At 61.8% G+C, this 230,686-nt stretch carries 205 protein-coding genes, 4 tRNA genes and 3 pseudogenes (2 of these 212 only partly in view); 94 read left to right on the forward strand and 118 right to left on the reverse strand.

Translation table 11 applies throughout. From position 1 onward, the window contains the following. The 8 genes in view from BUC40_RS01835 to BUC40_RS01870 are tightly spaced (at most 42 nt apart) and all read right to left on the reverse strand, a layout consistent with a single transcriptional unit that may run on beyond the window. On the reverse strand, positions 1-631 hold the 5' portion of the coding sequence (locus BUC40_RS01835) for a septal ring lytic transglycosylase RlpA family protein (RefSeq protein ID WP_073262046.1). The gene continues 380 nt to the left of window position 1, outside the view; only the first 631 of its 1,011 coding nucleotides appear in the window; the start codon lies at positions 629-631; its stop codon lies off the left edge, out of view. Beyond that, on the reverse strand, positions 628-1,641 hold the full coding sequence (gene mltB, locus BUC40_RS01840) for a lytic murein transglycosylase B (protein ID WP_073263828.1): 1,014 nt from the start codon (positions 1,639-1,641) through the stop codon (positions 628-630). The genes BUC40_RS01835 and mltB overlap by 4 nt, the downstream gene beginning before the upstream one ends. Before the next feature lie 17 nt (positions 1,642-1,658). Then, positions 1,659-2,804, reverse strand: a complete 1,146-nt coding sequence (gene rodA, locus BUC40_RS01845) for a rod shape-determining protein RodA (RefSeq protein WP_139272125.1) — start codon at positions 2,802-2,804, stop codon at positions 1,659-1,661. Positions 2,805-2,806: 2 nt separating this feature from the next. Beyond that, positions 2,807-4,711, reverse strand: a complete 1,905-nt coding sequence (gene mrdA / locus BUC40_RS01850) for a penicillin-binding protein 2 (protein ID WP_073262050.1) — start codon at positions 4,709-4,711, stop codon at positions 2,807-2,809. A gap of 12 nt (positions 4,712-4,723) precedes the next feature. After that, positions 4,724-5,191, reverse strand: a complete 468-nt coding sequence (rlmH, locus tag BUC40_RS01855; protein ID WP_073262052.1) for a 23S rRNA (pseudouridine(1915)-N(3))-methyltransferase RlmH — start codon at positions 5,189-5,191, stop codon at positions 4,724-4,726. Between the two features lie 9 nt (positions 5,192-5,200). Next, entirely contained in the window at positions 5,201-5,560 is a 360-nt protein-coding gene (rsfS, locus tag BUC40_RS01860; RefSeq protein WP_073263830.1) for a ribosome silencing factor, read from the reverse strand. Positions 5,561-5,602: 42 nt separating this feature from the next. After that, positions 5,603-6,247 carry a nicotinate-nucleotide adenylyltransferase gene (gene nadD, locus BUC40_RS01865; RefSeq protein ID WP_073262054.1) on the reverse strand — a complete coding sequence of 215 codons (645 nt, stop codon included), beginning with the start codon at positions 6,245-6,247 and terminating at the stop codon, positions 5,603-5,605. Then, positions 6,247-7,512, reverse strand: a complete 1,266-nt coding sequence (locus BUC40_RS01870; protein WP_073262056.1) for a glutamate-5-semialdehyde dehydrogenase — start codon at positions 7,510-7,512, stop codon at positions 6,247-6,249. The genes nadD and BUC40_RS01870 overlap by 1 nt, the downstream gene beginning before the upstream one ends. A gap of 243 nt (positions 7,513-7,755) precedes the next feature. Here BUC40_RS01870 and BUC40_RS01875 point away from each other — a divergent pair, with 243 nt between their 5' ends. Beyond that, positions 7,756-9,072: a bifunctional DedA family/phosphatase PAP2 family protein gene (locus BUC40_RS01875; RefSeq protein ID WP_073262058.1), complete on the forward strand. Its 1,317-nt coding sequence runs from the start codon at positions 7,756-7,758 to the stop codon at positions 9,070-9,072. Here BUC40_RS01875 and BUC40_RS01880 read toward each other — a convergent pair. Genes BUC40_RS01880 through BUC40_RS01890 form a run of 3 tightly spaced genes read right to left on the reverse strand, consistent with a single transcriptional unit; the run spans position 9,066 to position 10,742 of the window. Next, positions 9,066-9,659: an LON peptidase substrate-binding domain-containing protein gene (locus BUC40_RS01880; RefSeq protein WP_073262060.1), complete on the reverse strand. Its 594-nt coding sequence runs from the start codon at positions 9,657-9,659 to the stop codon at positions 9,066-9,068. The genes BUC40_RS01875 and BUC40_RS01880 overlap by 7 nt on opposite strands. Before the next feature lie 7 nt (positions 9,660-9,666). Beyond that, positions 9,667-10,380 carry an LrgB family protein gene (locus BUC40_RS01885; RefSeq protein WP_073262062.1) on the reverse strand — a complete coding sequence of 238 codons (714 nt, stop codon included), beginning with the start codon at positions 10,378-10,380 and terminating at the stop codon, positions 9,667-9,669. Next, a complete protein-coding gene (locus tag BUC40_RS01890) occupies positions 10,380-10,742 on the reverse strand; it encodes a CidA/LrgA family protein (RefSeq protein WP_073263832.1) in 363 nt (120 codons plus the stop codon). The genes BUC40_RS01885 and BUC40_RS01890 overlap by 1 nt, the downstream gene beginning before the upstream one ends. A gap of 187 nt (positions 10,743-10,929) precedes the next feature. On the opposite strand from BUC40_RS01890, the gene BUC40_RS01895 reads away from it, so the two are divergent. Then, positions 10,930-12,609 carry a C13 family peptidase gene (locus tag BUC40_RS01895; protein ID WP_073262064.1) on the forward strand — a complete coding sequence of 560 codons (1,680 nt, stop codon included), beginning with the start codon at positions 10,930-10,932 and terminating at the stop codon, positions 12,607-12,609. Between the two features lie 290 nt (positions 12,610-12,899). Continuing rightward, positions 12,900-13,541, forward strand: a complete 642-nt coding sequence (locus BUC40_RS01900; RefSeq protein WP_073262066.1) for an NAD-dependent epimerase/dehydratase family protein — start codon at positions 12,900-12,902, stop codon at positions 13,539-13,541. Positions 13,542-13,589: 48 nt separating this feature from the next. Here BUC40_RS01900 and BUC40_RS01905 read toward each other — a convergent pair whose 3' ends face one another. Further along, on the reverse strand, positions 13,590-14,903 hold the full coding sequence (locus tag BUC40_RS01905; RefSeq protein WP_073262068.1) for a CitMHS family transporter: 1,314 nt from the start codon (positions 14,901-14,903) through the stop codon (positions 13,590-13,592). A gap of 198 nt (positions 14,904-15,101) precedes the next feature. Between BUC40_RS01905 and BUC40_RS01910 the strand changes: the two genes are divergently transcribed. Then, positions 15,102-15,788: an SDR family oxidoreductase gene (locus BUC40_RS01910; protein WP_073262070.1), complete on the forward strand. Its 687-nt coding sequence runs from the start codon at positions 15,102-15,104 to the stop codon at positions 15,786-15,788. Positions 15,789-16,069: 281 nt separating this feature from the next. On the opposite strand, the gene BUC40_RS01915 is transcribed toward BUC40_RS01910, so the two are convergent. Continuing rightward, the gene (locus BUC40_RS01915) at positions 16,070-17,170 is read right to left on the reverse strand and encodes a calcium:cation antiporter (protein ID WP_073262072.1); all 1,101 of its coding nucleotides are present in this window, start codon (positions 17,168-17,170) and stop codon (positions 16,070-16,072) included. Between the two features lie 158 nt (positions 17,171-17,328). Here BUC40_RS01915 and BUC40_RS01920 point away from each other — a divergent pair, with 158 nt between their 5' ends. Further along, entirely contained in the window at positions 17,329-18,276 is a 948-nt protein-coding gene (locus BUC40_RS01920; protein ID WP_073262074.1) for an adenosine deaminase, read from the forward strand. Positions 18,277-18,714: 438 nt separating this feature from the next. Here the strand turns inward: BUC40_RS01920 and BUC40_RS01925 are convergent, their stop codons facing one another. From BUC40_RS01925 to BUC40_RS01940, 4 genes are all read right to left on the reverse strand, one after another. Then, a complete protein-coding gene (locus BUC40_RS01925; RefSeq protein WP_073262076.1) occupies positions 18,715-19,194 on the reverse strand; it encodes a copper chaperone PCu(A)C in 480 nt (159 codons plus the stop codon). A 55-nt stretch (positions 19,195-19,249) separates the two neighbouring features. Then, the gene (locus BUC40_RS01930; RefSeq protein ID WP_073262078.1) at positions 19,250-20,617 is read right to left on the reverse strand and encodes a PepSY-associated TM helix domain-containing protein; all 1,368 of its coding nucleotides are present in this window, start codon (positions 20,615-20,617) and stop codon (positions 19,250-19,252) included. Positions 20,618-20,690: 73 nt separating this feature from the next. After that, positions 20,691-21,086, reverse strand: a complete 396-nt coding sequence (locus BUC40_RS01935) for a DUF2946 domain-containing protein (protein WP_073262080.1) — start codon at positions 21,084-21,086, stop codon at positions 20,691-20,693. Between the two features lie 58 nt (positions 21,087-21,144). After that, complete coding sequence (locus tag BUC40_RS01940) at positions 21,145-22,062, reverse strand: LysR family transcriptional regulator (protein WP_073262082.1); 918 nt, start codon at positions 22,060-22,062, stop codon at positions 21,145-21,147. 106 nt (positions 22,063-22,168) lie between these two features. Here BUC40_RS01940 and BUC40_RS01945 point away from each other — a divergent pair, with 106 nt between their 5' ends. Both BUC40_RS01945 and BUC40_RS01950 read left to right on the forward strand, forming a co-directional pair. Further along, the gene (locus BUC40_RS01945) at positions 22,169-22,456 is read left to right on the forward strand and encodes a putative quinol monooxygenase (protein ID WP_073262083.1); all 288 of its coding nucleotides are present in this window, start codon (positions 22,169-22,171) and stop codon (positions 22,454-22,456) included. A 14-nt stretch (positions 22,457-22,470) separates the two neighbouring features. Next, entirely contained in the window at positions 22,471-23,487 is a 1,017-nt protein-coding gene (locus BUC40_RS01950) for a zinc-binding alcohol dehydrogenase family protein (RefSeq protein WP_073262085.1), read from the forward strand. Between the two features lie 295 nt (positions 23,488-23,782). On the opposite strand, the pseudogene BUC40_RS01955 reads toward BUC40_RS01950, so the two are convergent. The 5 genes and pseudogenes from BUC40_RS01955 to BUC40_RS01975 form a co-directional block, all read right to left on the reverse strand. Beyond that, positions 23,783-24,663: pseudogene (locus tag BUC40_RS01955) on the reverse strand (ChaN family lipoprotein). A 223-nt stretch (positions 24,664-24,886) separates the two neighbouring features. Continuing rightward, positions 24,887-25,654: a heme ABC transporter ATP-binding protein gene (locus tag BUC40_RS01960; protein ID WP_073262087.1), complete on the reverse strand. Its 768-nt coding sequence runs from the start codon at positions 25,652-25,654 to the stop codon at positions 24,887-24,889. Further along, positions 25,654-26,691, reverse strand: coding sequence for a FecCD family ABC transporter permease (locus BUC40_RS01965; RefSeq protein WP_073262089.1), 1,038 nt, complete (start codon positions 26,689-26,691; stop codon positions 25,654-25,656). The genes BUC40_RS01960 and BUC40_RS01965 overlap by 1 nt, the downstream gene beginning before the upstream one ends. Beyond that, positions 26,688-27,572, reverse strand: coding sequence for a heme/hemin ABC transporter substrate-binding protein (locus tag BUC40_RS01970; RefSeq protein ID WP_073262091.1), 885 nt, complete (start codon positions 27,570-27,572; stop codon positions 26,688-26,690). Before BUC40_RS01970 ends, BUC40_RS01965 begins: the two co-directional genes overlap by 4 nt. A gap of 72 nt (positions 27,573-27,644) precedes the next feature. Then, positions 27,645-28,706 (reverse strand): hemin-degrading factor, encoded by a 1,062-nt coding sequence (locus BUC40_RS01975; RefSeq protein WP_073262093.1) that lies wholly within the window; start codon positions 28,704-28,706, stop codon positions 27,645-27,647. 195 nt (positions 28,707-28,901) lie between these two features. Between BUC40_RS01975 and BUC40_RS01980 the strand changes: the two genes are divergently transcribed. Continuing rightward, the gene (locus BUC40_RS01980) at positions 28,902-31,106 is read left to right on the forward strand and encodes a TonB-dependent hemoglobin/transferrin/lactoferrin family receptor (RefSeq protein WP_073262095.1); all 2,205 of its coding nucleotides are present in this window, start codon (positions 28,902-28,904) and stop codon (positions 31,104-31,106) included. 85 nt (positions 31,107-31,191) lie between these two features. Next, on the forward strand, positions 31,192-31,509 hold the full coding sequence (locus BUC40_RS01985; protein WP_073262097.1) for a Rieske (2Fe-2S) protein: 318 nt from the start codon (positions 31,192-31,194) through the stop codon (positions 31,507-31,509). A 95-nt stretch (positions 31,510-31,604) separates the two neighbouring features. Here BUC40_RS01985 and sfsA read toward each other — a convergent pair whose 3' ends face one another. After that, positions 31,605-32,315 (reverse strand): DNA/RNA nuclease SfsA, encoded by a 711-nt coding sequence (gene sfsA, locus BUC40_RS01990; RefSeq protein WP_073262099.1) that lies wholly within the window; start codon positions 32,313-32,315, stop codon positions 31,605-31,607. Beyond that, the gene (locus tag BUC40_RS01995) at positions 32,305-33,486 is read right to left on the reverse strand and encodes a pyridoxal phosphate-dependent aminotransferase (protein ID WP_073262101.1); all 1,182 of its coding nucleotides are present in this window, start codon (positions 33,484-33,486) and stop codon (positions 32,305-32,307) included. Before BUC40_RS01995 ends, sfsA begins: the two co-directional genes overlap by 11 nt. 331 nt (positions 33,487-33,817) lie before the next feature. Here BUC40_RS01995 and dksA point away from each other — a divergent pair, with 331 nt between their 5' ends. From dksA to BUC40_RS02010, 3 genes are read left to right on the forward strand one after another with little or no spacing between them, the layout of a single operon-like run. Further along, a complete protein-coding gene (dksA, locus tag BUC40_RS02000) occupies positions 33,818-34,261 on the forward strand; it encodes an RNA polymerase-binding protein DksA (RefSeq protein ID WP_073262103.1) in 444 nt (147 codons plus the stop codon). Positions 34,262-34,320: 59 nt separating this feature from the next. After that, entirely contained in the window at positions 34,321-35,208 is an 888-nt protein-coding gene (gluQRS, locus tag BUC40_RS02005) for a tRNA glutamyl-Q(34) synthetase GluQRS (protein ID WP_073262104.1), read from the forward strand. A gap of 52 nt (positions 35,209-35,260) precedes the next feature. Continuing rightward, positions 35,261-35,791, forward strand: a complete 531-nt coding sequence (locus BUC40_RS02010) for a hypothetical protein (protein ID WP_073262106.1) — start codon at positions 35,261-35,263, stop codon at positions 35,789-35,791. A 48-nt stretch (positions 35,792-35,839) separates the two neighbouring features. On the opposite strand, the gene BUC40_RS02015 is transcribed toward BUC40_RS02010, so the two are convergent. Then, positions 35,840-36,742, reverse strand: coding sequence for an esterase/lipase family protein (locus BUC40_RS02015; protein ID WP_073262108.1), 903 nt, complete (start codon positions 36,740-36,742; stop codon positions 35,840-35,842). Between the two features lie 144 nt (positions 36,743-36,886). Between BUC40_RS02015 and BUC40_RS23205 the strand changes: the two genes are divergently transcribed. Both BUC40_RS23205 and osmE read left to right on the forward strand, forming a co-directional pair. Further along, a complete protein-coding gene (locus tag BUC40_RS23205) occupies positions 36,887-37,021 on the forward strand; it encodes a hypothetical protein (RefSeq protein WP_279627097.1) in 135 nt (44 codons plus the stop codon). Positions 37,022-37,120: 99 nt separating this feature from the next. After that, complete coding sequence (osmE, locus tag BUC40_RS02020) at positions 37,121-37,474, forward strand: osmotically-inducible lipoprotein OsmE (RefSeq protein WP_073262110.1); 354 nt, start codon at positions 37,121-37,123, stop codon at positions 37,472-37,474. 204 nt (positions 37,475-37,678) lie between these two features. Here osmE and cysN read toward each other — a convergent pair whose 3' ends face one another. From cysN to BUC40_RS02035, 3 genes are all read right to left on the reverse strand, one after another. Then, on the reverse strand, positions 37,679-39,568 hold the full coding sequence (cysN, locus tag BUC40_RS02025; protein WP_073262112.1) for a sulfate adenylyltransferase subunit CysN: 1,890 nt from the start codon (positions 39,566-39,568) through the stop codon (positions 37,679-37,681). Positions 39,569-39,580: 12 nt separating this feature from the next. Beyond that, a complete protein-coding gene (cysD, locus tag BUC40_RS02030; protein ID WP_073262114.1) occupies positions 39,581-40,498 on the reverse strand; it encodes a sulfate adenylyltransferase subunit CysD in 918 nt (305 codons plus the stop codon). 146 nt (positions 40,499-40,644) lie between these two features. Beyond that, complete coding sequence (locus BUC40_RS02035) at positions 40,645-41,403, reverse strand: Nif3-like dinuclear metal center hexameric protein (protein ID WP_073262116.1); 759 nt, start codon at positions 41,401-41,403, stop codon at positions 40,645-40,647. 108 nt (positions 41,404-41,511) lie between these two features. Between BUC40_RS02035 and algW the strand changes: the two genes are divergently transcribed. Further along, on the forward strand, positions 41,512-42,657 hold the full coding sequence (gene algW, locus BUC40_RS02040; protein WP_073262118.1) for a Do family serine endopeptidase AlgW: 1,146 nt from the start codon (positions 41,512-41,514) through the stop codon (positions 42,655-42,657). Between the two features lie 65 nt (positions 42,658-42,722). Here the strand turns inward: algW and hisC are convergent, their stop codons facing one another. The 10 genes from hisC to BUC40_RS02090 all read right to left on the reverse strand — a co-directional run bounded on the left by hisC (position 42,723) and on the right by BUC40_RS02090 (position 50,701). After that, the gene (hisC, locus tag BUC40_RS02045) at positions 42,723-43,775 is read right to left on the reverse strand and encodes a histidinol-phosphate transaminase (RefSeq protein ID WP_073262120.1); all 1,053 of its coding nucleotides are present in this window, start codon (positions 43,773-43,775) and stop codon (positions 42,723-42,725) included. A gap of 57 nt (positions 43,776-43,832) precedes the next feature. Continuing rightward, positions 43,833-45,143, reverse strand: a complete 1,311-nt coding sequence (gene hisD, locus BUC40_RS02050) for a histidinol dehydrogenase (RefSeq protein WP_073262122.1) — start codon at positions 45,141-45,143, stop codon at positions 43,833-43,835. Positions 45,144-45,265: 122 nt separating this feature from the next. Next, the gene (hisG, locus tag BUC40_RS02055) at positions 45,266-45,901 is read right to left on the reverse strand and encodes an ATP phosphoribosyltransferase (protein WP_073262124.1); all 636 of its coding nucleotides are present in this window, start codon (positions 45,899-45,901) and stop codon (positions 45,266-45,268) included. A 4-nt stretch (positions 45,902-45,905) separates the two neighbouring features. Next, positions 45,906-47,171, reverse strand: coding sequence for a UDP-N-acetylglucosamine 1-carboxyvinyltransferase (gene murA / locus BUC40_RS02060; protein WP_073262126.1), 1,266 nt, complete (start codon positions 47,169-47,171; stop codon positions 45,906-45,908). A 15-nt stretch (positions 47,172-47,186) separates the two neighbouring features. After that, a complete protein-coding gene (locus BUC40_RS02065) occupies positions 47,187-47,426 on the reverse strand; it encodes a BolA family protein (RefSeq protein WP_073262128.1) in 240 nt (79 codons plus the stop codon). 246 nt (positions 47,427-47,672) lie between these two features. Beyond that, on the reverse strand, positions 47,673-47,981 hold the full coding sequence (locus BUC40_RS02070; protein WP_073262130.1) for an STAS domain-containing protein: 309 nt from the start codon (positions 47,979-47,981) through the stop codon (positions 47,673-47,675). Beyond that, on the reverse strand, positions 47,978-48,610 hold the full coding sequence (locus BUC40_RS02075; protein ID WP_073263834.1) for an MlaC/ttg2D family ABC transporter substrate-binding protein: 633 nt from the start codon (positions 48,608-48,610) through the stop codon (positions 47,978-47,980). Before BUC40_RS02075 ends, BUC40_RS02070 begins: the two co-directional genes overlap by 4 nt. Positions 48,611-48,621: 11 nt before the next feature. Then, positions 48,622-49,095: an outer membrane lipid asymmetry maintenance protein MlaD gene (gene mlaD, locus BUC40_RS02080; protein WP_073262132.1), complete on the reverse strand. Its 474-nt coding sequence runs from the start codon at positions 49,093-49,095 to the stop codon at positions 48,622-48,624. Beyond that, entirely contained in the window at positions 49,095-49,892 is a 798-nt protein-coding gene (mlaE, locus tag BUC40_RS02085; protein WP_073262134.1) for a lipid asymmetry maintenance ABC transporter permease subunit MlaE, read from the reverse strand. The genes mlaD and mlaE overlap by 1 nt, the downstream gene beginning before the upstream one ends. After that, complete coding sequence (locus BUC40_RS02090; RefSeq protein ID WP_027909993.1) at positions 49,892-50,701, reverse strand: ATP-binding cassette domain-containing protein; 810 nt, start codon at positions 50,699-50,701, stop codon at positions 49,892-49,894. The genes mlaE and BUC40_RS02090 overlap by 1 nt, the downstream gene beginning before the upstream one ends. A 242-nt stretch (positions 50,702-50,943) precedes the next feature. Here BUC40_RS02090 and BUC40_RS02095 point away from each other — a divergent pair, with 242 nt between their 5' ends. From BUC40_RS02095 to BUC40_RS02140, 10 genes are all read left to right on the forward strand, one after another. After that, positions 50,944-51,918 carry a KpsF/GutQ family sugar-phosphate isomerase gene (locus tag BUC40_RS02095; protein ID WP_073263836.1) on the forward strand — a complete coding sequence of 325 codons (975 nt, stop codon included), beginning with the start codon at positions 50,944-50,946 and terminating at the stop codon, positions 51,916-51,918. Then, complete coding sequence (locus BUC40_RS02100; protein ID WP_425272903.1) at positions 51,915-52,439, forward strand: KdsC family phosphatase; 525 nt, start codon at positions 51,915-51,917, stop codon at positions 52,437-52,439. Before BUC40_RS02095 ends, BUC40_RS02100 begins: the two co-directional genes overlap by 4 nt. 9 nt (positions 52,440-52,448) lie before the next feature. Continuing rightward, the gene (lptC, locus tag BUC40_RS02105; RefSeq protein WP_073262138.1) at positions 52,449-53,018 is read left to right on the forward strand and encodes an LPS export ABC transporter periplasmic protein LptC; all 570 of its coding nucleotides are present in this window, start codon (positions 52,449-52,451) and stop codon (positions 53,016-53,018) included. Continuing rightward, positions 53,005-53,553, forward strand: coding sequence for a lipopolysaccharide transport periplasmic protein LptA (gene lptA, locus BUC40_RS02110; RefSeq protein ID WP_073262140.1), 549 nt, complete (start codon positions 53,005-53,007; stop codon positions 53,551-53,553). Before lptC ends, lptA begins: the two co-directional genes overlap by 14 nt. 2 nt (positions 53,554-53,555) lie before the next feature. Then, positions 53,556-54,281, forward strand: a complete 726-nt coding sequence (lptB, locus tag BUC40_RS02115; protein ID WP_073262142.1) for an LPS export ABC transporter ATP-binding protein — start codon at positions 53,556-53,558, stop codon at positions 54,279-54,281. A gap of 172 nt (positions 54,282-54,453) precedes the next feature. Continuing rightward, on the forward strand, positions 54,454-55,962 hold the full coding sequence (locus tag BUC40_RS02120; RefSeq protein WP_073262144.1) for an RNA polymerase factor sigma-54: 1,509 nt from the start codon (positions 54,454-54,456) through the stop codon (positions 55,960-55,962). Between the two features lie 83 nt (positions 55,963-56,045). Further along, positions 56,046-56,354: a ribosome hibernation-promoting factor, HPF/YfiA family gene (gene hpf / locus BUC40_RS02125; RefSeq protein ID WP_073262146.1), complete on the forward strand. Its 309-nt coding sequence runs from the start codon at positions 56,046-56,048 to the stop codon at positions 56,352-56,354. 15 nt (positions 56,355-56,369) lie between these two features. Then, a complete protein-coding gene (ptsN, locus tag BUC40_RS02130; protein WP_073262148.1) occupies positions 56,370-56,834 on the forward strand; it encodes a PTS IIA-like nitrogen regulatory protein PtsN in 465 nt (154 codons plus the stop codon). A 15-nt stretch (positions 56,835-56,849) separates the two neighbouring features. Further along, entirely contained in the window at positions 56,850-57,707 is an 858-nt protein-coding gene (rapZ, locus tag BUC40_RS02135; protein WP_073262150.1) for an RNase adapter RapZ, read from the forward strand. 12 nt (positions 57,708-57,719) lie between these two features. Beyond that, the gene (locus BUC40_RS02140; protein WP_070884341.1) at positions 57,720-57,992 is read left to right on the forward strand and encodes an HPr family phosphocarrier protein; all 273 of its coding nucleotides are present in this window, start codon (positions 57,720-57,722) and stop codon (positions 57,990-57,992) included. A 50-nt stretch (positions 57,993-58,042) separates the two neighbouring features. On the opposite strand, the gene BUC40_RS23210 is transcribed toward BUC40_RS02140, so the two are convergent. From BUC40_RS23210 to pmbA, 6 genes are all read right to left on the reverse strand, one after another. Then, positions 58,043-58,174, reverse strand: coding sequence for a hypothetical protein (locus BUC40_RS23210; protein ID WP_279627098.1), 132 nt, complete (start codon positions 58,172-58,174; stop codon positions 58,043-58,045). A 33-nt stretch (positions 58,175-58,207) separates the two neighbouring features. Beyond that, the gene (locus BUC40_RS02145) at positions 58,208-58,819 is read right to left on the reverse strand and encodes a superoxide dismutase (RefSeq protein ID WP_073262152.1); all 612 of its coding nucleotides are present in this window, start codon (positions 58,817-58,819) and stop codon (positions 58,208-58,210) included. A gap of 12 nt (positions 58,820-58,831) precedes the next feature. After that, a complete protein-coding gene (locus BUC40_RS02150; protein WP_073262154.1) occupies positions 58,832-59,281 on the reverse strand; it encodes a hypothetical protein in 450 nt (149 codons plus the stop codon). Between the two features lie 45 nt (positions 59,282-59,326). Continuing rightward, positions 59,327-60,715: a class II fumarate hydratase gene (locus BUC40_RS02155; RefSeq protein WP_073262156.1), complete on the reverse strand. Its 1,389-nt coding sequence runs from the start codon at positions 60,713-60,715 to the stop codon at positions 59,327-59,329. Beyond that, a complete protein-coding gene (locus BUC40_RS22980) occupies positions 60,708-61,103 on the reverse strand; it encodes a hypothetical protein (protein WP_073262158.1) in 396 nt (131 codons plus the stop codon). The genes BUC40_RS02155 and BUC40_RS22980 overlap by 8 nt, the downstream gene beginning before the upstream one ends. 216 nt (positions 61,104-61,319) lie before the next feature. Next, a complete protein-coding gene (gene pmbA, locus BUC40_RS02165; protein WP_073262160.1) occupies positions 61,320-62,666 on the reverse strand; it encodes a metalloprotease PmbA in 1,347 nt (448 codons plus the stop codon). A gap of 102 nt (positions 62,667-62,768) precedes the next feature. Between pmbA and yjgA the strand changes: the two genes are divergently transcribed. Further along, a complete protein-coding gene (gene yjgA / locus BUC40_RS02170) occupies positions 62,769-63,287 on the forward strand; it encodes a ribosome biogenesis factor YjgA (protein ID WP_073262162.1) in 519 nt (172 codons plus the stop codon). Between the two features lie 45 nt (positions 63,288-63,332). On the opposite strand, the gene tldD is transcribed toward yjgA, so the two are convergent. From tldD to mreB, 8 genes are all read right to left on the reverse strand, one after another. After that, on the reverse strand, positions 63,333-64,775 hold the full coding sequence (gene tldD, locus BUC40_RS02175) for a metalloprotease TldD (protein WP_073262163.1): 1,443 nt from the start codon (positions 64,773-64,775) through the stop codon (positions 63,333-63,335). Beyond that, the gene (locus tag BUC40_RS02180) at positions 64,772-65,626 is read right to left on the reverse strand and encodes a carbon-nitrogen hydrolase family protein (protein ID WP_073262165.1); all 855 of its coding nucleotides are present in this window, start codon (positions 65,624-65,626) and stop codon (positions 64,772-64,774) included. Before BUC40_RS02180 ends, tldD begins: the two co-directional genes overlap by 4 nt. 13 nt (positions 65,627-65,639) lie before the next feature. Next, on the reverse strand, positions 65,640-69,467 hold the full coding sequence (locus BUC40_RS02185; protein ID WP_073262167.1) for a YhdP family protein: 3,828 nt from the start codon (positions 69,465-69,467) through the stop codon (positions 65,640-65,642). 31 nt (positions 69,468-69,498) lie between these two features. Next, entirely contained in the window at positions 69,499-70,956 is a 1,458-nt protein-coding gene (rng, locus tag BUC40_RS02190; protein WP_073262169.1) for a ribonuclease G, read from the reverse strand. Positions 70,957-71,037: 81 nt separating this feature from the next. Further along, on the reverse strand, positions 71,038-71,634 hold the full coding sequence (locus BUC40_RS02195) for a Maf family protein (RefSeq protein WP_073262171.1): 597 nt from the start codon (positions 71,632-71,634) through the stop codon (positions 71,038-71,040). Positions 71,635-71,668: 34 nt separating this feature from the next. After that, complete coding sequence (gene mreD, locus BUC40_RS02200; RefSeq protein WP_073262173.1) at positions 71,669-72,157, reverse strand: rod shape-determining protein MreD; 489 nt, start codon at positions 72,155-72,157, stop codon at positions 71,669-71,671. Then, positions 72,147-73,136 (reverse strand): rod shape-determining protein MreC, encoded by a 990-nt coding sequence (gene mreC, locus BUC40_RS02205; RefSeq protein ID WP_073262175.1) that lies wholly within the window; start codon positions 73,134-73,136, stop codon positions 72,147-72,149. Before mreC ends, mreD begins: the two co-directional genes overlap by 11 nt. An 81-nt stretch (positions 73,137-73,217) precedes the next feature. Then, positions 73,218-74,255 (reverse strand): rod shape-determining protein MreB, encoded by a 1,038-nt coding sequence (gene mreB / locus BUC40_RS02210; RefSeq protein ID WP_070884352.1) that lies wholly within the window; start codon positions 74,253-74,255, stop codon positions 73,218-73,220. Positions 74,256-74,577: 322 nt separating this feature from the next. Here mreB and gatC point away from each other — a divergent pair, with 322 nt between their 5' ends. From gatC to BUC40_RS02230, 4 genes are all read left to right on the forward strand, one after another. Next, positions 74,578-74,865 carry an Asp-tRNA(Asn)/Glu-tRNA(Gln) amidotransferase subunit GatC gene (gene gatC, locus BUC40_RS02215; protein ID WP_073262177.1) on the forward strand — a complete coding sequence of 96 codons (288 nt, stop codon included), beginning with the start codon at positions 74,578-74,580 and terminating at the stop codon, positions 74,863-74,865. Positions 74,866-74,880: 15 nt separating this feature from the next. Continuing rightward, positions 74,881-76,332: an Asp-tRNA(Asn)/Glu-tRNA(Gln) amidotransferase subunit GatA gene (gatA, locus tag BUC40_RS02220; protein WP_073262179.1), complete on the forward strand. Its 1,452-nt coding sequence runs from the start codon at positions 74,881-74,883 to the stop codon at positions 76,330-76,332. A 14-nt stretch (positions 76,333-76,346) separates the two neighbouring features. Then, positions 76,347-77,795 (forward strand): Asp-tRNA(Asn)/Glu-tRNA(Gln) amidotransferase subunit GatB, encoded by a 1,449-nt coding sequence (gatB, locus tag BUC40_RS02225; protein WP_073262181.1) that lies wholly within the window; start codon positions 76,347-76,349, stop codon positions 77,793-77,795. 65 nt (positions 77,796-77,860) lie between these two features. Next, positions 77,861-78,235 (forward strand): septal ring lytic transglycosylase RlpA family protein, encoded by a 375-nt coding sequence (locus BUC40_RS02230; protein WP_073262183.1) that lies wholly within the window; start codon positions 77,861-77,863, stop codon positions 78,233-78,235. Between the two features lie 208 nt (positions 78,236-78,443). On the opposite strand, the gene BUC40_RS02235 is transcribed toward BUC40_RS02230, so the two are convergent. The 11 genes from BUC40_RS02235 to BUC40_RS02285 form a co-directional block, all read right to left on the reverse strand. After that, positions 78,444-79,304, reverse strand: coding sequence for a LysR family transcriptional regulator (locus BUC40_RS02235; protein ID WP_073262185.1), 861 nt, complete (start codon positions 79,302-79,304; stop codon positions 78,444-78,446). A gap of 89 nt (positions 79,305-79,393) precedes the next feature. Then, a complete protein-coding gene (locus tag BUC40_RS02240) occupies positions 79,394-80,524 on the reverse strand; it encodes an HPP family protein (RefSeq protein ID WP_073262186.1) in 1,131 nt (376 codons plus the stop codon). Positions 80,525-80,840: 316 nt separating this feature from the next. Continuing rightward, positions 80,841-81,641, reverse strand: coding sequence for a YfaP family protein (locus BUC40_RS02245; RefSeq protein WP_073262188.1), 801 nt, complete (start codon positions 81,639-81,641; stop codon positions 80,841-80,843). Between the two features lie 4 nt (positions 81,642-81,645). Then, a complete protein-coding gene (locus tag BUC40_RS02250) occupies positions 81,646-83,241 on the reverse strand; it encodes a DUF2300 domain-containing protein (protein WP_073263838.1) in 1,596 nt (531 codons plus the stop codon). A gap of 52 nt (positions 83,242-83,293) precedes the next feature. Further along, on the reverse strand, positions 83,294-87,823 hold the full coding sequence (locus BUC40_RS02255) for an alpha-2-macroglobulin family protein (protein WP_073262190.1): 4,530 nt from the start codon (positions 87,821-87,823) through the stop codon (positions 83,294-83,296). Further along, positions 87,820-88,428 carry a DUF1175 domain-containing protein gene (locus BUC40_RS02260; RefSeq protein WP_073262192.1) on the reverse strand — a complete coding sequence of 203 codons (609 nt, stop codon included), beginning with the start codon at positions 88,426-88,428 and terminating at the stop codon, positions 87,820-87,822. Before BUC40_RS02260 ends, BUC40_RS02255 begins: the two co-directional genes overlap by 4 nt. A gap of 161 nt (positions 88,429-88,589) precedes the next feature. Continuing rightward, positions 88,590-90,233 carry a DUF2138 domain-containing protein gene (locus BUC40_RS02265; RefSeq protein ID WP_073262194.1) on the reverse strand — a complete coding sequence of 548 codons (1,644 nt, stop codon included), beginning with the start codon at positions 90,231-90,233 and terminating at the stop codon, positions 88,590-88,592. A 167-nt stretch (positions 90,234-90,400) separates the two neighbouring features. Continuing rightward, positions 90,401-91,171 (reverse strand): YfaP family protein, encoded by a 771-nt coding sequence (locus tag BUC40_RS02270; RefSeq protein ID WP_073263840.1) that lies wholly within the window; start codon positions 91,169-91,171, stop codon positions 90,401-90,403. A gap of 330 nt (positions 91,172-91,501) precedes the next feature. Further along, positions 91,502-92,443, reverse strand: a complete 942-nt coding sequence (locus BUC40_RS02275; protein WP_073262196.1) for an AEC family transporter — start codon at positions 92,441-92,443, stop codon at positions 91,502-91,504. Between the two features lie 119 nt (positions 92,444-92,562). Beyond that, the gene (locus BUC40_RS02280; RefSeq protein ID WP_073262198.1) at positions 92,563-93,123 is read right to left on the reverse strand and encodes a response regulator transcription factor; all 561 of its coding nucleotides are present in this window, start codon (positions 93,121-93,123) and stop codon (positions 92,563-92,565) included. Positions 93,124-93,195: 72 nt separating this feature from the next. After that, positions 93,196-94,455, reverse strand: a complete 1,260-nt coding sequence (locus tag BUC40_RS02285) for an ATP-binding protein (RefSeq protein WP_073262200.1) — start codon at positions 94,453-94,455, stop codon at positions 93,196-93,198. A 250-nt stretch (positions 94,456-94,705) separates the two neighbouring features. Between BUC40_RS02285 and BUC40_RS02290 the strand changes: the two genes are divergently transcribed. Continuing rightward, a complete protein-coding gene (locus BUC40_RS02290) occupies positions 94,706-95,413 on the forward strand; it encodes an SIMPL domain-containing protein (protein ID WP_073262202.1) in 708 nt (235 codons plus the stop codon). A 212-nt stretch (positions 95,414-95,625) separates the two neighbouring features. Next, on the forward strand, positions 95,626-97,224 hold the full coding sequence (locus BUC40_RS02295; RefSeq protein ID WP_073262204.1) for an ABC transporter substrate-binding protein: 1,599 nt from the start codon (positions 95,626-95,628) through the stop codon (positions 97,222-97,224). Between the two features lie 311 nt (positions 97,225-97,535). Here the strand turns inward: BUC40_RS02295 and BUC40_RS02300 are convergent, their stop codons facing one another. Then, the gene (locus BUC40_RS02300) at positions 97,536-98,765 is read right to left on the reverse strand and encodes a M24 family metallopeptidase (protein ID WP_073262206.1); all 1,230 of its coding nucleotides are present in this window, start codon (positions 98,763-98,765) and stop codon (positions 97,536-97,538) included. Between the two features lie 188 nt (positions 98,766-98,953). Between BUC40_RS02300 and BUC40_RS02305 the strand changes: the two genes are divergently transcribed. The 7 genes from BUC40_RS02305 to BUC40_RS02340 all read left to right on the forward strand — a co-directional run bounded on the left by BUC40_RS02305 (position 98,954) and on the right by BUC40_RS02340 (position 107,338). Beyond that, a complete protein-coding gene (locus BUC40_RS02305) occupies positions 98,954-99,520 on the forward strand; it encodes a cupin domain-containing protein (RefSeq protein ID WP_073262208.1) in 567 nt (188 codons plus the stop codon). A 170-nt stretch (positions 99,521-99,690) separates the two neighbouring features. After that, a complete protein-coding gene (locus BUC40_RS02310) occupies positions 99,691-101,286 on the forward strand; it encodes an ABC transporter substrate-binding protein (protein ID WP_073262210.1) in 1,596 nt (531 codons plus the stop codon). Positions 101,287-101,517: 231 nt separating this feature from the next. Then, positions 101,518-103,113, forward strand: coding sequence for an ABC transporter substrate-binding protein (locus BUC40_RS02315; protein WP_073262212.1), 1,596 nt, complete (start codon positions 101,518-101,520; stop codon positions 103,111-103,113). Between the two features lie 70 nt (positions 103,114-103,183). Continuing rightward, positions 103,184-104,194: an ABC transporter permease subunit gene (locus tag BUC40_RS02320; protein WP_073262214.1), complete on the forward strand. Its 1,011-nt coding sequence runs from the start codon at positions 103,184-103,186 to the stop codon at positions 104,192-104,194. A 229-nt stretch (positions 104,195-104,423) separates the two neighbouring features. Beyond that, positions 104,424-105,332 carry an ABC transporter permease subunit gene (locus tag BUC40_RS02330; RefSeq protein ID WP_073262218.1) on the forward strand — a complete coding sequence of 303 codons (909 nt, stop codon included), beginning with the start codon at positions 104,424-104,426 and terminating at the stop codon, positions 105,330-105,332. A 63-nt stretch (positions 105,333-105,395) separates the two neighbouring features. Then, on the forward strand, positions 105,396-106,370 hold the full coding sequence (locus BUC40_RS02335; RefSeq protein WP_073262220.1) for an ABC transporter ATP-binding protein: 975 nt from the start codon (positions 105,396-105,398) through the stop codon (positions 106,368-106,370). Then, entirely contained in the window at positions 106,370-107,338 is a 969-nt protein-coding gene (locus tag BUC40_RS02340) for a peptide ABC transporter ATP-binding protein (RefSeq protein ID WP_073262222.1), read from the forward strand. Before BUC40_RS02335 ends, BUC40_RS02340 begins: the two co-directional genes overlap by 1 nt. Positions 107,339-107,738: 400 nt before the next feature. Here BUC40_RS02340 and BUC40_RS02345 read toward each other — a convergent pair whose 3' ends face one another. The 7 genes from BUC40_RS02345 to rtcR all read right to left on the reverse strand — a co-directional run bounded on the left by BUC40_RS02345 (position 107,739) and on the right by rtcR (position 118,516). Next, the gene (locus tag BUC40_RS02345; protein ID WP_073263842.1) at positions 107,739-110,261 is read right to left on the reverse strand and encodes a PepSY domain-containing protein; all 2,523 of its coding nucleotides are present in this window, start codon (positions 110,259-110,261) and stop codon (positions 107,739-107,741) included. 159 nt (positions 110,262-110,420) lie between these two features. After that, a complete protein-coding gene (locus BUC40_RS02350; protein ID WP_073262224.1) occupies positions 110,421-112,643 on the reverse strand; it encodes a TonB-dependent receptor in 2,223 nt (740 codons plus the stop codon). Between the two features lie 141 nt (positions 112,644-112,784). Further along, positions 112,785-113,879 (reverse strand): alpha-hydroxy acid oxidase, encoded by a 1,095-nt coding sequence (locus BUC40_RS02355; RefSeq protein WP_073262226.1) that lies wholly within the window; start codon positions 113,877-113,879, stop codon positions 112,785-112,787. A gap of 2 nt (positions 113,880-113,881) precedes the next feature. After that, positions 113,882-114,562 (reverse strand): Fe2+-dependent dioxygenase, encoded by a 681-nt coding sequence (locus BUC40_RS02360; RefSeq protein WP_073262228.1) that lies wholly within the window; start codon positions 114,560-114,562, stop codon positions 113,882-113,884. Between the two features lie 148 nt (positions 114,563-114,710). Next, a complete protein-coding gene (locus BUC40_RS02365) occupies positions 114,711-115,175 on the reverse strand; it encodes a hypothetical protein (RefSeq protein WP_139272100.1) in 465 nt (154 codons plus the stop codon). A 205-nt stretch (positions 115,176-115,380) separates the two neighbouring features. Continuing rightward, positions 115,381-116,715: an NADP-specific glutamate dehydrogenase gene (gene gdhA, locus BUC40_RS02370; RefSeq protein WP_073262232.1), complete on the reverse strand. Its 1,335-nt coding sequence runs from the start codon at positions 116,713-116,715 to the stop codon at positions 115,381-115,383. Between the two features lie 196 nt (positions 116,716-116,911). Beyond that, entirely contained in the window at positions 116,912-118,516 is a 1,605-nt protein-coding gene (rtcR, locus tag BUC40_RS02375) for an RNA repair transcriptional activator RtcR (protein ID WP_073262235.1), read from the reverse strand. A gap of 276 nt (positions 118,517-118,792) precedes the next feature. Between rtcR and BUC40_RS02380 the strand changes: the two genes are divergently transcribed. The 5 genes from BUC40_RS02380 (at position 118,793) to rtcA (ending at position 122,983) form a co-directional block, all read left to right on the forward strand. Beyond that, entirely contained in the window at positions 118,793-119,182 is a 390-nt protein-coding gene (locus tag BUC40_RS02380; RefSeq protein ID WP_073262237.1) for a zinc-ribbon domain-containing protein, read from the forward strand. Between the two features lie 4 nt (positions 119,183-119,186). After that, positions 119,187-120,413: an RtcB family protein gene (locus BUC40_RS02385; RefSeq protein ID WP_073262239.1), complete on the forward strand. Its 1,227-nt coding sequence runs from the start codon at positions 119,187-119,189 to the stop codon at positions 120,411-120,413. A 9-nt stretch (positions 120,414-120,422) separates the two neighbouring features. Further along, entirely contained in the window at positions 120,423-121,001 is a 579-nt protein-coding gene (locus BUC40_RS02390) for a hypothetical protein (RefSeq protein WP_073262241.1), read from the forward strand. 16 nt (positions 121,002-121,017) lie between these two features. Next, entirely contained in the window at positions 121,018-121,806 is a 789-nt protein-coding gene (locus BUC40_RS02395) for a nucleotidyltransferase domain-containing protein (protein ID WP_073262243.1), read from the forward strand. A gap of 151 nt (positions 121,807-121,957) precedes the next feature. After that, positions 121,958-122,983, forward strand: coding sequence for an RNA 3'-terminal phosphate cyclase (rtcA, locus tag BUC40_RS02400; protein ID WP_073262245.1), 1,026 nt, complete (start codon positions 121,958-121,960; stop codon positions 122,981-122,983). Between the two features lie 280 nt (positions 122,984-123,263). On the opposite strand, the gene ettA is transcribed toward rtcA, so the two are convergent. After that, positions 123,264-124,928: an energy-dependent translational throttle protein EttA gene (gene ettA, locus BUC40_RS02405; RefSeq protein WP_073262247.1), complete on the reverse strand. Its 1,665-nt coding sequence runs from the start codon at positions 124,926-124,928 to the stop codon at positions 123,264-123,266. Positions 124,929-125,321: 393 nt separating this feature from the next. On the opposite strand from ettA, the gene BUC40_RS02410 reads away from it, so the two are divergent. Together BUC40_RS02410 and glyA are read left to right on the forward strand one after the other, a co-directional pair. After that, positions 125,322-129,491 carry a sensor domain-containing protein gene (locus BUC40_RS02410; RefSeq protein WP_139272101.1) on the forward strand — a complete coding sequence of 1,390 codons (4,170 nt, stop codon included), beginning with the start codon at positions 125,322-125,324 and terminating at the stop codon, positions 129,489-129,491. A 131-nt stretch (positions 129,492-129,622) separates the two neighbouring features. Then, positions 129,623-130,876, forward strand: coding sequence for a serine hydroxymethyltransferase (gene glyA / locus BUC40_RS02415; RefSeq protein ID WP_073262249.1), 1,254 nt, complete (start codon positions 129,623-129,625; stop codon positions 130,874-130,876). A gap of 199 nt (positions 130,877-131,075) precedes the next feature. On the opposite strand, the gene BUC40_RS02420 is transcribed toward glyA, so the two are convergent. Further along, entirely contained in the window at positions 131,076-131,459 is a 384-nt protein-coding gene (locus BUC40_RS02420; RefSeq protein ID WP_073262251.1) for a hypothetical protein, read from the reverse strand. 194 nt (positions 131,460-131,653) lie between these two features. On the opposite strand from BUC40_RS02420, the gene BUC40_RS02425 reads away from it, so the two are divergent. Continuing rightward, positions 131,654-133,285 (forward strand): ATP-binding response regulator, encoded by a 1,632-nt coding sequence (locus BUC40_RS02425; protein WP_073262253.1) that lies wholly within the window; start codon positions 131,654-131,656, stop codon positions 133,283-133,285. 3 nt (positions 133,286-133,288) lie between these two features. Here BUC40_RS02425 and BUC40_RS02430 read toward each other — a convergent pair whose 3' ends face one another. After that, positions 133,289-133,942: a LuxR C-terminal-related transcriptional regulator gene (locus BUC40_RS02430; protein ID WP_083593289.1), complete on the reverse strand. Its 654-nt coding sequence runs from the start codon at positions 133,940-133,942 to the stop codon at positions 133,289-133,291. Between the two features lie 261 nt (positions 133,943-134,203). On the opposite strand from BUC40_RS02430, the pseudogene BUC40_RS23060 reads away from it, so the two are divergent. After that, positions 134,204-134,478, forward strand: a pseudogene (locus BUC40_RS23060) (helix-turn-helix domain-containing protein). 96 nt (positions 134,479-134,574) lie between these two features. Then, positions 134,575-135,696, forward strand: a complete 1,122-nt coding sequence (locus tag BUC40_RS02440; protein ID WP_073262257.1) for a sensor histidine kinase — start codon at positions 134,575-134,577, stop codon at positions 135,694-135,696. Positions 135,697-136,311: 615 nt separating this feature from the next. Here BUC40_RS02440 and BUC40_RS02445 read toward each other — a convergent pair. The 7 genes from BUC40_RS02445 to BUC40_RS02475 all read right to left on the reverse strand — a co-directional run bounded on the left by BUC40_RS02445 (position 136,312) and on the right by BUC40_RS02475 (position 143,440). After that, positions 136,312-138,075 carry a hypothetical protein gene (locus tag BUC40_RS02445; RefSeq protein WP_073262259.1) on the reverse strand — a complete coding sequence of 588 codons (1,764 nt, stop codon included), beginning with the start codon at positions 138,073-138,075 and terminating at the stop codon, positions 136,312-136,314. Further along, positions 138,072-139,196, reverse strand: coding sequence for a dsDNA nuclease domain-containing protein (locus BUC40_RS02450; RefSeq protein WP_073262261.1), 1,125 nt, complete (start codon positions 139,194-139,196; stop codon positions 138,072-138,074). Before BUC40_RS02450 ends, BUC40_RS02445 begins: the two co-directional genes overlap by 4 nt. 78 nt (positions 139,197-139,274) lie before the next feature. Continuing rightward, a complete protein-coding gene (locus tag BUC40_RS02455) occupies positions 139,275-140,045 on the reverse strand; it encodes a nuclease-related domain-containing protein (RefSeq protein WP_073262264.1) in 771 nt (256 codons plus the stop codon). A 177-nt stretch (positions 140,046-140,222) separates the two neighbouring features. Then, positions 140,223-141,344: a Fic family protein gene (locus BUC40_RS02460; RefSeq protein WP_073262266.1), complete on the reverse strand. Its 1,122-nt coding sequence runs from the start codon at positions 141,342-141,344 to the stop codon at positions 140,223-140,225. A 144-nt stretch (positions 141,345-141,488) separates the two neighbouring features. Beyond that, positions 141,489-141,830 (reverse strand): helix-turn-helix domain-containing protein, encoded by a 342-nt coding sequence (locus tag BUC40_RS02465; RefSeq protein ID WP_073262268.1) that lies wholly within the window; start codon positions 141,828-141,830, stop codon positions 141,489-141,491. After that, positions 141,827-143,227, reverse strand: coding sequence for a HipA domain-containing protein (locus BUC40_RS02470; protein WP_341864600.1), 1,401 nt, complete (start codon positions 143,225-143,227; stop codon positions 141,827-141,829). Before BUC40_RS02470 ends, BUC40_RS02465 begins: the two co-directional genes overlap by 4 nt. Positions 143,228-143,363: 136 nt before the next feature. Continuing rightward, positions 143,364-143,440: transfer RNA gene (locus BUC40_RS02475), tRNA-Ile, on the reverse strand. Positions 143,441-143,735: 295 nt separating this feature from the next. Here BUC40_RS02475 and BUC40_RS02480 point away from each other — a divergent pair. The 5 genes from BUC40_RS02480 (at position 143,736) to argE (ending at position 148,964) form a co-directional block, all read left to right on the forward strand. After that, a complete protein-coding gene (locus BUC40_RS02480) occupies positions 143,736-145,223 on the forward strand; it encodes a sensor domain-containing diguanylate cyclase (RefSeq protein WP_139272102.1) in 1,488 nt (495 codons plus the stop codon). A gap of 170 nt (positions 145,224-145,393) precedes the next feature. Next, the gene (locus tag BUC40_RS02485; RefSeq protein WP_073262275.1) at positions 145,394-146,695 is read left to right on the forward strand and encodes a flavin-containing monooxygenase; all 1,302 of its coding nucleotides are present in this window, start codon (positions 145,394-145,396) and stop codon (positions 146,693-146,695) included. Further along, a complete protein-coding gene (locus BUC40_RS02490; protein ID WP_073262277.1) occupies positions 146,695-147,120 on the forward strand; it encodes a RidA family protein in 426 nt (141 codons plus the stop codon). The genes BUC40_RS02485 and BUC40_RS02490 overlap by 1 nt, the downstream gene beginning before the upstream one ends. Before the next feature lie 10 nt (positions 147,121-147,130). Next, the gene (locus BUC40_RS02495) at positions 147,131-147,808 is read left to right on the forward strand and encodes a DUF1028 domain-containing protein (protein ID WP_073262279.1); all 678 of its coding nucleotides are present in this window, start codon (positions 147,131-147,133) and stop codon (positions 147,806-147,808) included. Beyond that, a complete protein-coding gene (argE, locus tag BUC40_RS02500; protein WP_073262281.1) occupies positions 147,801-148,964 on the forward strand; it encodes an acetylornithine deacetylase in 1,164 nt (387 codons plus the stop codon). Before BUC40_RS02495 ends, argE begins: the two co-directional genes overlap by 8 nt. Positions 148,965-149,272: 308 nt before the next feature. Here the strand turns inward: argE and BUC40_RS02505 are convergent, their stop codons facing one another. Beyond that, positions 149,273-150,196, reverse strand: coding sequence for a LysR substrate-binding domain-containing protein (locus tag BUC40_RS02505; RefSeq protein ID WP_073262283.1), 924 nt, complete (start codon positions 150,194-150,196; stop codon positions 149,273-149,275). Positions 150,197-150,486: 290 nt separating this feature from the next. Here BUC40_RS02505 and BUC40_RS02510 point away from each other — a divergent pair, with 290 nt between their 5' ends. Next, positions 150,487-151,542 (forward strand): ABC transporter substrate-binding protein, encoded by a 1,056-nt coding sequence (locus BUC40_RS02510; protein WP_073262285.1) that lies wholly within the window; start codon positions 150,487-150,489, stop codon positions 151,540-151,542. A 236-nt stretch (positions 151,543-151,778) separates the two neighbouring features. Here the strand turns inward: BUC40_RS02510 and BUC40_RS02515 are convergent, their stop codons facing one another. The 4 genes from BUC40_RS02515 to BUC40_RS02530 form a co-directional block, all read right to left on the reverse strand. Further along, on the reverse strand, positions 151,779-152,627 hold the full coding sequence (locus tag BUC40_RS02515; RefSeq protein ID WP_073262287.1) for an ureidoglycolate lyase: 849 nt from the start codon (positions 152,625-152,627) through the stop codon (positions 151,779-151,781). Positions 152,628-152,655: 28 nt separating this feature from the next. Continuing rightward, positions 152,656-153,399 (reverse strand): SDR family oxidoreductase, encoded by a 744-nt coding sequence (locus BUC40_RS02520; protein ID WP_073262289.1) that lies wholly within the window; start codon positions 153,397-153,399, stop codon positions 152,656-152,658. Beyond that, positions 153,396-154,790, reverse strand: a complete 1,395-nt coding sequence (locus BUC40_RS02525; RefSeq protein ID WP_073262291.1) for an MFS transporter — start codon at positions 154,788-154,790, stop codon at positions 153,396-153,398. The genes BUC40_RS02520 and BUC40_RS02525 overlap by 4 nt, the downstream gene beginning before the upstream one ends. Positions 154,791-155,065: 275 nt before the next feature. After that, positions 155,066-156,007 carry a LysR family transcriptional regulator gene (locus BUC40_RS02530; RefSeq protein ID WP_073262293.1) on the reverse strand — a complete coding sequence of 314 codons (942 nt, stop codon included), beginning with the start codon at positions 156,005-156,007 and terminating at the stop codon, positions 155,066-155,068. A 115-nt stretch (positions 156,008-156,122) separates the two neighbouring features. On the opposite strand from BUC40_RS02530, the gene BUC40_RS02535 reads away from it, so the two are divergent. Together BUC40_RS02535 and BUC40_RS02540 are read left to right on the forward strand one after the other, a co-directional pair. Beyond that, positions 156,123-157,301 carry a fumarylacetoacetate hydrolase family protein gene (locus tag BUC40_RS02535; RefSeq protein WP_073262295.1) on the forward strand — a complete coding sequence of 393 codons (1,179 nt, stop codon included), beginning with the start codon at positions 156,123-156,125 and terminating at the stop codon, positions 157,299-157,301. Positions 157,302-157,366: 65 nt separating this feature from the next. Continuing rightward, positions 157,367-159,151 carry an IlvD/Edd family dehydratase gene (locus BUC40_RS02540; RefSeq protein ID WP_073262297.1) on the forward strand — a complete coding sequence of 595 codons (1,785 nt, stop codon included), beginning with the start codon at positions 157,367-157,369 and terminating at the stop codon, positions 159,149-159,151. A 60-nt stretch (positions 159,152-159,211) separates the two neighbouring features. Here BUC40_RS02540 and BUC40_RS02545 read toward each other — a convergent pair whose 3' ends face one another. The 3 genes from BUC40_RS02545 to BUC40_RS02555 form a co-directional block, all read right to left on the reverse strand. Further along, positions 159,212-159,415: a hypothetical protein gene (locus BUC40_RS02545; protein ID WP_073262299.1), complete on the reverse strand. Its 204-nt coding sequence runs from the start codon at positions 159,413-159,415 to the stop codon at positions 159,212-159,214. Continuing rightward, on the reverse strand, positions 159,412-159,624 hold the full coding sequence (locus BUC40_RS02550; protein ID WP_073262301.1) for a DUF4177 domain-containing protein: 213 nt from the start codon (positions 159,622-159,624) through the stop codon (positions 159,412-159,414). The genes BUC40_RS02545 and BUC40_RS02550 overlap by 4 nt, the downstream gene beginning before the upstream one ends. 85 nt (positions 159,625-159,709) lie before the next feature. Then, entirely contained in the window at positions 159,710-161,122 is a 1,413-nt protein-coding gene (locus BUC40_RS02555; RefSeq protein ID WP_073262303.1) for an amino acid permease, read from the reverse strand. A 483-nt stretch (positions 161,123-161,605) separates the two neighbouring features. Between BUC40_RS02555 and BUC40_RS22860 the strand changes: the two genes are divergently transcribed. Then, positions 161,606-161,743 (forward strand): hypothetical protein, encoded by a 138-nt coding sequence (locus BUC40_RS22860; RefSeq protein ID WP_167369130.1) that lies wholly within the window; start codon positions 161,606-161,608, stop codon positions 161,741-161,743. A 206-nt stretch (positions 161,744-161,949) separates the two neighbouring features. On the opposite strand, the gene BUC40_RS02565 is transcribed toward BUC40_RS22860, so the two are convergent. Further along, entirely contained in the window at positions 161,950-163,902 is a 1,953-nt protein-coding gene (locus tag BUC40_RS02565) for a DNA topoisomerase III (RefSeq protein ID WP_073262307.1), read from the reverse strand. A gap of 138 nt (positions 163,903-164,040) precedes the next feature. Here BUC40_RS02565 and BUC40_RS02570 point away from each other — a divergent pair, with 138 nt between their 5' ends. From BUC40_RS02570 to BUC40_RS02585, 4 genes are all read left to right on the forward strand, one after another. Further along, entirely contained in the window at positions 164,041-164,283 is a 243-nt protein-coding gene (locus BUC40_RS02570) for an exodeoxyribonuclease VII small subunit (protein WP_013792851.1), read from the forward strand. Next, positions 164,280-165,167 carry a (2E,6E)-farnesyl diphosphate synthase gene (ispA, locus tag BUC40_RS02575; protein ID WP_073262308.1) on the forward strand — a complete coding sequence of 296 codons (888 nt, stop codon included), beginning with the start codon at positions 164,280-164,282 and terminating at the stop codon, positions 165,165-165,167. Before BUC40_RS02570 ends, ispA begins: the two co-directional genes overlap by 4 nt. A 118-nt stretch (positions 165,168-165,285) precedes the next feature. Then, a complete protein-coding gene (dxs, locus tag BUC40_RS02580; RefSeq protein WP_073262309.1) occupies positions 165,286-167,172 on the forward strand; it encodes a 1-deoxy-D-xylulose-5-phosphate synthase in 1,887 nt (628 codons plus the stop codon). 99 nt (positions 167,173-167,271) lie between these two features. After that, positions 167,272-169,503 (forward strand): methyl-accepting chemotaxis protein, encoded by a 2,232-nt coding sequence (locus BUC40_RS02585; RefSeq protein ID WP_073262310.1) that lies wholly within the window; start codon positions 167,272-167,274, stop codon positions 169,501-169,503. A 90-nt stretch (positions 169,504-169,593) separates the two neighbouring features. Here BUC40_RS02585 and BUC40_RS02590 read toward each other — a convergent pair whose 3' ends face one another. The 5 genes from BUC40_RS02590 to BUC40_RS02610 all read right to left on the reverse strand — a co-directional run bounded on the left by BUC40_RS02590 (position 169,594) and on the right by BUC40_RS02610 (position 173,076). Continuing rightward, positions 169,594-170,604 (reverse strand): AI-2E family transporter, encoded by a 1,011-nt coding sequence (locus BUC40_RS02590; RefSeq protein WP_073262311.1) that lies wholly within the window; start codon positions 170,602-170,604, stop codon positions 169,594-169,596. Between the two features lie 95 nt (positions 170,605-170,699). Further along, positions 170,700-171,497 (reverse strand): helical backbone metal receptor, encoded by a 798-nt coding sequence (locus BUC40_RS02595; protein WP_073262312.1) that lies wholly within the window; start codon positions 171,495-171,497, stop codon positions 170,700-170,702. Further along, positions 171,497-171,910 carry an MFS transporter gene (locus BUC40_RS02600; RefSeq protein WP_073262313.1) on the reverse strand — a complete coding sequence of 138 codons (414 nt, stop codon included), beginning with the start codon at positions 171,908-171,910 and terminating at the stop codon, positions 171,497-171,499. The genes BUC40_RS02595 and BUC40_RS02600 overlap by 1 nt, the downstream gene beginning before the upstream one ends. Continuing rightward, positions 171,907-172,524: a GTP cyclohydrolase II gene (gene ribA / locus BUC40_RS02605; RefSeq protein WP_073262314.1), complete on the reverse strand. Its 618-nt coding sequence runs from the start codon at positions 172,522-172,524 to the stop codon at positions 171,907-171,909. The genes BUC40_RS02600 and ribA overlap by 4 nt, the downstream gene beginning before the upstream one ends. Before the next feature lie 111 nt (positions 172,525-172,635). Continuing rightward, complete coding sequence (locus BUC40_RS02610) at positions 172,636-173,076, reverse strand: DUF192 domain-containing protein (protein WP_073262315.1); 441 nt, start codon at positions 173,074-173,076, stop codon at positions 172,636-172,638. Positions 173,077-173,250: 174 nt separating this feature from the next. Between BUC40_RS02610 and BUC40_RS02615 the strand changes: the two genes are divergently transcribed. Next, entirely contained in the window at positions 173,251-174,834 is a 1,584-nt protein-coding gene (locus tag BUC40_RS02615) for a peptide chain release factor 3 (protein WP_073262316.1), read from the forward strand. 305 nt (positions 174,835-175,139) lie between these two features. On the opposite strand, the pseudogene BUC40_RS23065 reads toward BUC40_RS02615, so the two are convergent. Further along, positions 175,140-175,676 (reverse strand): annotated as a pseudogene (locus tag BUC40_RS23065) (REP-associated tyrosine transposase). A gap of 282 nt (positions 175,677-175,958) precedes the next feature. After that, positions 175,959-176,486: a pilin gene (locus BUC40_RS02625; RefSeq protein WP_073262317.1), complete on the reverse strand. Its 528-nt coding sequence runs from the start codon at positions 176,484-176,486 to the stop codon at positions 175,959-175,961. A gap of 260 nt (positions 176,487-176,746) precedes the next feature. On the opposite strand from BUC40_RS02625, the gene pilB reads away from it, so the two are divergent. The 7 genes from pilB (at position 176,747) to BUC40_RS02660 (ending at position 183,736) form a co-directional block, all read left to right on the forward strand. Next, positions 176,747-178,450, forward strand: a complete 1,704-nt coding sequence (gene pilB, locus BUC40_RS02630) for a type IV-A pilus assembly ATPase PilB (RefSeq protein ID WP_073262319.1) — start codon at positions 176,747-176,749, stop codon at positions 178,448-178,450. A gap of 2 nt (positions 178,451-178,452) precedes the next feature. After that, on the forward strand, positions 178,453-179,673 hold the full coding sequence (locus BUC40_RS02635) for a type II secretion system F family protein (RefSeq protein WP_073262321.1): 1,221 nt from the start codon (positions 178,453-178,455) through the stop codon (positions 179,671-179,673). Positions 179,674-179,676: 3 nt separating this feature from the next. After that, entirely contained in the window at positions 179,677-180,549 is an 873-nt protein-coding gene (locus BUC40_RS02640) for a prepilin peptidase (protein ID WP_073262323.1), read from the forward strand. Positions 180,550-180,811: 262 nt separating this feature from the next. Continuing rightward, complete coding sequence (gene coaE, locus BUC40_RS02645) at positions 180,812-181,420, forward strand: dephospho-CoA kinase (RefSeq protein ID WP_073262325.1); 609 nt, start codon at positions 180,812-180,814, stop codon at positions 181,418-181,420. Then, positions 181,417-181,617: a DNA gyrase inhibitor YacG gene (gene yacG, locus BUC40_RS02650; RefSeq protein WP_073262327.1), complete on the forward strand. Its 201-nt coding sequence runs from the start codon at positions 181,417-181,419 to the stop codon at positions 181,615-181,617. The genes coaE and yacG overlap by 4 nt, the downstream gene beginning before the upstream one ends. A gap of 44 nt (positions 181,618-181,661) precedes the next feature. Next, positions 181,662-182,189, forward strand: a complete 528-nt coding sequence (locus tag BUC40_RS02655) for an MOSC domain-containing protein (RefSeq protein WP_073262329.1) — start codon at positions 181,662-181,664, stop codon at positions 182,187-182,189. 248 nt (positions 182,190-182,437) lie between these two features. Then, positions 182,438-183,736: an NAD(P)/FAD-dependent oxidoreductase gene (locus BUC40_RS02660; RefSeq protein ID WP_073262331.1), complete on the forward strand. Its 1,299-nt coding sequence runs from the start codon at positions 182,438-182,440 to the stop codon at positions 183,734-183,736. A gap of 169 nt (positions 183,737-183,905) precedes the next feature. Here the strand turns inward: BUC40_RS02660 and BUC40_RS02665 are convergent. The 3 genes from BUC40_RS02665 to BUC40_RS02675 form a co-directional block, all read right to left on the reverse strand. After that, positions 183,906-183,981: transfer RNA gene (locus tag BUC40_RS02665), tRNA-Lys, on the reverse strand. A gap of 5 nt (positions 183,982-183,986) precedes the next feature. Then, a tRNA-Pro gene (locus BUC40_RS02670) sits at positions 183,987-184,063 on the reverse strand. A gap of 9 nt (positions 184,064-184,072) precedes the next feature. Then, positions 184,073-184,148 (reverse strand) — tRNA-Asn (locus tag BUC40_RS02675). A 209-nt stretch (positions 184,149-184,357) separates the two neighbouring features. On the opposite strand from BUC40_RS02675, the gene BUC40_RS02680 reads away from it, so the two are divergent. The 6 genes from BUC40_RS02680 to BUC40_RS02705 all read left to right on the forward strand — a co-directional run bounded on the left by BUC40_RS02680 (position 184,358) and on the right by BUC40_RS02705 (position 192,115). After that, positions 184,358-186,634, forward strand: coding sequence for a DUF1631 domain-containing protein (locus BUC40_RS02680; RefSeq protein WP_073262333.1), 2,277 nt, complete (start codon positions 184,358-184,360; stop codon positions 186,632-186,634). A 9-nt stretch (positions 186,635-186,643) separates the two neighbouring features. Next, positions 186,644-186,988 carry a PilZ domain-containing protein gene (locus BUC40_RS02685; RefSeq protein WP_073262335.1) on the forward strand — a complete coding sequence of 115 codons (345 nt, stop codon included), beginning with the start codon at positions 186,644-186,646 and terminating at the stop codon, positions 186,986-186,988. A gap of 147 nt (positions 186,989-187,135) precedes the next feature. Then, positions 187,136-187,987: a formate dehydrogenase accessory sulfurtransferase FdhD gene (fdhD, locus tag BUC40_RS02690; RefSeq protein WP_073262337.1), complete on the forward strand. Its 852-nt coding sequence runs from the start codon at positions 187,136-187,138 to the stop codon at positions 187,985-187,987. Next, entirely contained in the window at positions 187,984-190,305 is a 2,322-nt protein-coding gene (locus BUC40_RS02695) for an FdhF/YdeP family oxidoreductase (protein WP_073262339.1), read from the forward strand. Before fdhD ends, BUC40_RS02695 begins: the two co-directional genes overlap by 4 nt. A 452-nt stretch (positions 190,306-190,757) precedes the next feature. Then, positions 190,758-191,477: a TorF family putative porin gene (locus BUC40_RS02700; protein WP_073262341.1), complete on the forward strand. Its 720-nt coding sequence runs from the start codon at positions 190,758-190,760 to the stop codon at positions 191,475-191,477. 203 nt (positions 191,478-191,680) lie between these two features. After that, entirely contained in the window at positions 191,681-192,115 is a 435-nt protein-coding gene (locus BUC40_RS02705; RefSeq protein ID WP_073262343.1) for a glycine zipper domain-containing protein, read from the forward strand. A gap of 45 nt (positions 192,116-192,160) precedes the next feature. Here BUC40_RS02705 and BUC40_RS02710 read toward each other — a convergent pair whose 3' ends face one another. Together BUC40_RS02710 and BUC40_RS02715 are read right to left on the reverse strand one after the other, a co-directional pair. Continuing rightward, on the reverse strand, positions 192,161-192,595 hold the full coding sequence (locus BUC40_RS02710; protein WP_073262345.1) for an acyl-CoA thioesterase: 435 nt from the start codon (positions 192,593-192,595) through the stop codon (positions 192,161-192,163). An 80-nt stretch (positions 192,596-192,675) separates the two neighbouring features. After that, the gene (locus BUC40_RS02715) at positions 192,676-193,839 is read right to left on the reverse strand and encodes an iron-containing alcohol dehydrogenase (RefSeq protein ID WP_073262347.1); all 1,164 of its coding nucleotides are present in this window, start codon (positions 193,837-193,839) and stop codon (positions 192,676-192,678) included. 417 nt (positions 193,840-194,256) lie between these two features. Here BUC40_RS02715 and BUC40_RS02720 point away from each other — a divergent pair, with 417 nt between their 5' ends. Further along, entirely contained in the window at positions 194,257-194,772 is a 516-nt protein-coding gene (locus BUC40_RS02720; protein WP_073262349.1) for a hypothetical protein, read from the forward strand. A gap of 112 nt (positions 194,773-194,884) precedes the next feature. On the opposite strand, the gene BUC40_RS02725 is transcribed toward BUC40_RS02720, so the two are convergent. After that, entirely contained in the window at positions 194,885-195,307 is a 423-nt protein-coding gene (locus BUC40_RS02725; RefSeq protein ID WP_073262351.1) for an HPF/RaiA family ribosome-associated protein, read from the reverse strand. A gap of 115 nt (positions 195,308-195,422) precedes the next feature. Beyond that, positions 195,423-196,025 (reverse strand): nitroreductase family protein, encoded by a 603-nt coding sequence (locus BUC40_RS02730; protein ID WP_073262353.1) that lies wholly within the window; start codon positions 196,023-196,025, stop codon positions 195,423-195,425. Between the two features lie 244 nt (positions 196,026-196,269). Between BUC40_RS02730 and BUC40_RS02735 the strand changes: the two genes are divergently transcribed. The 4 genes from BUC40_RS02735 to BUC40_RS02750 are packed head-to-tail and all read left to right on the forward strand — an operon-like array spanning position 196,270 to position 199,717. Beyond that, a complete protein-coding gene (locus tag BUC40_RS02735) occupies positions 196,270-197,397 on the forward strand; it encodes an MlaE family ABC transporter permease (RefSeq protein WP_073262355.1) in 1,128 nt (375 codons plus the stop codon). After that, complete coding sequence (locus BUC40_RS02740) at positions 197,394-198,173, forward strand: ABC transporter ATP-binding protein (RefSeq protein WP_073262357.1); 780 nt, start codon at positions 197,394-197,396, stop codon at positions 198,171-198,173. The genes BUC40_RS02735 and BUC40_RS02740 overlap by 4 nt, the downstream gene beginning before the upstream one ends. Beyond that, complete coding sequence (locus tag BUC40_RS02745) at positions 198,174-199,091, forward strand: MlaD family protein (RefSeq protein WP_073262359.1); 918 nt, start codon at positions 198,174-198,176, stop codon at positions 199,089-199,091. Continuing rightward, positions 199,088-199,717: an ABC-type transport auxiliary lipoprotein family protein gene (locus BUC40_RS02750; protein ID WP_073262361.1), complete on the forward strand. Its 630-nt coding sequence runs from the start codon at positions 199,088-199,090 to the stop codon at positions 199,715-199,717. The genes BUC40_RS02745 and BUC40_RS02750 overlap by 4 nt, the downstream gene beginning before the upstream one ends. Positions 199,718-199,882: 165 nt before the next feature. Here BUC40_RS02750 and clpB read toward each other — a convergent pair whose 3' ends face one another. The 3 genes from clpB to rluD form a co-directional block, all read right to left on the reverse strand. Beyond that, positions 199,883-202,447: an ATP-dependent chaperone ClpB gene (gene clpB / locus BUC40_RS02755; RefSeq protein WP_073262363.1), complete on the reverse strand. Its 2,565-nt coding sequence runs from the start codon at positions 202,445-202,447 to the stop codon at positions 199,883-199,885. Positions 202,448-202,777: 330 nt separating this feature from the next. Continuing rightward, positions 202,778-203,518 carry a peptidoglycan editing factor PgeF gene (gene pgeF / locus BUC40_RS02760; protein ID WP_073262365.1) on the reverse strand — a complete coding sequence of 247 codons (741 nt, stop codon included), beginning with the start codon at positions 203,516-203,518 and terminating at the stop codon, positions 202,778-202,780. Beyond that, positions 203,515-204,489 (reverse strand): 23S rRNA pseudouridine(1911/1915/1917) synthase RluD, encoded by a 975-nt coding sequence (gene rluD, locus BUC40_RS02765; RefSeq protein ID WP_073262367.1) that lies wholly within the window; start codon positions 204,487-204,489, stop codon positions 203,515-203,517. Before rluD ends, pgeF begins: the two co-directional genes overlap by 4 nt. A 147-nt stretch (positions 204,490-204,636) precedes the next feature. Here rluD and BUC40_RS02770 point away from each other — a divergent pair, with 147 nt between their 5' ends. The 4 genes from BUC40_RS02770 to BUC40_RS02785 all read left to right on the forward strand — a co-directional run bounded on the left by BUC40_RS02770 (position 204,637) and on the right by BUC40_RS02785 (position 208,945). Further along, a complete protein-coding gene (locus BUC40_RS02770) occupies positions 204,637-205,629 on the forward strand; it encodes an outer membrane protein assembly factor BamD (protein ID WP_073262369.1) in 993 nt (330 codons plus the stop codon). 146 nt (positions 205,630-205,775) lie between these two features. Beyond that, positions 205,776-206,018 carry a PP0621 family protein gene (locus BUC40_RS02775; protein WP_073262371.1) on the forward strand — a complete coding sequence of 81 codons (243 nt, stop codon included), beginning with the start codon at positions 205,776-205,778 and terminating at the stop codon, positions 206,016-206,018. Beyond that, on the forward strand, positions 206,008-207,600 hold the full coding sequence (locus BUC40_RS02780) for a sensor histidine kinase (protein ID WP_073262373.1): 1,593 nt from the start codon (positions 206,008-206,010) through the stop codon (positions 207,598-207,600). Before BUC40_RS02775 ends, BUC40_RS02780 begins: the two co-directional genes overlap by 11 nt. Before the next feature lie 7 nt (positions 207,601-207,607). Beyond that, positions 207,608-208,945: a sigma-54-dependent transcriptional regulator gene (locus tag BUC40_RS02785; protein WP_073262375.1), complete on the forward strand. Its 1,338-nt coding sequence runs from the start codon at positions 207,608-207,610 to the stop codon at positions 208,943-208,945. Between the two features lie 69 nt (positions 208,946-209,014). On the opposite strand, the gene thiO is transcribed toward BUC40_RS02785, so the two are convergent. Beyond that, positions 209,015-210,112, reverse strand: coding sequence for a glycine oxidase ThiO (thiO, locus tag BUC40_RS02790; RefSeq protein ID WP_073262377.1), 1,098 nt, complete (start codon positions 210,110-210,112; stop codon positions 209,015-209,017). 110 nt (positions 210,113-210,222) lie between these two features. Between thiO and BUC40_RS23290 the strand changes: the two genes are divergently transcribed. From BUC40_RS23290 to BUC40_RS02830, 8 genes are all read left to right on the forward strand, one after another. Continuing rightward, positions 210,223-210,714, forward strand: coding sequence for a GspH/FimT family pseudopilin (locus BUC40_RS23290; protein WP_073262379.1), 492 nt, complete (start codon positions 210,223-210,225; stop codon positions 210,712-210,714). 102 nt (positions 210,715-210,816) lie between these two features. Next, positions 210,817-211,341, forward strand: coding sequence for a GspH/FimT family pseudopilin (locus BUC40_RS02800; RefSeq protein ID WP_073262381.1), 525 nt, complete (start codon positions 210,817-210,819; stop codon positions 211,339-211,341). A 16-nt stretch (positions 211,342-211,357) separates the two neighbouring features. Further along, positions 211,358-211,924: a type IV pilus modification protein PilV gene (gene pilV / locus BUC40_RS02805; RefSeq protein ID WP_073262383.1), complete on the forward strand. Its 567-nt coding sequence runs from the start codon at positions 211,358-211,360 to the stop codon at positions 211,922-211,924. Next, positions 211,921-212,766, forward strand: a complete 846-nt coding sequence (locus BUC40_RS02810) for a PilW family protein (protein ID WP_073262385.1) — start codon at positions 211,921-211,923, stop codon at positions 212,764-212,766. The genes pilV and BUC40_RS02810 overlap by 4 nt, the downstream gene beginning before the upstream one ends. Continuing rightward, positions 212,763-213,407: a PilX N-terminal domain-containing pilus assembly protein gene (locus BUC40_RS02815; RefSeq protein ID WP_073262387.1), complete on the forward strand. Its 645-nt coding sequence runs from the start codon at positions 212,763-212,765 to the stop codon at positions 213,405-213,407. The genes BUC40_RS02810 and BUC40_RS02815 overlap by 4 nt, the downstream gene beginning before the upstream one ends. Before the next feature lie 11 nt (positions 213,408-213,418). Continuing rightward, on the forward strand, positions 213,419-217,159 hold the full coding sequence (locus BUC40_RS02820; RefSeq protein WP_073262389.1) for a pilus assembly protein: 3,741 nt from the start codon (positions 213,419-213,421) through the stop codon (positions 217,157-217,159). Beyond that, positions 217,156-217,611: a type IV pilin protein gene (locus BUC40_RS02825; RefSeq protein ID WP_073262391.1), complete on the forward strand. Its 456-nt coding sequence runs from the start codon at positions 217,156-217,158 to the stop codon at positions 217,609-217,611. Before BUC40_RS02820 ends, BUC40_RS02825 begins: the two co-directional genes overlap by 4 nt. A 236-nt stretch (positions 217,612-217,847) precedes the next feature. Beyond that, the gene (locus BUC40_RS02830; RefSeq protein ID WP_073262393.1) at positions 217,848-218,591 is read left to right on the forward strand and encodes a FadR/GntR family transcriptional regulator; all 744 of its coding nucleotides are present in this window, start codon (positions 217,848-217,850) and stop codon (positions 218,589-218,591) included. A gap of 249 nt (positions 218,592-218,840) precedes the next feature. Here BUC40_RS02830 and BUC40_RS02835 read toward each other — a convergent pair whose 3' ends face one another. From BUC40_RS02835 to BUC40_RS02875, 9 genes are all read right to left on the reverse strand, one after another. Continuing rightward, the gene (locus BUC40_RS02835) at positions 218,841-219,575 is read right to left on the reverse strand and encodes an oligogalacturonate-specific porin KdgM family protein (protein ID WP_073262395.1); all 735 of its coding nucleotides are present in this window, start codon (positions 219,573-219,575) and stop codon (positions 218,841-218,843) included. Positions 219,576-219,809: 234 nt separating this feature from the next. Then, on the reverse strand, positions 219,810-220,574 hold the full coding sequence (locus BUC40_RS02840; protein WP_073262397.1) for an ABC transporter ATP-binding protein: 765 nt from the start codon (positions 220,572-220,574) through the stop codon (positions 219,810-219,812). A gap of 10 nt (positions 220,575-220,584) precedes the next feature. Beyond that, positions 220,585-221,424 carry an ABC transporter ATP-binding protein gene (locus BUC40_RS02845; protein ID WP_073262399.1) on the reverse strand — a complete coding sequence of 280 codons (840 nt, stop codon included), beginning with the start codon at positions 221,422-221,424 and terminating at the stop codon, positions 220,585-220,587. A 9-nt stretch (positions 221,425-221,433) separates the two neighbouring features. Beyond that, positions 221,434-222,348: an ABC transporter permease gene (locus BUC40_RS02850; protein ID WP_073262401.1), complete on the reverse strand. Its 915-nt coding sequence runs from the start codon at positions 222,346-222,348 to the stop codon at positions 221,434-221,436. 55 nt (positions 222,349-222,403) lie between these two features. After that, complete coding sequence (locus tag BUC40_RS02855) at positions 222,404-224,014, reverse strand: ABC transporter substrate-binding protein (RefSeq protein WP_073262403.1); 1,611 nt, start codon at positions 224,012-224,014, stop codon at positions 222,404-222,406. A 52-nt stretch (positions 224,015-224,066) separates the two neighbouring features. Next, positions 224,067-225,104: an ABC transporter permease gene (locus BUC40_RS02860; protein ID WP_073262405.1), complete on the reverse strand. Its 1,038-nt coding sequence runs from the start codon at positions 225,102-225,104 to the stop codon at positions 224,067-224,069. Positions 225,105-225,169: 65 nt separating this feature from the next. Then, the gene (locus tag BUC40_RS02865) at positions 225,170-226,780 is read right to left on the reverse strand and encodes an ABC transporter substrate-binding protein (protein ID WP_073263846.1); all 1,611 of its coding nucleotides are present in this window, start codon (positions 226,778-226,780) and stop codon (positions 225,170-225,172) included. 72 nt (positions 226,781-226,852) lie between these two features. Next, positions 226,853-228,007 carry a mandelate racemase family protein gene (locus tag BUC40_RS02870; RefSeq protein ID WP_073262407.1) on the reverse strand — a complete coding sequence of 385 codons (1,155 nt, stop codon included), beginning with the start codon at positions 228,005-228,007 and terminating at the stop codon, positions 226,853-226,855. Between the two features lie 429 nt (positions 228,008-228,436). Further along, positions 228,437-228,595, reverse strand: a complete 159-nt coding sequence (locus BUC40_RS02875; RefSeq protein WP_073262409.1) for a YqaE/Pmp3 family membrane protein — start codon at positions 228,593-228,595, stop codon at positions 228,437-228,439. 210 nt (positions 228,596-228,805) lie between these two features. Between BUC40_RS02875 and BUC40_RS02880 the strand changes: the two genes are divergently transcribed. Next, complete coding sequence (locus BUC40_RS02880) at positions 228,806-229,366, forward strand: NADPH-dependent FMN reductase (protein ID WP_073262411.1); 561 nt, start codon at positions 228,806-228,808, stop codon at positions 229,364-229,366. A gap of 291 nt (positions 229,367-229,657) precedes the next feature. Here the strand turns inward: BUC40_RS02880 and BUC40_RS02885 are convergent, their stop codons facing one another. Then, positions 229,658-230,686 carry the 3' portion of an acyl-CoA dehydrogenase C-terminal domain-containing protein gene (locus tag BUC40_RS02885; RefSeq protein WP_073262413.1) on the reverse strand. Its footprint extends 750 nt past the window's final position, so the window shows 1,029 of its 1,779 coding nt (coding positions 751-1,779); its start codon lies beyond the right edge, outside the window; the stop codon is at positions 229,658-229,660.

Raw genomic sequence — 230,686 nt, forward strand, 5'->3', positions numbered from 1 at the left:
TCTGCGGCTGCTTGAGCACCATCGGCACCGGGCGACCCTGCTGGGCCCACCATTCGGTCGGGTCGATACCTTCGACGCGCACCTGGGCGGTGCCCTTCTCGGCGTAGCCGAGCTTCTTGGCCGCGGCAAAGGACAAGTCGATGATGCGGTCGGAATAGAACGGCCCGCGGTCGTTGACGCGCAGGATCACGCTCTTGCCATTTTCGAGATTGGTCACCCGCACGTAGCTGGGCAGCGGCAACGTCTTGTGGGCAGCGGTCATGCCGTACAGGTCGTAGGCCTCACCGTTGGCAGTGGCCTGGCCGTGAAACTTGGTGCCGTACCAGGAGGCCGGTCCGGTAGCCACGTAACGACGGGCATCGGTTAGCGGGTAGTACTGCTTGCCGAACACCACGTAAGGGCTGGCCTTGACCGGGCCGTAATGCGGCATCGGAATGGCGTCCTGGATCTTCGAGACGTCGACATCCCACCACGGCGCGCCGTCCTTGTGCGGACGGTCGAAATCGCTTGGGCTGGAAGCCGCGCTACCGGCCTGAGTCGACGAGCCGGTCGGCGCGCGACTGGAAGAACAACTGGCCAGCAACAGCACCGCGATGCCGCAGGCGGCCAGCTTGAACGGCAAGCGTGTCATTGATTGGCACCTCGGGCCTGAACCAGCAACTCGGACAACTGATTGACCGCCATGGCGTACATCACGCTGCGGTTGTAACGGGTAATCACAAAGAAGTTCGGCTGCCCCATCCAGTACTCGGGGCCTTCGGCGCCGTCCAGACGAAACGCGGTAACCGGCAGATCGTCAGCCAGCACGTCATTGCTCGACCAGCCCAGCGCGCGCAGCTCGCCCACGGTTTTCTCGGGATCGAGGCCGGAGCTCAGGCCCTGATCGGCCTGCTCGCCCTTGACCGTTGCCAGGCTGGCCACCGGCTGCCCCGGCTGCCAGTTGTGGCGCTTGAAGTAGCTGGCCACGCTACCGATGGCATCGGTCGGATCGCTCCAGATGTTGATGTGGCCGTCGCCGTCGAAGTCCACGGCATAGGCGCGGAAGCTGCTCGGCATGAATTGCGGCAGACCCATGGCGCCGGCGTAAGAGCCTTTCAGGCTGGCCGGGTCGACCTGCTCTTCGCGGGTCAGCATGAGGAACTCACGCAGCTCCTTGCGAAAGAACGGCGCGCGCGGCGGGTAATCGAAGGCCAAGGTCGACAGCGCGTCGATCACACGGTAGTTGCCGGTGTTGCCGCCGTAGGAGGTTTCCACGCCAATGATGGCGACGATGATCTCGGCCGGTACGCCGTATTCTTTCTCGGCACGCGCCAGGGCTTCAGCGTGCTCGTTCCAGAACGCCACACCTTTGCTGATGCGTGCGTCGGTGATGAAGATCGGGCGGTATTCCTTCCACGGTTTTACTCGTTCGGCAGGGCGCGAGATGGCGTCAAGAATCGCCTGCTTGCGCTCCACATCGGCGAACAAGGTGGTCAGCTGCTCGCTGGCAAAACCGTAGTCACGGGTCATCTCGGTGATGAACTCGCCGACCAGCGGCGAGTTCGCGTATTCGTTGGCAGCCATCGCCTGTGGAGCCCCGAGCAGGCCGGCGACCGCCAGCCATTGTGCATGTCGTGCGGCCCAGCCACGCAAAATCTGCATTGAATTCATAACCCCAATCATGCCTGAGCGATCCACTTGCGATGCGTGTGGATGGACATCAGGATTCCGAAACTCGACAACAACGTAATCAATGACGTGCCGCCATAACTGATGAACGGCAGCGGTACCCCCACTACCGGCAACAAACCACTGACCATGCCGATATTGATGAACACATAAACGAAGAAGGTCATGGTCAAACCGCCGGCAAGCAGCTTACCGAACAGCGTCTGCGCTTGCACGGTAATCACCAGACCGCGCGCAATCAACAGAATGTACAAGAGCAGCAACAGACAGACACCAATCAGGCCGAATTCTTCGGCCAGAACGGCAATGATAAAGTCCGTGTGGCTCTCCGGCAAAAAGTCCAGGTGCGACTGAGTGCCGAGCAACCAGCCCTTGCCGAACACGCCGCCCGAGCCGATGGCCGCCTTGGACTGGATGATGTTCCAGCCTGCGCCCAGCGGATCGCTTTCCGGATTCATGAACGTCAGTACGCGGCGCTTCTGGTAGTCGTGCATGACGAAGAACCACATCGCCACGGCAATCGGCGCAATAGCGGCTACGGCGCCGGCAATCCAGCGCCACTGCAGGCCGGCGATGAACAGCACGAAGGCGCCGGAGGCGAGAATCAGCAACGAGGTGCCGAGATCCGGCTGCAGCAGAATCAGTACGAACGGCGTGACGATCATCGCCAGGCTGACGGCAACGTGCTTGAGGCTTGGCGGCAAGGTGCGCTTGGACAGGTACCAGGCCATGGTCGCCGGCATGAGGATCTTCATGAATTCCGACGGCTGGAAGCGGATCACCCCAGGGATGTTGATCCAGCGCGTGGCGCCCATGGCGTTGTGGCCCATGACGTCCACCACCACCAACAAGGCAACGCCGCACAAATAACCGAGCGGCACCCAGCGGGCCATAAAGCGCGGCTCGAACTGGGCGATAATCACCATCGCCACCAGGCCGATACCGAAGGAGCTGGCCTGCTTCATCAGCAGGTCGACGTTTTTGCCGCTGGCCGAGTAGAGAATGAACAGGCTGCCGGTGGCGAGTAGCAACAGCAGCAGCAATAAGATGCCGTCGATGTGCAGGCGCTGCAGTAGGCTGGAACGACGACGCAGGACGTCATCGGTGGAGAGCGTGCGGTCGAAGCTGCCGGTCAGACTCATGGGTGCTTCACCTCTGCGTTGGTCGGCGTCGCGGCACCGGGCGTGGCGTATTCGGCCTTGAGATGCCCGTTTTCGTCGAGCAGCCAGGCATCCATAACCTGTTTAACCACCGGCGCGCCGACGCCGGAGCCGGACTCACCGTTCTCGACCATCACCGACACCACGATCTGCGGGTTATCCGCGGGCGCGAAGCCGACGAACAAGGCGTGGTCACGGTGACGTTCCTGCACCTTGCTGCGGTCGTACTTCTCGCCCTGCTTGATCGCCACCACCTGGGCAGTACCGCTCTTGCCGGCGATGCGATAGGCAGCGGTATCGCCGACCTTGCGCGCCGTACCACGGGCGCCGTGCATCACCGCTTCCATGCCCTGGCGCGCGTAATCCCAGTATTTGGGGTCGCGCAGCACGATATCCGGCATCGGGTCCGGGTCGTGGGGCTGACTGCCATCGATGGTTCTCGCCAAATGCGGGCGAATCCACTTGCCTTTGGTAGCGATCAGCGCAGTGGCCTGAGCCAGCTGCAGCGGCGTGGCCTGCATGTAGCCCTGGCCGATGCCGAGAATCAGCGTCTCACCGGGATACCAGCCCTGGCGATAACGGGCGCGCTTCCAGTCGCGCGACGGCATCAGCCCAGCGGTTTCCTCGAACATGTCCAGCGACACGCGCTGACCGATGCCGAAGCGACTCATGTAATCGTGCAGGCGATCAATGCCCATCTTGTGGGCAAGGTCGTAAAAGTAGGTGTCGTTGGAACGCATCAGCGCCAGGTTGAGATCTACCCAGCCGTCGCCGGTGCGGTTCCAGTTGCGGTACTTGTGGCTGTTGTTCGGCAGCTGATAGAAACCGGGGTCGAAGACCCGCGAGCTCGGCGTCACTACACCAGCGTCCAGGCCCGCCACGGCAACCATCGGTTTGATGGTCGAGCCTGGCGGATACAAGCCGCGCAGCACGCGGTTGTAGAGCGGCCGGTCGATGGAATCGCGCAGCTCGGCATAGGCCTTGAAGCTGATACCGGTGACGAATGGGTTGGGGTCGAAGCTCGGTTGGCTGACCATCGCCAGCACCTCACCCGTCTGCGGCTGAATCGCCACCACCGCGCCACGGCGCCCGCCCAGGGCCTTCTCGGCGACTTCCTGCAGGTGCACGTCGAGGGTCAGCATCACGTCACGACCCGGCAGTGGGTCGGTGCGATTGAGTACCCGCAAAACCCGGCCACGGGCGTTGGTTTCAACTTCCTCGTAACCGACCTTGCCGTGCAACTCGTCTTCGTAAAAGCGCTCGATACCGGTCTTGCCGATATGGTGAGTACCGCTGTACTCCACCGGGTCGAGTTCCTTGAGTTCCTTCTCGTTGATGCGCCCTACGTACCCGACCGAGTGGGCGAAGTGCTCACGCTGCGGATAGTGACGCACCAGCTGGGCGACCACCTCGACGCCAGGCAGGCGGAATTGATTAACCGCCAGCCGGGCGATCTGCTCTTCGCTCAACTCGAACAGCACCGGCACCGGTTCGAACGGCCGACGCCCCTGCTTAACACGGCGCTCGAACAACTCGCGATCATCGGGCGTGAGCTCCAGCACTTCGACGATCACGTCGAGCACCTGCTCCCAGTTACCCGCACGCTCGCGGGTCAGGGTCAGGCTGAAGCTGGGCCGGTTGTCAGCGATGATCACCCCGTTGCGGTCGTAGATCAGCCCGCGGTTGGGTGGAATCGGCTGCACGTGGATGCGGTTGTTTTCCGCCAGCGTGGAGTGGTACTCGTACTGGATCACCTGCAGGTAATACATGCGAGCCATCAGCACGAGGGCCAGAATCAGAAATACCGAGCCACCGACGATCGCGCGCTTGCGGATGAGGCGCGCGTCCTTCTCGTGATCTTTTAGGCGGATCGGCTGGGGCATCGGGACTGCTGACTACTTGTGATAAGGGTGACCGGACAATATCGTCCAGGCACGATAAATCTGTTCGCCGACCAGTATCCGTACCAGCGGGTGAGGCAAGGTCAGTGGCGACAGCGACCAGCGCTGCTCGCTACGCGCCATCACTTCCGGCGCCAGCCCTTCCGGGCCACCGACCATCAGGTTGACCGTACGCGAGTCGAGCCGCCATTTGTCCAGTTCGACCGCCAGTTGCTCGGTGCTCCAGGGTCGCCCTTCGACTTCCAGGGTGACGATGCGTTCCCCAGGCTGGACTTTGGCCAGCATGGCTTCGCCTTCCTGACGGATCATCCGCGCCACGTCGGCATTCTTGCCGCGCGTGGTCAGGGGAATTTCCACCAGTTCGAGAGACAGCTCGGAGGGCATGCGCTTGGCATACTCCTGCCAGCCGTCCTCGACCCAGCGCGGCATGCGCGAGCCGACCGCGATCAGTTTGATGCGCACGGAACGCCCTTACTCGCCTTCGACACCATGCTGAGCGCGGCTCTGCTCGGCGCCCTGCCACAGACGCTCCAGGTCATAGAACTGGCGAGCGGTCGGCAGCATCACGTGAACGACGATGTCACCCAGGTCGAGCAGTGCCCATTCGCCGCTGTCCAGGCCTTCGCTGCCGATCGGGCGTACGCCCTGTTCCTTGGTCTTTTCCAGCACGTTGTCGACCAGCGACTTGACGTGGCGGCTGGAGGTACCGCTGGCGATCACCATGTAGTCAGTGATGCTGGTCTTTTCACGCACGTCGATAGTGGTGATGTCCTGGGCCTTGATTTCTTCCAGTGCTGCGATGGCCACTTTGACCAGGTCTTCACTGTGCATGGTTTTGTTCGTCATAACGTGCTCGTTTGCCTCATGTTCGATTCACCCACGGTACAGTCCATGGGCGTTGATATAAGCCAGAACCGCATCGGGCACTAGAAAGCGTGCCGAGCGACCGTTCGCCAATAACGAACGAATCTGGGTGGCAGACACCGCCAGCGGTGTCTGCCAGATGAAAGATATCTGCCCTGCCGGGCCTTTCAGCGCCAGCGGGTCTGCCACATTGCGCGCGGCCATCAGGTCGCGCAGCGGCTCGCTGGCTTCACTGCCGGCATCCGGGCGTTGCAGCACCAGAATGTGGCAGTGTTGCAGCAACTCGTCCCAACGGTGCCAGGCCGGCAAGCCACAAAAGGCATCCCAGCCCAGAATCAAAAACAGCTGATCCTCGGCAGCCAACTCGCCGCGCAACGACTCCAGGGTGTCGATGCTGTAAGACGGTTTGTCACGCTTGAGCTCACGGTCATCCACCGTCAGCGGCGCCAACTCCGCCACGGCCTGCCTGACCATGGCCAGGCGATCCTGCGCCCCGACTTGCGGGGTTTCACGGTGTGGCGGGCGCGCACTGGGGATAAGTCGCAACTCGTCCAGCCCCATGAACTCGGCCACCTCCAGCGCACCGCGCAGATGGCCAATGTGCACCGGGTCGAACGTACCGCCCAATATCCCGATGCGCTTGCGGTTTGCCATCAGGTACGCACGTGCCCGTCGCCGAATACCACGTATTTCTCGCTGGTCAGCCCCAACAGGCCAACCGGACCACGGGCGTGCAGTTTGTCGGTGGAAATACCGATTTCCGCGCCCAGGCCGTACTCGAAACCATCGGCGAAGCGCGTCGAGGCGTTGACCATCACCGAGCTGGAATCCACCTCGGTAAGGAAGCGCCGCGCATCGCTGAAGTTTTCTGTGATGATCGCGTCGGTGTGCTGCGAGCCGTATTTGTTGATGTGCTCGATGGCCGCATCCAAGGAGTCGACCACGCGAATCGCCAGAATCGGTGCGTTGTATTCGGCGAACCAGTCGTCTTCGCTGGCTTCGAGCACATCGCTACCGAGCAGCGCGCGCGTCTGCGCATCGCCACGCAGCTCGACACCCTTGTCGCGGTAAATGGCAGCCAGCGGCGGCAGCACTCGAGCGGCGATATCGGCGTGCACCAGCAGGGTTTCCATCGCGTTGCATGGCGAATAGCGCTGGGTCTTCGAGTTGTCGCAAACGCGAATGGCCTTGTCGAGATCAGCGGCGATATCCACATAAACGTGGCAAACGCCATCCAGGTGCTTGATCACCGGCACCTTGGCGTCACGGCTGATACGTTCGATCAGGCCCTTGCCACCGCGCGGCACGATCACGTCGACGAATTCCGGCATGGTGATCAGCGCGCCAACGGCAGCGCGGTCGGTGGTTTCCACCACCTGCACGGCACTGGCAGGCAAATCGGCTTCGGCCAGACCAGCCTGAATGCAGCGGGCGATGGCCTGGTTGGAGTGAATCGCTTCGGAGCCGCCGCGCAGGATGGCGGCATTGCCGGACTTCAGGCACAGACTGGCCGCATCGATAGTCACGTTGGGACGCGACTCGTAGATGATGCCGATCACGCCCAGCGGTACGCGCATCTTGCCGACCTGAATGCCGGATGGCAGGTAGCGCATGCCCTGAATTTCGCCGATCGGGTCGGGCAGCGTGGCGACCTGACGCAGGCCTTCGATCATGCTGTCGATGACTGCCGGGGTCAGCGCCAGGCGGTCGACCATGGCCGGTTCCAGGCCATTGGCGCGCGCGGCGGCAAGGTCCAGTTGATTGGCGGCAGTCAGTTCGCTGCGCGCAGCGTCCAGCGCAGTGGCAGCAGCCTGCAGGGCTCTGTTCTTCTGCTCAGTGCTGGCCCGCGCGAGTACGCGCGAGGCCTGGCGGGCAGCGCGGCCCAGGCGGGTCATGTAGTCAAGCACGGACTCGGTCATGGCAACTCAGGTCGGCAGTTGGAAAAAGTTGCTGATTATAGCGGTCATGCCGCCCCACGCACAGCGGCGCCTGGCAGATGGTCATCAAAGGCTTGTAACGAAGCATATGGAGGCGGCGCAAACTGCAGGCGCATTGCTATGATCGCCCGCGGCAAGCGCCTGACAGCAGATTCGCGCAAAGGAACCGCTTTTCAGGTCGACAGGTCGAAGGCTCGATTTCCTACTCAATGAAGGTGTCCATCCATGGGCCAATGGCTCGATAGTCTGACTACCTGGCTCGCGGCCCACCCGCAGTGGCTGGGTTTGGCGATCTTTGTGATCGCCTGCGTCGAATGCCTGGCCATCGCCGGCATCATCGTTCCCGGCACCGTGCTGCTGTTCGCCGTCGGCGTGATGGCCGGCAACGGCGCCCTAAGTCTGTGGGAAACCCTGCTGCTGGCCTACTTCGGTGGTTTGCTGGGCGATGCCATTTCCTACGCATTGGGCCGCTACTTCCATCAGGACATTCGTCGCCTGCCAGGCCTGCGCAGCCATCCGCAGTGGCTGAGCGGCGCGGAAAGCTACTTCGAGCGCTACGGCGTCGCCAGCCTGCTGCTGGGCCGCTATATCGGCCCGTTGCGCCCAATGCTGCCGATGGTCGCGGGCATGTTGAGCATGCCAATTGGCCGCTTTATCGCGGTCAGCATGCTGGCCGCCGCTGGCTGGGCTGTCGCGTACTTGCTGCCTGGCTGGGCTGCAGGCGCCGCCTTGCGTCTGCCGTTACCAGATGGTTTCTGGCCCCAAGCGGCCGTGGTCGCCGGTGGGCTGGCGCTGATACTGGTGCTGACCATTCAAAGCAGCCTGCGCGAACAGCGCCAAGCCGCGGTGATCGCTGCTGGGCTGGGCGCGATTCTGCTGATCGCCCTGTTCATTGGCTGGCCGCACCTGATCGCGCTGGACCAAGGCTTGATGACGCTGATCCAGGAACAACGCAACCCGCGCTTCGACCACATCGCCGTGATCATCACCCACTTCGGCGACTTCGACGTTCAACTGGCGGTCGCTGCACTGCTGTGCATCCTGTTGCTGCTCGCTCGCAAATGGCAGGCGCTGCTGTTCGCCGGCAGCGCCATGCTCAGCACCGCGGTGGCCAATGGGCTGTTCAAGAACCTGTTCGAGCGGGCGCGCCCCGATGTGCTGCTCGAGCCGCTGCATACCTACAGTTTCCCTAGCGGCCACAGCTCGGCGGCGTTCGCCTTCTTCCTGACCGTCGCCATCCTGGCGGGTCGCGGCCAGCCGGCGCGCCTGCGCCTGACCTGGATTCTGCTGGCCTGCCTGCCGGCACTGTTTATCGCCCTGTCGCGGGTTTATCTAGGGGTGCACTGGCCGAGCGACATCATCGCCGGCGCACTGCTGGCCAGCAGCCTGTGCGCGCTGAGCCTGGCGCTGATGCAACGCTTCGCTTCACTGCCACCACTGCCTGCGAGGGCTTGGTGGATGATCGTGCCAAGCTGCGCGCTGCTGCTGACGAGCATGGCGCTGATGCGGATGTCAGAAGGCGTGGAAATTTACCGCTATTGAGCCGGGCCATCGCCCTGCAGCTGCTCGACCAAGTCCTGCAGCATGTCCAAGCGCAGCGTCGCGTCGGGCTCGGCAAGCAAGGCGAGCTTTTGCTCGGCGCTGAACGGCAATAGATAGCTGAGTTTGTCGGCCAGTTCGGCCTGGCTTTCTGCGTTGCCGCCCATGTCCAGGCTGGCGACCATCGGGTGCTCGGCCAGGGCACTGAGCAGCGCCAGCAGGTCGGCATACACCTCATCCAGTGGCAGCTCGGGTTGTTCTTCCAGCCACTCGACTTGGGCCAGGGTCAGTTTGTCCGGCAGCACCTGGGCCTGCTTGACGCGAAAGCGCCGCCCGCCCTGCACGCGAATACCCAGTAGGCCATTGGGGCGCTGCTGGAAATCGATGATCCGCGCTTCACAGCCAATCTGCGCGACGCGCTCGGCGGCCTCGCCAACCTCGGCGCCGTCGACGATGCATACCACGCCAAAACCTTCGCCCTGCTTCATGCAGCGGCTGATCATGTCCAGGTAGCGCGCCTCGAAAATCTGCAGATCCAGCACGCAGCCGGGAAACAGAACGGTATGCAGCGGGAATAAAGGTAGGGTCATAGGGCTCTCAACTCAGGAAGACGATGGCCAGGGGCAACAGGATCGCCGTGAACACGCCCATCAGACTCATGGCCAGCGCCGCAAAGGCGCCGCATTCCTCGCTCTCCTGCATGGCGCGCGAGGTGCCGACCGCGTGGGCGGTCATGCCCAACGCCATGCCCATGGCGGCATGGTTGCGCACACCACACAGGCGCAACAACGATGGCCCGATGATTGCGCCCAGCACGCCGGTGATCATCACGAACACCGCGGCCAGCGCGGCGAGGCCGCCAATCTGGTTGGCCACCAGCATGGCAATCGGTGAGGTAACGGACTTGGGCGCCATGCTCATCAGCATGTTGTGCTCGGCGCCGAGCAGCCAGGCCAATGCCACACCCAGCACGGTGGCCACCACACCGGCGACCAAGAGCGTCAGCACCGTAGGCCAGAAGACCTGGCGAATACGCCGCAGGTTCAGGTAAAGCGGCACCGCCAACGCCACGGTAGCCGGGCCGAGGAAAATGGTCAGCGCCTCAGCGCTGGTCTTGTATTCGCTAAAGGTCAGCCCGCAGAACAGCAGGATGGTGATCACCAGGGTGGTCGAAACCAGCACCGGCTGCAGGAACACCAGGCGAGTCTTCTCGTAGAGGGCAATCGCCAGCTGGTAGGCGCCCAGAGTAACGCCCGCGCCAAACAGCGGATGATGGGTGACGGCCATCCAGGCGCCGTGCCAGTCGAGCATCACCCCTCCCCCCGACGTCGCGCCTGGCGCTCGATTAGTTTCTGCATCATCCAACCGGCGAACACCAACGAGAGGATCAGCGACAGCACCAGGGCGCCGATCACTGCCCAGAAGTCGGCGGCAATCGCCTCGGCATAGGCCATCACCCCGACGGCCGGCGGCACCAGCAACAGTGGCAGGTATTTGAGCAGGCCGCTGGCGGCCTGCTGAATCGGCTCGTCGACCTGGCCGCGGCAGAGCAGAAACACCACCAACAGCAGCATGCCGAGAATCGGCCCCGGCAGCATCGGCAGAAACAGCGCATTGATCGCCGTGCCGAGCAGTTGGCACAGCACCAGCCAGAACAGGCCACGAAGCAGCATGATTGTCCCCCGCAAACTCGACAGGCCGACCGGCTTGCCCGCCATCAAAGACGGCCATTATAGGCCGCGAACCCTGGCGTCTTAACAGAGCCAGATCGCCTGCAATCGAGCAGCTCAGCGCGGCAGCGCGCAGCCAGATGCTTTGCGGCATACTGCCAGCCTCGCCCATCCGACCAGGACGTCCCGCATGCTTCGCCTCGCGCCATTGGCCCTGACCATCGCCCTCACTGCCTGTGGCCAGAGCGCTTCACTGCTGCCCGCCGACGCGATTCTGCCGGACGGTTCGCGCTATCACGGTGAGGTGATCGCAGGCCTGCTGCAGGGCGAAGGCCGCCTCGACTATCCCAATGGCAGCCGCTACGTCGGCCACTTCGTCGATGGTCAGCGCCATGGCGCCGGGGAGTGGCAAGGCGCCAATGGCGAGCATTACCTCGGTGAGTTCGCCGCCGGCCGTTATGACGGCCAAGGCACCCTCAAGAAGGGCGATGGCAGCAGCTACAGCGGCGGCTTCAGCCAGGGACAGTTCAGTGGCGAAGGCATGTTGCAGGAAGCCGGACAAACCTATCGCGGGCAATTTCGTGCTGGCCGCTTTCACGGTTTCGGTATTCTCGAGCAGGCCGACGGCAGCCGCTTCCAGGGTGTTTTCGCCAAAGGTCTGCCGGATGGCCAGGGCATGCGCGAGGACGAACAGGGCAACCAGCTTTCCGGGCACTTCGTTGGCGGCCAGCTCAAGGGCGCCGGCAACTATCGCGGCAGCGATGGTGACAGCTACGACGGCGAGTTCAAAGACAGCCTGTTCCATGGCAAGGGTCGCTACCAGAGCGCCGGCGGCGATGCATGGAGCGGCACCTTCATCGAGGGCGCACTCAACGGTAAGGGCGAATACAGCGGCAGCGATGGCAGCCGCTACATAGGGCAATTCCGTGACTGGCGCTACCAGGGCGAAGGCCACCTGCAGCAGGCCGACGGCAGCCGTTACGACGGCCAGTTCGCCAATGGCCAGTTCAACGGCGTGGGCATCTTACTCAATGCCGATGGCAGCAAGCAGCAAGGCACCTGGCGGCGCGGCCTGTGGGTGCGCGACGAAAACGGCCAGGCACTACCCGACCCGCTGGAAATCGGCCTACTGAAACAGGGCGAGCTGCTCGACAGCGCCATCGCTGCGCTGCCGGCCTCCACCCCGCGCAGCGAACTCTACGCCCTGACCCTGGCCGGTGACGGCAAGCAGAGCGTGTTCCTGCGCGAAGCCGACTACGTGGCCGACCTGCTCACCGAGCGGTTTTCCGCATACGGCCGCATCACCCTAGCCAACCACCGCGATCACCTGGCAGATCGCCCGCTGGCAACCCGCGAGAACCTGCGCCGCGCGGTGCAGGCCATCGCCGAACGCAGCGGGCCGGAAGACCTGGTGTTTATCTATCTAACCAGTCACGGCTCGCGCACTCACGAGCTGAACCTGGATCAGCCGCGCCTGCAGCTAGGCGACCTGCCTGCCGACGAGCTGGCCGATCTGCTCAAGCCGCTGGCCGAGCGCGACAAGGTGGTGGTGATTTCCGCCTGCTATTCCGGCGGTTTCATCCCGGCGCTGAAAGACGACAAGACCCTGGTAATGACCGCTGCCCGAGCCGACCGCGTCTCGTTCGGCTGCTCCGAGGAGGCTGAATTCACCTACTTCGGCCGCGCCCTGTTCGCCGAGGCGTTACAGCAGACGGATGACCTCGAACAGGCCTTCAAGCTGGCAAGCGCGGCAGTGGCAGCGCGTGAGAAAGCGGACGGTTTTGAAGCCTCCGAGCCGCAGATCTGGGCGCCGCCTGCCGTGATCGAACACTGGAATGCCCTGCGCCAGCAGAGAAGCGAAGCGCCTTGAACGATAAATCGGCCACAGCCCTCTAAACTCCATAACAGGCTGCTGAAAAGCGTAGGCGAGGCAGCCAGTGCAATACCGATGGCGGCCCCGCAAAAACAGCCGAAACGTAGCGCAGCGGAGTAACAGCCGAAGGCTGGCCCGCAGGGCGAACGAAGTGAGTCAAAAGTGCAGTTTACATGCTGTAAGTGAGCATTTTGACTGGGCTCGCAGGCGAGGCTGTTTTCAATGCAGCGATGCCAAGGCAGGTAGTTTTCAACGGCCTGATAATGAATAGCAGTCGAGGATCGACCATGTATCTGACTCCCCAGCACATTCTTCTGGCAGGCGCCTCGGGCATGACCGGCGAACACCTGCTCGACCGCCTGCTCAACGAACCCACCGTCGAGCGCGTGCTGGCCCCGAGTCGCAAGCCGCTGGCCGAACACCCGCATCTGGAAAACCCGGTTGGCGAACTGCTCGACCTGCTTCCCGGCCTCAACGGCCCGGTGCATACCGCGTTCTGTTGCCTGGGCAGCACTATCAAGCAAGCGGGCTCGCAGGACGCCTTTCGCGCCGTAGACCATGATCTGGTGGTAGCCTTCGCCGCCCGCGCACGGGAATTGGGCGCGCGGCATCTGCTGGTAGTCAGCGCGATTGGCGCCGACTCGGGCTCATCGGTGTTCTACAACCGTATCAAGGGGCAGACCGAGGAAGCCCTGAAGTCTCAGGGTTGGCCGCAACTGACCATTGCCCGCCCTTCCCTGCTGCTCGGCCCACGCAACGAATTCCGCCTGGGCGAACGGCTGGCTGCGCCCTTCCTGCGCTGGCTGCCAGGCAAGCACCGCGCTATCGATGTAACGGCGCTGGCCCGCGCCCTGTGGCGCCTGGCTCTCGAAGAAGGCGAAGGGCTGCGCATCGTCGAGTCCGACGAGCTGCGGCGCCTAGGGCGCTAAAACAAAAAACGCCGTTTTCACGGCGTTTTTATTCAACACAGGTGTTTTTTAGAACAGGCCGATGGCCCAGGCCGTGGCGAACAGCGCCAGCGAGAAGCCCCACATCCACCAGAACGAATAGCGAATGTGCTTGCCCATTTCCAGGCGCGCCAGGCCGAGCGCCAGCCATAGTGCCGGCGAGAACGGGCTGATGAAGGTGCCGATGATATTGCCGATCATCAACGCGTAAACCACGCTCGGTGCAGCGACACCATGGTTCTCGACCACTTCCATCACCACTGGCAGGAGCCCGAAGTAATAGGCGTCGGTGTTGAGCAGGAATTCCATGGGGAAACCGAACACACCCAGAATGATGTGTAGCTGACCGACCATGCCGGCGGGCAGCACCTTGACCAGATCTTGAGCGATCGAGGTGAGCATGCCGGTGCCGGACAGAATGCCGAGCATGGAACCGGCTGCCAGAATGATCATGCCCATACCCAGGGCCGCCGAAGAATGCGCGGCGATGCGCTGCATCTGCATCTTGCCGTTGGGATAGTTGATCAGCAGCGCCAGGCTAAGGCCAATCATGAACACGTAGCCGGCCGGCAGCACGCCGGTGAACAGCGCCACCAGCACCAGCATGAACAGCCCGAAGTTAACCCACATACGGCCCGGGCGCTCCAGCGCGCGCTCTTCGTCGCTGATCTGGCCGGGCGCACCGATGTGCTCCTCGGAGCCATCGTCCACCAAGGTGCCGCCGGTCGCGGCAATGCGACGCTGCTCGCGCCAACCGAGAAAGGCGGCCAAAACCACCAGCAGGACGACACCGGTACCCTGAATGGCCAGCAAAGGGCGCCACAGCTCGGTGACGTCGAGACCAGTAACGGCCGCCGAGCGGCCCAGCGGCCCTGCCCACGGCACCATATTGAGGATGCCAGCGCCGGTGGCCAGTAGCATCAGCATCAGGTAGGGGCTCATGCGCAGCTGCTTGTACAGCGGCAACAGCGCAGGAATGGTCAGCAGGAAAGTGGTCGCACCAGCACCATCGAGGTGAGCCAGCATGCCGATGATCGCGGTGGCGACCGCAACGGCGATGACGTTGCCGCGGGTCAGTTTGACCAGAAAGCCGATAATCGGACGGAACAGGCCAGTGTCCTGCAGCACACCGAAGAAGGTGATGGCGAAGATGAACATGGTGGCGATGGACACCACCTTGCCGACGCCGTCGGTGAAGAACCCGGAGATCTCCTCCGCGCCGAAGCCCGCACATAGCGCACCCAACAAGGGCACTACGATGAGCGGCAATACAGGTGACATGCGCCCGCTGAGCAACATCACCACCAGACAGAAAATGGTCAACAAGCCAATCAGGGTCAACAAACCGGGTTCTCCTCTTTTTCTTGTTCAAGTCGGTGCGGACACGGACACGAGGCGCGGACTCTAGACCAAAAACCTTTCACGAACCTTTATGGCCTGAAGTGCTAACCCCATGATTTGTCAGTGAATATGTAGTAACTCCAGGTAACGATTGCGCAGCCTTGCTAAGCTGATGGGCCTTGCCATTAGCGGAGTTTCGTCATGCCCTCGAACAGAACTGCCTTGATCATCGGCGCCTCGCGCGGCATCGGCCTGGGCCTGGTGCGCCAGCTGCACGCTGACGGCTGGCAGGTGACCGCCACCGTGCGCAACCCGGCAGGCGCCACCGAGCTGCAGGCCCTGAGCGGCGTGCGGATCGAATTACTGGATATCGACGACGGCGCCGCACTGGAAGCCCTGGTGCAGCGCCTGCAGGGCCAGACCTTCGACCTGCTGTTCGTCAACGCCGGGATCATCGGCCCGAGCCATCAGTCAGCCGCCAAAGCCACCGTCGAGGAACTCGGCCAGCTGTTCATGACCAACGTGACGGCGCCGATCCATCTGGCCGAGCGACTGGTCGGCCAGCTGCGCCCGCGCACCGGCGTACTGGCTTTTATGAGTTCGGGACTAGGCAGCGTGGCCAACCCGGAAGGCAATAACCTGGCGCTGTACAAGGCCAGCAAGGCGGCGCTCAACTCGCTGACCAACAGCTTCGTCTGCGAGCTGCCAGAGCCGCGCCCGACCGTGCTGTCGCTGCATCCGGGTTGGGTGAAGACCGACATGGGCGGCGAAAACGCCATGGTCGAAGTGGCCGACAGCTGCCGCGGCCTGATCGCCCAGGTCGAACGCTTCGCCGGCCAGGGCGGCCACCACTTTGTCGACTATCAGGGCAGTCGCATCGCCTGGTAAGCACCTGAGAGCCTGTTCATTATCTTGGGATTTTGGCTGCAACGTGGCGATAGCGGACGGTCGTTCCCGTAGGGTGGACAACGCTCTTTTTGTCCACCATTACGGTCATAGAGCGGTGGACGGATGAAGCGTCGTCCACCCTACGAACAGCGACGCGGAGCGTCCATGGATGCATTCCCACGCGGAGCGTGAGGAACGATCAGTTGAATCGGAGCACGAGCGACCACTCCTGCCTTATAAAAAACCAGCGTTCATACCCACAAGGGATCGTGTGCAGGCTCTTACAAACCCAACATCGCCAACATGATGAACGTGGCAAACAGCACGAAGTGGGTCATGCCCTCGATGGCGTTGGTCTCACCGTCATTGAGGTTGATGGCGCAGACGATCAGGGTGATGAACACCATCACCGTCTGCACCGGGGTCATCGCCATCTGGAACGGCTGACCGCTGTACAGCGCCATGGCCTCCATCACCGGCACGGTAAGGATCACCGTTGACAGCGACGCGCCCAGGGCGATGTTGACCACCGACTGCATGCGGTTGGCCAGCGCCGCCCGCAATGCAGTGAGGATCTCCGGCGCCGCGGAAATGCCGGCCACCACGATGGCAGTCAGCACCGGGGGCGCGCCGGTACCTTCCAGGCCGACATCCATCGCCAGGGACATCACCTCGGCGAGCACGCCGATGACGATCACCCCGAACACCAGCACGCCAATCGACCAGGCCACATTGACCTGGGATTCATCCTCGCCGCGGCCACGCCCTTCGCTACCGCGGTGTTTCTTCTCCGGGTAGCTGTAGCTGAAGAAGTAGCTGTGTGGGCCCACCTGCATGCGCAGGAACACCGCGTAGAGCACCAGCATGGCGCCGATGGTGAACATCGAGTACGCCTTCCAGTCCGCCTCTGGAATGAACTCGGGCACCACCATGGAAATGCCCATGGCGGTCAGGATCATCACGCTGTAGCTGCGCGCCGAATCGTCGTTGTAGGACTGCTCGCCGTGCTTGAGGCCGCCCATCAGCGCGGCCAAACCAAGGATGCCGTTGATGTCGAGCATCACTGCCGAATAAATGGTGTCGCGCACCAAGGTCGGCGACGCCTGATTGCTCATCATGATCGCCAGGATCACCACCTCGACCAGCACCGCCGACAGGGTGAGGATCATGGTGCCGTAGGGATCACCGACCCGCTCGGCCAGTTGCTCGGCATGGTGAGCGACGCGCAACGAGGCACAGACGATAGCGGCGATCAGCGCCACCGCGCCGGCCAGGGCAATGGCCTGGCCATGACCGAGCAAGGCGTGCTCCATCGGCAGCGCGATAAAGGCGGCAAGCACGGCCAGCAGCAGCCAGTATTCCTGCTTGATGGCATTCAACATGGGCGATTCCTTTCATATAACAGCAGAACGATCCTGCTCCGACTGCAACATCCGGTAAATAATTCCAGTCGCTTACCGTTGGTGCCGTTCAATACCGCATGCTTGGACGCATGAGGGTAAACTTGTCGATCACGTTTCTAGCTGACCGAGATTTACCCATGTACGACTGGCTCAACGCCCTGCCCAAGGCCGAACTGCACCTGCACCTCGAGGGCTCCCTCGAGCCCGAACTGCTGTTCGCCCTGGCCGAGCGCAACCGCATCGCCCTGCCCTGGAACGATGTCGAGGCGCTACGCGCGGCTTACGCCTTCAACAACCTGCAGGAATTCCTCGACCTGTATTACCGCGGCGCCGACGTGCTGCGTACCGAGCAGGATTTCTACGACCTGACCTGGGCCTACCTGCTCAAGTGCAAGGCGCAGAACGTGGTGCACGTCGAGCCGTTCTTCGACCCGCAGACCCACACCGAACGCGGCATTCCCTTCGAAGTGGTAATGCGCGGCATCAAGGCGGCCTTGGTCGATGGCGAGAAGAAGCTGGGCATCAGCCATGGCCTGATCCTCGCTTTCCTGCGTCACCTGCCCGAAGAGCAGGCCTTCCAGACCCTGGAGCAGGCCATGCCGTTTCGCGATGCCTTTATCGGCGTCGGCCTGGACAGTTCCGAGAAAGGCTTTCCGCCGCGCCTGTTCGAGCGGGTGTTCGCCAAGGCCCGTAGCGAAGGGTTGCACGCCGTGGCCCATGCCGGCGAGGAAGGCCCGCCCGAGTACATCTGGGAAGCCCTCGACCTGCTGAAGATCGTGCGCATCGACCATGGCGTACGTGCCAGCGAAGACGAGCGCCTGATGCAGCGCATCATCGACGAGCAGATTCCGCTGACCGTCTGCCCGCTGTCGAACACCAAGCTCTGCGTGTTCGAGCACATGGGCCAGCACAACATCCTCGACATGCTCGAGCGCGGCGTGAAGGTAACCGTCAACTCCGACGACCCGGCCTACTTCGGCGGCTACGTCACCGAAAACTTCATGGCCCTGCACGAAGGCCTTGGCATGAGCGAAGCGCAGGCCAAACGCCTGGCGCAGAACAGCCTGGATGCGCGACTGGTTTGAAACGCCGGTAGATCGATCGGTTGTAGGGTGGATGACGCTTCACCCATCCACCCTACCGTGTTGTTTGTGCCCTCAGTTCCGCTCTGGCGAGCGGGTTTCTTTTGGCATTGCCCGGATGGCCGGCCCCGCCAAAAGAAACCAAAAGGTCTAGCCCCGACATCCGGCCCCGGCTTCGCCGGGGTTCCCTCGCTACATCGTTGCTCCGAGGGCACTCCGCGAAGGGCCATCCTTGGCCCATCGCGGCTCTCGCGGCATCCATGCCGCTCAACCATCTACACAACGATTCCGCTCGGCCTCCTGAAGGGGCAATGGATGTCGCCTGTTAGCCTTGTGGAAAAGAACACCAAGAAGCTGAAAGCAAGTGAGCTTGATCCGCATAAACGCACGGTTCTAACAAGGAGGACTTCTAAACGACCAGTAGAAGGCAAGCATCTGCAATCAATGCCCCATATGCTCATGCCCACCTTCCGCTGCCGGCTCATCCTTCTGCACCGCCACCTCCACCATCACCGGGCCGGCCTTCTCGAAGGTCAGGGTCATCGGGAAGCGGTCACCGGCCTGGGCCTGCTGCTTCAGGTTGAACAGCATCACGTGGTAACCCATGGGCGCAAACTTCACCTCGCCGCCGGCGGGAATCACCACGTTGTGCACCTGCTGCATCTTCATCAGGCCGCCCACGTGGGCGTGCTCGTGAATCTCCGCCTTACCGGCCACCGGGGTTTCGACGCTGAGCAGGCGGTCATCGGCATCGCCCTTGTTGTGCACCACGAAGTAGGCAGCAGCAGTCGGGGCTACCGGCGGCATTTCCCGCGACCAGGGGTGGTCGATATGCAGTTGGCCGACTTCGTATTCGTGGGCGTTGGCCAGCAGGCTGGTGGCGAGCAGTACAGCGGTCAGAGCCAGTTTCTTCAGGGTCATGGTGTTTCTCCTTCAAACGAATTCGGGTCGGCCGCTGCGAGGCGGCCGAGCGGGTTCAGGCCAGGCGTCGAGCGCCGAGGCGTGACAACAGCAGATAATCCAACGCCCAGATCGCCAGCAGCGAGGCGCCGACCAGGGGGAACAGCACGCCCAGGCCGATCATGATCGCCACGCCGACCTTCCAGCGCGGCAGGTCATGGCGCAGCGGCGGTACGCCGAGACTGCCACTTGGGCGGCGTTTCCACCACATGATCAGACCGCTGACCGAGCTGAGCAGAATCATCAGGCATACGAACAGGATGAACAGCTGATGTGGCAGGCCGTAGAGCTTGCCCTGGTGCAGCATCACGCCACTCTCGACGGCCCGCGCCGCCAGGCCGTAGTCAGCCCAGCGCACGTCCCCCAGCACGGCGCCGCTGTACTGGTCGACATGCAGGGTGGCGTCGTTGCGTGGGTCATCGGCGAATACCGAGATGGTATAGACCCCGGTCGGCGTGGCCGGAAAGCTGATGCTGTATCCCGGATGCACCCCGCGCTCGCTGGCGATATCCACCACCTGCTGCAAGCCCACGGTGGGGGTGGCGTTAGAGGCCGGCGCCGCGCCGCCATTGTGAGCCGCGTGCGGGTCGGACTCGGGTAGCGGGGTGTTTTCCAGCGCCCAAGGCACGGTCTGTTTATGGCTCAGGTTGAGCTCGCCAGCCTGGCGATCGGAGGTCGGCACCTGATCCCACATCGCCGCCGGGAACTGATTCCAGGCGCCGGCGAACTGCTTGCCCCAGAACCCCGTCCAGGTCATGCCGGTAAGCAGCATGAACAGCAGCAACAAGGCGCCCCAGAAACCGGTGACCGCATGCAGGTCGCGCCACAGCAATCGACCACGGGCCGTCAGGCGCGGCCACAGCACGCCGGCGCCAGCGCCGCGCCCACGCGGCCACCACAGGTACAGCCCGGAGACCACCAGCACCACACCCCAGCCGGCGGCCAGCTCGATCAACCGATCGCCTGGGGTGCCGATCAACAGGTCAGAGTGCACCGCACGCGCCAAGGCCTGCAGGTTGTTGCGCGTGTCCTGGGTGCCGAGGATTGCGCCCCCGTAGGGGTCGACAAATACATTGCGGGTGCGCTCACCGACCTTCACCACGAACAGGGCGCTACTGCTGGCGTCCTCCGGCGGCTGGTACTTGCCGATGCTGCCCTGGGGATAAACGGCCTGCACCCGGCCGAGCATCTCGTCAGCGGTCAGCGGCTGCCCCGACGCCTCGACCTGCAGCAGGTCGGCGTACATCAACCCGTCGAGCTGCGGCTTGAACAGGTAGATGATGCCGGTCAGCGACAGCATGATCATGAAGGGAATGACGAACAGGCCGGCATAGAAGTGCCAGCGCCAGGCCAGGTTATAAAACGAGGGTGTCGAGTTTTTCATGTGAAGCCTGATCTTGTGCATAGGCGAATTGCCCCCAGCGCAAACGCGCCGCAGGCAACGACAAGGAAGCGAATCAGGCGATAACGGGTGAGGCGCGGGGGTTGGCCGATGGCCACAGGTAGCGAACGGAGCCGCCAGGTTCGGCATTAGGCCGCGCGATTGCCGGGTGTAGCCGTGGCAACAGCCCCAGCAGGCCGAAGAAGGCCGCCAGAGCAAGGGCAACGAAGGTGGAGCACAGCGGGCAGCCGGAGCCCATGAATGGCATCGGCATAGTTGAGCCCGTGCTGCCCATGTCCATCGCGGCTCCGCCGCTTGCGCTGGCATCCATACCGCAATAACCGCCGTCCATCCCACTGAGCTGCAGGCCGGTCATCTGCCCATGGCTGACCGCACAGGCGAGCGCGCTGAACAGGATGCTGAAATACAGCACCCAGGCGAGCAACGAGCGGTCAGAGCGGGACAGGTTCATGGCTGGCGATTTTAGGGGCAGTGGCGGTAAACGGGCTGTGGTGGATTGCCGCAGCAGCTTAACGGCGCCACGGCGCCTGCGCCAGCAACTCGGCACAGCGCGCCTGAACGAACTCGCGCAGCAGGTGCACCGGCTTGCTCAATTGCTCGCGATGGGCGCAGATCAGGTTGAGCGGCGTCGGCTCGCCGCGCACCTCTGGCAGCAGCACCTGCAGGCGCCCGGCGTGCACATCGCCGGCCACGTCCAGCCAGGATTTGTACACCACACCCGCCCCTGCCACTGCCCAGCGGCGCACCACGTCGGCATCGTCACTGAGCCGGTCACCGGCAACCTGCAGGCTGTGCTCACCATCAGCCTCATGAAAGCGCCAGCGCTCGTAGGCGCGGCCACCGAGCATGTAGATCAGGCAGTTGTGCTCGCGCAGGTCACTGATCTGCCGTGGCTCGCCATGGCGCTGCAGATAGGCCGGCGCGGCGCACAGCACCCGGCGATTGCCCGGCGCCACCGGCAGCGCCACCAGGCTCGAATCCTCCGGCTCGCCATAGCGCAGGGCGATATCCACCCGCTCGCGAAACAGATCGGTAACCCGGTCGCCGAGCAGCAGGCGCAACTGCACCTGCGGGTGCGTTTGCATAAAAGTGTCGAGCCACGGCAGCAAGGTATTACGGCCAAAATCCGACGGCACCGAGAGCTGCAGCGGCCCGCTGATCGCGGACTTGCTGCCGGCCAGTTGCTGGCGCCCGGCCTCGAGGCTCTGCAGCACCTGGCGGGCATGCACCAGGTAGACCTCACCTTCGGTCGTCAGGCGCAGGCTGCGGGTGGAACGGGCGAACAGGCGTACCTGCAACGCGTGCTCCAGGCGTTTCAGCGCCGCACTGGCTACCGCAGGCGAGATATCGAGCAACCGTGCGGCCGCGGACAGACTGCCGACTTCGGCAGTACGCACGAACACCTGCAGATCATCCAGACGCAGCACAGTCGCTCACTTTCAAAAAAATATTGAAAGAGACTCTACTTGCATGCTGTTTTTCTTGCCACGCAAATAAACGAGCATGGCCCTCTCTCAAGAATGGAGCCCCACCATGACCCTGACACTGGTTGCCACCATCACCGCCCGAAGCGGCCAGGCCGATATCGTCGAAGCGGGTCTGCGCCAGCTGGTCAGCGCCAGCCGTGCCGAAGCCGGCTGCCTGCAGTACGACCTGCACCGCCACCAGGACGATGCCCATGTGTTCGTGATGATCGAGCAGTGGCAGGACAGCGCCGCCCTGGCCTTTCACCAGAACACCGACCATTACCGCCACTTCAAGACCACCTGCGGCGAAGCGTTGCAGGATGTCGCCCTGCAACCCCTGAACCGTATCGCCTGATTGCGAGGAAAACCATGAAAGCCGTCGCCTATCACCAGTCATTACCCATCGATAATCCCCAGGCTCTGCAGGACGTCCAACTGGATGCGCCAACACCCGGCCCGCGCGACCTGCTCGTCGAGGTGAAAGCCATCTCGGTCAACCCGGTGGACACCAAGATCCGTCGCAACGTGGCGCCCGAGGCCGGCCAGCCCAAGGTGCTTGGCTGGGATGCCACCGGCGTGGTCAAGGCTGTTGGCAGCGAGGTGACGCTGTTCAAGGTCGGTGACGAAGTGGCCTACGCCGGTGCCATCAACCGCGCCGGGGCCAACAGCGAGCTGCATGTGGTCGACGAGCGCATCGTCGGGCGCAAACCGGCCAGCCTGCCGTTCGCCGAAGCCGCCGCCCTGCCGCTGACCGCCATCACCGCCTGGGAACTGTTGTTCGACCGTCTGCAAGTGGCTGACGGCAGCGCCGACCAGGGCCAGAGCCTGCTGGTCATCGGCGCGGCTGGTGGCGTGGGTTCGATACTGGTGCAACTGGCCCGCCAGCTCACCGGGCTGACCGTGATCGGCACCGCTTCGCGCCCGGAAACCGAGGCCTGGGTACGCGAGCTGGGCGCCCACCACGTGATCGATCACCGCAAACCGCTGAACGAAGAACTGGTGCGTATCGGCATCCCCCAGGTCACCCACGTAGCCAGCCTGACCCAGACCGACCAGCACTACGACGCCATCGTCGAAGCCCTCGCGCCGCAAGGCCGCCTGGCCCTGATCGATGACCCGCTGCAGCTGCTGGACGTGATGAAGCTCAAGCGCAAGAGCATCTCCCTGCACTGGGAACTGATGTTCACCCGCTCGCTGTTCGAAACCGCCGACATGATCGAACAGCACCGCCTGCTCAACCGCGTGGCCGACCTGGTCGACGCCGGCACCCTGAAAACCACCCTGGGCGAACACTTCGGCACCATCAATGCCGACAACCTGCGCCGCGCCCATGCCCTGCTGGAAAGCGGCAAGGCCAAGGGCAAGATTGTGCTGGAAGGGTTCTGAAGCTCCCGTAGGGTGGGTTAGCGACGCCAGACATAGCTGTATCAGCCTCCGCCATCTTGGTGCGTCGCGTAACCCACCAGCCGATAGCAGCCATGACGCTCATGGTGGGTTACGGCGTATCGCCTTCCGCACAATCCTGAACATCTCTAACAGGCGCTTCACCCACCCTACGAAATCGAGGCAAACCCGCAGACGTAGGGTGGGTGGAGCGCCGCGTGGCACGATTTCAAAAATCCCATCTAATCAAGACGCGTCGCGTAACCCACCAATCGGTATCGACCGCCGGGAGCGTCGCCTACCGAAACTGCGCGCAATGATCCTCGGGCGGCAGTGCGGCGGTGTACCACACATAGTCCGCCTGCTCGGCCGTCACCGCTTTACCAACCTCGGAGAGGATCAGCACCTGGGCGCCAGCCGGCTCGCCCAGGTCAACCAGGTGCAGCGGCACGCCTAGATCGCGGCGCACGTGAAAGGCGCCAGCGAACAACATCGCCGGTACCGGCGCCTTTAACATTCTCTCGGCCATGCGCCTATCACGTTGCTGCTGCACAGCCAGCATTGCCGGCAACTGGCTAATCGGCAGCTTGTCGCAGTGCGACTCACGAATCTGCTCCAGCAGCGTTTTTTGCACTTCCTCGGCAGTCGAGGCCTCCCCCTGCAGAACCGGCTGCTGACGGTAGATGGCCATAATCTCGGCGCGGTCGAGGTTCGCCGCGCGCAGGGAATAATCCTGGGCCAGAGCGTGGCGCATAAGCGGGCCATAGAGCGCCCATGGCCAACCGTTGCTCCATTCCAGCGCCTTGGGCAGATCGGCGATCTGCAGGCCTTCGCGCAACTGCTGCTTCACGTCGTCGACCTGGAGCTGCTGGCTGCGAGCATTTCCAGCAACAGGCTACCTTGAGGCCGCCGCGCCTCCAGAGCACGCAGCAGCCAGAGCTGCAGGGCGTGATGATCGGGGTTGTCATGTTGCTCGCCAACCAGCACCCGCGGCGCCGCTGCCAGCCGTGCGACAAGCTGCTCGGGCGTCAGGTGCGCGCCGCTGCGCAGATCGATGATCCGGCCCAGGTCGGCGTGCTCACGGCCCCGTGGGCTTTGCCACTCGGGCAAAGGCGCAAGGGCTGGCTGGCTCTGACAGGCGGCGAGCAACAGCAGCACGGATAACAACAACGTACGCATCGGTTTTCCTTTAGAACCTGTTCACGATCTCGCGAGCTAGAGCCATACAAGGCCTAGGCGGCCCCACAAAAACAGGCGAGGAAGCGGAGTTTACGAGCTGTAAATGAGCATTACTCGCTCCGCTCGCCCTTCGGGCCGCGCTGAAGCGCGTTAGCCGCAAGCGGCTCTCCGAGCCTGTTTTTAACGCAGTAGGGCCGACGCGCAGCAGATCGTGAACAGGTTCTTAGCGAGCAACGATCAACGGATGCCCTCGCTCGGGGTGCTGCTGCACTAGCACCTCGAGGCCGAACACCGCTTGTAGCGGTTCGGCACGCAACACTTCCGCTGGCAAGCCGACAGCATGCGTGCGGCCCTCGTCGAGCAACAGCAGGCGGTCGCAGTAGCGCGCCGCCAGATTCAGGTCATGGAGAATGACCATCACCGCGGCGCCCTGTTCGGCGAAGCGGCGCACGGCCTGCAGGGTAGTGTGCTGGTGCAGCGGGTCGAGCATGGAAGTGGGCTCGTCGAGCAGCAGCGTCTGTTCGGCGCCGCCCGGCCACAACTGCGCCAGCACCCGCGCCAGGTGCACGCGCTGACGCTCGCCACCGGACAGCTCCAGGTAGCTGCGCTCAGCCAGGTGCTCGGCATCGGCGGCCTGCAGCGCCTCGCGGACGATCTGCGCGTCACGCTCGCGGCCAGTGTCGTGGGGCATACGGCCCATCATCACCACATCGCCGACGGCAAAACCGAAGCTCAGCGACGAACTCTGCGGCAGCACCGCCAGGCGGCGTGCGCGCTCCTTGCCCCGCCAGTCCGGCAGCGGGCGACCGTCCAGGGTGACCTCGCCGGCAGCCGGGCTCAGTTCGCCGCACAGCGCACCGAGCAAGGTGCTCTTACCGGCGCCATTGGGCCCAAGCACACCGAGCACCTGGCCGGGCTGCAGCCCGAGATCGATATCGATCAGCACCTGTTTGTCGCCACGCAGGATCGACAGCTTGCGCGCAGCTAGCATCAGGTACGCCCCCGCAGCAGCAGATAAAGAAAGAACGGCGCGCCGATCAGGGCGGTGACGATGCCGATGGGCAGTTCGGCCGGCGAGAGGATTAATCGCGCGAACAAATCGGCCAGCAATAACAGGCTGGCACCCGCCAGCGCCGAAGCGGGCAGCAGTACACGGTGATCGGGCCCGACCAGCAGGCGCACCAGATGCGGCACCACCAGACCGATAAAACCGATCATTCCGGCCGCAGCCACCGCCGCCCCGACACCCAACGCGGTGCAGAACACCAGCTCGCGCTTGAGCCGCTCCACCGCCACGCCCAGGTGGCGCGCCTCGGACTCGCCGAGCAGCAGGGCATTCAGCGCCTGGGCGCGGCGCGGCAGCCACAGCGCCACGGCGATGGTCACCAGCAGCAACGGCCACAGCCGTGCATAGCTGGCGCCGTTGAGGCTACCGAGGTTCCAGAAGGTCAGGGTGCGCAGGGTGGCATCGTCGGCCAGGTAGGTGAACAGGCCGATGCAGGCGAACGCCAGGGCATTGAGGGCGATGCCGGCAAGCAGCATGGTGGTGACGCTGGTCTGCCCGTTGCGGCGGCCAAGGCGATAGACCAGCGCCGTGACCACCAGGCCGCCGAGAAAGGCGCACAGCGATAGCAGATAAGGCGCAAACACCTCCGGCATCCCGCCCAAGGCCGCACCACCGACGATGGCGACTGCCGCGCCAAGGGCCGCGCCGCTGGAGACACCGATCAGCCCGGGGTCGGCCAGCGGGTTGCGAAACAGCCCCTGCATCGCCACGCCGCACAAGGCCAGCACCGCTCCGACCGCAAGGCCCAGCAGGGTACGCGGCATACGGATCTGCCCAAGGATCAGCTCCGCTTGCTGCAGGCCATCGGCCGCCAACGGCACACCGGCCAGGCGCAAGGCAGCGCGCAGGGTGTCCCCCAGCGGCAGGCTGACGGGGCCAAGCGCCAGTGACAGCCACAAGGCGAGCGCCAGCAGCAGCCCCAGTGCGATAAACAGTGAGCGCGGACTGATGGCTGCCTTCATGGTGTGGCGGGTTTGAGCGGCGCACGACCTGGGTAGAAGGCGGCGGACAGCTCGGCGAGACCTGCGGGAATACGTGGGCCAAGACCGCCGACCAACAGGGTCGGATCGATGGCCACCAGGCGCCCTGCCCTGCCGGCCTTGGTCGAGGCCAGCGCCGGGTTCTGCTTCAGCAGCGCCTGCCTGGCTTCATCACCGCCGAGGCGGCGGTCGGCGAAAATCACCACCTCGGGATCCAGCGCCAACAGCGCCTCGGTGGACAGCGTCTTGTAGCCGTCATGGGTGGTCAGGTTCCTGCCACCCGCGCGCTTGATCACCCAGGCAGCGGCAGTGTCCTTGCCGCCCGCCATGGGGCTGCTGCCGGCATGGCCGAGCAACAGCAGAACGGTCGGCGCCCGCGTTTCAGCCTGGGCCTTTGCCACCCAGGCAGCCTGTTCGTTCAGGCGGGTCTGATAGGCCGCGAACACGCTCTCGGCACGTGCCTCATCACCCAGCAGTGCACCGATGCGCTTGAGATTGCCATGCAGCACCTGCAGGTCGGCATCGGCAGGCAAGGTTTCGACCTTCACCCCCGCTGCCGCCAGTTGTGCCAGCACCGGTGGCGGGCCCATTTCCTCGGTGCCCAGCAGCACCTGCGGGCGCAAGGCGAGGATACCCTCGGCAGCCAACTGGCGCTGGTAACCCACGCTCGGCAACTTCTGCAGCGAGGCCGGGTGCTGGCTGGTGGTGTCGACGCCGACTAGCTTGCCCTCACCGCCGAGTTCGACCACCCATTCGCTCAACGAGCCACCGGCACTGACCCAGCGCTCTGGCAGGTTCTCGGCACTCGCCAGCGGCGACAACAGGCTGGCGAACAGGACGAATACGGCGAGGGGGCGGGCCATGGAGCAACTCCGGAAGCAAGGTTCGTATCGAGCCGTCCGAATGCGCAGACGGCCAGGGCTGGCAATTTAGCGTCAGGCTGACAGGGCTGGGGTTTGCTCGGCCAGGCGCCGCCAGTCGTCACGCTCCGGCACGCCCGGTTTGCGTGCACCGAACAGCTGCAGGATCAGCTCGCCATTGGCATCGAAGGCTTCCCAGCTGGTGATCACCCCATCGGCGCTCGGCTTGCGCACGCGCCACAGCGTGTGAACGTCATTGGCCTTGAGGTGCAGGTTGAACTGCGGGTCCAGCACGTTGAACCAGGTGTCCATCCATTTCAGGTTGCTGACCGGCCCGGTATGGATCTGGATGCAGTGGCGGTTGCCGACAAACACCATGATCGGCACCTCGGCCGCTGCCGCACGCTCGAACAGGCCGGGCAAGGCATCGGGCGCCAGCGGCTCGGCCCAGCCGCGACCGGCCAGGCGCAGCGCCTGAGTGCGGTTCGCGCCGTGGTTTTTCAGCAGGGCGAAGAAATGATGGGTGTCCTTCAGCGCGGCCCAGCCGGCGCGCAGCGACTCGCCGTCGATGGCTTCGTCCGGCTGCACGGCTGCGGGCTCCGGCATGGGCTTGAGCGCCAGCTCGGCGCTTTGCTGCTCATCGCGAAAACCTGCGACCAGCGGTTCCCAGGCGGCCAGCTCGCTGTGGTCGGTCAGGTAGACCTTGTGCACGGCGGCGCCTTGATGATCGAACACCTGGACGCTGCGCAGCACGCCACGGGGCGTCTGTTCGACCACCGCAAAGGCGCTGGCCCAGCCGCTGAGGAACAGCCGCAGATCGATATCCGGCGACACCACCAGGCCCATCTGGCCATTACCGGCAATCGTCACCTCGCGGTAGACGCCCTTGCGCTCGTGCACGCAGGACTCGTTACGGGTCAGGGCCATCACTTGACCGAGCTCGCCGAGCGCCGGCAGTAAAGCTGCCCAGTCAGCGCGCAGGCGCACCGCATCCACAGCCAGGCGACTGGCCGTCAGCTCGCCCTCGCTGACACCCAGCTGCGCCGCGGCATCCCGAGCCCGCAGATGCGGCTGCTCGGCGCGCAGGTTCTGCCAGGCGGCATACAGGCCTTCGCCGGCGACGGGTAGATCACTCATCACAGCAACTCCTTGTGGGCCCATCGACAGGTAGGGCGCCATGAATTGAAAAGGGTAAACGCCTTACACGGCGAGCGAAACCGCTATCAGGTGACGGATCCTAATCGACAAATAATCTCTTTTACAAATAAGAATCATTAATATTTAATCGGCCACCACGTCGCATCGTATTCCGGCATGATCAAGGAGAATCGCATGTCGAGTCGCCCGCCCTACCCGCTTCGCGCCTGCATGACCATCCTGCTGCTTGGCCCCGCGCTCGCCAGCGCAGAAATGCTGCAGTTGGAAAAAACCACGATCAGTGCAACCCGCACGGAACAGCCTGTCGATTCGGTCCCCAGTACCGTGACCGTGCTGACCGAGCAGGATATCGACCGCCAGAACGTGAAGAACATCCGCGATCTGGTGCGTTACGAGCCAGGGGTGTCGGTCAGTGGAACGGGCAGTCGCTTCGGCCTGGCGGGCTTCACCATTCGCGGCATCGGCGGCAATCGCATCCTCACCCAGGTGGATGGCGTGCCCGTGCCGGACGCCTTCGCCTTCGGGCCCTTCCTCGACGCGCGACGCAACTATGTCGACCCGGATACCCTCAAGCGCGTGGAGATCATCCGCGGCCCGGCCAGCTCGCTGTACGGCAGCGATGCCATCGGTGGCGCGGTCAGCTTCATGACCAAGGATGCCGCCGACTACCTGGAAGCCGGCGACGACAGCTATGCCCGCCTGAAAACCGGTTACGACGGCGCCGACGATAGCTGGTCACGCAGTGCCACGTTTGCCGCCCGCCAGGGCCGGGTCGACGGCCTGCTGCACCTGGGGCGCCGTGATGGCCAGGCGCTCGACACCTTTGGCGGCCGAAGCGGGATTGGAGCAGCGCGCGAAGAGGCCAACCATCAGGATTACAAGGCCAACAACCTGCTCGCCAAGCTCGGCTGGGACTACCTCGACGAGGATCGTCTGCAGCTGACCTACGAGCGCTACGAGGACGACGCCGATACCCGGGTGCTCAGCGAATACAGCAGCACGGCCACCGTGCGCACCTCGGACGCCACCGATAACACCGATCGCCAGCGGCTCAGCCTGCAGCACAGCTTCGCACTGGGCAGCGCGCTCGCCGACAAGGCCGAGTGGCAACTGAGCTATCAGCAAAGCCAGATTCGCCAGCGCACCTACCAGCAGCGTTTCAGCGCTGGCGCCTTGCGCGAGCGCAGCCGTGACTCGACCTATCAGGAAGACCTGTGGGCGTTCAATGCCAAGCTCGACAAGACCTTCGATACCGGCGCGGCGAGCCATCAGCTGATCTACGGCTTCGACCTCAAGCGCCTGGAAAGCAGTGACCTGCGCAAAGGCCGCGAAGTATTCGCCAGCAGCGGCCTGCCGGTTCCGGCCATCCCTGGCGATGAAACCTTCCCGCTCAGCGACTTCCCGGACCCGACCTCGACCGAATATGCCTTCTTCGTTCAGGACAGCATCGATATCGGCCGCTGGACCCTGCTGCCCGGCTTGCGCTACGACCACTACGAGATGAAGCCGGAGGTGACGCAACACTACCTGAACAGTCAGCCGATCAACCGCAACCCGGCCGATTACCGCGACGAGGCCATTTCACCCAAGCTCGGCATCACCTACCGGATCGACGACGCCCATAGCGTATATGGCCAATATGCCGCGGGCTTCCGCGCGCCGAACCCGGTGGATATCTTTGGCGAGTTCATCAACTTCGCGCGCAATTACCAGACCATCGCCAACCCGAGCCTCAAGCCCGAAACCAGCGACAGTTACGAAGTCGGCCTGCGCGGCCAGTACGCAACAGGCGCCTTTGGCGTGGCGCTGTTCTACAACCGCTATGACGACTTCATCGAGCAGGTGACGCTGGCGAATGACCCAACCGGTGCCGGGCGCATGACCTTCCAGTACCAGAACCTCGATCGGGTCACCATTCGCGGCGCGGAAGCCCATGGTGAATTGCTGATGGACAGCCTTGGCATGCCAGCTGGCAGCCACCTGCGCAGCGCCATTGCCTATGCGCGCGGCAAGGACGAAGCGAGTGGCCAGCCGATCAACAGCATCGACCCGCTCAAAGCCGTGCTGGGCCTCGGCTACGACGCGCCAAGCGGACGTTTTGGCGGCGAACTGACCTGGACGCTGGCAGCCGCCAAGAAACGCGTCGACCAAACGCAGATCGCCAACCAGTTCGAGCCCTCGGGCTACGGCACGCTGGATCTCAGTGCTTACTGGAACATCGGCTCCGGCATCTCGGTCAACGCCGGCCTGTTCAACCTGACGGACAAGCAGTACTGGCAATGGGGTGACGTGCGCAGCCTCACCGAAAACAGCCAGAGCCTTGGCCGTTACTCCCAGCCTGGGCGCCACGCGGCCTTCAACGTGGCCTGGGAAATCTGAGCACCAGCCCCTGGCGCACGCACATGCGCCCCTTCCATCGCCAGGCCGATGCGGGATAATCCCCCGCTCAGGCCTGGAGACACCGATGATTCGTCTATGTGCCCCCCATGAGCTACCGGAAGCTCAGAGCCGGGGCTTTTGCGTTGAAGACATGCAACTGTTCGCCGTTCGCAAGGAGGGTGAGGTGTTCGTGTACCGCAACCGCTGCCCCCATCGCGGTGTGCCGCTGGAGTGGCAGGCCGATCAGTTTCTCGACCCCAGCGCCAGCCTGATCCAGTGCGCCCGGCACGGCGCGCTGTTTCTGATCGAGTCCGGCGAGTGCGTGGCGGGGCCGTGCGAAGGCGAAGCGCTGCACGCAATCGACTGCCGAGAGGATGGCGAGGGGATCTGGGTCGATTTGTAGGTCGAAACCTGGGTATCGCTTCGCTCAACACCCAGGCTACAAGAGCAACGCGCTCCCGTAGCCCGGGTCGAGCGCAGCGACACCCGGGAGCGCCCTCAAGTCAGCAGCACATCCAGACGCCGTACTACCTCAATCCCCTGCGGCGAGATATCCACGCCATAGGCCAGCACCTCGACGCCCGCACTCACCGCGTCGGTCAGAACCGTCGCGTAGGCCGGGTCAATTTCCTTGGCAGGCCGCACGGCCTCGATACCCGACAGATTGACGCAATACAACTGCACGGCGCGCACGCCACTGCGCGCCAGGGCTGCCAGCTCGCGCAGGTGCTTGGCGCCGCGCTCGGTGCGCGCGTCGGGAAAGGCGGCCACGGCGCTGTCGGCAAAGCCCAGGGTCACGCTCTTCACCTCGACGAAAGCCACGCCACTCGGATATTCCAGGCAAAAGTCCACCCGGCTGCGCTCCACGCCATATGGCACTTCACGGCGCAAGGCGCTGAAACCGGCCAGCTCGGGAATCAACCCGGCACGCAGTGCTTCTTCGACCAGGGCGTTGGCTCGCGCGGTGTTGATGCAGGCCAGGCGCCCATGGGGCGTCTCGCCGACTTCCCAGGTTCCCGGCAGCTTACGCTTGGGATCACTGGAGCGACTGAACCACACCCGGCAACCCTCGCTCATGCAGTTGAGCATCGAGCCGGTGTTCGGACAGTGGATGGTCAGCAACTCGCCGCCAGCGGTTTCGATATCGGCGAGAAAGCGCTTGTAACGGCGCAGCAGCCGGGCTTCTTCGAGGGGCGGATCAAACTGCATCGGGCTGCCAGCTCTTCAGGCCACGGGCAATCCGCTCGACCGCTTCTTCCAGGCGCGGCAGGCTTTGGGTATAGGCGAAACGCACATGGTGGCCGGCCTGGTGACGACCGAAGTCCAGGCCTGGCGTGAAGGCGACGTGCTCGGTTTCCAGGAAATGCTGGCAGAAGGCATAGGCGTCGCCACCAAAGGCGCTGACATCGGCATACAGATAGAAGGCCCCCTCGGGCTCGACGGCAATACCAAAGCCGAGTTCGCGTAAGGCCGGCAACAGAAAGTCGCGGCGCTCGGCGAAAGCGGCGCGACGCTCCTCGAAGATGGCCATCGACTCCGGCTGGAAGCAAGCCAACGCCGCATGCTGAGCCATGCTCGGCGCGCTGATATAGAGGTTCTGCGCCAGCTTCTCCAGGTCCGCCACCGCCTCTTCAGGCGCCACCAGCCAGCCCAGGCGCCAGCCGGTCATGCCGAAATACTTGGAGAAGCTGTTGAGTACGAAAGCGTCGTTATCCACCTCAAGCACGCTGCTGGCGTCAACGCCGTAGGTCAGGCCGTGGTAGATCTCATCGACCACCATATGGCCGCCCCGCGCTTTCAGCGCTGCGCACAGTGCTGCCAGCTCGGCAGCGCTGAGCAGCGTGCCGGTCGGGTTGGCAGGCGACGCCAGCAAGGCGCCGACGCTGTCTCCATTCCAGTACTCGGCGACGCTTTCGGGGGTGAGCTGATAACGCTGCTCGGGGCCGACCGGCACCAACTGCGCCGCACCTTCCACCAGGCGCAGAAAGTGGCGATTGCACGGGTAGCCCGGATCGGCCAGCAACCAGTGTTTGCCGGGGTCGACCAACAGGCTCGCGGCCAGCAGCAAGGCACCGGAGCCTCCCGGCGTGATGAGGATGCGCTGCGGGTCTATGCTCAGCCGATAGCGCTGCGCGTAGAAACCGGCAATCGCCTCGCGCAAGGCCGGCAAACCGCGGGCGGCGGTGTAACGGGTATGGCCGGCAGCAAGCGCGGCCTGACCAGCGGCAACGACGGGCGCGGCGGTGGTGAAATCCGGCTCGCCGATCTCCAGATGGATGACGTCATGCCCCTCGGCCTGCAACTGGTTGGCCCGCGCCAGCAGCGCCATCACGTGGAACGGTTCGATCGCGCGGCTACGCGCACTGTAGGGCTGGGCCATGAAGGGTGCCTTGAGCTACTTATAAAGGTGGAATTCTATCAGGAGCACCCGGTCATACCGTGCCAACGCACCACTGAAATACGTGTTTACACTGCGACTGCAAAAGTCCGTTCGGCAGATAGCGCATAGCCTTCGGAGGCCTTCCAGGCCCCCTCGCAGAGCCGCTAACGATGCTCTATCGGACCAAGACGCACAACCGCGACATCCAGAGCTGGCGCGGCATGAGTCGATCTGGTAAGTTCGCCGGCTTGCAGTCGCAGGGCCGTTATTGTAAACGGCAAAGGACACATTCCCTGCGCAGTGGATTAGAGAGATTGAGAGGCGGTCATCCATGCCCACCAAAGCAAAAGCAACAACTGGCCAATTGATTCGTGGCTTCGAACCCTACAAGGAAACAAAGGGCGAGGAGTACATGAGCGAGGCGATGCGCGCCCACTTCACCAGCATCCTGAATAAATGGAAGCTGGAACTGATGCAGGAAGTCGATCGTACGGTGCACCACATGCAGGACGAGGCAGCCAACTTCCCGGACCCGGCAGACCGTGCCAGCCAGGAAGAAGAGTTCAGCCTGGAACTGCGTGCCCGTGACCGCGAGCGCAAGCTGATCAAAAAGATCGACGAAACGCTGCAGTTGATCGAAGACGAAGACTACGGCTGGTGCGATTCCTGTGGCGTCGAGATCGGCATCCGCCGTCTGGAAGCCCGCCCCACCGCCACCCTTTGCATCGACTGCAAAACCCTGGCGGAAATCAAGGAAAAACAGGTCGGCTCCTGAGTCGACTGAACGGGGCGCTTAGGCGCCCCGTTTCGTTTCGCCTGTTTGAACATCCCACCATGCAAAACACCGCCTATATCGGTCGCTTCGCCCCCACGCCAAGTGGCTATCTACACTTCGGCTCGCTGGTCGCTGCCCTCGCCTCCTACCTCGATGCCCGCTCCGTTGGCGGCCGCTGGCTGCTGCGCATGGAAGACCTCGACCCGCCCCGGGAAGCACCCGGCGCGCAGGATGCGATTCTGCACACGCTGGAACGCTACGGCCTGCACTGGGACGGCGAACTGGTACGCCAAAGCCAGCGCCATGCCGAGTACGAAGCGTTGGTGCAGCGTTTGTTCGACCAGGGCCTGGCATACGCCTGCACCTGCTCACGCAAACAGCTGGAAGGCAGCGGCGGCATCTATCCGGGTTACTGCGCCAATGCCGGCCACGGCCGCCACGACGCCGCCATCCGCCTGCGCGTGCCACAGCTGACCTACCGCTTCACCGACCGCGTACAGGGCGAGTACAGCCAGCACCTGGGCAGGGAAGTCGGCGACTTCGTGATCTGTCGCCGTGATGGTTTGTACGCCTACCAGCTGGCCGTGGTGCTCGACGATGCCTGGCAAGGCATCAACAACGTGGTGCGCGGCGCCGACCTGCTCGACTCGACGCCGCGTCAGCTCTACCTGCAGGAGCTGCTCGGCTTCTCGCAGCCACGCTACCTGCACGTACCGCTGATCATCCAGCCCGACGGCCACAAGCTGGGCAAGTCCTATCGCTCGCCACCCCTGCCCGGCGACCAGGCCACCGCGCTGCTGATCCGCGCCCTGCGCGCCCTTGGCCAGCCCACGCCGAGCGAGCTGGCAGCGGCCAGCGCCGAAGAGTTGCTGCAGTGGAGCGCCAGGCACTGGAATGCCGATCTCATCCCCCGTAGCCGTACCCTGGCAGAAAGTCAGTTGCGCTGAGCGCCGCTAACGGGCAGCCTTGCGCCCCCCCATCCATGCTCAGGAATCCGCCATGCGCGCCCAGCTCGAAGAACTCATCAGGAAAATCAGCTCGGGCTGCCTGCCGCAGGCCGAAATCAGCCGCATCGCCGACGAAGCCGCCCAGGCCTATGCCGACCCCGCCGCCTTCCTGGCCGCCAACCCGGACATCAATTACGACGACAGTTTCCCCATTCCCCTGGGCGAGTGGATGGTGGTCGGCAACCTGCCGGAGACCGTGCTGTTCCAGGCCGACAGCTATGAGGAGCTGTTCAGCCAGATCACCGAGTCGTTTGGCGCCGAAGTGAGCTTCGTGCTCACCGCCAAGCAACTGAAAAAGGTCGAGCCGCTCAAGGCGCTCAATCGCATTCAGGTGCAGCTCGGCAGCCTGTCGAAGGAAACCCAGGGCTACGTGCTGGTCGACTTCAGCGAACCGCTGGATGACGAGCTGCAGGCCGTGCTGGTGTACACCACCGACCTGCTGCGGGTGCTGGAGCTGGCGGTCGAGATCGGTATCTATGCGGCGCCCGCGTACGAGGCGCTGAAGGCCGCGCAGGCCGAGTAGCGCCTTACCAACCCGGGTATCGCTTCGCTCGACCCAGGCTACGGCGCTTTACAGGCCGGCGTCGTGCAGCCGGCGCAGGTGCTCGATATACAGGCCGACCGGGTCGACGCCCTCGCCAACCCGGCCGAAGTGCTGGTTGACGATGTCCAGGTGGTCGAGCGGATAGTCGTCGCGGATCACCTTGCCCAGATGCGAGCTGACCCGTCCGACCATGCCATCGCACTGCCCGGCCTCACGCACGAAGGTGCGTGCAAAGCGCCTGCAGAACCAGTTCGACGGATCACGACGATTGCCACCCTGATCGGTGATACCCGGCTGCAGGGTGCCGGACCAGGAGTAATAGCGTACGCCGTTGACCTCCTCCGGCCCGTCTTCGCCCCAGGTCGAGGGCAGGCCCTGCGGGTACTGATGGTTGAAGATGCCCACGCCCTCGGTGGTCAGCGAACGATGGGCAGCGACGGCGTTGATCGGCAGGGAGGCACCGCGTAACCCACCATCGAGCAGGGTGAACAACCGCGCCAGCATATGGGTGCCCATGCGCATCAGCAGGCTGCGCAAACTGTTCGAGGCGTATTTGCGCTCCAGGTAATCGGCCAGCTCGGAGCCCTGGTTGGGGCCGGCCACCGAGGTGACCGAGGCAACCCATTCGGGTCGATGGGCAGCAGCGTAGCGGCATACCAGCGCGCCCTGGCTATGGCCGATCAGGTGCACCTTTTGCGCGCCACTGCGCCGCCGCGCATCGGCAATCTGCAGCAGCAATTGCTCACCTCGCAACTCAGTGGCGTGCACCGGCGACAGACGCGCCGGGTATACGTCCACACCCTGATTACGCAGCGCGGTGGTGATGCCATACCAGTAGTCCATCCCGCACAGCCTGACGAAGCCCAACATGCCGGGCACCAGCACCAGTGGATACCGGGGAACTGCGCGATAACCCTTTTCAGCTTCCATTGGAGCGTTACCTTCTGAGCGAATAGTCAGGTGCAATGCGCATCATGACCGTCGATGGCCACTATCGAGCCATTCGACTTCATCCCTGACTGCCTCGCCCCTAGCATGGTTCCGTGAAACACCGAATGCGAGACGAGGTACACCATGAAAGCCCTGACGATTACCCTACTGCTGAGCCTGCTCAGCGCCCAGGTGATGGCCCTGCCCAGCCGAAGCCCATCGCCGATCCTCGGCGAAGCCTTGGACAGCAGCCAGCTGCAAGCGCCCATCGGGCAGTGATGCCAACGGCCGGGCACAGGCTCACCTGATTTAAGCCGAACTTAATTCCCTGACCCAGGCTCAGAAAAATGGTCTGGTTCATCACAAGGGAAATTAACCATGTTCAAGCAAAGCCTGGGTGCCGCATGCGTATTGGCCGTTCTGACCGGCTGTGCCGGCAAGCCTGAGAATCCGGTCGACCACATCACCTTCCGCAATGAGCCGCTGGTCAAGCAGGTGGAAAAGGACATGACCAAGTCCACCGTGCTGGAGCTGGGCGGCCCACCCTCCTCGGAAATCAACCGCACCGTAGTACCGGGCACCTGCAACAACTACATCCTCAACAAGGATGGCAAGGAGCAGCCCTACTACGTCGCGTTCAACTCCGCCGACCGCGTGGAGAGCAAAGGCTTCCTGACCTGCGAGCAGATGGAAATAAACCAGCGCGAACGCGCCCGTGGCAACGGCATCTGATTGCCAGCAGCCTGAAATGAAAAATGCCCGCCTCCCAGGAGAGCGGGCATTTTTATATCCCCCCAAAACCTGCTTATGACCTTGCGAGCTAGAGCACTGCAAGGCAAAAACTGGCGAGGAAGCGGAGTGTGCTGTAGCACATGAGCATTCCGAGCCTGTTTTTAACGCAGCAGCGCCGAAGCGCAGCTGGTCATAAGCAGGTTTTTAGATGGCGCCGCGAGTACGAAGCAATGCCAGCACCTGCTTGACCCCTTCCTCCACCGGCACGCTCTGCGTATCGATGACCAGATCGGCATTGAGCGGCACATCGTACGGGAAGGACTCACCCGGAATGTTGTCGCCACCGGCCGCGTACAGCCCTTGCGGGTCACGCTCGGCGCAGACCTGAGGCGATGCCTGCACGTAGACGGTGATCAAGCGCTCGGCACCGATCAGTGCCTTGGCCTGTTCACGGCCTTCGGCATCGGGTGCCACGAAGGCCGCCAGGGTCAGCAGGCCCGCCTCGTTGAACTGACGCGCCACGTGTGCGGCACGGCGCCAGTTCTCGGTACGCCCGGCACGATCCTGCGGCAAGCCCTTGTTCAGGTCATGGCGCAGATTCTGGCCATCGAGCACGTAGACCGCACGACCCATGTCGAACAGCTTGCGCTCCACGGCATAAGCCAGGGTGCTCTTGCCGGCGCCGGACAGGCCGCTGAACAGCACGGTGGCCGGCTGCTGGCCGAAGCGCGACGCACGCTCTGCGGTCGACACATGGCCGCTGTCGGCATGGTGCGCGCCGCTGTTGGCATCGGCGATGATCATGCCGGCGCCGACGGTGCCATTGGTCAGGCGGTCAATGATGATGAACGCGCCCGTAGTGCGGTTGTGCGCGTAGCCGTCGAGTGCGATCGGCGCATCGAGGGCCACCTTGACCTTGCCGATCTCGTTGAGCTGCAGGCTGCTGGCCGCGCCCTGTTCCAGGGTATTCACATCGACCCGGTGGGTGATGCTGGCAATCGAGCCCGGCACATAGCTGGTAGCGCGTTTGATATCGTATTTCTTGCCCGGCAGCATCGGCTCTTCGGCCATCCACACCAGCATGGCGTCGAACGTGTCGACCACTTGCGGGCGGTTGTCGGCATGCACCAGCATGTCGCCGCGCGAAACATCGATCTCGTCTTCCAGGGTCAGGGTGATCGCCTGGCCCGGGCCGGCCTGCTCCAGCTCGCCTTCATAGGTGACGATGGACTTGACCTTGCTGCCCTTGCCCGATGGCAGCGCGATGATTTCGTCACCCTTGCGCACGATGCCGCTGGCCAGGGTGCCGGCGAAGCCGCGGAAGTTCAGGTTCGGACGGTTGACGTACTGCACCGGGAAGCGCAGATCGTCGAAGTTGCGGTCGCCCGCCACCTCCACGCTTTCGAGAATTTCCATCAGCGACTGGCCGCTGTACCACGGCGAACGCTCGGACTTGTTGACCACGTTGTCGCCCTTGAGGGCCGACATCGGCACGAACTCCAGGGTGCTCGGGCGCAGGTCGATCTTCTCGGCGAACGCCAGGTAATCGGCCTTGATCTGCTCGAACACGCCTTGGTCGAAGTCCTTGAGGTCCATCTTGTTGATGGCCACAACGATGTGTTTGATGCCCAGCAGCGAGGCGATAAAACTGTGCCGGCGGGTCTGGGTCTGCACGCCGTAACGGGCGTCGATCAGGATGATCGCCAGGTCGCAGGTCGAGGCGCCGGTGGCCATGTTGCGCGTGTACTGCTCATGACCGGGGGTGTCGGCGATGATGAACTTGCGCTTGGCAGTGGAAAAATAACGGTAGGCGACATCGATGGTGATGCCCTGCTCGCGCTCGGCCTGCAGGCCATCGACCAGCAGCGCCAGGTCGACTTCCTCGCCGGTGGTGCCGCTCTTCTTCGAGTCGCGGGTAATGGCTTCCAGATGGTCTTCGTAGATCATCTTGGAGTCGTGCAGCAGGCGCCCGATCAGGGTGCTCTTGCCGTCGTCGACGTTGCCACAGGTCAGGAAGCGCAGCAGTTCCTTGCGCTCGTGTTGCGCCAGGTAAGCGTGGATGTCCTGGCTGATCAAATCGGATTGATGACTCATGGTGCGTGATCCTCAGAAATAGCCCTGACGTTTCTTTTCTTCCATCGAGCCGGCGGCGTCGTGATCGATCACGCGGCCCTGGCGTTCGGAAGTACGGGTCAGGAGCATTTCCTGGATGATATCGGTCAGGCTGGTCGCCTCGGACTCCACCGCACCGGTCAGCGGGTAGCAGCCCAGGGTGCGGAAGCGCACCTTCTTCTTCTGGATGCGCGCCTTCTCTTCGTCGCTCAGGTGCTCGAGGATGCGCTCGTCATCGATCATGATCAGCGTGCCATTCTTCTCGATCACTTCACGCTCGGCGGCGAAGTACAGCGGCACGATCGGGATCTGCTCTAAATAGATGTACTGCCAGATGTCCAGCTCGGTCCAGTTGGAGAGCGGGAACACACGGATCGATTCGCCCTTCTTGACGTTGCCGTTGTAGACGTTCCACAGCTCAGGGCGCTGGTTCTTCGGATCCCAGCGGTGCTTGCTGTCGCGGAACGAGTACACGCGCTCTTTGGCGCGGGACTTCTCTTCGTCGCGTCGCGCACCACCAAAGGCAGCGTCGAAGCCGTACTTGTCGAGCGCCTGCTTGAGGCCCTCGGTCTTCATCACGTCGGTGTGCTTGGCACTGCCGTAGGTGAAGGGATTCATGTCCTGCGCCACACCATCAGGGTTGATGTGGGTGATCAGGTCCAGGCCCATCTCACTGACCATCTTGTCGCGGAAGCTGTACATCTCCTGGAATTTCCAGCGCGTGTCGACGTGCATCACCGGGAACGGCAGCTTGCCCGGAAAGAATGCCTTGCGCGCGAGATGCAGCATCACGGCGGAATCCTTGCCGATGGAATAGAGCATCACCGGGTTATCGAATTCGGCGGCCACTTCACGAATGATGTGGATGCTTTCCGCCTCGAGCTGTTTCAAGTGCGTCAGTTTGTCGAGCATGGCTACTCACGGAGGTCACGGTATTTTATTCAGGCCAAACGGGCCTTGGACGAGGGCGCACTCTAGCACAGCACCTGCTTCTAATCAGGGCACGGCTTAGACGGAAACGATCTAGGTTTATACCTGGGAATTTGGAGGTTTCACGCTCAAATCGGATTCGGGCAATCGATGAACAGATGCTCGATGGCGAAGCGCCGACTTAGGTATTCGCCCAGTGCCTGCACGCCGTAGCGCTCAGTTGCGTGGTGGCCGGCGGCGATGAAGCTGACGCCGTTTTCCCGGGCGCTGTGGTAGGTCTGCTCAGAGGCTTCGCCCGTCAGGTACAGGTCAACGCCGGCGGCAATCGCCTGGTCGATATAACCCTGGCCGCCACCGGTGCACCAGCCGATACGGCTGACCATCCGCTCTTCCTCGATCAGCAGCGGCTCACGCCCCAGCACTTCATGCACACGGCGGGAGAAGTCGCGGGCGCTCATGGGCTGCGCCAGCGAGCCGACCAGGCCGAAAGAGCGAGGATTGTCGAGCTCCAGCGGCCCCTCCACAGTGATATCCAGCTGCCGTGCTAGCTGTACGTTGTTGCCCACTTCCGGGTGCACGTCCAATGGCAGGTGATAGGCCAACAAGCTGATGTCGTTGGCCAGCAGAGTTTTCAGGCGGCGTTGCTTCATACCGGTGATGCAGGCGTTTTCGCCTTTCCAGAAGTAGCCGTGGTGCACCAGCAATACGTCGGCGCGAGCCTCGACGGCGGCCTCGATCATCGCCAGGCTGGCGGTCACGCCGCTGACGATGCGTTGCACCTGCGGCCGCCCTTCGACCTGCAATCCATTAGGGCAGTAATCGCTGATTCGCGCAGCGCCGAGGTAGCGCTCGGCGTCCTCCACCAGGGTGGTCAGAGCAATGGCCATACAGTTTCCTCACGAACGGTTGCGAACCGCTGCTTTCTTGGCGCGGTTCTCTATAATGGCGCACCTTAAGGGCCCGATAGGGGCCTCGCAACCCTCAGGATTGGATCGATGCTCAAGGCCCTGCGTTTCTTCGGCTGGCCCCTACTGGTCGGCGTTCTGGTATCGCTGCTGATCATGCAGCAGTACCCGCAACTGGTCGGCCTACCCATGCATGACGTGCAACTGCGCCAGGCGCCGATCTACGCACGCTCCGAAGAAGGCCCCGCTTCCTACGCCACAGCTGTCAGCGTCGCGTCTCCTGCAGTGGCCAACTTGTACACCACCAAATACGTGGGCAAATCCAATCACCCGCTGCTCGACGACCCGCAGTTCCGCAAATTCTATGGCGAGAACCTGCCAGGCCAGCGCCGCATGGAGTCGAGCCTCGGCTCGGCGGTGATCATGAGCCCGGAAGGCTATCTGCTGACCAACAACCACGTGACCGCCAACGCTGACCAGATCGTAGTGGCACTCAAGGACGGCCGCGAAACCCTGGCCCGGGTGATTGGCAGCGACCCCGAGACCGACCTGGCAGTCCTGAAGATCGACCTCAAGGACTTGCCTGCGATGACCCTGGGGCGCTCCGACAACATCCGCATCGGCGACGTCACCCTGGCCATCGGCAACCCGTTCGGCGTCGGCCAGACCGTGACCATGGGCATCATCAGCGCCACCGGCCGTAACCAGCTGGGCCTCAACACCTACGAGGACTTCATCCAGACCGACGCGGCGATCAACCCCGGTAACTCCGGCGGCGCGCTGGTCGATGCCTACGGCAACCTGGTCGGTATCAACACGGCGATCTTCTCCAAGTCCGGTGGCTCCCAGGGCATCGGCTTCGCCATCCCGGTGAAGCTGGCGATGGAAGTGATGCAGGCGATCATCGAGCACGGCAAAGTGATCCGCGGCTGGCTGGGCCTCGAAGTGCAGCCGCTGACCCCGGAGCTCGCCGAATCCTTTGGCCTAGAAGGTCGCCAAGGCATCATCGTCGCCGGCATCTACCGCAATGGCCCGGCGCAGAAAGCAGGCCTGCAGCCCAACGACCTGATCCTCAAGATCGACGGCGAACCGGCGGGCGATGCGCGCCGCTCGATGAACCAGGTCGCCCGCGCCAAGCCCGGTGAGACCATTCGTATCGAGGTGATGCGCAACGGCAAGCCGATGGAGCTCAAAGCCGAGATCGGTGTGCGCCCGCCGGTGGCCACCAGCAACTAACAGCTGCAACAGATACGAAAAAGCCAGGGCCTACACCCTGGCTTTTCGTTTTCAACCGCAAACACTTAAAGCGTTGCAAGCGCGTCCAGCAGTGCCTGATTCTGCTCGGGAGAACCGATGCTGATGCGCAAAAACTGAGCGATGCGCTTCTGCTTGAAGTGCCGCACGATCACGCCCTGCTCGCGCAGCGTCGCGGCGATGCCGGCAGCATCACGCCCCGGATGGCGAGCGAAGATGAAGTTGGCCGCCGATGGCAGCACCTCGAAGCCCAGGGCCTGCAGGCCGGCAACCACCGTTTCACGGCTGCCGATCACTGCCGCACAGGTCTGCTCGAAGTATGCGCGATCCTCGAACGCCGCAGCGGCGCCGGCGATGGCTATACGGTCCAGCGGGTAGGAGTTGAAGCTGTTCTTGATGCGTTCCAGCGCCTCGATCAGATCTTCATGCCCCACCGCTAGGCCAACGCGCAGACCGGCCAGAGAGCGCGACTTGGACAACGTCTGGGTGACCAGCAGGTTGGGGTATTTGCTCACCAGGCTGATCGCCGATTCGCCGCCGAAATCGATATAGGCCTCGTCCACCAGCACCACGCTGTCCGGGTTGGCTTGCAGCAGACGCTCCACCGCCTCCAGCGCCAGCAGGCAACCGGTCGGCGCGTTCGGGTTGGGGAAAATGATGCCGCCGTTGGGGCGCGCATAATCTTCGACGCGAATCTGGAACTGCTCGTCCAACGCAATAGGCTCGGCCTGGATGCCGTAAAGCCCGCAGTAGACCGGATAGAAGCTGTAACTGATATCCGGAAACAGCAGCGATTTGCCGTGCTGGAACAAGCCATGAAAAGCGTGGGCCAGGACTTCGTCCGAACCGTTGCCGACGAACACCTGGCTGGTCGGTACGCCGTAAAAAGCGGCGACGGCCTGCTTAAGGCGATCGCCGTTGGGGTCGGGATACAGGCGCAGGTCTTCGTTCAGCTCGGCCTGCATGGCCGCGATGGCTTGCGGCGACGGGCCGTAGGGATTTTCGTTAGTGTTGAGCTTAACCAGCTTGGTCAGCTTCGGCTGTTCACCCGGCACATAAGGCACTAGGTCTTTGACGAAGGGGCTCCAGAATTTACTCATCTGCCCTTCTCTCCTCGAATTCGATGATGATCGTGGCGCGGATACCCGCACCGGCTGTCAATTCTTGATGCGATATTCGGCGCTGCGCGCGTGGGCGGTCAGCGACTCGCCGCGAGCCAGCACCGAGGCGACCTTGCCCAGTTCGGAAGCACCGGCGGCCGAGCAGTGAATGATCGACGAACGCTTCTGGAAGTCGTACACACCCAGCGGTGACGAAAACCGCGCGGTACCCGAAGTCGGCAACACGTGATTCGGCCCAGCGCAATAGTCGCCCAGCGCCTCGGCGGTATAGCGCCCCATGAAGATCGCACCGGCATGGCGAATCTGCGACAGGTACTGCTCAGGATTTTCTACCGAAAGTTCAAGGTGCTCGGGCGCAATGCGGTTGGCCACTTCGATGGCCTGGGCCATGTCCTCGACCAGAATCAGAGCGCCGCGGCCTTCGATGGAAGTACGTGCGATGGCCTCGCGCTCCAGGCTCGGCAGCAGCTTGGCAATACTCTCGGCAACCTTGTCGAGAAACGCCGCATCCGGGCTGACCAGAATCGACTGGGCATCTTCGTCGTGCTCGGCCTGGGAAAACAGGTCCATGGCGATCCAGTCCGGATCGGTCTGGCCGTCACAGACCACGAGAATTTCCGATGGCCCGGCGATCATGTCGATGCCGACCTTGCCAAACACATGGCGTTTGGCGGTGGCCACATAGATGTTGCCGGGGCCGACGATCTTGTCCACCGATGGCACGCTCTCTGTGCCATAGGCCAGCGCGGCAACGGCCTGAGCGCCACCGATGGTGAACACTCGGTCGACACCGGCAATGGCCGCGGCGGCCAATACGATCTCGTTGATCTCACCGCGCGGCGTCGGTACCACCATAACCACCTCGGCAACACCAGCAACCTTGGCCGGAATAGCGTTCATCAGCACCGAGGATGGGTACGAGGCTTTGCCGCCCGGCACGTAAAGGCCGGCGCGATCAAGTGGAGTGACCTTCTGACCCAGCACCGTGCCGTCGGCTTCGGTGTAGGTCCAGGAATCTTGCTTCTGCTTTTCGTGGTAGCTGCGCACGCGCTCGGCGGCAATTTCCAGCGCCTGACGCTGCTCGGCAGTGATGCGGGTCAGCGCCAGCTCCAGACGCTCACGCGGCAGGATCAGGTCAGCCATCGAGGCGACTTCCAGCGCATCGAAACGCTGAGTGAACTCTACCACGGCGGCATCGCCGCGCTCGCGCACGGCCTTGATGATGTCTAGCACCCGCGCATTGACGCCGTCGTCCGAGACGCTTTCCCAGCTCAGCAGATGATCCAGATGTTGGGCGAAATCCGCGTCGTTAGCGTTGAGTCGGCGAATGGCAACTGGAGCGGTCATAGCTGAAGCCTCATCTGGAGTTTTTCAGGCGCCACATTAACAGGCCTCCCCGTGCGGGCACCTGAAAAATTGGCTATGACACGGATAGGCGTTGCGCGGCGGTCAAGCCGCGCGGGAGAGGATCAATGCGGATGGTGAGTCTCGACCGCTTCACGCAGCGTGTCGATCAGCGCCTGAAGACGAGCGTGCTGCATCTTCATGGACGCCTTGTTGACGATCAGCCGCGAGCTGATGTGGGCGATCAGCTCCTGCGCTTCCAGGCCGTTGGCCCTGAGCGTGTTGCCGGTGTCGACCACGTCAATGATCTTGTCGGCCAGGCCCACCAGCGGCGCCAGTTCCATGGAGCCGTACAGCTTGATGATATCGACCTGACGACCCTGCTCGGCGTAGTAGCGCTTGGCGACGTTGACGAACTTGGTGGCCACGCGCAGGCGGCCTTTCGGCTCGGGCGCACCCACTGCACCGGCGGTCATCAGTTTGCAGCGGGCGATACGCAGGTCCAGCGGCTCGTAGAGTCCCTGACCACCGTATTCGAGCAGCACGTCCTTGCCGGCGACGCCGAGGTCGGCAGCGCCATGTTCGACATAGGTCGGCACATCGGTGGCGCGCACGATCAGCAGGCGCACATCTTCCTGGGTGGTGGGGATGATCAGCTTGCGACTCTTGTCCGGATTCTCGGTCGGCACGATACCTGCCGCGGCGAGCAGCGGCAGGGTGTCATCGAGAATGCGGCCTTTGGACAGGGCAATGGTCAGCATGTGATCAGCCCGGCACGCGGCGAATCTTCGCCCCCAGCAGTTGCAGTTTTTCCTCGATGCATTCGTAACCACGGTCGATGTGGTAGATGCGATCGATCACGGTATCGCCTTGGGCGACCAGTGCGGCGATGACCAGGCTCGCCGAAGCACGCAGGTCAGTCGCCATGACCGGAGCACCCTTGAGCTGAGCAGCGCCAGTGACGATGGCAGTGTTGCCCTCGACCTGGATCTGCGCGCCCATGCGGCTCATTTCGTACACATGCATGAAGCGGTTTTCGAAGATGGTTTCGATGACCGTGCCAGTGCCTTCGGCAATCGCGTTGAGGGCGATAAACTGCGCCTGCATGTCAGTCGGGAATGCCGGGTACGGCGCGGTACGCAGGCTCACCGCCTTCGGACGCTTGCCCTTCATGTCTAGTTCGATCCAGTCCGGGCCGGTAGTAATTTCGGCGCCCGCTTCCTGCAGCTTGGCCAGTACGGCTTCCAGCGTGCTCGGGTCGGCGTCCTTGACCTTGACGCGGCCACCAGTGGCGGCAGCGGCAACCAGGTAAGTGCCGGTTTCGATACGATCAGGCATCACATTGAAACGCGCACCATGCAGGCGCTCGACGCCGTCGATGGTGATGGTGTCGGTACCGGCACCTTGAATCTTCGCACCCATGGCGATCAGGCAGTTGGCCAAGTCCACCACTTCGGGCTCACGCGCGGCGTTTTCCAGAACGGTGCGGCCCTTGGCCAGGGTAGCGGCCATCAGGATGTTTTCAGTACCGGTCACGCTGACCATATCGAAGAAGAAGTGCGCACCACGCAAGCCGCCTTCCGGCGCCTTGGCTTTGATGTAGCCGCCTTCGACGTCGATGACCGCACCCATCGCTTCGAGGCCACGAATGTGCAGGTCGACCGGACGCGAGCCAATGGCGCAACCGCCGGGCAGCGCCACTTCGGCCTCACCGAAACGGGCGACCATCGGGCCAAGCACCAGGATCGAAGCGCGCATGGTTTTCACCAGCTCATACGGCGCAACCAGGGTTTTCATGGTGCGTGCATCGACCTCGACGCTGAGCTTCTCGTCGATGATCGGCTCGATACCCATGCGGCCGAACAGTTCGATCATCGTGGTGATGTCGTGCAGGTGCGGCAGGTTGCAGATCGTCACCGGCGCATCACCCAGCAGGGTGGCGGCGAGGATCGGCAGTGCGGAGTTCTTTGCACCGGAAATGCGGATTTCGCCGTCGAGACGCACGCCGCCAGTAATGCTCAATTTATCCATAGCTAATTCGTCGTCTCAGGAACGCGTGGCCCAATCGGCACGGCTGAAAAATTTCATGCTCACGGCGTGGATGCTGCCATCGGCGATCCAGGGGTTCAGGTGAGCGTAGATTTGTTGCTGACGCTTGACCGGGCTAAGGCTGGCCAACTCGTCGCTGATCAGGTTGAGCTGGAAATTGCAGCCTTCACCGTCGACCTCTACCTGAACCTCCGGCAGTTTGGTCTCCAAGAAACTTTTTACCTCAAGGGCCTGCATGCTCAACCTCGATCAACGTATTCAAATAAGCGTAAACGTCGCCTGGCGACGCTCTAGATAAAGCTCAAGCCAGGACAGCCCGGCGGTAGAGCACTGCACGCAGCACCCATCAGCAAAGGCCTGTAGACACGGGGCCGGCATCATACCAAAAAATTGCCGTGGGCGATTTCCTGCATTGGCCTAGCCAGCGCCATGCTAATCGACAGCGCTAGCAAGCCTACAGTTGCAAGGCAGATACGTGGCGCGTCAGGCCTGCACGGGCAGCACGTGGTGCAACTCGCACACCTTAGCGATCCCGTTCATATCATGCGGTAGACCGCGAACGCTCAACGGCTTGCCGGCGGCCCGCGCATCGCGCATGTAAGACAGGAGCAGGGAAAGCCCGACGCTGCTGGACTTCTGCACCGCCGAGCAATCGATCACACAGTCGCTCGCCTGAGTATCACGAATCAGCCGACCACCCTGCTCGCGCAAGGCGGGACCACTCTGATAATCAAGAACGCCGCTCAGGGCGAAAACCCCGGGCGACTGTTCGACGATGGCAGCTGAACTCACGATGTACCCCGTGCCTGACGTGCACGGGCAACGGTATCGGCCCAGCTGTCGATAACCTTGTCGAGGTTGTTTCCGTTGCTCTGCATCGACTGCGCGAACTGATCGCGGAACAGCTTGCCGACGTTGATACCGTTGATCACCACGTTGCGCAGCTTCCAGGTACCATCCATGGCAACCATGGTGTAGGACAGCGGGTACACGGTGCCCTTGCCGTCACGGATCTCCATGTTCACCGAGGTGCGCTGCGGGTCCTGCTTGCCGGAAGCGGGAATCACGCGGATATCCTGATTGTTGTATTCGAGCAACGCGTTGCCGTAGAACTGCATCAGGCTGCGCTTGAAGTTCTCTTGAAAGCGGGTCATCTGTTCAGGCGTGGCGTCACGCGAGTAACGCACCGTCATCACGCTGCGTGCAATACCATCGACGTCTACCACCGGCCCCAAAATCTCGTTGAGCGAGCTGTAGAAGGCGTCTGGATTCTTGCGGTACTCGTCTTTATTGGCCTTGAGGTCGGCCAGCAGCGTCTCGGTGGTTTTCTGTACCACTTCATGGGCGGCAGGTGCAGCCACCGCCAGCAACGGAAGAGCGGCCAGCAAGGCGACAAGGCTGTTGCGAAGGGTCTTGATCATCATCGGGTACCTCATTTGCTTTCCTGATCGCGGTTGACCGAATTGAGCAAGAACTTGCCAATCAGGTCTTCGAGCACCAGAGAAGACTGGGTGTCATGGATGGTTCCACCATCGGCCAACAACGCTTCGTCGCCACCGACACTGATCCCCACGTACTTCTCACCGAGCAGACCAGCGGTCAGGATCGACGCCGTGGAGTCCACCGGAAGATTGTCTACCGCACGGTCGAGTTCCATCGTTATGCGGCCGGTGTAGCTGTCACGATCCAGATCGATAGCGGTAACACGGCCGATATTGACGCCTGCCATGGTCACCTTGGCGCGTACGGTCAGGCCGGCAATGTTGTCGAAATTTGCGTAAACCTTGTAGGTGTCGACACTGTTACCAGGCGCCAGGCCACTGACGCGCAGCGCCAGCAGCAACAGGGCCAGCAAGCCAGCTAACAGGAACAGGCCGACACCGATTTCCATCGTGCGGTTTTGCATTAGAAATCTCCAAACATCAAAGCGGTCAGAATGAAGTCCAGCCCGAGTACGGCCAGCGAGGCATACACCACGGTACGCGTGGTCGCGCGGCTGATGCCTTCGGAAGTGGGTTCGCAGTCATAACCCTGGAAGACGGCGATCCAGGTCACCACAAACGCGAAGACCAGGCTTTTTATAACGCCATTGAGCACGTCCTCGCGGAACGAAACACTGTTTTGCATGTTGGCCCAGAACGAGCCTTCATAAACGCCCAACCAGTCGACGGCGACCATCGCACCGCCCCAGATACCGACCACGCTGAAGATCATCGCCAGCAGCGGCATGGAGATGAAGCCAGCCCAAAGCCGTGGTGCAACGATGTGTTTGAGCGGATCGACACCAATCATCGCTAGGCTCGACAGCTGCTCGGTGGATTTCATGTTGCCGATCTCGGCAGTCAGCGCCGAGCCGGCACGCCCGGCGAACAGCAGCGCAGTCACGACGGGGCCCAGTTCGCGCAGCAGCGTCAGGGCGACCATCTGTCCTACCGCTTGTTCGGATCCGTATTTGGCCAGAATGCTGAAGCCCTGCAGCGACAGCACCATGCCGATGAATACACCGGACACGATGATGATCGCCAGAGACAGCACGCCCACCGAATACAGCTGTTTGATCAACAGCTGCAAACCATTGCCGGAGGTGCCGCGGCCGAATAACGCGCGCAGCAGAAAGATTATCGAACGCCCCAGCGCGGCGACCACATCGATACCCGCACGCCCGAAGAGGCGAACGCGTTCGAGTGAAGATGTCCTGCGCATCAGCGCCCTCCCAGTAGATCGTCTTGGTAATTCGGCGCTTGAAAATGGAAGGGAACCGGGCCGTCTGGCGTTCCCTGCATGAATTGACGCACTCGCGGATTGTCCGAGTCACGCAGCTCAGCTGGCGTTCCCTGGCCCAACACCTGGCTGTCACCCACCACATAGATGTAATCGGCGATGCTGGCGGTCTCGGCCAGGTCGTGGGAGACCACGATACTGGTGATACCCAGCGCATCATTGAGCAGACGGATCAGCCGCACCAGCACGCCCATTGCGATGGGGTCCTGCCCGACGAAGGGTTCGTCATACATGAGAATCTGTGGATCCAGCGCTATCGCACGAGCCAGCGCCACGCGGCGCTTCATGCCGCCGGAGAGCTCATCTGGCATCAGCTCGATGGCACCGCGCAAGCCAACTGCCTGCAGCTTCATCAGAACAATGTCACGAATCATTTCTTCGGGCAGTTGCGTGTGCACTCGCAGCGGAAAAGCCACGTTCTCGAACACGTCGAGATCGGTGAACAGCGCGCCACTCTGAAACAGCACGCCCATCTGCTTGCGCATGTCGAACAGCTCGCTGCGCGACAGATCAGGCAGATTCAGGCCATTGACGTGGATCTCTCCAGCGCTTGGCCGCAGCTCGGCCGCGATCAGTCTCAGCAGAGTGGTTTTGCCACAACCGGAAGGGCCCATGATCCCGGTGACCTTGCCCCGCGGGATGCAGATATCGACGTTCTTGAAGATGTGTCGCTCGCCGCGCTGAAAACTTACGTTTTTAAGCTCGACCGCGTACTGATTTTCCGCGCTCATCGGAACTCCATTGCGTACTGCCTTCCTAATCAGACGCCCGACATCGGGACAAGGGCACTACCGTTGGCCCGTCAAAACGGCTGCGGACTATAGCATTTGCAGATTTGCCCGCCAAAGCCGGGCCGCACCAGCGTTCAGGGTTGTGACAGCTTTGCCATTTACACCCTGCGCCATGGATGATGAGTCCCAAGGGCTTTCCGGCTATAATCCCCGTCTTTTTCGTCGAGCAGCCCAAGCCGAGCATGAACCAGACCCGCGACCTGATTGATTCCGCACAGCGCACCATCCGCCTCGAGATCGAAGCGGTGCAAGAGCTGCTGCCCCGTATCGATGCTAACTTCGTCAAGGCTTGCGAGCTGATCCTGGCCAGCAAAGGCCGCGTAGTGGTGGTCGGCATGGGCAAGTCCGGGCACATCGGCAACAAGATCGCCGCAACATTGGCCAGCACCGGCACCACCGCTTTCTTCGTACACCCGGCGGAGGCCAGCCATGGCGACATGGGCATGATCACCCGCGATGACGTGGTGCTGGCCCTCTCCAACTCTGGCTCCACGGCAGAAATCGTGACCCTGCTGCCACTGATCAAGCGCCTCGGTATCACCCTGATCAGTATGACTGGCAACCCTGAGTCGCCGCTGTCCAAGGCTGCCGAAGTCAACCTCGACACCCGCGTCGCCAAGGAAGCCTGTCCACTGAACCTGGCGCCAACGTCCTCTACTACCGCGTCGCTGGTACTCGGCGATGCACTGGCCATCGCGCTGCTGGAAGCTCGCGGCTTCACCGCCGAAGATTTCGCCTTCTCCCATCCCGGTGGCGCGCTGGGCCGTCGCCTGCTGCTCAAGGTCGAGAACGTGATGCACGCCGGCGACAGCCTGCCGCAGGTCAAGCGCGGTACTAGCCTGCGTGAAGCCCTGCTGGAAATGACCCAGAAAGGCCTGGGCATGACCGCCGTACTGGAGAACGACGGCAAGCTCGCCGGCATCTTCACGGACGGCGACCTGCGCCGCGCCCTCGACAAGGGCATAGACGTGCGCGATGCACGCATCGATGAGGTCATGACCCCGCATGGCAAGACCGCGCGAGCCGACATGCTCGCTGCCGAGGCCCTGAAGATAATGGAAGACAACAAGATCAGCGCCCTGGTGGTAATCGACGCCAATGGCTTTCCGGTCGGCGCCTTCAACCTTGGTGACCTGCTACGTGCGGGGGTAATGTGATGAACGATCTTCTGCAGCGTACTCGCAGTATCAAACTGGCGATCTTCGATGTTGACGGCGTACTGACCGACGGCAAACTGTACTTCCTGGTCGACGGTAGCGAATTCAAGACTTTCAACACACTCGATGGTCAAGGCATCAAGATGCTGATCAATTCGGGTGTACGTACGGCCATCATCAGCGGTCGTAAAACGCCGGTGGTCGAACGTCGCGCGCAGAACCTCGGCATTCAGCACCTGTATCAGGGCCGCGAAGACAAACTCGACGTGCTCGACGAACTGCTCGCCGAGCTGGGCCTGACTTACGAGCAGGTCGCTTATCTGGGTGATGATTTGCCGGATTTACCGGTGATACGCCGCGTCGGTCTGGGCATGGCCGTGGCCAGCGCCAACGATTTCGTGCGCGAGCATGCCCATGGCGTGACCCAAGCGCGCGGCGGCGAAGGTGCTGCACGCGAATTCTGTGAACTGATCATGCGCGGACAGGGCACGCTCGACGCCGCCCAATCCGCCTACCTCTAGGGCCTGCCGATGCTGCGCAAATTCCTCACTCCCGTCCTGCTCACCTTCGGCGCTCTGCTGGTGGTTGCCGCAGGCTACTGGAACATCAATCCGGACAGCTTCTCCAACACGCCGCAACACACCGGCCCGGAAAACCCGATCGACTTCTATGCGCTCAACGCACGCAGCGTACAGTACCTGCCCGACGGCAAGGTGCAGAACGACATGACCAGCGAAAAACTCGAGCACGTGCAGAGCACCGATGTCACCCTGCTGACCGAGCCGCGCATGAACCTGTTCCGTGGCACCGAGCTGCCGTGGAAGGTACGCAGCGCTCGTGGCGAGGTCGGCCCTGACGGCAACGAAGTCGAGCTGATCGACCAAGTACGCGTCGAACGCACGGACGAAAAGGGCCGCCCCACTATACTCACCACCAGCCGCCTGACCGTATTCCCACAGAAGGAATATGCGCAGACCCAGCAAGCCGTTAGAATCGACGCGGCCAATGGGGTCACCACGGCACAAGGAATGAAAGCGTACTTGAATGACGGCAGGATGATCCTGCAGTCCAACGTAAGAGGCCAGCATGAGGTTCGTTAAAACCCTCCCCCTACTTCTAAGCCTCGGCGCCACGCTAGGAAGCGTAAGCGCCTGGGCTCTGCCGAGCGACCGTGAACAACCGATCCGCGTGCAGGCCGACAGTGCTGAACTGGACGACAAACAAGGTGTAGCGGTGTACCGCGGCGATGTAGTCATCACCCAGGGCACCATGAAGATTACCGGCGACACCGTGACCATCACCCAGAATGCTCAGGGCGAAGTCGACGTATTCACCTCGGTGGGCAAACCGGCCTATTACGAGCAGAAACCTGCGGTCGACAAGCAGATCGTCAAGGCCTATGGCCTGACCATCCAGTACTTTGCTGCCAACGAGCGCATCGTGCTGATCGACCAGGCCAAGGTCGTACAGGAAGGCAACACCTTCGAAGGCGAAAAAATCGTCTACGACACCCGCCGTCAGATCGTCAACGCTGGCCGCGCCACAGGTACTAACGTATCGAGCCCGCGCCCGCGTATCGACATGGTGATCCAGCCACAGAAGAAAGCAGCTCCTGCTGCCGAGCAGGGCCAATAAGCATGGCAACGTTGAAAGCCCAACACCTGGCCAAGAGCTACAAGGGCCGCCAGGTCGTTCGTGACGTCAGCCTGAGCATCGACAGCGGCCAGATCGTTGGCCTGCTCGGCCCCAATGGCGCCGGCAAGACAACCTGTTTCTACATGATCGTAGGGCTGGTGCAGGCGGATCAGGGCCGCGTGCTGATCGATGATCTGGATGTCAGCCATCAGCCAATGCATGGCCGCGCCCGCGCCGGCATCGGTTATCTGCCTCAGGAAGCCTCGATCTTTCGCAAGCTCAGCGTCGCCGACAACATCATGGCGATTCTGGAAACCCGCAAAGACCTGAACCGTGAGCAGCGACTGCAAGAGCTGGAAAGCCTGCTGCAGGAATTCCACATCACCCACATTCGCGACAACCTCGGCATGAGCCTGTCGGGTGGTGAGCGTCGTCGTGTCGAGATCGCCCGCGCGCTGGCAACCTCACCGAAGTTCATCCTGCTCGACGAACCCTTCGCGGGCGTCGACCCGATTTCGGTTGGCGATATCAAACAGATCATCCATCACCTCAAGGCCAAAGGCATTGGCGTGTTGATCACCGATCACAACGTACGCGAAACCCTGGATATCTGTGAAACCGCCTACATCGTCAGCGATGGCCAGCTGATTGCCGAAGGCGATTCCGCGGCAATCCTGGCCAATCAGGTGGTCAAGGAAGTCTATCTGGGCCACGAATTCCGCCTCTAGCGGATTCTCCACCGATGAGTGCTCACCCGAGCCTGTTGGCGTTACGGCAGCGCCGCAACGAATTGGTAACAGGCTCTAGGCAAAGCGCTCGGAATCAGGCATATAATTTGCTTCCTAGTGGCGCTTCGTCGCCCTGTCGTGGATTACGCACAGACGCCGGATAAGGTCTGCAATGAAACCATCGCTAGTCCTGAAAATGGGCCAGCAGCTGACGATGACACCGCAGCTGCAACAAGCCATTCGCCTGCTCCAATTGTCGACCCTGGACCTGCAACAGGAGATCCAGGAGGCACTGGAATCCAACCCGATGCTGGAACGTCAGGAGGAAGGCGAAGACTTCGACAACTCCGACCCGATGGCCGATGGCGCGGAAAGCGCGACGCCGACTGTGACGCAGGAAGAAACCTTTCAGGAATCCAGCTTCCAGGAAAACACCCAGACCGTCGACAACCTGGAAGAAGGCGAATGGGGTGAACGCATCCCTAATGAGCTGCCGGTCGATACCGCCTGGGAAGACATCTACCAGACCAGCGCCAGCAGCCTGCCAAGCAACGACGATGACGAGTGGGACTTCACCACCCGCACCTCTTCTGGTGAAAGCCTGCAGAGCCACATGCTCTGGCAACTCAACCTGGCGCCGATGTCCGACAAGGATCGACTGATCGCAGTCACGCTGATCGACTGCATCAACGACCAGGGGTATCTGGAAGAAACTCTCGATGAAATCGTCGAATCCTTCGATCCGGAACTGGACGTCGAGCTCGATGAAGTCGAAGCGGTTTTGCGTCGCATCCAGCAGTTCGAGCCATCCGGCATTGGCGCGCGTGACCTGCGCGAGTGCCTGCTCCTGCAACTGCGCCAGTTGCCCGCCTCCACGCCTTGGCTCAAAGAAGCACAGCGCCTGACGAGTGATTATCTGGATCTACTCGGCAACCGCGACTACAGCCAACTGATGCGCCGTATGAAGCTCAAGGAAGACGAGCTGCGCCCGATCATCGAATTGATTCAAAGCCTCAACCCGCGCCCTGGTTCGCAAATCGAATCCAGCGAGCCCGAGTACGTGGTGCCCGATGTGATCGTGCGCAAGCACAACGAGCGCTGGCTGGTGGAGCTCAATCAGGAGGCCATGCCGCGCCTGCGCGTCAACGCGCAATATGCCGGCTTCGTCAAACGCGCTGACTCCAGTGCCGACAACACCTTCATGCGCAATCAGCTGCAAGAGGCGCGCTGGTTCATCAAGAGCCTGCAGAGCCGCAACGAAACGCTGATGAAGGTCGCCACGCAGATCGTCGAACACCAGCGCGGCTTCCTCGACTACGGTGACGAGGCCATGAAGCCTCTGGTCCTGCACGACATCGCTGAGGCGGTGGGCATGCACGAGTCGACGATTTCGCGCGTTACCACCCAGAAATACATGCACACACCGCGTGGCATTTACGAGCTGAAATACTTCTTCTCCAGCCACGTCAGCACCTCCGAAGGCGGCGAATGTTCGTCGACCGCGATCCGCGCGATCATCAAAAAACTGGTCGCCGCGGAAAATGCGAAAAAGCCATTGAGTGACAGCAAGATCGCTGGTTTACTGGAAGCACAGGGCATTCAAGTGGCGCGCCGCACAGTCGCCAAGTACCGTGAATCGCTCGGTATAGCGCCTTCGAGCGAACGCAAACGACTGATGTAAGGGAGCCCTTGTACTAAAGCCCCAGTGTTCCTGCGGCAGGCCGCTAAGCCTGCCACTCACACACGGCAACAAGGAGAAGCGGTATGCAAGTCAACATCAGTGGACACCAGCTGGATGTGACAGACGCACTACGCAGCTACATCGAAGAGAAGCTCGAGCGCCTCGAGCGGCACTTCGACAAGATCACCAATGTGCAGGTCATCATGGAGGTCGAGAAGCTCAAGCAAAAAGTCGAAGCTACCTTGCATATAGCCGGAGGCGAAGTAGTAGCTAATGCCGAGCATGACGACATGTACGCTGCCATCGATCTACTGACCGACAAACTTGACCGCCAACTCATCAAGCACAAGGAAAAACAGCTCGACCGCCAGCAGGGTGCAATGGCCCGCTGACCTCGTCCTTCTCCTATGATCCGACTTGAAAACATCCTGACCCCCGGCCGTTCCCTCGTGAACGTGCCGGGCGGCAGTAAAAAGCGTGTACTCGAACAGATAGCCGCCGTGATCGCGCGCGACCTGCCCGATCTCGATGGCCAGAACATTTACGAAAGCCTGATCGCCCGCGAAAAACTCGGCTCGACCGGTTTCGGCAATGGCATCGCCATTCCGCATTGCCGGCTGCCCGGCTGCAGCACCCCGATCAGCGCGCTGCTGAAACTTAGCAATGCCGTCGACTTCGACGCCATCGATGGTGCGCCCGTCGACCTGCTCTTCGTGCTACTGGTCCCCGAAGCAGCGACCGATGAGCACCTTGAACTGCTGCGCCAGATCGCCAGCATGTTCGACCGTGACGATGTCCGCGAGCGGCTGCGTCAGGCTCAAGACAGCGATGCCCTGTACCAGACTGTCGTGAACGTCCAGAACGGCCAATAGCTAGCCGAGGTGAGCATGCGCCTGATCATCGTCAGCGGTCGTTCCGGTTCGGGCAAGAGCACTGCGCTCGATGTGCTCGAAGACAACGGTTTCTACTGCATCGACAATCTGCCGGCCAGCTTGCTACCCGAGCTCGCAGAACGGGCTTTGCCAAACTCCGAGCTGCTGCACCCGCTGGTGGCCGTCTCCATCGACGCGCGTAATCTGCCGAGCCAGCTGCGGCGTTTTTCCGAACTGCTCGACGAGGTGCGCTCACGCAATATCCAGTGCGACGTGCTGTATCTGGATGCCAGCGAAGAAACCCTGCTCAAGCGCTTCTCGGAAACGCGCCGTCGTCACCCGCTGACCAATGATCAACGCTCGCTGGCCGAAGCCATGGTCGCCGAGGTGAAGCTGCTCAGCCCGATCATCGATCGGGCCGACCTGAAGATCGACACCACTCACCTGAATCTCTACCAGCTGCGCGACACCCTCAAGTTGCGCCTGCTCAACCAGTCCGAGCCTGGTACCGCTTACCTGATCGAGTCGTTCGGGTTCAAACGCGGAATGCCGGTGGATGCCGACTTGGTGTTCGACGTGCGCTGCCTGCCCAATCCTTACTGGAAGCCCGAACTGCGTGATTTCAGTGGCCTGGAGCAACCTGTCGAGGAATACCTGGCGGCGCAGCCGGACGTCGAGGAGATGTATCAGGACATCCACACCTATCTGCACAAGTGGCTGCCGCGCTTCGCAGCCAGCAATCGCTCCTACGTCACCGTAGGTATTGGCTGCACGGGTGGCCACCACCGCTCCGTGTACCTGGCCAACCGCCTCGGCCAGGCGCTCAAGCCACTGCTGAAGAATGTCCAGATTCGCCACCGCGACCTCAGTTAAGGAATTGCCGCGATGCCCGCCCGTGAAATCACCATCATCAACAAACTCGGCCTGCATGCCCGGGCAGCAGCCAAGTTCGTCGGCGTCGCGGGGCGCTTTCCGTGTCAGGTGAAGATTGGCCGTAGCGCCGAAGCACTGGTCGACGGCAAGAGCATCATGGCGGTGATGATGCTGGCGGCAGGCAAAGGCACCAATGTGCACCTGCTCACCGAAGGCGAGCGTGAAGACGAGGCACTGCAGGCTTTGGTCGATTTGATAAACAACTACTTCGACGAAGGCGAGTAACGGGCACTGCCAGTGGCGTCTCTCACCGGCAGCGCCATTACCGAACTAGCTCAGAGCCAGCCTGAAGCGCCATTCAGAGCTTTGAGGACGAGGATCAACCCGCCCGCAAAGACCAGCATCAGCCCCAGCGCATAACGCAGCGAACGTCGGTTGTTCACGATCAGCTCATGCAATGGGCTCATGTGCGCTCCTGAGGCTGCGGCGAACGCATCGCGTTACGCCAGCGCGGCTTGATAGCGACGAGCAACTTCCGCCCAATCGACCACGTTATAGAACGCCCCGATGTATTCCGGGCGGCGGTTCTGATAGCGCAGGTAGTAGGCATGCTCCCAGACGTCCAGACCGAGAATCGGCGTGTTGCCGGTCATCAGCGGGCTGTCCTGGTTGCCGGTACTCTCGACCACCAGCTTCTTCTGCGGCGTCACGCTGAGCCAGGCCCAACCACTGCCGAAGCGTGTCAGTGCAGCCTTGGTGAACGCCTCCTTGAAGGCTTCGAAACCGCCCAGTTGGCTGTCGATAGCGACCTTCAACTCACCCTGAGGTTCGCCGCCGCCATTGGTGCTCATCACCGTCCAGAACAGCGAATGGTTGGCGTGCCCGCCACCGTTATTGATGACCGCGCCGCGCTTGTCTTCGGGTACGTCCTTGAGGCGAGTAAGCAGCTCTTCGACCGGCAGCTCGCCGAGCGGATTGCCTTCCAGAGCGGCGTTGAGGTTGTTGACGTAGGTCTGGTGGTGCTTGCTGTGATGGATTTCCATGGTTTGCGCATCGATATGCGGCTCCAGGGCATCGTAGGCATACGGCAAAGCAGGCAGGCTATACGGCATGATTTCACTCCTCTAATGGTACTGACGGTTGGCAGGCGCTGAGCGCGCTGCAGTTGGCATATCGCCGGGTGCAAGGGCATCCAGCAATCGGTCCGTACGGGGGTAGGCCCCGTGCTCGGCGACAAAGTTCAACACTCCCGAGTAGCTGCGCCGACTGTGATTCAGTGCGGCTTGCCGCAAAGCTGGCGGCAACTGCGGGGCGGCCACGCAGCGCAGCAGGTGCTCATGGCAGGCACACAAATGCTCGGCTGCGCCCTCTGGATGGCCGATCATCAACTGCAGGTCGGCCAGGTTGTGTTGCGAGACGACAAAGGCTGCAACAGCCGCATCCGGGTCGCGCCAGCGCTCGAATAACACCTGCGCCAGTGCGAGGGCCTGCAGGTACTGCTCACGCGCCTCAACCCAGCAACCGTCGGCGAAGTAGCGGTTACCGGCTTCGATAAGTCGCTTCCACTGCTCCATGGCTGCCTCCTCGTTTCGTGATCGAACGTGCATCAGACGCGACGGTTACAGGCCGCCTCTGGTAAGGCGCTCGGGGTCTAGCAACTGTTCCAGTTCGGCGCGCTCCAGGTCGGTCATCTCCTCGGCCACATCGATGATCGGCCGACCTTCGCGATAGGCTGTCTTGGCTATCTCGGCGGCCTTCTGGTAACCAATCAGCGGATTCAACGCAGTGACCAGAATCGGGTTACGCCCCAGAGCTTCCTTGAGCTTGGGCTCGTTGACCTTGAAGCTGGCAATCGCCCGATCAGCCAGCAGCCGACTGGCATTGGTCAGCAACTCGATGCTGCCGAGCAGGTTATGAGCGATCACCGGCAGCATCACGTTCAGTTCGAAGTTGCCGGACTGCCCCGCCACCGCAATGGTGGCGTCATTGCCGATCACCTGTGCGGCGACCATGGCGGTGGCTTCCGGAATCACCGGGTTGACCTTGCCCGGCATGATCGAGGAGCCGGGCTGCAGCGCTTCCAGCTCGATTTCGCTGAGACCGGCCAGTGGCCCGGAATTCATCCAGCGCAGATCATTGGCGATCTTCATCAGCGAAACGGCAGTGGTCTTGAGCTGACCGGACAGCGCGACCGCAGTGTCCTGGGAGCCGATCAGGGCGAAGAAATTGCTGCCCGGCGTGAACTGCCGTCCTGTCAGCGCATTGAGTTCCTGGCAGAACAACTCGGCGAAGCGAGGGTGTGCGTTGATGCCGGTACCCACGGCGGTGCCGCCCTGAGCCAAAGCCTGCAATGCCGGCAGCATACCTGTGAGCAACTGGATATTGGCCTGGATTTGCTGTGCCCAGCCGTCGAGCACCTGACTCATACGCACCGGCATCGCGTCCATCAAATGGGTACGACCGGTTTTCACGTAAGGCTGTACTTGCAGCGACTTGTTGCAGAGCACCTCGAGCAGATGCCCAAGCGCAGGCAACAGCCGCTCGCTGACCTCGATGGCGGCACTGACATGAATGGTGGTCGGGATGATGTCGTTGCTGCTTTGCCCGCAATTGACGTGATCGTTGGGGTTGATCGGCTCACCCAGGATGCGCGTGGCGAGGGTCGCGATCACCTCGTTGGCATTCATGTTGGAGCTGGTGCCGGAACCGGTCTGGAAGACATCAACCGGAAAGTGCTGCATGGAATCCTCGGCCAGCAACTGCTGGCAAGCCGCGACGATGGCATCGCCCTGGGCTGGCAGAATCTGTTCCAGATCGACGTTGGCGCGCGCTACGGCGGCCTTGGCCAGCACCAGGGCACGGATGAACGCTTTAGGCATGGCCAGTCCCGAAACCGGGAAGTTGTCTACTGCGCGCTGGGTCTGAGCGCCATATAGCGCATCGGCGGGCACTGCCAACTCGCCCATGCTGTCGCGCTCTATGCGAGTGGCGCTGTGGTGATTACTCATAAGGATTTCCTTCTGCCAGTTCGGACATCGAAAGCGAGGGCTGCATGCGCAAGGTCGCCAGGCGATTGCGTACGCGAATCAGGCTGCACTGCTGCTCACGGTCGACCGCCAGGTGCTGCAGGGCATAGAGGGAGCGGTAGGCGTGATCGAGACAGACGCTGCGCCAGTGCCAGGGCAACGCGGTGTCACACGCGGTGTCCATAAGCAGATTCAGAGTGGTCAGCGACATCCGCCAAGGGCAAAGGCGTCCGTGCTCGACCAGTTGCCGGCCTTGCGCCCAATGCAGCTCCAGGAGCCGCGGTTCATCAGGTACCAGTGCACAGCGAATCCGGAATCCCAGCCACTGCCAGCAATCCAGACAGGGCGTATTGCTCGCGCGAAATCTCATGGCAACTCCCTCAAAAGATAATGATATTAATTCCTAAATAGGAAAAATAATCAATCCTTTCGAGAGCATGGAGATCTATGGGCAAGTTACGCAGCGCCACCTATGTTGAGCAGATGGCCGGGAGCTTGGCGCTTCGGCGTACAGCATTGGCGTTAGAGTCGCCGCGTTGCGCGGGGACTCAAAAACAACAAGGGCGCCATTGGGCGCCCTGAGTGTTCAACTGCCAGCGACGGTCATTTTCTCGATCAGCACCGAGCCGGTGCGGATGTTACTGCGCAACTCCAGATCGCTGCCAACGGCGACGATCTGCCGGAACATATCGCGCATGTTGCCGGCAATGGTCACTTCCTGCACAGCGAACTGGATCTCGCCATTCTCGACCCAGTAACCGCCAGCTCCGCGTGAGTAATCACCGGTCACCATGTTCAGGCCATGGCCCATCAGCTCGGTGACCAGCAAGCCACGACCCATGCGTTTGATCAGTGCCTGCTGATCCTCCTCGCCATGACTGACGAACAGGTTGTGCACGCCGCCGGCATTGGCGGTGCTGGGCATGCCCAGCTTGCGGCCGGAATAGGTGCTCAGAATGTAGGAAACCAGGCGCCCGCCTTCGACGAAGGGCTTGGCATAGGTCGCCAGACCATCGCCGTCGAACGCCGCACTGCCCATCGCGCGCGGAATATGCGGCCGCTCATCGAGGTTCAGCCAGGATGGAAACAGCTGCTCGCCCAATGTGTCCTCAAGGAACGATGACTTGCGGTACAAGGCGCCGCCGGAAATTGCCCCCAGGAAGCTGCTGAAAAGACCGGTGGCCAGCTCAGCCGAGAACAGCACTGGCACTTCACACGTCGGCACGGGGCGTGCGCCCAGACGACTGACCGCACGTTGCGCAGCACGTCGGCCGATGCTCGCGGCATCAGCGAGCAATTCGCCCTGACGATTCACGTCATACCAGTAATCGCGCTGCATCTGCCCGTCGCTCTCGGCGATCATCACGCAGCTGAGGCTGTGCCGTGTGCTGGCGTAGCCGCCGACAAAACCGTTGCTGTTGCCGTATACGCGGCAACCCTGGTGGGTACCCAGACTGGTGCCGTCGGCATTGCGAATGCGCGCATCAGTGTCGAACGCCGCCGCTTCGCAAAGCAGCGCACGCTCGATTGCCTGCTCCGGGGTGATATCCCAGGCGTGGTAGAGATCCAGCTCCGGCAGATCACGGGCCATCAGCGCCGCATCGGCCAGGCCAGCGCTTTCATCCTCGGAGGCGTGCTTGGCGATCGCCAGAGCAGCCGCCACGGTTTCGCGGATCGCGGCTTCGCCGGTCGCCGAAGTACTTGCCGAGCCCTTGCGCTGACCGACGTAAAGGGTGATACCAAAGCCCTGATCACGATTGAATTCGACGGTTTCCACTTCGCGCTGACGTACCGTGGTGGACAGCCCCTGCTCCACCGACACGGCGACTTCACAAGCCGTAGCGCCCTGGTTCTTGGCCTCGGCAAGAATCTGTTCGACCTGCGCCTGCAAACCTGGCAACGCGGCAGGCCCGACTACTTCCACTTCACTCATAACGACTCCTGAACGATAGCCACAGCGGCAACGACTGCAGTCGCGCATGCGGCAAGAAACTTGCTGCTATCATGGCGGCGTTTCCCATTGGATCACCGCACCATGTCTGATTACTCCGACGACTTCTCCGGCGAGAAGAGCAAAACCCAGGTCAAGCGCGAGCTGCATGCCCTGCAGGATCTTGGTCAGCGTCTGGCCGGCCTCAAGCCTGAATTGCAACGCAAGCTACCGCTGACCGACGGGTTGCGCCGCGCCCTGGAAGAAGCACCCAAGCACACCGCCAACTCGGCGAAAAAACGCCATATGCAGTTCGTTGGCAAGCTGATGCGCGACCAGGACATCGATGCCATCCTGACGTTGCTCGACCAGCTCGACGCTTCCACGCGTCAGTACAACGAACGCTTCCATAACCTCGAGCGCTGGCGTGATCGCCTGATCGCCGGTAACGACGAGGTGCTCGAGAAATTCGTCGTCGAGTACCCCGAGGCCGACCGCCAGCATCTGCGTGGGCTGATCCGTCATGCCCAGCATGAAGCGGCCCAGGAAAAGGCGCCGGCTTCGTCGCGCAAAATCTTCAAGTACATCCGCGAACTCGACGAAAGCCAGCGCGGCCTGCGCTAGGTTTCGCCCGCTCGCACGGCCGGGGGCAAGCCCCGGCTGCAATTTTCAAGCCCCGGTACCACCCACGGTTATCGCATCGATCTTCAAGGTAGGCTGGCCGACGCCCACGGGTACCGACTGGCCGTCCTTGCCGCAGGTGCCCACGCCGCTGTCGAGCGCTAGGTCGTTACCGACCATGGACACCCGGCTCATCGCCTCCGGGCCATTACCAATCAGCGTGGCACCTTTGACCGGCGCGGTGATCTTGCCGTCTTCGATCAGATACGCCTCGCTGGTGGAGAACACGAACTTGCCGCTGGTGATATCGACCTGGCCACCGCCGAGGTTGGCGCAGTAGATGCCCCTTTTCACCGAGCGGATAATTTCTTCTGGATCGCTTTCGCCGGCCAGCATGTAGGTATTGGTCATGCGCGGCATCGGCAGGTGCGAGTACGATTCGCGGCGGCCGTTACCGGTGCGCGCTACGCCCATCAGGCGGGCGTTGAGCTTGTCCTGCATGTAGCCCTTGAGCACGCCATTTTCGATCAGCGTGGTGCACTGGGTTGGTGTGCCTTCGTCGTCCATGCTCAGCGAGCCACGGCGCTCGGCCAGGGTGCCGTCGTCGACGATAGTGCACAGCTTGGACGCCACCTGTTGGCCGATCTTGCCGCTGTAGTTGGAGCTACCCTTGCGGTTGAAGTCGCCTTCCAGGCCGTGACCAACCGCTTCGTGCAGCAACACACCGGACCAGCCGGCGCCCATCACCACCGGCAACGTACCAGCCGGCGCAGCAACTGCTTCGAGGTTGACCAGAGCCTGGCGTAGTGCCTCGCGGGCGTAGCTCATGGCGCGGTCTTCGTTGAGGAAATAGCGGTAGTCGGTACGCCCGCCACCGCCGTGGCCACCGCGCTCACGACGACCGTTCTGCTCGACGATGACGCTGACGTTGAAGCGCACCAGGGGTCGGATATCGGCGCCCAGGCTGCCGTCGGTGGCCGCGACCAGGATGCGATCCCAAACGCCGGCGAGGCTTACCGTCACCTGCTTGATGCGCGGATCCAAGGCGCGGGTAGCGACGTCGATACGCTTGAGCAGCTCGACCTTCTGCGCACGGTCGATCACGTCCAGCGGGTTGTCGGCGGCGTACAGCGGCATCACCTCGGTGGCCTTGAAGGCCTGCACGCGGCCCTGCTGCCCGGCACGGGCAATCGAGCGCGCCGCACGCGCTGCCTGGCTAAGCGCCTCGGGGGTGATCGCATTGCTGTAGGCGAAGCCGGTTTTCTCACCGGACTGGGCGCGCACGCCGACGCCCTGATCGAGGTTGAAGCTGCCTTCCTTGACGATGCCGTCTTCCAGCACCCAGGTCTCCGAGACCTGAGTCTGGAAGTACAGGTCAGCCGCATCAATACCAGGGCCGGCGAGTTCGCCGAGTACGCCTGGCAGGTGATCCAGGGTCAGGCCGCCTGGGCTCAGCATCTGCTCGCTGACGGTCGATAACATGTCGCTCATAAGGTCTCCACATCAGGCTGCCGCGGCTCGGCCGCAGCGAAAAATCGTTTATGTCGCAGCACCGGCATGCGTTCGCGGATCGCCGCCTGCTCGTCAGCATCGCGAACGGCCAGCAAAGCCGCCTCACCATCGACATGTTCGGCCACCTTACGCCCCCAAGGGTCGACGATGAGGCTATGGCCATAAGTTTCACGGCCGCCGGGATGAAAACCACCCTGTGCCGCGGCCAGCACGTAGCACTGGGTTTCGATAGCGCGCGAGCGGATCAGCACTTCCCAGTGCGCAGCGCCGGTGACCCGGGTGAACGCTGAAGGCGCAGTGATCAGCTCGGCGCCCGCTTCACGCAGTGCGCCATAGAGTTCAGGAAAGCGCAGGTCGTAGCAGACGGTCAAACCCAGACGCCCGACGGGCGTGTCCGCTACCACTACCTGCTCGCCATGGGCATAGTCATCCGACTCGCGATAGCGACCACGGCGGTCACTGACATCCACATCGAACAGGTGCAACTTGTCATAGCGGGCGACGAACTCACCGTGCTCATCGACCAACAGCGAGCAGGCCCGCGGTTTGCCATCCGGCTGATCCTGCGGTGGCAGCGGCAAGGTTCCGGCCACTATCCACAAGCCGAGATCACGGGCGGTACGTCGCAACCACGGCAAAACCGGGCCCTGGCCACTGGCCTCCAGATGCCCCAGGGCGGCAGCATCGCGTCGCCCCAGAGCCGAGAAGTTCTCAGGCAACACTGCCAACCGCGCCCCGCCCGCTGCAGCCTGCTCGAGTATGCGCTGGGCTTGCTGCAGGTTAGCGGCGATATCGTCCTGGCTGACCATCTGGATCACGGCGAGTGACATCAAGACCTCCGGCTCAGTTGGGCTTCTCGAACGGCTTGTCGAATTTGAGCTCCGGGTCATGCAGCGTGCCCTTGACGTCATATTGCACGCTGGCGAACCGCGCCACGCGGTCACCCAGCAGCTTGTCAGCGATGAACAGCGCACCGCCGATGGCCGGCGCACCAACGATCAATGCGGCAATCGGCAGGTTGTTGGTGACCGGCAGGGTGACCAGCAGCTTGGCATCGATGGCCTCGTTGACCATGTTAAGGGTGCCGTTGAGTTCCAGATTGCTCGACGGGCCGGTCATGGTGATCGGCTCCTGGGTCACGAACACGCCGTCGGTGGCCAGCAGGTTGCCCTTCACCCGATCGTAGCTCAGGCCCTTGTCGAGCAGGTCGGAGAAGTCCAGGCGCAGGCGACGGCCAATGGAATTGAAGTTGAGCAACCCGAATATTCGCAGCGCCGACGCCGAGCCCTGCACCTCGACAAACTGGCCCTTGCGCAGCGCAGCATCGAGGCTGCCGGAATAGCGCTTGAGGTTGAACCAGGCGGGTGAGCCCGGCCAATGCCCATCAGCATCCAGGCGGAAGCTCTCGCTGGTCGCCGACGGCGCGTAACCCCAGGCCTTGAGTACTTCGGAGAGTTTCTCGCCCTGCATGCGGCCCTTGTACCAGCTGCGAGTCTGCCCCGGTACGCCCTGCCAACCAATCGCGCCGCCCAGTTTGAGACCCTTGAGGTTGATATCCAGGTCGCTGAATTGCACGCCCTGGCCATCCGGGCGCGCCTTGAGCGACCAGGTGCCCATGTCGTCATCGCCCTGGAACACATGGGCGACGCGCAAGTTCAGCGCCGGGATCTGCCGTGGGTCGAAATCGGCCAGCGGGTCCGGGCCTTCTGGTTCCGGCGCATCCTCGGTTTTCGGCTTGGCGGCCGGCAGGCGCACATATTCCAGATCGGCAACGATGGGTTTATCAGCCGCCTCGAACAGGTCGATGCGACCCTTGGCCAGGGTGCTGTCCAGATTGAGCGACCAGCCGCCGTCCAGCGGGCGCAGGCCGACGTCGAGATCTTCGAGCTGTTGGCCAAACCCTTCAAAGCGTCCGATGCGCAGCTCGGCGTCGCTGAACAACTGCTGAGCGCCTTTGCGCGACGACTGCTCATAGGGCTCGATTGCCTTCTGCCACTCGGCCAGGTTGACCTGCGCGACGCGCCCACGCACCCGCACGCCTCGGATATTCGGCAGGATTGCCGGACCGTCGCCCAGGCGCAGCTCACCGCGGCTTTGGTCGAATTTACCCGGTGGTGCGGCCAGGGTAAAACTGGCCACATCCGCGTAGTCCAGCCAGTAGCGCTGTTCAGCGCCGCCAAAGCTCATGCGCCAGTCGGCGTAACGCTCGTCATTGGCCGCCTTGCCGAAGGGTGCTGGCAAGGAGATGCTCAGGCCCTTGAGATTGGAGTCGACGCGCAACTGACTTTGCTCGCCCTCGAGACTCAGCCGCAGGCGATATGGCAGGCTGCCTTCGGCAGGCAGCTTCTGCTCGACACCTAGCCACTGCGTCAGGTTGTTCAAGGTAACCACGCCATTGGCTTCGATATGGCTGCGTGCCTGGCCTGGCCGGCCATCGGCTACAGCCTTGCCACGGATCGCATGGCCGAGCGCTCGGGCGCTGATCGAAGGTGCGCTCAGGCCCTTGCTCGTGTCGTAGCGGAAATCGCCGGTCACGTCACTCAACTGCAGCTCGGGCTTGCTGATGGTCAGGGAGGCCTTGTTGGCGCTGAAGTCGACAACCACATTGGCCGGCTCGCCCTTTTGCAGGGGAATATCCAGATTCAGCGAGCCATTCAGTGCGCCCTCGCCCTTCCAGCCGGCGAAGGTATCGGCAACGCCCAGTGGCGCTTCCTGGAGGATCTTCAAGCCGTCGCCGACACTGCTCTGCAGCTTGCCCTTGAGCTTGAGGTGCGGTGTCTGGCCAGGATCGACATGGGGGATATCGGCGAACGCTTCACGCACGCGGCTATCGAGAATGTTGCCCTCGGATACCCGCACGCGCACGCCGCTGTCTTCGATCAGTACCTGGCCGCGAGCATCGCGCAGCACAGGCCAGCCGGGCTGGAACGCTAGTTCAGCATCCTCGACATCGAAGAACAGGCTGATGCTGCGTACCGCCGGATCGGGGTTGCGATTGATCGAGCCCTGATACTGGAAATAACCCTCATTGACCTTGCCGCTGTGAATCGCGGTTTTCAGCCACTCATCCAGCGCCGGGCTGAGCACCGGGCTGGGCAGGTATTTTTCGGTGAAGCGCGCATCGCCGTCGCGCATACCGACGCGCAGGTCCATGTAGTCCTCGCGCTCGGGGTCCTTGAGCATGCGGATCAGGAAGTCACCAGCCACCTTGCCCTCTTCGCCCACCACCTGCAGGTAAGGCGCGCGCAGGGTGAAACCTTCATCATCAAGCGTCCAGGTCAGCCGGCCTTTGGCCTGCTGATAAACCCAGGCTTTGGGAAACAGGGTGGTGAGGTGCAGTGAGAAATCTTCACTGTCGACCTTCAGCTCGCCGCCGCCAAGATCGCCGGTGATGCTGCCGCTACCGTTCTCCACGGCAGGCGAGGCATGCCAGGCGGAGAAACCCACACGCTCCAGATTGGCGGAGAACTGCAGCCGCTCAGGGCCATCGACCTCAGGCTGAAAGCTGGCATTGAGGTTACGCAGGCCGCCGTGTGGCTTGAGGGTCTGCAGCAGATCCAGGGCCGTGTCCGGCAGCGGCGCCAGCCCCTCTACCAACGGTACCAGCGGGCCAACATCGAGGCGGTCGGCGCTCAGTTTCCAGCGCTGCGATTGGTCGGCCTTGGCAGCCTGATGGCCAACTGCGATACGCGTCTCGCCCCAGCGGTTGTCGCCACGGCTGAAAGCGAAGTCATCGAGCAGCAGATCGAAGTCATCGCCGCTGCGCTCGAAGTAAGCGTTCAGAGCCAGGTCCTTGATGGTCACCGCCTCTCGCTCGCTGTAGCGACCTTTCAGTTCTGGCGCATGCAGGCGAGTCACAGCACGCTGCAGTTGGCGCTTGTCCCACACGCCCCACAGCTCACCACCGAGCTGCAGGTTATCGAGGTGCCAGTCGCGGGTCAGCTTTGGCGGCAGCCAGGCGGCCCAGTCGCTTTGCGGGGCGCTGAGGTACAGCTCGGCGCGGGCGTCCTGCCACTGCTCGGACTGGATGCGTGTGCGCAGCTGCAGGGCGAGCGGCTGACCATCGGGCAAATGTACACGGGCGTCCAGCCGCTGACGGCTGCTGCCATTGCTGACACTAATATTGATATCGGTGAGCTGCAGCGGCTTCTGCTCGTAAGCCTCGATGCTCACCCGGCTGCCAAGCAGCGAGAGGTGACCGAGCACCTGGGACTGACGCAGCGCCTTGGCGATATCCACAGGAGGCTGATTCTGCCGCTGTGGAAACCCTTCCACATGCCAGGCGCCACTCTCATCCTCGCGCAGCGTCAGGCGCAAGCCATCGAGTTGTAGATCAGCGATACGTGGCTGCCAGGCCATCAGGCTGCCGAGCAAGTCAGGCACCACCTGCACATGCTCCAGAGCCAGCGCCTGCTCACCTTCGCCGATACGCAGGTCGCGCACCGTCAACAGCGGCGAGAAGCCGCTCCAGTGACCTTCGAGCGCGCCAATGCTGATCGGCATTCCCAGCGCCTCGCTGGCACGGGTTTCAGCTTCCTGCCGATACTCGGCTACCAACGGCACCAACTGCCGGCCCAGGCTCACGTAAAACGCAGCCAGCACCAAGCCCAGCGCACATAGCCCCAGGCTCCAGCGCAGCAATGTGGCGAAAGCCAGACCCAGCCGCGCCATTCAGTTCATGCCCCGGGCTGGCCGGGCGTCGTTACAGCAGCACCACATCGTATTGTTCCTGGGAGTACATGGTTTCGACCTGGAACTTGATGGTTCGTCCGATGAAAGCTTCGAGGTCGGCAACGTTGCCCGATTCCTCGTCGAGCAGCCGGTCGACCACCTTCTGGTTGGCCAGCACGCGATAACCTTCGGGCTGATAGGCACGGGCTTCGCGGAGGATTTCCCGGAAGATTTCGTAGCAGGTGGTTTCCGCAGTTTTCAATTTGCCGCGGCCCTGGCAGTGGCTGCACGGTTCGCACAGCACCTGTTCGAGGCTCTCGCGGGTACGCTTGCGGGTCATCTGCACCAGGCCGAGCTCGGTGATGCCAATGATGTTGGTCTTGGCGTGATCGCGCTCCAGCTGCTTTTCCAGGGTACGTAGCACCTGGCGCTGGTGCTCCTCGTCTTCCATGTCGATGAAGTCGATGATGATGATGCCGCCCAGGTTGCGCAGGCGCAGCTGCCGGGCAATCGCGGTGGCCGCTTCGAGGTTGGTCTTGAAGATGGTTTCCTCAAGCGTACGGTGACCGACGAAGGCGCCGGTGTTGACGTCGATGGTGCTCATCGCCTCGGCCGGATCGATGATCAGGTAGCCACCGGACTTGAGTGGCACCTTGCGCTCCAGGGCCTTCTGGATTTCATCCTCGATACCGTGCAGATCGAAGATCGGCCGCTCGCCCGGGTAATGCTCGAGGCGATCGGAAATCTCCGGCATCAGCTCGGCAACGAAACTGGTGATTTTCTGGAAGGTTTCCCGCGAGTCGACGCGGATCTTCTCGCTGCGCGGGCCGACCAGGTCACGCAAGGTACGCAGCGCCAGGCTCAGGTCTTCGTAGATCACCGAGGGCGTTGGCGCGCTCTTCATCTGCTCGGCGATCTGCGTCCACAGCCGGCGCAGGTAGCGGATATCGACGAGGATCTCCTCGGCCCGCGCGCCATCGGCGGCGGTACGCAGGATAAAGCCACCGGCTTCGGCAATGCCTTCGGCAGCAACGCAATCGGCGACCACCTGCTTGAGGCGCTCGCGCTCGGCTTCGTCTTCGATCTTCAGGGAAATGCCGACATGACTGGTGCGCGGCATGTACACCAGATAGCGCGAGGGAATCGACAGCTGCGTGGTCAGGCGTGCGCCCTTGCTGCCAATCGGATCCTTGGTGACCTGCACGGTCAAGCTCTGGCCTTCGTGCACCAAGGCGCTGATGCTCTCCACGGCGCTGCCTTCGCGGCTGGAGATTTCCGAGGCATGGATGAACGCCGCGCGCTCCAGGCCGATATCGACGAATGCCGCCTGCATACCAGGCAGCACACGTACCACCTTGCCCTTGTAGATGTTGCCGACAATGCCGCGGCGCTGGGTGCGCTCGACGTGCACTTCCTGCAGGACACCGTTTTCCACCACCGCCACACGCGATTCCATCGGTGTGATGTTGATCAGAATTTCTTCACTCATGCGCCCATCTCTTGGCTGAGATGAAGCTGAAAGCGGCGCCAGGCATCTGTGCCCGGTTCAACGCAGCCTGCAACCTCTGGGTTATGCGCTGGCAGTCGCTTGCCAGCACGGAATCGCGAATTCCGCGAGCAGTTCGGCAGTCTCGCACAACGGCAGGCCGACCACCGCTGAATAACTGCCCTGCATCTGGCTGACGAACACCGCAGCCAGCCCCTGAATACCATAACTGCCGGCTTTATCGCATGGCTCACCAGTGGCCCAATACGCTTCGATCTGTGTCTGACTGAGCGCTTTGAAACGCACGCTGCTGACGACGACCCTGGATGCAGAGCGCGCTTCACTGACCAGCGCAACGGCGGTCAGCACATGATGTTCGCGACCGGACAGCGCAGTGAGCGTCGCCAGCGCATCGTCGCGGTCGACCGGCTTGCCAAGGATTCGGCCATCGAGCACTACCGCAGTATCGGAGCCCAGCACCACCGCGCTATCGCGATCATCCAGCGTGTCAAACGTTGCCTGCGCCTTGGCCAGCGCCAGACGCTCGACATAAGCCGCCGGCGCCTCGCCCGGCAGCGGCGCTTCGTCGATGGGCACCACACGGGTTACGAAAGGAACACCGATCTGCGTGAGCAGTTCACTACGCCGCGGCGAAGCGGAGGCCAGGTAGAGCGTGGTCATGCACAGGTCTCGAGGTCAGGCGCCGCAGCGCAGTTCAGTTGACACGCATGCGCCGGTGCACCGCGCGCAGCAGGGTGCACACCCACGGCCACAGCAGCGCACTGACCAGTGCCGGTAACACGAACGTCAGGGTTGGCGGGCGGTTGCCAGTCAGGGCGTTGAGCCACAACTGAACAAGCTGGGCGACACCGAATACCACCAAGAGCACCATGCTCTGCTGCCACATGGGGAACATGCGCAGACGCTGATGCAGGCTGAGCACCAGAAAAGTGATCAGGGTGAGGATCAGCGCGTTCTGGCCCAGCAGCGTACCGTTGAGCACATCCGCCAGCAGGCCGAAGCAGAAGGCGCTGGTCATGCCGATGCGATGCGGCACAGCCAATACCCAGTAGGTGAGAAACAGCGCCAGCCACAGCGGCCGACCGATTTCCATGAAGCGCGGCAGCGTGGACACACTGAGCAGCAGCGCCACTATCAGGCTGGCCCAGATCACCCAGAGGTTGCTGGAACGGCTAGCGATCATTGGCTGGCTCCTCAGGCGCTGCGGCCTGGCCTGCCGGTGCAGGAGGCTCTACTGCCGGCGCATCATCGAGCGGCGCCTCGGGGTTCGGGTGTTCGAGCGCCTGACGATCGACCTCTTCCTGCGCCTCGGCCGACTCGGTGGCACGCTGCTCCGGCGTACGCGGGTCGGTGAATACCAGCAACATGTAACGGGTGCGGTTGAGGTTGGCGGTCGGCACGGCGCGCACGATGGCGAACGGCTGGCCGGAGTCGTGTACCACCTCGGTCACCGTGGCCACCGGATAACCGGCCGGGAAACGCTGGCCGAGACCGGAGCTGACCAGCAGATCGCCTTCCTTGATATCAGCGGTATCGGCCACGTGGCGCAGCTCAAGGCGCTCCGGGTTGCCGGTGCCGGTGGCGATGGCGCGCAGGCCATTGCGATTGACCTGCACCGGAATGCTGTGGGTAGTGTCAGTCAGCAGCAGCACCCGCGAGGTATAGGGCATCACTTCGACCACCTGGCCCATCAACCCACGGGCGTCGAGCACTGGCTGACCCAGCACCACGCCGTCCTTCTCGCCCTTGTCGATGAGAATGCGGTGGGTGAAAGGGTTGGGATCGATGCCAATCAACTCGGTGGCCAGCACCTCGTCGTCGACCAATGCAGAAGAGTTGAGCAACTCACGCAGGCGCACGTTCTGCTCGGTCAACGCGGCTAGCTTTTGCAGACGGCGCTGCATCATCAGCTGTTCGGCCTTGAGCTTCTCGTTCTCGGCAGCCAGCTCGTTGCGCGAGCTGAGCTCCTGAGTGGCGCTCTCCCATAGGGTGACCGGCAGGCGGCCCAGCCAGTATACGGGCTCGACGATCAGGCCGAGCTGGCTGCGCACTGAATGCAGAACGGTAAGGCGGGCGTCGACGACCATCAGGGCAGCCGACAACACGGCGAACACCAGCAGGCGTACACCGAGCGAAGGACCTTTGGCGAATAGCGGCTTTATGGCGATTACCTCGTAGCCAGCCCGGAAGCTGCATGCGGCGCGATGGTAGCTTCCGAGCTGCTGCAGCGTGAGGCGTGCGGCTTATTCGGTGGACAACAGATCCATGGTGTGGCGATCCATCATTTCCAGCGCCTTGCCGCCACCGCGAGCCACACAGGTCAGCGGGTCTTCGGCGACGATCACCGGCAGGCCGGTTTCCTGGCTCAGCAGTTTGTCCAGGTCACGCAGCAATGCACCACCACCAGTCAGCACCAGACCGCGCTCGGCGATGTCCGAAGCCAGTTCTGGAGGCGACTGCTCCAGGGCGCTCTTCACCGCCTGAACGATGGTCGCCAGGGATTCCTGTAGCGCTTCGAGCACTTCGTTGGAGTTCAGGGTGAAGCTGCGCGGTACGCCTTCGGCCAGGTTACGGCCGCGCACGTCAACCTCACGGATCTCGCCACCCGGATAAGCAGTACCGATTTCCTGCTTGATGCGCTCAGCGGTGGATTCACCGATCAGCGAACCGTAGTTACGGCGCACGTAGGTGATGATCGCTTCGTCGAAACGGTCACCACCAACCCGTACGGATTCGGCATAAACCACGCCGTTCAGGGAGATCAGCGCGATTTCCGTGGTACCACCACCGATATCGACGACCATCGAACCGCGGGCTTCTTCGACCGGCAGGCCAGCACCAATAGCGGCGGCCATCGGCTCTTCGATCAGGAACACTTCGCGGGCACCGGCGCCCAGGGCGGATTCACGAATGGCACGGCGCTCGACCTGGGTCGATTTGCACGGCACGCAGATCAGTACGCGCGGCGAGGGCTGCAGGAAGCTGTTCTCGTGAACCTTGTTGATGAAGTACTGCAGCATCTTTTCGCAGACGCTGAAATCGGCGATCACGCCGTCTTTCATCGGGCGGATGGCGGCGATATTGCCCGGCGTACGGCCGAGCATGCGCTTGGCGTCGGTACCGACGGCCACAACACTTTTCTGATTGCCATGGGTACGGATGGCGACGACCGACGGCTCGTTCAGGACGATGCCGCGCTCGCGTACATAAATAAGGGTATTGGCAGTGCCCAGGTCAATCGACAGATCGCTGGAAAACATGCCACGCAGTTTTTTGAACATGGGATAGGGACCCTAGGCAACGCGTGGTAAAGATCGGCGCAAGAAAACACGCAGGTAAAAAAGTGCGGCAAACTCTAACAACGGCAGGGATTTTGAGCAAGGCACCAATATGTTAGATTGCCGGTTTTTCCGCGGCATTTGAGGCATCTTCGACGTTGGTGCCAACATGGCGAAAGCCTGCAACCGGCGACCAACGTGCGCCTTAACCGCTTATCGCGGCCTTTGACGCCGGCCAAACGCATCCGTTCCCTGCTATCCGCGCAAGGCACCTGCTCATATTTTCACTGGCAGCCCATAAAGGCTGCCTTTAAAGGAGAACCCGATGGCGCTTGAACGCACCGAGGTGGAAAAGATCGCACACCTGGCTCGACTGGGCCTGAGTGAGGGCGAGCTGCCACACACCACCGCCACCCTGAACAGCATCCTCGGCCTGATCGACAGCATGCAAGCCGTCGATACCGATGGCATCGAGCCGTTGGCGCACCCGCTGGAAACTACCCAGCGCCTGCGCGCCGACGCCGTTACCGAAGCGAACCAGCGCGAGGCCTATCAGGCCATCGCCCCAGCCGTGGAAAGCGGCCTGTACCTGGTTCCCAAAGTCATCGAGTAAGGAAAGCGCACCGCCATGCATCAATTGACCCTGGCCGAGATCGCCCGCGCGCTCGCCGACAAGCAATTCTCTTCTGCCGAGCTGACTCAGAACCTGCTGACTCGTATCGAGCAGCTCGATCCGCAGCTCAACAGCTTCATCACCGTGACCGCCGACCAGGCCCTCGAACAAGCCAAGGCCGCCGACGTGCGCCGCGCCGCTGGTGAAACCAGTGCGCTGCTCGGCGCGCCGATCGCCCACAAGGACCTGTTCTGCACTAAAGGCGTACTGACCAGCTGTGGCTCGAAGATCCTCACCGGTTTCAAGGCGCCCTATGACGCCACCGTGGTCGAGAAACTGAATGCCGCCGGCACCGTGACCCTCGGCAAGCTGAACATGGACGAGTTCGCCATGGGCTCGGCCAACGAATCCAGCCACTACGGCCCGGTCAAGAACCCCTGGGATATCAGCCGTGTGCCTGGCGGCTCGTCGGGCGGTTCGGCTGCTGCGGTGGCGGCGCGCCTGCTGCCCGCTGCTACCGGCACCGACACCGGCGGCTCGATCCGCCAGCCGGCCGCGTTGACCAACCTTACCGGCATCAAGCCGACCTACGGCCGCGTATCGCGCTGGGGCATGATCGCCTACGCCTCGAGCCTCGATCAGGGCGGCCCGCTGGCCCGCACCGCCGAAGACTGCGCCCTGCTGCTCGGTGCCATCGCCGGTTTCGACCCGAAGGATTCGACCAGTGTCGATCAGCCGGTCGATGACTACCTGGCCGCCCTCGCCCAGCCGCTGGCCGGCCTGCGCATCGGTCTGCCGAAGGAATACTTCGGCGCCGGCCTCGATGCACGCATCGGCGAGAAAGTCATGGCCGTGGTCGAGGCGCTGAAAAAGCTCGGCGCCACCGTCAAGGACATCAGCCTGCCGAACATGCAGCACGCCATCCCGGCCTACTACGTGATCGCCCCAGCGGAAGCCAGCTCCAACCTGTCGCGCTTCGACGGCGTGCGCTTCGGCTATCGCTGCGAAAACCCGAAAGACCTGCAGGATCTGTACAAGCGCTCCCGCGAAGAAGGCTTCGGCGCCGAAGTGAAGCGCCGAATCATGGTCGGCACCTATGCGCTGTCCGCCGGTTACTACGACGCCTACTACCTCAAGGCGCAGAAGATTCGCCGGCTGATCAAGAACGACTTCGTCGCGGCCTTCAAGGACGTCGACGTGATCCTCGGCCCGACCACGCCGAACCTGGCCTGGAAGCTCGGCGAGAAGAACGCCGATCCGGTTTCCGCCTACCTGGAAGACATCTACACCATCACCGCCAACCTGGCCGGCATTCCCGGCCTGTCGATGCCAGCCGGCTTCGTCGATGGCCTGCCGGTGGGCGTGCAGTTGCTCGGCAACTACTTCCAGGAAGGTCGTCTGCTCAATGTCGCGCACCAGTACCAACAGGTCAGCGACTGGCACAAACAAGCACCGAGCGGCTTCTGAGGAAGGATTAAGACATGCAGTGGGAAACCGTCATCGGGCTCGAGATTCACGCTCAGCTCAGCACCCAATCGAAGATCTTCTCGGCCAGCGCCACCACCTTTGGCGCCGAGCCCAACACCCAGGCCAGCCTGGTCGACCTCGGCATGCCCGGCACCCTGCCGGTGCTCAACGCCGAAGCGGTACGCATGGCCTGCCAGTTCGGCCTGGCCATCGACGCCGAGATCGCCGAGCGCAATATCTTCGCGCGCAAGAACTACTTCTACCCGGACCTGCCGAAGGGCTACCAGACCAGCCAGATGGATCACCCCATCGTCGGCAAGGGCTTCCTCGACATCACCCTGGAAGACGGCACCGTCAAGCGCATCGGCATCACCCGCGCGCACCTCGAAGAAGACGCCGGCAAGAGCCTGCACGAAGACTTCCAGGGCATGAGCGGCATCGATCTGAACCGCGCCGGCACGCCGCTGCTGGAAATCGTTTCCGAACCGGACATCCGTTCGGCCAAGGAAGCGGTGGCCTATGTGAAGGCGATCCACGCACTGGTGCGTTATCTGGGCATCTGCGACGGCAACATGGCCGAAGGCTCGCTGCGTTGCGACTGCAACGTGTCGGTTCGCCCGAAGGGCCAAGCCGAGTTCGGTACGCGCGCCGAGATCAAGAACGTCAACTCATTCCGCTTCATCGAGAAAGCCATCAACCATGAAGTGCAGCGTCAGATCGAGCTGATCGAAGACGGCGGCAAGGTGGTACAGGAAACCCGCCTGTACGATCCCAACAAGGATCAGACCCGCTCCATGCGCAGCAAGGAAGAAGCCAACGACTACCGCTACTTCCCCTGCCCGGACCTGCTGCCGGTGGTGATCGAGCAAAGTTTTCTCGACGACCTGCGCGCCAAGCTGCCCGAACTGCCGCCACAGAAACGCGAGCGTTTCGAAAGCCAGTACGCGCTGTCGACCTACGACGCCAGCGTGCTCAGCGCCAGCCGCGAGTTGGCCGACTACTTCGAAGTGGTCGCCAAGACCTGTGGCGACGCCAAGCTGGCGGCCAACTGGGTTATGGGCGAGCTGTCCAGCCTGCTCAACAAGGACAACCTGGAGATCGACCAGTCGCCGGTGTCCGCCGAGCAACTGGGCGGCATGATCCTGCGCATCAAGGACAACACCATCAGCGGCAAGATCGCCAAGATGGTCTTCGAAGCCCTGGCGGCTGGTGAAGGCGCAACGGCCGATGAAGTGATCGACAAGAAGGGCCTCAAGCAGGTCACCGATTCCGGCGCCATCGAAGCGATGCTCGACGACGTGCTGGCAGCCAACGCCGAGCAGGTCGAACAGTACCGCGCCAGCGACGAAGCCAAGCGCGGCAAGATGTTCGGCTTCTTCGTCGGTCAGGCCATGAAAGCCTCCAAAGGCAAGGCCAACCCGGGGCAAGTGAACGAACTGTTGAAGAAAAAGCTCGAAGGCTGAGCGATGTGAAAGCGCCGGGGTTTCCCGGCGTTTTTGTGTCTGCCGTATGAGCAAGGAGAAAAGCAATGCGCCGACTATCGATTCTGCTGGGTCTGTTCAGCCTGCTGCTCGCCGGCTGTAGCAGCTTTGGCGGTGGTGTTCCCGGCGATTACCGCGCCGAAGGCAAGGCCTCCTATTACGGCAAGGCCCACCACGGTAACAGGACCGCCAGCGGCGAACGCTTCAACCAGAACGCCCTGACCGCCGCCCATCGTACCCTGCCCTTCGGCACCATGGTCAGGGTGACCAACCTCAACAACGACCGTAGCGTGGTGGTGCGCATCAACGACCGCGGCCCGTTCGCCCGCGGCCGGATCATCGACGTGTCGCGCAAGGCAGCCGAATCGCTGGACATGATCCGCTCTGGCGTGGCGCCGGTGCGCGTAGAAAGCCTGAAGTAAGACGAGAGCGATCCTTTAGGCGACATCAAAGAAACTGCTACAAGGCAAGAGCGGACGTTCCCAGCGTAGGGTGGACAACGCTCTTTTTGTCCACCATTGCGCTCGCAGAGCGGTGGACGGATGAAGCGTCGTCCACCCTACGAAAGGCCGCTTCCGCCACTTTGCAGGCAAATCGCTGAATTCAAACCAAAAGATCGTGAACAGACGCTTACAACGCCGGATCCCAGCGCTGCGACCAGTCGGCGTCCTGTGCAGCGATTTCGCGCAGCAGCTCGAAGCTTTGCTGCAACGCCGCCGAATCCCGTTCACGGGAATACACCAGATACGTCGGGTAGCTGAACTCCGGCGCCCGCGGCACCCGCTCCAGCACCTTCTTGTCCAGATAGCTCTGCACAACGCGCGTGCGGAAATAACCCGAGCCGCCGTGCTCCAGGATGTACTGCAGGGCCAACGGCCCGAGGTTGAAGGACACCGGCGCCCGCGCCTTGTCTGGCAGCGCGCGGTCGTGCTGGGCACGGAAGCTGTCGCTCCAGTCGATGTACACGTAGGGCTCCGGGTTCGCTGCGCGGACCAGAATCAGCTTCTCTTCGAGCACCTGCTCGACCTGCATGCCGGCCCAGTAGCTGGGCTGGTAGACCAGGGCCGCATCCATCACGCCCATCTCCACCTGACGCAGCAAACTGGCGCATTCGGCCACCTGGGCACGCACCGCGTAGCCTTCGATGCCCTGGCGAATCGCGCTGACCCAGCGCAACATCAGCGGGTTGCACAGGCTCACCTCGCCACCGATATGCAGCACGTTGTGGTAGCCGTCAGGCAACGGCAGGTCGCGCTGCGCCGCTTCCCAGGTCTGCTGGATCTGGTTGGCGTAGGTGACGAATGCCTCGCCATCGGGCGTCAGCCGTGCGCCGGCGCGATTGCGCACGAACAGCGTGCTGCCCAGGTGGCTTTCCAGCTTCTGGATGCGCGCGGTGATCGCCGTCTGGGTGACGTGCATGCGCTCGGCGGCGGCGATAAAGCTGCCGCTGCGGACGATTTCCAGAAAGGTGCGGGTAAGGTCGATATCCATCTTCACTGGGCCAGCCCAATCGGCGCTGGCGACTCCTCAAGCCTGATTCGTTGAACAGTGTAAGGCGCCAGGCGTGATCATTCGATGGATCAGTCGAGGTGCCGGAGTAGATCGCGGTGCAGCGCCGCGACCAGATCGGTCTGGGTGATCACGCCGACCATCGCGCCGTTATCCAGCACCGGCAGGCAGTGCAGGCCTTCGTCGGAAAGCAGCGCGATCAGGTCGACGACATGGGTGTCGACCTTCACCGCACGCACTGGCGACGTCATCAGCTCGCCGAGCACCTGCTTTTTCTGCAGGCCAAGAATCGTCCGCAGGTTGAAGCTATTGGCCCGCATGGCACTGACCAGATCGACCAGGCTGACGATACCGACCAGCCGCCCCTTATCGAGGATCGGCAGCGCCTTGAGGCCGTGATGAGTCAGCAGGTACAGGCCCTTGGCAACTGCCGTTTGCGGCGTGGCATGGATCAGGTCGCGGGACATCATCTGCCCGGCGCGGATCTCGCCCATGCTGCGGCGTAGCGCGTGCTTCTCGGTGCTGCGCACGATCAGTTCGAGGTCTTCGCGGGTGATGTCGACAAAGGAGCCCAGCTCGTCGAGTGCGTAATCCAGGTCGTCGGCGTTGATAGCGGCGCGCTCGCCCGGCAGCGGATCATCGGTGTGGTGAACCGCCTGCATACCGGGATGCGGGCGCGGATAGGGCACACGGGTGAGGTTGTTGTAGAGCAACGCGCAGGCCAGCAGGCCGACCCCGGCAGTCATTGCCACCAGCGCCGGCTGCCAGAACGGCTCGCCCGGCAGCGGGGTGGCGAACACCATGCAGAAGGCGATGGCGCCGCCCGGCGGGTGCAGGCAGCGCAGCGGGCACATCAGCAACAGGCTGAGGCCCAGCGCCAACGCTGCACCCAGCAGGCTGTGGTCGACGAAATGGGTGATCGTCAGCGCAACGACGCTGGCGCACAGGTAGCTGCCGAGAATCGACCAGGGCTGCGCCAGGGCGCCTGAAGACACCGCGAACAGCAACACTGCCGACGCCGCCAGCGGGCCGGAGAAATGCACCGCCATATGCAGGCCGAACAATTGGCTGCACACCCAGGTGCTGAACAGAAAACCGGCAGCAGCACCAAAGGCGGCGCGGCTCCATTCTCGGGGGCGGGTATGCAGGGCGTCAGGCAGAAAGGCGGAGAGCCATTGGGGGAAATGCGCGTGGGACTTCATCGGTATCGTCGAAAAGATCGAACCTCTCACATGAGAGACTCGCTGGGCACCGCTGGACGCGGCTGACAGGAGCATCCGTCCCTGGATGATGTACTCGTCTGTTTGCAACCTTGCCCGCCCCGGCAGAGAAACCGCGGCGGGCAATGAGAGGGAGTGTGACGAAGGGCGATAGCGCGATCAAACGAATAATAATGAAGGATTGATAAGCTTTTTTTGATATCAACCAACATGCATAAAGCCCGTAGCACGGGTCGAGCGCAGCGATACCCGGTGCCACCCATTCTGGGTTATCGCCGCGCTCAACCCAGGCTACGAATTACGGATAGCTGAAGCTCTTCACCAGCGTCAGCTCGCCCGGCGTGCGCATCGGCACCAGAAAGCTCTGCTGCTTTTCGTTGACCGTGCCTTCTTCGCTGATCAGGGTGATCTGCCCGGTGGTGAGAATCTGCCCGGCGTTGCTTTCGCCGTCTTCGCCATAGCTGTAACCACCGCCGTAGTAATTCACGTAGACCAGATACTGGCCCTTCATTGGGGTGGGCGAGGCGATCATTTCCGGGCCGTAGCCGGTGGTCACGTCGACATCCAGAGCCGCGCCGTTGGCCAGCGAACGATTGCCGTACCAAACATGTTCGCCATCGGGCGTGACCAGGTGCAGGTCGAGGTCGGTGTTGTCGCTGTCCCACGACAGCACCACGCGCAAGCGCGCCGGGGTTTCGCCGCTGCCATTGTTGTAGAACTGCACGCGGCGGCGCTGGCTGCCATCCGGGCTGCGCACTTCGACATTGTTGCTGCCGGCCGGGAACACGAACGGGCGGTCGAAGCCGCCGTCCTCGCCGATCTTCAGCGGCATGCTGGTGCCGTTGACCACCAGGCGGCCCGGCGCCTGGCTTTCGTCCTTGCGCAGCCCGCTGATCGCGCCCTTGATGCGCGCAGTGTCGGCCTGGTTGGCGGCGCTGTTCACCGAGGAGGCCGGGTAATTGACCTCCTGCATGAATTGCGCGCCGTCGCCCCCGCCAACGCGCCAGCCGCTGCGGGGGGTGTCGAGCTTTACCTCGGCCAGCGCACAAAGCGGCAGCAGGGTCAGGCAGAGGGCGATACGAGGGGTGATCAGAGCCATGATGTCATTCCAGTAACAGGGTACGGGCGAGACCTTCGACGTAGGCCTCGTCCTGTCCATTGGGGTGGGCGACGAACGCCAGGTGCAGGTATTCGTGAGTCAGGTCGAGGCGGTCCTGCAGGGAGAAGAAGCCGCGTACGAAAATGCGCTGGCGCTCGCGATCCACATAGGGCCGGCCGGCCGCCAACTGGCAAACGGTGAACTGCTGAATTTCTTCATAGCCCGGCTCAGCATCCAGCCGTTGCCGCCAGTCACGTCGTTGCTTGCGCAGCCATTGCTCGGCGGCAGCCAGGGGCTGGCAGGCGGCCACGGGCTTGTCCCAGCGGCTCAGCGTGGCGCGTGGGAAGGCGCGGGCCAGAATGGCGTCATAACGCAGACCGCTGTTCGCCTGCTCGACCGCTTGCGTCCAGGCCAGGCGATCAGTGCCGGGCTGGGTAGTGTGGTAGGTGACCGGCGTGTCGGCCAGCACCAGGTCGGCCGTCCACGCGGCGATAGCGCGGGCGCCCTGGCTGGCCGGGCGTGGTGCCACGCGCTGGTTGCTGCTGCTGTCATCGATACGCAGGCACTCGCCGCGCCGCCCGGCGCTTTGCAGCAGGTAAGTGCGCGCGGTGATGGCCAGCGCCTTGGCGGCCTCGGCAGGTTGCGCCGAGGCTTCGCGATCCAGCACCCGCGCCACGTAGTCCTCACGATCCAGATGGGCAGTGAGCTGCAACCCTTCGCTGCTTTTCTCGAGAAACAGCTCGCCGTGGCTTTCGATGGGCAGCCGGTTACCGTTGCTGAACTCGACCTCGTAGCGCCCATTGAGCGCGCCAGGCTCGACGGCCGCATCACCGCCCTCACGCTTGAGCTGGCGCAATGGATAGCGGGCGAACAGGCGCACCTCGACGCAACTGCCGGCCTCGCTTGGCCAGGGCGCAGGCAGCACCTGGCCGAGCGCCTCAGCATGGCGTTTGAGCACCATCACGCTGGTGCCCGAGCCGCCGGCCCAGATTGGCGTGCCGTCGGCCAGCCAGCCGGCGAAACCGCCCTGGCGAGCTTGGGGATCCTTATCGGCCAGCCAGCTCCAGGTCTTCACCCGCAGACGACTGCCGAGGGCGCTGACGGTCGAGCCGTTGCCGGCCAGCACCACGTCCAGCAGGACCTTGCGGGCATCGGCCTGGGCGGGCAATTGCGCCAGTTGCGTGAGCATTTGCTGAACCGGGACGCGGGTCGCCGGCGCCAGGCGCTGGCGCTCACTGAGCCAGCTCGGCGCCTTCCGGGCCTGCCAGTAGCGTGACCAGTCACCCTGGTCCAGCTGCAGGTTCTGCTGCTCGAAGTACAGGCCACAGGATTTGACCAGCGCCTGCTCCCGGTCGATGCGCTCGCCCGGGTCGCAGCAATACACCTCCTCCTTGTCCTGCCCGCGGCACTGATAGCCGTTGTCCGGCTGGCCGATGTCGACCAGGTAGGCATAGACGAACAATTTCCACAGGCTGCCCAACGGCGCCTGCAGAGTGTCGGGCAGCGGTTCGCGACTGATCAGCCGTTGCCCGTCGAGGCGCAGCAGTTCGCTGCCGCCAGCCGTTTGCCAGGCCAGCGACAGCGGCGCCTCGCCCGCCATTGCCGAGCCGCCGAAGGCGGTCAGCAGGGCCAGCGAAGCGAGCAGGCGGTACTTACTCAACGCGAACCTTCTGCAGCGCTGGCTCAGTTTCCAGCGCCTGCTGGCCCGGTGCGTAGAGGCGCACGTAGCGGGCCGGCGGCAGCACGAACTCGCCCTTCTGGGAGAAGCGCACCAGGTGACGCAGCACCAGCTCGCCTTGCAGGCTGTCCACCGGCACCGCATAGCTGAGCTCGCCCGGCTCGTTGCGGGCCTTCTCCAGCGCCGAGGCTTCATCGCCACCCAGGCCACTGACCTGGATGCCCCAGGTGGTGCGCTCCACGTCGGCGCCCGGCGGCAGCGGCACTTCCAACATGCCATAGCGCAGGGGCTGCTCGGATTCGCTGCTCAGGGTCACTTCATCCAGGTACAGGTCGGCGCTGGAGATCTCGTCCTTGCCGACTTCCTCGGCGCGGAACTCGAACGCCTTGTCGCCCGGCACCAAGCGCAACAGACGACGCTTGAGGGTAACCGGCACATTGCTCGGTGCGGCCTGGGCGCTCTGGTAGTCGAGGCGAACATCGTTCGGCTGATCCAGATAGCCAGCCACCAGCAGTGCCTGGGGCGGTTGCGCGCCGTTCCACTGCCAGTAGCTGTCGCCGCTGGTGCCTTCCACCGCCTGCCAGTCGCCTTCCAGCGCCAGCGTCGGCTGCGTACCGCGCAGGTCCAGCGACGGCTGCAGCCAGGTCAGCGCCAGGGCGCGTTCCAGGCCGGCCTGGGCCGGCGCCAGTTCGCCGAGCAGGCGCTGGGCGCGCTGGCGGTCCGGGCCATTGAGGTACAGGGCGACAGCCGCCACGAAAGGCGACTGGCTCTCGGCCAGGCGGCGACGGGCACCATCGAGCTGCCCCTGCAGCGCCTCGGCCACCGGCACATTGTTCTGCTGCGCCAGGCGCACGCCCAGCTCGCGGGCAATCGCCAGGCCCAAGGCCGAAGCCGGCGCCGCCATCACCAGGCTGTCGCCCTCACCGAGCACCACTTCCTCGCCCTCACCTGCGGCGGCGAGGTCGTATACCAGGCCTTCAAGCAGGGTTTTCACCGGCAGGCCCATGTCGCGGGCGAACGCCAGGATCAGCGCACGCTGCAGCAGCGGCGTTTCCGGGGCGCGCTTGGCATAGAGTTCCAGCACGCGCTGCCAGTGCTCCGGCGGCAACTGAATGGCCAGGGCGCGGCTGGCGTGCCAGTCGGCGTAATAGGCATAGGTGGTCAGGAAGGCGTCGCCATCGGCATCACCGCCCCACCAGGTGAAGGTTGCCTCGGGCCCGGCCATCTGCACCAGGCGCAGGCGGCTGTTCTGCATGATCAGGCGCAGGCGATCCTTGATCCGCGGCTCGCCGGCGGCCAACGCCGGGTAGGCCAGGCTCAATGGCAGCAGGCGGCTGGCGGTCTGCTCGACGCCGCCATAGGGGTAGTCGAGCAGGTCGTCCAGCGCGGCGTTGAACAGGCCGGCGCCGCTGTCGGCCACGCGCAGCTGCACCTGAGTGGCATCGGCCGGCAACTGCAGCGGCGTGCTGCCCGGGAACACCGACAGCGGCTCGCTGCGCACCTGTTGCCAGCCAGGTGCCACGGTGCTCAGCTTGACGGCCAGGGCGTCGGCGACCTTATCGGCCTGGCGCAGCTCGGCGCTGAAATCACCAGCAGCGATAACCGCGTCCTCGACCGGCAGGTAGTTGATACCCTTGGCAAGCGTCACCTCGCGGCGTTGCTCCTGCTCACCATGACGGATCAGCAGTTCGGCCTTGGCACCCTCCTCGCCCTGGTTGAAGGCGAACAGGCCCAGCGCCGGCTTGTCGCCGACACGGAAGCGGCTCGGGCCGCTCCATTTCAGGTACAGCGGCTTTTCCGAACGCACGAACTGGCGTTTCTGGCCCACTTCACCCTCGGCACTTACCGCGCGGGCGGTGATGCGCCAGCGGGTCAGCGAATCGGGCATGCGGAAGCTGAAGCTCGCCTTGCCGTTGGCATCGGTGACCAGGTCGGGCTGCCAGGCGGCGGTGTCGACTTCCTCGCGGCGCGGCCGCTCCAGTACCTTGACGCCGCGCTCGCTGCGGTTGGCACGGCCCGGTGCACTGGGCATGCCCGGCAGGGCCAGGTCATAGCTGATGAACGACAGGCTAGCACTGGTGCGCACGTTGTTGCGGCGCGGGTGATAGAAGAACTGGTCGATACCCGGGGCGATTTCCGGCTGCAGGGCGTAGATCATCTCGTCCACCACGCTGACCGTCAGGCGCGTCGGCACCGGCTTGCCTTCGAACAGGGTGCTCAGCTCGACGGTGACCAGGTCACCCGGCTGCACCACCTCCTTGTCGGCCTTGATGGCGATGTCGATCTGCGGCGTGGCGACCTTGATGCCGGCGTTCTGGAAGCTGTAGTCACCGCCGCGGGTGTACAGCGCCGAGAAGGTGATGTTCGGCGAGAAGGTCTTGCCCACCGGAATGCGCGCGCGGTACTGGGTGTCGGACAGGCGCTCGAGCTTGAGCCAGTCGCCGCCCTTGGACAGCAGCGCAGTGGCCTCGACCTTGTCACGTTCCAGGGTCAACAGCGCATCGCTGACCGGCTCGGGGAAAGTGATCAGCGCCAGGGCTTCGTCGCCGGCCTGGTACTCGGCCTTGTCGAGCACGATCTCGATGGTGCCGGCTACCGACTTGACGCCCTCGCCGCTGACCGAATGGCCGGTGGCGCCGAGGATCAAACCGCTGCTGTCCTTGAGGGTGATGCTGTAGGTGCCGGGGCGTTCGAAATTCAGCTCGAAGCCTTTGGCATCCGCGGCCAGCTCGCCGTTGCCGGTGCTCTGGTCTTCCAGGCGCACCCATTCGTAACGGGCTGGTTTGCGTTCACTGCTGCCTTCGCTCTGATAGCTGAAGTTCACCGCCTGCCCGGCCGAGCTGAAGCGCTGCGGCGCGCTCAGGCGATAGCGGGCGGCGCCGCGCTCGATGAGGATTTCCTTGCTGGTCTTGACCCGGTAGGCGGCGCCATCGCTGGCAAACACGCTGAGCAGGTAGCGGCTCGGCTTGTCGGCGGCCGGCAGGTCGACCACCGCACGGCCCTGGCTGTCGGTGCTGACTTCGCTGCTGGCCAGCTCGACCGGGAACTGGCCGAGGTACTGCAGTTCGTTGTCGACCATCGACAGTTGCTGGGCACGCAGGCTCAGCTGCACCTTGGCATTGACCACCGGCTTGCCGTCCGGATAGAGCAGCACCAGGGCGCCCTTGACCGGCTCGCCGGTACGGAAGTCCGGCTTGTCGAGATCCAGCGACACTTCGAAGTGCGGTTTGATGTACTCGGCGACGCGGAAGGCACTGCTGTACAGCCCGTCGCGGTAGGCGAAACGCAGCTCATAGCCGCCGGCCACGGCGTTGTCCGGCAGCTGGAAGCGGCCCTGGCCGCCACGGGCGCTGTCGAAGTCGAGCTTCTGGGTCTGCAGCACGGTGCCGTTGGCATCCAGCACGCTGAGGCTGATCGGCGCGGTGCCGGCCGCCACCGAGTCGCGGGCGTTCTTGAACTCGCGGCCGACGATCTTCACTTCCACCCAGTCGCCGGGGCGGTACAGCGGGCGGTCGGTGAAGGCGTACAGCTTGGTGTCGTAGATTTCGCTGTCGTAATAGAAGTTCTCGGACACGAACACGCCGCCGTCGGCGTCCTCGCCGATCACGTAGGAACGCTCCGGGCTGGCGTGGCCGAGGCGCAGCAGGCCCTGGCCGTCGGTGTTGCCACTGGTCATCACGCCCAGGCCGTCACTCCACAACAGCTTGGCACCGGCCACCGGCGTGCCCTGGTGCTTGTCGGCCGTCCATACCAGCAATTCGCCGCCGGCGATCTTGCTGACCGCCACGGTATTGGAAACGAACACCACGGTGGTGGCGCGGTACTTGCCAATGATCGCCTCGGCCAGGTACAGGCCAGGCTTGAGCTTGCCAAGCGGCACGTAGACGTTACCGGAAGCGACGCTGACGAAGTTGCTCGACGAGCCGGACAGGTCGACGCCCGCCGGCGGCTCGATCGGTTTGGCTTCCCACAGCGGGTAGCGGAATTCGGCCACCAGCGGCAGGCCCTTCATCGGCGCGAACTGCACCTGCGGGGTGAACTCGGTGGGCGCGGCGATGGCGCTGCCCATCTTCAGCTCCGGAGCTTCCTCGGTGACCTGCTTGCGCGACTCGTAGGAGAAGGCGCGCTGCATCACCCGGCGGGATTTGCGGTACCAGTTGTCCCACAAGTACGACAGGGTGTTGGACAGCCCCTCGCCCTTGAACTGGCCCTCGGCGACCACGCGGTGCAGGTTCTTCTGGCGCTTGAGGAACTCCAGCGGCTGATCGATGCGGTACAGGCGCATGTCCACGCCGCCGTAGCCTTCCATGCGGTAGCGGCGGTAGTCGCGGCCCGGCGCTTCGAGGCGCACGGTGGCCACTTCATCGGCGGCGAAGCTGGAATCGGCGAGCAGGAAGAACGACTCGCCAGCAAGCGGTGTGTAACCACTGGCCGGCACTTCGTCTTCGGCGTGAGCGGCCAGGGGCATGAGCGCCAGCAGCGCGACGGCTAGTAGACGGTTCATCGCGCGAGGAAATTCAGCCGATAGATGCCGATAAAGTTGGGGTTGGCGTCGTCGGGTATCCATCGGGTGTCCTTCCATGTCATGAGTTGTTGCAGGCTGACGGCACGCATGCCGTTATCCGTGGGAGTGGTGGTGCCGGTGTGGTAAACGATGTCGCGGCCCATCCAGATCATCAGGTGCTGGTCATCGCCCTGATCGAAGAACATCAGGTCGCCGGGGCGTGCCCCGTTCAGATCGCGGCCAACCAACTGGCTGTTGAACTGGATCATCTTGATCGCATTGACGTAGGGGCCCTGCTTGCCGCCGCCCTGCTGCCAGTTCTGCGCCAGACGGCGCTGCGCGTCGTCCAGCTCCAGTTCCGGCGGCAGGTAGCGGTTGGACAGGCCATTGGCATGCAGCCACTTGGCGTCATGCACCTTGAGCGCTTCGTTGGCGGCGAAGCGGACCAGGCCGACACAATCCTGCTGATGCCAGCGCGGGCTCGGGCCCTGGCGCAGCTGCTCCTGGGCGATACGCACGAACCAGGCGCGAAAGATCTGCGACTGCTCGGGATCGAGGTCGGGCGACTGCTCGGCGCGCGCGCACAGGCTCAACGCCATGAGCATGGCGAACAGTGCGATTGTTGCAACCCGCCCAGGGGCTCGCGAGCTAGAGCCATGCAAGGCAAAAACAGGCGAGGAAGCGGAGTTTACGAGCTTGTAAATGAGCATTCCGAGCCTGTTTTTAACGCAGCAGGGCCGACGCGCAGCAGCCTCTGGGTGGGTTTTCACAGGGAGCGCCATTCCAGGGGCACCCACTTCCAATCATCGTCGGCTTCGGTGCCTTTCGGCAGCGTCAGCGCGAACTGGCCATAACCGCCCATGGCACGCAGTTTGGGCAGCAAGTGGGTGTCGGCGGCATTGCGGAACACCGGCTCGTAGTTGGCCGGCAGGCTGTCCAGGGTTTCCTGCTCGAGCAGGCGCGACAAGCCTTCGGGCGCCAGGTAACCGGGCACCAGACCGTCGACGGGCAACACTTCGGCCAGCGGCGGGTAGCGCTTGTTGAGGGTATCCAGGGCCTTGATCACCAGCGTGTCATCCAGCGAAAACAGCAGGGTCTGGCCCTGGCGCGCCAGGCTGACGTTGAAGAATGCGCGGGACGCCAGGGCGTCGGGAGTGTTGCTGTCTTCAGCCGGGTACTGACCGAAGTTGGAGCCCACCTGGCGATGCCAGATATGGCCGTCGGCGATGCTCTGGCTTTCTACCGGGAAGCGACCATTTTCCACATTGGGCTCGAAGGCGCCGATCATGCCGTCGAACAGCCCACCGATGGCCTGATCCAGCTCCGGCGTGGCGGCTTCATCGAGGTGCGTGACCAGCAACGGCGAGTGCAGCCGTGAGTCGGCGTACCAGCACAGGCCGGCGGTGCTGCCCAGGCGTTTCTGCAGGTCTTCGCTGACCGCCTTGCTCGCGCCGACACGCTCCAGCAGTTTCTCGGCACTGCCCGGTGCAATGGGCACGGCGACGCAGGCGCTGGCGCCCATGGGCATGGCTTGCCAGATCGGGGTGAAATCCATGGCCGGTTGATCGTCGACTTCGTTGAGCGCCAGGAAGCTGCTCCAGCCGCCCTCGCCCTTCTCGAAACGCACACCGGCAAACGCCGGGAAGAAACGCTGGTAACCCAGCGCGACGTATTCGCCACTCAGGGAAATACGCTGCTGCTCGGTCTCGCGAGCCTTGAGGCCGAAGCGCTTGGCGAAGGGATTGTCGCCGTCGAGCAGCGCTTCGACAGATTCGGTCGCCGCACGGCCGAGTTTGTCGTCCTCACCGAACAGCATGCCGGGTGAGGACAGCACCAAGAGCTTGTCGCCGTGGCTGGCCAGCAGCAAGGCACGGTCCCCCAGGTAGTTGAGGCGGTACAGCGGCACGCTGCTGCCATCGACGCGCAGCTCGCCGGCCTTGCTGAGCTGGGTGTCGTCCAGCGCCACATGGGCCAGCGGCTCCAGCACCTTGGCCAGGCCACCACGCTGCATGACCATCACAAAGTGCTTGAGCTTGCCGTCGGCGCCCTTCCACAGGGCAACGTCGGCGGGCTGGTCGAGCAATTCGTCGAGTAGCTCGTCGCGCAGTTTCAGGTCGCGCTCGTAAATGATCCGCCGCAGGCTACCGACCAGGCCGAGGCGGTCGGCGTTGTGCTCGTAATAGAACACGAAGTCTTCGGTGAGGGTGTCGCGCAGCAGCGGCACCGCCAGCAGATCCTTGGGCAGGCGGCTGAGCGAGGCACTCTCGATCAGCGCATCGGGGTGCTTGAGATCCAAGCCCAGGGCGCTGCGCTCACCCAGATCGCGCGAGTCCTGGCCGCAGGCGGCAAGCAGGCCGGCTGTCAGCAAAACGGCGACGTGGCGCAGGTGGGCAGTGGTATTCCGGTTCATAACAAAACCCTATTCATCCAAGCATCGGGATATCAATGTCAGGCATTTGAAAAACTATCTGCGTTGCCATCGCTGCGTTAAAAACAGGCTCAAAATGCTCATGTACTACTCGTACACTCCGCTTTTTCTCCTGTTTTGCCTTGCACTGGCTGCCTCGATCACGTTTTTCAACGGCCTGCATAATTGAAAGATTTGACGAACAGCAGCTCACCGATGGCGCGCAATGGCACCACGAAGGTCTCGCGCTTCTCGTTGACGGTGTTCTCGTTGAAGATCAGGTTGATCTGCGCCGTGATGATCTCGTTCTGGTTGCTGCCGGCCTCGAAGTTGTAGCCCTCGCTGCCCAGGTTGCCCCAGTAGTTCACGTAGATCAGATAGGTGCCTTGCAGCGGCGCGGTCATGGTGAACATTTCCGGGCCAGGGCCATCGACGCTATCCACATCCAGGCCACCGCCGTTGGTGAGTACCGGGTGGCTCCAGAACGCGTGCTGACCATCCGGGGTGACCACGTGCAGGTCAAGCTCGGCCTTGGGGTCGTCCCAGCCCAGCACCATGCGGATGCGCGCCGGCGTGCGCAGGCTGTTGGCTTCATAGAATTGAATGCGCTTGAGCGATTGCCCCTCGCCCGCCACCAGCTCGACGCTGTTGGAGCCGGCGCCAAAGGCATAAGGCCGGGCGAAGCTGCCCTGCTCGTCGGTGTACAGCGGCAGCGGGTTGCCGTTGACCACCAGCCGGTGCGGTGGGCGCACTCCACCAATGTTCTGCAGGGTGCCTTCGATCATGCTACGCCCGCGCAGGGCGCCACGGTCGATGGGCGGCGTCGGATAGGCGACACGTGCTTCACCGTCACCTTCATTGAGGCCGTGATAACGCCAGCCGCCAGTGGGAGATTGCAGGGATGCAGAAGGCTCGGCCCGGCCAACTTCGGCCCAGCTCATCGGCGTGGCCAGGGCAGCACAGAGCAGCAGCACGCAATGCACCCGCGAGGCACCAGCGAGAGCGAACCGAATCGCTCGGCGCTGCGAAAGAAAGCGAACCACCGCACTGCACTCCTTGTGCTGGTCAGGCATTAAAGCCTGACACCCGCACTCACACTGGGCTCTGGGAAAGAAGTTACGTCTTGACGTTCGACGCCATCGAGACGGCGGCGTCACATCAAGTTACACGCGTGCGAGGATGCTAGCGAGTTGCCTTGAGGCTGACAATCGTGGCACTTGCGAATCGGTACTGGATCACAATCAACGCATGCTGGTTCACAACAACCGCTGCTACACCCATCCCGCCCACTGCAGCAGCAACAACCCCACGTTGGTAGTGACCACCGCCGCCAGCGTGGTGATCACGATGATCGCGGCCGCCAGCTGGTAGTTGCCGTTCACCGCCCGGGCCATCACGAAGCTGGCTGCTGCCGTGGGGCTGGCGAAGTACAGGAAGAGGATCGCCAGGTCGGCGTCGCGGAAGCCGAACGCCCAGGCACCGAGGGTGGCCAGCAGCGGTAGCCAGACCATCTTCATCAGGCTTGAGCCGATGGCCACGCCGCTGCTCTCGCGCAAGGAAGTCAGCGACAGCGTGCCGCCGATGCAGATCAGCGCCAGCGGCAGGGTCATCTGTGCGAAGTAGTCACCGGATACCATGGCCCAGTGTGGCAGCGGGATTTTCCAGTATGCAAAGGGAATGGCCAGCAGTACGCCGATGATCAGCGGGTTGCTGAAGATGCTTTTGCACAGCGTCCAGGGGTCGGCCTTCATGTTCGGGCTGTAGATCGCCAGCACGATGGCCGACAGCACGTTGTAGCAGAGGATCACCACGCCACCGAGCACCGCCCCCACCGACAGACCGTAGTCGCCGTACATGCTGGTGGCCAGCGCCAGGCCGACGATGCCGTTGTTACCGCGAAAGGCGCCCTGGGTGTAGATGCCGCGGTCGGCTTGCGGGCAGCGCCAGATCGCCCAGCTCCAGGCGATGAAGAAGCACACCAGGGTGGCGAACACGAAGTAGCCGATCAGCGCCGGCTGCAGCGCAGTACTCAGGTCGGCATTGATGATGCTGAGAAACAGCAGCGTCGGCATGGTGCCGCGAAACACCAGGGACGAGGCGGTGTTGATAAAGGCGTCGTCGATCCAGCGCAGCCGCTTGAGCAGCACGCCGAGGAACAGCATGGAGAAAACGGGCGCGGTGATCGCGAGCGTTTGCTGAAGCACAGCGAGCATGGGAATTCCGGAAGCAGGCGAAAGGCATTGTGAAACACCGACGTACCTGGGGTTCAGGTACGTCGATAGCCTGCTAATGATAGCAAAGCTTCAGCCGCAAGAGCCTGCAGCGGTTCGCTTTAGCGACGAACCGGGCGCTTCTGCAGCTTGCGCTGCAGAGTACGGCGGTGCATACCAAGGGCCCGGGCGGTCGCCGAGATGTTGCCTTCGTGCTCGGCCAGCACGCGCTGGATGTGCTCCCACTGCAGGCGATCCACGGACATCGGGTTTTCCGGCACCAGAGTGTCGAGGTCGGCATGCTGGGTCAGCAGCGCGGCGAGCACGTCATCGGCATCAGCCGGTTTGCACAGGTAGTTGCAGGCGCCGCGCTTGATGGCCTCCACCGCAGTGGCGATGCTCGAATAGCCGGTGAGGATCACCACGCGCATCTCGGCATCCAGCTCCAGCAACTTGGGCAGCAGCACCAGGCCGGAGTCGCCTTCCATCTTCAGGTCGAGCACGGCGTAGTCCGGCAAATCCTGAGTGGCGACCGCTAGGCCTTCCTCCGCGGATGCCGCCGTAGACACACGCAGTCCCCGGCTGCTCATGGCGCGCGCCATCACCCGGGTGAACGTCGGATCGTCGTCGACCAGCAGCAGATGGGGTTGTTCTTCGCTTTCCAGCAGTGTTTCGTCGCTCATAAATCACTCCTCAAAATATGCTCGCGGCCTGCCGCTGCGGCAGTACGGCGTATCGACAATCCTGCGGCGGGCTCACACCCGGGCGTAGGCGCGCGGCAACTTGAGCTCGGTGAGCGTGCCGCCTTCTTCATGGTTATACAACTTCACGGTACCGCCGGCGCGAGTCACGCTGGCCTGGCTGAGAAACAACCCGAGGCCGAACCCCTTGCCTTTGCTCTTGGTGGTGAAGAACGGTCGGCCCAGCTGCTCGGCGATGGCCAAGGGTACACCGGCGCCGTAATCACGGATGCTCAGACGCACCCACTGATGATCCCAGTCCAGGCTGATTTCCAGATTGTCCGGGCAGGCATCGGCGGCATTGTTGAGCAGGTTGAGCAGCGACTGGGTGAGGTCGGCGGGCGGCATCAACTGCGGCGGCTTGCCGACGCCCAGGCACTCATAACGGTAGCTGGCCTCGGGGCGCATCAGGTGCCAGCGATTGAGGGTGGTTTCCAGCCAGCTCACTGCGGAGATTTCCACCACAGCCTGGCGCCGATCCGCTTCGGCGGCGCGCACCAGGTGCTGGAGGGTTTCCTTGCACAGCTTGACCTGCTCCTGCAGCAGCGCCAGGTCTTCCTGCAACAGCGGATTCTGGTGTTCGCGGCGCAGCTCCTTGATCAGCACACTCATGGTCGCCAGCGGCGTGCCCAGCTCGTGGGCGGCACCGGCAGCCTGGGTGGCCACGGCCAGCAGCTGCTGGTCACGCATGCCCTCTTCGCGGCGCTCGGCGCGCAGCTTTTCCTGCTGGCGCAGCTCTTCGGCCATCTTGGCGACAAAGAAGGTAATCAGCCCCGCCGCCAGCGCGAAGCTCAGCCACATGCCGTAGACCAGCAGGCTTTCGCGCGGCCCCACCGGCAGTTGCAACGGGTGCGACCAGACCAGCAGCAGCGTGTAGGACGCCAGCGCCATGCCACCGAGAATCATGGTGAACAGCCACGGCAAGGTCGCCGCAGCGATGGTCAGCGGCACCAGGTAATAGGACACGAAGGGGTTGGTCGAGCCGCCCGAGTAATACAACAGCACGCTGTGGATGATCAGGTCGAAGCCCAGATGGATCGCGTACTCGGCCTCGGTGACTGGCCAAGGCCCGCGCAGACGCAGGGCGGTCAGCAGGCACAGAACGAATGAGGCGCCCAGGGTGATGCTCAGCTGCAACCAGGGCAGCGGCAGCAGCTCGGATTTGTAGGCCAGACCAACCGAACCGGCTTGCGCAGCCAGCACCAGAAAGCGAATCAGGGTCAGGCGCCAGAGGTTCTGGCGACTGGCCGAAAGCAGTTGTACAGGGGCGAGCATCAATACTCCTCTATGCTCGTTGGCGAGCACGACGAGTATAACCAAGCCCGCCGACGGCCTGATGCGGCAACGCGCCGCAGTCGTACGATGATTCTCGCCTGGCGCCGGATCAGCGCAGTCACTTGCCGATCACGGTGGTCAGAGGTGGGGTAAATATTTTTTCGGTTCTCTTAACCCGACTCTCGAGGTTGCCTCGTCTAACCCCATGAACACGGTCTTTGTCCGTGCCCGCTATCGATAAGGAATCGCCATGCTGCCACTGTCCCGCCTCGCCACCGCTCTGGCCTTCACCACTGCCGGCCTGCTCAGTATCGCCGCGCACGCCGACGAGCAGCGCTACAACCAGATTTCCCTGAGCACCCAGGTCAGCCATGAAGTGGCACACGACCTGATGCAGGTCACCCTGTACACCGAAGCCCAGCAGAAGGACCCCGCGGCGCTGGCCGCCGAGATCACCCGCACATTGAATGCCGGGCTGACCCAGGCACGCGGCGCGAAGGGCGTGACTGTCTCCCAGGGCAGCCGTAACAGCTACCCGGTGTACAGCGAGAAAGGCGAAGAGATCAGCGCCTGGCGCGAGCGCGCGGAAATCCGCCTGGAGAGCGCCGACTTCACCGCGCTGTCCAAACTCACCGGCGACATGCTGAAAACCCTGAAGATGGGCGGCATGAGTTTCAGCATCGCCGATGCCACGCGCAAGAAAGAAGAAGACGCGCTAATCAAGGACGCCGTCGCGGCCTTCAAGGAACGCGCCCAACTGACCACCGAAGCCTTGGGCGGCAAGAGCTACAAGCTGGTCAGCCTGAACCTCAACAGCGGCGGCTTCGTGCGCCCGCCGATGCGCATGGAAGCCATGAAGGCCTCGGCGTTCTCCAGCGACAGCGCCACCCCGGAAGTCGAAGCCGGCACCAGCCAGGTGACGATGAATGCCGATGGTGTAATCGAAGTTCAGCTGTAAGCCTGCGCGCTAAACCGCCCGGGTAAATAAGAGGAGGCTGCGACGGATGTCGCAGCCTCCTCTTCGTTTTTGCGGGTTGCTCAGACGTTTTCGGCACAACCCGTGCATAGCCTCAAACAAGGTCTAGGCTCAAGGCAGGCTCGTCACCATCCGACACGCCCGCTTACCCGCAGCAGACCCCTCAGGAAAATCACAATAGACATGAGGTAACCATGTACAAGAACGCCTTTATCCAGGCTTTTGTTGTCGCCGGCCTGATTGCCAGCGCCCCCTTCGCACAGGCCGCCGGCAACCTGGTGTACTGCTCAGAAGGCAGCCCGGCAGGTTTCGACCCTGGCCTATACACCACCGGCACCGATTTCGACGCGGGCGCCGAGACCGTTTTCAACCGCCTTTCGCAGTTCGAGCGTGGCGGCACCTCGGTAATCCCCGGCCTGGCCGAGAAATGGGATATCAGCGATGACGGCCTGACCTACACCTTCCACCTGCGCGAAGGCGTGAAATTCCACACCACCGAGTACTTCAAGCCGAGCCGCGAATTCAACGCCGACGACGTACTGTTCACCTTCAACCGCATGCTCAACAAGGACGATCCGTTCCGTAAGGCCTACCCCACCGAGTTCCCGTACTTCACCGATATGGGCATGGACAAGAACATTGCCAAGATCGAGAAGGTCGACGAACACACGGTGCGCTTCACCCTCAACACGGTCGATGCCGCGTTCATCCAGAACATGGCCATGAGCTTCGCCTCGATCCACTCCGCCGAATACGCCGCCCAGCTGCTCAAGGCCGGCAAGGCCTCGGACATCAACCAAAAGCCCATCGGCACTGGCCCGTTCGTGTTCAGCCGTTATCAGAAAGACGCGCAGATCCGCTACAAGGGCAACAAGGAATACTGGAATCCGGATGACGTGAAGATCGACAACCTGATCTTCGCCATCAACACCGATCCATCGGTGCGCATGCAGAAACTGCGTGCCGGCGAGTGCCACGTCAGCGTGTTCCCACGCCCGGCGGATCTGGAAACCCTGAAAAAGGATCCTAAGCTGCAGATGCCCGAGCAGGCTGGCTTCAACGTCGGCTACCTGGCTTACAACACCGAGCACAAGCCGTTCGACAAGCTCGAAGTGCGCCAGGCTATGGACATGGCGGTCAACAAGCAGGCGATCATCAACGCCGTGTACCAGGGCGCTGGCCAGGTGGCAGTGAACGGCATGCCGCCGACCCAGTGGTCCTATGACGACACCATCAAGGACACGCCCTACAACCCGGAGAAGGCCAAGGAACTGCTCAAGGCTGCCGGCGTGAAGGAAGGCACCGAAATCACCCTGTGGGCCATGCCGGTGCAACGCCCGTACAACCCGAATGCCAAGCTTATGGCCGAAATGCTGCAGGCCGACTGGGCGAAGATCGGCATCAAGGCGCGCATCGTCAGCTACGAGTGGGGCGAGTACAACAAGCGCGCCAAGGCCGGCGAGCACGACGCCCTGCTGATCGGTTGGACCGGCGATAACGGTGACCCCGACAACTGGCTGGGCGTGCTGTATGGCTGCGACTCCATTGGTGGCAACAATTACAGCCGCCTGTGCAACAAGGAGTTCGACGCGCTGATCAAGAAGGCCAAGGCGATCAACGACCGCGAAGAGCGCACCGTGCTCTACAAGCAGGCCCAACAACTACTCAAGGCCGATGTGCAGAACACGCCGATCGCCCACTCCACGGTGTATCAGCCGATGAGCACCCGCGTTAAGGACTTCAAGATCAGCCCGTTCGGCCTGAGCTCCTTCTACGGTGTGAGCATCGAGTAACTTAGTCCCTGAATGAAAACGCCCGGCCAATTGGCCGGGCGTTTTCGTTTCTACGAGCCTGTTCACGATCTTGCGGACTGAATTCAGCGCGTTGCCTGCAAAGTGGCGGGCGCGGACATTTGTAGGGTGGACGACGCTTCACCTACGCGGCCCGACCCGTCCACCGCTCTGCAATCGCAATGGTGGATGAAAAGAGCGTCATCCACCCTACCTAGCTAAAGCCCCTCCTACAAAAGCAGCAGCGCCAGATGGCCGCTTCTGCCTTGTAGCAGTCTCTTTATGTCACCCAAAAGATCAGTTCTGGGGACGGTTCAGGCATTCAGCCCGAACGGGTCATCCACCGAGTGGCTTGGCTGGGTAAACCAGCGCGGGCCTTCGGCGGTCATGTAGAAGTGATCCTCCAGACGAATACCGAACTCGCCTGGCACACAGATCATCGGCTCGTTGCTGAAGCACATGCCTTCGGCGAGCGGCGTGTCGTCGCCACCGACCAGGTACGGGCCTTCATGGATGTCCAGCCCGATGCCATGACCGGTGCGGTGCGACAGACCCGGCAGCTTGTAGCCAGGCCCGAGGCCGGCGGCTTCCAGACTGCGCCGTGCGGCGGCGTCAACACTGGCGCACGGCGCACCGAGCACAGCGGCTTCGAAAGCGGCTTGTTGGGCAGCCTTTTCCTTGTTCCAGAAATCGCGCTGGCGCTCGCTCGGCGTGCCGAAGACGTAGCTGCGGGTGATGTCCGACAGGTAGCTGTGTACCTGGCAGCCGGTGTCGATCAGCACCATGTCGCCATCTTTCAGGGTCTGTGCATGCTTCACACCGTGTGGAAAGGCACTGGCCGGGCCGAACAGAACGATGCAGAAGATCGAGCCTGGCGCGCCGACCTTGCGGTGTGCCTGGCGAATGAATTCAGCCACTTCAGTGGTGGTGATGCCTTCATGGAGAATGCTGGCGGCTGCCTTGTGCACTTCCAGGGTCATGTCCTTGGCGCGCTGCATCAGTGCGATTTCCGCCGCCGATTTGCACTGCCGACAGGCCGCCGTGATCACCCCGGCGTCGATGAAGCGGTAACCGCTGGTCAGCTTGCGAATGCCTTCGAACATGAAAAAAGGCAAGGAAGAACAAAGACCTACCTGAGGCGGCGCACCATCATTGGGCGCTACACCAAGGCGGCGCAGACAGCGCAGTAGCAGCGCATAGGGACTCTCGTGCTCCTCCCAGGTATTGACGGTGCCCGGCACCACTTGGAAGTCACGCACAGTGCCTTCCTCGAAGGTCGGCGCCAGGTACTCCAGAACGCCGTTGGCTGGCAGAATCGCCCCGACCATGCGCTCGCTGGGGTTCCATTTCACCCCGGTGAAGTACTGCAGGTTGCTGCCTGCGGCGATGAACAGCGCCTCGATGCCCTGCTCGCGCATCAGTGCCTGAGCCCGCTCGATGCGCGCCTGATATTCCGCTTCGCTGATCGGCTGCGTGCCGGCCGTCATGTCCTGCAGGCGGGCCAAGGCCTGCTCTGGCGTGCTACCGCCCACTCCCAGTGTCATCTGCACATCCTCGTCTGGCGACGGCAACGGATATCGCTGCCGGGTCATTCACTGCGGCAAAATTTAAGTGCAACTTAAATTGCGGTCAAAGCATTTTTCAGTGGGACTTAAAAAGTGCGCTAATCTTCCGGCTGAAGTCCCTACGCTGCCTAGGTATACTGAGCCCACTCGAACAACGAATCTTCACCATGACAGCAGATCGCATTGGCGAACGCCTGCGCCGCTATCGGCGTGCCGCCGGCAAGACTCTCAATCAGGTAGCCGCCGACGCCGGCCTGACTGCCAGCTTCCTGTCCCAGGCCGAACGCAACCTCACCGGGGTGTCGATTTCATCGCTGGCGAGCATCGCCAAATCGCTGAATATTCCGCTTAACGCCCTGTTCGACCAGCCCGTTCAGGCGCAGCCCGACTCCCACGTCAACGAGCGCGTGCGCTACACCGTTGGTGGCCAGCTGCTGGCCTACGAGCGGCTGTCGAGCTCGTTTCCCGGCAACTCGATCAACGCCGTGAAGATGAATATCCCGGTGGGTTACGAGTCCGAGCTGATCGCCCACGAAGGCGTGGAGTTCTCCTACGTGCTGGCCGGGCAGATCGTCTACACCATCGAGGGCCGCGACTATCCGCTCGGCCCTGGCGACTCGGTGCATTTCGATGCGGGCAAGCTGCACCGCCTGGCCAATGCCGCCGACGAGCCCGCCGAAGTGCTGACCATGACCACCATGGCGTTGTTTGGCGATCACCCAGCCAATGAGTGATTTATGCACCAGTTCAGGGCAAATACGCGCAATGTTAGTGCTGCTTAATTTTTGTTGACAGAAATTTCAGCATGACTTAATTTCGAGCCCGACCCGGTGAGCTATCCGCTTTCACCGCATTCCGAGCTCGCGCTGAACCCAGGCGCGAACAAAAAGAAAAAGAGGTTCGCATGCGCATGTCTCTCCTGTGCAAGGCTCTGCTTACTGCAGGTCTGCTCTCCAGTGTTTCGCTCGCCCAAGCCAGCAATCTTGTGTATTGCTCCGAAGGCAGCCCGGGCGGTTTCGACCCTGGCCAGTACACCACCGGCACCGACTTCGATGCGGCCTCGGAAACCATCTTCAACCGTCTGGCCGAATTCGAGCGCGGCGGCACCAAGGCCCAGCCGGGCCTGGCCACTTCCTGGGACATCAGCGAAGACGGCCTGACCTACACCTTCCACCTGCGTGAAGGGGTCAAGTTCCACACCACCGACTACTTCAAGCCGACTCGCGAATTCAACGCCGACGACGTGCTGTTCACCTTCCAGCGCATGCTCGATCGCAACCACCCGTTCCGCAAGGCGTACCCGAGCGAGTTCCCGTACTTCACCGATATGGGCCTGGACAAGAACATCGCCAAGATCGAGAAGACCGACGAGCACACCGTGGTCTTCACCCTCAACGCCGTGGATGCTGCCTTCGTGCAGAACCTGGCGATGAACTTCGCGGCCGTGCACTCGGCCGAGTACGCCGACCAGTTGCTCAAGGCCGGCAAGGCCTCGGAAATCAACCAGAAGCCGATCGGCACCGGCCCGTTCGTGTTCAGCCGTTACCAGAAGGACGCGGCGATCCGCTACAAGGGCAACAAGGAATACTGGGCGCCTGATCAGGTGAAGATCGACAACCTGATCTTCTCGATCAACACCGACGCCTCGGTACGTGCGCAGAAGCTGCGTGCTGGCGAGTGCCAAGTCACCCTCAACCCGCGCCCGGCCGACCTTAAAGGCCTGCAGGCGGACAAGAATCTCAACGTGCCGACCGCTCCGGGCTACAACCTGGGCTACATCGCCTACAACGTGACCCGCGCGCCGTTCGACAAGCTCGAAGTGCGCCAGGCGCTCGACATGGCCGTGAACAAGCAGGCGATCATCGACGCCGTGTACCAGGGCGCCGGCCAGCTGGCCGTCAACGGCATGCCGCCAACCCAGTGGTCTTACGACGAATCGATCAAGGACGCCGGCTACAACCCTGAAAAAGCCAAGGAGCTGCTCAAGGCTGCTGGCGTCAAGGAAGGCACCGAGATCACCCTGTGGGCCATGCCCGTGCAGCGTCCGTACAACCCCAACGCCCGGCTGATGGCTGAGATGCTCCAGGCCGACTGGGCCAAGGTCGGCGTCAAGGCTCGCATCGTCAGCTACGAGTGGGGCGAGTACATCAAGCGCGCCCACGCCGGCGAGCACGACGCCATGCTGATTGGCTGGACTGGCGACAATGGTGACCCCGACAACTGGCTCGGCACCCTGTACGGTTGCGCCTCGGTAGACGGCAACAACTTCTCCAAGTGGTGTAACGCCGAATACGACAAGTTGGTCGTGGCCGCCAAGCGCGTGACCGACCAGAAGGAGCGTACCGAGCTGTACAAGCAGGCCCAGGTGGTGCTCAAGCGTGAAGTGCCGATCACCCCGATCGCCCACTCCACCGTTTACCAACCGATGCGTGCCAGCGTGAAGGGCTTCCAGATCAGCCCCTTCGGCCGCAACAGCTTTATCGGTGTGAGCAACGACTGATCGCGTACCTGCCACTTTCGCGGCTACAACCGCGAAATGGCAGGCGATAAGTCGAAACAGGCATGGAGCGTTGGTGTGAAAACGCTCACCTCCAGCGCCTAGCACTTATCGACCGGTACGCATGACGCCACGTGACCCACGTGGCGTTGAATATTTTCTGGGCATAGAGGCCACGGCCTGCCGCGTGCGGGCCGTGACGTCTATGCTGACGTGAATCGCTGGGGGCACTCCATGAAATCATTACCGCTGCGCGCCGCCCTGGCCGCCATCGTTCTCGGCGCCGCCGGCAACCTCGCAGCCAAGCCGCTGGTGGTATGCACCGAGGCGAGCCCCGAGGGTTTCGACATCGTGCAGTACACCACCGCAGTGACCGCCGATGCCTCGGCCGAGACGGTGTTCAACCGCCTGGTCGACTTCAAGCCCGGTACCACGGACATTCAACCGGCCCTGGCCGAACGCTGGGACATCAGCGACGACGGCCTGACCTACACCTTTCACCTGCGCAAGGGTGTGAAATTCCACACCACCGATTACTTCACGCCAAGCCGCGAATTCAACGCCGACGACGTGTTGTGGAGCCTCAATCGCCAGTTCGACCCCAAGCACCCGTGGCACGACAAGGCCAGCGTGGGCTACCCGTATTTCGAGAGCATGGCGTTTCGCAACCTGCTCAAGTCGGTGACCAAGACCGACGACCACACTGTGGTCATTACCCTGAACCGCCCCGAAGCGCCGTTCCTGCGTGACCTGGCCATGGCCTTCACCTCGATCTACTCCGCCGAGTACGGCGATCAACTGCTCAAAGCCGGCAAGACCGCCGAGCTTAACAGCAAGCCGATCGGCACCGGGCCGTTCATCTTCCAGCGCTACAACAAGGACGCCCAGGTTCGCTTCAAGGCCAACCCCGACTACTTCCGAGGCAAGCCACCGGCCGACCCGCTGATCTTCGCCATCACCACCGACAACAACACGCGCCTGCAGAAGCTGCGTGCCAACGAGTGTCAGGTGGCGCTGTATCCGAAGCCAGATGACGTGCCGTCGATCAAGGCCGACGCCACCCTCAAGGTCGACGAGATCGAAGCCATCGTTACCGGCTACGTCGCCATGAACACCGAGCACAAATACCTGAACGACGTGCGCGTGCGCCAGGCGATCAACCTCGCCTTCGACCGCCAGCGCCACGTCGAGCAGCTGTTTGGCAAAGGCAACGCGCTGGTTGCGGCCAACCCGTACCCGCCAACCCTGATCGGCTACAACGACGAAAACCGCAATCCGCCCCGCGACCTCGATAAAGCCCGCGCCTTGCTCAAGGAAGCCGGCGTGCCCGAGGGCACGGTGATCACTCTGTTCACCCGGAACGGTGGTGGTCAGACCAACCCCAATCCGCGCCTGTCAGCTGAAATGCTGCAGGCCGACCTCGCCGAAGTTGGTCTGAAGGTCGACATCCGGGTGATGGAGTGGGCCGAAATGCTGCGCCGCGCCAAGAACGGCGAAGCCGATTTGGTTTCCGCCGGTTGGGCTGGCGACAACGGCGACCCGGACAACTTCCTGAGCCCGCTGCTGAGCTGCGAAGCGGCAAAAAACGGCGAGAACTATGCGCGCTGGTGCAACCCTAAGTTCCAGGAGCTGATCACCAGGGCCCGCGCCGTAACCGACAATAATGAACGCGCCAATCTCTATCGCCAGGCCCTGGCGATCTACGCCAAGGACCAGCCCTGGATCAACGTTGCTCACCCGAAACTGTTCACCGCCATGCGCAAGGATGTCGAGGGCTATCACATCAGTCCCCTGACCACTAACAACTTCGCCACCACCCAGGTGAAGTAGACAAAAAATAACCGCCGGCGGAACACATGCCGGCGGGCTGCCCTGACCGGCCAATGAGGTACCTCCGACGATGTTGAGTTTTATTGCGCGCCGCCTGGGTCTGCTGATCCCCACGTTCTTTGGCGTCACCCTGCTGACTTTCGCCCTGATTCGCATGATCCCCGGTGACCCCGTGGAAGTGATGATGGGCGAGCGTCGTGTCGACCCGCAGATGCACGCCGAAGCCATGGAGCGCCTGGGCCTGAACAAGCCGTTGTACGCTCAGTACCTGGACTACATCGGCCAACTGGCCAAGGGCGACCTGGGCGAGTCACTGCGCACTCGCACCCCGGTGTGGGACGAGTTCACCACGCTGTTCCCTGCCACCCTGGAACTGACCCTCGCCGCGTTGCTGTTCGCCGGCACGCTGGGGCTGATCGCCGGGGTGATTGCCGCCCTCAAGCGCGGCTCGCTATTCGATCACGGGGTGATGGGCATCTCCCTGACCGGCTATTCGATGCCGATCTTCTGGTGGGGCCTGCTGCTGATCATGTTCTTCTCGGTATGGCTGGGCTGGACGCCGGTGTCCGGGCGCATCGACCTGCTCTATGACATCCAGCCGGTGACCGGCTTCATGCTGATCGACACGCTGCTGTCCGACGAGGAAGGCGCGTTCGTCAACGCGCTGCGCCACCTGATCCTGCCGGCCATCGTGCTGGGCACCATTCCGCTGGCGGTGATCGCCCGCATGACCCGATCGGCGATGCTCGAAGTGTTGCGTGAAGACTACGTGCGCACCGCCCGCGCCAAGGGCCTGTCGCCGGGCCGTGTGGTGTTCGTGCATGGCCTGCGCAACGCACTGATTCCGGTACTCACCGTGTTCGGCCTGCAGGTCGGCACACTGCTCGCCGGCGCGGTGCTGACCGAAACCATCTTCTCCTGGCCGGGCATCGGCAAGTGGCTGATCGAGTCGATCGGCGCCCGCGACTACCCGGTGGTGCAGAACGGCATCCTGCTGATCGCCTGCCTGGTGATCCTGGTCAACTTCGTGGTCGACATCCTGTATGGATTGGTCAACCCACGCATTCGCCACCAGCGTTGATAAAGGAGCCTGCAATGTCCCTGAACCAGCCCTGCTGGCAACCCGTAGGGTGGATGACGCTTTTCTCATCCACCATGACCGCGCCGCGGTGGACGGATGAAGCGTCGTCCACCCTACAGACTACTTCCGTAGCCTTGGTCGAGCACAGCGATACCCAAGTCGCTCTCTCCTGGATGTCGCTCCGCTCGAGCCGAGCCACGTCCCAATCCAATACCCATGAGGTGCGAGCATGACCTCGACCACCACCACGCCGCTCGACCAGAGCCTGGTCTACCCATCGCCGCTGAAGGAATTCTGGAGCGCGTTCAGCCACAACAAGGGCGCCGTCGCCGGCCTCGGTTTCATGATCCTGATGGTGTTCTGCGCGCTGTTCGCGCCGTGGATCGCGCCCTACTCGCCCAGCGAGCAGTTCCGTGATGCACTGCTGACCCCACCGGTCTGGCTGGATGGCGGCCAGTGGCGCTTTATCCTCGGCACCGACGAAGTCGGCCGTGACCTGCTCTCGCGCTTGATCCACGGGGCGCGCCTGTCGTTGCTGATCGGCCTGGCCTCGGTGGTCATCTCGCTGATTCCCGGCCTGCTGCTGGGGCTGATCGCGGGCTTCTTCCCGCGTCTGATGGGCCCGTCGATCATGCGCCTGATGGACATCATGCTGGCCCTGCCTTCGCTGCTGCTGGCGGTGGCCATTGTCGCCATCCTCGGCCCTGGGCTGATCAATACGGTGATCGCCATCGCCATCGTTTCGCTGCCCTCCTACGTGCGCCTGACCCGCGCCGCAGTAATGGGCGAGCTGAACCGCGACTACGTCACCGCGGCTCGTCTGGCTGGTGCCAGCCTGCCGCGCCTGATGTTCATCACCGTGCTGCCCAACTGCATGGCACCGCTGATCGTGCAGGCCACCCTGAGCTTCTCCTCGGCGATTCTCGACGCCGCCGCCCTGGGTTTTCTCGGCCTCGGCGTGCAACCGCCAACGCCTGAGTGGGGCACCATGCTGGCCTCCGCGCGCGACTACATCGAACGCGCCTGGTGGGTGGTGACCCTGCCGGGGCTGGCGATTCTGCTCAGCGTATTGGCGATCAACCTGATGGGCGACGGCCTGCGCGATGCGCTGGACCCGAAACTCAAGAACGCGATCTGAGGAGGCCGCCATGAACCTGTTCCGCACCACGGCCGCCCCCTGCCATTCGATGGAGGCCACCCGATGAGCCTGCTGGAAATAGACAACCTGAGCGTGCGCTTCGGCGACGCCAACGCCGTACCCGTGGTCGATGGCCTCGACCTGAAAGTCGACAAGGGCGAAGTGCTGGCCATCGTCGGCGAGTCCGGCTCCGGCAAGTCGGTGACCATGATGGCGCTGATGGGCCTGATCGACTCGCCCGGCCTCGTCCGTGCAGACCGTCTGGTCTTCGACGGCACCGACATGCTGAAACTCAAGGGCCGTCAGCGCCGCCACATCGTCGGCAAGGACCTGTCGATGATCTTCCAGGACCCGATGACGGCCCTGAACCCCAGCTTTACCGTCGGTTTCCAGATCGAGGAAGTGCTGCGCCAGCACCTTGGCCTCAAGGGCAAGGACGCACGCCAGCGCGCCCTGCAACTGCTCGAACGGGTGGAGATTCCCGGCGCCGCGAGCCGCCTCGATGCCTTTCCACACCAGCTCTCCGGTGGCATGAGCCAGCGCGTGGCCATCGCCATGGCGATTGCGGCCGAACCCAAGCTGCTGATCGCCGATGAGCCGACCACCGCGCTGGACGTGACCATCCAGGCGCAGATCATGGAACTGCTGCTCGACCTGCAGCGCGAGCAGAACATGGGCCTGGTGCTGATCACCCACGACCTGGCCGTGGTCGCCGAAACCGCCAACCGGGTCTGCGTGATGTACGCAGGCCAGGCCGTGGAACTGGGCCAGGTGCCAGCACTGTTCGATGCGCCCACCCACCCGTACACCGAAGCGCTGATCAAGGCAATTCCCGAGCACAGCCTAGGCGCCACGCGCCTGTCGACCCTGCCGGGCATCGTGCCCGGGCGCTACGATCGACCAACTGGCTGCCTGCTGTCGCCGCGCTGCCCTTATGTGCAGCCCAAATGCCGTGATCAACGCCCGGCCCTGGAGCCACACGAGCGTGGCGCCGTGCGCTGCCACTTCCCCCTCAACCTGAATGCCGAGGTGGCGTGATGACGACCGTCCTGACCGCACGCGAACTGACGCGTCACTACTCCGTTTCCCAAGGGCTGTTCAAACCCAGTGCCACCGTGCAGGCGCTTAACGGCGTGTCCTTCGAATTGCAGGCTGGCAAAACCCTGGCCGTGGTCGGTGAATCCGGCTGCGGCAAATCCACCCTGGCACGCGCGTTGACACTGATCGAAGAGCCGTCTTCGGGCTCGCTGCAGATCGCCGGCCAGGAAGTGAACGGCGCCAACGCTCAGACGCGCAAGCAACTGCGCCGTGATGTGCAGATGGTGTTCCAGAACCCTTACGCCTCGCTCAATCCGCGCCAGAAGATCGGTGATCAACTGGCCGAGCCGCTGGTCATCAACACAGGCCTGTCGCGCGCCGAACGCCGCGAGAAGGTGCAGGCGATGATGAGCCAGGTGGGCCTGCGCCCCGAGCATTACCAGCGCTACCCGCACATGTTCTCCGGCGGCCAGCGCCAGCGTATCGCCCTGGCCCGCGCCATGATGCTCACCCCCAAGGTGCTGGTAGCGGATGAGCCGACATCGGCGCTGGACGTGTCGATCCAGGCCCAGGTGCTCAACCTGTTCATGGACCTGCAGGAAGAGTTCAAGACCGGCTACGTGTTCATCTCCCACAACCTCTCGGTGGTGCGACACGTGGCGGACGATGTGCTGGTGATGTACCTCGGCCGCCCGGCGGAGATCGGCCCCAGCGAGCGCATCTACGAGCGCCCGCTGCACCCGTACACCAAGGCGCTGCTGTCGGCCACACCGACCATTCACCCGGATCCGAGCAAGCCGAAGATCAAGATCGTCGGCGAGCTACCCAACCCGTTGAACCCGCCATCGGGTTGCGCCTTCCACAAGCGCTGCCCGTACGCCACCGAACGCTGCCAGACCGAACTGCCGCTGCTGCGCCCGCTCGACGGCCGTGAGGTGGCCTGCCACCACGCCGAGCAGTTTCTCTGACCGCCTGCAGGGCGCAGCTCCAGGCTGCGCCCGGTCCACCTGAAATCCGCTCAGGCCAGCAGAATGGCAGCACTACCAGCGGTACCCATCGTGGGAGCGGGCCATGCCCGCGATTAGCGCGCATCACGCGCGCCCAATTCTGGATCAACAATCGACAGGACGTAGGGTGGATGACGCTTTTTTCATCCACCATTGCCATTGCAGAGCGATGGACGGGCCGGGGCCGCGTAGGTGAGGCGCCAGCTACCGCGACTCGTGGGAGGGGCTTTAGCCCCGAGCTCTTGTTTGCCTTGATAAAAGACTCGAGGCTAAAGCCCCTCCCACAAAAGCTCCGTGCCTGCCGTACGCTTCTACCTTGACGCTGCCAGGGCGCCCGTCCAGGAAGATCGTGAATAGGCTCTCAGTACACATCCCGCCGATACCGCCCCTGCTCCACCAGCCCCTCGACAACGGCGTCACTCAGCACCTCACGCAGCACCTTATCCACACCCGCCGCCATGCCCTGCAAGCTGCCGCACACGTAAACGGCGGCGCCGTCGGCAATCCACGCACGCAGTTCATCAGCCGCTTCGCGCAAGCGATCCTGCACATAGAGGCGCTGCGCCTGATCGCGGGAGAAAGCCAGATCCAGACGCTGCAGTTGGCCACTCTCGAGCCAGGTCTGCAGCTCTTCACGGCAGTAGAAATCGTGTTCGCCGTTACGCTCGCCAAACAGCAGCCAATTGCGTGAATGCCCGGCGGCGATGCGCGCCTTGAGCAGGCTGCGCAGACCAGCCAGCCCAGTGCCGTTGCCGATCAGGATCACCGGGCGATCATCCTCTGGAGCATGGAAACCACTGTTACGGCGTACCCGCGCCAGCAACTGCTCGCCAACCGGCAGGTACTCGGTGAGCCAGCCGGAACCGGCGCCCAGCTCGCCATTAGCCAGGTTCTGCTGACGCACGATCAGCTCGAGCACGCCGTCTTCGGGCAACGAGGCAATCGAATACTCACGGCTGGGCAGCGGCACCAGCGCCTCAAGCAGCGGCTGGGCATGCAGGCCGACCAGATGACTGGCACTGTACGGCAACTGTCGAGCGGCCAGCGCCTCGCCTAGCGTATGGCCGAGCGGCGCGATGACGACAGACTCCAGCGCCTGCAAACCGTGCTCACGCAGCCAGCGCTGCACCTGCGCTTCGCCGTTGCGCGGGAGGATTTCCAGAATGTCGCCGGCCTGCCAATGCGCCTCGGCCGGTGGCTGCAAGCCGACCAGCCAGGTGCTCTGTCCCTGGCTACCAGGGTTCAGGCACGCACGTTCTCGCAGCACCCAGCCATCGAACGGCACCTGCTGCACGGCAAGCGGCTGCGCGCCAGTCAGCTCGGCCAGTTGCCGCTGCCAACTCTGCAGCGCTTGCTGATCATCGCCGTCGACCTCGATAAGCTCCCCAAGGCGCTGAGCTCCCCGGCCGCAGAGCCAGTCGTCGACACGGCGGGCGAAGCCGCAGAACTGCGCGTACTGGCGATCACCAAGGGCCAGCACCGCATAACGCAGGCCGGGCAAGTCCAGCGTCGCCGCCAGCCACTGGCGCTCGACGCCGCGCGCGCTGTCGGGCGCCTCGCCGTCGCCAAAGGTGCTGAGCACCAGCAGCGCACGGGGCGTCTCGCTCAGTTTTGCGGTATCAATACGGGCCAGCGGTTGCACCTCCACCGTCATGCCAGCAGCCTGCAACTGCCCGGCAGTCTGCCAGGCCAGTTGCTCGGCGAAGCCGCTCTGGCTGGCAAAGCCGACCAACCAGGGCTCGCCGCCGTCGCCAGCACCCAGCGCCTGACGGGCGACCAACGCAGCACGCTTTTTGCGACGCCGGTCGAGGTACAGCAGCAGGCCGGTGATGAAGAACAATGGCATCAGCAGGCTGGCCACCATCATCAACACGCGCCCGACCATGCCGAAATACTCGCCGGTATGCAGGGCGTACACACTGGCCAGCAGTTGCGCCTTGAATGACTTGTCGGCGTAACGTTCGACCTGCCTGGCTTCGCCGGTGAGCGGATCGAGCTGCATCTGGTTGAAGGCGCGAGTGTGCTCGGCATCGCGCAGCATGAAGAACACCCGCGCCGACTGGCCGGCCGCGTTGGGCAATTGCAGGCTGTAAATGCCCAATGTGCCGCCCGCCGTCTGCTGGATGCCCTGCCAGAGGTTCGTGTAGTTCACCTCGGGCAGCGGCTGGCCCTCGGGAGGCGGCCCGCGGCGACCACGTTCCTCACCGGCTGCGCGCGGCGTGTCACTAAGCAGGCTTTCCAGGCCGCTGCGATACCACTCATAAGACCAATACAGGCCCGTCAGCGCAGCGCACAAATACAGCGGCAGGCACCAGGTGCCTGCCACTGCATGCAAATCCCAATTGAACGCGCGGCCCTTCTTGGCCCAATCGAAGATCAGCCAGGCGCGCCAGCTCCAGACCTTGCGCGGCCAGCGCAGGTACAGCCCGGACAGGCAGAAGAACACCAGGGCGATGGTGCAGGCGCCGGTGATCTGCCGGCCCGTCTGGCCCATGGCGAGGAATCGATGCAGCTGCAGCATCAAGCCGAAGAACTGCAGGCCTCGCGGATCTTCGAACAGCTCAGCGGTGTAAGGGTCGACGAAACGCACACCGCCGCGTCGTTCGCCGGGCGCCGGGGTCAGGAACACACGCGTCGGCTGGCCGCCCTCGGTGTCGACATACAGTCCGGATACGCTGAGCCCCTGGGCCTGCAAGCGCTCGACCATCTCGCCCGGCGGCAGCACTTCGCCCGCCTGAGCGGCCACCGCCATCTCCGGATTGATCGCCAGCAGGATCTCCTCCTGAAAGCTGTACAGCGCGCCGGTCACGCCCATCAGGGCAAGCACCAGCCCGGCGCTGATGCCGAAAAACCAGTGCAGTTGGAACAAGACTTTCTTGAACACGATTAACACTCAGCAGATGAACGCGACTCGAAGCCGCGCGACTCTAGATGAGAAGCATTCGAAATGCTCGATATTTACTTGCCCTTTACAGCAAACGAGGCCGCCACACAGGCAAAAGCCCCGTCGACGCCACACGTCGACGGGGCTTGGTGACGCCGATCAGAAGCTGTAGGTAGCCGACAGCAGCGCCGAACGGCCATCGCCATACTCGATGGCTGACGAACGTGCCGCGGCACCGGGCTGCTGACGCACCCGCTCGACGTAATCCTCATCGAACAGGTTGTTCACGTTGAGCTGCAGGTCGAGGTTGTCGTTGACCTTGTAGCCAACCATGGCGTTGTGCAGCCAGTAGTCGTCCAGCTTGGCGCGGGTGCTGGAGCTCACGTTACGCTCGCTGACGTAACGGGCGCCGTAGCCGATGCTCCAGCCAGCAGGTAGCTTGTAGGTGGTCCACAGGTTGAAGGAACGCGGCGGCGTATTGCCCAGCGCCTGGCCTTCACGGTCGGCACCGGCTGGTGTGTCGGCGGCCTTGAGGGTTTCGCTGTCGAGGAAGGTGTAGTTGGCGAACACGTCCCACTGCTCGGTCACGTGGCCGGTCAGGCCCAGCTCGATGCCGTCGACACGTTGCTTGCCAGCCAGCTGCGTGGAGCCATCGGACATGGTTTCCCGGGCGTTGCTCTTCTCGACGCGGAACAAGGCGGCGTCCAGCTCGACACGGCGCTCGAACAGCTCCCACTTAGTGCCCAGTTCCCAGGTTTCGTTCTTCTCTGGACCAAGGTCGGCCGTAGCAACGCTCAGGCCACCACCCGAAGACGCCAAGTTCTCGGCCGACGGGTTGAAGGAGTTGCCCCAGGCGACATAGAAGCGGCCGTTTTCCACCGGTTTGTAGACCAGGCCGAGACGGCTGCTGGCCTTGCGATCATTGGACTCGAAGCGGGTGGTCGGCTGGTGGTTGGCGTCGAACGCCCGCGCCTGGCCGTCCATCCAGTCCACCCGCACGCCGCCATTGATGTCCCACTGCTCGTTGAGGGCGATGGTGTCGAACAGGTAGACGGCCTTGTCGACCAACTTGGTCTCGGTGTAGCCGCTGGTGGCCTTATTGGTCGCGCCGGCCCAGTAGCCCGGCGGATTGCCGAGATCGAAAATCGGATAAGGCGCCGCGCCCGTCAGGTTGTAGCTGTAGGTGCGCAGGTCCAGGGTTTCGCGAGAGATTTCCGCGCCGACCACCAGGTTGTGGGCCAGCCCGAAGGTATCGAAAGCGGCCTTGAGGTTGGTCTGGTTGATCCACATCTCGGTCTCGGCGTCACGGCCGTAGCCCTGCGGGCCCGCCGGGCGATAGCTGCCGGCCGGCACGCCGGTGGTGTTGACGTGGGAGGCGGACACCGTGGTGTCGCGGTTGACCCGGCTGTAGCGGGTCAGGTTCTGCAGGCTCAGGCTGTCGTTGAGATCGTGCTCGAAGTTGGCAGTGAATGCACTTTGCTCGATTTCTTCCTTATCCAGGTTCTTCCAGCCGAAGTAGGCATCGCGGTCGACACCGGCCAGGCGTTTGCCATCCACGGCCGGCACGCCGTAATCGGGCAGGTTGTCGTCCTCTTGGTGGTGAAGGCTGAGGGTCAGCCGGGTGGCGTCACTGAAGCCCAGGCGCAGCGACGGTGCGATGCCCCAACGCTTGCGGTCGATCTCGTCGCGACCGGCCACGTCGTTCTGGTGACCCATCAGGTTCAGGCGCACGGCGCTGTCGGTGCCCACGTCTTCAAGCGGCTGGTTGGTGTCCAAGGTCGTTCGGTAGTAGTTGTCGGTACCGACGCTGCCGCCGATGCGAGTGAAAGCGCGATTCTGCGGCTGCTTGCTGATCACGTTGATGCTGCCGCCGGTGGTGCCGGCACCGCCGAATACCGAGTTCGGGCCCTTGATGACTTCCACCTGGTCGATGTTGAAGGTGTCGGTACGGCTGGTCTGCGCGCTGTCACGCAGGCCATCGATCTGCATGTTGGCGTTGGCGCTGAAACCGCGAATGTTGATGCTGTCGCCCGAGCCGCCACCGCCCTCGCCAGCATTAAAGGTGATACCGGACACGTTGGAGAGCACCTGCCGAAGGCTCAGCGCCTGCTGCTCCTCGATGACTTTCTTCGGCACCACGGTGATGGTCTGCGGGGTATCCAGCAGCGGCGTGGCGATCTTCGCAGAAGCGGACTGCTCGACCTTGGAGCTTTCCGCTTCTTGGGCCTGGATCTGTATATCCCCCAGTTGCAGCGAGCCGGCCTTGGTGACGGTTTCGGCAGCCAGGGCGCTGCAGGCACAGGAGGCCAGGGCGAAGCCAATGGCAGAAGCGAGCAGGCAGGGTTGTGGACGGCGGATCAGCGTTTTTCTTGTGTGTTGCATGATGTGTCTCCCCAGAAAGCCGGGAAGAATAATTGATAATTATTATCATGCAACAACAATAATCATTCGGATCTGTATGTATAGCGGCTGCGGTTCTGCCGGCCAGCCCCAGCACCACCTCCCCGAATGAAATGCCCGTGATCAGCGCGCCAACACGCGCCTGTCGATAGCCGCCAGGTCGCGGCACCCGGTCAGGGCCATCGCCACTTCCAGCTCGGCGCGTAGCAGTTGAATGACATGCGCCACCCCCGCCGCGCCGGCCGCCGCCAACCCATGGATGTAAGGCCTGCCAATCAGCACCGCATCGGCGCCGAGAGCGAGGGCCTTGAGAATGTCGGTGCCGCGGCGAATACCACCGTCGAACAACAGCGGCAGACGCCCCTGCAACGCATCGGCAATCGGCTCCAGGCAGTCGAGGCTGGCCGCCATGCCGTCGAGCGTGCGGCCACCGTGATTGGACACGATCAGCCCGTCCGCGCCCTGCTCCAGCGCTTCGCGAGCGTCCTCCACTTCGGTCACGCCCTTGAGCAACAACGGCAACCGGGTGATCGAGCGCAGCCAGCGAATGTCCGCCCAGGTCGGCGCCGAGGAGAGCAGGCTACCGCCCAGCAGCAAGGCGCCATTGCTTGCCGCCGGCTGCGCGGCGGGCGCGCGCATGCCCTGCAGATTGACCGCCTGCACGTCGGCCGGCAGCACGAAACCGGCCCGCTGCTCCCGGTTGCGCACGCCGTTGACTGGCGCATCCACGGTCAGCACCAGGGCGCGGTAGCCGGCGGCTTCGGCCCGCCGGACCAGAGTTTCGGTGAAGGCACGATCAGGCTGAATGTACAACTGGAACCACAGCGGATTTCGGGCCGCAGCGGCGATGTCCTCAAGGCTCGTGCTGGCCTGGGTGCTGACGATCATCCCGGCCTGCAGCGCAGCGGCGGCCATCACCGTGGCCAGCTCGCCATCCGGGTGGGCGAGCTTTTGAAAGGCCACTGGCGCCAGCAGAATCGGAAAATCGTGGGTCACTCCGAACAATTCCCGGCGCGTGTGGCCACCGCTCAGGTCGCGCAGGACCCGGCTGCGCAAACGTAGGCGCTGGAACGCTTCCAGGTTGGCCTGCAGGGTCAACTCATCGGCCACGCCACCGTTGACGTAGGCCCAGGCCTGCTCGCTCATTCGCGCCTGGGCGTAAGGCTGGTAATCGCTGACCGAGGCAATGCTCGGGGGAATCTGCTGCAGCTTTTCCATGCTCAGGTGTTCGCCCAGTGCCGCAACAGGTTGTGGTACACGCCGGTCAGGCGTACCACCTCGGGGCTTTCCGGCAACTGCTGGCTGATGCCCTGAATGGCCTGATCCAGCTCGAACAGCATGCTGCGCTGGCCATCCTCACGCACCAGGCTCTGGATCCAGAAGAACGAGGCGAAGCGCACGCCGCGGGTCACCGGCATCACCCGGTGCAGGCTGGTGCCGGGATACAGCACCAGGTGCCCGGCCGGCAGCTTGACGCTGTGGCTGCCGTAGGTGTCCTCGATCACCAGCTCGCCGCCGTCGTACTCCTCCGGCTCGCTGAAGAAAAGGGTGGCCGACAGGTCGCTGCGCACCCGGTGCGGCGTGCCAGGCACGCTGAAGATGGCGTTGTCGACATGATTGCCATAGGTGCCGCCGCCGGCATAGCGGTTGAAACGCGGTGGCAACACCTTGAGCGGCAGCGCGGCGGCGACGAAGCGCGGGTTAGCGCCCAGACAATCGACGATGAAGTCGCCGATCTGTACCGCCAACGGATCATCCTGGGCCAGTTGCTGGTTGTCCTTGGCGCGTTGGGCCACATGCCCGGCTGTACCACGACCATCCTGCCAGGCGCCTTGCTCCAGCGCGACACGGCACTGGCGCAGCTGCTCGGGCGCCAGCACATTGGGAATGGTCAACATCATTAACGGACTCTCGCGAACGCCTAGTAGAGAATGATTCTAAGGCGCAACAATCAGGCGAGAGAAGCCAGCGCATGAAAAATAAACGCCTGCTCCAGATGGAGAGCAGACCTTGAGGTGATCGCGGAGCGGAAAGCAGGGCCTGAACGGCTCAGCGCAAACGCCGAACCTCGAACGGCTTGGCTAGCACGAACAGGTCGCGGGCGATGCTTTCCGGGTACTGGTCGAGTGCTGGAGCAGCCGGCAGGTACAGCGCCGCGGCGTCGAGGGTCGACAGCGAGAACTCCAGCTCCATACCGCAGGATTGAAACAGATGGAGCACCGCCTCGACTTCCGCCGCGCAGCTGCAATTGACCCGGCGCCCAGCGTAGAAGGCGTTGAGCTGGTCGCAGACCTTTTCGGCAGCCAGGCCGGTGGCCTCGGCTTCGAGCAGCGACAGGCCGAGGTTTTCCTCGCAGGCCGCATCCAAGGTGATGGGACTGGCCGTCGGTTTGACGATGGCGGACATGCTCGAGCCAGGCACTGCCGCACCGATTTCGATAGGGAATGGCCCCTGCACGCTCTGGTAGAAGCGAACAGCCATGGCGCCTTCGAGCATTCCTGGGATCTGTTTCATGACACGACTCTCGTTGTTCCAGTGGTAACACCAACAAACGCGGCGCCATCCTGCGCCACAACGGGAAGCTATTGTCGGCGCCTTGTGTGTAAGAGTCGTGACAGTGAAGCGAGGTTGAGGTTTTTACCGACCAGCCGTCTGTGAGACGGCTGGAGCTAAGCAGCACTGGCCGCGCAGCAGGATTGCCCTGCCGCGCGTACTGCACTTACACCACTCCTTGCGCCAGCATGGCGTCGGCCACTTTGACGAAGCCGGCGATGTTGGCGCCCTTGACGTAGTTGATACCGCCCTGCTCCTCGCCGTGACGCACGCAAGCGCTGTGGATGGACTGCATGATGCCGTGCAGCTTCTCGTCCACCTCGCCTTCGCTCCAGTGCAGGCGCATGGCGTTCTGCGACATCTCCAACCCACTGACCGCCACGCCACCGGCATTGGAGGCCTTGCCCGGCGCGAATAGGGTGCCGTGCTCGATGAACAGGTCCACCGCGTCCAGAGTCGTCGGCATGTTGGCGCCTTCGGCCACACAGATGCAGCCGTTGCCGAGCAGCGCACGGGCGTCGTCCAGGTTCAGCTCGTTCTGCGTCGCGCACGGCAGCGCGATATCGCAGGCCAGGCTCCATGGGCGCTGGTCGGCCAGAAAGCGCAACGCGCCGCCGTCCAGCTCGCGCAGGCGGCCGCGCTTGTGGTTTTTCAGCTCCATCACGTCTTGCCAGCGCGGTTCGCTGAAACCCTCTTCGGCGTACAACGTGCCTTCGGAGTCGGAGAAAGAGATCACCTTGCCGCCCAGATCCATGACCTTGCGCGCCGCATACTGCGCCACGTTGCCGGAGCCGGAGATGGCCACGCGCTGGCCGTCGAAGTTGCGCCCGCGGGTCTTGAGCATTTCCTCAGCGAAATACACACAGCCGTAGCCGGTCGCTTCCGGGCGGATCAGGCTGCCGCCATAGGTCAGGCCCTTGCCGGTCAGCACCGAGGAGAACTCGTTGGCCAGGCGCTTGTACTGGCCGAACATGTAACCGATCTCGCGACCACCCACGCCGATATCACCGGCAGGCACGTCGAGGTTGGCACCGATATGCCGGTACAGCTCAGTCATGAACGACTGACAGAAGCGCATCACCTCGGCGTCGCTCTTACCCTTGGGATCGAAGTCCGCACCGCCCTTGCCGCCGCCCATGGGCAGCGAAGTCAGGGAGTTCTTCAGGGTTTGCTCGAAGGCCAGGAACTTGAGCACACTGAGGTTCACCGAGGGGTGAAAACGCAGGCCGCCCTTGTACGGGCCGATGGCGCTGTTCATCTGGATGCGAAAGCCACGGTTGACCTGCACGCGGCCGGCATCGTCGACCCACGGCACGCGGAACAGCACGGCACGCTCCGGCTCGACCAGACGCTCGACGATACCCGCCTCCAGATAGCGCGGATTGGCCTGCAGAAACGGCCATAAACTACGCAGCACTTCCTCCACCGCCTGATGGAACTCTGGCTGGTGGGGATCGCGTTGTTTCAGGCGTTCGAGAAAAAGGTCTACGGACATGCTCATGGCAAGCTCCCTGGCGTCTTGCTGCGCCGCGCAATGAAAAGTGGCGGGACTCTAGCAAGAACGGAGCGCCCTAAAAAAGAGCAAAATGACGCTTTTATGAAAGTTTCTGGTGCTTTGCTATAAATAGACCTTTAAAAACAGGGCCTTTCGCCAGTTATATTGCGCACCAATCCAGCCTCTTCACGCACCAAAATAATCACTCACCCCGCACGGTTTGCCAGCTCAAACCGAAGCGCGTCAGGTACTTGCGCAACCGATCGGCATCATTGGGCTGCGCCTTGGCTTGGCGGCTAATATCGAACAAACGCCTGCCGGCCTCGGACAGGCTGTCCGCCTGCCGACAGATATCGATCACCGCCTGCAGTTGCAGACGGTCGAACAGGTCGATATCACCTGCTGCCTCGCCCAGCAAAGTCGATAGGCCATCCTCCGGTTCCAAAACGCCCCAGGCGCGCCGCAGCCGCTCGATCTCCTCCTGCACCTGAGCCTCGTCGATGCGCCCGCTGTCGGCCAGGGTCGCCATACGCGTGATCGAGGCCGACAGCTCGCGGAAATTTCCCTGCCAGGCGGCCTCGCCGGAGCTGGCGAAGGCCAGGTAACGGCGCCGCGCCTCCAGATTGAAACGCACCATCCGCCCCTGCTCGCGAGCGTGACGCTGCAGCTCAAAATCGATGTTCGGCTCGATGTCCTCGCGGCGCCCGGCCAACCCTGGCAAATCGAAGGTCCACAGGTTGATCCGCGCGTAAAGGTCTTCACGGAACAACCCTTCGGCCACACGCACGCGCAAGTCACGATGGGTGCCGGCGATCAGCAGGAAATCGCTGCTCACCTCCTTGTCCGCGCCCATGGGGAAGAAGCGCTTTTCCTCGACAGCCTTGAGCAGCATGGCCTGCTCGTCCAGCCCCAGCTCGCCGATCTCATCGAGAAACAGCATGCCGCCATCGGCGGCGCGCAGCAGACCATCGCGGGCGTTCTGCGCACCGGTGAAGGCGCCCTTGATGTGGCCGAACAGTGCCGACATGGCGCCGTCGCCGCGCAGGGTCGCGCAGTTGACCTCGACGAAGCGGCCATCGACCAGGTGCCGGCTGCGCTTGAGCTCAAAGACGCGCCGAGCCAGGAACGACTTGCCCGCACCGGTCGGGCCAATCAGCAGCATCGGTGCCGAGGAGCGCACGGCGACCCGCTCGATCTGCTCGATGGAACGGTTGAACGCCGCGTTGCGCGTGGCGATACCGGACTTGAGAAACGCCAGCCCCTCCAACCGCTCATGCTGAAAGCGCGTGGCGATGCGGTCGTAGCGAGACAGGTCGAGGTCGATCAGCGCATGCGTGCCGGTGACCTGCGCCGCTTCATCACGCTTGCGCGCTGGCGAGGTCTGCACCAGCCGCGCCGGAAGGTAGCGCGCCTCGGTGAGCAGGAACCAACAGATCTGCGCCACGTGAGTCCCGGTGGTGATGTGCACCAGGTAATCCTCACGCTCGGTATCGAAGGCGTAGCCGCTGGTGAAGTCATGCAGCGCGCCATACACCTCCTCGAAATCCCAGGGGTTACGCAGGTGCATCGGCTGCAGGCGAACCTCGGTTTCCGGGGAGATCTGCTCAATGTCGGCGCGAATGCGTTCGGCCAGGCTGATGTCGCGCGCATCGGTGCCGTGGATCAACTCCAGGCGATCGATCAGCAGGTCGGACTGTTGGCACAGGCCGATACTCGGCCGCCACTTGTTCCAGCGATTGGCGCCCTTGCCGACCCGATCCAGGGTGGCGCCGATAAAGCCGATGGCGACGGTTTTCTTAGCTTTCATAGTTTATCCATAGAGATAAATTCTGATACCAGATTATCCAAATACTCAGACAAAACCAGCCATCAATCGCATCACGATGATCGATATAAAAATAAAAATCCTTAATTATCAAAAACATAAAATAAAAACGGGCTTTCAAAAAAGAACTGGCACGGCTATCGCTATATCCATCCTGAGCGAATCACTGATGCGGCTTGCAGAAAGCTGAATCGGCAAGAAACACGGGAGCGCTTGAGCAGGCCTGAAAAGAACCTGCACAGCGCAGGAGAAGATTCAGTGAAAAGCAACAAGCAACGCCGCCGGGAAATCCGCGAGGCACGCGCAAAACGCAAGCTGCGCCAGGCTGCATCGGCCAGCTGGCCTGCGAGCCAGACGCCGCCACCCGGCAGCCTTGCGGTCAACCGAGCCAGCCTTACGCCTTACCACAGCTATGACGAACCGCTTTTCGTCCAGCGCGGCTGGTACCAGGACCTGCCGTTCACCTGCCGTGATTGCGGCGCTGGGCAGATCTGGACGGCAGCCCAGCAGCGCTGGTGGTACGAGCTGTGTAAAGGGCAGGTATTTTCCACGGCAGTACGCTGCCGTGCCTGCCGATTGAACAAACGGATTCGCGATGGCCGGGAACGCCCCAACGCCGACCGGGCCATAACGCAAACAGGAGTGTGACGAGATGAACGAGAAAACCTACAACCTGCTGGAAGTCGCCAATGGCAAGCCGATCAAGCTGTGGACGCAAGGCGTTCCGGTCGAGGAAGACGCCAAGCAGCAGCTGATGAACACCGCGAAGATGCCCTTCATCTTCAAGCACCTGGCCGTGATGCCGGACGTGCACCTGGGTAAGGGCTCGACCATCGGCAGCGTGATTCCCACGATCGGCGCGATCATTCCGGCAGCGGTCGGGGTGGATATCGGTTGCGGCATGATCGCCGCGTGCACCTCGCTGATGGCCCATGACCTGCCGGACAACCTGGCCGGCCTGCGTGCCGCCATCGAGAAGGCCGTACCCCATGGTCGAACCACCGGCCGTGGCGCTCGCGATAAAGGCGCCTGGGAAAACGTGCCGGAGCTGGCCGACCACGCCTGGTCGGCGCTGAGCGATCGCTTCAAGGCGATCACCGACAAGTACCCGCGGCTGGAGAAGACCAACAACCGCAAACACCTGGGAACCCTAGGAACCGGTAACCACTTCGTCGAGGTGTGCCTGGACGAAGCGAATCGGGTCTGGTTCATGCTGCACAGCGGATCGCGCGGCGTGGGTAACGCCATTGGCAACCTGTTCATCGAACTGGCCCAGGCCGATATGCGCCAGCACATCGCCAACCTGCCGGATCGCGACCTGGCCTACTTCGAGGAAGGCAGCCAGCACTTCGCCGACTACGTGGAAGCGGTGGGCTGGGCCCAGGACTTCGCCAAGCAGAACCGTGCGCTGATGATGCACGCGGTGGTCACGGCGGCCCGCGGGGTGATCGCCAAGCCGTTCGAAGTCGCGCTGGAAGCGGTGAACTGCCACCACAACTACGTGCAGAAGGAACGTCACTTCGGTGAAGAGGTGCTGGTAACGCGCAAAGGCGCGGTGTCGGCGAAGAAAGGCGAACTGGGGATCATCCCCGGGTCGATGGGGGCCAAGAGTTTCATCGTGCGCGGCCTGGGTAATGAGGAGGCGTTCTGCTCCTGCAGCCACGGCGCCGGGCGCACCATGAGCCGCACCAAGGCGAAGAAGCTGTTCACCGTGGCCGACCAGATCAAGGCCACGGCCCACGTCGAATGCCGCAAGGACGCCGACGTGATCGACGAAATCCCGATGGCCTACAAGGACATCGACCAGGTCATGGACGCCCAGCGCGAGCTGGTGGAAGTTGTGCACACCCTGCGTCAGGTGGTGTGCGTGAAAGGATGAGGTGAGGCCATGCTGCAACCGATGCAAAGCCAGCGACTCGATGAACTGCGCACCCGCCTCGAAGAGGCGGGCTGCGTGTTCGACTTCGTGGTGACCACGCTCGACCCGACCGCCAAGCCTGGCGAGGCGGAGCATCGGCAGGTGCTGGGGCTGCTGTTCGAGAGCATTCAGGAGCGCGCCCGAATCTGGCAGCAAAAACTCATCGCTCAGGATGCCAGTTATGCGAACCACCGCTGGCCCGAATTGGCGGCGGATGTGGCCCAGGCCCGCCCGCAGACGCTCACGGCCGACGCAATCCGGGGGCTGGCCAGCGAGAACGGTCTGCTGTGCCGCAACTTCCGCGACCCGCCCTACGGCACCCAGTTGCAAGTGGCGGATTTTCGCGACTGGCTGCAGGTGCTGCGGCTGTACCCCGACGAAGGGCTGCAGGTGCTTGATTGGGCCGGCGATGCAGACAGAGAGCCGCAGCGCAGCGCCTGGAGCGACTATTTCGACGACGGCAAGGAATGGTGGGGCATCTGGTGCCTCACGCTATACAACCCGCGACGTCGGACATTGTCCGCGCTAGCCGCCAGCGCGACAGACTGAACAAGGATAGAAAGACATGGATATGCAACAACGCCACCCCCTCAGCGACGCCATGCGCGCGCGGGTGCTGGCCGAACTCGAACGGGTCGAGCGCGAGCGCAACGTCAAGGTGCTGTACGCCTGCGAGTCGGGCAGCCGCGCCTGGGGGTTCGCCTCGACGGACAGCGATTACGACGTGCGCTTCGTCTACGTGGAAAAGCCGGACTGGTTCGTCCAGGTCGATGCGGGCCGCGACGTGATCGAACGCCCACTGGATGACGAGCTGGACGTCAGCGGCTGGGAGCTGCGCAAGACCCTCGGCCTGCTGCGCAAGTCCAACCCGACGCTGCTGGAGTGGCTCGACTCGCCCCTGGTGTACCGCCAGGAAGATCAAGCCACGGCGCGCCTGCGCGAGTTGGCCGAGCACTTCTACAGCCCGCCGGCGGCGCGCAATCACTACCTGTCGATGGCCAGGAAGAATTTTCGTGGCTACTTGCAGGACGAGACGGTGCGCTTGAAGAAGTATTTCTATGTGCTGCGCCCGCTGCTCGCCGTGCTGTGGATCGACCAGGGTCGTGGCCGGCCGCCGATGACCTTCGCCGAGCTGTTGCAGACGGTAGACGATGCGCCGCTGCTGGTCGAAGTGGACGAGCTGCTGGCCCTCAAGCGCAGCGCCTACGAGTCTGCCTACGGTCCGCGCCGCCCTGCCCTGCACGCCTTTATCGAGACGCAGCTGAAACGGCCGGTGCCGGCGCTGCCGCGTACCCAGGCGGACAGCGGCCTGCTCGATGCCTACTTGCGCGAGATGGTTGGCCGCTATGCCTGAGCCACGCCTGTAGCCCAGGTCGAGCACAGCGATACCCGGGGTGATATCCCGGGTGTCGCCTGCTCGACCCAGTCCACCGCTGAGCGGGACGCGGCGCGGCCCGGTAGGTAATCCCACGCGAAGCGTGGGAACGATCACCAAGGATTTATAGATGAACAAAGACATGCTCGAACTCGACGGCGCCATCGGCGGCGGGCAGGTACTGCGCACGGCGCTGAGCCTGTCGATGATCACCGGCACGCCGTTTCGCATCGCCAACATTCGCGCCAAGCGCAGCCGGCCAGGCCTGCTGCGCCAGCACCTGACCGCGGTACTGGCCGCAGCCGAAATCAGTGGCGCCGACGTTCAGGGTGCCGAGCCCCACGCGACCAGCCTGGTATTTCGCCCCGGCCCAATCCGCGGCGGCGAATACCGTTTCGCCATCGGTTCGGCGGGCAGCTGCACGCTGGTGCTGCAAACCATCCTGCCGGCCCTGCTGCAAGCCGCCGAGCCGAGTCGCGTGCATATCAGCGGTGGCACCCACAACCCGGCTGCGCCGCCATTCGATTTTCTCGACGGGGCCTGGCTGCCGTTGCTGCGACGTATGGGTGGGCAGGTCGAGCTACAACTGCAACGCCATGGTTTTGTGCCGGCCGGTGGCGGCGCGCTGGAGGCTTTCATCCAGCCGTCGCAGCTGACGCCTCTGCACCTGCACGAACGTGGCGCCGTGCTCGAACAGCGCGCCGAGGTGCTGCTTGCAGGGATTCCCGGCCACGTCGGCGAACGTGAGCTGGCGCGTGTCGGCAAACGCCTGCAGTGGCCGGACGCCAACCTGCGCTGCACCTGGCTGGATCAGGAACATGGCCCGGGCAATATCCTGATGCTGACGGTAGCCTGCGAGCAGCTCACCGAGCAGTTCTGCGCTTTCGGCCAGAACGGCGTGCGCGCCGAAGCCGTCGCGGACCAAGCCGTCGAACCGTTGCGTCAGTGGCTTGCCAGCGGGGCAGCGGTGGCTGAACACCTGGCAGACCAGTTGTTGCTGCCGATGGCGCTAGCAGGTTCAGGCAGCTTCACCACCACGCACCTGAGCGAGCACCTGCAGAGCAATATCCAAGTGATAGAAGCCTTCTGCCCGGTGACCGTTCGTTGCACGCCGACCGGCAAGGCGTTGCGGGTCGAGATGGGTAGCCGCGCCTGAGGCTTGGTCGCGATCTTTGGGTACCGGCGAATGCCTATTTCCATGGATAGTCGGTAGCAAGGCAGAAGCGGACATCGGGCGCCGCCGCTTTTGTAGGAGGGGCTTTAGCCCCGAGCTTTATGAGGGTGCAAAGAGCTCGGGGCTAAAGCCCCTCCTACGAGTTACGCGAACGGCAGCTACCGCCACTTTGCAGTCATCGAAACGAGAGCAATTCGAAAACGCCCCCAAGAACACAGCCATAAAAAACGGAGCCCTGAGGCTCCGTTTTCCACAACAGCGCTTACTGCGCCAGTTTCTTGTGCCGTACCCGGTGCGGCTGGGCGGCGGCGTCGCCGAGGCGTTTCTTACGGTCGGCTTCGTACTCGGTGTAGTTGCCTTCGAAGAACAGCACGCCGTCGTCCTCGTAAGAGAGGATGTGGGTCGCCACGCGGTCCAGGAACCAGCGATCGTGAGAGATCACAATGGCGGCGCCAGGGAAGTCCAGCAGCGCGTCTTCAAGCGAGCGCAGGGTTTCCACGTCGAGGTCGTTGGACGGTTCGTCGAGTAGCAGGACGTTGGCGCCCTCCTTCAAAGTCAGGGCCAGGTGCAAGCGGCCACGCTCACCACCGGAGAGGTCCTTGACGAACTTCTGCTGGTCGGCGCCCTTGAAGTTGAAGCGCCCCACGTAGCCACGCGACTGCACTTCGTAGTTACCGATCTTGATCATGTCCATGCCGTCGGAGACCGCTTCCCAGACCGACTTGCTGCCGTCCAGGTCGTCACGGCTCTGATCCACGCAGGCCAGCTGCACGGTTTCGCCAATCTCGATGCTGCCCGAGTCCGGCTGTTCCTTGCCCATCAGCATGCGGAACAGGGTCGACTTACCGGCACCGTTACCACCGATGACGCCGACGATGGCGCCCTTCGGCACGCTGAACGACAGGTCTTCCACCAGTACGCGGTCGCCGTAGCCCTTGGTGACGTTTTTGAACTCGATGACCTTGTCGCCCAGACGCGGGCCGGCCGGGATATAAATCTCGTTGGTCTCGGCGCGTTTCTGGAATTCCTGCGACTGCATTTCCTCGAAGCGCTGCAAACGAGCCTTGGATTTCGACTGGCGAGCCTTGGCGCCTTTGCGCACCCACTCCAACTCTTCCTTCATGGCCTTTTCATGGGCCGACTGCTGTTTGGACTCCTGCGCGAGACGCGACGACTTCGCTTCCAGCCAGCCGGAGTAGTTGCCTTCATACGGAATGCCCGCGCCGCGGTCGAGTTCGAGAATCCAGCCGGCGACGTTGTCGAGGAAGTAACGGTCGTGCGTGATCGCAACCACGGTACCCGGGAAGTCGTGGAGGAAACGCTCCAGCCAGGCGACGGAGTCGGCGTCCAAGTGGTTGGTTGGTTCGTCGAGCAGCAGCATGTCGGGAGCCGACAGCAGCAGGCGGCACAAGGCCACACGGCGCTTCTCACCACCGGACAGGTGCTCGATCCTGGCGTCCCAGGCCGGCAGGCGCAGCGCATCGGCGGCCACTTCCAGCTGACGCTCCAGGTTGTGACCATCGCTGGCCTGCAGGATGGCTTCCAGCTTGGCCTGCTCGGCGGCCAGTTTGTCGAAGTCGGCATCCGGCTCGGCGTAGGCGGCGTAAACTTCGTCCAGACGCGCCTGGGCGTCCTTGACCACGCTGACGGCCTCTTCAACCACTTCACGCACGGTCTTGCTTGGGTCGAGCTGCGGCTCCTGCGGCAGGTAGCCGATATTCAGCTCAGGCATGGCGCGGGCTTCACCGTTGAACTCGGTGTCGACGCCGGCCATGATTTTCAAGAGGGTCGATTTGCCCGAACCGTTGAGGCCGAGTACGCCGATCTTGGCGCCGGGGAAGAACGACAGGGAGATGTTCTTGAGGATCTCGCGCTTCGGCGGCACGACCTTGCCGAGCCGATGCATGGTGTAGACGTATTGAGCCAAAATTCAGACCTCACTAATAAATGGCAACGATGGCGCGCACCCTATGCCAAGACGCGGCGCCACGCAAACGGATAAATGCCGCGCCGGGGAGCGAGCCAGCCTGCGCCGGCCTCTGCAAGCAAAGGACAACCTGCAAGGCTGACGGCGCAGCACGAACCGGGTATTTTCGGCGATCTTTACCAGACTAGGAAGAGTTACCGACGCGCGACACTCGTCGCCCAAGGATGGCACTTCGCCACATTTATGGCATGCTAGCCGGCTTGGGAAGCGGACGCCCTGAGTTAACCTTTATTGCAGCCTTACCTACCTACTCGACCCCCGCCCGTTGCAGGACGTCATCACGTGTCAGCCCCAGAGATCACGCGGCCGCGCCGCGATCCCATGATTAAGCCCATGCGCCCTTCACTGAAAGGTGCGCTGATCGTGCTGGTGTTCAGCATGCTGACGCTGCTGTTCTGGCAACTGCAATTCGAATTCCGCCAACTCAAGGAAAACCAGCGCGCACTCAGCCTGGCGGTCAGCGAACAGCTGGCCAAACAACTGAGCTTGAACATGGCCTCGATGGCCAACGCCGGCTCCGCGGTACTGAGAGCCACCCGCGGGCCGTCCGACTCTTTCGAGCAGCAACAGCGCTACCTGGATAACCTGCGCACGGTCTTCCCGACCTTGCAGCGCCTCGTGCACCTGGATGCCAACGGCCAGCCGCGCCCGGGCAGCCCCATGCCACCGGCCGAACAGGCGATGCTTGCCGAATTGATTAGGCATAGCGCAACCCACAGCTATTACTACCTATTCAATCCAGCAGACGGCGGCCACCTCAACCTACTGCTGCGCGAGGATGATGGTTACTGGGCGGTGCGGCTGCATTCCAGTGCCCTGGAAAATTGGCTGCCAGGCGCAATGCAGAAAGATGTTTCCTGGCAGTTGGAAGATGCCGCCAACCAACGTGTGATCGCCGACTCGCGGGACGCCATGGCAGGGCAACGCAACTTCCCGAAGATCACCGCGGCCAACCAGGCGCAGACCATCGTGTTGCAGGATCTGCCTGGCTCGCGCTGGCAGCTACGGGCGATGCTCGACGAAGACAAGGTACAGGCCCAGATACTGCCGGAAATGCTCGGCAAGATCCTGCTGTTCACCCTGTTCAGCCTGCTCACGCTATTTGCCCTGTATCGCCTGGTGCGCGAGCAAAGCCGGTTGTACGCGCTCAACGCCGCCTCACGGCATTCGCTGCATCAGGCCGCCGGCGCCTTGGGCGCCATCGAAGAGCGGGTGCTGGTCACCGATGCCACCGGCCGGCTGACCTACCTCAACCCCCAGGCCGAAGCGATGTTCGGCCTGGCCACTCAGCATGCCCGCGAGTGGCACCTGCTGGAGCTGCTGCCGCGCCTTGACCCGCTGTTATTGCACGCCACCGCGTTTCACAGCGATCAAGGCGCCGACGTGGTGGAGATTCACCAGAACGGCCAGCCCCGCCTGTTCAATATTACCCGCAGCGATCTCGACGAAGCCGGCCGCCAGCAAGGCTTCGTCTGGGTGCTGCGTGACGTCACCGAGCAGCAGCAAGCCACCCGCGTGCTGCAGGAAACCCGTCGCCGCTATCAGGATATTTTCGACGGTACCGGCACTGCGCTTTGCGTGCTCGACCTCGCCGGCCTCTACCATTTCCTGCGCGAACAGGGCATGAGCAGCGGCGCCGACCTCAAGCCCTGGCTAGAGGCCAACCCGCAGCGTCACGGCGAATTGCTGAGACACATGCGCTTCACCGAAACCAACCAGATCGCCCTGCGTCTGCTTGGCGTGAGCACTACCGAACAGGCGTGGGAGCAGTTGATCAACCGTGGCGCGGTACGTGCCGATGGTTTCCGCGCACAGCTCAGCGCCGCGCTGCTCGACGGCGGCGGCCATCTGGAACTGGAAAGCCATATCGAGGGCGCCAACGGCATCACTCGCCATCTATGGCTGGTGATGCGCCTGCCGGAAAGCCCCGAGGACCTGCACGCCGTCGCTCTGAGCATCAGCGACATCACCAGCCGCAAGCGCATGGAGCTGTCGCTGGTCGAGCGCGAGCGTTTCTGGTCCGAGGTGGTGCGCGCCGTACCCGATACGCTTTACGTCACCGACCTTTCCACCCAGACGATGCTGTTCAGCAACCATGATCTGGCCAGTCGCTTGGGCTACGACGCCGGCAGCTTGAGCAACCATGCCGATGATTGGTGGAAGCGCATCGTCCACCCCGACGATCTTGATCTGCACGCGCGCGTGCGCAACCTGCAACGCGTTCTGAGCGATGGCGTGCTGCTCGAATCACAGGTGCGCGTGCGCCACAGCGACGGTTCCTGGCGCTGGTTCAGCATTACCGAGCAGGCCCTGGCGCGCGATGGCAATGGCTGGGTCAGCCGCCTGGTCAGCGTCGCCAAGGACATCACCGGGCAGATTTCCCGCAACGAAACGCTGCGCGAGAACGAGCGCCGCTACCGCATGCTCGCCGAAAGCATCAGCGACGTGATCTTCTCCACTGACAGCGAGTTGAACCTCAACTACGTCAGCCCCTCGGTGCAAACGGTGCTGGGCTACCCCGCCGCGTGGGTGCAGGCCCACGGCTTCGGCCGCCTGGCGACCAACCCGCAGCATCTGGCAGCGGTATACGCCATGCTCGAGCGCATCCGCGGTGCTCTGGGTGTTCAGCAGCAACTGCAGGAGCTGCGCCAGACACTCACGCCGCAGCTGTTCATGATCGACTTTCTGCGCGCCGACGGCCGCAAGATTCCCGTCGAGCTGCGCCTGCTGCCAATGTGGGACGACAGCGGCAAATTCGAAGGCCTGCTGGGTGTGGGCCGCGACATTTCCCAGCAACGCCGCGCCGAGAAAGACCTGCGCATGGCTGCCACGGTATTCGAGCACTCCACGGCGGCGATTCTGGTCACCGACCCGGCCGGCTATATCGTGCAGGTCAACAACGCGTTCAGCCGGGTCAGTGGCCACAGCTCCGCGCAGGTGCTCGACCAACTGCCGGGTATGCTCACCGCCGAAAGCCAGCAGAGCACTCACCTGCATTACGTGCTCGCGCAGCTGAAACAGCGCGGCAGCTGGGAAGGCGAAATCTGGCTCAAGCGCCGCGATGGCGAGAACTTTCCGGCGTGGGTTGGCATCACCGCCGTACACGACGAGGAAGGCGACCTAGTCAGCTACGTGTGCTTCTTCAGCGACATCAGCGAACGCAAGGCCAGCGAGCAGCGCATTCACCGCCTGGCTTACTACGATGCCCTGACCCAGCTGCCCAACCGCACGCTGTTCCAGGATCGCCTGCACACTGCCCTGCAGCATGCCGAACGGCATCGCGAGTGGGTGGTGCTGATGTTCCTCGACCTCGACCGCTTCAAGCCGATCAACGACTCCCTCGGCCACGCCGCCGGCGACCGCATGCTCAAGGAAGTGGCCGTGCGCCTGGCCGCCTGCGTGGGTGAAGACGACACCGTGGCGCGCATGGGCGGCGACGAATTCACCCTGCTGCTGCGCTCCAGCGCCAGCCGCGATACGGCGCTGCACCGCGCCATTCACGTGGGCGAACAGATTCTCGCCAGCCTGGCCCAGGCCTTTGTGCTCGAAGGCCGCGAGTTCTTCGTCACCGCCAGTATCGGCATCGCTCTTGGCCCGCAGGATGGCAACGAACCCAGCCAGCTGATGAAAAACGCGGACACGGCGATGTACCACGCCAAGGAACGCGGCAAGAACAACTTCCAGTTCTACCAGGCCGACATGAACGCCAGCGCCCTGGAGCGTCTGGAGCTCGAAGGTGACCTGCGTCACGCGCTGGAACAGGGCGAATTCCTGCTCCATTACCAACCGCAGTTCTCCGGCAACGGCAAGCGCCTCACCGGCGTGGAAGCGCTACTACGCTGGCAGCACCCGACACGCGGTCTGGTGGCGCCCGATGCATTCATCCCGGTGCTCGAAGAACTCGGCCTGGTCGTGCAAGTCGGCGACTGGGTGCTGGCCGAAGCCTGCCGCCAGCTGAACATCTGGCACCACAACAAGATCCGCGTACCAAAGGTGTCGGTGAACCTCTCGGCTCGCCAGTTCAGCGATGGCGATCTGCGCCAACGCATCGAACGCACCCTGACCGAAAGCCGCCTTCGCGCTGCGTGCCTGGAGCTGGAGCTGACCGAAAGCATCCTCATGCAGGACGTTGGCGCAGCACTGCAGACACTCACCGACCTGAAGAACCTGGGCGTATCCATCGCCATTGACGACTTCGGCACCGGCTACTCGTCGCTCAACTACCTCAAGCAGTTCCCCATCGACGTGCTGAAGATCGACCGCAGCTTCGTCGACGGCCTACCCCAGGGCGAGCAGGACGGGCAGATCGCCCGCGCCATTATCGCCATGGCTCACAGCCTGAACATGTCGGTAATCGCCGAGGGTGTGGAGACTCAGGAGCAGCTCGACTTCCTGCGCACTCACGAGTGCGACGAGGTGCAGGGCTACCTGCTCGGCCGGCCAATGCCGGCCCACCAGTTCGAGGCGCAATTCTGCGGGCGCAGCCTGTTCATGCTCGGCTGACAGCACAGCAAGCGGCGCTGAGTGAGCGCCGCTTGTACCGGTCATGATCACGCTTCATATGCCTGGCCAGCCCGGATGCGGTAGAATCCGCCCCCTATTTACTCCGCCCAGCTGACTTTCAGGGGATTGCCATGTTCAGCCGTGATTTGACCATTGCCAAGTACGACGCCGAGCTCTTCGAAGCCATGCAGCAAGAAGCTCTGCGCCAGGAAGAGCACATCGAGCTGATCGCCTCGGAGAACTACACCAGCCCAGCGGTGATGGAAGCCCAGGGTAGCGTGCTGACCAACAAGTACGCCGAAGGCTACCCGGGCAAGCGTTACTACGGTGGTTGCGAGCACGTCGACGTGGTCGAGCAACTGGCCATCGACCGTGCCAAGGAGCTGTTCGGCGCCGACTACGCCAACGTCCAGCCGCACGCCGGTTCGCAAGCCAACGCAGCGGTCTACCTGGCTCTGCTGAGCGCCGGTGACACCATCCTCGGCATGAGCCTGGCCCACGGCGGTCACCTGACCCACGGCGCCAGCGTTTCCTCGTCGGGCAAGCTGTACAACGCCATCCAGTACGGCATCGATGCCAACGGCCTGATCGACTACGACGAAGTCGAGCGTCTGGCGGTCGAGCACAAGCCGAAAATGATCGTGGCCGGCTTCTCCGCTTACTCGCAAGTGCTGGACTTCCCGCGCTTCCGCGCCATCGCCGACAAGGTCGGTGCCTACCTGTTCGTCGACATGGCCCACGTAGCTGGTCTGGTTGCCGCTGGCGTGTACCCGAACCCAGTGCCGTTCGCTGACGTGGTCACTACCACCACGCACAAGACCCTGCGCGGCCCGCGCGGCGGTCTGATTCTCGCCAAGGCCAACGCCGAGATCGAGAAGAAACTCAACTCCGCCGTATTCCCAGGCGCCCAGGGCGGCCCGCTGGAGCACGTCATCGCTGCCAAGGCGATCTGCTTCAAGGAAGCGCTGCAGCCTGAGTTCAAGACCTACCAGCAGCAGGTCGTGAAGAACGCCAAGGCCATGGCGGGCGTATTCATCGAGCGTGGCTTCGACGTCGTCTCCGGCGGCACCGAAAACCACCTGTTCCTGCTCTCGCTGATCAAGCAGGAAATCTCCGGTAAGGACGCTGACGCCGCGCTGGGCAAAGCCTTCATCACCGTCAACAAGAACTCGGTGCCAAACGACCCACGCTCCCCGTTCGTGACCTCCGGCCTGCGCTTCGGCACCCCAGCCGTCACCACTCGCGGCTTCAAGGAAGCCGAGTGCCGCGAACTGGCTGGCTGGATCTGCGACATCCTGGCCGACCTGAACAACGAAACGGTGATCGACGCCGTACGTGAGAAGGTCAAAGCCATCTGCGCCAAACTGCCGGTCTACGGCAAGTAAGCGCTAGCGCTGCAAACGAGAAAGCCCGGCTCATGCCGGGCTTTTTTTGTACCTGTAAAACGCACTGGCCAGCCCAGCAGCGCGGCACCGCTATCGCTCGATTCTCAGGCTGCAGGCCATAACGAATAAGCCGCGCAATAGCGCGGCTTATTCGGCGGGTCGTTCAAGCGGGGATCACACGGTTATAGCGCAGCCCTGATCAACGCACGGCAGCAGCCGGTGCAGCGGCAGCCGTGCACGGAGACCCGGCGCCCAGGCCAGCAGTCATGCTCTCGACATTGTTGAGCACGTCGTTACCCTGGTTGACCTTCTGAGCCTTCTCGGCTGCCTGCATGCGCTGGGTATAGGTGGTGGAGTTGCCTTGCAGGCTCTGCTGGGTTTCCAACACCGAGTTGGCGATGCTCAGCAGGCTACGCCCTGAGGAGATCAGACTGTCGGAGGTGCTCGGCGTGCAAGGCGCCGCACCATTGGCTACCTGCGAGCTGTGCAGGCCCTGGCTTTGCGTGTTCTGCGGCAGGCACCCAGCAAGGGTAACCAGCATCGGTGCGATGAGCAGTGCTCGCAGCGTTCCGTTGATGCTCATGTGAGTATTATCCTCGATGACATGCCTACGGCCGGGTGCCTAAGCGATGCCCGCAAGTTTAGAAAGGGTGTATTGGCAGCGAAATAGTACGGGTGTGCTAGAGGCACTCTGTACCGTTGATGGTGTATTGCGCCTGCAACTGCCTACGGCCTATGGTGAGCGGATCCAAGTCGTATGGTTTGTAAGGAATTCCCATGTCCGTAACCACCTCCCGCGCCTACGACGTAGAACGCGCTCAGGCGGTCGTGCGCTTGATCATCTCGCCAATCGCCATTAGCTACGCGCTGGCGCTGTACTACCTATCCATGATCGTGGAAGAAGTGGCTTGGCAGATCGTCCTGTTCGAGACTGCTTACTGTGCCGCGGCCCTGGCGCTGTGGCTCGACATCCGCCGCCGCCCAGGCAATAGACCGGTGCGGCGAGTGCTCACCATGCTCATCGACTACACCACCATCACGCTGGTCATTTCCACCGGCGGCGCTCCCATGCTACCGATCTACGCCGTTCTACTCTGGGTAACTGTCGGTTACGGGTTGCGCTACAGGTCGGGCTATCTGCTGCTGGCGACCATCATGGCCACAGCCTCGCTGCTGATAATCGTCGCCACGTCGGCTTACTGGCAGTCGCAGCCCTACCTCATATTCACGCTAGTGCTCACCACTCTGATGGTGCCGGCATATATACACAGCCTGCTCAAACGCTCGCGCCGGGCGACCGAAGCGGAGCAGGCCGCCAACCTGGCCAAGTCACAATTCCTGGCGCAGGCCAGTCACGATCTACGCCAGCCCATTCACTCCATCAGCCTGTTCACCGCCTGCCTGCGCGACAGTAGCCTAGACACCGAGCAAAAGCGCCTTGTGGAAAACATCGACAAATCGCTGCACAGCGTTGCGCGCCTGTTCCGCTCGATTCTCGACATCTACTCACTGGACAGCGGCAAGGTGGTCGCTCAGATGGAGGACCTGCCACTTCACAAGCTGCTGGAGCATCTGATTCAGCAGAACACCGAGGCAGCCCGCTGGGCCGGAGTAGAGATTCGCCTGCACTGTGCGCCGGTATACGTGCGCGCCGACCATGGCCTACTGACCACCATGCTGCAAAACCTGCTCTCCAACGCCCTCAAGTACGCCCCCGGCCAGCCATTGCTGATCGGCTGCCGTCGCAATGGCCAGAGCCTGTCCATCGAGCTGTACGACAAAGGCCGAGGTATTGCAGCCGTGCACCTGGAGCGCATTTTCGAAGAGTTCTATCGCATACGCCAGGCGCGCGACAGCGATGTTGAAGGCATGGGCCTGGGGCTGACCATCGTCAGGCGCCTGGCAACCCTGATGGACCTGCGCATCCGCATTCGTTCCGTCGAGGGCCGCGGCACGCTGGCGGCAATCGATGGCTTGCAAAGGGTAGCCGCGCCCGTCGTCACCAGCGTGCCCGCACAGAGCGCCAACCCCTCGCCACGCATGCTCGACGGCTTGCGTGTGTGCCTGATCGAAGATGATCAGAACGTATTACTGGCCACCGCAACCCTGCTCAAGAAATGGGGCTGTAGCGTCGACACCTTCACGTCTTTGCCTGACACATCGCGGGACTTCGACTTGGTGATCACCGACTTCGATCTCGGCCTGGAGGCCTCCGGGGCAGACTGCATCAAGCATGTACGAGCGCTCAGCGGGCGCAACATACCGGCCATCATCATGACCGGGCATGACGTTCGCCGCGTACAAGAGGCAGTAGGTGATGACGACATCCCGATATTGTCCAAGCCCGTACAACCGGCGGAGCTGCGCTCGCTGCTGGTGGCACTCAAGCTAAGAACGCGCGCCGCCTGATGGTTAGCGCAACCCGGCCTTGGCCGCCAAGGCGGCTGCAGCAGCACGGCTGCTGACATCCAGCGTGCGCATCAGCGCCGACACATGGATGCGCACAGTAAAGGGGGAGATATCCAACTCACGGGCGATTTCCTTGTTCGCCAGGCCGCGCACCAGCAAGCGCAGTACATCCTGCTGACGCGGCGTGAGCTGCTCCAGCAGATGCTTGCCCGCACTGAAGGCCGGCACGCCAGCCGGCCCGAGCGTGAGCACAAAATCGCCGGCACGCACCGCTAACAGCGCCTCACCAATTTCGTCAGGCGGCGTCGCCTTGCCGATGAAGCCGTCCGCACCAGCGGCCATCACCTCATCGATCAACTCACGGTTATCGACCATCGACACGATCACGATCGAGCTGCGCTGAAAGCGCTGACGCAACGCGCCAATGGCCTGTGGCGATTGCCCTGGGAACAACAGGTCGAGCATGAACAGGCTGGGCGCCGCCCCGGCATCCGCCAGCGCAAGCACCTCGTGCATATCACCAGCCTCCAAAATGCAGGCGTGGGGAAAGACCCGCTTCGCAATGCGGCTCAGGCCTTCTCGAAAAACGGGATGGTCATCGGCAACGATAATGCGTTCTGGCTGGGATCGTTCAAGCGTGGGGGGCGTTGTCATCATGGCCTCAGGCTAAAGTCATATCCACAGCGGCGCCAGCGTCTGGCTCTCAATCTGGGCACAGTGAACCCGGCATTCGGTCAATGAAAAAAGCCGGTGTAGCGACATAGACCATCAAGTAGCGTTGAAAAATCCTGGGGGCTGGATGAACGATCAGCAAAGTGTTCATCCAATTCACACTTTCAGGTACTCGGCTGCCGCAGTTTTAAGCTCCTCTAGAGTTAGGTACGTTACATCCACTTCATTTTGTTACGTATGCAGAACATGGACTATTGCCTCATCGCAGCGCGCTTGGGCGAGCAGATCCGGCAGCGACGTCTCGATAGAGAGCTGACGCAAGCCATGCTCGCCGCATGGGTAGCCGTTGCCCGACAGAAGATCTTCGCTATCCAGAAAGATGATCTCTCAGTGGCATGACGGTTTATGCGCGAGTGCTCGGCGCCTTGAACCGTGAGTTCGCCACCGAGTGTCGGCTTGCCTCGGGCAAGCGAAACGGCGCTTTTCAGCATTCGTTATCGCGCATCCGTTCAGGCGAATGACTGCAGGTAATATGCAGCCGTCATTCATGCTTTACTGACTGCTTGCGGCAATGAACGCCTAACTTTTCAATGCTGAATCGGCACTAGGATGATGGAATGCGCCTGTCCATTTTCATCGATGAAAACATCGAATCTATTCTTCAATCTTGGGAAGACTTTGCCCGGACGATCAAGACACCTGGCAAAGCGCTCGACGCTGAAGAGTTGCGCGACCACGCAGGTCACATGCTGCGTGCCATCACGCAGGACCTAAATACCTCACAGACCAAGCAGCAACAGCGAGATAAATCACGCGGGCTTGACCTCGACAACAGTGAACAGACGGCAGCCGAGACGCATGCCGTAACGAGACTTATGGCGGGCTTCACGCTCGATCAAATGGTCTCGGAATACCGCGCCTTGAGAGCGAGCGTACTAAGCCTCTGGATGGGCCAGATAAAATCAGGGTCGGACTTTGAAATTGAAGACATGACCCGCTTCAACGAGGCCATTGATCAAGCGCTTGCTGAATCCATTGCCGGGTACTCCCGCGCTGTCGAGGCTGCTCGCATTATTTTTCTAGGCATATTGGGTCACGATCTACGCAACCCCCTTGGTGCCATTCTGCTAGGCGCAGACGTGCTTCTTCGCAAAGAAAATCTTGGCGACAAACCTGCCAAAATCATCGAACAAATCTCCAGCAGTGCGCACCGAGCCAACCAAATTGTGGGGGATTTGCTCGACTTCACGCGTACTCAGCTAGGGCCCGCGCTGCCTATACGGCGAGGGAAGTCTGATCTAGCTTCAGTCTGCAAGCGGATCGTTGACGAAACGCGGGCTGCCCACCCTAATTCGACAATCATCTGTGAAGTGCCTGCTTCCGAGATCGGTATGTTTGACGAGTCGCGCATGGAGCAAGTTTTCTCCAACCTGATCAGCAACGCAGTGCAGCACGGCGACGCGGAGTCGCCAATCACGGTCAGCCTTTCATCACGCTCTGGAGAGTGCACTATCAGAGTCCACAACTGGGGAACACCTATTGCCGATGACGTGATGCCGTTTATTTTCAATCCAATGGGGCGCTTCTCGCAGCATGCGATGGATGATCAAGGACCCTGCGCAGGAATGGGCCTGGGGCTGTACATCGCCTCACAGATTGTCACGGCTCATGGTGGAGAGATTGAGGTGACATCTACAGCCCAGAAGGGAACAACTTTTGAGGTTCGATTGCCCGCGTAAGCCACGACGCGGGCTCACTCCCAGCACCCACGCCAGGATCGAGGCATTCATCGCCCATGTCTATTTGATCAACTAAGCACTGCGCTTACACCGGCTCATCGCGTCAAGTTAGTGTTGCCGGCTACATCGGCCCCACGGTAATCAGAGGCCTCACTGATACAACAAGCGATTCACTCCCTCGACTCTGTAAATTCAGAAAGCAGCAATTGTTGCTCCCCGGCTGCGCAAAAAATCGCGCTGCCGATCAGCACTCAAGCGGTGCTCAAAAACTTTTACAGCCCCAGAAAAAGAAAAAGCCAGCGTGAAGGCTGGCTTAATTCTTTGATTTATATGGTGGGCCCACACGGACTCGAACCGTGGACCAAAGGATTATGAGTTGCCTAGAAACGCTGCAAGCCTAGTGAAATCGTGCGTAGGCTAGCGTAGGTACAGTGAGCTGAAAGTAGCGCCGTAGAGGGGTTTTAGCGCAATTGAGCGAAATCTGTAAAAGCTGCGCACTGTACCGCTAGTGTACTGTTTTTTGTACCGCGAAACGGGAGCGGGACCGTTCTTCATGACTCAGCAGGCAGAGGCCTAATCGTCTCTTCACCAATTAGGCAGTTTTATATGTAAAATTCAAACTGCGATTATGTTGACGGTATCTATGTAAATCTCTTGGTGGTTGTCGAGAGGCTGAGAAAGGAAGCTGCGTTCTAATTTTCCTTCTCCAATGTAAATAAGTTTGGAGTTTTCGGGGAAGTAAATATCTTTGATTTCGCTAACTTTAATTCTTTCTAAGGGATTTAAAGCTTCATCAGCACGAGTTTCGTCCTTGATGTGCTCGGATATAGAAATGAAAGCTTGCGTGTCCGCAGGTAGATTCTTGCCGATGAATGATAGAATGACATTGAGGTTGGTTTCGTCAATGTCCTCTTTGAGGATTGCATCTAGCAAAAATGGTAACCTGTGAGCCGATTTTGAGTTCGCGATTAAAAAGTTCAGTGCAAAGTGATAAGCCATTACTGTCTTGTGAAGCTCAACGCCTTGCCGAGGGAAAGAGCTGATTTTGTAAAGATCTAGATACCTACTGTCGGTCAGCGGTTGTAGTTCTAGTTGCGACATATTTTTTACAAAAACTCTTTTAAACTCAGTCTCTTTGTTAGTTCGCTTTGTTAGGGTTTCCTTTTCTGTAATCATTGAGTCAAGGGAAGATTTTATTCTCTCTAGTTCATTCTCGAACGTTTCAATGTCGGCTTGCATTTTTCTGTATAGCGCAGCGTTAGCTTTGTTTGATATCCATTGATCAAAAGTAACGCCGTCAACGGACTTGCTTGTTAGAGCTCCGTAGTTTTTAGATATTTCATTGCTTATGCTCGTGATTTTCTTGCTAGATGTGTGGATTTCTGATTTCTTATCTGTTAACTGCTCTGTAATGTGTGATTCAAGCTCTACGGTATCATTGTATTTTTGATAGTAGCTGTATAAGCCCTCCAGGGAGTACGTGAGAATTTGTGTGCATGCCGGGCAGCGATCTACATCATTGTAGCTTTGCTTCTTAATATTGCTTTTGGTTCTTTTGAGGATCTTGTAGTGGTTCTGCAATAAGGAAAGTTTGTTGCAGAGATTTATGTATTTTCTTCTTTCCTCCTCAAGTGAGCTTGATATTTCTATATAGCTTTCTATGTACTCCTCTGCCTGTGCACCGAACGCTTCGTCGGCAAGTTTGGCGAACTGGAATTCAGCTCTTTTGCCGTATCGCCTGAGATTGTTAATGTCGGCTGATAGGTTGTCTCTTCTTTTTGTAAGCTGTCTGTGCTCGACGCGATCAAAGCTATTACTTACGCCTAGGTAATAGTCTAGGTAGTCGTCTTTAAAACCTTTGTAGTATTGAAGATTGGAAAACGACTCTCGCAAATACACCCAGCCTACAGACTGCGAAATATAATATGGCAGGAACATGCTTTCGAGAGGGGCTGGTTTTAGCTCGCCCTTTTGCTCAAGCTGCAGAGTGAATCCTACCAAGCCTCGCACGTATTCCTTCAATGCGATGTGCTCAGCACTATTATCAGCATTGATGCCGTGAAAAGGTACAACTTTTCCAGTCGGTTCCTTAATGTAGATCGACCTTTGCGTTCTTATAATCGAGTACTTATCTTCCTTGCCCTCAGCTGTCTTGGAAAAGTCTACTCTGAACGTTGGCTGGTAGCTTAGTATCTCACTCAGGCTCTCTTTGATATCATTAATGCCAAAGGTATACAGTAAGCTCAGTATGAGTGAACTCTTCCCCGAAGTATTGCGCCCGCTGATTATATTGGCTCCTGGCGAAAATTCATTGTAGAAGCAGGCGCCATGTAATTCGGAACTGACAAATAGCCTGTTAAACGTAAGGGTCGTGCTCATTTTTTACTCTCGCCGTAATATTCTACAAATGCACATAGCGCAGCAAAAAAAATATCAATATCCGCCAGGTTTATATTGCTAGCATTTTTTATGTTGGTCATGTATGCGCCAAGCATTTCTTCATAAGAGTAGAAGTCTAGAGTGTAATCATTTTCTTTAATAAATGTTTTTATTATTTGGTGTTCGTTGTTGCTCATGTCCTTTAGGAGTTCGAAGGTATTCCTAATGTGATTTTCGTGGTTTCGTTGAACCCCCAGAGGGATGCGAAATTTTCGTGTTAGCTCTAATGAATTATTGCGCCAAAGCTCGAATGTTTTTTGCTCTGTCTCAATAATATTAAGTGCTTTTTTTATTTCGGCACCCTCAACCCTTTTTGTTTTGTCGAGCAGGTTGATGATTTTTCCTTGGTTATATATGGCTTCAACATCTCTAAAGAGACTTAGAAGAAGCTCGACCGCAGCTGAGTGGTCTGGAATATTAGGGAATTTTCTATGCATCAACCCGACTAATATGTCTTTTTGAGAGTTTTTGTTGCGGGGGAAATCTACCCACTGAATATGTAGACTGCTGAACTCTGCTTCGCTGAAGGTGCTTGCTTCTTTAGTGCAGTGTTCATGTACCTTTTCTTTTATTTTATTTTTTATCTCTTCAGGTATGTCATCATAACGGCTTTTGCTGTTTTGCTCATTGAGAAGGTGGACTACGTCGGTTTTGCCTGTTAGCTTTTCTGCTTTTTTTGGTGAGTAGCTTAATTTGATATCAGTGTTTGATATAAAAGTTAAGCTGTGTGCGTAATCTGTGCACTTAGGCACGGGATCGTTTCTTAAGGCATTTCCAACGTCAAGCATCTTAGCTATGACTTCGGCAAATCTCGCATCAATCGTCCACATCCCGCCTGAAAGTTTTTTTGCTTGATATGATTCAATTGCCTCTATGTTTCTGAGGCAATCCGATCTATAGCAAAACAAAAAATCATCATGATGCTCGATGCATAAGAAAAACTCTCGACGGCTAATTTCTGCGTAGTTGTTTAGCAATAAGTACAGCGCGCAGTTGCGTTGAAACTCAAAGCCTAGCAGCGCCTCTACGCCAGAATTCGCTGCTCTACTTTTTTTGGTCAAGGTCTCACCTTTAACACTAGGGATATGGGGCGGATGTATTTACGAGCGCGCCTTACACTGGTGTCCTAGCTGTTTCTTTCAAAAACTTTGTATCGTTCGACACTTTGGAAACCAAGAGCACCCCCAAAACTGCTGTCCTGCTTTTGATCCTGATTTCACTGTGCGAATCAACAATTCGTTACCGCACCTTGGACATTGCCGCTCGGCTGTAGGATCGCTACGGCGCTTGAGGTTTTGCACGTGCTCGCGGTGAGTGGCGAGCGTCGGTGTACGGCGGCCGGTTTGCAGTGCGTGCAGCATCGCGTCGACTTCAGCCTCGCTAAAGACCGCCCGTTGGAATGACTGGATGTAGCGGATAAAGCCAATGCCTTGGGTCACATTGGCCGGCACTTCTGTTTTGAAGGTGCTGCCGCCTATGAAGGTGATGACCGAGTGCAGGTGCTCGGGATTAGCGCCAAGGGTAGCTTCCAGAGCTTTGAGGTGCTTGTAGTTCTGGCGTAGTGGGTTCTGGAATTTGAAGGTGCGTTTGTAGAGCTTCTGCGTCCACTGCGCCTGCTTCTCGCTGCCGAAGATCCAGCCGCTCATGTTCTTCGTTTCCAGCACGAAGATGCCGTAGGGCGAGAGAAAGACGTGATCGATCTGCGTAGTGCCGTCGGGGGTATTCAGGGTGACGTTATGCAGGCGGCGGTAGGTTCGCTCATCGAGTTGTCTGTGCGCGAAGAAGCGCACCAGCAGCTCGCCGATATGGCCCTTGGCCCATGGCGATTTGAGCAGGCCGATCAGCACGGCCGCGGGGATGAACCAGGCCAGCATGCCCCAGACCTGGCCGATAATCGGGCTGTAATCCATTTTCTTCCTTGAGCCGAGCGACTTGCAGAGCGCCCGGTTGCAGGGCGTGCAGGTGTGCCGAAATCCAAAAGCCTGGCACTGGCCCGAATAATGGCTAATTGCCGCCAATGACTCAAGGGGGTCGCGACCAATGTCCTATGTCGCGATGACCTACCAAGGGCAGGCAGCTCAACGTATCTAAGGTGCTATCCGGTACCGCGTGCTACGCCCACCGCCCGGCAACCGCTCGATACAGCCCTTTTCTAGCAGATCACTCAAGTGACGCGTCGCGGTGGCCTTGGAAACCTTGGCCACCGCCTGATATTGCGCTGCACTGATGCCGCCCTCGAAACCCCGCTCACCGCCATCCAGCAGCCGGTTAAGTACTTTGATCTGTTCCGCCGATAGCGCTTGGCTGCGATGTGCTTGCCAGAAGCGCGCCTTGGCCAGCACTCGGTCGATGCGCACGAGCGCCTGCTGCAAACTCTTGAGCAATGTTTCGAGAAACCACTGCAGCCAGGCGGTGATATCCAGGCCGCCTTTCTGACTGAGTTCGAGGATGCGGTAGTAACCGGCGCGGTCATCGAGGATGCTCGCTGACATGGCGTAGAAGCGGATGACCTGTTGCTCACTTTGTGCCAAGGCCATATCGGTGACCGCCCGCGTGAGCCTACCGTTACCATCATCGAAGGGATGCAGGGTGACGAACCAGAAATGGGCGATACCGGCACGTAAAAACGGATCGAGACTGGCGTCGCTGTAGCTACTGTTGAACCAGGCGAGAAACTCAGCCAGTTGCGCCTCAAGTACTGTGCGAGGAGGAGCTTCGAAATGGACAGTCGGCTGGTCGATCCGACCGGAAACAACCTGCATGGGCTCTTCGCCACGCAGTGCGCCGACGCGCAGCGGTCGAGCCAGCAATGGGTCATCGCCCGGGAATAACCAGCGGTGCCATGTGAACAGTCGCTGTTCGTCCAACGGCTCGTGAAGCCCACCTGTAGCATCGAGCAGCAGCTGCGCCAGACCTTCGGAGCGTGAAGTGGTGCGGCCCTCTTCGTTCAACCCCAGGCGCCGCGCCAGCGATGAGCGCACTGAGCCGACGTTCAGCTGCTCGCCCTCGATAGCTGATGAGGTAACGATGTTCTGCAGCATGGCATCCAGGCTGCTCTGCACTTCAGTATCAGCGCCCACCGCACCAAGCATGCCTAACAAGCGTCCCTGAGCCTGAGCGCAAGCGCGCAGCAGCGGCGCAAGCGTTTCGGCTTGCCAGCTGAAGCGCGGCCAGTCTGGCTGCTGCCAGATCCAGAGTCGGTTATTCATAGGTGTGTTTATTTGTGAGCCGATTAGCGAGCCTATTCGGCTCATATGGTGAGCCGATAATGCAGCCTATTCGGCTCACTGTCTAATTAATGAAACCTGGTCAGGTGCTGGGGCCAACTACCTTAGCGGGATCAGTACTCAGGTTCATGTAGTGACAACCCTGGGAATGCCGAAGCCCGTTTTGGCTTGCTTGGCCGCAGCAGCATTGAGATCTACCGGGTTTAAATGAGTGAGACTGATTTTGAGGCCGAATTTCTTGAATACGGCGTCTAGGGTCGCAAGGGTCGGGTTGCCGCTGTCGACCTCCAGTTGTGACAGTGCTCGCTTGGAGATTTTGCATGCGATGGCGAACCGCTCCTGGCTCACGCCTAATACGTTTTCACGTAGACGCTTAACGGCGCCGCCGAGCGTCAGTCTTCCTCCGGCAACCTCGTCGGCCACTGCTTGTATGTAAGCCTTGCGCTCCTCCAGGGTCATCTCTTTCATATCAACCCCCATTCCTTCAGGCGCGCGTCTAGGTTGTTGAGCGGAATGCTGTTCGCGTTGCGAACGCTGTCTGGCAAATTCACCAGTAGATCGGGCAGCGCTCGGAAGTCCTGAGCTTTGCCACGCAGTGCATCGAAATACAGATCCCCCGATGCTTCACCTGCCAAGTCATGGCAGGCCTGCCGCCAGTCCGGCGAGCCGGCCTTCTCGTGCTGCCATTTCGTCACTCGTGTTATGCCGTCTGGGTCGAGAACCATTGGGGCCAAATCGTAGATGGGCGCGAGCCTCAGTTTGCCTGCAGCCCGAATGATCGAGATGTTTCTGCCGTGGTTATCCGAGTTGCCCAGGATGCGGTTCAGCAGGTCTCGGGCCATGTACTCGACGGCCAGGTCAAACAGCTCACTGCCTTGCCCTGCCATCGTCCAGATCTCGCCGAGGCGCCCGAGCACGAATTCATGGGCCAGGTAGGCGCCATTCTCAGTAATGCCACACACCGAGTAGATCGACTCTACCGGGTGGCGCAGGATGCCCTGCTCGGTTACCTCACGATCAAAGCGCGGCATCCAAAGGCTGGGCTTGTGTTCACCGTTGTCTATCAGCGCCAGCCCTTCATTCGAGATGGTGTTCATGCCGATCTCGGCGACCGCGCAGTAATACTGGTACTCCGCCCTGAGTATGTCCTTGTCGATAGCTGCTGTTCGGTTCCTGGGGAATTTCACGAACCAGTGCTGCCTGGTCTGCTCATCCGCTAGTGTGGCCTCGGCGAACATCAGGCCGTCGTGGTTTTCCGCCAACAACAGCTTGGGCGCCTCACCGCCTGCACCTGTCGCACCGCCAATGGCCGCGCCCTGCTCGTAGACATACTCCAGAAAATCCGTGTTGCGCTCAGCCACATCCTGACGGGTAAAGCCCATGGGCTGGCCCTCATCAAGGTAGGGAAAGGATTGCTTGATGCGCATATGGCCGATTGGCGATGGTGTACAACGCTCCAGGAGAAACAGCTCCATGGCGACGTCATCAGGCTTGCGGCTCGCGAAGCGCTTCTTCAAGGAGCGAAAGGCGGCACCGGCCGGGATGATATCCAACAGGAATGCCGGGTAGCCGTGCGAGGTGTTGATATTCATATCCAGGCGATGCAGGACACTGACGGAGCTCTCGAAGAACGAGTCTTCAGATTCCATGTTGTTGAGGTAGAAATTGGTGAGGTAACCCATGATGCAGGTGCCCTCACGAGGATTTAGCGAATCCTCGAATTTCAGGCTGTAGGCATCTTGCCAGACGCCATTAGCGAACAGTTCAACGGTGAGTTCTTTGGCCATGACCGAACCATCAATTGGCGCATTACATTGCTCCAAAATATAGATCGAATGCTTATTCGGCGCAATATAATGCGTCATCTGGAGATATGCAGATGATTTGGCGCATTAGAATGCGCTGAACGAGAGGCCGTGACTGAACGTGTATTCTTGGAATTCGGGGCTGGCGTGGCTATTTTTCGACATGAAAAAGCCGCGCAGTGCGCGGCTTTAAAGATGGTGGGCCCAGCAGGACTTGAACCTGCGACCAATCGATTATGAGTCGAGTGCTCTAACCAACTGAGCTATAGGCCCCCAGAAGGCCGGCGGAGTATACCGATGGACTCCGCCGAGTGCCAATCCGATGCGCCATGCCCTTCCCTACGCTGGGGTCTGTTCCCGTTTCACGCGTGGCATACACTCACTAACTAATGGCTTGTAGCCAGCAAAACCGCGTGCAATCCCGCCGCCTCTTTGTTCATAATTTGCGCGACGTTCCTATCCCTCCGTGCCCTCACGCTGACGATACGAGCCCTACCAGCCTAGCCGGGCCCGCGCCGTGAAGAGCCAGAATTCCAAAATCACCCACCTCAGACGCCTGGTCGCGATCATGACCAGTGTGGTGGGTTTGGCCGTGGTGCTGCTCACCTACCTGCAGGTCGAGTGGGACCGGCGCGAGTCGCTGCGCCAGCATGTGGCCGATATGGAGAACCTCTCGACTGCGCTGACCCGGCAGGCGGAGTCGACGATTCGTGATGCCCATGCCGTGCTGCTCGGCATGCAGCGCAAGTTGCAGGTGTCCGGCTATGCCCCCGAAAGCCTGAACGAGGTGTTGGAGGTGGCGCGGGCTCAGTCGTCGGTGTTGACCGACGTGCAGGGCTTCACGGTGCTGAGTGCCGAAGGCCGCCCCCTGATCACTACGGTGCCCAACCCCATCACCACGTACTCCGCCCAAGATCGCGAGTACTTCCTTATTCAGCGCAATAACCAGGCCAGTGGCCTGTACATCGGCCCGCCCGTGCAAAGTCGCATGAGTGGCGAGTGGGTGATTTCCCTGACGCTACGCCTGAGTGATGCCAATGGTGAGTTTCGCGGCGTGGTAATGGCGACGCTGCTGGTCCAGCATTTCGTAGATTTCTACCAGACTATCGATCTGGGCAGCCAGGGCGTGATCGGCCTGGTAAAACGTGACGGTACCCTACTGGTCAGGTCGCTAGAGTCCGTTCAGAACGCTGGTCTGAACATGTCCAAGAGCCCTGTGTTGCGCGCGGTGAATGAACAAGGCGTGACGCGCGGCAATATGGTGCTCACGGCGATGATCGACGGTGTGAAGCGCATCTATGGCTTCGATACCAGCGACGAGTACCCCATCCTCGTGGCCGCCTCCCGAGGGGAGGAGGAGGCGATGGCTGCCTGGCGCGATCGCTCCTTGCAGAACTGGTCATTGGCTGCCGGTGTGCTGGTCATCCTGTTTTCCATGGGTTGGCTGATCGGGCGTGCGCTGGGCCGGCAGGGGCGGATGGAAGCGCGCCTGCAGAGCATGCACCGCGACTTGGCGCTGGCCAACCACGCGCTGGAAATCATGGCTGGTGAAGATGCCCTGACCGGCTTAGCCAACCGTCGCCGCTTGGACGAAACACTACGTGTGGCCTTCCAATCTGCCGCGGCCCAGGGCCAGCCACTGTCGTTCGTGCTGCTGGACGTCGACTACTTCAAGCGCTTCAACGATCAATATGGCCACCCGGCCGGTGACGAGGTGCTCAAAGAGGTGGCGGCAGTACTCAAGCGCCATGCCAAACGCAGCGCGGATACCACGGCACGATACGGCGGTGAGGAACTGGCGCTGGTTCTGCCTGGAGCAGAAAGCACCTCGGCCATGGCGGTCGCCGAACGCATTCGCGCGGATGTCGAGGCACTGGCAATCGTCAACGAGGGCTCGCCCTACGCCCGCCTGACGCTTAGCGTCGGCGTCGCCACCTGTGTACCGGGGCGCGATATGCCGGAGCCAGCCGACCTGGTCGCGGCTGCGGATGTGGCACTTTATGTCGCCAAAGGCGAAGGTCGTAACCGGGTAATCCTCGGCAAGAATCCAGCCTGACCCGGCCACCAGTGGCCATGCCCAACTTTTTGCTGGGCAACGACTACAAAAACGCTAATTTCGCTATCTCCCACCTCTGAACACAATGGCCTCAACGCACGAACGGCTCGTGCGCTCGGCCAGGGTCTCCCTGACCATGGGCGCCGAGCCTCCTTCAGAGGGACGCAACGATGGCTGTCGAAATAACCCGAATAGACACCCTGGTGGTGGGCGCCGGCCAAGCCGGCGTGGCGATGAGCGAGCACCTGACCAAGCTCGGCGTGCCGCACTTGGTGCTGGAACGCGAACGCATCGCCGAACGCTGGCGCACCATGCGCTGGGATTCGCTGGTCGCCAACGGCCCGGCCTGGCACGACCGCTTCCCCGGCCTTGAATTCGACATCGACGACGACGCCTTTCCGGACAAAGAAAAGGTGGCCGCCTACTTCGAAGCCTATGCGCGCCGCTTCAACGCACCAATCCGCACCGGCGTGGAGGTGAAGAAGGTTCGCCGCAACGCCAATCGCCCCGGCTTTACCGTGGAAACCTCGGAGGGTGTGATCGAAGCCAATCGCGTGGTGGCCGCCACCGGCCCCTTCCAGCGCCCGGTGATTCCGGCCATCGCCCCGCAGGACGAACACCTGCTGCAGATCCACTCCGCCGACTACCGCAACCCGCAGCAACTGCCCGCCGGCGCCGTGCTGGTGGTGGGTGCCGGCTCCTCGGGCACGCAGATCGCCGATGAGCTGATGCAGGCCGGCCGCCAGGTTTACCTCTCCGTCGGCGCCCATGACCGGCCGCCGCGCAGCTACCGCAACCGCGACTTCTGCTGGTGGCTGGGCGTGCTCGGCGAGTGGGACCAGGAGACGCCGAAAGCCGGCCGCGAACACGTGACCATCGCCGTCAGCGGCGCCGGTGGCGGCAAGACCATCGACTTCCGCCGCCTGGCTCACCAGGGCATGACGCTGGTCGGCCTGACCCGCTCGTTCGAAAACGGTGTGGTGCAGTTCGCCGGCGATCTTGTCGATAACGTCCGCCGTGGCGACGAGAACTATCTGGCGCTGCTCGATGCCGCAGATGCCTATGTGAAACGCAACGGATTGGATCTGCCGGAAGAACCCGAAGCGCGCATCATCCCGGCAGATCCTGCCTGCATGAGCGAGCCGCTGCGCGAGCTGGATCTGGTCGCGGCAGGCGTGACGTCGATCATCTGGGCGACCGGTTTCGCCACCGACTTCAGCTGGCTGGAAGCCGACACCTTCGATGCCAACGGCAAGCCCCAGCACCAGCGCGGCGTGTCCCGCGAGCCGGGCATCTATTTTCTCGGCCTGCCGTGGCTGTCGCGCCGTGGCTCGTCGTTCATCTGGGGCGTGTGGCACGACGCCAAGCACGTCGCCGACCATATCGCCACGCAACGCAAGTACACCGCCTATCGCGATGCCGAGCAGCGCCATGTAGACGCCCCCATCACTCGCCTGCAGGGAGTCAAATGATGCCCACCCATACCCGTATCCGCATGTTCAACACCAAGGACACCTACCCCAACCAGGCCCTGGACAATGACCTGTGCCAGGCCGTGCGCGCCGGCAACACGGTGTACGTGCGCGGCCAGGTCGGCACCGACTTCGACGGCAACCTGGTGGGTCTCGGCGACCCGCAGGCGCAGACCGAGCAGGCGATGAAGAACCTCAAGCAGTTGCTCGAAGAAGCCGGCAGCGACCTGTCCCATATCGTCAAGACCACCACCTACATCATCGACCCGCGCTACCGCGAGCCGGTGTACAAGGAGGTCGGCAAATGGCTCAAGGGCGTGTTCCCGATTTCCACCGGGCTGGTGGTCTCGGCACTCGGCCAGCCGCAGTGGCTGATGGAGATCGACGTAATCGCGGTGATCCCGGACGACTGGCAGGCCAAATAAGGAGGCGCGCATGACCTTTTCCATCGTCGGGCGCTGCCCGGAAACCGGGCAACTGGGTATCGCCATCAGCTCGTCGAGTATCGCCGTGGGCGCGCGCTGCCCCTGGCTGCGCGCCGGTGTGGGTGCGGTTGCCACGCAAAACGTCACCCTGCCCGCCCTCGGCCCGCAGATTCTCGATTTGCTTGAACAGCAGGCGCTGGCTCCAAGCGATGCCCTGCAGCATGCCTTGAGCGCCAATGGCTGGAGCCAGTATCGCCAGGTGACGGTGATCGACAGCCAGGGCCGCACCGCGCTGTTCAACGGCAAGGAAGCGCTGGGGCTGTACAACGCGGTGGCCGGTGAGCAGTGCGTGGCGGCGGGTAATCTGCTGTCGAGCGAAGCGGTGATCCAGGCGATGGTCGAGGCCTTCGAGAACGCCAGCGGGCAACTGGCTGACCGCCTGCTCGCGGCCATGCATGGGGCGATGGCCGCCGGCGGCGAGGCCGGCCCGGTGCATTCGGCGGCGCTCAAAGTGGTGGGCGACCTGGTGTGGCCGATCATCGACCTGCGCGTCGACTGGGCAGACGAGGACCCCATCGGCCAGCTCGATGGCCTGTGGCAGGCCTACCGGCCGCAGATGCAGGACTACCTGACCCGCGCCCTCGACCCGACGGCGGCGCCAAGCTACGGAGTACCGGGTGATGAATGAGCCAACCAGCCGCGCCCTGCTCGAGCGGCTGATCGGCTTCGCTACGGTCAGCCGTGACTCCAACCTGGAACTGATCGACTTCATCCGCGAGTACCTGGCCGGGTTCGGCGTCGCCAGCGAGCTTTTCCACAACGCCGAGGGCACCAAGGCCAACCTGTTCGCCACCATTGGCCCGACGGATCGCGGTGGCGTGGTGCTGTCCGGCCACACCGACGTGGTACCGGTGGACGGCCAGGCCTGGACGGTCGATCCGTTCAGGCTGACCGAGCGCGACGGGCGCCTGTACGGCCGCGGCACCGCGGACATGAAAGGCTTTATCGCCTGTGTGCTGGCGGCGGTGCCGAGCCTCGTAGAACGCCCGCTGCAAGTGCCGGTGCACCTGGCGTTTTCCTACGACGAGGAAGTCGGCTGCATCGGCGTGCGCTCCATGCTCGCCGAGCTGGAAAAGCGCCCGCACAAACCGACCCTATGCCTGATCGGCGAACCTACCGAACTCAAGCCCGTGCTCGGCCACAAGGGCAAGCTGGCGATGCGCTGCGAAGTGCACGGCGCTGCCTGCCACTCGGCGTACGCGCCCTATGGCGTGAACGCCATCGAATACGCGGCGCGGTTGATCGGCCACCTGGGCGATATCGGCGCGCGCCTGGCCCAGCCCGAGCACCACGATGCGCGCTTCGACCCGCCCTTCTCCACCGTGCAGACCGGCGTGATTAAAGGCGGCCGAGCACTGAACATCGTGCCGGCGGAGTGCGAGTTCGATTTCGAAGTACGCGCGTTGCCGGGCTTCGATGCGCAAAGCGTGGCGGATGAATTACAGAGCTACGCCGCCGAGCAACTGCTGCCGAAGATGCAGGCGGTGAGCGCCGCTAGCGACATTCGCCTGCACGCGCTGAGCGCCTACCCCGGCCTCGCCACACCACCGGAAAGTGAAGCAGCGCGGCTGCTGACGAGGCTCTGCGGATCGAGTGATTTCGGCACCGTAGCCTTTGGCACCGAAGGCGGCCTGTTCGACGGTGCCGGCATTCCCACCGTGGTTTGCGGCCCAGGCAGCATGGACCAGGGCCACAAGCCCGACGAGTTCGTCAGCGTGGAACAGCTAAATGGCTGCGATGCGATGCTGCAGCGGTTAGCGGACTACCTCTGCGATCCGGCGTGATTTTTGATTTCGCGGGCATGGCCCGCTCCCACATGATTTGCGCCGACAGCTTGTAGGATGGGTCGGGCAGCGTAGGTGAAACCCATCAATGCCCGATGGGTTTCACCCATCCTACGCCTCTGAAAACCATCCGTAGCCTGGGTTGAGCAACGCGATACCCAGGACATTTCCCCGGGTGTCGCTGCGCTCGACCCGGGCTACGTTCAATGTGGGAGCGCGCCATGCGCGCGATTCGCGGGCGTCGACTAGGCGTCCCCGCCCGCTCCCACAGATATCGCACCGACAGTGGCTCCAACCTAACCCTGCTCCTACGCCACACCCCGCTCACTCAACTCGCCCAACCGCTCCCGGCAAAAATCCACGAATAGCTGCGCCGGTTTGGTGAGCTGTCCCCGCTTGAGACGCGCCGCCACCAGCCCGGAGGTGGCGACATGTTCGGTGATATCCACGGTCACCACGCGTTTGCCGTCGTAGGTGCATTCCGAATGCGGTTTGGTGACCAGCAGCGAGAAGCCGAAGCCCTGGCCGACCATGCCGCGCACCATCTCGATGGACGGTGAACTGAAGACGATATTGGGGGTCAGCCCCAGCTCGTGGAACAGGCTGACGAAATAGGTTCGGCTGGGTTGCACGTCGAGCAGGATCATCGGTTCCAAGCACAGATCGCGCAGCGATACCTGGGCCTGTCCGGAGAAACGATGGTGCTCGGGCAAGAGCACGTAGGGTTTCTGCGGCGGCATCAGCGGCTCGGTGGCGATGGTGCCGTCAAGGTCGTGCTCGTAGAGAAACGCCAGGTCGAAGGAGCCGGAGGTGAGCCCCTGCACCAGCTCCTGCTGCTCACCATCGCGGATGCGGATATCCACCCCAGGATAGCGCTCGCGAAAGCCAGCGATCAGCTGTGGCAGGTAGAGCGGCGCGACGGTTTCGAAGCAGCCGATATCTATCTGACCGGCGACGATGTCGTTGTCGGCTAAGGCGTTCTGCTCGAACTCGCGGGCCATGCGCAGCAGTTGCTGGGCCTTCTCGTAGAAGCGCGCACCGCTGGGCGTCAGCGACACGCCCTGGGCGTGGTGGCGGATAAAAAGCTGCACGCCAAAGCTCTCTTCCAGCCCCTTGATCGCCGTGGAGATGGACGGCTGGGCGATGTACAGCTGCCGCGAGGCCTCGGCCACGCTGCCCGCCTCCACCGTGGTGACGAAGTATTTGAGTTGCCGCAGGGTATAGGAAGCCACGTGTCGATCTCGCCGCGATTACTGCCTGCACCTTACTCCAACAAAGTGCTGCGGCGGGGCGTTGCCTTGCAAAGGTTTTTCATAAGTCCCGAGCATATTTTTACTAATTTTCGTTCTTGCCCGACTGACGCACCATGGCCCTCACATGAACGACAGTTCCCGCCCGGCAAGCACACCGCGCGACAAAACAACAAAGATCCTGCTGACGCGTGACACAACGCGCAGCTTCGCCGCTTCGGCCCTACTGCCCCTGTTCCGAAATACAACGAAAAAACAGCGAGGGAGTTTCCATGTTCAAGCACTTGCGTCCATCTATCCGGGCCGCCATCGGCCTGTCCATCCTGGCCGGCGCCAGCACATCGGTATTGGCTGATTCGTCGAAACTGACGGTGATTTCTTTCGGCGGCGCCACCAAGGTCGCGCAGACCGCTGCCTACTTCAAACCCTTCGAGCAGAGCGGCGCCGGTCAGGTAATCGCTGGCGAGTACAACGGCGAACTGTCCAAGGTCAAAGCCATGGTCGACGTTGGCCAAGTGACCTGGGACGTGGTCGAACTGGAAAGCCCGGAGCTGCAGCGCGGCTGCGAAGAAGGCCTGTTCGAACGCCTCGACCCGGCCATTCTCGGCGACACCAGCCAGTACATTCCCGGCACCGTGAGCGAGTGCGGCGTGGCCACCTACGTGTGGTCGATGGTGATGGCCTACAACGGCGACAAGCTGAAAACCGCACCCACTTCCTGGGCGGATTTCTGGGACCTGGAGAAATTCCCGGGCAAGCGTGGCCTGCGCAAGAGCGCCAAGTACACCCTCGAAGCCGCCCTGCTGGCCGACGGCGTGAGCCGCCAGGATCTGTATAAGGTGCTGGCCACGAAGGAAGGCGTCGACCGCGCCTTCAAGAAGCTGGACGCCATCAAGGGTTCGATCCAGTGGTGGGAAGCCGGCGCGCAACCGCCGCAGTGGCTGCTGGCCGGTGACGTGACCCTGTCCGCCGCCTATAACGGGCGTATCGGCGTGGCCCAGAAGGAAGGCGCCAATCTGAAAATCTCCTGGAACGGCAGTCTCTACGACCCGGAACACTGGGCCATCGTCAAAGGCAGCCCGAACAAGGCGCTGGCCGAGCGCTTCATCAAGTTCGCCAGCCAGGCGGACACGCAAAAGGTGTTCTCCAGCCAGATCCCCTACGGCCCTGTGCACAAGCAGACGCTGCCGCAACTGCCGGCCGATGTACAGGCGCAGCTGCCAACCGCCGAGGCCAACATGGCCAGCGCGCAACTGGTGAATGCCGAGTTCTGGATCGACCATGGCGAGGAGCTGGAAGAGCGCTTCAACGGCTGGGCCGCTCGCTGAGAGCCAGCCCAGTCGGAAAGCCGCTTGCGGCTAACGCGCTTCAGCGCGGCCCGAAGGGCGAGCGAAGCGAGTAATGCTCATTTACCACTCGTAAACTCGCGTGCGAGCCCAGTCCGCTTCCTCGCTTGTTTTCGCGGGGCCGCCTAGGCCTTGTATCGCTCTAGCTCGCGAGCCCGTGAACCGGCTTTACGCTGAGCGAAAAAAGGGGCCTTGCGGCCCCTTTTTTCATCTTGGTCTCAGTCAGCCTGAACGGTGACCTGATGCTGCTCACCCAGCCCGGCGATGCCCAGCTTGATGGTCTGCCCGGCGCGCAGGAATACCGGGTTGGGCTTGATGCCCAGGCCGACGCCCGGCGGGGTGCCGGTGGAGATCACGTCGCCTGGCTGCAAGCTCATGCAGCGGCTCAGGTAGGCGATCAGTTGCGGCACGTTGAAGATCAGCGTGCGCGTATTGCCCTGCTGATAACGGTGGCCGTCGACCTCCAGCCACATGTCCAGGGCGTGCGGGTCGGCAATTTCGTCGCGGGTCACCAGCCACGGGCCCAGTGGGCCGAAGGTATCGAAGCCCTTGCCCTTGTCCCAGCTGCCGCCGCGCTCGAGCTGCCACTCGCGCTCGGACACGTCGTTGATCACGCAGTAGCCGGCGACGTGGTCCATGGCGTTGGCCTCGTCGATGTAGCGCCCGCCCTTGCCGATCACCACGCCCAGTTCCACTTCCCAGTCGGTCTTGGTCGAACCGCGGGGAATCTCGACGGCGTCATTGGGGCCGCAGATGGCGCTGGTCCACTTGTTGAAGATGATCGGCTCTTTAGGCACGTCCATCCCCGACTCGGCGGCGTGGTCGGCATAGTTGAGGCCGATGCACACGAACTTGCCGACCTGGCCGACGCAGGCGCCGATGCGCGGGTTGCCGGTCACGATTGGTAGGCTGGCCGGATCAATCTGCGCCAGCGCGGCGAGGCCCGCCGGTGTCAGCACGTCGCCGGCGATATCGGCCACATGCCCGGAGAGGTCACGAATCCTGTTGTTGTCATCCAGCAGGCCTGGCTTCTCTGCGCCCTTGGCGCCGTAACGTAGCAGTTTCATGTGGGGTCCTTGTTCAGATTCAAGACGATCAGATGCTCATGCCGCCATCGATTACGTGCAGCGCACCGGTGGTATAGGAAGACGCGTCGGAGCCAAGGTACAGCACCAGCCGGGCGATTTCCTCGGCGCTGCCCAGGCGGCCCATGGGCTGGCGGCCGACGAACTGGCCGTGCACCTGCTCCTCGGCCACGCCCTGCAACGCCGCCTGCTCGGCGATGCGCGCACGCAGCGAGGGCGAGTCGACGGTGCCCGGGCAGATCGCGTTGCAGCGAATGCCCTGGCCGATGTAGTCGGCGGCCACCGATTTGGTCAGGCCGACCACCGCTGCCTTGCTGGCGGTGTATGCGCAGCGGTTGGGCACGCCCTTGATGCTCGACGCCACCGAGGCCATGTTGATGATCGAGCCACCACCGCGGGCCAGCATGCCCGGCAGCGTGGCGCGGATCATCCGGTACATGGCAGTGACGTTGAGCTGCAGGGAGCGCTCCCAGGCCGCTTCGTCGCACTCCAGAATGCTGCCGGCGTGCACGTAGCCCGCACAGTTGAACAGCACGTCCACCGCGCCGATCTGCTCGCTGAGCGCGGCGATGGCCTCTGGCGAGGTGACGTCCAGCGGTAAGGCGGTGAGGCCCGGCTCATCCTGCAGCGCACTGGTGTCGATATCGGTGGCAATCACCTCGGCGCCAGCGGCCGCAAAGGCCCGGGCGCTGGCCAGGCCGATGCCTTGGCCAGCAGCGGTGATAAGCACGCGTTTGCCGTGCAACTCGCTCATGCTTTCTCCAGAGTCAGGCCGCCGGTAGGCGTAACGACCGGCTTGCTAGCGGGCGTGTCGAGCATGCTGCGCGGGATGGCCATGATCAGCCCACCGCTGACGAACAGGCAGCCGGCCAATACGTAGGTGCCGTTGTTTATGTCGCCGGTCATGGTTTCTGCCATGGCGGTGATCATCGAGCCGGTGAAGCCGGACAGGTTGCCGAAAGAGTTGATGATACCGATGCCGGCCGCCGCGGCGATGCCGGACAGCACGGTGCCGGGCAGCGTCCAGTAGATCGGCATCAGGCTGAGGATGCCCGAGGCGGCAACGCTCAGGAACAGCACAGAGAGCACGATGTCATGGGCGAAGTAGGCGCTGAGCATCAGGCCGACACCGCCGATGAAGGCCGGAATCGCAGCATGCAGGCGACGCTCGCCAGTGCGGTTGGAATGGCGGGCGTTGAGCAGCATCGCCACGGCGGCCACGCCGTAAGGAATGGCGGTCAGCAGGCCGATGTGCAGGCTGCTGGTGATACCGGCGCTCTTAATGATCGACGGCATCCAGAACGCCAGGCCGTAGAAGCCGGTGTTGAAGGTCAACAGGATCAGCACCAGCAGCCATACGCGCGGGTTGAGGAAGGCTTCACTGAGGCGCGATGCCTTACCGGTGTTGTCCTGCTGCAGGTTGGCCTTGAGCATGGCTTTCTCGGCGGCGGACAGCCACTTGGCCTTATCGATGTTGTCGCACAGGCAGACGATCACCACGACGGCCATGACGATCGACGGCAGGCCTTCGATAAGCAGCATCCACTGCCAGCCGGACAGCCCGTGTACGCCCTGCATCGCGGTCATCAGCCAGCCAGAGAGCATGCCACCCAGCACCAGGCTGATCGGCAGCGCCAGCAGGAAGCCGGACATCACGCGGCTCTGCCGGTGGGTGGGGAACCAGTAGTTGAGGTACAGAATCACGCCTGGGAAAAAGCCGGCTTCGCAGATGCCGAGCAGGAAACGCAGGCTATAGAACATGGTGCTCGACTGGATGCCGAAGAACTGCGCCAGCGGCACGGTGAAGGCCACGGCCATCGACACCAGCGCCCAGGTCAGCATGATGCGGGCGATCCAGAAGCGCGCGCCGAGGCGGTGCAGCAACAGGTTGCTCGGCACCTCGAACAGGAAGTAGCCCCAGAAGAACATGCTCGCGCCGAGGGCGTAGACGGTGTTGCTGAACTGCAGGTCTTCGAGCATATCCAGCTTGGCGAAGCCGATATTCACGCGGTCCAGGTAGGCCGCCATGTAGCACAGCAGCAGAATGGGCAGGATACGCAGAATGACCTTGCGGTAGGTGCGATCCTCGAAGGCACTGTCGTGGTCGCGTGCTGGCGCGGCCGATGGCTCGGTACGTGGTTGCATGGTGATGACCCTTGGGCATGCGCGCATGCCTGATTGTTTTTATTGAAATGGGCTTCGCCGGCGGCGCCGGGCGACACTGCAGTTACAGCGGTGAGGCTCCCTGATGGTGAATGGGCCGCCGGGCAGCTGGCGCAATGCGTTGGGGAACAGCGCCGGGCCGGGCTCGACGGCCGGGCGCATGCCGGACCGCCGTGGCGATGGCCGGTAATCTATGCCGCGGACCGATTCAATCCCAATGGCATTTACTGATTAATCGATAACGTTGCGTTATCGAATCAGTCGCGCTCGCGCTGCGCATTGGCGAGCAGGATGTCGGCGAACTCCCGAGCCGGGCCCAGCAGCTGATCGCCCTTGCGGGTGAGAATCCCGTAGTCCTGGGGCATCAGGTAGAACGGTGTGTCGAGCTTCTTGAGCAGGCCACTGCCCAGGTGCTCCAGCACCATGGCTTCGGGCAGCATGCCGATCATCGGGCCGCCCTGCAGGACCTTGAGGAAGGTCTGCATGGAGATGGTTTCGATGGTGTTGCGCGGCACCTCCACCCTGGCCTTGGCGAACACTTCTTCCATGCGCCCACGGATCGGCGTGCCCTTGGGATAGAGAATCCACGGCCAGGTCACCAGTTGCTCCAGGGTCATCGGCCCGGCTTCGCACAGCGGATGGCGGCTGTTGACCACGATGCAGAACGGCTCCGGCGCCAGGGGCTGAAAATCGTAGCGCTGCTGCTGGCTTTGCTCGGTGAAACGGCCGATGGCCAGATCCAGATTGCGCTCCTCCAACATTTTCATCAGGTGATCGCTGGTTTGCTCGACCACCTCGATGGCCAAGAGCGGCCAGCGCTGCTTGATCTGCACGATGGCCTCGGGCAGGGCCACCGCCGTGGCGGCGAAGATGCCGCCGACTTTCAGATGACCATGGCCGCCAGCGCTGAGGTTGTTGATCTGTTCGACGAAGGTGCGTGCGTCGTTCAATGCCAGGTGCGCGTAGCGCAGCACCTGGGCGCCCAGCGGCGTGGGCTGCATGCTGCGCGGCAGGCGCTCAAACACGGCAAAGCCGAGCAGGCTCTCGATCTCCTTGAGCATCTTGCTCAGCGCCGGCTGGCTGAGGTTCATCTGCTGCGCCGCCAGGTGCATGTTGCGGGTGCGGCCCAAGGTGTCGAGGAGCGTCAGGTGGCGGAATTTTAGCCAGTTGCAAAAGCTCGAGAACGACAGATCCGACATGGGCAGCTCCAGGCATTCAATAACGGCAGGTTATTGATAATTGAAAATATGCCATTGGAGTTTATCCACACCGCCGCCTAGCGTGCAGCTTTCACGTACTCCGGGATTCATCGCCATGTCGATCCGTCTTACCCCCGAAAACACCCTGCCCGCCGACGCGGCCACGGCCACACTGATCGGCCGCGCCTGGGTTCCCGGCGCCATCGCCGGCCCTTCGCCGATCGTGCTGCGCGCCGACGGCGTGTTCGACCTGTCGGCGCGCTTCGCCACCCTCAGCCAGCTGCTGGAGGTCGATGATCCGCTGCGGGCCGTGCGCGACACACCCGGCTCCTTCGTCTCCAGCATCGAGGCGCTGCTGGCCAACACCGGCACCCACGTCGACGCGAGCCAGCCTTACCTGCTGGCGCCCGCCGACCTGCAGGTGATCAAGGCCGCCGGGGTGACCTTCGCCGCCAGCATGATCGAGCGGGTGATCGAGGAAAAAGCCGCCGGCGACGCCGCCAAGGCGCAGAGCGTACGGGCCATCGTGCGCGAGGCCATCGGCGACAACCTGCGCGCCGTGCAACCCGGCTCGCCCCAGGCGATGCGCCTCAAGGAACTGCTGATCGAACAGAACATGTGGTCGCAATATTTGGAGGTCGGCATCGGCCCGGATGCGGAGATTTTCACCAAGGCGCCGATTCTGGCTGCGGTGGGCAGCGCCAGCGAGATCGGCATCCACCCGATTTCGCAGTGGAACAACCCGGAGCCGGAAGTGGTGCTGGCGGTCAACAGCCGCGGGCAGATCCATGGCGCGACCCTGGGCAACGACGTCAACCTGCGCGACATTGAAGGCCGCAGCGCCCTCTTGCTCAGCAAGGCCAAGGACAACAACGCCTCCTGTGCCATCGGCCCGTTCATTCGCCTGTTCGACGAGCACTTCGACCTCGACGCCGTGCGCAACTGCGTGGTCGAGCTGCAGATTGAAGGCACCGACGGCTACAAGCTCAAGGGCTCCAGCTCGATGGACCAGATCAGCCGCGACCCGCAGAACCTGGCGAGCCAGACGCTCAATGCCTCGCACCAGTACCCGGACGGTTTCCTGCTGTTTCTCGGCACCCTGTTCGCCCCCACCGAGGATCGCGATCACCCCGGCAGTGGCTTTACCCACAAGATCGGCGACCGCGTGAGCATCAGCAGCCCGCGCCTCGGCGCCCTGCACAACAGGGTGACCACCAGCGACAAGGCCGCTCCGTGGACCTTTGGCGTGACCGCGCTGATCAAGAACCTCAGCGCCCGCGGCCTGCTGGGCTAAGCGTCGCTCTCTGAGCTGACAGCCCCAGCGCCACGCGACTCATTCAAGAACAAGAGAAACCCATCATGACCGACCCCAAACGCCCGCTGCGCAGCCAGCAGTGGTTCGATGATCCCGACCACGCCGACATGACCGCCATCTACGTCGAGCGCTACATGAACTACGGGCTGACCCGCGCCGAGCTGCAGTCGGGCCGGCCGATCATCGGCATCGCCCAGACCGGCAGCGACCTGACACCCTGCAACCGCCACCACATCGAGCTGGCCCAGCGGGTCAAGGCCGGCATCCGCGATGCCGGCGGCATTCCCATGGAATTCCCGGTGCACCCGATCGCCGAGCAAAGCCGCCGGCCCACCGCTGCGCTGGATCGCAACCTGGCTTACCTGGGCCTGGTGGAAATTCTGCATGGCTACCCGCTCGACGGCGTGGTGCTGACCACCGGCTGCGACAAGACCACCCCCGCCTGCCTGATGGCCGCCGCCACCACCGACCTGCCGGCCATCGTGCTGTCCGGCGGGCCGATGCTCGACGGCCACCACAAGGGCGAACTGATCGGCTCGGGCACCGTGCTCTGGCATGCACGCAAGCTGATGGCCGCCGGCGAGATCGACTACGAAGGCTTCATGGAAATGACCACCGCCGCCTCGCCGTCGGTGGGCCACTGCAACACCATGGGCACGGCCCTGTCGATGAACGCCCTGGCCGAAGCGCTGGGCATGTCGCTGACCGGCTGCGCCAGCATCCCCGCGCCCTACCGCGAGCGCGGGCAGATGGCCTACGCCACCGGCAAACGCATCTGCGAGCTGGTGATGCAGGACGTGCGCCCCTCGCAGATCATGACCCGCCCAGCGTTCGAGAACGCCATCGCCGTGGCCTCGGCACTCGGCGCGTCGAGCAACTGCCCGCCGCACCTGATCGCCATCGCCCGGCACATGGGCATCGAGCTGAGCCTCGAAGACTGGCAGCGCATCGGCGAGAGCGTGCCGCTGCTGGTCAACTGCATGCCGGCCGGCAAGTACCTGGGTGAAGGCTTCCACCACGCGGGTGGCGTGCCGGCGGTGATGCACGAACTGCAGAAAGCCGGGCGCCTGCACGAAGACTGCATGACGGTCAGCGGCCGGCGCATCGGTGAGATCGTTGCCGACAAGGTGACCGGCAACCGCGAGGTGATCCTGCCCTATGACGAACCGCTCAAGCACAGCGCGGGCTTCATCGTGCTCAGCGGCAACTTCTTCGATAGCGCGATCATGAAGATGTCGGTGGTCGGCGAAGCCTTCCGCAAGACCTACCTGTCCGAGCCGGGCAAGGAGAACAGCTTCGAGGCGCGGGCCATCGTGTTCGAGGGCCCCGAGGACTACCACGCCCGCATCAACGACCCGTCGCTGGATATCGACGAGCGCTGCATTCTGGTGGTACGTGGCGCCGGGCCGGTGGGTTATCCGGGCAGCGCCGAAGTGGTCAACATGGACCCGCCGGCAGCGCTGATTAAACAGGGCGTGACCTCGCTGCCATGCCTGGGCGACGGCCGGCAGAGCGGCACCTCGGCCAGTCCGTCGATCCTCAACATGTCGCCGGAAGCGGCGGTGGGCGGCGGCCTGGCGCTGCTGCAGACCAACGACGTGCTGCGCGTCGACCTCAACGCCCGCTCGGTGAACCTGCTGATCGACGACGAGGAGATGCAGCGTCGTCGCGCCGCCTGGAAGCCGAGCTACCCGGCCTCGCAAACACCGTGGCAGGAGCTGTATCGCCAGCTGGTCGGCCAGCTCTCCACCGGCGGCTGTCTGGAGCCGGCCACCCTGCACATGCGCATCATCGCGCGCAGCGGCGGCATGCCGCGTCACTCGCACTGATGCAAAACAGCCCGCGGCAGCAGGGCTGCAGCGGGCTGTCTGGCCTTCGCCCAGGAGGCATCAGCCGTCGAGAAAGCCGTCATCCTTGAGCTTGCGGTCGGCGCAGTAGCTGCGCACGGCCATCAGCACCAGCAGCAGGATGCCCGCGGTGAGGGTCACCTTGAGAAAGTGCTCACTCGACAGCACGTCAGCCCACAGCTGCACGATTGCCAGCAACGACCAGCCGATGAAAATCAGCAGCGCACCGACACCGGCGAATCTCATACGTCCTTTTCCATCACAACCACGTAGGCCTCGCGGCGCCACAGCAGCAACATGCGGCGGATGTCCTTTTCCATGGTCACCACGCGCCAGCCTTCGCGGGCGTTGCGGTTGAGGAATTCGGTGAAACGCAGCGGGTTGACCTTGGAGGCGCCAAGCACCAGCGAACCCAGCATGCCTTCCTGATAGATGACGACCTTGTACTCTTTCATCTGCTTCCCTTGCCTATGAACGATGGCTATTAAAAAGGGGCGCACTCGATGAGTGCCCCCCTCGTGGCCGATCATACCTGAACGATCAGCGCGCGAGATTCCTCGCTGCACGCTTGTGAACCAGCACACCCAGCGCCACCACCACGGCCGCAGCCGCGCCGGTGGAGATGACCAGCACCTGATACTCCTCGACGAACGCCATGGTCACCAGGGAGCCAACGATGAACAGGATCACCAGGTAGGTCAGCCAGGGGAACAGCCACATTTTCAGGCGGATGTCCTGGCTCTCGGCTTCCAGCTTGCGGCGCATCCGCAGTTGCGAGAAGGCGATCACCAGGTACACCAAGAGGGCGATCATGCCGGTGGTGTTCATCAGGGTGTCGAGCACGTCTTTCGGGCGCAGGGTTTCGTTGAAGTTGATCAGCGCCACGAACACCGCCACCGAGCACGAGGCGATGATCGCGAACACCGGTACGCCGGTACCCGAACGGGTGATCTTCAGGAAGCGCGGTGCATCACCACGGGTGGACAGCGAGAACAGCATGCGCGAGGCGGTGTAGTGCGCCGAGATCATGCAGCTGCTCACCGAGGTCAGCACCACGAAGTTCATCACCAGTTCGGCGTACGGAATGCCCAGCAGCTCCAGGGTACGGCGGTAGGAGCCGTAACCGGACTGCGCCATCTGCGGGTCGTTCCAGGGCACCAGGCAGACGATCAGGAAGATCGAGCCGATATAGAACAGGCACACGCGCCAGACCACCGAGTTGGTTGCCTTGACGATCTGGTTGGCCGGATCCTTGGCTTCCGATGCGGCGATGGTGACGATCTCGGCGCCGAGGAAGGCGAACATCACGCCGAGAATGGCCACCACCACGGACTCGATGCCGTTGGGCATGAAGCCCTGGGCGGTCAGGTTGCTGAAGCCGCGTACCTCGCCGGTCGGCCACAGACTGAGCACCGCCAGGCTGCACACCGCCAGGAAGCAGATAATCGCCACCACCTTGATCAGCGCGAACCAGAACTCGAATTCGCCGTAGTGTTTGACGTTGAAGAAGTTGATGCTGATCAGCACCAGGGTGGCCGCCAGCACGAAGACGTTGACGCTAATCTCCGGGAACCAGCCGTTGAGAATGGTGCCCGCCACGTAGGCTTCCCAGGCCATCAGGATGACCCAGAACCACCAGTACAACCAACCGATGGTGAAGCCGGCCCAGCGGCCGATGGCGCGCTCGGCGTAGGTGGAAAACGAGCCGGTGTCCGGCGAGGACGTGGCCATCTCACCGAGCATGCGCATGATCAGCACCACCAGGATGCCGCCTGCCAGATAGGCCAGTACCGCTGCCGGCCCCGCGCTGTGGATCACGCTGCCGGAGCCGACGAACAATGCCCCGCCGATCACGCCGGCGATGGACATCATGGTGAGGTGCCGGGGCTTCAATGACGCACTGAGCTTGCTCTCAGGCTCCTGCTTTGCCTGTTCGGCTGATACCGCATCCATAGAAGGACTACCTCTTATTGATTTTGCTGGAAACAGTTGAAGCCAGGCCGCAGCCCATACCGCCAGGCGGCGCGCCAGCAGGCTTCGCTGCGTGATCGCATTCCATGTGAGCGTTTCCGGATCCGGCGAACCGGTTTCGGGAGACAGTTCCTTGCCGAAATCCATCCGGTTGAAGCAGAGAAAGCTCCGTCATCACCCTGACTGCCGAGCCATTTACCGCAGCGGTGCTGCCTGAAAAAACGCCGGCGCACCAATTTGAATGTTCGTTTTACTCCACAACTCGCTCGAAACCAGGCCCTTTTCAGCTCGACTTTCGCCGCTGAAACCAGCGCCACCAGCAGGTGACAATCCCTTTAGAGACAGCCACTAAGGCGATTAAATCCGCCCTCGCCCAGGCGAATGAAACCCGTTCGTTAAATTCAACGGGGCCGGATGGTAACGGAAAATTTACATTTGGGAATACTCTGCTCGTACGACGAGCAGATGGGTGGCATCACCCAGATGTTGCTGGCGCTGACACCAATGCGCGGCGATGGCGTCATCCGTAGGGTGAACGACGCTTCATCCGCCCACCGCCTGGCGACGGTGATGGTGGATAAGAAAGCCGTAGGATGGGTGTAACCCATCGAAATTTGATGGGTTGCACCCATCCTACAAGGCCCGCCTTATTCGAGTGTGTTGAGCCAACAAGGTAGGAACGGCCGGCGGCCTACCCTGCCTTTGTAGGAGCGCGCCATGCGCGCGAATCGCGGGCATGGCCTGGGTCTCCCCGCCCGCTCCCACATCCTACCGAACGGCACAGGAACGCCTGCGCCGCCAACGATCACTTACTTCGACTTCGCCCTTACGGCGCCAGCGCCTGCACGCTTGGCCGGGGCAGCTTTCTTGCGCGGGGTACCACCTTTGCGCTTGCCCTTCCACGCCGGCTTGCCGCCAGGCGGCGGGCCGCTGATGGTCAGTTGCAGGCCACGGCAACGCTCGACCTGCCTGCCCATCCAGGCCGACTGCTTGGCGACGAACTCCTCAAGCGGCATCTCGCCACTCTGCACCATGTCCAGTGCCTGCTCCCAGATCGCCGTGGTGCCGGGGTCGGCAATTGCCCGCGGTACCGCATCGATCAGCCCGAACGCCGCCGAGGTGGCCGCCAGTGCCTTGCCCTGCTTGCTCAGGTAACCGCGGTCGATCAACCCCTGGATAATCCCGGCACGGGTGGCTTCGGTGCCGATGCCGGTGGTGTCCTTGAGCTTCTGCTTCAGCAGCGGGTCCTCGACCAGCCGCGCCACGTTCTTCATCGCCTGGATCAGGTCGCCCTCGGTGAATGGCTTGGGCGGCTGGGTGAACTGATCCTTGAGGGTCACCTCGCGCACCGCGCACTGCTGGCCTTCTCTTAACGCAGGCAGTGCCTGGGGGGCCGGAGCCTCGCGGCCCTTGGCAGGTGCCAGGGCTTCGGGTAATGCGCGTTTCCAGCCAGGCTCGACGATCTGTTTGCCGACGGCACGCAGATCATGGCCGGCGCAATCGAAATCGGCCTGGGTGCGATCGTATTCGTGGTTGGGCAGAAACTGCGCCAGGTAGCGGGCGCGGATCAGCTCGTAGACGGCGCGTGGCCGGCCGCTCAGCCGCGCCAGAGCACCAGCCGCCAGTGTCGGGATGATGCCGTGGTGCGCGCTGACCTTGGCATCGTTCCAGGCCCTCGAACGGCGCCCGGCCTGGGTATGCGCCAACACCTCGCGCAGCGCGGGATCAGCCTGCCCCAAGGCTGCGAGGATAGCTGGCGCTTCGGCGTGCTGGCTCAACGGCAGGTAGCCGCAATCGCTGCGCGGGTAGGTGATCAGCTTGTCGGTCTCGTAGAGTTTCTGGGCGATATCCAGGGTTTCCTGGGCGCCCAGGCCGAGCTTCTTCGAACATACCTGCTGCAGGGTACCGAGATCGAACAGCAACGGCGGCGCTTCACGCATGCGTTCGGTCTTCAACTTTTTCAGCACGGCATGCTCGGCGCTCTGCATGGCCTCGGCGGCGCGCTGCGCCACCGCCTGCTTCAGGCAGCGGCCCTGCTCGTCGCAATCCTCCTGGGGCGCGCGCCACCCAGCGGTGAACGGCGTGCCATTGCCGTCGAGCGTCACCTCGATGGCCCAGAACGGCACGGGCACGAAGTCGGCGATGCTGCGGTCACGATCCACCACCAGACGCAGGGTCGGCGTCTGCACGCGGCCGACTGGCAGCACGCCCTGATAGCCGGACTTGCGCCCGAGCAAGGTGAACAGGCGACTCATGTTCATGCCGATCAACCAGTCGGCCCGCGAGCGGCCAAGTGCCGACTGATAGAGGTTGTAGGTGCTGGCGCCGGGCTTGAGCGCGGCCAGCGCCTTGCGAATCGAGGCGTCGTCCAGTGCGGACAGCCACAGGCGCTGGATCGGCCCGCGGTAGCGGCAATGCTCGAGCAACTCGCGGGCGATCATTTCTCCCTCGCGGTCGGCGTCCGTGGCGATCACCAGCTCGCTGGCTTCCCCCAGCAGGCGCTTGACCGCCTTGAACTGCGCGGCGGTCTTGGGCTTGATACACATCTTCCACTGCTGCGGCACGATGGGCAGGTCGTCCAGCACCCAGCGTTTGTAGCGTGCGTCGTAAGCATCCGGCGGTGCGGTTTCGAGCAGGTGGCCGATGCACCAGGTTACCGTCACGCCATTGCCCAGCCAGCAGCCATCGCCACGCCGCGTGGCACCGAGCACGCTGGCGATATCCTTGGCTTGGGAGGGCTTTTCGCAGAGAAACAGACGCATCGGCTTGGGCCAGCAGGAAATGGATGGCAGAAGAATACTGTATATCCATCCAAATCGCCCACCCGGATCGATTTGCTCGCAACAGAACCCTCTGCTAGTGTCGCGGCGACCGCGAACCCCGCCTGAGACCTGCTGACCATGGCACGCAAGAAAGCCGCGCTCGACTTCGAGCAATCCCTCACCGAACTGCAAACCATCGTCGAGCGCCTGGAAAACGGCGAGCTGTCGCTGGAGGAGTCACTGAGCGCCTTCGAGCAGGGCATCGGCCTGACCCGCGAATGCCAGGCTGCCCTGACCCAGGCCGAGCAGAAGGTGCAGATCCTCCTGGAGCGCGATGGCGCGCTGGAAGCGGCGCCATTCGAAACGGACGAGCCGCTATGATCGCCGCCTACCAGGCGCGCTGCCAGAAGCAGGTCGACGCCGCTCTGGAGCCGTTGTTCGCAGCGCCACGTGCCGAGCTCGAGCGCCTCTATGCGGCCATGCGCTACAGCGTGTTCAACGGCGGCAAGCGGGTACGCCCGCTGCTCGCCTACGCCGCCTGCGAAGCCCTCGGCGGTGCACCGGCGCAGGCCGACGGCGCCGCCTGTGCGGTTGAGCTGATCCACGCCTATTCGCTGGTGCATGACGACCTGCCGGCGATGGACGACGACGATCTGCGCCGCGGCCAGCCGACCACCCATATCGCCTTCGATGAAGCCACCGCGATCCTCGCCGGTGATGGCTTGCAGAGCATGGCCTTCGCGGTGCTCGCCAGCACGGAGCACAACCCGCAAAGCGCCGAGATTCGCCTGAGCATGTTCCAGGCCCTGGCGTACGCCGCTGGGCCTGCCGGCATGGTCGGCGGTCAGGCCATTGACCTCGGTTCGGTGGGCCAGCAACTGCAACAGCCAGCACTGGAAGTCATGCACCGCCACAAGACCGGCGCACTGATCGAAGCCAGCGTGCGCCTCGGCGCCCTGGCCAGCGGTCGAGCTGACGAGCAGACCCTGGCAGCCCTGAGCACCTACGCCCGTGCGGTCGGCCTGGCCTTCCAGGTGCAGGACGACATCCTCGACGTGGAAAGCGATACCGCGACCCTGGGCAAGACCCAGGGCAAGGATCAGGCGAACGACAAACCCACCTACCCGGCCCTGCTCGGCCTGGACGCCGCCAAGGCCTACGCCCTGGAGCTGCGCGACCAGGCGCTGCACGCGCTGCAGCCATTCGGCGAGGCCGCCGAGCCGCTACGCGAGCTGGCCCGCTATATCGTCGAACGGCGCAACTGAACCGCTGTCTATCTGACATCGCTGCTGCGGCAACCATGCCCAAGTCCTCCCTTGGGCTAGGGTCATCGCATCAGGTAGACTGCCCCACTATTTTCGAATTCTTATAACGACTCGCCTGATGCCGACGACTTTCCACGAGATTCCCCGCGAACGCCCGCTGACGCCGCTGCTCGACCGTGCCAACACGCCGGACGAATTGCGCCGTCTTGGTGAGGCCGAGCTGGAGACCCTGGCGGATGAACTGCGCCAGTACCTGCTTTATACGGTTGGCCAGACCGGCGGGCATTTCGGTGCCGGCCTCGGGGTGATCGAACTGACCGTCGCCCTGCACTACGTCTTCGACACGCCGGACGACCGGCTCGTCTGGGACGTCGGCCATCAGGCCTACCCGCACAAGATTCTCACCGGCCGCCGTGAGCGCATGGGCAGCCTGCGCCAGAAGGACGGCATCGCCGCCTTTCCGCGTCGCTCGGAAAGCGAGTACGACACCTTTGGCGTCGGCCATTCCAGCACCTCGATCAGCGCCGCACTGGGCATGGCCATCGCCGCCCAGCGCCAGGGCAGCAAGCGCAAATCGGTGGCGGTGATCGGCGACGGCGCACTGACCGCCGGCATGGCCTTCGAGGCGCTCAACCATGCAGCCGACGTGAAAGCCAACATGCTCGTGGTGCTCAACGACAACGACATGTCGATCTCCAAGAACGTCGGCGGGCTGTCCAACTACCTGGCCAAGATTCTTTCCAGCCGTACCTACGCCAACGTGCGCGAGGGCAGCAAGAAAGTGCTGTCTAAGCTGCCTGGCGCCTGGGAAATCGCCCGCAAAACCGAAGAGCACGCCAAGGGCATGCTGGTCTCGGGCACCATGTTCGAAGAGCTGGGCTGGAACTACATCGGCCCCATCGACGGCCACGACCTGCCGACCCTGCTGGCCACCCTGCGCAACATGCGCGACCTGGAGGGCCTGCAGTTCCTCCATGTGGTCACCAAGAAGGGCAAGGGCTTCGCGCCCGCCGAAGTCGACCCGATCGTCTACCACGCCATCACCAAGCTGGAGCCGATCAACGCGCCCGCCAAGGTGAAGGCGCCGTCCGGCCCGAAATATTCCAGCGTATTCGGCCAGTGGCTGTGCGAAATGGCCGCCAGCGATGAACGCCTGATGGCGATCACCCCGGCGATGAAGGAAGGCTCCGATCTGGTCGCCTTCAGCGAACGCCACCCGGATCGCTACTTCGACGTGGCCATCGCCGAACAGCACGCGGTAACGCTCGCCGCCGGCATGGCCTGCGAAGGCGCCAAGCCGGTGGTGGCGATCTACTCGACCTTCCTGCAGCGCGCCTACGATCAACTGATACACGACGTCGCGGTGCAGAACCTCGACGTGCTGTTCGCCATTGACCGCGCCGGTCTGGTCGGTGAAGACGGCCCGACTCACGCGGGCAGCTTCGACCTCTCCTACCTGCGCTGCATCCCCGGCATGCTGATCATGACGCCGAGCGATGAAAACGAGCTGCACCACATGCTCACCACCGGTTACCAGTTCACTGGCCCGGCGGCGGTGCGCTACCCGCGCGGCAGCGGCCCGAACGCGCCCATCGACCGCAAACTGACGCCACTGCCGATCGGCAAGGGCGTGGTGCGTCGTCAAGGCAAGGGCGTCGCCCTGCTGGTGTTCGGCGTACAACTGAGTGAGGCCCTGCGCGTTGGCGAAACGATGGACGCCACGGTGGTCGATATGCGCTTCGTCAAACCCCTCGACGAGGCGCTGGTCAGCGAACTGGCTGCGGGCCACGAGCTGTTGGTGACCATAGAAGAAAACAGCGTGATGGGCGGCGCCGGCAGCGCGGTCAGCGAATTCCTCGCTGGCCAAGGCACCCTCAAACCGATGCTGCACTTAGGCTTGCCCGACTACTACGTCGAGCATGCCCGCCCCGAGCAGATGCTCGCCGAGTGCGGCTTGGACGAAGCCGGCATTGAGAAGGCGATTCGCGCCCGCCTGAATAGCTGAGGATACGCAACCTCCGGGATGACGAGCGGCTCACATTTTGCATCAATTTCTCGCCGAAATTGGGCATATGTGGACCATCGATCGATGGCCGGAGTTTGTATGCAACTGCGTAGCCACAAGATGGACTTTCACGGCAGCGAACGTCGCTGGTTGCCCTGGTTCGGCAAGGCCGGAAAATTTGCCATGCGCTGGGCCTGCCTGCTCAATGCAGGACAGCGGGCGCGGGTTGAAAAGACCTTCAGCGGCCTGGCCCAGACCCGAGTCGATCTCCTGCTCAACTGGACCCAGCAGCACTGGCAAGCACTCGATGTGCTCAGCAGCGGGATAACCGCGTCCTGGCCATCCATAGCAACCGGTAGCCTGCAGCGGGCACTGACGTATATGCCCGAAGTCTCCGAACTGTTCGTGCTCGACACCACAGGGCATATCGTCGCGTCCACCCACGCACCACACCAGGGCGCACGCTATGATGCCCAAGCGCTTGCCGCCGGCCTGCGCGGCCCGTTTCTGCTCGGCCCTTACAGCGATGAGCTGACCCAGCAACTAGGCGCCACCACCTCGAAATTTCACGATGCCGTTACGCTGATGTTCCATCAGCCGATAAGCCACGCCGGTCAGGTCGTCGGCTGCCTGTGCGCACGTATTCCCAATGATGTGATGAGCGACCTGATCCAGCGCGAAGCCGGCCATGTTTATCGCGACTCCGGCGACAACTACTTGTTCATGGTGCAAAGCGCCTACAACCCGGCGATTGCCCAAGGCACCGCGCTGTCCCGCTCACGCTTCGAAGACGATGTTTTCACCGGTGGCGACAACCTCAAACAGGGCATATCCACGCCGTTCGGCACTGTAAAGGTGCGCAAACACACCGAATTCGAGCTGCGCTTCACTGCTCCGGCAACGGGCGAACTGCACCCCGGCGTGCGGGAAACCATTCGCCATGGCAGCAACCTGTTCGTGCTCTATCCCGGCTACCCCGATTACCGCCACGTGCCGGTTGTGGGCGCCGGGCTGACCTTGCGCCTGCCTGGCTCACCGGACACCTGGGGGCTGATGTGCGAGGGCGATCTGGAAGAGGTTTACCGACAGCGCAGCCTGAGCTTTTCGCTGGCCAGCCAGCTGCTGGCCGGCCTGGCCATTCTGGGTGGCCTGCAGTGGTGGCTGACGCGCCAGCTGCCCGAGTACGCCGCGCCGCTAACCTTCGCCGCCGCTGGCGGGCTGCTGCTGGCATTCTGGGCATTCAGCCTGCGTGCTCGAGCGCGTTCGCTGCAGGCGCTCTCGGACTTCTTTCTGGACACCGCCGAATGTGGCGCACCGCTGAGCAATCGCCTGGTACTGGAGCGCTTCGCCAGTGACGAAGCAGGTACACTCGCCGGCTGGGTGAACAGCTTCGTCGACAAGATGGATCACACCATGCAGGGCATCGTCACGGCTGGCAGCGCGCTGCACGATACCTCGACCGGGCTGACGCGCACCGCGACCAACGCCAGCCAATGCGCCGCTCAGGGCCAGGCTGCGGCAGTCTCCACGGCGCGCGCGATGCTTGAGGTCAACCACAGCATCGGCCAGGTCGCCCAGCACATCCGCGACAGCGAAAGCGCTTCGCAGCAGGCGCTGAGCATGACGCGCAAGGGCGCCAGCGCCGTGCAGCACAATGCTGATGATGTCGCTCAGCTGGCCGGCCGTATCGAACAATCGAGCCAGGCGCTCGAAGCCCTGAGCCGGCAAACCGAGAAGATCCAGCACATCAGCGAGGCGATCCGCGGTATCGCCGATCAAACCAACCTGCTGGCACTTAATGCCGCGATAGAGGCTGCTCGCGCTGGTGACAGCGGCCGCGGTTTCGCCGTGGTAGCCGATGAAGTTCGCAACCTCGCCCGACGCACCGCACAGGCAACCCAGGAGATCGCCACGACGCTGGGCAGCGTGCGCCAGCAAACGCTCGACAGCCAATCGGCAATGTACAGCTGCCAGCGGGCCGCACAAAGCAGCGTGGCCCGCTCGAGTGAGGCTAACGAGGCACTGGAACGTATCAAGCAGGAAGTGGCCGGTATGCAGGATCGCCTCGGCCAGATCAGCCAGGCCATGACGCTACAAATGAGCCAGGTGCAGGCCGTCAACGGTCAGGCCCAGGCAATCACTGGCGCCGCCGAGCACAGCAGCCAAAGCGCCGGGGAAACCCTGCAGGCAGCACAATCAATGGCGCAGCTAGTACTCGACCTGCACAAGACCGCCAGCCGGCTCAGCCGCCAGGACAAATCGGCCAACGCGGCAGCGCCTGGCGCGCCGCTGCAAACAGCAGCGCTCACACCTGGCAGCGTGGTGCTCTAATGCCGGAATGAGCGGTGGTCTGGATTGAGCCCGTAGCATGGGTTGGGCGTAGCGATACCCAGGCCACAGCCAGCCACTGTAACGCCAGTTCTACACCCAGCCCTGGGCCTTGAGCTCGCTTTTCAGGTAGGCGTAATACACCGGCGCGGCGACCAGGCCGGCGATGCCGAACGCGGCCTCGAACACCAACATGACCAGCAGCAGCTCCCAGGCCCGCGCCTTGATCTGCCCGCCGACGATGCGTGCGTTGAGGAAGTATTCGACCTTGTGGATCACGATCAGGTAAGCCAGCGCACCCAGCGCCACCCAGATCGACAGCGACAGGCCAACCACGAAGATCGCGGTGTTGGAGATCAAGTTGCCGACCACTGGCAGCAGGCCAGCCATGAAGGTAATCAGGATCAGCGTTTTGGTCAGAGGCAGATGCACACCGAACAGCGGCAGCACGCCAATCAGAAAGATCGCGGTAAAGGTGGTGTTGAGCAGCGAGATCTTGATCTGCGCAAAGACGATATTGCGAAACGCCTCGACGAAGCGCTGCACGCGAGTCAGCAGGGCGCCGGCCAGCGGCCTGAGTTGATCCGGGTCCGGTACGCTCTGCAGGGCTATCACCGCGCCAAGGATCATGCCGATCAGCACGGTGACGAACATGTGCACCGCGCCCTTGCCGAGCAGTTGCAGTTCGCTGATGTGCCCACGCAACCAGTCGTGTAGCGCGACGCGGATGTCATCGACATTGGCCGGCAAGTAGGCCACCAGCGCTTCGGGCAGTTGCTCGCGGGCGCGGTCGACCACGCCGAGGAGTTTGCCCATCATCCGCCCCGGGTTATTGAGCTCGTGCATCAGCAGTGAAAAGCCACCGGCGAAAATTAAACCGAGCACGGCGATCACCAGTACGCTGAGCACGCCAACGGCCAGCACACGCCCCATATGGCCCGCCAGCAGGCGCTGCATAGGCCGCGCCAGGCGGTTGACCAACTCGAACACCAGCAACCCGGCCAACAGGCTGGGCAGCAGCTTCAAGGGAAATACCAATAGAAGTGCGGCGCCAACGATCAAGGCGCTGGCAAGGGAAAACCAGGGAGAGGCAGGGACTTTCATAACGTCTGCAACAAACGGGAAGGCGTTCAATCTGCCAGTTGCCGGCGCGCTTTACCAGTGTCATCGCACGACTTGAGCGCAGGTGTTGACGGCAATCACCTGGCTGGCGCGAGCAACTCGCAGAGCCCCGCCATGGCGGCCAGCATTTGAAAGCTGGGTCGCTCAAGGCCTTTATCAGGCAACACCACTAACTGATCGCTTTTTACCGCCCTGAGTTGCGGCCAGCGCTTCCAGCCCAGCAACTGGCGCGCATCCCCGGCGATGATCAACGCCGGGTCGCGCTGCAGCACAGCCTCCACGCTGACCTGAGGTGCGGGCAAGTTCAGCTCAGCGAACACGTTGCGCGCCCCGCACACCTGTAGCGCATCGCTGATGATCTGCCTGCCACCGATGGTATAGAGCGGCGCATCCCACACCTGATAGAACACTGGTAACGGCTCATCACGCCGATAACGTGCCCGCAGTTCTTCAATCCCGGCGAGGAAACGATCATGCAGGCGCTGGCCCGCTTGCGCCCGGCCGAGGCTATCGCCGACCAGCAAAAACTGCCGGGCCAGCTCATTCAACGAGCCGGGCTCGAGTACCAACATGGGAATACCGAAGCCCTGCAATTGCTCGCGTTGGGCAGCGCTGACACTGCCCGGCCAAACCAGCAGCAGATCCGGCTGCAGAGCCAGCAGGGTTTCCATTTCCAGATTCCCGTAGCGCCCCACGGACGGCACATGCGCCAGCGCTGCAGGGCGCTCGCCGCCATCGAGCACGCCAACCAGCAGGTCGGAGGCGCCCAGTTCGAGGACGATTTCGCTCAGCGACGGTGCCAGGCTTACCACTCGCTCGGCAGCAGCCAGTGAGGCCGCCTGCAGTAACAACAGCGAGAGCAGCACGCCGCGCATCAGAACTGCCGGGGAATTCGATAGAGGTAGAGCACCACGACGCTGGCCAGCGCCAGCAGAATCTGCGGCACCGCCTCCAGCCCCGCGAACACCGCAAGGGCGGCAATCCAGGCTGGCAGCCCGGCGCCCAGCAATGCCGGCCGCCGGCGCTCGGCCAGAGTCAACCAGGCGGCCGGCTCGTCAGCGGTATTCAGGGCTTTTACAGTGGAGAACAACGCGCGCTTGTAGGCGCTGAACAGCGGCAGGCTGACGAACAGCGAAGCCAGCCCGGCAATGAATAGCGGCATGGCCAGCACGCCCGGCGGGCGCCCGGCACCGAACAGCAGATTGATCAGGAACAGCGGCGCCAGGGTCAGTGCCAGTTGCCGCCACCAGAGCAGGGCCAACCGGCGCTTGACCGCGGCGCGGGTCAAGGCCGCTCGACCTCGCCCTGATGCAGCTTGCCGAGCATGTGCCCGAGCTTGCCGGCCTTGGTCGCCAAATACTTGCTGTTGTGCGGGTTGTGCCCCAGCTGCAGCGGCACGCGGGTGGCTACAGGGATGCCCATGTCGCCGAGCGCTTTGACCTTGCGCGGGTTGTTGGTCATCAGCTTGAGGGAGGTGATGCCCAGGTGCTCCAGCATCGGCAGGCAGATCGCGTAGTCACGCATGTCGGCACCAAAGCCCAGTCGCTCATTGGCTTCGACGGTATCAGCGCCGCCGTCCTGCAGCTCATAAGCGCGGATCTTGTTGAGCAACCCGATGCCGCGGCCTTCCTGACGCAGGTACAGCAGCACGCCACGGCCTTCTTCGGAGATCGCGCGCAGCGCACCTTCCAGTTGAAAGCCGCAATCACAGCGCAGGCTGAACAGCGCATCGCCGGTCAGGCACTCGGAATGCAGGCGCCCCAGCACTGGCTCGCCATCGGCAACGTTGCCGAAGGTCAGCGCAACATGCTCCTTGCCGGTGGCCTCTTCAAGAAAGCCATGCATGGTGAACACACCGAACGGAGTCGGCAGTTGGGAGGCGGCGACGAACACGACAGGCACCGGATGCTCCTGGTATCGGAAGGGATGCGGATTTGCGAGGGGTGATAGTGTAACAGCAGCGCCTAAGGGATCGTCAGCCGAATTACCGATCAAAAGGATCGAGCATCGGCCTCAGCCGTCGGCGCGCTCACAGCTGATCGCCACATGGCTGCCGACCACCACACCAAGCGCTGCGAACTCGCCGCGGGCGACCTCGATGATGTAGCGCACCGGCTCATCGGAGCTGTGCTGCTGCAGGCTATAAGGGCGCATATCGACGACCTTGCGCACGCGTTCCCCAGCATCGACGAACGCAGCGGACAGGGCGACGCGGGTGTCCTTCATCCACAGTTCGCGCACGCCATCCTGGGGCCAGGTGAAGAGCATGCCGCGGCCGACATCGTCGCGCCCGGAAAGCCCAACCGTACGCGTCTCGATCGTCGCGGCCAGCGGCAAGTCACGCGTTACGCCAGCGGGGAACTTGACCTGGCATTCAGGCAATTGCGCCAGCGCGGTTGCACAGCTAAAGCTCAAGCCAATAAACAGCAAACCGCGCGGGCTCTGATGCGTCATGCATAACCTCGATATTGAAAAGAGTGACGATCCTACTGACCGGATGCCATTTGCGGCATCGGCAATATGACAGACGCACACAGCGGATGCCCCAGCGCACCGGCATTTGCCGCTATAATCGCGCATTTTTCGGGCCGCCCAGGCCCGCCCACGCTTTCAAGCAGGCACGCATCCATGACCACTCAGGCCGCCGAAGTCGCCAAGCGCCGTACGTTCGCGATCATTTCCCACCCCGACGCCGGTAAAACCACCATCACCGAAAAGCTGCTGTTGATGGGCAAGGCAATCGAAGTGGCCGGCACCGTGAAGTCGCGTAAATCCGACCGCCATGCGACCTCCGACTGGATGGAAATGGAGAAGCAGCGCGGCATCTCCATCACCACCTCGGTGATGCAGTTCCCCTACCGCGAGCACATGATCAACCTGCTCGACACACCGGGCCACGAAGACTTCTCGGAAGATACCTACCGTACCCTGACCGCGGTGGACAGCGCGCTGATGGTGCTCGACGGCGGTAAGGGCGTCGAGCCGCGCACCATCGCGCTGATGGACGTGTGCCGCCTGCGCGACACGCCCATCGTCAGCTTCGTCAACAAGCTCGACCGTGATATTCGCGACCCCATCGAGCTGCTCGACGAGATCGAAGCGGTCCTGAAGATCAAGGCCGCGCCGATCACCTGGCCGATTGGCTGCTACCGCGACTTCAAGGGCGTGTATCACCTGGCAGGCGACTACATCATCGTCTACACCGCCGGCCACGGCCACGAGCGCACCGAAACCAAGATCATCGAGAAACTCGACTCCGACGAGGCCCGCGCCCACCTGGGCGACGAGTACGAGCGCTTCGTCGAGCAGTTGGAGCTGGTGCAGGTCGCCTGCCATCCGTTCGACCAGGACGAATTCAACAACGGCCAGCTGACCCCTGTGTTCTTCGGCACCGCACTGGGCAACTTCGGTGTCGACCATGTGCTCGACGCCGTGGTCGACTGGGCGCCACGCCCACTGGCGCGGGTCGCCAACGAGCGCCCGGTGCAACCGACTGAAGAGAAATTCACCGGTTTCGTATTCAAGATCCAGGCGAACATGGACCCCAAGCACCGCGACCGTGTGGCCTTCATGCGCATCTGCTCGGGCAAGTACGAGAAAGGCATGAAGATGCGCCACGTGCGCACCGGCAAGGACGTACGCATCGGCGACGCCCTGACCTTCTTCTCCAGCGAGCGGGAAATGCTCGAGGAGGCCTGGGCGGGCGACATCATCGGCCTGCACAACCACGGTACCATCCAGATCGGCGACACCTTCACCGAAGGCGAAGCGCTGGGCTTCACCGGTATCCCACACTTCGCCCCGGAGCTGTTCCGCCGCGTGCGCCTGAAGGACCCGCTGAAATCCAAGCAGCTGCGCCAGGGCCTGCAACAGCTCGCCGAGGAAGGCGCCACCCAGGTGTTCTTCCCCGAGCGCAGTAACGACATCATCCTTGGCGCCGTCGGTGTGCTGCAGTTCGACGTGGTCGCCAGCCGCCTGAAAGAGGAATACAAGGTCGAGTGCGGCTACGAGCCGATCACCGTATGGTCGGCGCGCTGGATCGAGTGCGACGATAAGAAGAAGCTCGAGGAATTCTCCAATAAGGCCGTGGAAAACCTCGCCCTCGACGGCGGTGGCCACCTCACCTACCTGGCGCCGACCCGCGTCAACCTGAGTCTGATGGAAGAGCGCTGGCCAGACGTGAAATTCCGCGCCACCCGCGAGCATCACTGATCGCGCGTCTCACGCGCTCATAAAAACGGCCCTTGATGGGCCGTTTTTTATGAGGCGTCTCGTAGCCTGGGTCAAGCGAAGCGATACCCGGGGATTTTCTGCTTATTTATCCTCGGGCAGAACCGTAGGGCGTATTAGCCGAAGGCGTAATCCGCCGTACTACTCGCAACACTCCGATACCCATATAGCAAAACGCCCCGCACAAGGCGTAGCGTCCAGCTATCGCAACAGATACAGCAGGTTCGCGGTGAGCGGCAGATTACTGGCTTCGCACCCGGATTACGCCTTCGGCTAATCCAGCTACGTTATTCGCCATTCTGCGATGCAGCACTCGTCAGTTCGGCATTCCCCACCCAGTCCTGCGGATAGAGCCCGGCGCGTAAATCGCGATGAAAGCTCGAATAAGGCCAGTCTCGTGCACGCTGCGCCAATCCATGCTTGAGCGGGTTCGCGTAGACATAATCGATATGCCGCGAAAGTCTTCATCATCCGAATCTGATGCTCCCAATAGCGCCGTTGCCAAATGCCCCGCTCGCTACGACGGAAACGAATCAAAGATCGGTGCTCGCTCACCGGCAAACCACGACAGATGAAGGTTTTAATCAAGCGTCAACTTAGCGGGTAGTCCGCATCACTTGGCGGTAACGTCCATATGCAGTGCATATGCTCCGGCAGCACAACCCACGCATTGACCACAAACGGATACTGATGACGGACCTTGCGCACCGCTTCACGGAGCAGGCCGATATGCCGTACCAGCAAATCATTCCCCTGGCGCTACAGCAGATTGACGGTAAAGACCAAGTAGCCCCAGGCGCAGAGGCACGACGATAGTTAGGCATCTATGCCTCCTCTTTCCCATGGAAAAACGAAGCATAGAGCAGCGAACCGGACAAACTCGTAGGGTGCGTTAACCGCAGGCGTAATCCGCCGCATGCCCCATAAGCAACACCAAACCCAGAAAACAAAACGCCCCGCACGAGGCGAGGCGTTCAGCTGCAGCGGCAGATGCAGTCGATTCGCGTTAAACGACGGATTACACCTTCGGCTAATCCATCCTATGAATCGTATTTAATCCACCATAGCGCGGTTTTTACACCACGATTACCACATACAAGCGAGGCTTATCGGCATTCGCTAGGAGCATACTTGGCCAGCAAGGTGCCTTGAGCTACGTTACCAAGACCACGGCCAGTAGCGGTTGCGGTAGTAGCACTACCACACGCCCAATCAATTGCACCTACCGATGCAGCAGTAGGAACAGCATTTGCCACGTTAGGCGAATAAGTCAGAGTTTGACCATTAAGCACGTTAGGAATGCCGTTTGCCTGCGTAGCGGCAAGTGTCACAGTGATTGTCCAAGGCGATGCCTCAGCAATGGCTACGTTGCTTACATACTTAGAAGTACGCTCAGCTATGGGCGAAGCATTGAAAGCTACGGCAGCAGCAGTCATTCCAGCAACACCGTCGGTTTGGAAAGCTTCGCTCATCAAGCCTTTGGCTGCAGAGCCGGCAATGATGGCCTCGCCTACTTTGGCTCGGACGGTGTAATCCTGATAGGCCGGCAACGCAATAGCAGCCAAAATACCAATGATCGCGACAACGATCATCAATTCAATCAGGGTAAAACCCTTTTGCATGTTAGCTTTCATGTAACTCTCCAGTCATAAGTGTCAGGCAGACAAGCCTGCTGGTGGCTAAGCAGGAGGCGTGCCAACACTGCCAACTCTCGAGAACACGATGAAACCTGCGGACTGCCTCACAGAATGGAGCCTTCCGGGTCACTAGTGCCCAGCATTCCGCACTGCACTTCTCCGCACCTTGTGACACTTTACGTCACCTGGGTGCTGGCCGTTTGGCAGCAACTGTCATCTGCGCTATAACGCACCCATTCGATATGTGTGAGGTGCCCATGAGCGACAATATTCCCCTTTCCGGCTTGGCCAAGCAGGTGGTACTGGCTGAGTTGCTGGACGAAAAGGCCGCTCAACAGGCGCAAGCTCAGGCCAAGCGTAATAAATTGTCGCTGGTCACATACCTGGCCCAGAACAAACTGGTAAAGAGTCTCGCCCTGGCGGAGCTGGCAGCGGATCAGTTTGGCGTGGCCTACTTCGACCTCAATGCGCTGGATAAGGAAAGCCAACCGAGGGACTTGGTTAGCGAAAAACTGGTACGCCAACACCGCTCCCTGCCTTTATGGCGTCGAGGCAATAAGCTATTCGTTGGCATCTCCGACCCCTCCAATCACCAAGCGGTTACTGATATCCAGTTCAGCACGGGCCTTTCGACCGAAGCCTTGCTGGTAGAAGACGACAAGCTCGGTGATGCCATCGACAAGTTCTTCGATACGGGACACAGCGGCCTTGAAGACTTAAGCGACGTTGACCTTGATGGATTGGAAACGGAGTCGGTCGATGACGACAAAAAGGGCGATGGCGGAGTGCAGGATGCCGACGACGCCCCAGTGGTGCGCTTCGTCAACAAGATGCTGCTCGATGCGATCAAGGGTGGCTCCTCCGACCTGCACTTCGAGCCCTACGAAAAAACCTACCGCGTACGCTTTCGTACGGATGGCATCCTGCATGAAACAGCACGCCCGCCGATCCAGCTGGCGCCACGCATCTCTGCGCGCCTGAAGGTTATGGCAGGGCTGGATATTTCCGAACGGCGCAAGCCGCAGGATGGTCGCATCAAGATGCGCATATCCAAGAGCAAATCCATCGACTTTCGCGTCAACACCTTACCCACCCTGTGGGGCGAGAAGATCGTGATGCGGATTCTCGACTCCGCCAGCGCCCAGATGGGTATCGATGCCTTGGGGTACGAGGAAAGCCAGAAAGACCTCTACATGGCCGCGCTCAAGCAGCCGCAGGGGATGATTCTGGTCACCGGCCCCACGGGTTCGGGGAAAACCGTTTCGTTGTATACCGGCCTGAACATTCTCAACACCCCAGACGTGAATATCTCTACGGCAGAAGACCCGGTAGAGATAAACCTGGAGGGCATCAACCAGGTTAACGTCAATCCTAAACAGGGCATGGACTTCACTCAGGCCCTGCGGGCGTTCCTGCGCCAGGATCCGGACATCATCATGGTCGGCGAGATCCGCGACCTGGACACCGCCTCCATCGCCATCAAGGCCGCACAAACGGGCCATATGGTGATGTCCACCTTGCACACCAACAGCGCGGCTGAAACCCTGACCCGCTTGCGCAATATGGGTGTGCCCTCCTTCAACATCGCTACCTCGGTGAACCTGATCATCGCCCAGCGCCTGGCGCGCAAGCTGTGCAACAGCTGCAAGAAGGAGGTGCCCATTCCGAAAGAGGCACTGCTGGAAGAAGGTTTCCCTGAAAATCAGCTCAGCACCTTCAAGCTTTATGGCCCGGTAGGCTGTGAAAATTGCAAGAATGGTTATAAAGGCCGTGTCGGTATTTATGAAGTGGTTAAAAACACTCCGAGCCTGCAGCGGATTATCATGGAGGAAGGCAATTCCATCGATATTGCCACGCAAATGCGAAAAGACGGCTTCAACGACCTGCGTACTTCGGCCCTGCTGAAAGCCATGCAAGGCGTTACCAGCCTTGAGGAAGTCAACCGCGTTACCAAGGATTAACCATGGCAGCAGCAAAGGCAGCGAAGACCAGCACATTTGTCTGGGAGGGCAAGGATCGCAAGGGATCTGTGGTTAAGGGCGAGCTAAACGGGCAGAACCCGGCACTGATCAAAGCCCAGCTACGCAAACAGGGCATCAACCCGACCAAGGTACGCAAGAAGGGCATAAGCCTGTTCGGAGCGGGCAAAAAGATCAAGCCGCTGGATATCGCCCTGTTCGCACGTCAGATGGCAACGATGATGAAGGCCGGCGTTCCGCTGCTGCAATCCTTCGACATCATCGCCGATGGCCTGGAAAACCCGAATATGCGCAAGCTGGTCGATGAGATTAAGCAGCATGTGGCGGCCGGTAATAGCTTCGCAGCAGCACTGCGCACCAAGCCTCAGTATTTCGATGATCTGTTCTGCAACCTGGTGGAAGCGGGCGAACAGTCAGGCGCCTTGGAAACACTGCTGGACAGGGTGGCCACGTACAAGGAAAAAACCGAGGCACTAAAGGCCAAGATCAAAAAGGCGATGAACTACCCAATTGCGGTGGTGGCAGTCGCCGTAATCGTGACCTGTATTTTGCTGATCAAGGTGGTGCCGCAATTCCAGGATGTTTTCTCAAGCTTCGGCGCAGAACTCCCCGGCTTTACTCTGTTCGTGATCGGTATATCTGAAGGTCTTCAGGAATGGTGGTTTATTTTCATCATCGCGCTCGTGGCGGCTGGTTACTTATTTATGCAGGCCAAACAACGCTCGGAAAAATTCCGTGACGGACTGGATCGCGCCGTGCTCAAGGCGCCGGTTGTTGGCAATATCGTCTACAAATCATCTGTAGCGCGTTATGCCCGCACACTGTCCACTACTTTTGCTGCCGGTGTGCCATTGGTAGAAGCATTGGACTCGGTGGCAGGCGCTACCGGCAACGTGGTGTTCCGTAATGCCGTGAACAAGGTTAAACAGGACGTAACCAGCGGTATGCAACTGAACTTCTCCATGCGCTCGACCAATGTGTTTCCTGCTATGGCCGTACAGATGACCGCCATTGGTGAAGAGTCCGGTGCACTGGATACCATGCTCGACAAGGTGGCCAGCTACTACGAGGCGGAAGTGGATAATGCCGTGGATGGCCTGACCGCACTGATGGAGCCCCTGATCATGTCGGTGCTCGGTGTACTGGTTGGCGGCCTGATAATCGCCATGTACCTGCCCATCTTCCAATTGGGCGGCGTTGTTTAATACATGCTCGTAATCGAATTCCTCGCCGGCAATATACCGGCCTTTGTTTTCTGCGCGTTAGTTATCGGCCTACTGGTCGGCAGCTTCCTCAATGTGGTTATCCACCGCCTGCCTAAAATGATGTTTCGCGACTGGCGAATCCAGGCACGCGAAGTACTGAAGTTACCCGCCGAGCCTGCCGACGAAACCTACAATCTGATACTCCCCCACTCCAGCTGCCCCCATTGCCAGCATGAAATCCGCCCCTGGGAAAATATCCCGGTCATCAGCTATCTGTTTCTGCGTGGCAAATGCTCTGGCTGCAAGGCGAAGATCAGTCTGCGTTACCCGCTAGTAGAGCTAAGTTGCGGCCTGCTTTCAGCCTATATTGCCTGGCATTTGGGGTTCGGCTGGCAAGTAGCAGGCATGCTGGTGCTGGCCTGGGGATTGCTGGCGATGAGCCTGATCGACGCGGATCACCAGCTGTTGCCGGACACTCTGGTGCTGCCGCTGCTGTGGCTGGGCTTGATTGCCAACAACTTCGGGCTTTTTACGAGCCTGGAAGATGCCTTGTGGGGCGCTGTAGCGGGCTACCTGAGCCTCTGGTCGGTGTTCTGGCTGTTCAAGCTGGTGACCGGCAAGGAAGGCATGGGTTATGGCGACTTCAAGCTGCTGGCGATGCTTGGCGCCTGGGGTGGCTGGCAGATTCTGCCGCTGACCATTTTGCTGTCCTCGGTAGTCGGTGCCGTGCTTGGGGTGATCATGCTGCGCCTGCGCGCTGCCAGCACCAGTACACCGATTCCCTTTGGCCCCTACCTGGCCATTGCGGGTTTTATCGCGCTGATGTGGGGTAAGCAGATTACCGATGGTTATTTGCGCTTCGCGGGCTTCAATTAACGCGCAAAGACCCAATCTGGGTATCGCCTCGGTTAACCCAGGGGGCGGACGACGACGCCAAAGCGGTTCGACATGACGATCATCTTCGCGCCGAGGGCAACACTCCTACGGGGTATGTGAATCGCCTGAAATCGCGCAGGAGCCCCGCTCCGGGGCGAAAAACGGGATGAGGCTAAAAGCCGGCGTATTACCGTCACTGATTCGCACTTGAGTAGCAGCTCCTTTACAATCCGCCCCTGATTTTTCTACGGGGCAGCCCACCATGAAACCCTGGACGCTTGGCCTAACTGGTGGCATCTGTAGCGGCAAAAGTGCCGTTGCCGCGCACTTCGTTAAGCTGGGCATAGATCTGGTCGATTCGGATCAGGCGGCTCGCTGGGTCGTCGAGCCGGGTCGACCGGCACTGGCAGCGATAGCCGAGCACTTCGGTGAACAGGTGCTGCAAGGCGATGGCCAGCTAAACCGCGCTACGCTGCGCGAATTGATCTTCACATCACCTGCCGAGCGTCGCTGGCTGGAAAGTCTGCTGCATCCCTTGATCGCTGAGGAAGTTGCGCAATTTCTGGCCAAGGCCACATCACCCTACGCTATTACGATGTCGCCACTGCTGATCGAGTCCGGCCAATACAAACTGGCGCAGCGCATCCTGGTGGTGGACGTACCCGAGCATGTGCAGATCGAACGCACGATGCAACGTGATCGGTTGTCTGCCGAACAGGTGCGCGCGATCATGGCAGCTCAGGCAACCCGTGAAACACGCTTGAGCTACGCCGACGATGTACTCACCAATGACCGAGACTTGGCGTGGATGCAAAGCGAAGTCGAACGCCTGCATGCCTTTTATCTGACCCTCAACGGAGGCCAACCATGACCGCTCCCACACTCGTCGCCTGCCCGACCTGCGCAGCTCCGGTGGAATGGGGCCCGCAAAGCCCGAGCCGGCCATTCTGCTCTGAACGCTGCAAGCTGATCGACCTGGGTGCCTGGGCATCGGAAGAACATGTAATTCCCGGCAATGAGCTCGAGGATGATCTTTTCTCGGACGACCTGCCGCCTAGTCGGCACTGAGCAACCAGGCCCAGTCATGCAAATGAGTACGGCGGAATCACGCCTTGAGGCCTGACGCTTACCCGGCCAGCGCACTGCAAGCGCTTATCGCTGCAGTGCCGCAATGCGGGCAGGTACGCTGGCTTGGTGTACGCCCTGAATCACGTGGCGAAATGCTGATCCTCGATGCCGTGGAGGCGCGTCGCGAAGCCGGCCTAACCGGCGATCATGCTCGACCCGGTCCGCGCAACGCGCGTCAGGTAACCCTGATTCAATGGGAGCATCTGGCGGTGATCAGCGCCCTGCTGGGCCGCGAACCTGAGCATGCGATAACTCCTGAGGACTTGCGGCGCAATATCGCCATCAGCGGTATCAACCTCTTTAGCCTCAAAGGCAGGCGCTTTCGCGTCGGTCAGGCAATCCTGGAAACCACGGGCTGGTGCCAGCCTTGCGCGAAGCTCGAGCACCGCCTGGGCCTTGGTACTTTTCAGGCGGTGCGCGGCCATGGCGGCATCACGGCCCGGGTGATTCATACGGGCATTATTCGCCTTGGCGACTCGCTCGAGGTCGAGCCTCTGGAACACCTCGAATAGGCGTTCTTTCAGCCCATCTCGCCGTCAAGCACCCTGCTAGAATGCCGCCATTGCATCAGCATCGCCGCCCCGTGGATTGAACCCAAGCGGCAGGCTATATGTCGATGAGTTGACGACAGATAGCCTCAGAGACCACACAGACTGCAACGCGCAGGCATCCCTTGCGCGAATTGGCACATGAGTCGCCCGGCGCTGGAGCGTAGCTCGCCCGGACTCGCCACCGATTTCTTAGCCTTGTGAGACACACCATGACCCATCGAATCGTTATTGTCGGCGGCGGCGCCGGCGGCCTGGAGCTGGCTACCCGTCTGGGCAGAAAGCTCGGCAAGCGCGGCAAAGCGCAGATCACCCTTGCCGATGCCAACCTGACCCACATCTGGAAGCCCTTGCTGCATGAAGTCGCTGCCGGCTCGCTGAACTCCACGGAGAACGAGCTGAACTACGTGGCCCAGGCGAAATGGAACCACTTCGAATTCCAGCTCGGGCGTATGAGCGGACTGGATCGCGAGCGCAAGACCATTCAGCTGGCCGCGACACTGGACGAAGACAACCGCGAGCTTGTGCCCGCACGCGAACTACCCTACGACACCCTGGTGATCGCCGTCGGTAGCACCACCAACGACTTCGGCACCGAAGGCGCGGCCAACCACTGTATTTTCCTCGATACCCGCGAACAGGCCGAGCGCTTCCACCGCAAGATGCTCAGCCACTACCTGCGCGCCCACGCAGGCAATGGCGACAACGACCAAATCAGTGTCGCCATCGTGGGTGCCGGCGCTACCGGCGTGGAGCTGGCTGCCGAGCTGCATCACGCCGCTCACGAGCTGGCAGCCTATGGCCTGGATCGCATCCGCCCGGAAAATATGCGCATCAGCTTAGTCGAAGCCGGGCCACGCGTGCTGCCAGCGCTGCCCGAGCGCATCAGCGCCCCTGTGCACAAAACCCTGCAGAAGCTCGGCGTCAATGTGATGACTGGCGCGGCAGTGAAGGAAGTTACCAGCGAAGGCCTGATACTCGCCAATGGCGAAACCATCCCGGCAAGCCTCAAGGTGTGGGCAGCCGGCATCCGTGCGCCAGCATTCCTGAAGGGCCTGGATGGCCTGGAGAGCAACCGCATCAACCAGCTGGTCGTCACCAGCACGCTGCAGACCACGCACGACGAAAATATCTTCGCCTTTGGCGACTGCGCGGCCTGCCCGATGGGCGATGGTAGCGAGCGCAACGTGCCGCCACGCGCACAGGCTGCGCACCAGCAAGCCTCGCTGCTGGTCAAATCGCTTGCTCTGCGGCTGCAGAATCAGCCACTGCCGAGTTATGCCTACAAGGATTACGGCTCGCTGATCTCGCTGTCGAGCTTCAGCGCGGTCGGCAACCTGATGGGTAATTTGATGGGTAGCGTGAAGCTGGAAGGCTGGCTGGCGCGGATGTTCTACGTCTCGCTGTACCGTATGCACCAAATGGCGCTATATGGGCCCTTCCGCACGCTGCTGCTGATGCTCAGCGATCGCATCGGCCGCAGCACCGACCCACGCCTCAAGCTGCACTGACCCCAAGGGCAGCCTGCCGTAGGGTGGACGACGCTTCGCCCGTCCACCACTCTACAAGCGCAATGGTGGATGAAAAAAGCGTCATCCACCCTACGGGAAGTACACCCTGTCTTCAGAAAGCAAAAAACCCGCTCTAGGCGGGTTTTTTACTCTCAAGCAGTGCTTGAAATGGTGGGTCGTGTAGGATTCGAACCTACGACCAATTGGTTAAAAGCCAACTGCTCTACCAACTGAGCTAACGACCCAAAAATGGTCGGGGTGAGGGGATTCGAACTCCTGACATCCTGCTCCCAAAGCAGGCGCGCTACCGGACTGCGCTACACCCCGAAGAAAGATTGGCTCCGCGACCTGGACTCGAACCAGGGACCCAATGATTAACAGTCATTTGCTCTACCGACTGAGCTATCGCGGAACTATGCTTCTTTCAGTCTCTGTTACTAGCTTTTGGCTTCCGCCAATTGCCGCTGCAGAGGCGCGCCATTTTACGGTTTCGCAAACCGCTGTCAACCCCCTAAATTGCTTTTATGACAATGCTTTGCGAACGAGTGTGCATTTGCTTTACCTTCAAGACACACCTGCACAGCCTGAAGCACCGTATCGGCGCCTTCATCAGGATCACAGATGACCAATCAGGGCACACCGCCGCCATCCAATGGCACCTCTCGCACGCTGGCAAGCAGAGGCATCCAGCCGCGCTTCAGCGAGCTGGGGCAAGGCTGCCGCAAGCTGGTGCTCAATCATCTGGCGGATCATCTGGCACGTACCTTTGCTCAAGTCGACGACACGCTCTTTCAATGCGCCGAGCAAGCCGAGAACAATCAGGTGCAGGCGATGTTCTTCGACAACATGCGCCATATCCGCAAATTGCGGCCGCAGATCGAGCGCCAGTACCACCTGAGCATTTCCAAAGGTATCGGCGATTTTCTGGACGGCAAGCTGGTTGCGGACATATCAGCGGCAGATATGCCTGCCAAAGACCTGACTCTGGTCGAAAACGAGGATTACGAAGAAATCCTGCAGGTGACCAACATGGCCCAGCAGGTGCAGACACGTTGCGCGCAAGCGCTGTTCGCGCTGGACAAGCGCCTGGCGCTGCTTAACAACGGCCAGCCCCTGCCTGCAAACGCCAATCCTCTTTCCCCGAAAAGCATTGCATATGCCCTTCTGACAGCCCTGCAAGACTGCGAGCTGCCGCTGCGTATCAAGCTGGTGCTCTATGGGCTGTTCGAAAAACAGGTGATGCAAGGGCTCGATGCCCTGTATGACGCGCTCAACCAGCGCCTGATCGATGCGGGCGTACTACCTAATCTGAAATTTGCACCGACGCGCCCTCCGGAGCCTGCCACACCGACGATCAATCCTTCTCCTGCCTATGAAGATAAGAACGAACCGCCAGCACTCGACTTGACCACTGCGCCGCCCGATGACGCCGCCCGCTTGGTAGAAGGCCTGGATACTCTGCTGGCCGAGTATCGCAAACACCGTAACGCCATCGGCACGCTCAATGGCTCACCGAGCATGGCCAGTTTCGCTCCGGAGGGTGCCAAGCGTACCTACGACGCCGCAGAGCTTCTTGCGGCCCTCAATCGCCTACAGCAGGCGTCCGCCATGGAACTGGCTCACCCCCAAGAACGCCCCCTGCAAGTCGCCAGCCTAAAAACCCACCTGCAGGAACAACTGGCTAGCCACAGCGACGCTCCAGGGCAGCACCGCGTGGGTAATCGCGAAACCGATGTCATCGACCTGGTTGGCCTGCTATTCGACTTTATCCTCGACGACGAGAATCTGCCCCAGCCCTATAAGGTCGCCCTCTCCCACCTGCATACGCCTTGCCTGAAAGTGGCCCTGCTTGATAAGGCGCTTTTTACTCAACCCCACCATCCCGCACGCAAGCTGATCAACGCCATGGCCCAAGCTGGCGTGCTTTATGACGCGGCGGACGATGCCTACGGCTTGCTGAACAAGGTGCAGTGGGTGGTTCGCCAGGTTGTGCAGCGCTTCAGCGGCGATTTACACATCTTCGAGGAGTTGCTTGCCGAGTTCGAGGAATTCACAGGCGCCATAAAGCAGCGGGTAGAGCTTCAGGAGCGCCGCGCCGTAGAGACCGCTAAAGGTCGCGACAAACTGCTTGGCGCCCGGCACAGCGCCGCGCAGGCCATCGCCCAGGCCCTGGCGAAACGCTCGCCACCACCGATCATCCGGCAATTTCTCGAGCGCACCTGGATCGATGTGCTGGTGTTCATTCAGCTGCGCCACGGCCCGGCGAGTAGCGAATGGCAACGAGCATGCGAAACGGCGGGACAGCTGGCCTGGAGCGGAACCCTACTCGATGCCGCGCAGCGTGATCGACTGCAGCGCTTGCGCGTCGATATGCTCGATGAGCTACGCAGTGGCCTGATGCTATTGGGTGGCTACCGCGAGGACGATGTTCGTCGCCTTCTCCAGGATCTAGTCGCCTGCCAGCACGCTGTGCAGGCAGGGCAACCGGAGCTCGCCTCAAAACTGAGCTTGCCACCCAGCCCAAGCCCACTGGGATCGATGCTGGGCGATGACGCCGCGCTGCTCGCCAGCTCGCAGAGAAACCGCACGCACCAGCCGACGGGCCAACAGCTGATCCGGGACCTGGAGAAAGTCGAATTCGGCACCTGGTTCGACTTCACCCTCGGCGGCCGGCGACAAACCCTGAAACTCTCCTGGTACAGCCCGACCACCCACAACTACATGTTCGTCGACCGTAATGGTCAGCGCGCGGCGGTCAAATCGATGGATCAGCTGGTCGATGAAATGCAACAGGGCACTGCACGCCTGAGCAAGCCTGATCGATCAGCCCCCATGGTCGACCGCGCGCTAAAGGCGGTCTATCGTGTTCTTCAGCAACTTACCGGACGCAACAATTGAGGGCCGCCCATGGATGAACGTCGCCAGCACCCTCGCTACTCTACGGCTACGCTGCTGGAGGTATTCGAGCAGCACAGCGACAGATACCTTGGCAGAGTCGCCGACCTCTCCAATGAAGGGTTCATGCTCTGCAGCACCACCTCACTACCTGCAGACAGCTTGGTGGAGTGCCGCTTGGCCTGTGCAGCCCTGCTAGCCGCCACCAGCGATCTGTACTTCACTGCAGATTGTCTATGGAGCCGCAACGGCGCCCCTGGCCAGCAATCCTGGGCGGGCTTCCAAATCATCGACATAGATGCGCTCAATGCGCAGCTACTTCAGGAGCTTATCCAGCATTTGCAGGAGAGCGCCTGAATTGAGGCAACGCCTTGAACGACCGGTGTAGAGCATTCCTCAGATCATGATAGACGGAACTGATCGGCGTATCGGCAACAGCGATTAGACGTCCGCCTCACGAACACCTACGCTTCTCTGTGTCAATCCGCCGCAGGTGAGCTTGCCGTGCCCCGGTCAGCCGAGAGTCCTACCGTCACCAGCCACGATAACTCCAGCGTCCAGCAGGCGCAGAGCTATGCCTACGCAGAACTTGGGGTCCCCGAAATTGCGGGTTCTGCGGTTCTTGCCCAGGAAAGCGCGCTGGCGATCAGCTACAACGGCATCAGCTATGCGGTGATGATGGTTTCACCGACCGCGGTGGAAGATTTTATTGCTGGTTTCAGCCTTAGCAGCGCCGTCGTCGACACCATCGACGATATTTATGACATCCGCCTGCATCACCTTGGCCCGGCCATCAGAGCCGAGGTAGAGATCAGCAGTCGCGCCTTCTGGGCGATGAAGCAGCAACGCAGGCAACTGGCAGGCAATAGCGGCTGCGGCCTATGCGGCGTCGAAGCACTCGATCAGGCACTACCACAGCTAAATACGCTGGAGCAATGTGACCTGCCGGACGCAGCTCACCTGGTCGGCCTGCGCGAACGCATCGCCGCCGTGCAGGATCTGGCCCGACGCAGCGGCGCCTTGCACGCAGCGTTGTACGTAGACGGTGACGGCGAGATACGCGCCTGCCGCGAAGACATCGGCCGGCACAACGCGCTGGACAAGCTGATCGGCGCGTTGCTGCGCGAGAAACATGACGTGCGCCAAGGCTTTGCGGTGGTCACCAGCCGCTGCAGCCTGGAACTGATTCACAAGGCGGTCAGAGCCGGCATCGGCAATCTGGTCAGCCTTTCGGCCCCGACCGCCCTTACCGTGCAATGGGCGCGCCGGCACAACCTCAACCTGATTCATTTGCCCCACCACAGCGCGCCGCGGGTCTACAGCCCCGCTCCGCCTGCAAGAGAAGAACAGCCATGAGCCTGCAACCCGTGAACCCGCGTTACAAACCCTACAAAGGCGCTGCCGCCGGTTGGGGCGCGCTGATCAGCGTTACCCAGTTCTGGCTGGACAGCAAACAGCCGTTCAAGAACTTGCGTGCACTACTCAAGACCAACCAGAACGGCGGCTTCGACTGCCCCGGTTGTGCATGGGGCGACTCGCCGGAAGACGGCCGCATCAAGTTCTGTGAGAACGGTGCCAAGGCGGTTAACTGGGAAGCCACCAAACGCCGGGTTGATGCCAAGTTCTTCGCCAAATACACCGTCAGCCAATTGCGCGAGCAAAGCGACTACTGGCTCGAGTATCAGGGCCGCCTGACAGAGCCGATGCGCTACGACTCGACCACTGACCGTTACGTGCCGACCTCCTGGGACGACGCCTTCAGCCTGATCGCCAAACACCTCAAGAACCTCGCAAGCCCCAACGAGGCCGAGTTCTACACCTCGGGCCGCGCCAGCAACGAAGCTGCGTTTCTCTATCAGCTGTTCGTGCGCGCCTTTGGTACCAACAACTTCCCTGACTGCTCGAACATGTGCCACGAGGCCAGCGGTGTCGCGCTGATCCAGAGCGTCGGTATCGGTAAAGGCAGCGTAACTTTCGATGACTTCGAGCACGCCGACGCCATTTTCGTACTCGGCCAGAACCCGGGCACCAACCACCCGCGTATGCTCGAGCCGCTGCGTGAGGCGGTCAAACGTGGCGCCCAGGTGGTTGCCTTCAACCCGCTCAAAGAGCGTGGCCTGGAGCGTTTCCAACACCCGCAACATGCGCTGGAAATGCTCACCAACGGTTCCGAACCGCTCAACACCGCGTTCTTCCGCCCTGCTCTGGGTGGCGATATGGCGGCCCTGCGCGGTATCGCCAAATTCCTGCTGCAGTGGGAGCGTGAAGCGGTAGCCAAGGGTGAGAAGCCAGTCTTCGACCACGCCTTCATCGCCGAACACACAGACGGCGTCGACGCTTACCTCGCCGTTCTCGATGCAACATCTTGGGAATCGCTGGTCGAGCAATCTGGCCTGACCATCGAGGAAATCGAGCAGTCGGCACTGATGTACCGCCGCGCCGAGAAAGTGATCATGTGCTGGGCGATGGGCATCACCCAGCACGTTCACTCGGTGGCGACCATCCAGGAAATCGTCAACCTGCAGCTGCTACGCGGCAACCTCGGCCGCCCCGGCGCCGGCCTGTGTCCGGTGCGTGGCCACAGCAACGTGCAGGGCGACCGCACCATGGGTATCAACGATCGCCCGCCGGTGGTGCTGCTCGACAACCTCGAGAAACGCTTCCAGTTCAAGGTGCCGCGCGAGAACGGCCACAACACCGTGGAAGCGATCAACGCCATGGTCGACGGCCAGGCCAAGGTATTCATCGCCCTGGGCGGCAACTTCGCCCAGGCCACGCCGGACAGCCCGCGCACTCACAAGGCCCTGCAGAACTGCGATCTGACCGTGCAGATCAGCACCAAGCTCAACCGCAGCCACCTGACCACCGGCAAGGACGCGCTGATCCTGCCGTGCCTGGGCCGTACCGATATCGACATTCAGGCCACCGGCCCGCAAGCGATCACGGTGGAAGACTCGTTCAGCATGATCCACGCCTCCAACGGCCAGCTCGAGCCGCTGTCCAAGCAGATGCGCTCGGAGCCTGCGATCGTCGCCGGTATCGCCAAGGCGACCCTGGGCAATCACCCGGTCGACTGGGATGCGATGATTGCCGACTACAGCCGTATTCGTGAGCTGATCGCCGACACCATCCCCGGCTTCCAGGACTTCAACACCCGCGTGCAGCACCCAGGCGGTTTCTACCTGGGCAACTCGGCAGGCGCGCGGCAGTGGAAGACCAACACCGGCAAGGCGAACTTCAAATCCAACGCCCTGCTCGCCGACCTGCTGCCACCGCAAGTGCGCAACAGTGGCCAGAAGCCGGATCTGATCCTGCAGACCATGCGCTCGCACGACCAGTACAACACCACCATCTACGGCCTGGACGACCGCTATCGCGGTGTTCGCGGCCAGCGTGACGTGCTGTTCGTCAACGAAGCGGATATCACCCGCCTGGGCTACAAACCAGGCCAGAAAGTGGATATCACCTCGCTGTGGGACGACGGTGTCGAGCGCAAGGTGGTGGGCTTCACGCTGCTGGCATTCGATATCCCTGCCGGCCAGGCTGCGGCTTATTACCCGGAAGCCAACCCGCTGGTACCGCTGCAGAGCGTTGGTATTGGCAGCCACACGCCGACTTCCAAGTTCGTCGCCATCCGCCTGCACGCTGCGCAGGAAACTGCACGCATCCTGTAAGGCCAGACGCTACGGCTCCCGCCTCATATGAGGTGGGAGCTAAGCGCAGGATAGATGCAGCTCGTCGGAATCTGCGGCACATCGCGCAAAAAATCCCCTCTGATGTCCCTTTGCCGTTACGCGTGTCGGTTAACGTGCCCACCTAAGAACCTGCTCACGATCTGCTGCGCGTCGGCGCTCCTGCGTTAAAAACAAGCTCGAAATGCTCATTTACAGCTCGTAAACTCCGCTTCCTCGCTTGTTTTTGCGGGGCCGCCTAGGCCTTGTATCGCTCTAGCTCGCGAGATCGTGAACAGGCTCTAAGCGCTCGACCGAAGCGCGTAATGCTTTCAGCCCAAGCCACGATGTGGCCCTTCGGGTTTCTGCCAAACCTGCGACAACCATGCGAATGACTGCCAAGCCTTATTAGCGCTGCTTGGCGCTTGCGTCATTGGCTGCAATGGGGGAAGACCATGCGGTTTTCATCTGCCGTCCTGCTTGGGACGGTCTTGCTGAGTATCCACGCCGAGGCGGCCCTGCTGGTGCGGGAAGTGGGTGACTACGATCTGAGTCTGGGCACTACACCAAGTCGCAGCATGGCCCAAGGCTTGGTCAAGCCGCAAAGCGGCGGCGCCTTTCACGGCGGTCTCGACCTGAGCCACCCTAGTGGTTGGTACTTGGGCCAGTGGTCGCCCAATCTCGGCATCAGCCCGGGCAGCCAGATGGAACTCAACAGCTATGTGGGCTACAGGCAGCAGTTCGTCGACTCGCTCGGTTACGAGCTCGGCACTATCCGCTACAGCCATCCGGGCTACAGCCACCTCGATAGCCAGGACGTGTACGCAGGCGTGACCTACGATGCGCGTCGTTTCGGATTTTCCTTCAGCAACGATCCGAATCGCTTCAACAGCACGATGCTCGCCGACCTGGGCCGCGTAAAACTGCTGGGAATGGCCGTGATCGTGCGTTACGGCAACCACCTGCTCGAAACCCCGAAGAACATTTCCGGCGGCGGCCAGGTCAGCTCTTTCAACGACTGGTCACTGAGCCTTTCGCGCCCGTGGAAGGGTATCGACTTCGATTTTTCATATTCGGATTCGAGCCTGAGCGGCAACGCCTGCTCAGCCTACTCAGGCCACAACACCGAGTGCGAGGGCTGGTTTTCGATCAAAGCCTCGAGATCGCTGTTCTAGAGGCTTTGCCGCTTAATGGTCACAATCGCCAACAGCGAACCCCACACATCTTGATACATTCATTCATGTATCTTTAAATCCCCTCATGGGAATTTCTTCTCCATCCAACCTCTAAGTGATGTCGCCTGCACTGCATGGCTGACCGCAAGAACCATGGCAATGCCATGGCTACGCCCGCAAGGGTCATTTTCGAGGGTTGCGCGATGCGTACATTCCTTACCGCACTGGCTTTCAGTGCAATGGTTTCTCCCCTGGCCTATGCCGATACCACCAAGACTGCCATCGGCAGCGGGGTCGGCGGCGCGCTGGGCAATATCGTCGGCCAGCAGTTGGGAGGCAGCACAGGCGCCACCATTGGTGCTGGCCTGGGCGGCGCGGCCGGTGGCGCCATCAGCTCACGCAACAAGACCGAAGCTGCACTGGGCGGCGGCCTGGGCGCCGCAGGTGGCTCGGTGCTCGGCAATCAGTTTGGCGGCAGCACGGGCTCGACCATTGGTGCCGGCCTGGGTGGCGCGGCTGGCGGTGCATTGGCCAACGAGATGGCCGACAGCAACCGCAACGAATCCCGCTATCGTGACAACGGCCATCGCCATGGCAAGAAGCACAATAAACGTCACCACAAGCATCGTCACCGCTAATCATCCGTATCAACAACAAGGGCGCCTCAGGGCGCCCTTGTTCGTTCAGGCTGGCAGTAACGACTCCATTGCCTGGCGTAATAACTGTGGAATCGTCACAGGCTGGTTGCTCTGGCGATCCACGAAAACATGCACGAAACGCCCTGCCGCACAGGCTTGCGACTCCCCTTCACGAAACACTGCCAACTCGTACTGCACCGAGCTGTTACCCAACTTGCCGACACGCAGGCCGACTTCGATGCGTTCGGGAAAGGCGATCGATTCGAAGTAGTCGCAACTGGAGCTGACCACAAAGCCTACGACTTCACCGCGATGGATATCCAGGCCGCCCGCCTCGATAAGGTAGCTGTTCACGGCAGTGTCGAAATAGCTGTAATAGGTAACGTTGTTGACGTGCCCATACAGGTCGTTGTCATGCCAGCGGGTGGTGACCGGCTGAAAATGCCGGTAGTGCTCGCGCAGATGCTGCGGCTGTTCCATGAATCGACACCTTGCAAAAAAGCCAAGCCGGCATGGTGCCGGCCTCAGCTGTCAGTGGCAACTCACGCTATCGCCACCTATCAATAGGCGACCTGATAAATAGCCAGCGCATGAGCCTGAGTCATTGCACGTGGGTTATTGGCCAGCAGTCGCTCATGCAACATGGCGTCCGTTGCCAGACGTGGCAGTAACGCCTGATCCACCCCCACATCACGCAAACGTACCGGCAAACCACTGCGCTCACTAAGATCCGCCAGCTCGATGATGAACTGCTCGGTGTGATCAGTCGCATCCCCGCCACGCAGGCGCTCGCCGAGCAACAGCGGCGCCAGCTCTTCGTAGAGTGGCGCGGCAACCGAGGCATTGAACCCCAGCACATGGGGCAGCAACACCGCCGCACTTACCCCATGTGGTACCTGACAATGCCCACAGAGCGGATAGGCCAGCGCATGCACGGCTGCCAGTGGCGCGTTGGCGTAGGCCTGGCCAGCGAGACAAGCGCCCAGCAGCATAGCCTGACGCGCCTCAAGATTGCCGCCGTTATGCACCGCCTCATCCAGATTGGCGCCCAGCAGCCGTAAGGCTTCACGGGCGAGCATATCGGACAGCGGATTCTTGCGCCGTGCGCCGGTATAGGCCTCGACCGCGTGCCCCATGGCCAACATGCCACAGGCGGCGGTAATCGGCGCCGGCAGTTGCAGGGTGAGCTCGGCATCGAGCAGTGCCAGGTCTGGCAGCAGTCGCGCCGACACCACAGCGACCCGCGTAGCATGCTTCGTGGTGACCACGGCTATGGGGGTCACTTCGGAGCCGCTACCAGCCGTAGTGGGTACCTGAATAAGTGGCAGGCGCTGGCCTACGGCCTTGTCGATGCCATACAGATCACTCAACGACTGTCGGCAATCCGGATGAGCCAACTGCGCAACCAGCTTGGCCACATCCAGCGAGCTGCCACCGCCGAAGCCGACGACCAGATTCGCCTGCACATTTTTGGCGAACTGGGCGGCATCCGTCACCACGTTTTCAGGCGCTCCGGTCTTTACATCGTCGAAGACGTGCAGCGCCACTTCGCTACCAGCGAAGGCCGCACGCAGCTCATCGAAAATGCCCAGCCGGGCTACGCCCGCATCGGTTATCACTACCACGGAGCGCGCGCTCCACGCTTTGCAAAGCGGCAATAACCGCTGCACGGCACCGGGTTCGCAAATGAGATGGGCGGCTGTAGCGAAACTGAATGGCTGCATGACGCTTTCCTCTTCATGTTTTGCGCGGGAATCCGCACACCTGAAGGCCATGCCCCTGTGTCGTGCTCGCAGTACTGCATCCCGGCAAGGCCTTTGTTCATAGTAGGCCGAGAACCCACATCTGCCCGGAAATGCATCCCGGCAAAGGCCGTTCGTCGTTTAATCACGGAGTACCGCATGCCGCGAAAACGCCCACGGCCTGTGCACAGCTTTTCTCGGCCTCGTGGCCCGAAGCAACGCAAGCCAGTATCCATGCAGGTTTCACGAGTTACTGAGAGGATCAATGCAAATGCACGACATTGATTGCTCAGAAAAGTGCTAGTCCATCCAGTTCTTGTGGTTATGACATATCCGCCTAAAGCCGGTGCGCAGCACGTTTTAGACTCAAACCATCGAAGTGAAAGACGGAGGTGACTCATGCCCCTTTCTATCGACGGCATGAATGTAGGTCAGTACAGCTACCGGCCGGTTGGCACTGTCGGTAACTCATTGCAAACCAATGCGCTGGATCGGGTGCAGCCCACCGCCCAACGGCTAAATGATGCTCAGCAGCAACTTTTGGAGCGTCGGCAGCTCGATCAGGAGCGCCAAGAGGAGCTGCGCGAGGCACGCGAGCAAGCACGTGAAGAGCGAGTCGCTCAGCAGGAGCAGCAACAAGAGCGGGCTCTGCAGCTGCGCCTTGATCGCCAGCAGGCGGCCCAGGCGCTCGACGAGCAACTACGCGAGCAGCGCCTTGAGGCCCTGCAGGAACAACGACTGGAGGCACTCAATCCGTTGTCGCCCGAAAGCCTGGCCAGGCAGCGCGTGCAGACAGATAACACGTTGCCGGCGAGCAACGCTGCTCAGCTCAACCCGCGTCTGGCTGCCGAGGCGATTTCCACGTATCGCCAAACAGAGTCGCCAGACTTCATCAGCCGCAGCCTCGTCGCCTGACAAACGAATCGGGTCCTGTGTAACGCCGTTACACAGGACCCGATTCGTTTATAGGTGCGCTTTGGTACTGAGCTAGCGCTCACCTGCAAGCCAGATGAGCACCATTTAACGATCAGTCCTTTTCGAGTGCTTCCTGGCGCTCGAGAAATTCTTCCTGCAACAGCGCATCGGGGTTTTCCGACTCGCCCTCATGCAGTGATTGCTCCAAATGCCCGGTACCCACCGCCTTGCTTTCCAGCTTACCGACCAGATGCTCCAAGGCGTGGCGCATTTTCTCGGCGGCACCTTCGATAGCCTGCTCCAACGACTCGGCCTTGTGGGTCACCGACAGCGGCTGATGCCCTTTTGGGCGAGCCTCGATCTGGCAGCGCTTGTCGTCTGCACCGCCCTTTCCGGCGTTCTCGTCACTGATATGCACTTCTACCCGCGACAGAAATTCCTCGTAGCGATCCAGTCGATCCGCCACCGATGCGCCGACCCATTCCTGGAGTCGCGCGCTGCCTTCGATATGGTTGCTGTTCACGTGAACTTGCATGGTATTCCTCGCTTCTGACGGGTCTGAAAGCTTGGAGGCAGCAGATACAGACTAGGTTCCTGCTCAATGCCCCTGCTGCCACCATACGCAGCCGGGGCACACAACGGAAGGCCGATCAGAAGCGGTCGCGGATCACCACTTCGTCGAACGGCAGCTTGCCAATCCGCGGCTTGGCATCAACAGCTTTCTTGCCGACGGCAACCATCAGGCCGATCACGTGGTTGTCCGGCAGGTTGATCAGCTTGGCCACGGCATCGAAATCAAAGCCGTCCATGGGGCAGGAATCCAGACCCTTGCCACGCGCGGCCAGCATTAGCGTTTGCGCCACCAAACCACAGCTGCGCATGGTTTCGTCGCGCTGCACCTGCGGCTTGTCGCGGTAGTAATTGTCGATGGCGCCGCCCATGAACTGCTGCACCTCAACTGGCGCACCTTCCCATACACGACTTACGTTCTTCTCCCAGCTGTCGACCTGCGCGCAGACCACCACCAGCATCGAAGCGTCGGTCATCTGCGCCTGGCCCCAACCAACTTCGCGGATCTGCTGACGCAAGGCCGGATCGCTGACTTCCACCAGGCGCACATGCTGCAGGTTGAAGGCCGTCGGCGCGAACAGCGCCAGTTGCAGCAGTTCATTCTTCTCCTCGCTGCTGAGGGTGAAACCCGCGTCATAGACCTTGACGGCGCGGCGGCTGCGGATGGCTTCGTCGATATGCATGGCAAACTCCAACAGAAATGGAAAACCCGCCCATGCTAGGCGCGCCGGCGCGATGACGCCACTTGAGCATTCCGATTGGATTCATCGCCTGTAACGATTTATTCGAACCGCGCCTGGCGCAGCCAGTCGTACATCAAAGCCGCCAGGGCGCTCGTGCAGGCATGCCAAAGTACGGTGCGCGCAATGCCCCTGCGGCTTATTAACGACTGTCCCCCGGAAAGCCTCGAGCGTTAAGCTGTCGACCATGAGCCAATCGCCCTACATCCTTCCACCCGCAGCTAAAGCCGATGCACTGAAGCTCGGAGGCGACTGGACGCTCGCCCATTACGGCGCGCTGCTGGCTCAGGTGGATGCTGTCAGGCGCGACCTGGCGGATGATGCAGAGCCGGATATCAGCGCGCTGAACGCGCTGGACACCGCCGGCGCGAGCCTGCTGGTAGAATTACTCGGCGCAGAACGCCTACTCCAGTTGCTTCCAACCGCCCAGCTCAGTACCGAACGCCGCGCTCTGCTGCACACCGTCGCCACAGCCATGCAGCAGGATCAGCCACCTGCGCACCCGGCGCGCTCAACGTATCGCGAGTTCTTCGGGCATATCGGTGAGGTGGTCGAAGGCGTCTGGCACAAGGCGGTCGGCCTGCTGGGTTTCGTGGGTCTAACGCTCAGCACCATGCTGCTGATTCTGCTCAACCCGCGCCGCTGGCGGCTGACATCGCTGGCCTCGCACCTCGAACAGATCGGCCTCAATGCTGTGCCCATCGTCGCCCTGCTGACCTTCTTGGTAGGCGCCGTGGTGGCCTTTCTCGGCGCCACTATCCTCAGAGATTTCGGCGCGACCATCTACACGGTCGACCTGGTGGCGTTTTCCTTCCTGCGTGAATTCGGCGTGCTGCTCACTGCCATTCTCATGGCCGGCCGAACCGCCAGCGCCTTTACCGCGCAGATTGGCTCGATGAAAGCCAACGAGGAAATCGACGCGATCCGCACGCTGGGCCTCAACCCCATGGAGCTGCTGGTGCTGCCGCGGGTGTTCGCCATGCTGATCGCCCTGCCGCTGCTGACCTTTATCGCCATGGTCTGCGGCATGCTCGGCGGCGCCATGGTGTGCATGCTGACGTTGGATATCTCACCGACGATGTTTATCAACCTGGTGCAGCAAAACATCCCGATCAATAACTTTTTGGTGGGCATGCTCAAGGCGCCGATCTTCGCCTTTCTGATCGCGGTGATTGGTTGCCTGGAAGGTTTCAAGGTCACCGGCAGCGCCCAGTCGGTAGGCGAGCGCACCACCTCGAGCGTGGTGCAGTCGATCTTCGTGGTCATCGTGGTCGATGCCGTGGCCGCACTGTTCTTGATGGAGATGGGCTGGTGAGTGGCGAAGCGATCATTCAGGTCCGCGACCTGACCAACCAGTTCGGCCCGCAGGTGGTGCATCAGCACCTGGATCTGGATTTGTACCGCGGCGAAGTACTCGGCGTGGTGGGTGGCTCGGGCACCGGCAAGTCGGTGCTGCTGCGCACTATCGTCGGCCTGCGTCAGCCCAATGCCGGTACGGTGCGGGTATTCGGCGAAGACCTGCTGACCCTGCCTCCCCAGCGGCGCTCCGAATTGGAACGACGCTTCGGCGTGCTCTACCAGCGCGGCGCGCTGTTCTCGTCGCTCACCGTGCTGGAGAACATCGCCCTGCCGCTGATTGAGCATGCCGGCCTCACGCGCGCCCAGGCCGAGCGCCTGGCCGCATCCAAGGTGGCGCTGGTCGGCCTGCCGGCCCACGCTTGTGCCAAGTACCCGACCGAGCTGTCCGGCGGCATGGTCAAGCGCGCCGCGCTGGCCCGGGCTTTGGCGCTGGAACCGGACATCCTGTTTCTCGATGAGCCGACGGCGGGCCTCGACCCTATCGGCGCAGCGGCTTTCGATCAGTTGATCCGTACCCTGCGCGACGCGCTGGGGCTCAGCGTTTTTCTGGTCACTCACGACCTGGATACGCTTTACACCTTGTGCGACCGCGTGGCGGTGCTGTCGCAAAAACGGGTGCTAGTGGCCGACACACTGAACGTGGTCGCCGCCACCGACGATGCATGGATACACGACTACTTTCACGGCCCGCGCGGACGCGCAGCCGAAGAAGCTTCAGCGAGGATTAGTTGAATGGAACCACGCGCCCATCACGTATTGATCGGCATGTTCACGGTGGCGATCGTCAGCGCCATTCTGGTGTTCGCTCTGTGGCTGGGGAAAACCAGCGCCGACAAGCAGTTCAACTACTACGAGGTGATCTTCACCGAGGCGGTCAACGGCCTGTCCCAGGGCAGCGCCGTGCAGTACAGCGGCATTCGCGTCGGCGACGTGACCAGCCTGACCCTCGACCCGCAGGACCCGCGCAAGGTCCACGCGAACATCCGCATTACCGGCAACGCACCGATCAAGGAGGACACCCGCGCCCGCCTGACCATCACCAATATCACCGGCGGCGCGGTGATCCAGCTGCACGGCGGCTCACCGGAAAGTCCGGCGTTGGTAGCCAAGAATGGCGGTACGCCGATCATCATCGCCGACCGCTCGCCGCTGTCACGGCTGATGGCCAATGGCGAGGATCTGATGGTCAGCGTCACGCGCCTGCTCGATCGCGCCAACGCCATGTTCTCCCGCGAGAACACCCAGAACATCGCCAAGACCTTGCGCAACCTCGAACAGATTACCGCCAGCGTTTCCGAACAACGCGAGGAGCTGCGCGAAGCGCTGACCCAAATGAGCGCTGCCGGCCGCGAAGCGTCTGCCCTGATGAAAAATGCCAACGGGCTGTTCACTGGCCCGGCGCAGAACACCCTCGATAGCGCCGAGCGTCTGGTCACCTCGCTGGAGCGCACCAGCAGCAACATCGAGCAATTGCTGCAGGACAACCGCGCAGCCCTCGACGGCGGCATGCAAGGCATCGGCGAGCTGGGCCCGGCGATCAACGAGCTGCGTGACACTCTCGGCTCGTTGCGCTCGTTCTCGCGGCGCCTTGAGGAAGACCCCGCCGGCTATCTGCTGCGCAGCGACAGCATCAAGGAGTTCCAGCCATGAAAGTACTCGCCACCGCTGGCGCCCTGCTGCTGACCGGCCTGCTCGGCGCCTGCTCGATTCTGCCCTCGGGTGAGGCGCTGAACGTCTACCTGCTGCCGAGCAATCTGCCGGTGCGTGCAACCGATGCCCCACGGGAAAGCTGGTCGCTGCGGGTCAACAGGCCGCAGAGCAGCCAACTGCTCGACAGCCCACGCATTGCCGTGCTGCCGGAAGGCGACATGATCAGCGCTTACCAGGGCGCGCGCTGGAGCGATCGCGCGCCGGCGCTGTTTCGTGATCGGCTGATCGGCGCCTTTCTCGATGACGGCCGGATCGGCGCCGTCAGCAGCGACGACAGCCGCCTGCAGGCCGACCTGGAACTGAGCAGCGATCTACGTGCCTTCCAGAGCGAGTACCGCAACGGGCGGCCAGAGGTGCATATCCTGCTCGATGCCCGCCTGGTGCAAGCCGGCAACCAGCGCATCCTTGCCAGCCGGCGCTTCGAGGTACGCCAGCTCGCTGGCGATACCGCCGTGGAATCGGTCGTGAAGACATTCGGTACAGCCAATGACCAACTCTCGCGGCAGCTGATGGATTGGGTAGTGGAGCAAGGACGGCGTAATGCGCCGGATAGCAGCAAGCCCTGAAAACTGTTGGTAGCGAGCATTAAAGCTGGCTCCTGTGGGAACGGGCCATGCCCGTGATTTTCGCGCGCATGGCCCGTTCCCACAGGTCGATGACAGTTATCGTTGCATAATAAAAACGGCCGGTGTGATCGCTCACTCCGGCCGTTTGTTTGCTGCTGTAGCCTGTCAGGCAAAGACGATTTCGTCGCCCTCGACCTTACCGGTCACCGTGCTGCCGGGGTTGAATTTGCCGGCCAGGATCATCTGTGCCAGCGGGTTCTCGATCCAGCGTTGAATGGCGCGTTTCAATGGCCGTGCGCCGTATACCGGGTCGTAACCAACGGCGATCAGCTTGTCCATGGCCTCATCGGACAGTTCCAGGCTCAGCTCGCGCTCGGCCAGACGCTGCAGCAGGCGACAGAGCTGGATGCGGGCGATACCGGCTATCTGCTCACGCGCCAGCGGCTCGAACACCACCACCTCGTCGATACGGTTCACGAACTCCGGCGGGAAGTGGTTACCCACCGCGTCCATCACCGCCGCACGCTGTGCTTCACGATCACCGACCAGCTCCTGGATCTGCGCCGAGCCCAGGTTGGAGGTCATCACGATAACCGTGTTCTTGAAGTCTACGGTGCGGCCGTGGCTGTCGGTCAGGCGACCATCTTCGAGCACTTGCAGCAGCACGTTGAATACGTCCGGGTGGGCCTTCTCAACCTCGTCCATCAACACGACGGAGTAAGGCTTGCGACGCACCGCCTCGGTCAGGTAACCGCCCTCCTCGTAACCGACATAGCCGGGCGGCGCGCCGATCAAGCGAGCGACGGAGTGCTTCTCCATGAACTCGGACATATCGATGCGCACCAACGCGTCTTCGGTATCGAAGAGGAACTCGGCCAGCGCCTTGCAAAGCTCGGTCTTGCCGACGCCGGTCGGGCCGAGGAACAGGAACGAGCCACTTGGCCGGTTCGGATCCGCCAGCCCGGCACGCGAGCGGCGCACAGCGTTGGCCACCGCCACCACGGCTTCATCCTGACCAATGACGCGCTGGTGCAGCAGGCCTTCCATCTTCAACAGTTTGTCGCGCTCGCCTTCGAGCATTTTCGACACCGGGATACCGGTCCACTTGGAAACGACTTCGGCGATTTCTTCCTCAGTCACCTTGCTGCGCAGCAGCTGATTCTCGGTCTTGCCGTGCTGGTCGACCATCTGCAGGCTGCGCTCCAGATCGGGGATGATCCCGTACTGCAGTTCGGCCATACGATTGAGGTCGCCCTTACGGCGCGCCGCTTCGAGCTCGGTGCGCGACTGTTCGATCTTCTGCTGAATCTGTGCCGAGCCCTGGACTTCGGCTTTCTCCGACTTCCAGATTTCTTCGAGGTCGGAATATTCCTTCTCGAGCTTGGCGATGTCTTCCTGCAGCTTGATGAAACGCTTCTTGGCGGCCTCGTCCTCTTCCTTCCTCAGCGCCTGGGCTTCCACCTTGAGCTGAATCAGTCGCCGATCCAGCCGGTCGAGCACCTCTGGCTTGGAGTCGATTTCCATACGGATGCGGCTGGCGGCTTCGTCGATCAGGTCGATGGCCTTGTCGGGTAGCTGGCGGTCGGTGATGTAACGATGGCTGAGTTTGGCCGCCGCGATGATCGCACCGTCAGTGATGGCCACCTTGTGGTGCACCTCATAACGCTCCTTGAGGCCACGCAGGATGGCGATGGTGTCTTCCTCGCTCGGCTCGTCGACCAGCACCTTCTGGAAGCGACGCTCCAGGGCGGCGTCCTTCTCGATGAACTGGCGGTACTCGTTCAGCGTAGTGGCGCCCACGCAATGCAGCTCGCCACGAGCCAGGGACGGCTTGAGCATGTTGCCCGCGTCCATCGCGCCCTCGGCTTTGCCGGCGCCGACCATGGTGTGCAGCTCGTCGATGAACAGGATCACCCGGCCTTCCTGCTTCGAGAGCTCGTTGAGCACCGCCTTGAGGCGTTCCTCGAACTCACCGCGGAATTTGGCGCCAGCGATCAGCGCGCCCATGTCCAGCGACAGCAGGCGCTTGTCTTTCAAGCCGTCTGGAACTTCGCCGTTGATGATGCGCTGGGCCAGGCCCTCGGCGATGGCCGTCTTGCCCACACCAGGCTCGCCGATCAATACCGGGTTGTTCTTGGTACGGCGTTGCAGCACCTGAATGGTGCGGCGGATTTCGTCGTCACGGCCGATCACCGGATCAAGCTTGCCCTCTTCGGCACGCTTGGTCAGGTCGACGGTGTACTTGTCGAGCGCCTGGCGGGACTCTTCGATGTTTGGGTCGTTGACCGCATCGCCGCCACGCAGGTTGTTAACCGCGTTTTCCAGCGCCTTGCGGCTCACACCCTGGGCGAGCAGGAGCTTGCCCAGTTTGGTGTTCTCGTCCATGGCGGCGAGCAGCACCAGTTCGCTGGAGATGAATTGATCGCCCTTCTGCTGCGACAGACGATCAGCCTGGTTGAGCAGACGCGCCAGATCCTGGGACAGGCTCACATCGCCGGTTGGGTTCTGGATCTTGCCCAGCTGATCGAGCTCTTTGCTCAGTGCCTGGCGCAGGCCGTTCACATCAAAGCCCACCTGCATCAGCAGCGGGCGAATGGAGCCGCCCTGCTGGTCGAGCAGCGCCAGCATCAGGTGCAGCGGCTCGATGGCGGAATGGTCGTGGCCGACGGCCAGGGACTGGGCGTCGGAAAGGGCAAGTTGCAGCTTGCTGGTTAAACGGTCGATTCGCATGGCGTCATCCTTCCTTCTTTAAAGGCAGGCCGGCGCGATGCATGCGCCTGACGTTAAAACCTGCCGAGATGGAGCATAGATGAGGCCGATTGTGCGGGTTTCAAGCGCAGAGGTTTTGATAAGAATCAGGGGTTGCCTGATTAGGAGGCAGAACAGCCCTGGGTATCGCTGCGCTCAACGCCAGGCTACGGTCTGAGCAATTGCATTGCAGGTTTGTAGGAGCGTCGACCTCGGCGCGATGCGATGGCGGCCATTGCGCAACACAAATGCCGCTCACACCATTCGCTGCGAGGGCGCAGCTCCTACACGAGCGTTGATGATCGCCAGTGATTAGCGATCCGCCAACCAGATCAGCGAAGCGAAGCGGCCGGTCTGGGCCGAACGGCGATAGGAGTAGAAGCGCGAATCGCTGACTGTGCAGAAGCCGCCGCCATACACCGCGGTGATGCCGCGTGCGGCGAGACGGGTGCGCGCCAGTTGGTAGATATCGGCCATAAAGCGCCCAGCGTTTTCACTCGGCATGAAGGCGCCAGCGGCCTGGGCATGCTGGCTGACGAACGCCTCACGCACCTCGGCGCCAACCTCGAATGCTTGCGGGCCGATTGCAGGGCCTAGCCAAACAAGGGTGTCGTCTGGCTCAACGGCCAGCGCATCCAATGTGGCTTCAAGCACGCCATTGGCCAGCCCACGCCAGCCGGCGTGAGCGGCAGCGACGCGGGTACCGGCACGGTCGCAAAACAGCACAGGCAAACAATCAGCGGTCATCACCGTCGCGGCGATGCCTGGCGTGGCCGTCCAGCTGGCATCGGCTTCGACGACAACTTCCGGATCGGCATGCGCAACGGCAATGCCATGCACCTGCTGCAGCCAGGCCGGCCGACAACCGAGCTGACTGAGCAGCCGCTGACGGTTCTTGGCCACCGCAACCGGGTCATCCTCGACATGGGCGGCCAGGTTGAAACTGTCGTAAGGCGCCACACTCACGCCGCCAGCGCGGGTGGTCACGCAGGTGCGCACCCACTCAGGAGCGGGCCAGTGTGGCGTCAGCCAGTCATGAGCCTTGTCACTCATCCGATGAACGCCTCGCGGTCCTGACGCAGCAGCGTCAGCAACCAGACGAAGTCATCGGGCAATGGCGACTGCCACTTCATGCGCTCGCCGGTGATCGGGTGATCCAGTTCGAGGAAGCGCGCGTGAAGAGCCTGGCGCGGAAATTCCTTGAGGCTCTGCACCATGGTCTGGCTGGCCGCTGGCGGAATCCGAAAGCGCCCGGCGTACACCGGATCACCGACCAGCGGATAACCGATGTGGCTCATGTGCACACGAATCTGGTGCGTACGCCCGGTTTCCAGTTTGACCCGACTGTGAGTGTGCGACCGGAAACGCTCAAGCACACGGTAATGGCTGACCGCCGGCTTGCCGCCGTCAGTGACCGCCATGCGCTGGCGCTGGGAAGAACTGCGGCCAATCGGCGCGTTGATCTTGCCGCCCGAGGTAATCACACCGATAACGATGCACTCGTAAATGCGGCTGACGGTGCGCTTCTGCAGTTGATCGACCAGGCGGGTCTGCGCTTCGATAGTCTTGGCGACCACCATCAGGCCGGTGGTGTCTTTGTCGAGGCGATGCACGATACCGGCACGCGGCACGTTGACGATGTCCGGCACGTGGTGCAGCAGCGCGTTGAGCAAGGTGCCATCGGCATGCCCGGCAGCCGGATGCACGACCAGCCCGGCAGGCTTGTCGATCACCAGAATCTGCTCGTCTTCGTAGACGATGTTGAGCTCGATGTCCTGGGCAATCCACTCACCCTGGGCCTCCTGCTCGGCGGAAAGGGCTAGCACAGAGCCACCGTGAACGATGTCACGGGGGCGCAGCACCTGACCGTCAACGGTCAGATTACCTTCCTTGATCCAGCCGGAAAGGCGCGAGCGCGAGTGCTCGGCGAACAGCTGGGCGGCGACTTGGTCGAGGCGTTGACCGCCCAAATCGGCGGGCACCTCGGCGGTTAACTCAATGGCCTGCTTATTAATAGATGACATGCTCGGCAACGGCGGGGGCATAGCCTTTGGTTTCGGCTACACGCTTGTGGTTAAATACGGCGTCTTTGCCCCAGGGGTACCGGGGGCGCTCATCATAACAGGACGGCCCTGCCCAAGACAGCCGCCGTCCCAGGGACGCAAGCCGCCATGCCAGTGAAACACCTGCTGCTGATCGCCATCCTCGCACTCACCGCCGCCTGTTCTTCCAAGGAAGTTGTGGACGAAAACCTCAGCGAGACAGAACTTTACCAGCAGGCTCAGCAAGACCTGGACAACGGCAGCTACACCAGCGCCGTGACCAAGCTCAAGGCGCTGGAGTCTCGTTACCCGTTCGGTCGCTATGCCGAACAGTCCCAGCTCGAGCTGATCTACGCCAACTACAAGAACGCCGAGCCGGAAGCTGCACGCTCCGCCGCCGAGCGTTTCATTCGCCTGCACCCGCAGCATCCGAACGTCGACTACGCCTACTACCTCAAGGGTCTGGCGTCGTTCGACCAGGATCGTGGCATTGTCGCGCGCTTCCTGCCGCTGGACATGACCAAGCGTGACCCGGGCGCCGCCCGCGACTCCTACAACGAGTTCGCCCAGCTCACCAGCCGCTACCCGAACAGCCGCTATGCGCCTGATGCCAAGCAGCGCATGATTTACCTGCGCAACCTGCTGGCGGCCTACGAAATTCACGTAGCCCACTACTACCTGACTCGCCACGCCTATGTCGCTGCAGCCAACCGCGGCCGCTACGTGGTGGAAAACTTTCAGGAAACCCCATCGGTCGGTGACGGCCTGGCCGTGATGGTCGAGGCCTACCAGCGCCTGACCCTCGATGATCTGGCTGCCACCAGCCTGGAAACCCTGAAGCTCAACTACCCAGATCACCCAAGCCTGGAAAACGGTGAATTCGTACCGCGTGAAGAAGCCGCCGATGAGCGCTCCTGGCTGGCCAAGGCCACTCTCGGCCTGATCGAAAGCGACGCGCCGCCACCTCCAAGCCAGACCCAGGCCAGCCAGGACGTGATTCGTCAGTACGAAGAAGCTGCCGACCAGATTCCGTCGGAGCTGAAATCGGCAACCGAGAAAGAAGAACCTCAAGCGCCCAAGCGCTCCTGGCTCAGCTACATGACCTTCGGCCTGTTCGACTAAGCCAAGATCATAAGCTGCCCCACCAACGATGCCAGTCAACCGACTGGCATCCTGCGTTTTGGCCCAGTGAAAACGCTGACCGGGTAACTGTCCGCCCAAGGCGTCCTTAGCTACACTGCCCCATCCTCCGACACGAAGAGAGCGCCATGGGCCTGTTCCGCCTACTGTTCTGGATTGCCATCATCTTTGCAGCCATCTGGGTATGGCGCCGCTATGTCGGTGCAACGCGCCAGCGCCAGGCAGCACCGCCTGTAGACAGCCCGGCGCCCATGGTGCGTTGCGCCCACTGCGGCGTGCACACACCGCAACAGCACGCCATACAACTGGCGCAGCGCTGGTACTGCAGCCGGGCCCACTTGGAACAAGGTCCCAAGCCCGGTGCCCAATAGCGCCCTCGCCGTACGGGGCCCACAAGGGCACCGTATTTTCCGGCTTTACCACCTCTACCGCCTGGTCATCGGCGTGGTGTTGGTGCTCCTGGTGTCGGCCAACCTCGACTCCGAGTTGCTCGAGCTGGCCCACGTGCCGCTGTTTCGCGGCGCCAGCTGGGTCTACCTGACGCTCAACATCCTGGTCGCGCTGACCCTCCACACACCCAATCGCCTGCTGCCGGTATTCGCCGTTGCGCTTGGCGACGTGATGCTGCTCTCGGCACTGTTCTACGCTGGCGGCGGCACGCCGAGCGGGATCGGCAACCTGCTGATCGTATCCGTGGCGATCTCCAATATCCTGCTGCGTGGTCGTTTCGGCGTATTGATCGCTGCCGCTGCGGCGATCGGCATGATCTACCTGACTTTCTACCTGAGCCTCAGGCACCCACAGGTCAGCGCCCAATACGTACAGGTCGGCGCGCTGGGTGCGCTGTGCTTCGCCGCGGCGTTGTTCGTTCAAGGGGTGACTCGCCGCCTGCAGGCCAGCGAAAGCCTCGCCGAACAGCGCGCGGCTGATGTAGCCGACTTGGAAACGCTGAACAACCTGATCCTGCAGCGCATGCGCACCGGCATTCTAGTAGTCGACGAGCAGCGCCGCGTGCTGCTGGCCAACCAGTCAGCACTCGGCTTACTGGACCAGCAGAACCTGGCTGGCAAGATTCTCGACCCGCACTGCACCGAGCTGGTCAAACGCCTGCAGCACTGGCATGAGAACAGCAGCATGCGCCCCGCCAGCCTGCAAACGCTTGATGACGGCCCGACCCTGCAGCCCAGCTTTATCCCCCTGCAGCGCGGCGGCCAACGGCATATCCTGATTTTGCTCGACGATATCTCGCAGATCGCCCAGCAGGCGCAGCAACTCAAGCTGGTCGCCCTCGGCCGCTTGACCGCCGGTATCGCTCACGAGATTCGCAACCCGCTAGGCGCTATCAGCCACGCAGCACAGTTGCTGCAAGAGTCCGAAGACCTACAGGGGCCGGATCTGCGTCTCGCGCAGATCATCCAAGATCACTCGCGGCGCATGAACCTGATCATCGAAAACGTGCTGCAGCTCTCGCGCCGCCGTCAGGCCGAGCCTCAACTACTGGATCTCAAGTACTGGCTGCACCGCTTTGCCGCGGAGTTTCGCAGCACCGCGCCAGCATCAAAGGTGCTGCATTTGGCCATCGAAGGCAGCAGCATCCAGACGCGCATGGACCCCAACCAGCTCAACCAGGTCATCACCAACCTGGTGCAGAACGGCCTGCGCCACAGCGCCAAGCTCAACCCGCAAGGCCAGGTCTGGCTGAAGCTGTTCCGCGATCCGCGCAGCGATTTGCCGGTGCTCGAAGTGCTTGATGACGGTGAAGGCGTGCCAGCAGACCAACTGCATCACATCTTCGAGCCTTTCTACACCACGGAGAACAAAGGCACCGGCCTGGGCCTGTATATTTCCCGTGAGCTTTGCGAAAGCAACCAGGCTCATCTTCACTATCAATCACGCGAAGGCGGCGGCGCCTGCTTCCGTATCACCTTCGCGCATCCGCGGAAAATGAGCTGAACGACCGATGAACCGCCAGAGAGCCCTGATCGTCGACGACGAACCCGATATCCGCGAGCTATTGGAGATCACCCTCGGGCGCATGAAGCTCGACACGCGCAGCGCGCGCAACGTCAAGGAAGCACGCGAGTGGCTGGCCAAAGAGCCGTTTGATCTGTGCCTGACCGATATGCGTATGCCTGATGGCACCGGGCTCGACGTCGTGCAGCACATCCAGCAACGCTACCCACAAACGCCCGTGGCGATGATCACCGCGTTCGGCAGCATGGATACCGCGATCAATGCCCTCAAAGCCGGCGCCTTCGACTTTCTGACCAAACCCGTCGACCTGGGCCGCTTACGCGAGCTGGTCGATACGGCTCTGCGCCTTCGCAGCACTGACGATGAAGAAGCACCAGGCGCTAGCCGACTACTGGGAGAATCACCGCCCATGCGCGCTCTGCGCGGGCAGATCCAGAAACTCGCGCGCAGCCAGGCACCAGTCTATATCAGTGGCGAATCCGGCAGCGGCAAGGAATTGGTGGCCCGGCTGATCCACGAGCAGGGCCCGCGCCGCGAGCGCGCCTTCGTACCGGTCAACTGTGGTGCCATTCCCTCGGAGCTGATGGAAAGCGAATTTTTCGGCCACAAGAAAGGCAGCTTCACTGGCGCTGTCGAAGACAAACAAGGCCTGTTCCAGGCCGCCAACGGCGGTAGCCTATTTCTCGATGAAGTGGCGGACCTGCCGCTGACCATGCAGGTCAAGCTGCTGCGCGCCATCCAGGAGAAAGCCATTCGCAGCGTCGGCGGCCAGCAGGAGGTGGTGGTCGACACCCGCATCCTCTGCGCTACCCACAAGGATCTCGCCGCCGAAGTGGCAGCCGGGCGCTTTCGCCAGGATCTCTACTACCGCCTCAACGTCATCGAGTTGCGTGTACCACCGCTGCGCGAACGCCGCGAAGACATTCCCTTGCTGGCCGACGTGATGCTCAAGCGCCTCAACGAAGGTATCGGCCTGCCGCCGGTCAAACTCGACGGCCCGGCGCTGGAAAAGCTCAAGAGCTATCGCTTCCCCGGCAACGTCCGCGAGCTGGAGAACATGCTGGAACGTGCCTACACGCTGTGCGAAGGCGACGTAATCTGTGCTAACGACCTGCGCCTGGCCGATGCGTCTCCTGGCGGCGAAAATGGCGATGCCAGCCTGGCGCAAATCGACAACATCGAGGATTACCTCGAAGACGTCGAGCGCAAACTGATCATGCAGGCGCTAGAGGAAACCCGCTGGAACCGCACAGCGGCAGCACAACGCCTGGGCCTGAGCTTCCGCTCGATGCGCTATCGACTGAAGAAACTAGGCATCGACTGAGACCGTAGCCTGCGGTTGAGCGAAGCGATACCCAGGTTATTGCGACCTGCCAACAAAGCAGGTCGCTCCTTACTGCAAGCGCCCCACTGGTGAGTAAGGCGCAGGATCGATAATCGGCTCCCGCCCAAGCATCAAATCCGCCAACAACTGACAAGATGCAGGCGCCAGCACCAAACCGTTGCGGTAATGCCCGCAGTTCAGCCACAAGCCCGGATGCCCGGGCACCTCACCGATAAAGGGAATGCCCTCGGGCGAGCCTGGTCGCAATCCAGCCCAGTGCCCCACCACCTCGGCGTCGCGTAACGCCGGCAGCAACGTTTCAGCAGAAGCACGCAAACTGGTGAGTGCCTCATCAGTTGGCGTCTTGTCGAACCCAGCATGCTCCAGCGTGCTGCCCACCAGAATATGTCCGTCACGCCGCGGAATCGCGTAACGCCCGCCGGCCAGCACCATGCTGGGCAGAAAATCCTCGGCGCACTTGAACAGAATCATCTGCCCCTTGACCGGCTCAACAGGCAGACTCATTTCCAGGCTCTGCAATAGCTCCCCGCTCCAGGCGCCCGCAGCGACCACAACCTGCTCGGCCAACAACTCACCTTCGGCAATATGCACCCCGGCGATACGGGCGCCATCGCGCACGAACTGTAAAACTGGGCTGTGCTCACGCAGCGCGACGTTCGGCAAATGCTGTAGGGCAGCTCGCAGCGCTTTGACCAGTCGCGGGTTACGCACATTGGCTACGCCAGGCATATAAATGGCGCGCTCGAACCCGTCACCCAGCAAAGGAACCTGGGCATAGGCGGACTCGACAGGCACCTTATACAGTGGTCGTCTCTCTCGCTGCGCCCAGGCCAGCGCTTCGACCTGGTCATCCAGATCCAGCCAATACAGCCCCGTGACATGCACCTCGGGATCGACGCCAGTATCCGCCAGCAGCCGCTCGCCAAGGCCTGGGTAGTAATCCTGTGACCAGTGCGCCAGCGCCGTCACCGCATGGCTATAGCGCCAGGGATAAAGCGGCGACACGATCCCGCCCCCAGCCCACGACGCTTCCAAGCCAACAGAGCCGCGATCCAGCAACATGACGTTCCTGCCCGCCATCGCCAGCTGATAGGCCGACAACAACCCGATAACACCACCACCCACCACGATCACATCCGCACGCACAGCTCACCCCAGTTGCGAGAACGGCAAGCCTTGACAGCGACACCTCAGGGTCTAAACAGAAAAGGCAGGCCAGGAAGGCCGTCAATCATACGCGCATAGGGAATTGCATCATGAATAGAGATCATCAGAAGGCTTTCAGTCTTGTAGAGTTACTGATCACAATGGGCATATTAGCCATCTTGATCAGCCTGGCAGCGCCCTCATTCACGCAATTCCTAGAGACCAAACGCCTGCAGTCATCGCGCGATCTACTCGCCAGCCACATTCAACAAACACGCACCAATGCCATCACTCTCGGACGCCCTCATCAGCTATGTGGCTCTAGCGACGGGGAAAACTGCGACGGCGAATGGGGCAGCTATTGGCTGATCACCACAGTAGGCGATAGCCCAGAGATTCTTCGCCAACAACTGGCGCCTACTGAGAACTTGTGCTGGGCGGGTTTCGCAAGTGACAGCATCCGCTTCCACCCCAACGGGACGAGCTGGATCAGCAACGGCACGTTCTCTATCTGTAACGCGAACGGCCCTCACTGGCAGCTAGTCCTTAATCGCCAGGGCCGTTTAAAACTGGGCACTAGTCACAACTCGAGCTGCTGCTAGACCAGTCATCCGCGCATCAGAACCGATCATCCACGGCCAGAAGACAGGCGCCAGATAAGCCGTCACGATTCTCTAGCCCTCCTGCATTCAGACTGGACAACCATGCCAAGCCCCTCAGACAACCACCTCTCGGCGTGTTTGCGCGCACAGCGCGGCTTTACCTTGATTGAACTGATGATTGTCGTCACGTTGCTCGGCGTCTTCGCTGCCATTGCCGTGCCGAGCTTCACAGAACTCATCAACAAAAGCCGTACTCAGTCACTCAACAATGAGCTGATCTCGTTGCTGCAGTACACCCGAAGCACGGCCGTCGAACAGCGAACCTTCCTCAAAGCTTGCAAGGAAACCAATAACGGCCGTGATAGCTGGTCGGTCAAAAGGAAATGTGACGACTCCAACGAAGATCCCCTTCGTAAGCTCGACATACCTGAAACGCTAAAGGTAACGGCCTCTATTGATGCAATCTCTTTTCGGTACAACGGCACGGGAACAACTGCTCAGTTGGTCACCTGTAAGAGTGACGATTTCGCCAACGGCTTCACGATTGACGTCAACTCAAGCGGCAACATCAGGACGTGGCCAAGAGGCCAGAAAGGAACTTCGACCAATATGACTGAATGCAAGTAATGCCTGGGGAATGGCGATGAATAGAGACAGCAAAGGCTTCAGCCTGATCGAAGTGCTGGTCGCACTGCTGCTAACTACGGTCGGAGTACTGGGCATGGTTGCTCTACAGGGCCGTAGCGTGCAGTACGCACAGGACTCGGTGCAGCGCAACGTGGCGGTAGATCTGGCCAATGAACTGGTCGAAATTATTCGTGCCTACCCAAAAGAGACTTTTAGCAATACCGCGCCCGCAGCACCCATGAATAGCGGGCTCACATCCAACTCGATATTTTATAAAACCAAGGGCCAGGATCTTTCCAATAGCGCCGACTGTATCGCTAGCAGCACGGTCGTCGCGAAAAGCGCCAAAGAACAGCGCGACTGCTGGGCCAGCAGAGCCAAAGCACTGCTGCCGGGCGGTTCTAGCGTGTTCGTGAGCGACACCTACATTTGCCGCAGTAGCAGCGCGGGTAATTGCAACAACCAAGGCTCGATGATCGAAATTCGCCTAGCCTGGCAAGTTCGTGAAGGCGCCTGCCTTGATGCTGCCGATAGCGATAATACCTCCACTGTTTGTACCTACACCGTGCGAGTGCAGCCATGAACCTAACCAAACACCAGGCTGGCCTCTCATTGGTCGAACTGATGATTGCCTTGGCTATCAGTAGCTTTCTGATCCTGGGCATCACTCAGGTTTACATCGATAACCAGCGCCACTATCTTTTCCAGCAAAGCCAAACCGGCAACCTGGACAGCGGTCGGTTCGCCTCATTGATATTCGAGCAATACCTGAGCAAAGCGGGCTACCGCCGTACGCCGTCTAAACTTCTGGAGGAGGCCTTTCCTGTACGGACAGCTTCGGGCGGCTGCCTGGCTTTTGCTGCGGGCGCGTCGGTAACCGGGCTAGACCCCGCAGAAGGCATCGGCTTCTGCGTGCGTTATCAACCACAAGTGAGCGCGGAATTGGACTGCCAGGGCATTGCCAGCACCACTACCTATGCTAAAGCCTTCCCAGATGTCGCCTCAAGCAGCCTGATCGTACTAGCCTTCAAATATGAAGCAGGTGCATCAGGCGAGTTGCAGAATGGCAAATTACTGTGCAAAAGCCTCAATGTCAGTGCTCCGCAGTTCACCGAGCAGCTAACGGGCATCGCCGACATGCGTCTGGACTTCGGCATTGGTAGCACCGACGTGCTATCAAAAGAAGTAACGTCCTACGTGGCTCAGAAAGACTGGACAGCAAACACAGGCGCGATCCGCAGCGTGCGCTACTCGTTACTGCTCGCCAGCCGTACAGCCCAGCGTGACAGTGACGACTCAAAAGTGCTGACCGACTGGCTGGCACTGGCACCTGCTGCCACTAAAACACGCCTGCAAAACGCTGATAACAAACGCATCTATCAGGTAGTAAGCAATACCCAGACAGTCAGGAACCTAATGCCATGAGTGCTCTCTCTAGTCGCCATACTCAGGGCGGCGCCGTCCTGATGATCGCCCTCGTCATGTTGCTGGTACTGACCTTACTGGCGGTTGGTAGCATGCGTGCCACTACCTTGGAAAGCCGCATTACCGCCAACAAATCTCACGATACCCAACAACAAAGCGCGGCTGACGCATCCCTGCGCGAGGCCGAATTTCGTTATTACGGTCCGGCTAACCTGGCTGACAAGTTGGAAGGGAACGCCGCTAATTGTGCGCTTACCAACACGTTGAAAACCAATGGACTCAATAAACCTTGCTTGCTTTCTATTAAAGATGACAGCCTCCTCAATTTTGTCGAAAAACCCAGATCAATAGAAGCAGCATTTCTTAAAAGTGAATCCACAAACAGCCTTTTGTGGATGCCCTATCGCGGAATAGATGCAGCCAACCAAACGACTGCAGGAAATAGAGAATCTAGCAACAATAAAACAACTTACTGGAATAGCACGCGCGCGATCACCGTAGGCAACGCGGCAATCAATGCCGAATACGGAATGCAGCTCGAAGGCCAAGGCACTTATTACTACCTAAACAATGCCAAGGCGGATGATCAGGTTTACCTGCAGTCGACGCACGCCAATATCTATCTGGGCCTGAACAATTGAGAGCCTGCATAATGAAAACCCTACAATTTACCTCCTGCGTCAAGGTGCTTTCTTATGCAGCTTTCGGTGCTGCACTGCTGCATGGCGCCAGTAGTTACGCCGCAGTCTCACAAAGCCCTGTTAGCCTGACCATCGGCGTTCCGCCAAATATGCTCCTGACGCTCGACGACTCAGGAAGTATGCGTTTTGCGTTTGCACCGGACAGCATTAGCGGCACCTCTGCGACGCGACGCGCAAAATCAAGCGCCTATAATCCGCTCTACTACAATCCCCGCGCGACTTATAAAGCACCTACCGTTTTCACAACAGCGGGCGTCGAACAACAACTGACGACAACTTTTGCACAGGCTTGGCATAACGGATTCAATACCAACGTCGGCTCAGTCGATCTCAGCGGAGCCAATTATAGGGTCGGGTGGGATGTCCCAATAACCAGTAAACCCGCTGATTATTCTTACACAACCTCAACCAATTACACCGGAACGGGCATCGTATTTCGCTTAGGCGAGAATCCGGCCAGCGATTTCCAGGCTACTGCCTCGATATCTTCCAATAACGTTACAGCCACATCAACGACACCAGGTGGAATCCAGTTCAGAATTACTCGAACTTCGGGTGGCTGCACCGCCACCGCAAGTTATACTGGAATTTTTTCAAATATAACGGCCTCATGCAGCCGCAATGGGAATAACTCGACGGCCACACTCAGTCAAAGTAGTGTTCCCGCCTATTATTATGTATACGATTCAAACGTCGCCACTGGCTGCAGCACCGCTAATGACACGTGTTACGTTCTGAAATTTGTTGGAAGCGCAGAACAGCAGAATTTCGCCAACTGGTATTCCTTCTACCGAAATCGTGCCCTTGCAACCATTTCCGCAGCAGCCTTGGCGTTCTATGACGTGTCTCCATCCGTGCGCCTGAGCTGGCAAGGGCTCAATCGCTGCACAACTTTCACTGGCTCGGATACTGACTGCGGCAACAATGCTTTCAAGGCCTACAACCCGGCACACAAAGGCCAGTTATATAACTGGTTACGAACCATGACATTTGACTCAGGTACCCCACTGCCCACAGCCATGAGACGAGCTGGTGATTTCTACCAGACCACTACAGCCTGGCAGGCTTTTCCCAATGGCACGGGCAACACAACCCAGAATACCTACGCCTGTCGTCCCAGCTATCACATCATGATGACGGATGGTGTCTGGAACACTGCAGCCACCTCGCCTAGTGGCTTCCGACACGATGCTGACACGTTCACCCTTCCGGATAACACACCTTTCGTGCGTCGAGCGCCTTACTACGATGCTACGGCCAACACCCTGGCAGATTTAGCCATGCATTATTGGGCGACCGACCTGAACCCCAACCTGAGTAACACTCTGAAAGCCTACACGCCCTTTAAGAGTGGCGATGCGACTACAGACTACTGGGATGCACGCAACGATCCAGCCACTTGGCAACACATGACTAACTTCATGATGGGGCTGGGTCTGACTCAATCACTGAATCAGACAAGTATACCCTGGGCCGGTAGTACCTTCACTGGAGCTGGCTATAATGCCCTGAAGGCCGGTACCGCATCTTGGCCGGCAGCAGGTCCAAGTGCAACCGATGCTAACGTTTATGACCTGTGGCACGCCGCGATCAACTCCCGCGGAGAGTTCTTCAGCGTGGACAGCCCAGAGGCTATGGTGCAGGCCTTTACAGATATTCTTTCGCGCATCGCCGACCGTAAATCGACTGCAGCCCGTCCAGCAATTAACTCAGGTCAGGTTAGTGTTGACGAGAATAATAACGGCACGGTCAAGACGGTTTCTTATCAAACCTCCTATGCCAGCGATGACAACTGGTCGGGCGATGTCAAACGCTTTGAGAAAAGCTGGAATGCTACAACTAACAAGATGGAAACCAAGGAAGTCTGGAGCGCCAAGGCCATGATACCTGGCACTCGCAATATCTATATAGCTGGGTCAGGCAATACAGGTCTTGCAAAGTTCACGGGGCCCAACGCGGCGTTGACCAGCTACTCGGGCGTTACACTGCTCACCTACCTGAACCGCGACCCAGAAAATGCCAATACTGCCGATACAAAAGGTTCGGCGCGAGTAAGCTATCTAAGCGGCGACCGCGCGGGAGAAGGCACCACTTACCGGCAGCGCAGCGGCGTGCTGGGTGACTTCTACTCATCGACACCCGCGGTGGTGCTGAATACTCCCCGCTACTTGGAGCAGTTCACCAATCGTCTGGAGGGTAATAACGCTTACACCACGTTTAAAGGTAGGATTTCCACCCGCTCCCCACGCATTTACGTAGGCGGCAATGACGGTATGCTGCATGGTTTCAACGCGAATACGGGCGTCGAAGAATTTGCGTTTATCCCATCTGCAGTCTTTCCGAAGCTCAACAAGCTTACTGGCAGCAACTATAGCCATGAGTTCTACGTAGATGGCTCGCCTGTGGTTGCTGATATCTATGATGGCAGCGCGTGGCGCACTATTCTGGTTGGCACACTCAAGGCAGGAGGCAAGTCCATCTTTGCCCTGGACATCACCTTGCCTGGACAAGAAAAACTCCTTTGGCAGTTCGACGAGAACAGCATTACCGCCGCCAACGCAGTGAAGATGGGTTATAGCTTTTCCCAGCCGACCATTGCTCGTTTGCACACGGGAAAATGGGCCGTGGTATTCGGCAACGGTTACGAAAGCGCCAACAATACCAATGGTAAAGCCGCGCTTTTTATCCTCGATGCTGTTGATGGCACTCTACTGAGAAGTTTGGAAGTACAGGGTACGAACGGTGTCGCCAACGGCCTCTCAACGCCCAAGCTAGGCGACTTCAATGCCGACGGCACGGCTGATTACGCCTATGCTGGCGACCTACAGGGCAACATGTGGCGCTTCGACCTACTGCGTGCAACTCAAGATGCGGACAACCCATTCAAGGTTACTAATAATGTTCCTGCCAGTGCCTTTAAGGTAGGTTTTGGTGGTAGCCCGCTGTTTAAGGCCACAGCGGACAATGCTGGCACACAGCGCCAAGCCATTACCTCCGCTCCGAGCCTGGTGACCCATCCAACCGGCACCGGTTATCTGGTGATCTTCGGCACCGGCCGATTCTTCGACACTGCTGACAAAGCGGGCGACAAGAGCATGCCCCAGAGCGTTTATGGTATCTGGGACAAACAGACGCTCGGTGAAACAGCAAGCAACCCCAATATTTTGCGCTCAAGCTTGCAAGCTCAGAGCATCGAAACAACCACCACCGTTTCGGCCGATGGCAGTACCGCCAGGGGACGAGTGATCAGTAACAACACGGTTCGCTGGCAGCCAACCACCAACGCCTCCGGTGTCACGCAATCAGCACAAAATGGTTGGTATCTGAACCTGGTGCAGGCAGATGGCGAAATGGTGGTAGAAAATATGTCGCAATTGGGCCGCACGGTTTTCTTCCAATCCTTGGTGCCGAATGACGACCCGTGCGGCGACGGTGCCGGTAACTGGACCTATGCCATCAACCCCTACTCAGGTGGCAGAACAACACAGAAGGCGTTTGACTACACACCGACTACAGATGTTGGCACCTCAATTGTTTCCGCAGTCCGACAGGATGGCGAAGGCGGTGGTACCGTATCGCAAAACTCAGATGGCCGTTACCAGTACTCTACAGGCCAATCATCCATCAATATCTACCCAGACCCGAGCAGCATTGGACGCCAAAGCTGGCGCCGCACGGAGGAGCAGGAATGAATCGTTCTAGCGGCCTCGCGCCATCAGAAACATTCAACTCGAAGCAAACGGGCTTTACCTTGATAGAAATGATGGTTGTAGTTGCCATTATCGGCATACTCGCAGCTATTGCTTACCCGAGCTATGCCGAATATGTGAAGAGAGGCAACCGCAGCGAAGGCCAAGCCCTGCTAAATGATGCAGCAGCGCGACAGGAGCGCTACTTTAATCAGAACAATGCCTACATCACCACTGATGCCAATATCAGCAAGCTAGGCATGTACCTAAAAGATAATAAATCTAATACCGGTAAATATGTGTTCTCGGTCAGCAAGGTCAACACGGATGGAGGCTATACCCTGACTGCAAATCAGCAATTTAACGACACCAAATGCGGCAACCTCACACTTAACGCCAAAGGCGAACGTGGGGCAACAGCCTCAGGTGCAAATGTCAGTGACTGCTGGCGCTAGTGCTACAGCCCCAACAGCAATCGTTGGGGCATTTCTTTCCTAGGGGATTAGACGGCACGCTAGCTAGCCCCTGTACCCGTTAAGCTAGTTACAGCGAGTACAATTTTGGTCTTGCGTTAACTTGTGCCTCAACCACATCCTCCCCACTACTGCTACTATCTCCGCCTGTCATTCGATGCGACCAAATCGCCAGCATTGCGGTCGTATGCCGATAACGAAACAACAACGGATCGATGATGCAGGACAACCCGATTTGGACGCTTCCTCCGCGTAAGCAGCGCAGCCGCCTGGCTGAAGACCTGGTTGCGAAGATCTCTCAGCATATGCGCGACGGCACGCTCAAGCGTGGCGAGAAGCTGCCGGCTGAGCTGGATATCATGCGGGCAGAAGGGGTCAGCCGGACGGTGGTGCGCGATGCGCTGTCGCGCTTGCAGGTGGCGGGCCTGGTGGAGACGCGCCGCGGTGTCGGTACCTTCGTTTGCGATATGCCAGCAGCGCCGGAGCTGCAGCTTGGGCCTGCGACCATCAGTACTGCGCAGGATGTACTGGAACTGCTGGAACTGCGCATGAGCGTCGAGGTGGCAGCAGTAGGTTTGGCGGCACTAAGACGAACGCCTGAGTCACTCCTGGAGATCCGTATCGCACTGGATGCCCTACAGCAGGGTACCGTGCAACTTCCCGCCGGCCTGCCGATCAGTGCAGACTTCCAGTTTCATATCAAGATTGCCAAGGCAGCGCAAAACTCGCACTTGCTCGACATAATGAAGCACCTCGGCGCCAAGCAGATCCCGCGCAACAAGTTCAACTCGGCCTACAAGGCTCACGAGGACGGCGAGGCGTACAAGGACAACCTAAGTATCGAGCACGAGATGATCTACGAGTCCATTGCCCGCGGCGACGTCGACTGCGCCCGAGCCGCAATGCAGTTGCACCTGATCAACAGCCGCGAGCGCCTGCTCAAGGCCCAGCGCCGCGCCTGAGCAGACGCAGGGCGAGTCACCTCACTGCAGAATGAATCGCACCGCAAACGCCAGTAACACTGAATGGCCTCCATCGCTTCGCGCCGGAGCGGCGCTCCTAAGCGTGCGCTGCGGTTCATAAAATTAGGTAGGAGCCCCGTGTTGAGGCCGATGCCGAATCGCCCAATGGCCACCTGACATAACCCCAAAAATACCAACGCCGGGGCTATGGCCAAGCCCCGGCGTTGGTTTGCGGTGGTCAGTTTCTTCTTACATGAAGTTGTACTGCACCCCGATGCGCCAGCGCAGCTGACGGTCGTCATCAGTGGCACTGACCTTGATATCGCCAATCTCGAAGAACGGCGCCCAGGATTTATCCCACTTGTATTTGACGATCAGGTTCTGCTCGTAGTCGCTCTTCTTGTTGTCGTAGCGGATGTAGTCGGTATCGAAGTAGATGTATTGATATTCGTAGGACAACTTGCCGGCGGGGGTGTAGCCGAGCCAGCCCTCGTAACGCTGCGTATTGCGGTTGTCGGAGCCGCGATCTGGCACCTCCTCGTCGATGCGATCACGGTTCAGTTTCAGCGCGTCGAAGCGGTAGCGGGCGGCCACATAGAACTGGTCATTCAGTTTGCGGGTGTACTTAAGGCCGAACTTGTACGTCGTGCCGTTCTCGTTGCTGTCCAGTTGGATCGCAGGCTGCCATGTCGATACCGCGCTGTATTTGTACTGATAACTGGTGGTCAGTTCGTGGCCGCTCGACACCGTGTTATCGAAGGCGACATCCTTTCGATCACCTGCGGTGCGGTACTTGAGTTCCCCTTCGAAACCCCAACCGTTATCCATGCGATAGGACAGCTTGACCCGGTCAGCATGCATGCTGTCGTCTTCGAGAAACTGGTGGCGGTAGTTGATCGAGGCGCTGTCGGCCAACGCGCTGCCTGCAGCGGTGGCGGACAGTAAGTAGGCGAGCAGACGTAGCGTGAGAGTTTTCTTGTTCATCGTGACCTTCTTATTGTTTTCTATGGGTTGAGTTTGTGTTGCCCGGTTTTCAGGCAAAGCGCCGCCCTGCAGCACTTTGTCCGCATGTCTGAATTGCTGTGTTGGCCATCGCGCAGGCGAGTCCGTGCCGCGGTCCTGGAAGCCCGTTTTAGAAAATCGGCAGGGGAGCTCGCGCTATTGCGCGGTGCAGAGCCTCAGGTGTCGGTGAGCACCTGAGGCTTGCGGGTTACGCCATCAAGGCGGTGCGACAGCACCGATATCACGGCTGGCGTCGACCAGCAGCTGCGTATACGCGTGCTCGGCACGGTTCTGCGCGAGCAGCCCGGTGTCGAGGGTTTCCACGATGCGCCCGTGCTGCATCACCGCTACGCGGTCACACAGGTGAGCGACCACGCCCAGGTCGTGGGTCACCAGCAGGTAGGTCAGGCCTTCCTGTTCACGCAGGTCGGAGAGCAGGTTAAGGATCTCCGCCTGCACCGACACGTCGAGCGCCGAGGTCGGTTCGTCGAGCAGCAGCACCCGCGGCTCGAGGATCAGCGCCCGAGCGATGGCCACCCGCTGACGCTGGCCACCGGACAACTGGTGGGGATAGCGGTAGCGGAAGCTGTCGTTGAGGCCGACCTTGTTGAGGATCGAGGTAACCCGATCCCCGCGATCACCGATGCCGTGCACACTGAGCGGCTCGCTCAGGGCCGAGTCGATGGTGTGACGCGGGTGCAGCGAGCCGTAGGGGTCCTGGAAGACCATCTGCACCTGGCGAAAGTGCGCCAGATCCAGCTTGTGACGCAGCCCCCGACCGGCAACGCTCAGCTGCCCTTCCCAATGCCGGTACTGGCCGGCCAGGCAACGCAGCACCGTGGTCTTGCCCGAGCCGGACTCGCCGACCAGACCGAACGACTCGCCCTCTTCGACGCGCAGGGCGACGTCGTAGAGCACCTGATTACGCGCCGCACTGACGCCGAAACTGAGATTGAGTGAATCCACTTCGATCATGGCCATGGGTGCGTACTCAGTGGGTCAGCCAGAGGGGATCGCGCTGCAGATTGGGCAGGCGCGGACGGGGGCGGTCGATGTTCGGCAAAGCGGCCAGCAGGCCCTGGGTGTAGGGATGCTTGGCGCTGTCCAGGTCAGCGGCGTCGAGCGCTTCGACCACACGGCCGGCGTACATCACCAGCACGCGGTCGCAGAAACTGCGCACCATGTTGAGGTCGTGGCTGATCAGGATCAGGCCCAGGTCGCGCTGCCCAACCAATTCGTCGAGCACGTTGAGAACTTGGCGGCGCACCGACACATCCAGCGCAGAAGTCGGCTCGTCAGCGACGATAATTTCCGGGTCGGTGATCACCATCATGGCAATCATGATGCGCTGCGCCATACCGCCCGATACCTCGTGCGGGTAGAGCCCATAGACCCGCTTGGGATCACGGATATGCACCTTGTCGAGCATATCCAGCACCCGCTCGCGGGCCTCGCCCTTGCTGGCGCTGTGATGCGCCAGATACGCCTCGGCGATCTGCTCGCCGACACGCACCACCGGGTTCAGCGAATATTTGGGGTCTTGCATGATCATCGAGATACGCTTGCCACGAATCGCCTGAATCTGTTTTTCGCTGGCACCGAGCAGGTCGACCTCGCCGAGCGTCATGGTCTTCGCGGTGATATGCGCGCTGGCCGGATGCAGGCGTAGCAGGCTGCGCCCCACGGTGGACTTGCCAGAGCCGGACTCGCCAACGATGGCCAGCTTTTCACGGCCCAGGCTGAAGGACACGTTGCGTACCGCGTCGACTTCCTTGCGGCCGCTGGTGAAGCGTACGCAGAGGTCGTTTACTTCCAGTTTGATAGCGGACATGGGCCCTCCTTATTCGCTGCGCGGGTCGAGAACGTCACGCAGACCGTCCCCCAACAGATTGAATGCCAGGCTGACCAGCATGATGGTCGCCCCCGGAACGGCTACCAGCCACCAGCACTCGAGCATGTAGCGGCGCCCGGTGGAAATCATCGCGCCCCACTCCGGCAGCGGCGCCTGGGCACCGAGGCCGAGGAAGCCCAATGCGGCAGCGGTGAGAATGATGCTGGCCATGTTCATGGTCAGACGGATGATCACCGACGACATGCACATCGGCATGATGTGGCGAAAGATGATGCGCGACGACGAGGCGCCTTGCAGCTGCACCGCGACCACGAAATCGGCGTTGCGCAGCGACAAAGTTTCCGCCCGGGCCAGACGCGCGATGGGCGGCCAGGAGGTCAGCGCGATGGCGATGACCGCATGCTCCAGGCCTGGGCCCAATGCAGCGATGAAGGCCAGCGCCAGCACCAGGCTGGGGAACGAGATGAAGATGTCGGTGATGCGCATGAACAGCGCATCCACAAAGCCACCGAAGTAGCCGGAAATGGTACCAACCAGCAAGCCGATGGGGCCGACGATGATGGTCACCAGGCCGATGATGTACAAGGTGATGCGCGAGCCGTAGACCAGCCGGCTGAACACGTCGCGGCCGTACTCGTCGGTGCCGAACCAGTGCGCGGTGCTCGGCGCCTGCAGGGCGTTGCTGAGGTTCTGCACGATCGGGTCGTGGGTGGCGATCAACGGCGCGAAAGCCGCAACCAGAATCAGCAGCAGAACCACACTTGAGCCCATCAACGTCATGGGGTTGCGCAGCAGATGCTGCATCACCCGCACGCTGCTCAGGCAGAACGCCTGGAAGGCGGAGACTGGCGCTTGCGCGTTCGCCCGCTTGATGGATGAAGATGAAGAGATGTTGGCAATCATTGTATGCCTCCGTAACGGTTCGGTCGGTACCGAGCGCGCTACCGCGCTCGGTCACTCAACGCTGCTTGTACACACCCAGGTAACGCGTCGCCTCGGCGTCGGCACCCTGGAATCCCTTGACGTCGGCAGCACTGACCACAGGATCGGTCATCTGCGAAATCATCCTGATCGGCCCCACCAGCTCGTCGTAACGCTGCTGCGCACGGTGGTACATGCTCAGCTTGGCGGCTTCGTCGCGCTCCACGCCGAGCTTGTCGATCAGGCTGTTGAGCTCGTCATCCTGAAACGCTGCGCGCCAGCCCTGGAAGTTGGCGATACCGGCGTCATCACGGTTATCCGGGTTGTAGACGAAGGTGCGCAGACTGAAGTACGGGTGCGGATAACGCTCGGCGCCGCGGGCTACGATGATCTCGAAGTTGCGTGCACGCATGGCGCCGTACACCTGATTACCGGTACCGGTGACGATGCTCGCCTGGATGCCGGCCTGGGCCAGGGTCGACTGTAGGTTTGAGGCGATGTTGACGAACGGCGGCTCGGCCAGGGTGCGGATGGTGGTCTTGAAACCCTGCGGGTGACCGGCCTCGGCGAGCAGCGCCTTGGCGGCGTCGACGTCCAGTTTGTAGCCAGGGTCCGGCAGACGCGCTTCCAGCCCCAACTGCATCGGCTGCTGGTTGAGCTTGCCGTAATAAGGCATCACCACCTTGTCGAGGCCCTGATAGTCGATCAGCGAGCGCACGGCTTTACGCACGCGGATGTCGTCGAACGGCGCCGACTTCATACTCATCGCCACGTAGTACATGGTGCCGCGCTGCAACGTCTGGATCTGCATCTCGCCTTTAGCGGCCAGCGCCTGGACGTCGGAAGCGGCCATGCCGTAGCCCATGTCCAGATCACCGCGCTCGAGCATCAGGCGCAGCGATTGCGACTCGGTGATATGGCGGATCAGTACGCGCTTGAGCTTGCTCGCGCCGCCCCAGTAATCGGCGAACGCGGTCATCACCAGGGTGTCGTTGGCGCGCCAGGAGCTGAGGGTGAACGGGCCGCTGCCGGCTTCGTTGGTGACCAGCCAGGCAGCGCCCAGATCGCCATCCTTTTCATGTTCGAGCACGGTCTTGCGATCCAGCACCACGGCGCTTGGCGAAGTGGCCAGGGTATCGATTACCAGCAGTGGGTCGGTCGGCTGCGGCAAGTCGATGACCAATGTCGAATCGTTCTCGGCGCGGATCAGCTGCCCAATGTTGTCGAGGGTGTAGCCGTAGGCTTTCCAGGTAGTGGCCAGGCCGAAGTTGAGTTTCATCACGCGGTACAGCGACCAGGCGACGTCTTCGGCGGTGACTGTATTGCCGGAGTGGAAGCGCACGCCATCGCGCAGGTGGAAGGTCAAGCGGCGACCGTCTTCGCTGACGTCCCAGCGCTCGGCCAGTTGCGGCACGTGCTCGTCCGGGCTGCCGTCCTTGCGCAGGATCAGCGTGTCGTACAGGTTGGCGTTGATGCCCGAGGCATCCAGCCCAGGCGCGTTGGCCGGGTCGATGGAGAACAGGTTGGCCATGCTCATACCGACGATCAGTTGATCGTTCGGGGTTTTGGCCTGGGCAGTCAGCAGTGGAGCGGTGCACAGCAGCGCACCGAGCACAGCGCTTAGCACTGTGGAGCGAAACGATTTCATGCGGATATCCCTATTTTGTAATTATTGAAGGGCTGCAATCGATTGGGTGTGGTCAACGGGTCCGTGGGTCGAACACCTTGTAGAGCGCATCGCTGAGCAGATTGAGGCCGACGAAAATGAAGCCGATCACCAGCACACAGCCCATCACCGCGTTCATGTCACCGAGCAACAGGCTGCTGGTCAGGTACTGGCCGAAACCGGGCCAGGCGAACACCGTCTCGATCAGCACCGCACCTTCGAGCAGCGAGCCATAGGCCAGCGCCACCACGGTGAGCAACTGCACGAGGATGTTGCGAAAGGCGTGGCCCCAGATCACCTTGCGCCGCGACAGTCCTTTCACGCGAGCGGTGAGGATGTATTCCTGAGAAAGCTGCTCGAGCATGAAACTGCGGGTCATGCGGCTGATGTAGGCCACCGAGTTGAGGCCCAGGATCAGTGCCGGCAGAAGAATGTGCTTGAGGGCACTGGAGAAGGCCTCCCAGTCGCCGGCAATAGCGCTGTCGATCAGCAGCATGCCGGTCACCGACGGCACCATGCCGTCGTAGGCCAGGTCGATGCGCCCTGCCCCACCGGCCCAGCCGAGCCAGGCGTAGAACACCAGCAGGCCCATCATGCCCAGCCAGAAGATCGGTGTGGAGTAACCGAACAGGGTCACTACACGTGCCAGGTGGTCACCGATACGGCCCTGGTTGGCGGCGGCGAACACGCCCAGCGGCAGGCCGAGCACCACGCCGAAGATGATCGCCAGGGTGGCCAGCTCGATGGTCGCTGGGAATACCCGGGCGATGTCTTCGATGACCGGGTGACCGGTGAGCAGCGCATTACCGAAATTGCCCTGCGACAGGTCGCGCAGGTAGTAGCCGAACTGCACCAGCAGCGGCCGGTCCAGGCCCATGGCCTGATAGACCTGGTCGTAGGTGGAACTGTCGGCATCCGGGCCGACCACCGCCAGCACCGGGTCGAGTGGCATCACCCGGCCGATGAAGAAGGTCATCGCCAGCAAGCCCAGCAGGGTCATCAGCACCGCGCCGAAACGGCGTGAAGTACCGCCCATCCGCGTGCCGAAGAAAGACGCAGTCGAAGCAAACATATGGAGCTCCCGATTGATCGCAGCAAGTTCGTGTCACCAGGGGCAGCCAATGGCTGCCCGGCAGCTCAACGCTCTTTGTGCACATCCTTGTAGCGCGTGGTCGCCGCGCTGTGACCGATGTAGCCGACCACGTCGTGGTAGATCACCACCGTGTCGGTCATCTGCGAAATCGGCATGATGGCGCCGACCTGCTCGTCGTAGAGGTTTTGGAACTGGTGGTACAGATCCGTCTGAGTCTGCTTGTCCGGCTCTACCTCGGCCTTTTCGATCAGCGCATTGAGCTCGGGGCTGTAGAACGAGGTGCGCCAGCCCTGGAAGTTGCTCAGTTTGGCTTCGTCGCGGTTGTCCGGGTTGTAAACCAGGGTGCGCAGACTGGAGTGCGGGTGACGCTCGGCGCCACCGCCGCCACGACCAACGATGATGTCGAAGGTGCGTTCACGCATGGAACCGTACACCTGAGTGCCGGTACCGGTGACGATGCGCGCCTTGATGCCGGCCTGAGCCAGGGTCGATTGCACGCTGGAGGCGATGTTGATGAACGGAGGTTCGGCGAGCACGCGAATGGTGGTCTGAAAACCGTCCGGGTAACCGGCTTCGGCCAGCAGCTTCTTGGCTTCCTCGACGTTCAGGCGATAGCCCGGATCATCCAGGCGCGCCGGCAGGCCGAGCGGCATCGGGCGCTGGTTGAGGGTGCCGTAATGTGGCATCACCACATCGTTGATGCCCTGGTAGTCGATCAGCGAACGAACCGCCTTGCGCACGCGGGCGTCAGCGAACATCGGCTGCTTGGTGCTCAGCGCCACATAATAAAGGGTGCCGCGCTGCACGGTTTGGGTCTTGACCTTGTCCGAGCTGCTCAGGGCCGTAATGTCCGGAGCGGACATGCCACGGGCGATATCCAGGTCACCGCGCTCGACCATCAGACGCAGCGACTGCGACTCGGTCATGTTGCGCATCACCACACGCTTGAGCTTGGCCGGGCCACCCCAGTAGTCCTCGAAACGGGTCATCAGAATCACTTCATTGGCGCGCCAGGCATTGAGCACGAATGGCCCGCTACCCGCCGCATTGGTGGTCAACCAAGCACCGCCCATATCGCCATTCTTGTCGTGCTTGAGCACCTCTTTCTTGTCGAGGATGAAGGCACTGGGCGAGGTGGCCAGGGTATTGAGCACCAACATCGGATCGGTCGGGCGAGCCAGCTCGACCAACACGGTGTGGTCATCCGGGGCGCGGATCTGCTGCTCGACGTTATCAGCGGTGAAGCCGTAAGCCTTCCAGGTCGATGCCAATGCCAGATTTAGCTTAAGCACGCGCTGCAGCGACCAGATCACGTCCTGGGCGGTCAGCTCGTTGCCGGAATGGAATTTGACGCCGCTGCGCAGGTGAAAGGTCAGCGTCTTGTGGTCGTCGCTGATTTCCCAGCGCTCGGCCAGAGCCGGCACCAAGTTGTCCGGCGCGGCGGCGTCCTGCACCAGCAGCATGTCATACAGGTTGGCGTTGACTTCGGACACGTCCAGGCCGGTGGCGGCAGCCGGATCGAGGGACAGCAGGTTGATCATGCTCATGCCGACGATCAGTTGGTCGGCGGGAGTCTTGGCCTGCACCGTGGAGACGGAGCCGAGGGCCAGGGTAGCGGCCAGAAGGCCCGCCACCAGGTGCGGAATTGGTTTCATCATGAGATAGCCTTCTTATAGTTATTCGACTCTCAAAAGCAGCGCAGCCGAGTACGGCTGCGCACCGGTGCATCAGTACCGGTTGACGGTATTTGTCTCGATGTAGGCGAAGTTGATGTCCTCGCCCAGCCCCGGACGATCCGGCAGGTGTACGTAGCCGTCGGCGTCCATCGGGTCGACGATGCTGTTCAGGTAGGCAGGCACATCGTCGTAGTTGAGGAACGGGTGCAGCAGGCCGCGCTCGTACCAGTCGCAGTTTTTGATCGCACCTACCACCGCCAGGTTGGCGGCGCCGTTGCCGTGAATCTCGCAGTGCATGCCATAGGATTCCGCCAGGTGCGCGACCTTCAGGCACGGCGCGATACCGCCTACCCCGGCCACGCCGGCGCGCAGGATGTCGCACGCGCCCTGCCCGACCCAGCTGGCACGGCTCATGTATTTACCACCGAGGGATTCCGGGCCCAGAACCGGGATATCGAGGTTGGCCGCCAGCCACGCATAGGACTCGGCGGACTCTTCCATCATCGGCTCTTCGAACCAGGCGAAGTTGAGTTTTTCCAGCTCGCGACCGATGTACAGCGCGTCGGTACGGCTGTACCAGTGATAACCGTCGAGCATCAGGGCGATGTCCGGGCCGACCGCCTCGCGCACCGCAGCGCAGGCGCGCACGTCCATCTTCGGATCCGGCGCGAAGGAGATCGGCGGCATCCAGGTGTGCAGCTTGATTGCCTTGTAGCCGCGGGCGACCAGTTGCTCGGCGAAGCGGCCGTACTCTTCCGGCGTCGACAGGCCACCCGGCAGGTCATCACCGCACATGGTCGAACCATAGGCCAGCACCTTGTCGCGGTAGCCGCCAATCAGCTTGTGCACCGGCTGCTTGAATTTGCGCCCTGCCCAATCCCACAGCGCTTGCTCGACGAGCGCCAGCGCGCGGTCGGTCAACTGACTGGCGCTGCCGCGCTGCCAATGGGCGAGGTCCTGCCAGATCTTTTCGCGATCCATGACGTTCTGGCCGATCAGCACCTTGCGCACGAAGCTGTCGATGATGTGCGGACGAATCAGTTCGGGGGCGCCGAAGGCATAGCCCTCGGTGCCATCTTCAGTGGCGACGCGCAGCAGCGCCATCTTGGCCAGGGATTCTTCGCCTGGGTGAGCGTGGCCGGCAGCATCGACGCTGCGGCGAGTGGGATAGGTGAAAACCTCGACATTGACCTGGGTGATCTTCATTGAGCGCGCCTTGGATCTTGTGATTATTTGAGTGGCCCGATGTATGTTGTCATACAGCGAATGGGCAAATAATTGCGCCAATCCAAAATGCTGTCAAGAAGCTGTAAAGAACAAAATTGCAGCTTCATGACATGTGAAACTGCCATCACCACCCTCAATGCCCAGCCCGATAAAATATATAAAACTATTAAAAAACAACAAATTAAACGGTAATTAAAAGACCTCAAAGAAAATCCCACACAGTGCAAATGGTAATTCTTGTGCTAAAAATATTTTCCACGAAATACGATTTACAGATGAGCTGAAGACCTCCTTCACCTCGCTAAAAAGAACAACTCAAGCAGGTTGTCGTACAGCATCCGCTCGCATGCCGGGAATCGCAGGCGATAAAAAACCGCGCAAGGCGCGGTTTTCGGGAGCGGCTGAGATTTAGCGTTTGGCGATGATATACACCGCATGAATGATGCCGGGGAAATAGCCACACAGCGTCAGCAGGATGTTCAGCCAGAAGGCGCCGCCGAAGCCGACCTGCAGGAAAACGCCGAGCGGCGGAAGAATGATGGCGATCAGAATGCGGATCAGATCCATGGTTTGTGTCCTATTAAATTGGCCCGGCTGGGCGATACCTGACAATCGACTTGCACCAGGAGTATCCGGTTCAAGGAAAATCATATCGCCAGCAACCTCGCGAAGGGCACTGCGCAGCGCTCTTCGCGAGCAACTACAGATCAACGCAGAGGAGACTGTAGTGTTCTGGCTTGTCTATAAGCGCTCCACTCCTCGTGCAAAGGAATTCCCATGAGCAAGACTTATAACGTTGCCGTGCTGGTCGGCAGCCTGCGCAAAGCCTCGATCAACCGCAAACTGGCCTTGGCACTAGCGGAGCTGGCGCCACAGAACCTGAAACTGAAAATCATCGAAATTGGCGAATTGCCGCTTTATAACGAAGACATCGACGTCGATCCGGCACCCGCCGCCTACAACGCGTTTCGCGCGGAGCTCAAAGCTGCGGACGCAGTGCTCTTCGTGACCCCCGAATACAACCGCTCGATCCCTGCGCCCCTGAAGAATGCCGTGGACGTAGGTTCGCGCCCGTATGGCCAGAGTGCATTCAGCGGCAAACCAGCTGGCGTAGTTAGCGCCTCACCGGGCGCCATCGGCGGCTTCGGGGCCAACCACCAGCTGCGTCAAACCCTGGTGTTCCTTGATATGCCAGTGCTGCAACAACCAGAAGCCTACTTGGGAGGTGCCGGCAATTTCTTCGATGACAGCGGCAAGCTGAGCGACAGCATCAAGCCGTTTCTGCAGAAGTACGTCGATACCTACGCGGCCTGGGTCGAAAAGACAGCCAAAGGCTGATCCAGAGGCGAGAGCCCGGCTGCGGGCTCTCGCGCACACGGGTAAACGCTTCAGGCCTGAGAACTTTTTCGCGCACAAAAAGAAAACCCCGCCGAGGCGGGGTTTACAGACTCTATTCTGACATCCTTGATCAGCGCGCCATCCTGGCACCGTCCCACGTATCCCTGTCTGCTTCAGTGCGCTTCCTGCGCTAAGTCCTTGAGATGAAGATTACGCTTCGCCCCTAAATGCCAATAGTGGGCAAAGGCAGAACCGCGTGTAAGCAATAGCCTACATTCAGGCCGCAGCACCTTAGAACTGCTCAGCAGCCAGCAGGTACAAACTCTCGCTACCAGCGTTCACCGACGCATTCAGGGAGTGAATACGCGGCAGCAGGCGTGCGAAGTAGAAACGCGCGGTACCCAGCTTGCTGGCGTAGAAATCATCCTGACCCTCCTTGCCCAGCGCAGCTTTGGCCATCATCGCCCACATGTAGGCGTAAGCGGTGTAACCGAACAGGTGCAAGTACTCGACCGAGGCCGCGCCGATCTCGTTGGGGTTGCTGCGCGCACGTTCGAGCAGTGCAGTGGTCTGCGCTTCAAGGATGCCAACCGCCGCGAGCAGTGGCTCTTTGAATTCGGCAGGCAGCGCCTTTTCCTCGTTAGCAAAGGCGCGGATTTCATCGGTGAAATGCTGAGAGAAAGCACCACCGCTGCCCACCACCTTGCGGCCGACCAGATCCAGCGCCTGGATGCCGTTGGTGCCTTCATAGATCTGTGTGATGCGGCAATCACGAACCAGCTGCTCCTGGCCCCACTCACGCACATATCCGTGGCCGCCAAACACTTGCTGCCCATGGATGGTGGTTTCCAGCCCGAGATCGGTGAGAAACGCCTTGGCAACCGGCGTCAGCAGCGCGACCAGCTCTTCGGCGCGCTTGCGGGTAGTCGGCTCTTCACTGTACTTGGCGGTGTCGAGCTGCATGGCGACATAGCTGGAGAACGCGCGCCCACCTTCGTTCAGCGCCTTCATGGTCAACAGCATGCGGCGCACGTCCGGATGCACGATGATCGGGTCGGCTGCCTTGTCCTTGGCCACCGCACCAGTCGGTGCACGGCTCTGAATACGCTCGCGGGCATACTCGATGGCGCTCTGGTAGGAGCGCTCGCCAGTCGACAAGCCCTGAATACCAACGCCCAGGCGCTCGTAGTTCATCATGGTGAACATCGCGGCCAGGCCGCGGTTCGGTGCGTCGATGATATAACCGGTGGCGCCATCGAAGTTCATCACGCAGGTGCTCGACGCCTTGATGCCCATCTTGTGCTCGATCGAGCCGCAGGA

The sequence above is a fragment of the Phytopseudomonas punonensis genome, assembly GCF_900142655.1.
In the GTDB taxonomy this organism is placed as follows: Bacteria; Pseudomonadota; Gammaproteobacteria; order Pseudomonadales; family Pseudomonadaceae; genus Aquipseudomonas; species Aquipseudomonas punonensis.

Excerpts from the sequence above, each read along its gene's own strand:
- BUC40_RS02185 (WP_073262167.1), bottom strand. The coding sequence starts at position 69,467 with ATGGCGCGGCTGGGTCTGGCTTTCGCCACATTGCTGCGCTGGAGCCTG.
- BUC40_RS02355 (WP_073262226.1), bottom strand. The coding sequence starts at position 113,879 with ATGGAAAAGCTGCAGCAGATTCCCCCGAGCATTGCCTCGGTCAGCGAT.
- BUC40_RS02350 (WP_073262224.1), bottom strand. The coding sequence starts at position 112,643 with ATGCAACACACAAGAAAAACGCTGATCCGCCGTCCACAACCCTGCCTG.
- BUC40_RS02585 (WP_073262310.1), top strand. The coding sequence starts at position 167,272 with ATGCAACTGCGTAGCCACAAGATGGACTTTCACGGCAGCGAACGTCGC.
- BUC40_RS02095 (WP_073263836.1), top strand. The coding sequence starts at position 50,944 with ATGAACCAGACCCGCGACCTGATTGATTCCGCACAGCGCACCATCCGC.
- BUC40_RS02470 (WP_341864600.1), bottom strand. The coding sequence starts at position 143,227 with ATGACGCATTATATTGCGCCGAATAAGCATTCGATCTATATTTTGGAG.
- BUC40_RS02590 (WP_073262311.1), bottom strand. The coding sequence starts at position 170,604 with ATGAAAGTCCCTGCCTCTCCCTGGTTTTCCCTTGCCAGCGCCTTGATC.
- BUC40_RS02700 (WP_073262341.1), top strand. The coding sequence starts at position 190,758 with ATGCGGTTTTCATCTGCCGTCCTGCTTGGGACGGTCTTGCTGAGTATC.
- BUC40_RS02230 (WP_073262183.1), top strand. The coding sequence starts at position 77,861 with ATGCGCCGACTATCGATTCTGCTGGGTCTGTTCAGCCTGCTGCTCGCC.
- BUC40_RS02420 (WP_073262251.1), bottom strand. The coding sequence starts at position 131,459 with ATGAGCATCAACGGAACGCTGCGAGCACTGCTCATCGCACCGATGCTG.
- rtcA (WP_073262245.1), top strand. The coding sequence starts at position 121,958 with ATGAACAAAGACATGCTCGAACTCGACGGCGCCATCGGCGGCGGGCAG.
- BUC40_RS02820 (WP_073262389.1), top strand. The coding sequence starts at position 213,419 with ATGAAAACCCTACAATTTACCTCCTGCGTCAAGGTGCTTTCTTATGCA.
- nadD (WP_073262054.1), bottom strand. The coding sequence starts at position 6,247 with ATGGCAAACCGCAAGCGCATCGGGATATTGGGCGGTACGTTCGACCCG.
- BUC40_RS01970 (WP_073262091.1), bottom strand. The coding sequence starts at position 27,572 with ATGGCCCGCCCCCTCGCCGTATTCGTCCTGTTCGCCAGCCTGTTGTCG.
- rluD (WP_073262367.1), bottom strand. The coding sequence starts at position 204,489 with ATGTCATCTATTAATAAGCAGGCCATTGAGTTAACCGCCGAGGTGCCC.
- BUC40_RS02625 (WP_073262317.1), bottom strand. The coding sequence starts at position 176,486 with ATGAAAGCTAACATGCAAAAGGGTTTTACCCTGATTGAATTGATGATC.
- pilV (WP_073262383.1), top strand. The coding sequence starts at position 211,358 with ATGAATAGAGACAGCAAAGGCTTCAGCCTGATCGAAGTGCTGGTCGCA.
- BUC40_RS02705 (WP_073262343.1), top strand. The coding sequence starts at position 191,681 with ATGCGTACATTCCTTACCGCACTGGCTTTCAGTGCAATGGTTTCTCCC.
- mlaE (WP_073262134.1), bottom strand. The coding sequence starts at position 49,892 with ATGCGCAGGACATCTTCACTCGAACGCGTTCGCCTCTTCGGGCGTGCG.
- yjgA (WP_073262162.1), top strand. The coding sequence starts at position 62,769 with ATGTCTGATTACTCCGACGACTTCTCCGGCGAGAAGAGCAAAACCCAG.
- BUC40_RS02840 (WP_073262397.1), bottom strand. The coding sequence starts at position 220,574 with ATGGCCATGATCGAAGTGGATTCACTCAATCTCAGTTTCGGCGTCAGT.
- BUC40_RS02465 (WP_073262268.1), bottom strand. The coding sequence starts at position 141,830 with ATGAAAGAGATGACCCTGGAGGAGCGCAAGGCTTACATACAAGCAGTG.
- BUC40_RS22980 (WP_073262158.1), bottom strand. The coding sequence starts at position 61,103 with ATGAGATTTCGCGCGAGCAATACGCCCTGTCTGGATTGCTGGCAGTGG.
- BUC40_RS01900 (WP_073262066.1), top strand. The coding sequence starts at position 12,900 with ATGTATCTGACTCCCCAGCACATTCTTCTGGCAGGCGCCTCGGGCATG.
- BUC40_RS01875 (WP_073262058.1), top strand. The coding sequence starts at position 7,756 with ATGGGCCAATGGCTCGATAGTCTGACTACCTGGCTCGCGGCCCACCCG.
- BUC40_RS02725 (WP_073262351.1), bottom strand. The coding sequence starts at position 195,307 with ATGCAAGTTCACGTGAACAGCAACCATATCGAAGGCAGCGCGCGACTC.
- BUC40_RS02440 (WP_073262257.1), top strand. The coding sequence starts at position 134,575 with ATGCGCCTGTCCATTTTCATCGATGAAAACATCGAATCTATTCTTCAA.
- BUC40_RS02545 (WP_073262299.1), bottom strand. The coding sequence starts at position 159,415 with ATGAGATTCGCCGGTGTCGGTGCGCTGCTGATTTTCATCGGCTGGTCG.
- BUC40_RS02850 (WP_073262401.1), bottom strand. The coding sequence starts at position 222,348 with ATGATTGCCAACATCTCTTCATCTTCATCCATCAAGCGGGCGAACGCG.
- algW (WP_073262118.1), top strand. The coding sequence starts at position 41,512 with ATGCTCAAGGCCCTGCGTTTCTTCGGCTGGCCCCTACTGGTCGGCGTT.
- BUC40_RS02390 (WP_073262241.1), top strand. The coding sequence starts at position 120,423 with ATGCTGCAACCGATGCAAAGCCAGCGACTCGATGAACTGCGCACCCGC.
- BUC40_RS02510 (WP_073262285.1), top strand. The coding sequence starts at position 150,487 with ATGTTCAAGCACTTGCGTCCATCTATCCGGGCCGCCATCGGCCTGTCC.
- BUC40_RS01980 (WP_073262095.1), top strand. The coding sequence starts at position 28,902 with ATGTCGAGTCGCCCGCCCTACCCGCTTCGCGCCTGCATGACCATCCTG.
- pgeF (WP_073262365.1), bottom strand. The coding sequence starts at position 203,518 with ATGAGTGACAAGGCTCATGACTGGCTGACGCCACACTGGCCCGCTCCT.
- BUC40_RS01960 (WP_073262087.1), bottom strand. The coding sequence starts at position 25,654 with ATGCTAGCTGCGCGCAAGCTGTCGATCCTGCGTGGCGACAAACAGGTG.
- BUC40_RS02550 (WP_073262301.1), bottom strand. The coding sequence starts at position 159,624 with ATGAAAGAGTACAAGGTCGTCATCTATCAGGAAGGCATGCTGGGTTCG.
- BUC40_RS02530 (WP_073262293.1), bottom strand. The coding sequence starts at position 156,007 with ATGTCGGATCTGTCGTTCTCGAGCTTTTGCAACTGGCTAAAATTCCGC.
- glyA (WP_073262249.1), top strand. The coding sequence starts at position 129,623 with ATGTTCAGCCGTGATTTGACCATTGCCAAGTACGACGCCGAGCTCTTC.
- BUC40_RS02075 (WP_073263834.1), bottom strand. The coding sequence starts at position 48,610 with ATGATCAAGACCCTTCGCAACAGCCTTGTCGCCTTGCTGGCCGCTCTT.
- BUC40_RS01985 (WP_073262097.1), top strand. The coding sequence starts at position 31,192 with ATGATTCGTCTATGTGCCCCCCATGAGCTACCGGAAGCTCAGAGCCGG.
- BUC40_RS01870 (WP_073262056.1), bottom strand. The coding sequence starts at position 7,512 with ATGACCGAGTCCGTGCTTGACTACATGACCCGCCTGGGCCGCGCTGCC.
- BUC40_RS02775 (WP_073262371.1), top strand. The coding sequence starts at position 205,776 with ATGGGCCTGTTCCGCCTACTGTTCTGGATTGCCATCATCTTTGCAGCC.
- BUC40_RS02280 (WP_073262198.1), bottom strand. The coding sequence starts at position 93,123 with ATGAGCGACGAAACACTGCTGGAAAGCGAAGAACAACCCCATCTGCTG.
- gatA (WP_073262179.1), top strand. The coding sequence starts at position 74,881 with ATGCATCAATTGACCCTGGCCGAGATCGCCCGCGCGCTCGCCGACAAG.
- murA (WP_073262126.1), bottom strand. The coding sequence starts at position 47,171 with ATGGATAAATTGAGCATTACTGGCGGCGTGCGTCTCGACGGCGAAATC.
- BUC40_RS02635 (WP_073262321.1), top strand. The coding sequence starts at position 178,453 with ATGGCAGCAGCAAAGGCAGCGAAGACCAGCACATTTGTCTGGGAGGGC.
- BUC40_RS02860 (WP_073262405.1), bottom strand. The coding sequence starts at position 225,104 with ATGTTTGCTTCGACTGCGTCTTTCTTCGGCACGCGGATGGGCGGTACT.
- BUC40_RS01920 (WP_073262074.1), top strand. The coding sequence starts at position 17,329 with ATGTACGACTGGCTCAACGCCCTGCCCAAGGCCGAACTGCACCTGCAC.
- sfsA (WP_073262099.1), bottom strand. The coding sequence starts at position 32,315 with ATGCAGTTTGATCCGCCCCTCGAAGAAGCCCGGCTGCTGCGCCGTTAC.
- gatB (WP_073262181.1), top strand. The coding sequence starts at position 76,347 with ATGCAGTGGGAAACCGTCATCGGGCTCGAGATTCACGCTCAGCTCAGC.
- BUC40_RS02880 (WP_073262411.1), top strand. The coding sequence starts at position 228,806 with ATGAGCAAGACTTATAACGTTGCCGTGCTGGTCGGCAGCCTGCGCAAA.
- BUC40_RS23205 (WP_279627097.1), top strand. The coding sequence starts at position 36,887 with ATGAAAGCCCTGACGATTACCCTACTGCTGAGCCTGCTCAGCGCCCAG.
- BUC40_RS02555 (WP_073262303.1), bottom strand. The coding sequence starts at position 161,122 with ATGGATGCGGTATCAGCCGAACAGGCAAAGCAGGAGCCTGAGAGCAAG.
- BUC40_RS02570 (WP_013792851.1), top strand. The coding sequence starts at position 164,041 with ATGGCACGCAAGAAAGCCGCGCTCGACTTCGAGCAATCCCTCACCGAA.
- BUC40_RS02120 (WP_073262144.1), top strand. The coding sequence starts at position 54,454 with ATGAAACCATCGCTAGTCCTGAAAATGGGCCAGCAGCTGACGATGACA.
- hisG (WP_073262124.1), bottom strand. The coding sequence starts at position 45,901 with ATGCTGACCATTGCCCTGTCCAAAGGCCGCATTCTCGATGACACCCTG.
- BUC40_RS02845 (WP_073262399.1), bottom strand. The coding sequence starts at position 221,424 with ATGTCCGCTATCAAACTGGAAGTAAACGACCTCTGCGTACGCTTCACC.
- BUC40_RS02365 (WP_139272100.1), bottom strand. The coding sequence starts at position 115,175 with ATGAAACAGATCCCAGGAATGCTCGAAGGCGCCATGGCTGTTCGCTTC.
- BUC40_RS02830 (WP_073262393.1), top strand. The coding sequence starts at position 217,848 with ATGCAGGACAACCCGATTTGGACGCTTCCTCCGCGTAAGCAGCGCAGC.
- BUC40_RS02660 (WP_073262331.1), top strand. The coding sequence starts at position 182,438 with ATGACCCATCGAATCGTTATTGTCGGCGGCGGCGCCGGCGGCCTGGAG.
- BUC40_RS02305 (WP_073262208.1), top strand. The coding sequence starts at position 98,954 with ATGACAGCAGATCGCATTGGCGAACGCCTGCGCCGCTATCGGCGTGCC.
- BUC40_RS02235 (WP_073262185.1), bottom strand. The coding sequence starts at position 79,304 with ATGGATATCGACCTTACCCGCACCTTTCTGGAAATCGTCCGCAGCGGC.
- gdhA (WP_073262232.1), bottom strand. The coding sequence starts at position 116,715 with ATGAGCATGTCCGTAGACCTTTTTCTCGAACGCCTGAAACAACGCGAT.
- BUC40_RS02195 (WP_073262171.1), bottom strand. The coding sequence starts at position 71,634 with ATGACCACGCTCTACCTGGCCTCCGCTTCGCCGCGGCGTAGTGAACTG.
- BUC40_RS02815 (WP_073262387.1), top strand. The coding sequence starts at position 212,763 with ATGAGTGCTCTCTCTAGTCGCCATACTCAGGGCGGCGCCGTCCTGATG.
- BUC40_RS02410 (WP_139272101.1), top strand. The coding sequence starts at position 125,322 with ATGCGCCCTTCACTGAAAGGTGCGCTGATCGTGCTGGTGTTCAGCATG.
- mltB (WP_073263828.1), bottom strand. The coding sequence starts at position 1,641 with ATGCAGATTTTGCGTGGCTGGGCCGCACGACATGCACAATGGCTGGCG.
- BUC40_RS02720 (WP_073262349.1), top strand. The coding sequence starts at position 194,257 with ATGCCCCTTTCTATCGACGGCATGAATGTAGGTCAGTACAGCTACCGG.
- BUC40_RS02300 (WP_073262206.1), bottom strand. The coding sequence starts at position 98,765 with ATGACACTGGGAGTGGGCGGTAGCACGCCAGAGCAGGCCTTGGCCCGC.
- BUC40_RS01935 (WP_073262080.1), bottom strand. The coding sequence starts at position 21,086 with ATGAACCTGTCCCGCTCTGACCGCTCGTTGCTCGCCTGGGTGCTGTAT.
- BUC40_RS02750 (WP_073262361.1), top strand. The coding sequence starts at position 199,088 with ATGAAAGTACTCGCCACCGCTGGCGCCCTGCTGCTGACCGGCCTGCTC.
- BUC40_RS02715 (WP_073262347.1), bottom strand. The coding sequence starts at position 193,839 with ATGCAGCCATTCAGTTTCGCTACAGCCGCCCATCTCATTTGCGAACCC.
- lptC (WP_073262138.1), top strand. The coding sequence starts at position 52,449 with ATGCTGCGCAAATTCCTCACTCCCGTCCTGCTCACCTTCGGCGCTCTG.
- BUC40_RS02090 (WP_027909993.1), bottom strand. The coding sequence starts at position 50,701 with ATGAGCGCGGAAAATCAGTACGCGGTCGAGCTTAAAAACGTAAGTTTT.
- BUC40_RS02360 (WP_073262228.1), bottom strand. The coding sequence starts at position 114,562 with ATGATGTTGACCATTCCCAATGTGCTGGCGCCCGAGCAGCTGCGCCAG.
- BUC40_RS02250 (WP_073263838.1), bottom strand. The coding sequence starts at position 83,241 with ATGGCGGGCGAGGCGCCGCTGTCGCTGGCCTGGCAAACGGCTGGCGGC.
- BUC40_RS02460 (WP_073262266.1), bottom strand. The coding sequence starts at position 141,344 with ATGAATAACCGACTCTGGATCTGGCAGCAGCCAGACTGGCCGCGCTTC.
- BUC40_RS02710 (WP_073262345.1), bottom strand. The coding sequence starts at position 192,595 with ATGGAACAGCCGCAGCATCTGCGCGAGCACTACCGGCATTTTCAGCCG.
- BUC40_RS02865 (WP_073263846.1), bottom strand. The coding sequence starts at position 226,780 with ATGAAACCAATTCCGCACCTGGTGGCGGGCCTTCTGGCCGCTACCCTG.
- BUC40_RS01945 (WP_073262083.1), top strand. The coding sequence starts at position 22,169 with ATGACCCTGACACTGGTTGCCACCATCACCGCCCGAAGCGGCCAGGCC.
- BUC40_RS02870 (WP_073262407.1), bottom strand. The coding sequence starts at position 228,007 with ATGAAGATCACCCAGGTCAATGTCGAGGTTTTCACCTATCCCACTCGC.
- BUC40_RS02835 (WP_073262395.1), bottom strand. The coding sequence starts at position 219,575 with ATGAACAAGAAAACTCTCACGCTACGTCTGCTCGCCTACTTACTGTCC.
- dksA (WP_073262103.1), top strand. The coding sequence starts at position 33,818 with ATGCCCACCAAAGCAAAAGCAACAACTGGCCAATTGATTCGTGGCTTC.
- BUC40_RS02295 (WP_073262204.1), top strand. The coding sequence starts at position 95,626 with ATGTACAAGAACGCCTTTATCCAGGCTTTTGTTGTCGCCGGCCTGATT.
- BUC40_RS02730 (WP_073262353.1), bottom strand. The coding sequence starts at position 196,025 with ATGCATATCGACGAAGCCATCCGCAGCCGCCGCGCCGTCAAGGTCTAT.
- BUC40_RS01880 (WP_073262060.1), bottom strand. The coding sequence starts at position 9,659 with ATGACCCTACCTTTATTCCCGCTGCATACCGTTCTGTTTCCCGGCTGC.
- BUC40_RS02255 (WP_073262190.1), bottom strand. The coding sequence starts at position 87,823 with ATGAACCGTCTACTAGCCGTCGCGCTGCTGGCGCTCATGCCCCTGGCC.
- BUC40_RS01925 (WP_073262076.1), bottom strand. The coding sequence starts at position 19,194 with ATGACCCTGAAGAAACTGGCTCTGACCGCTGTACTGCTCGCCACCAGC.
- BUC40_RS02180 (WP_073262165.1), bottom strand. The coding sequence starts at position 65,626 with ATGTCACTCGCCGTGATCCAGATGGTCAGCCAGGACGATATCGCCGCT.
- BUC40_RS01930 (WP_073262078.1), bottom strand. The coding sequence starts at position 20,617 with ATGAAAAACTCGACACCCTCGTTTTATAACCTGGCCTGGCGCTGGCAC.
- rsfS (WP_073263830.1), bottom strand. The coding sequence starts at position 5,560 with ATGCACAGTGAAGACCTGGTCAAAGTGGCCATCGCAGCACTGGAAGAA.
- BUC40_RS02315 (WP_073262212.1), top strand. The coding sequence starts at position 101,518 with ATGAAATCATTACCGCTGCGCGCCGCCCTGGCCGCCATCGTTCTCGGC.
- BUC40_RS02320 (WP_073262214.1), top strand. The coding sequence starts at position 103,184 with ATGTTGAGTTTTATTGCGCGCCGCCTGGGTCTGCTGATCCCCACGTTC.
- BUC40_RS01975 (WP_073262093.1), bottom strand. The coding sequence starts at position 28,706 with ATGAGTGATCTACCCGTCGCCGGCGAAGGCCTGTATGCCGCCTGGCAG.
- BUC40_RS02330 (WP_073262218.1), top strand. The coding sequence starts at position 104,424 with ATGACCTCGACCACCACCACGCCGCTCGACCAGAGCCTGGTCTACCCA.
- BUC40_RS02035 (WP_073262116.1), bottom strand. The coding sequence starts at position 41,403 with ATGGCCATTGCTCTGACCACCCTGGTGGAGGACGCCGAGCGCTACCTC.
- BUC40_RS02615 (WP_073262316.1), top strand. The coding sequence starts at position 173,251 with ATGACCACTCAGGCCGCCGAAGTCGCCAAGCGCCGTACGTTCGCGATC.
- BUC40_RS02445 (WP_073262259.1), bottom strand. The coding sequence starts at position 138,075 with ATGAGCACGACCCTTACGTTTAACAGGCTATTTGTCAGTTCCGAATTA.
- BUC40_RS02145 (WP_073262152.1), bottom strand. The coding sequence starts at position 58,819 with ATGCCGTATAGCCTGCCTGCTTTGCCGTATGCCTACGATGCCCTGGAG.
- lptB (WP_073262142.1), top strand. The coding sequence starts at position 53,556 with ATGGCAACGTTGAAAGCCCAACACCTGGCCAAGAGCTACAAGGGCCGC.
- BUC40_RS01890 (WP_073263832.1), bottom strand. The coding sequence starts at position 10,742 with ATGCTGCTTCGTGGCCTGTTCTGGCTGGTGCTGTGCCAACTGCTCGGC.
- BUC40_RS02310 (WP_073262210.1), top strand. The coding sequence starts at position 99,691 with ATGCGCATGTCTCTCCTGTGCAAGGCTCTGCTTACTGCAGGTCTGCTC.
- tldD (WP_073262163.1), bottom strand. The coding sequence starts at position 64,775 with ATGAGCGACATGTTATCGACCGTCAGCGAGCAGATGCTGAGCCCAGGC.
- BUC40_RS02800 (WP_073262381.1), top strand. The coding sequence starts at position 210,817 with ATGCCAAGCCCCTCAGACAACCACCTCTCGGCGTGTTTGCGCGCACAG.
- BUC40_RS02595 (WP_073262312.1), bottom strand. The coding sequence starts at position 171,497 with ATGCGCGGCGTGCTGCTCTCGCTGTTGTTACTGCAGGCGGCCTCACTG.
- BUC40_RS02010 (WP_073262106.1), top strand. The coding sequence starts at position 35,261 with ATGCGCGCCCAGCTCGAAGAACTCATCAGGAAAATCAGCTCGGGCTGC.
- clpB (WP_073262363.1), bottom strand. The coding sequence starts at position 202,447 with ATGCGAATCGACCGTTTAACCAGCAAGCTGCAACTTGCCCTTTCCGAC.
- BUC40_RS02540 (WP_073262297.1), top strand. The coding sequence starts at position 157,367 with ATGACCGACCCCAAACGCCCGCTGCGCAGCCAGCAGTGGTTCGATGAT.
- BUC40_RS02290 (WP_073262202.1), top strand. The coding sequence starts at position 94,706 with ATGCTGCCACTGTCCCGCCTCGCCACCGCTCTGGCCTTCACCACTGCC.
- BUC40_RS02810 (WP_073262385.1), top strand. The coding sequence starts at position 211,921 with ATGAACCTAACCAAACACCAGGCTGGCCTCTCATTGGTCGAACTGATG.
- rtcR (WP_073262235.1), bottom strand. The coding sequence starts at position 118,516 with ATGAAAGCTAAGAAAACCGTCGCCATCGGCTTTATCGGCGCCACCCTG.
- BUC40_RS02495 (WP_073262279.1), top strand. The coding sequence starts at position 147,131 with ATGACCTTTTCCATCGTCGGGCGCTGCCCGGAAACCGGGCAACTGGGT.
- BUC40_RS02155 (WP_073262156.1), bottom strand. The coding sequence starts at position 60,715 with ATGAGTAATCACCACAGCGCCACTCGCATAGAGCGCGACAGCATGGGC.
- cysN (WP_073262112.1), bottom strand. The coding sequence starts at position 39,568 with ATGAGTCATCAATCCGATTTGATCAGCCAGGACATCCACGCTTACCTG.
- yacG (WP_073262327.1), top strand. The coding sequence starts at position 181,417 with ATGACCGCTCCCACACTCGTCGCCTGCCCGACCTGCGCAGCTCCGGTG.
- mlaD (WP_073262132.1), bottom strand. The coding sequence starts at position 49,095 with ATGCAAAACCGCACGATGGAAATCGGTGTCGGCCTGTTCCTGTTAGCT.
- BUC40_RS02270 (WP_073263840.1), bottom strand. The coding sequence starts at position 91,171 with ATGAGCTGGGCCGAAGTTGGCCGGGCCGAGCCTTCTGCATCCCTGCAA.
- BUC40_RS02640 (WP_073262323.1), top strand. The coding sequence starts at position 179,677 with ATGCTCGTAATCGAATTCCTCGCCGGCAATATACCGGCCTTTGTTTTC.
- BUC40_RS02825 (WP_073262391.1), top strand. The coding sequence starts at position 217,156 with ATGAATCGTTCTAGCGGCCTCGCGCCATCAGAAACATTCAACTCGAAG.
- BUC40_RS02240 (WP_073262186.1), bottom strand. The coding sequence starts at position 80,524 with ATGAAGTCCCACGCGCATTTCCCCCAATGGCTCTCCGCCTTTCTGCCT.
- BUC40_RS01895 (WP_073262064.1), top strand. The coding sequence starts at position 10,930 with ATGCTTCGCCTCGCGCCATTGGCCCTGACCATCGCCCTCACTGCCTGT.
- BUC40_RS02695 (WP_073262339.1), top strand. The coding sequence starts at position 187,984 with ATGAGCCTGCAACCCGTGAACCCGCGTTACAAACCCTACAAAGGCGCT.
- BUC40_RS02685 (WP_073262335.1), top strand. The coding sequence starts at position 186,644 with ATGGATGAACGTCGCCAGCACCCTCGCTACTCTACGGCTACGCTGCTG.
- BUC40_RS02385 (WP_073262239.1), top strand. The coding sequence starts at position 119,187 with ATGAACGAGAAAACCTACAACCTGCTGGAAGTCGCCAATGGCAAGCCG.
- BUC40_RS02150 (WP_073262154.1), bottom strand. The coding sequence starts at position 59,281 with ATGGAGCAGTGGAAGCGACTTATCGAAGCCGGTAACCGCTACTTCGCC.
- BUC40_RS02875 (WP_073262409.1), bottom strand. The coding sequence starts at position 228,595 with ATGGATCTGATCCGCATTCTGATCGCCATCATTCTTCCGCCGCTCGGC.
- BUC40_RS02525 (WP_073262291.1), bottom strand. The coding sequence starts at position 154,790 with ATGCAACCACGTACCGAGCCATCGGCCGCGCCAGCACGCGACCACGAC.
- BUC40_RS02265 (WP_073262194.1), bottom strand. The coding sequence starts at position 90,233 with ATGAACCGGAATACCACTGCCCACCTGCGCCACGTCGCCGTTTTGCTG.
- rapZ (WP_073262150.1), top strand. The coding sequence starts at position 56,850 with ATGCGCCTGATCATCGTCAGCGGTCGTTCCGGTTCGGGCAAGAGCACT.
- argE (WP_073262281.1), top strand. The coding sequence starts at position 147,801 with ATGAATGAGCCAACCAGCCGCGCCCTGCTCGAGCGGCTGATCGGCTTC.
- gatC (WP_073262177.1), top strand. The coding sequence starts at position 74,578 with ATGGCGCTTGAACGCACCGAGGTGGAAAAGATCGCACACCTGGCTCGA.
- BUC40_RS02680 (WP_073262333.1), top strand. The coding sequence starts at position 184,358 with ATGACCAATCAGGGCACACCGCCGCCATCCAATGGCACCTCTCGCACG.
- BUC40_RS02395 (WP_073262243.1), top strand. The coding sequence starts at position 121,018 with ATGGATATGCAACAACGCCACCCCCTCAGCGACGCCATGCGCGCGCGG.
- BUC40_RS02735 (WP_073262355.1), top strand. The coding sequence starts at position 196,270 with ATGAGCCAATCGCCCTACATCCTTCCACCCGCAGCTAAAGCCGATGCA.
- BUC40_RS02260 (WP_073262192.1), bottom strand. The coding sequence starts at position 88,428 with ATGCTCATGGCGTTGAGCCTGTGCGCGCGCGCCGAGCAGTCGCCCGAC.
- BUC40_RS02785 (WP_073262375.1), top strand. The coding sequence starts at position 207,608 with ATGAACCGCCAGAGAGCCCTGATCGTCGACGACGAACCCGATATCCGC.
- ptsN (WP_073262148.1), top strand. The coding sequence starts at position 56,370 with ATGATCCGACTTGAAAACATCCTGACCCCCGGCCGTTCCCTCGTGAAC.
- ispA (WP_073262308.1), top strand. The coding sequence starts at position 164,280 with ATGATCGCCGCCTACCAGGCGCGCTGCCAGAAGCAGGTCGACGCCGCT.
- BUC40_RS02855 (WP_073262403.1), bottom strand. The coding sequence starts at position 224,014 with ATGAAATCGTTTCGCTCCACAGTGCTAAGCGCTGTGCTCGGTGCGCTG.
- BUC40_RS02490 (WP_073262277.1), top strand. The coding sequence starts at position 146,695 with ATGCCCACCCATACCCGTATCCGCATGTTCAACACCAAGGACACCTAC.
- BUC40_RS02430 (WP_083593289.1), bottom strand. The coding sequence starts at position 133,942 with ATGATGACAACGCCCCCCACGCTTGAACGATCCCAGCCAGAACGCATT.
- mreD (WP_073262173.1), bottom strand. The coding sequence starts at position 72,157 with ATGATCGCTAGCCGTTCCAGCAACCTCTGGGTGATCTGGGCCAGCCTG.
- lptA (WP_073262140.1), top strand. The coding sequence starts at position 53,005 with ATGAGGTTCGTTAAAACCCTCCCCCTACTTCTAAGCCTCGGCGCCACG.
- coaE (WP_073262325.1), top strand. The coding sequence starts at position 180,812 with ATGAAACCCTGGACGCTTGGCCTAACTGGTGGCATCTGTAGCGGCAAA.
- BUC40_RS02745 (WP_073262359.1), top strand. The coding sequence starts at position 198,174 with ATGGAACCACGCGCCCATCACGTATTGATCGGCATGTTCACGGTGGCG.
- BUC40_RS02480 (WP_139272102.1), top strand. The coding sequence starts at position 143,736 with ATGACCAGTGTGGTGGGTTTGGCCGTGGTGCTGCTCACCTACCTGCAG.
- hisC (WP_073262120.1), bottom strand. The coding sequence starts at position 43,775 with ATGAGTAAATTCTGGAGCCCCTTCGTCAAAGACCTAGTGCCTTATGTG.
- mrdA (WP_073262050.1), bottom strand. The coding sequence starts at position 4,711 with ATGCCCCAGCCGATCCGCCTAAAAGATCACGAGAAGGACGCGCGCCTC.
- BUC40_RS23210 (WP_279627098.1), bottom strand. The coding sequence starts at position 58,174 with ATGAGCCCATTGCATGAGCTGATCGTGAACAACCGACGTTCGCTGCGT.
- BUC40_RS02285 (WP_073262200.1), bottom strand. The coding sequence starts at position 94,455 with ATGCTCGCCCCTGTACAACTGCTTTCGGCCAGTCGCCAGAACCTCTGG.
- BUC40_RS02455 (WP_073262264.1), bottom strand. The coding sequence starts at position 140,045 with ATGGATTACAGCCCGATTATCGGCCAGGTCTGGGGCATGCTGGCCTGG.
- pmbA (WP_073262160.1), bottom strand. The coding sequence starts at position 62,666 with ATGAGTGAAGTGGAAGTAGTCGGGCCTGCCGCGTTGCCAGGTTTGCAG.
- pilB (WP_073262319.1), top strand. The coding sequence starts at position 176,747 with ATGAGCGACAATATTCCCCTTTCCGGCTTGGCCAAGCAGGTGGTACTG.
- BUC40_RS02335 (WP_073262220.1), top strand. The coding sequence starts at position 105,396 with ATGAGCCTGCTGGAAATAGACAACCTGAGCGTGCGCTTCGGCGACGCC.
- BUC40_RS23290 (WP_073262379.1), top strand. The coding sequence starts at position 210,223 with ATGAATAGAGATCATCAGAAGGCTTTCAGTCTTGTAGAGTTACTGATC.
- BUC40_RS02610 (WP_073262315.1), bottom strand. The coding sequence starts at position 173,076 with ATGACGCATCAGAGCCCGCGCGGTTTGCTGTTTATTGGCTTGAGCTTT.
- rng (WP_073262169.1), bottom strand. The coding sequence starts at position 70,956 with ATGAGTGAAGAAATTCTGATCAACATCACACCGATGGAATCGCGTGTG.
- dxs (WP_073262309.1), top strand. The coding sequence starts at position 165,286 with ATGCCGACGACTTTCCACGAGATTCCCCGCGAACGCCCGCTGACGCCG.
- BUC40_RS01915 (WP_073262072.1), bottom strand. The coding sequence starts at position 17,170 with ATGTTGAATGCCATCAAGCAGGAATACTGGCTGCTGCTGGCCGTGCTT.
- osmE (WP_073262110.1), top strand. The coding sequence starts at position 37,121 with ATGTTCAAGCAAAGCCTGGGTGCCGCATGCGTATTGGCCGTTCTGACC.
- BUC40_RS01885 (WP_073262062.1), bottom strand. The coding sequence starts at position 10,380 with ATGCTCGACTGGCACGGCGCCTGGATGGCCGTCACCCATCATCCGCTG.
- BUC40_RS02140 (WP_070884341.1), top strand. The coding sequence starts at position 57,720 with ATGCCCGCCCGTGAAATCACCATCATCAACAAACTCGGCCTGCATGCC.
- BUC40_RS02515 (WP_073262287.1), bottom strand. The coding sequence starts at position 152,627 with ATGAAACTGCTACGTTACGGCGCCAAGGGCGCAGAGAAGCCAGGCCTG.
- hisD (WP_073262122.1), bottom strand. The coding sequence starts at position 45,143 with ATGACCGCTCCAGTTGCCATTCGCCGACTCAACGCTAACGACGCGGAT.
- BUC40_RS02245 (WP_073262188.1), bottom strand. The coding sequence starts at position 81,641 with ATGGCTCTGATCACCCCTCGTATCGCCCTCTGCCTGACCCTGCTGCCG.
- BUC40_RS01995 (WP_073262101.1), bottom strand. The coding sequence starts at position 33,486 with ATGGCCCAGCCCTACAGTGCGCGTAGCCGCGCGATCGAACCGTTCCAC.
- mreB (WP_070884352.1), bottom strand. The coding sequence starts at position 74,255 with ATGTTCAAAAAACTGCGTGGCATGTTTTCCAGCGATCTGTCGATTGAC.
- BUC40_RS02275 (WP_073262196.1), bottom strand. The coding sequence starts at position 92,443 with ATGCTCGCTGTGCTTCAGCAAACGCTCGCGATCACCGCGCCCGTTTTC.
- BUC40_RS02065 (WP_073262128.1), bottom strand. The coding sequence starts at position 47,426 with ATGCAGGCCCTTGAGGTAAAAAGTTTCTTGGAGACCAAACTGCCGGAG.
- BUC40_RS02535 (WP_073262295.1), top strand. The coding sequence starts at position 156,123 with ATGTCGATCCGTCTTACCCCCGAAAACACCCTGCCCGCCGACGCGGCC.
- BUC40_RS02425 (WP_073262253.1), top strand. The coding sequence starts at position 131,654 with ATGTCCGTAACCACCTCCCGCGCCTACGACGTAGAACGCGCTCAGGCG.
- gluQRS (WP_073262104.1), top strand. The coding sequence starts at position 34,321 with ATGCAAAACACCGCCTATATCGGTCGCTTCGCCCCCACGCCAAGTGGC.
- BUC40_RS02340 (WP_073262222.1), top strand. The coding sequence starts at position 106,370 with ATGACGACCGTCCTGACCGCACGCGAACTGACGCGTCACTACTCCGTT.
- BUC40_RS01950 (WP_073262085.1), top strand. The coding sequence starts at position 22,471 with ATGAAAGCCGTCGCCTATCACCAGTCATTACCCATCGATAATCCCCAG.
- BUC40_RS02485 (WP_073262275.1), top strand. The coding sequence starts at position 145,394 with ATGGCTGTCGAAATAACCCGAATAGACACCCTGGTGGTGGGCGCCGGC.
- BUC40_RS01965 (WP_073262089.1), bottom strand. The coding sequence starts at position 26,691 with ATGAAGGCAGCCATCAGTCCGCGCTCACTGTTTATCGCACTGGGGCTG.
- BUC40_RS02520 (WP_073262289.1), bottom strand. The coding sequence starts at position 153,399 with ATGAGCGAGTTGCACGGCAAACGCGTGCTTATCACCGCTGCTGGCCAA.
- BUC40_RS01910 (WP_073262070.1), top strand. The coding sequence starts at position 15,102 with ATGCCCTCGAACAGAACTGCCTTGATCATCGGCGCCTCGCGCGGCATC.
- BUC40_RS02015 (WP_073262108.1), bottom strand. The coding sequence starts at position 36,742 with ATGGAAGCTGAAAAGGGTTATCGCGCAGTTCCCCGGTATCCACTGGTG.
- BUC40_RS22860 (WP_167369130.1), top strand. The coding sequence starts at position 161,606 with ATGGGTGGCATCACCCAGATGTTGCTGGCGCTGACACCAATGCGCGGC.
- BUC40_RS02565 (WP_073262307.1), bottom strand. The coding sequence starts at position 163,902 with ATGCGTCTGTTTCTCTGCGAAAAGCCCTCCCAAGCCAAGGATATCGCC.
- BUC40_RS02770 (WP_073262369.1), top strand. The coding sequence starts at position 204,637 with ATGCCAGTGAAACACCTGCTGCTGATCGCCATCCTCGCACTCACCGCC.
- hpf (WP_073262146.1), top strand. The coding sequence starts at position 56,046 with ATGCAAGTCAACATCAGTGGACACCAGCTGGATGTGACAGACGCACTA.
- cysD (WP_073262114.1), bottom strand. The coding sequence starts at position 40,498 with ATGCTCGACAAACTGACGCACTTGAAACAGCTCGAGGCGGAAAGCATC.